The sequence below is a fragment of the Aquimarina sp. KJ22-3 genome, from assembly GCF_055808215.1.
In genome coordinates this window covers 2,249,188-2,479,873 of record NZ_CM147859.1, presented here as the reverse complement: position 1 = coordinate 2,479,873, position 230,686 = coordinate 2,249,188, and the positions used below count along the sequence as shown (strand labels likewise).

Here is a 230,686-nt window from a genome sequence, read left to right as displayed (position 1 = left end):
TCCAGAGCATCTAGCAACGCATAATACTCTTCTCGCTGGATTTCTCCATAAAAGGTTTTGTAAGAGATATCAAAGCAAGTCTCTAGTCTTTTTACCCTTCGTCTTATCCCTTTGGCATTACTACGGAAACGAGCTTTTACATATGCATCTGCACTGGCAAAACCGTCTAACAAAATAGCATACCCTTTAAAAAATTGACTAATCGTCTTTGTATTCAGTTTTTCAGTATTGTAGACCGGCTTTAGGTAATCCGGAATAAAGAAAAATGAATACACCGTATCTGATCGATCCTCATACTCTGGATTTTGGATGGATTGATGCTCTCCATGGGTAGTAATCTCTGAAAATATTTGAGGTATATTTCCCTTTTCAAAAATTTCGAAAAAATAATCTACAATCTCTTTTTTCACCTGTTTTAGTTTTGGTTTATACCTCTTTTTAGGATTTCCATCGGTAAAACGGAAAAAAACAATTGTTCAACTCTTCTTCAGAAAATGTAGTATATTTTTGATTTGCAGACCTGCTTAAATCATCATAAACTTCTTGATTGATCACCTTTCTTCCTGTATAAAAAATCACATCTTCATCTTTTGGAAACAAAGATTTTTTATTTTTGTATAACCCGTCTCCATCTTTCATTCCTCCACCCAAAACATAGTGTTTCTTATCATTGGCAATAGCCCAATCGATAACTTTTACCCGTAGAAAATCATTAGGTCGATAACTGAAGTATTCTGCATTGGTCCCTCCCAAAAAGGCAAAAACGGTATCCTTATAGTTAATGATCAGCTCTACAGAAATAGGAATATCCTCGAAATATGCGACTGCTATTGAAAAGTTATCAATGTTCGAAAGGACAAGATCATCAAAATACGAACTAGAAAAGAAATAGATACTGGCGGCATTATTTCTACTCATCGTTTCTACATAAATATCATTAAATATTTTGATGACATCTTTAGTAATCTCCTGCTTGTCGAATATTTTAAAGCTCAAATCATAATTGACTGCTTTTCTGTAATTATTTCTCACTTTGGGTAGAAAAGCCGTCCATTGCGCTTCAAAATCTCCCAAAAGATTTCCTCTTACATTCGAAAGTGTTTGTATCAAATTACCAGAATAAGCCATATGATTGGCTGTTAAACTAAACCGAATAAACTCTGAGACAATATTGTTCTCTAGATACCAGGCATCTACTTGTCTCCAAAACTCAGATAGATCTTCTTCAGAAACATCAGGATTAAAAAGAGGACCATTATATCCATAAGGACTTATTACATCTCGATATTTACTTTTAACACCATTTACTTCAATTTCTCTTGACACAAAAGGCATTAATACACATGGGGTACCGTCTTTTTCTAACAAAAAGTAATTCAGCTTGTCAGAATCATTAGCAAAATAACGCAAATGCTCGATTGCATAATACACGTTATTATCCCATTTCTCCTGAAGAAGCGTTCTGTATTGAGATACATTTGCTTGATCATCGAGATGGTCGACAAGTAATCTGTAGTTTTGCTTCAATTGTACAACTATTAATTTAGGTTTATTATTTAGTTTCTTTATTCTACCGTATTCAGAAAATAACTACTGAATTTTTCAGACAGCACTTTGGACAACCATATGATTCGACCACAATGTTCTAAGTGCCAAACTGCCTTTCCATCAAAAATATTTCCAGCCAACAAAGGGCCCATGATGTGTAAATTCGGTAAGGCTTCCAAATCTTCATTCACCTCAAAACCGATATTAGAATCATTTGCCTTGGCATATCCTTTCTTTATCATATTCTGAAGTAATACAGGTATGTTCTCTTTTGACAGATTTGTACTTCCTACACAATTGATAATGATATGTACTGGATCCTGATCTATCAAATTGGTCTTGGTTTGGGTATCCAAGTATTCCAAAACATAATCTCCATTATCATTCTTCTTTAGATCCCTAAATCGCCCTGCAATATGATTGAATCTTCCTTCGGCTTTTAATGCATCTACGGTTTTGGAATAATGAAATCCCGCACAACGCTGTCTTCTCCCGATCTCATTACCATGAAAACAAGCAAACTTTCTAAGTTCGTCTGTATCTAACTTACCAAGCAACGCTCCAAATGCTTTGGAAACAATCTCAACAGTAGATGCTGCTCCCAAATTGATCTCATCAGCATGATCCAGGTCTTTATAGGTAGCATTCGCTATTTCTTGAGCAGTTAGACTTTCTTTATCTGCCAAGGCCTTTAAATGCTCAGGGACATATTCTTTTCTCTTTTCAGTATCAATAACAGAATCCGGCAACAATCCCTGAGTAGAAAGAAAAGAGAACTTATTTATCCTTGATTTTATATGAGCTATATCATTAAGCTTATACAACATTTCCAATCCACTGGCATTGGCTCCTACAATTAGTACATTAATCGGAGTATTGTTACCCAATCCTTCAGAAAAAGCATCAATCTTTTGCAAAGTTTGTGCTAACTCTGGTTTGTAAGGATCATTAGCGAAAAGAAGATTGTCTTCTTCAATAAGGTCCTCATCTTTCCAAAGATGGTTTACTGGCAATGACCCTACAGACAGTACTACTTTATGAGAAACAATAACTTGTTCATTTTTTAATGATAGGTGGTATCGTTCTGCTTCTTTTTCGATATCGATAACTTCACCGGTAACACAGCTTATTTCCAGTCTTCCCTCTTGTCTGAATTTATCTAAACGGCTGTTCACTTTTTCTTCGATATAGCATCCAAAAAACCTTCTGGGAATAAACAAATCTTCCCAATCATTGTTTTCTATTTTTTGAGCATGAGTTTGCATCCATTCAACGGACAAATCGCCTCCTTCTCTTTGCAAATTATCCAATAACCAACCTTTGTTCTCGTTAAGCCACTTGATAAACTTGCTCAACTCTGGTTCTGGTAAAAAGTTTTTCAAAGAAGTAATAAGGTGCACAGAATATCCTGATCTGGAACCATAGGGAATTCCCGTATGAAACTCGCTATACTTATCGATGATTGTGATGTGAATCTTTTCGGTTGCATCTGGAGTAGCTTCTAATTTATCTAGAAAATGTAAGATGGTAAAAGAAGAAGATATCCCTGAACCGATAAATGTTATATCTGATATTTTGGTTTTAATTTCGGCCTGCATGAATTAAGGTTGTTTGGTTTTAATAACTCTCCCTGGGTTACCTACAACGGTGGTATAATCAGGAACATCACGTATAATAACGGTACCGGCTCCTATAAGCGTATCTCTACCTATTTCTTTTACCCCCGTCATAGCAGTTACTCCCATACCAATATAGGCGTTTTCTCTTACATTGATCAAAGCTCCAATATTAACTCCAGATGACATAAAAACACCATCTTCAAGAGTTACATGATGTGCTATGGTACTATCCATATTGATCATGATGTAATTTCCTATCGTTGTATGCGGCATTACGATATTTCCTGCCAACATGTATACTGCTTCTCCAATGGTTACATCTGGTGCGATAGAAACAGTATGGTGCAAAAACCCCGGAATACCGTACCCTTCATTCTTTAATGTCGATAAATACTCTGCTCTTACTTTATTCACCCCGATAGGGCAATACACATCCTGTATTTTACTCTTAAATGTATTATCAAAAAGATCTTCGTATTTTCCCAAGACGGGAATACCGATCACATCTGTGCCTTGGAGATCGGGGTTATCATCGATAAAACCGATAATCTGCACTCCAGCTTCTTTCAAATAGGAAGCGTATACCTGCCCCTGGGTCCCTGCTCCTATAATAACTGCATTTTTCACTTTGTATCTAAAGTTTTTAGTGGTTGTTTTTTTGGTTAATTATTACCTGTAAAAGTAGGCATATTCAAATTTTGTCCGCTATTGATATCTTCTTTGAACAATACTTTCTTAATCGTTCGTATCAAAATCTTTATATCCGTTGTAAAACTAATATGTTCGGTATACCAAACATCCAATTTAAATTTTTCGTCCCAAGAGATCGTATTTCTACCATTTACCTGTGCCCAACCGGTGATTCCTGGTCGTACATCGTGTCTTCTTTTCTGAAAATCATTATACAACGGAAGATATTTTACTAATAAAGGCCTTGGTCCAATAAGGCTCATATCCCCTTTTAGCACATTAAACAACTGTGGAATTTCATCCAAAGAGTATTTTCTGATAAACTTACCCACTTTTGTGATGCGTTGCTCAAATGGTAAAAGCTCTCCGTTTCCATCCTTCTTGTCGTTCATACTCTTGAACTTCACAATTTTGAAAATTCTTTCATTTCTACCTGGACGCGCTTGAAAGAAAAAAGGCTTTCCATTGTTTGCTATGGCCAAAAACACAATCAGAAAAAGGATAATTGGGGATAACAATACTATCCCAAAAAAGGAAGCCAAAAAATCTAATAAGCGTTTCAAAAATGATTTATACATCTTTTTTTATTTAAAAAATTAAATCTTATCAAATACCTCCTCTACTTTAGAAAGAATACTAAACTAAGATTTAGAAATATATTTTTTTCCTTTTTTAATGGTTTCAATTTCCTTTCCAGGAACTCCATAAACTAATTTATAATCATCTACATCGTTCAGCACCAAAGCCCCTGCTCCAATAATACTGTGTCTACCTATAGTGACCCCTTGTATTATATTCGCTCCTAGTGATACTGCTGAGCAAAAATCGATCTTGACATTACCTCCAACGGTCACTCCTGGTGCAATACTAGAAAAATCATTAAGCACTCCATCATGTCCAAAACTTGCATTTGTGTTTACAATGCATCCATCACCTATCTCTGCTAGTGCGTTGATTGTAACCGATGCCATTATTACTGTCCCTTTTCCTATCCTAACGCTTTTACTTATTACAGCAGAAGGATGCACTACCGTGATAAATTCAAAATCTGGCTCAATCTCTTTAATTCTAGTATGCATTACATACCTTGTCCAATTATCTCCTATAGCTACAATACCTTTACAGACTCCCTGTTTCGCAAGGGCAGGAATGATATCCTCTGTTCCCAGAATTTCATAGCCTAATACTTTTTGTCCAATAGGTTTGAAAGAATCAATAAGTCCGTAAACTTTATACTTCCCAATACTTTCAATAGCCTCTATAATCACTTTGGCATGTCCTGATGCTCCTATTACTACTATTCTTTCCATGATTTTGCATTTGTACAATGATAATTGATAAAGGAATGAATCCCTTTTTCATTATACTATGACAAAAATCAGGAGAGTAATGATTTATATACCTAGCTCTGATTTAATGGTTTTCATCAAATCTCCTACATTGTTCATGTTCATCAAATCCATGAGTTTAAATTTGATTCCAAAAGTTTTTTCTACCTCGGTAATAATCATCATGTGGGTAACCGACTCCCAACCGTCTACATCATTGGCAGTGGTTTCGTCAGTAAGTTCAAAATTATCATGTTCTAATACCGCTACAAAGGCTTCTTTAACTTTGGATACTATTTCTTCTTGAGTCATTATTGATTAATTATTTGATATCAAAATACGTTCTAAGTTCTTTTCTATTGATTTTTCCGTTGATACTATGCGGAAACTCTTTTACAAATATAACATGCATAGGAATCATATAGTCAGGCATTTGAGTTTTCATATAATCAAACATAGCCTCTGTATCAAATTCTTCAGATTCTATCGCCAAGCCTAATTCTGCATTCCCTAAGCTATTGGTAATATCCAGAGCAACCATGTTCACCTTTTTCTCGGATTTGGCTTTAGCATGAAACTCAATTTCAGCAAGTTCTACTCTATATCCCCTTATTTTTACTTGAAAATCTGCTCTTCCTACGTAGAGAAAATCATCTTCTTCATCTTTAAAGCATAAATCTCCAGTTTTATAATAGCGTATCGATTCCCCTTCCTCTTCTCTTGTAAAAAAACTGACTGCATTTTTCTCTTCATTCTTCCAGTATCCGGGGGTTATTTGCGATCCTGCTAAACATAACTCTCCGGTAACTCCAACAGGAACTTCTTTATTTTCTTGATCTACCACCAGGTATCGTGTATCTTTTTGAGGAGTTCCTATGGCAATAATCCCATTATGATTCTTGGTATGTGTTTCCTTATGATATGGGTAAAAACCACTGTATACCGTAAACTCTGTTGGACCATAATAGTTAAATATCTTACAATTTGGCAAACAGTCACTCCACTCTTTGGCGATATCATAATGCAAAGCTCCTCCTCCAAAACTACAGTATCGAACATCCGGAGCATTGATTTCTGAAAAATAAGGTCGTAAGTAATTAATAATAGAAGGCACCATAGTAAGTACGGTTAGCTTTTCTTCTTTGATCAACTTGAATACATAAAAATATTTGATCGCCCCTTTAGGAATTGTATACATACAAGATCCTGCAAGCAGTGGAAACAAATAAGTAACCACCGAAAAATCGAAAGTAAGCTCAAACATTTGCAAACAACGATCAGAAGGCACCAAATTAAAATCTGGTTCTGCCTCTATTGCATTTACGAGTCCTTGAACATTATTGAATGTAATAGGAACTCCCTTAGGCAAGCCAGTGGTTCCTGATGTAAACAATATATACGCCAGATCCTCTCCATCCCCTGCTTTTGGAACAAGATTAGGTGCAGCATCTGGTAATGTATGTGTTTGTATTACAGAAAGTGAATTATATAACGATTCCTCTGAGGAATCCAACACATATTTGGTCTTTGTCATTTCAAAAACCTGTGTGTTTCGTTCTATCGGAGATAAAGGATTAACAGGCACATAAGCTTTTCCTTCAAACCAAAGCGCAACGATACTCGCATAAGTGTATAGATCATCATTGGTCACCAATCCTATCAACTTTTCAGAATCCTCAATCGTAGAAGCAATGGCTTGTCTTATTTTGGATATTTCGTTAGCAAAATCCTGATACGAATAAAACACTCCTTTGATGCATAACACATTGTGTTGTGCATGGCTTTGTATGGATTCCTGAAGTTGATGTATAAAATTCATAGTTGGTTAATCGTATTTTTGGTCTAATAAAAATGTCCGTCTCTATTCAATAATTCTATATGTTCAAGATTCAAATTGGTCTCATTATGCGCCAGTCCTTTCTTGATCACCTTATGGGTAAATATGGTCTTATACCTTTTGGTAATGGTATCAGAAAGCTGGGTGTCATCTGTAAAAATGAATCTTCTACCTGATTTTGCAAAATTATCAATAAGTGCATCTACACATAGTTCATAATGCGCTTCATCTTTTGCCAGAAAATATTTCACATTCAGCTCGTTAAAATTAATCACATAAGATATAAATCCAATAATCTCCTTATCCTTAATTACTTTTAAATTATGAATATGAATATTATTGCTTATACCCGTTTGTAAAGCCTTTCGCGGAAACTTTTTGGAAATCGGGGTTTGCAAGTACTGACCGGAATCAATTTGCCAATTGATATATTCTTTGGTTTTGTATATCAGGTCATTCTGGCAAAGTGGTTCGATAAATTTCCAGGTAGGTTCGTCTATTTGATTTATATAATCGTAGTGCAACGATTTTGTGTTTTTCTTGAACCTGAATCCATTGATCCACTTGAAGAAACTGTATATCACCGAATCCACCGCTTCCAAAAGAAATTGTACTGGTTTCAAAAATTTAAACCTTCCGATCAACATCGAGGGATCTAAACTGAAGAATATTGTATGTCTTAACCTGGAAGCGATTACCGTAAACGGTTGTTTCTCGTAGAAAGTATTCACATTTTCTGCATAGGACTTAATCAAAACTCGTTTCCCGGTTAGATTTACTGCTTCGTTATAGATATAGGTGCCCAAAACCGTATCCTTGTAAGTAGGATGTACCCACCACGAAATCATCCAGTATACCTTTTGCGGTTCTTGGTTATGAGAATTCGCAAGATCTGGAAACATAAAAATAAAGGAGATCATTTTTTGGTCTTCATAACCAATCACCCCGCAATAATCATCTTCAGCAATCCTAGAGTTAGCAACCAACCAATTCGCCTTAGCTCTTGGCATTGGAGCTAGCTTATCCTGCCAAAATGTATTTTGATCAATTGCTTCTCTCAGCATTTTTTTGGTGATCCCAATTACCTCAAGATTTTTGCTCATAGTACTGTTTCTAAACCCTAATTGTTTCCATTAAAATATTCTGACGTCAGTTCTTCGGATAGATTTACATCTTTTTTCTGAATCACTTTCTGTAATGTTAATCCAATGATTTTCAAATCGACCAGAAAGCTAAGATGCTCTACATACCAGACATCATACTCAAACTTTTTTTCCAGGTAATAGAATTTCTTCCATTAACCTGAGCCCAGCCTGTAATACCAGGCCTAACATTATGACGTTTTTTTTGTGTACTATTATAGATGGGGAGATACTCTATAATTAATGGTCTAGGACCAATTAGTGACATTTCACCTTTTAACACATTCAGCAATTGCGGAATCTCATCAAGCGAGGTTTTCCTAACAAATGCTCCTACTTTTGTGATTCTATCTTTATCCGGTAACAAGTTACCTTGGTCATCCTTCTTATCATTCATCGTTTTTAATTTAACGATGCTAAATATCTTTTCATTTTTCCCAGGCCTTCTTTGCACAAAGAAAGGTTTTCCCTGATTGGCAATAGCCAGAAAAATAATCAATATCAAAAACAGTGGAGAAATCAAAACCAACACTGTGAAGGAGATACAAAAATCAAGAACACGTTTGAAAAAAGATCTATACATTATCTAGCGGCTTAGCGTCAATCAATTGTTCATTTCATTAACCATCACTCTTCTTTTTCCAGATGCAAGTAACGGAATTTCATCAACATATTCTACAGTGATTTTGGCATCTTCGCCCAAATACCCTTTAAAGTCGTTAACAAACTCATTTTCTCGCAAAAAATCACCTTCGCTATTGATTTTAAAATGATACGTTCCTTTTGCTTTTGGATCAACTGACACTGTTTCAATTCTGGATAGTTGTTTACCAATAACACCAGGTTTGTAGAAATGTGCTCTCCTTTGGTATCATAAATCTGATCGATCTTTCTTCCATTTACCTCCAAAAGAATGGCTTTTCCATCTACGGTATCCTTTCTTCCAATATCACCAGTGTCATATCGAATCATCGGTACTGCATAATTAAACAGATCGGTAATCACTATTCTTCCCGACTCACCATCGGGTACTCTTTTGTTGGAGCCGATCTCCAGAATTTCTACCAGATAACTCGCCTCATTAATATCAAAGTGTTTTTTATTTCCGAGAGGTTGCTGTGCCAAAATTCCGTTCTCTACATTAGAATACCTGGAAACCACTTCGGTATCAAAATATTTAAGAACGCTTTGTTTGGTATAGTCATTCAATCGCTCAGACATGGCGATGATTGACTTGAGATTATTGGGCACAACTGAGTAATCATTCCTGTCTAAGTATTTACAAATCTCTTCGTAGGCAGAAGCATATCCCAGCCAGCTATCTGAAGATTTACTATTTGGCAAGTCATCAATTACCTGTTGTATTAGTTTTTCATCTCTAAACTCAAATACATCAATTGGCACTATATTTTGTAATACTCGTGTTGTAAAACTCTTTTTTTCAAAGGCATTCCACATTCTGAAATAAGTCAATCGGTTTCCTATTTTAAAACCTGCATTTTCAGAAAAAAATATGGTATCCGCCATGTTTCTGAGTCGCTTATTCTTATCCTGAAACGTTTTGAAAGGTGTACCTGTGGAACCACTAGTACTTACCGTAAATTTTGGTTGATCCTTAAAAGCTGTGGATTGAAAATCGTCAAAATTCTCTCGAATTACATTTTTATTGATCACCGGAAAATCTTCGATGGACCCATATCCATTTTGTTCCTGGTAAAAAGGTGAAGTAGCTACGGCGTGATCCAGCACTTTTTTTAAATGTTCTTCTTTGTATGCTATCGCCTTTTGATTCAAAGGATTTTCATTGACAAACTTGATCTCTTCGTAATGACGTTTTTTAGCCCCACCTTTTAATCCGTCTACGATCCAAAAAGCTTTATTTCTAGCTGTTTCAAAAAGTTTCATTCCCCGATTTATTGTTTTTTTTACTAAATGTTACTAATGATTTCCTGATACAATGGATGTTTACAAAACCCTCCAAACACCAGATCAGGACCTAACAAGGAGTTATTATCATTCCCTTCTATAATAACTGGTCCATTTTGGCTAACCGCAATATCCCACCCTATGATTCTATCTGGAATATGATTAACACATTGTTTTACCAGATCACAAGCTTCTTTGAAATAAGGAAGCTCATGGTTTAAGAAAACTGTTCCTGTATCTGGATGGCTTTTAAAACGTTTACCACCGTATTTCATCAATTGATAACTTTTTTCTACCAGCACTCCTTTCTCCATATCGATAGCTACCCAGAAACCACCACCACTGCTATTATCCAGAACACTACCTCCTCTACCAAATCTCATATACCCCGAAAGAATATGCACGTCTCCTTTGTTATCCAGATACGTATCAAACCGTATAGTGTTTACGCTATGTGGATACAGTACATTGATATTTTCGTGCTGAATGATCACTTCTTGATGAATACAATCGTTATTCATAATATATTCACCGTGTTCTTCTACCGTTTGATCGACATTATCTTTGGTAACCAAATAGGCCCCTACACCTCCCATTTCGGTAATCGCTTTTACAAAAATCTTGGTGATTTCTTCTTTTTCAAAAAGGGTATTAAAATATGTTGATAGGTCTTCTTTACTATGTACTAGGGTAAAATTAGAATTGTAAAAAAAACGATTCTTAAGATTGTAGGCAATCATCGGAGGAACAGGCAACTTGTTCTTCTCCATGAATAGAGCAAAAGCTAATTTGTTTCTAAGCAGTGTTGCATATTGCGGACGATGCAATTTTTTGGACAAAGTAATGTTATCCACTTCTTTACTGCTCAAGTAATCTTTATAATTTTTTACATCTTTACGATATAAAAATTTACCAAAGTAGAAATAAGGAAATTCTTTTTTGGCCATCCAAAACCCAATAGCTTCTCTAAAAATTCGAAAAAAACTTTTCCGCTCGGGGTCCTTGAAAAAAACATCAAGTCTTTTTTTCAATAACTTAAACTTCCTTTTCATTGATTGTAGATTTGGTTAGTTCATCAAAGATCGGTATTCTTCTAATAAGCTCTCCCATACCACCTGACATTCGTATCGGGTAGTTATAGACGTTCTTGAGTTTGCCGCCAACGTATTTCTTACCTCGTCATTTTTTATGAGTTCTGATACCTTTTGATATAGGGCTTCTGTATTTTTAACGGGTATGATTAATCCGTTTTCCCCTTCAGTGATGATCTCATTACATCCATTAATATCAGTTACTACACTTGCGACTCCCATAGACGCGGCTTGCATCACCACATTTGGAAAACCTTCTCGATAACTAGGAAAAGCTAAAATATCAGAAATTGCAAAAAAGGGTCTTACATCATTCTGCCACCCAACAAAAATGATATTTGGATTTGTTTCAATCTCGCTTTCAATCTCTGGAGATAAAGGATCCAGATCTTTTTCATAGATACCCACCAAAAGTAATTTGGCTTCTGTATGATCTGTACTGATTCTTTTAAAAGCTTGGACCAATTCATTAATTCCTTTATCCTTTACCAACCTACCTACATAAATAATCACCTTATCAGACGATTTGATTTTCAATTCGTCTCTAAGCTTCTGATTATCTTCTGATGTATATAGAGCAGGATCAAAAAAGGAAGTGTCTATCCCATTAGAACTCCCATTGGCTATCACCTTTAGCTTTTTAGGCTTTGTGTATTTATTTTGAATAATAATATCCTTTAACCCAAAAGAGTTCGGGTATATCATTGTAGCACAGGCATAAGTAATCTTTTCTACTGTATCTAATAAAGTTCTTTTTGGCCCTGTAGCTTCAAGTAGTGGTAGTCCAGCAATAGTATGCAATCGATGTGGTACTCTGGCTAATTTGGCAGCTAGCATTGCCAATGTTCCTGCCTTTGGTGTATGGCTATGAACAATATCAGGTTTTTCTTTTCTGAAGATCCTATATAATGTATAAACCGCCTGAAGATCTTTTATAGGTGTGATCTTTCGAGTCATTTCTACCGGCACCACAGCAATGCCCTCTTCTTTTGCGACTCTATCCAGTCTCCCTTCCCCTTTACCTGAGATACCGATAACCTCATAGTATTGAGACATAAATTTTAGCTGGCCTTTGAGTAATCCTCCTAAGGACTTTGGTATGGTTGTAACACGGATAATTTTATTCATATTCCCCCTTTACATGAAAATTATAATCCTGGTTTATTTATTTCGAATGCAAATATAGATAATACTCTTTCTTTTACTGCAGAAATCATATTTTTCTCACACAGAAAATTTAAGAATTATGCGATTGCAAAAATAATTGCAAAAAAGTTAAGAAGTCTGGGGGAAAAGCCCCATTTTGCAACTTTGTTGTGCGGTGTTCCCGTAATAGTATTAAGCAATTGTTATAAAAATAGTTTTTTTGTGCAATTTTTAACATTTTTTATCGACGTGATGCACAATACTCTCGATGAAATTACGTTTATTTGTACTAAACCCTTAAATATATATATGGCGAAATAATTACTTAGAAACTAAATATTACATAACCAAATTTATTTTGCTATGAAAAGAATGACCCCCCACATTCTAGTTATTTGCCTAACTATTCTTTTTGTTGCATGTAGCAACGAATCATTTGAGGAAATCATACCCGATGGGGTAGAAAACCCTGATCCGGACCCAGATCCTGATCCCGACCCAGAACCAGATCCGGATTTAGTTACGGATCCATGTGATTTTGATATTTCTTCTATCAAAGCGAATACTACAACCGTAATTAATTGTCAATTAGACTTACAAGGAAAATCTGTTGATTTACCGGCCAATGTTAATTTTGACTTTGACGGAGGATTAATTATCAACGGAACATTAAATTTCTCTGGAGGATATATCGATGGAAGAATAATGAATTCTGATCTAGAGCTAAAAGGAGACGTTCAATTAAAAGATCCTATCTTTAAATTTATTCCTTCTAGATGGAAGAATATTGTTCAAGGAGAAGTTAATACTACTGTTGCCTTAGCCAACAATACAAATTTTGAAAACTTAATCAATCAAACCAAGGCCTTGGGTGCCACTACTTTTGAAGTAGATCAATTTGATGCCTTTTTTGAAGTAGCTACCGTGACCAGCACGACTACAAATCAAAATTTCTATCCATCTGTAGAATCTGTAAATATTCCTTCAGACTTTACTTTTAGAATGACTGATAGAACATATTTAAGAGTGCAACCAAACAGTAGAAAGAATTATGTGCTACTAGGTATTCGAGGTGAATCTAATGTAAGAGTAGAAGGTGGAAACTTAATCGGAGACCGAAAAAATCACGACGACAATTCACAGCCAGGACCGCATGCTTTTGGTATGGTACTTATGGTACACGGTTCTAATAACGTAGATATTGATGGTGTAACTATGGCCTTTGGAACAGGAGATGGTGGAAACGTTAACAGTCTTAACTTTACCTTCCAACCAAATTATCAGCCTTCTAACAACATCAGATTTACAAATTGTACGTTCGATAGTAATAGAAGAAATAACGTTTCTATTACAGACGGATTTAATATCACATTAGATGGATGTCATTTTAAAGATGCAGGTATTGATATGCCAGGCTCTCCAGGAATGGCTCCAGGAGTTGCTTTAGATGTAGAGGCATTCAGAGGGAAAGATGATGCAGGTAACTTTATTCTTTATGAAAAAGCGTACGATATTACGATAAGAAACTGTACTGAAATAGGAAGTAAGTTTGGTGCTTTTGTTGTAGCCATTGGTGAAGATGTAACTATAGAAAACAATACCACTGAAGATGGAATTGCGATTGGTGCAGGACATGGAGTGAAGATTATCGGTAACACTATCGTAGCTGCAGCCGACGATAATATAGGAGCTGGAATTACAACAGGACACCCTAATTCATCAGATACGTATAATAATGTAATTGCTAACAATAGAATTATTGGACATAATATTGGTATAGCAGCGTATCAAAGAGATATGGAAATTTATGGTAATGTTATTGAAGATTTTGGCGTAGGAATACAACCAAAGGATATTAGAAACTTTGATATCTATGACAATACATTAACCAGTGATAGAGATGCTAGTATTGCTATCTTTGGTAATCTTACTACTATGGACAATGTTACCTTTAGAAATAACAATGTTGTTCGAGTTGCTAGGGAAAGCGTTAAGATGGTAGCAGTAAATGAAAATGCTGGTCAGGAAAGTTTCAAAACTACCTTTAGAGATAATGATTTTACAGGATCTACCACGATAAGTAGAACTAGTGGTGTAGATTTCATGGAAAACAGAACCAAGAAAGGTATCATATTAGTAAATGCAAAAAATATTGATATTACAGGTAATACTATCGAATCTACCGGACAAGATGGAATTACCATCCAACAAGGATGTAGTAATCTGAATATTGGTAATAACAACATTACGGTAATCGGTACCAATTTAGACTGTATCGATCAGAAAGCGGCGGGTACTAATATCGTAATCGCTAACACGAATACGTGTACAAACTAAAAAACTAACAACTATCATATAAAAAATCCCGGGTAGTAAGTACCCGGGATTTTTATTTATTGAAAGATCGGCAAAAGCAGATCGGCCAATACTTCGTTTCCTTTCTCATTTAAATGGCCATTAGCCACAAAATAATTACTTAGTCCATCTGGGTAATCAACAACGTGATATCGTACTTGCTGAGTATTACTTTTATAATCGTGAATATTTTTAATATTAATTCTTCCCAGATTATTAATGACTACCATATCAATGGTGATCCCTAAATCTTGAGCTTCCAACTGATGGATAACCCAATCCAGGTTTTCTTTTTCAAAATCAACATCCTTGTTCTTTGTTTTGGCAGTACCATAATATTTGAAAACATTGAATAATTTAAACATCAATAAGCTTTTACTGAATCGTTTTACTTTACTGGTTAAAGAAAGGTGATTGCCAAAACTATTACTGCTAGCTGCATAGAATTCAATGTTATCTTCGTTTCTATAAGGATAACTCCTGTTAGGGTCATTTTTTGGATTCCTGTGCCCAATATTAACCACTTCTCCCGGAGTCATCACAAATATCACTTTATCAAACTTCAGGCCTTTCTCCTTCAACAGATGTTTTACTAAAACGATACCTTGCACAGGAGTCCAAACCCCTCCTGACCCAGCATTGTTTACTTTTGTTTTTAACTTCCCCTCCAATAGTTCAGAAAAACGATCCTGATTGTCCATTCCAAATCCTTCTACAAATGAATTACCTACCACCAGAGTTCCTCCCTGATCGAATTCATCATCCCGAAACCCAAAGGAATTGATTTCGTTAACCACTCCTCCCCAAGGATAGTTAATCATTTGTTTACTATTCTTTTGCCGGGTTACCCCATACAATTCGTTCATATCATAATACAACGGAGGATCATTAAAACCAGTCATCGGTAAAAAAGCATCTGATCCTTTGGTAATGACAGCATATCCCAGATTTAGAACTTCCAGAATAACGATAGCAACGATAATATTTTTAATATACTTCATCTCCTAAAATTGAAAATAAATAAACTCTGCTTGTATTTCTCTGTTGAGTGACCCTACGATAGCAATAGCCATAAGCACCCATAAAATAAAGTGTATTTTCTTCTTTTTGTATCGCATAAAATCCAAAACCAACAACACTAAGATCAATAATATGTCAGAATACATAATAAAACTAGTAGCATCCACCTTCAATGATTGTATGCCTCCCAAATATTGAAAGGCATCTCGTATAGAATCTGCTCTAAAAAAGACCCATGCTACGGTAACCACAAAAAAAGTATACAGTACTTGAGTTGTTGTTTTTACATATGTCAAAATATTTGTGGTGGCAACCTTATCTTCCAAGTGCCTTCGGTTAGTTCCTAATACGAAAGATGGAATAAAAAGTAGCGCATGAATCCCTCCCCAGACAATAAAAGTCCAGTTAGCTCCATGCCAAAACCCACTTACCAAAAAAATAGCAAACACATTTCTAATTCCTTTCCACTTCCCTACTTTGGAGCCTCCTAAGGGGATATATAAGTAGTCTCTAAACCACGTGGATAATGAAATGTGCCACTTTCTCCAAAACTCACCTATACTTCTTGAAAAATAAGGGAAATTGAAATTGGTCATCAGGTCAAAACCAAAGAGTCTGGCCGTACCAATCGCAATATCCGAATATCCACTAAAATCCCCATATATCTGGAAGGCAAAGAGCACTGCACCCATTATTAATGTACCTCCGGAGTAATCGGTATAATTCGCAAAAATATCATTCACAATAGGAGCAAACGAATCTGCAATCACCACCTTTTTAAACAATCCCCAAACTATTAACTCTATACCTTTTAATGCCTTGGTTTTGTCAAACTTTCTTTTTTCCAACATTTGTGGTAGTAGATTAGAAGCTCGTTCTATAGGTCCGGCCACCAGCTGCGGGAAAAAGGATACAAATGCCGCAAAAGCAACAAAATCTCTAGTAGGTTTCATTTGTTTTCTATAAATATCAATAGAATACGACATGGTTTGGAAGGTATAAAAGGATATTCCTACGGGCAATATTACCTTTAATGTCCATGTGCTTTCTACTGTATATCCAATAGAAGCTAACAAATCGATCCAAGAATCCACAAAGAAATTGTAGTACTTGAAAAATCCTAATAACCCTAAATTGAATAATGCGCTCAAGAACAATAACCGCTTACGGATCTTTTTGTTATCAGATTCATGAATACCGATACCAATAAAATAATCTACAACCGTACTTAGTGCTATCAATGATAAAAACCTGTAATCCCACCATCCGTAAAACACATAACTAGCTACAAGCACCAGAAAATTCTGAAGTTTCAAATTTTTATGTACTACGAACCAGTACAATAGAAAAACTACTGGTAAAAAGACAAAAAATTCTAAAGAGTTAAAAAGCATATCTGGTAATTCTAAAATTCATATCTAATTCAACTTCTATTTGTTTTCTTATCATCATTTGGAGTGTTGCAATTCTTTAATCTTATCTGCCACCAACTTGGTAAACAATTCTGCTCCATCATTATTGAGGTGCGATGTATCATGAAACAAATGGTATTGTTCCAAAAATGTTTCAGAATTAAAAAAATCCAGCAACAACACCTGTTCTTTCCTGGCAATTTCTTTTATTTTGGATAAAGACTCGTTGTTCGAATAGTCTGTAACCAACAGATTGGGCGAGGTCACAAAAACCAATGGCACTCCATTATCTTTCGCTTCTGCAATAAAACGCTCTAGCGCGATAACGAAATTGGGATCAATATCATCTCCCGCTTCCAGATTTTCAAACCTCTTTAAGTTTTTGGAAGGCTTCACTTTTCCATAAAGAGGTCTATATCCTTTTTGATCTAATTGAGGAGAAGCATAATAACGTAACGCATGTATCAAAGTTGAATTCGCCTGGAAGGATTTGAAAAACAATTTAAAATCGATTCCTGTAGACCCCATCTCCAAAATTGGTTTCAACACATCGCGATGATCCGAATAATAAGGATGCAAATCTGCCAATCGATCATATGCCTCTTTTGAACTATACAGAAAATCTTCGTCTATATTGAGAAGTAACAAATCCGGTTTTGACCTTTTTAATACCATTTGTTGTAGGGCTGTATGAAACAACAATTGTTGACCTTCTGCTCCCGCATTATAGCAAATAGTTTGTAATTCTTGTTCGAATACCTTGGGTACATAATGTCGATGTGCATGCGAACTACCAAATACCATGACTTTGGCTTCACTATCCTCGATTACATGGGTAGCACGTGCAAACTTTCCAGTTTCCTGACTAAAGAATATCTGTTTTGCAATCGTACCCAACAAAAAATCAATGATCAATAAAATGATGACAAACTTCATGATCTTTATGATTGACGATTTAAATTCTTTTTTCATCCGATTCTAAAACTGAAAATAAATAAATTGACTCTCTCCAAACACCCCAAAATACAATATCATAAATACGACAATAGCATATCCAACCAGTCGGATAAGCTCCAACCTATTTTTGGAAATTGTAAACAACGAATTAAAATATTCTTTTTTGATTTCTACCAAAACCAACATCGCAATAGTCAAAGTAGCATACAGCGAAGCTGCAATATCATCTCCACTACCTATATACAACCTCCCTGGATTGGTAAACATTTCACCGATCATAGATAAAGCATTGTTGATACTATTCGCTCTAAAAAAGACCCAGGATAAATTGATTAAGACAAAAGTCAACAACACGTTATGCAGTCCCTTACGACCTTTTTTAAACAGTAATGCTTCTGCGATCAAATACACCCCATTTAATGCTCCCCAAGCTACAAAGGTCCAGTTAGCGCCATGCCATAAACCGCTAATCAAGAACGTAATAAATAGATTATACAACCATCTTGGTTTTGAAACTCTGTTTCCTCCTAAAGGGATATACAAATAATCTCTAAACCAGGTAGACAAGGATATGTGCCAGCGGGTCCAAAACTCACTTACAGAAGCCGCAAAATAGGGTCTTCTAAAATTGGTCATCAAGTCAAAACCAAACAATTTGGCTGTACCAATAGCGATCAAAGAATACCCTGCAAAATCTCCATAGATCTGAAATGCAAAAAGTATGGTAGCTGCAATAAAACTCAGTCCATCATGGCTTTCAATATTGTTATATACCGCATTTACATATATGGCTGCTCTATCGGCTACAACTAACTTCAAAAAGAATCCCCAGATCATCAGCTTCCCTCCTTTTGAAAGGGCATCATAGGTAAACGTTCGTGATTTCAAAAACTGAGGAACCAGATTGGTGGCTCTTTCGATAGGTCCTGCTACCAATTGTGGAAAGAAACTAACGAACGCTGCAAAAGCAACAAAGTCTTTTGTAGGTTCTAGTTTCCCTCGATAAATATCGATGGAATACGACATGGTTTGAAACGTATAAAAAGAAATCCCTACAGGCAATACGATACTTAGCGTCCAAACATCTTGATAGGTGTACCCCAAAGATGCAAATAGCTCTATCCAGGAATCCACAAAAAAATTGAAGTATTTAAAAAAGCCCAACAACCCAATATTAAAAAGCACACTTACCCAAAGCCATCTCTTTTTTATTGTTTTATCATCAGATCTATACACCTTGAAGCCTACAAAATAATCAACAATCGTACTTAATGCTATCAGTGATAGAAAACGCCAATCCCACCAACCATAGAACACGTAACTAGCGATCAACAGCAACACATTCTGCCATTTGATACTTTTAGCTAACAACCAATAGCATACCAATACTATCGGTAGAAAGACAAAAAAATCAAAAGAGTTAAATAGCATAGTTATTCTGTTTATTATCCTTTTATAGCGCTTCTATACAATTCTAGATGTAAATTATACACTTCATTGATATCATACTGTTTCTTGACTAACGCATACAAAACCTCTGCTTTTTGTAAAGCTGCATCATAATTGGTCATTACCGAAATGGCTGCTTCATGAAAACCATCCAAATGAGTGAGGTAAGCGTTTTCAGCATTCAAAAAATCGGGAATACTTCCCACTGGTGTTGAAATTACTGGTAATCGTGATGCTCCTGCTTCTATAATAGAAACTGGCATTCCTTCCCATAAAGAAGTAATGATTAAACAATTGGCATCTTTAAGGTATTTTGGCACATCATTTTGGTGACCAAACAACTGTATGTAATCTGAAAAATGTTCTTTAGTTATCGCTTGTTCCAGTGCTTCTCTGTACCCCCCATCACCAACAACATGAATTACGAAATTCTCTTTCCCGGCGTTTTTTAATCTTTTAACCAATTCGATCAAAAACAAAGGGTTTTTGGGTTCGGTTAATCTTCCTAAAAACAGAAAAACAAAAGGGTTATTTAGTTTTTTTACTGAATCATCAAAGCGACTGGTATCCACTCCATTAGGTATAGCTACACTATTCTTTAAATACCATTTTTTGGAGTTTGAACTGAAAATAATATCCTTCTTTCTAAAGATTTTTGACACAAACAATAAAACCCTTCGATAGGACTGTTTTACTTTATTGGTATGTAGCGTAAAAACAATAGGTACATTTTTGAAGAAAAGCTTAAATAACAATCCAAAGGCAAAAGCATGAAACATATGACAATGAAAAACCAACTCCTTTTCTTTGGTACATATTTCTTTTAATTTCTTGAGTCCAGGTAATATCGATTTTGGAGAGGCTATATTTAAGAAATGACACTCAATACCTTTTTCTTCAAACTTGTGCTGTATTTGTTTTCTGTTAGACACAGAAACTGCAATCGTTTTGTCTGCAGTACCCACAGTTTGACCCGCAAGCTCCAAAACCATATGTTCGGCTCCACCACCACTTAAACCTGTTATTAAATGTAAAATTGTCAACGTATTGTATTGGTTTTAAAGTTGTAACTCAAAGTTTCTTTTTACTGCATCAAACTTACCATTAGGTCCCAAAGGAATATCGTCTACTACACAAATCTTATATTCAATTTGTTCTCCTAATCTATCCTTTAAATTCTTGAGCAATTGATCTTGTATTGATTCGTTATATTCCTTATCTGGCATTAGATTGATCACGATTTTATCCGGACTTTCCTGAACGATCTGACTTTTAACAATGCCATGCAATCCTTTGTATGCAGTATCCATTCTGCCTACATATCCCTTCTCTTCAGTCCACAAAATATCGTCTTCTCTACCAATGATCTTTTCTATGATGGGCATATTGCACACACACGGACATTCTTTATCTGCAGGAGACAATAATACCGTATCTCCTATATCGTACCGTATTAATGGTGTTTTGTAATTAATAAAACTAGTTACCACCAGCTTTGCAATTTCCCCAGGTTGTGCGGGTTCTCCTTTGGTGTTTATGAATTCAAAAACTCCTGAGTCCAAATTAAGATGCAAATTCCCTTCAACACATTCGGTTATAAAAGGGCTTCCTTCGCTAGAAGCGTATTGGTTAAATACATGACAACCAAACGCTTTTTGTATCTCTTCTCGCTGATAATCATACAAGGTCTCTGCGGTTACTGCTATTGCTTTTGGCGTAAACGTTAATTGAATCCCATTCTGGTTGATATATTTACTAATGATATAAATCGCAGAAGGATAGCCATCCAATAATTCTGGCTTGAACGAATTTAGTTTTTTGATGTAATGTCCTAAGTTAGCATCGGTAAGATGATAGGTAGACATCAACAGTTGTCTCTCGAAATAATTATATACCCAAAATGGAGGTTTTTTGGTGGTTGTATCCACGATTAATCGACCAGAAAACCGAACTTGTCTGCTTTTGGGTTGTATCCCAATCACATGATGAAATCGTTTCCATAGAGCAAAAGATATATTGATCGAATCTCGATCTATATAATCTATAGTAGGAGATCCAGAAGTACCACTCGTATGCCCCACCATTGCGGTTTCACGTTTTTTATTTACCAAACGTTCTACTTCATTCTTCCGTTCAGATTTTTTAAGTATCGGCATTTTGGACAACACTTCTTTGGGTGAATTTTGAATATCCTCTGCAGTAATATTCAACTTTTTCATGATATCGCCATACCATTCCGAATGCTCCAGGACTTCTGACAACAACATGGACAATCTTTTATCCTGAAAACGAGTTACCGTTTTTATATCCGCATCCCACAATTGGATGTGCTCTTTCAAATAGCCTTCAAACTCTTTATTATAGCGTTGTTTGCTATTTAAGTATCCTTTTATGTTCAACAATATAAACTTAAAAGGATATGGCATGTTATTGTATATTTTCTCTTTTATCCCTGCCATAGCTATATCGCTGATTGTTCTAAGTAAAATTTCTCCATCGCTAAGGTATTGGAAACAATATCATAATTTGCATCAACAATTTTATCAGTGTTTTGCCCCTTTTTTGAGGTATCTGTCTCCAGTATCGTTTTTGCCCATATATCGGCTTCTTTCTCTAGTTGTAAAAATGTAATCTCATCGGTAACATGTACTTCAGAAGTAATGGTATCGGATGCCACTACTTTTACACCTGCAGCCTGAGCTTCGATCAAGGTAACCGGAAGACCTTCATAAAACGATGGGAAAACAAATACATCAAACACCTGAAACAATTCTGGGATATCTTCTCTAACTCCCAAAAATAGTATCTTATCGTCTATTCCTAACGCTTTGGCTTTTTGTTCGATTCCAGCTCTTAGGGGTCCATCTCCTACTGAAATCAATACGCAGTTCTGATTTTTTTGAGTGTAGCTGCAAAAATATCAATCAAAAAAGCATGATTCTTTTGGCTAGCATAGCGTCCCACATGCCCCAATACCAATGTATCTTCTTTTATATGTAGTGTATTTCTATAAGTTCTAGCTATATCCTCGTTATAAGCGAACTTCTTACTATCAATCGCATTATTCATCAATTGAAATGACGTCTCTTTTCCAAAAAGCCACTTTCCCGCCTTCTCTCCACAAGAAAAAAGATGAGTGGTGTTATCCTTTACCTTCTGCTTTAATCGAAATTTGATCCATTTCTTTGCAGTCTCTTTTAGTCCTTCTTTACGAATATTGGATAGAGTTATGTCCGAAATTGCAATATGTGCGTGAGCAATCCTGCAAGGGATATTGAATTCTTTAGCTATTTTGAGTGGAAAATTACTAAAGGTATTGAGATGAGAGTGTACAATAGCGTAGTCACTATGCGCTTTAAAAAAACCTCTTAGCGCTTCATAGTATTTCCCTGGAGAAACAGGGTTGATAGGATCTAGTTTATAGATCTTACCTCCTAAACGTTCTATTTCATCATCAAACGCTGCTTTTTCTTTACGATGCACCAAAAAATCGAATTGTATTTGATCGCGATCAATATTTCGATAATAATTCATGATCATTGATTCTGCCCCACCACGATTCATGATAGTAAAAACCTGCAATACCCTGATTGGTGCCATTATATTCCTCCTCTGGTTTTAAAACGGATATACATGTTTAATGCTACTCCAAACGGGATTGCCAAAAGTGTGATTAATTTTCTTGGAGACTCGGCCAAAAAGGATCCATTCTTGGTAAACAATGCACAAGAAACATAGTGAATGGCATTTTTGAAACGCTCTTTAAAGCTTTCTCCTAATTTCATTCTGCTCTTTCTGGAAAAAGCAAAACCATTAGGGTGTCTACGGTATTGTTTTAGCATGTTCATACTCGACCCATCGGTTAAGTACTCTACAATACAAAACACCTCATTTACTGGCAGTAGTTTGTAATCCTGATCTATAAGTTGATATAGGTATCCAAGAGGCACAAAGCGTTCACCTTCAAAAATAGGATACGGTGGATATTTTTTAACCACTTCAGTTCTGAACACCAGTTTTTTATCTCCCAAAACACCATGCTTCTGGTATAAGTCATATAGCCTAGTTTCCGTAAGGTGATCAGGAATTTTGGTTCCAATAATATCTCCTTTGGTATTAGCATCAAGACCTACTAAACCTGCAAAATTGTCCTTCCCTTTAATCTTTTCCCAATTGGTAAGGATTTTTTCGATAGCATCATCCGGCATAAAGTCATCGCTATCGATACAAACGTTAAGTTCGGTTTCAATCAAACGATATGCTGCATTATGTCCGCCATGCATTCCCAGGTTTTCCTGAAAGTGATATTGTATTGCAATCTTATTTTCAGCAATCCAGGAATTCACTAATTCTTCGGTATTATCAGAAGATCCATCATCAATAATTAACCAAAGAAAATCTTGATTGGTCTGTCTTATCAAACTTTGATAACACTGATCCAAACAATAGGCCCGATTATAGGTTGGTGTGAATACTGTAATTGTTTTCATAGTTGTTAGTTAGTTTAAGAGTTATCCCCAAAAGAAGTAATACATAAAATAGGTAAATGCGAAATATACCAGTATTACCATCCCAAGTAAAAAATGTTGGTTTTTAAAAAATCGTTGTGTCAAAAATGGATAGGCAATTACGATTGCCATCATAAACCAAGACAGATAGGCAAACCTATTGGAATAGTTTGCATTAATCACCAAAATCCAAAAGCCATTGCAAATAAGGTAGGTGTTGAGTAATCTATTGTAAATCGGATCTTCAAAATTCTTTTTAAAGACAAAATACCATCCTGCAAAAACAGCAAAGGCACTATGAAAAAGAAAATCCCATCGAAATCCTGTACTAGAAAAGGTACCCTCTGCAGCTTCACTAGTTAAATACCCCGATAGCCGGTCATCGTCTCCAAATCCTAAACCGGCAAATAATGAAATCCAAAAACCACCCATCGCTAGCGACAAGGGTATACAAGCCAGCCAGCCTTTGAAATAGAATTTTGGATTGTTGTAGATGTAAGTCATCAAAAATGCCAAGATGGGCAATAAGGTGGTTTTATGAAAAAATGAAGCAACAAGGAATAAGAGCCCCATAGCTACCTTGTTGGTTTTATGGTAACTGAACCCCCAAAGGAAGATAGAGCAAGCTGCTCCATTACGCATCCCATTTACACCGTAAGTCCAAAAGGAAAACGAAACCACAAACATGATGAATGCATAGTACCAATAGTCCTTGAAATACACCTTGGAAATCTTATACATCGGAAAAATGTAAAAGAAAGCACAAAGGGTAAAAAAAGTATGAATAGAGGAAAAGCTCGCCATGGTCTTCATAAACACGTGCCATCCATAGTCATTGACCGTAAGAATTTCTCCTCCCGTACTGTAATGCTGAAAAGTCCTATAGTAATTGATCGTATCCCCAAACCTATGGCTGGCGGGTCTTTGACCAATGTGAAAAATTAAAAAAGCCAATAATACATATCCCGTTACATTGATAAAAGCCAAATTTTTAGGCTCGCTCATATTTAAAATTCGGGTATGCAATAGCGTAAAAAGTACTAAAAAGAAGCACAGATTAAGATACAACGGATAATACCAATCTATAGGAATAAAGGTATTCATATTAGTTTACGCTATGTTCAGCTACTCTTTTTCGTTTTTTTATACTATTCAAAATAGAATCTGATAAGACCTTTGTAAATTCTTTTCCCGAAAATTTATCTATATGATGTCCATCATAGGTCTTATATTTCATCTCCCCTACGTTAAAATCAAAATAAGATATCTCATTTGATTTTGCAACGTTTTCGATAACATTTCCAAATGTTGGAAAATATTGTTCTTCGTAACTCAAGAATTCTTTTGAAATTGGCATTCTCACCAAAAATACATGCCCGTGTTGCTTCAATTTGTTGATCAAATCTGATAAACTTTGAATTCTCACCTCGGACAATTTTGATTTTTTGGCATCCTTCAGGAACATCGCTATTTGGTTTTCTTTCCAATCCTCAAACACCTTCTCATCTGTTGGCAAATTGGTTTCTTCTAACCATCCATCCTTATGCACTTTTGACTTTTGGCGGAACATGGCCCTAAAATGAAAAAACGACAAGTTCTTTACCAAATACTCATAATTAGGATTCGTATTTACAAAATTCATATTATGAGGTGGTTGCCCTTCTTCTCTAAACTCTCCTGCAGCATTGTCATACCCTTCATGTACCGTTAACATCTCTGGAGTTACCGAAATGATAAATATACCATTATCTGCCGACTCATCTAATTTCTTATAAATACTTTCATTATACAAACGCCCGATGATCGCCTGGGCAATTGTAAAACTATAGTTCAGCATTGGAGCATTATATTCGGTATCTTTAAAATACTCATTAATTACAGCTGGTTGAATCCCTTGAAAACTTCTAGAATCCCCAACAATCATTGATTTTGTCTTTGGGGTAGTAAATTTCTCGTAGAAATAGTCAATATTCCCTCCATAGTTCATCAATACAAAAGTGACGATACCCAAACAAATGGTAGAAAATAAGCTAAGTTTTAAAATGAACTTTTTCATGATCGTCTAAAATTGAAAATATATGAATGTTTCTGCACTTTTACCGAAAAACAACAATAACACAAAGATAAATACATAAGAACTCCAACGTATCCATACCGGATATGTACTCAACTCAAAATCATGCTTTTTCCCTCTATGAATCCACTCTACGACTACAAAAAGTGAAATCAATACTAGTGTAATGAGTGAATTGCTACTCATTAAAATTGAAGGAAAATCAAACAAAGACCCTGAGAATATTTTCCCAAAATAATCAAAAGCCTCTACGACATTGTTTGCTCTAAAAAAAACATCAGTAAGCATAATCAGCAAAAACAACAAAATCATTTTGCCTAATTCCTTAAAAGAAGGTAGTACTTTACCCTCGGCTACAACTTCAGAAGCATTCATTTTTCCCGAATATACCAGCGGTATAAAATAAAGCCCGTGACACAGTCCATACACCACAAAGGTCCAATTGGCACCATGCCAAAAACCAACTAGAATAAAAGTAGCCACGATAGAGAGCATTAATCCTCTTTTTTGATGCCTCCTCAAAATAAAGGATAGCGGAGTAAACACATAATCCATCATCCAAGTGGTTAATGAAATATGCCATTTTCTCCAAAAATCAGCAATGTTTGTTGAAAAGAATGGCGTCGAAAAATTTCGCATTAATTGAATACCGAATAGTTTCCCTACCCCAATGGCCATGTTTGAATATCCAGAAAAATCTGCATATAACTGAATCGCATAGAAAAATGTCCCCAACAGCAATGTACTTCCTGACTGTGCTTGGTAATCATTAAAAATAGGATTCACTATAGCGGCACAATTTTCTGCAATAACTACTTTGGCAAAAAATCCCCATAAAATTTGACGCAATCCGTCTACCATTACTGGATAGGAGAAGGTTCTCTTCTCCTCTAGTTGTGGTAATAGTCCCGCTGCTCTTTCGATGGGTCCGGATAATATCTTAGGAAAAAATGTGACAAAAACAGAAAAACGCAATAGATCTTTACTAGGTTCTATCTCTTCATTGAATACATCGATAAGATATCCTAGAGTTTGAAAAGTAAAGAAACTAATACCTAGCGGTAGGATAATCTGCAAGGTATTATGACTTACACTGGATCCAAAGACTTGAAGTATGTCGTAAAATCCTTGATAGAAAAAGTTGGCATACTTAAAATACAATAACAAGCTTACGTTAAAGATCAATCCCAGGTACAGAAATACACTTCTTTTCTTATCCTCTTCTGTTTGTGCAATTTTAATTCCTAGCGCATAGTTAATCAACGTACTGGCAATCAACAATACCAAAAACCGCCAATCCGCCCATGCATAGAATACCAAACTGGAAACCAACAACAATATGTTTTGTGACACATCGGATTTCTTGAAAACCAGCCAGTACAGTAGTAATACCGGAATAATAAATGCCAGAAAATCAAAAGAATTGAATACCATGCTGAGTCGACTTATGCCTTACTTTGTACTAAGGAGACCAAAGCTCCCATGTTTTTAAGCTTGTTTAACTCTCTTAGTTTAAAACGAATACCAAATTCTTCTTCAATCTTGGTAATGATGATCATGTGGGATAATGAATCCCATCCATCTACATCTTTGGCCGTTAATTCGTCGTGCATTTCGAAGTTACTGTGTTCCAAAATAGAGGTCAACACATTACTTATTCTTTCTTTTATAGTACTAATTTCCATATGAACTCTGTTTTTTTAACTAAACATTTCTTTTAATTTCTTTCTATCTATTTTCCCGTTGGTGTTTAAAGGAAAGTTCTGTATAAATTTTATTTGCGTAGGTATCATATATGCCGGCAATTTACCTTTCATATAGGTTACCAAATCATTTGTATCCATAGCTTCGCCTTCTATCACCAACCCAATCTCTGTGTTGTGAATCTTATTGGTAAAAGCTATCGCTACGGCATTGGTCTTATCCAATCCTGCTTTGGCATGAAACTCAATTTCGGACAACTCTACTCTAAACCCTTGAATTTTAGCCTGAAAATCAACTCTTCCTAAATACAAAATATCACCTTCGTGATCCACATTACATAGATCTCCCGTTCTGTAAAACCTTATCTTTTCTCCATTGTATTCTTTATCGAAGAACACTTCTTTATTCTTTGTTTCGTTTTTCCAATACCCAGGGGTAAGTTGATCACCACTCAAACATAACTCTCCACTTTCACCAACAGTCACTTCATTATTCTCGTCATTTACAATAATGGTAGTTGTATTTTTCATATCCTTACCTATGGTCAATACCCCATTGTGGGTTTTGTTTGTACCGTTTCTAACATAGGTGTAATCTGTACAAAATATGGTACATTCGGTAGGGCCATATACATTAGCAATTGTGGCATTAGGAACACAATTGCTCCACTCCTCCGTTACATCCAACGGCAATGCTTCTCCGCAAAACAAACTGTACTTCATGGCCGGAGAATTGATTTCATCAAAATACGGACGTAAATAATGCAAAATGGAAGGAACCATGAGCATAAAAGTGAGCTCGTAATCCTCCATCAACTCAAAAATATAGCTGTATTTTATCTCATCCTTGGGTATGGTATATGTACAAGCACCTTTGAGCATGGGCGCCAGATAAGACATTACTGAAAGATCAAAGGTTAACTCAAACATTTGCAGGCATCGATCTTCTTTGGTAATGGGATAATCCAGTGCCCAAAATGCGTCCATAAAACTGGAAAGGTTACTAAAAGTAATCGGCACTCCCTTTGGTGTACCTGTAGTTCCCGAAGTAAAGAAAATATAGGCAAGATCAGTTGCTCCAACCACAACTGGTTTTAGATCTATATCCGTTGTATCCAAATGCCTGGTTAGAATTGTTTTGGTTTCGGCAAACACTTCTTTTTCTGAAGAGTCTAGAACCGTAACAATATCAGCCAAATCTACCACCATTTGGTTTCTACTCTCTGGAAACTCAGGATTTAACGGCACATATGCCTTCCCTTCCATCCAAAGTGCAATGATAGAAGCATAGGTTTGGATATCATCATTGGTGACCAAACCAATATTAGTCTCTTCCTTTTTTACCGATTGTCGAATAGCACTTCTTATGTCTGAAATGACCTGTGCAAACTGTTGGTAACTATAATACTGTTCTCTAATGCAAAAGGCATTGCGTTCATAGTTGGTTTCTATTGCCTTTTGTATATCTAATATCAAATTCATAATCCCCCAATTTAGAATTTAATTATACTTTATTTCCGTCTTTTTTAATGATTTTAGCAGGGTTTCCTACTACTACACAATTATCGGGAACATCCTTTACTACTACGGATCCAGCTCCTACAACACTGTTGTTCCCAATTTTTATATCTCCAATAATAATGGCTCCTGTATATACAGAAACATTATTTCCTATGGTTGGTCTTTTACCATCAACTTCACCAAGAGTTACCAGATGATTGACGTAAAAATTCTCTCCGATCTCCTCTGCATTCAAAATAGTGCTGTATGGATGTCCGGTAAGAATCCCTCCACCTAATTTGGTACTGATATCGATTCTGAAATATTTTTCTTTTCTACAATAGATATTCAATAAAGAAGCAAACATTCCTCTGTTTCTATGATAGAATACTGTTCTGAAATCAGGAGAAGTCGCCAAAAAACTTAATAATAAGGATCTTCGACTTCCTGTAAGTCCTTTGGCAGAAGCCCAGCGATCAATATCCATATCTATAGCTGATTTGTTTCTACTTCTGTAGTACAAAAGTACATGAGGAAACAAAAACAACTTATAGAAATTGATGATTAACGATCTCATGATTTATCAATTAATTGATTAAACATATTTTTCCACATCCCCATTACGGGCTCTAATTGATACTGTTGTGCATTATCTCTTGCATTTTTACCCATTTCTTTGATCTGATCTGAATCATTCATCAGTTGATATAATTGATTGGCAAAAATCTCATTATCATAAATAGGTATTAAAATCCCGTTTTCTTTATCTACAATATTTCTAGGACCATATGGACAATCAAATGATACAATAGGTAAGCCACAGGCTTGCGCTTCTAATAGTACCAAAGGAAAACATTCGTTATGCGAACTCATTACAAAAATAGAAGAATCCAACATCTCTCCTTGAATATTTGACGTAGATCCTTTGAGTTGTAAACTGTCTCCTAGTCCTTCTTTATCTATTTTATCTTGTAATTGTTTAGTATATCCTTTATCTCCATCTCCAAAGATATGAAGTTGCCAATCGGTCTTATTTTTCTGAACCAATTTCCAAATGTCAATTAGTATATCATATCCTTTTACGTGTGCTATTCTACCTGCTGTAATGATTCTTTTGGCAGTACCTTTGGAAACTTCATTGGGATAGAACGTCAACGGATTAGGAATAACCACGGTATTATTGCTCTTGTAATAGCTAGACTCATCATTATTTAAGATGACTAACTTATCATATTTTGACTCTACATAATCTGCAAACCTAAAAAACCATTTCTTGAAAACTCCGGGACGTTTACGCTTTCCTTCTTCAATAAATTTTGAATAATGAAACTCTTTTACTTTAGGAACGCGTTTTACCAAAAACGGAACAAAATAGGTGTCTGCACTATGGCTACAAACTACAACCACATCAGGTTGCAACTTTTTAATCGCCGATTTTGTTTTCCGAATATGACCCGGTAATTTCAACAGGTTTTTGGGATGAAAATAGGATTTATACCTATTGTAATTAATTCCTAAATCCTGAAACTTTATCCGTTCATCAAAAGAATAGCAAGGCTTGTTATTCTTTTGCTCACTGGTTATGATAAAAACCTCGTTGTCTTCTTGCTGCGCAAAATAGTTTGCCTTAATCGAAAGTACTCGTTCTATACCTCCATGCAAATACACCTGATCTATGATAAAAAGGATTTTCATGCAGGTACCGAATTGGTTAGACTTCTAAACAGAGTATCCCACTCCTCTCCTATTTTTTCTGGAAGGTATTTCTTTACAGCTTCTTTAGCATTCACCCCATAGGATTTTCTTTCCTCTTCATTTTCAATAAGTGTAAGAATAGCTTTGGCAAACCCATCTACATCTCCGTTCTCTACCAAAATTCCATTTTCCTGATGCGAAATAATATCTGAAGGACCATAAGGACAATCAAATGAAATACAGGGAACTCCATAGGCCATGGCTTCTGTTAGCACCATTCCGAATCCTTCATATCTCGAAGACATCGTATACAATGACGCCTGCTGGTATTTTTCGGCTATGTTTCTCACAGGTGGGTAAAAATTCACTGTATCCGCTACTCCCAACTCCTGAGCTAAATCATCCAGCTTTTGGTTCTTATCTATAGTACCATACACATCTAGCTCCCACAGGGGATGTCTATCTGAAACAGTCTTCCAACTCTTCAGTAAACGATCATATCCTTTTTGATAGCTTTGCTTACCAACGGCCAGCACTTTCTTGTTATCAAGTGTACTTTTTTCCTCTGGATAAAACGACAAGGGATTAGGAATTACCTTTAAGTTCTTAAAAGTCCATTCCTCTAGATTACCTTTGGTAAGTACTACAAAATGATCATAAGATCGCCCTCCAAAATTCATCATCGCCGATTTTACACGGTCAGATATTTTCGAAGTAAAGGATTTAGCCCCTTGCTTAATCACGGCATTTCTAGAAACATGCCGTTCATAAATCATCGGGCACGGCTTATTTAAAATTTTTGGTACCAGAAACCCTTTCAGTCCGTCATCACAAACTGCAATCACATCGGGTTTTATCTTTTTAATCACTTTTCTCAGTCCTTTGGCATATTTGTACGCATGAACCAAAGGATTGCCCGTTGCATTAATGTTATGATATTTAATTTTTGGGCTAAATTGATAAAAAAGTTCGTTGGTATTTTGGTTTAAGGTAACCACATGTATATCGTAATTGTAATGATCAGCAAGCCTGCTGGCCTTTATAGAAAGTACTCTTTCTAATCCGCCAGGGCCGTCGATTCTATTTACAATATAGACCAGTCTCATCACTATGCAGTTTCTAATTTAGTTTACTGGTTACTTTTTCTTTTAATGCATTGGCTAGATCATGGTGTTTCTCTAAATTTTTCACCATCGTATCCAGACCAATTTGACCCTCTAGAGGGAAATTAGCTGTAAACTCACCTGTTTTACTATTCACGTCTATTCGGTTAAAGAGTTCTAAGATCCCATCAAAACGACAAGAATCTACAAAACTGTCAAACCCATTTACAAATATCACAGGAGTACCTAGTGCTAAACAAGGTAAAGCACAATGAATTCTTGAAGTGATTACTAGTCTCGCTCTTGCGTATTTTTTGAGTAGATTCTCAGCCATATCAAACTTCTCCTCGTCGGTGTATTTATTTGAAGGTGGCTCCTGATTAATGAATTCTGCAGTTTCTAAAACCTCTTTACTGATAAAATTCTTAAGATGTTTGTTCTTTTTACCCAACTGGAATGCTGAACCATTCAGGATATTCCTTACCGTATTTTTTGTATTATAAAATACTTTTTCTGGTCTTGGGTAACTATATAATGGATCCACGATATAAATCTGATCTCCTCTTTCAGCATCGTCAACTTTGTATGAATCTAGAGTTAATGTAAGACAACCCGTAAAATAGGCGTCGATACCTTTTGCTTTCAACGTATCTGCTGTAAACTGATCTCTACACCCAATAGGTTCATGCTTTTTTAAATAAGCAATTCCTTTTTCACTAAGCATAAAAGGAGCCGCAGTATTGTTCATATGAAAAGATACAAATACCGGATCTATCGGTTCTGACGGTACCCAATTATGGGTATTGTGCGTAAACCAACCATTCATGATCAATTTGATAGGCTCTCCAGAATATTCTGCCAGCCTTTCGCGATTTAATAATTGATCTACTTTAGGCAAAAACTGCTTAGCCGCCAAACTCTGAATATTGTCTCCTACGTTAAAAAAACGTCTATTCTCATCGTATGTTAATAACCCGTATTTCATCTGTCTATTTTATTTTTCTGTATAATTTGATCAACCGTGGAAATTTATTTCTTAAAATAAATTTCATTCGGTGAATTCCTTTATGAGGATTATTTATTTTGTGTTCTAAAAGCCGATCAATTTTTCCCTTTCGAATATCATTCATCTGCAGAGTCTCAATTTCTTTATCTTTAAAAATAAAGAAATCATCAACCGACTTTGCTTTTTCCATTAATTCCCACCAAAAATATCGTACTCCTTTACTCGCACCACCGATATCAAGCACGGTGTAAAACTTCTCGTATATGCCTTCATCAACATTGAAACCATAATCATTGGGATCCTTCCCATTCAATATTAATCCCAAAATGGTTCTGAAACACTTTTCGCAACTGCTACAGTTAAATTCTGTTCGTCTTTCAGAATAGCATACCCGTAACCTGAATTTGGTGTTTGTATTTGAAGCAAAACCAGCAATGAGATCAACTTTGTCTTGACGCTTTAGTTCGTAACCATCATGAAACACTTTGATTCCACCTCCCCAGGTAATTTTTTCATCCATTTCTGGTGTAGAACCCCAGTCTATATCAATATTATCAGTGTAGGAAGAAGCGATATAAATCGATCCGTAGTTATATAAAAATGAAAGTGGCGCTAGAGCTCCTATTAGCGCTAAACCATGTTGTACTTTTCCCCACCATCCAATATCATTAAGCAATAACTCTACCTGATAGGTATAAAAATCCCTAAGATTGGTTTCTATATATTCTTTATGGTTGTTTTTTAACAACTCTTCATTTTCTATAAAGTCGGTAAACTCTGTCCACTGTTTTTGATCTTCTATCTCGATATCGGCTCCCAATAACGTGATCAAATCCGGTTTTTGCTCATATGCCCGGATGTAGGTAGCATAAGCATCTACGCCTCCGCTAAACAACATGGCAGCTTTATCACCTTTACAATTGTTCTTTATTAAAGTTTTTGCAGTTAATCCTCCTGAAAGTGTTCTGGAAGTATCTCTCTTTTCAAATTCTTTCTTAACGATCTCTTGAGAATCATAGAAATCCTCATCTACCTCATCTACTTCTATAGTAAACCCTGCAAACCAAGCTATCGGAAGTAAATTAGACAAAAAAGGAATCACCGATATACTATCGGGAACTGTACTTACATCCACCAAGTATTTGGAATACAAAGGTTTTTCCTGAACAAAGTACTTTTGCGCATTACCTTGAGCGGTATACGCATAGTTTATTTTTTGACCATTATCAGAATACGAAATATGTTGTAGCTTAACTGTATCCATTCTTATTTTCGTTTCAGCACTGATGCTATTGGTTTGATAAATAATTGTTTTTCATAGTCCAGCATTCCCAAAAAGTACATTAGCGGAATAAATACTGCGGTATAAGTAATTCCTTTTACCACAAAATTAAGCCAACCTTCTCCAGGAATATAGTTGATAAAATACCCTATGGAAATCACCAAAATTATTACAAGGGATGACTTATGTAACATTTCTCTGAAAAACCTAAAAATATTCAATCCAATGGTTTTATGATAGTAAAAATTCATTACGTTCTGCACAATCAACCATCCTCCTACAAGTCCAGCAATCATTCCTATAGCTCCATACTCATAAGCCAATAGCCATCCTGATAATGCGCCTAAAAACATAAAAACAAAATATAGTATTGCCTTGAAAGACAATTTATTCTTTGCTTCAAGAATAGAGTTTCCAAAAGCTTGTAACAATGGTAAAGTATATCCAACCATAATAGCAAGCGCGATAATATAGATTTCCCTACATTCACTTCGAGTATATCTTCCAGAGTTTTCAGCATCTCCTCCTCCAACCCATAAATTTATGAACTGCTCTCCGTACAATATAAAAGCTCCAAGCACATACATTAATATGATAAAAGACAACCTACCTAACTTAATCATCATGCTTGTCAATTCCTCGCCAGATGCATTATTTACAGACATTTGTGTTGCTCTAGGCAAGAAAACACTAGATATAGCAGTTGAAAAAGTTCCATAATATGATCCTAGAGCAATCCCAATACCGTAAATACCAAGTACTTTTGGCAAACTCATAGATCCCAACACCCAACTTCCGGATTTCCACTGTAACATTGCTACTAATGAAAATACAAAGATCCAACCAGAATACTTAAAAATATGGAGGATATATTGTTTAGAAAGTTGATGAAGTTTAAACCTTACTTTTAATTTTTTGAAAACATAATATCCAGTAACTGTAATGGTAAATAAATTAAACAATGAATCCACTATCACCAATGATATCGCCTTACCACCAAACAACAGAACTGCTACTATGGTTGCCGATCTAAGAAGGTACCTAATAATACCTACGGATTCAGGGAAAACAAAAGCTTCATACCCTTTGCAGATTCCTGTAAAAATCATACCAGGAAGATATATCGCCAGATTTATAATCAGAATTACAAACATGATCTTGGTGATTCTAATCTCCTCGGGATTGAACTTGGTAAAATAAGTATCTAGAAAGAAATAAAAAATAACACCCAGCAAGATAACCAGCATCGAGATAACAAAGTATATTAATCGTACTGTTGCCAGAAAATTCTCTTCACCTTTTCTATCCTTTTCTGCTCTGTATTTTGCAACGAAACGAACTACGGTGTTAGTTAAGCCAAAGTCCAAAAGAGCAATCGTACCTATTAGCGCCCCTACAGCATTAAATATACCATATTCATCCTTTCCAATATTGCTAACGATGAACGGCGTCATCATTATTCCTATAACATTGGTAAGCACAATTTTTAAGTACGTAAGTAACGCTCCTTTCTTTAGTTGGCTCAATTTAGATGTATTAGTTGTTTAGTTGCTAAAATTAAAAACTCGGTAATACTTATAACCTTCCTTGTACTTCTCCTTCCAGAATTCCTTTTACATCATAGAGAACCCCATTTGGCATTAGCAAAGTGTTAAGATCAACATCCAAATATTCTTTATGTGCTACAGTAAGAACAATGGCATCAAATTTTTGATTTGGAATATTCGTAGTCGTTTCCAGATTGTATTCATGCATTACCTCCTCTGGATTTGCCCAGGGATCATAAACGGTTACGTTGGTACCAAAATCTTTTAATTGATCAATTACATCAACGGCTCTGGTATTTCGAACATCAGGACAATTTTCCTTGAAGGTTACTCCCAATACCAGAACATTAGCTCCTTTGATATGAATATCATGTTTTACCATAAGTTTGATTACTTCGGAAGCTACATAATTCCCCATACTATCGTTTAATCTTCTACCTGCCAAAATAATCTCGGGGTGATACCCAAACTCCTGTGCTCTTTGTGCCAAGTAATATGGATCTACTCCTATACAATGTCCTCCTACCAAACCAGGCTTAAATGGTAAAAAATTCCACTTGGTTCCTGCAGCAGCTAGCACATCATGAGTATCGATATCCATTAAATTAAAGATTTTTGCCAACTCATTTACAAAAGCAATATTGATATCTCGTTGAGAATTTTCGATCACTTTAGCGGCTTCAGCTACCTTAATAGTTGGCGCAAGATGTGTTCCTGCTTCAATCACAGAAGCGTATAGCGCATCCACTTTCTTCCCTATTTCTGGTGTAGAACCTGCAGTAACTTTTAGAATCTTTTCTACGGTATGTTTCTTATCCCCTGGATTTATTCGTTCTGGAGAATATCCTGCATAAAAGTCTTTATTAAATGCCAATCCACTTACTCTTTCAAGAACAGGTATACATTCTTCTTCAGTTACCCCAGGATACACTGTAGATTCATAAATAACTATATCTCCCTTTTTCAACACAGATCCAACAGTCTCACTAGATTTATACAAAGGTGTCAAATCTGGACGGTTATTTTTATCAACGGGAGTGGGCACAGTAACTACATAGTAGTTACAATCCTTTATTTCTTCAATGTTATTAGTACAAAACAAACCATTTGATGTAAGATCATTATTCGTTTTTAATACCTCTTTCAACAAATCATCTTCTACTTCTAAGGTAGAATCCGTACCTGATTGCAATTCTGTAATTCTATTTTGATTAATATCAAATCCTACTACAGGAAATTTTGTCGCGAATAATCTAGCTAACGGAAGTCCAACATATCCCAATCCGATTACTGCTATCTTAGTATCTTGCATAATGGTTGTTTATTTTATTGCGCTCGTAGTGCATTTGGTTATAGGTTATCCCAATACCACTTTACAGCTTCTTTTAATCCTGATTTTATATCAAATTTGGGTTCGTAACCCAAAAGGTTTTTTGCTTTATCTATTGATGCCAGCGAATGTGGAACATCTCCTTTACGTTCCGGTCCATATTGCATCTCCACATCAGCAATATCTCCATCAAACTCTGAGAGATATTCTTTTAATAATACTGTTAATTCATTAAGAGACGTTCTTTCTCCAAATGCGGTATTGTATACATTGTTCAATGCCTCAGTATTATCTGTTGTGATTGCACAAATGTTCATCTGAATCACATTGTCGATATACGTAAAATCTCTAGAAAAACTACCATCACCATTAATTATAGGTGACTCGTGTTTCATCAATTGCATTACAAATTTAGGAATTACTGCCGCATAAGCCCCTTCTGGATCCTGCTTACGACCAAACACATTGAAATAACGCAATCCCACAGTATCTAAACCATAAGTTTTCTTAAAGTTATCCGCATACAATTCATTCACATATTTGGTAATTGCATATGGAGAAAGTGGTTTCCCGATATTTTCTTCAATTTTTGGTAACGACTTGGAATCCCCATACGTAGAAGAGCTTGCTGCATACACAAAACGTTTAACTCCTGCATCTCTGGCAGCTACTAACATGTTTAAAAAACCTCCAACATTTACGTCATTGCTGGTGATGGGATCATTTATCGATCGAGGAACGGACCCCAATGCTGCTTGATGGAGTATAAAATCTACTCCTTCGCAAACTTTATGACAAGCATCCAAATCTCTAATATCACCTTCTACAAAAGTGAAATTATCATGTTCTAGTAATGAGGATATATTTTTTTTGTGTCCGGTAGCAAAATTATCCATTCCTACCACTACGCTGCCCAGATCTAATAGTTTTTCGCAAAGATTAGACCCTATAAAACCCGCAGCACCAGTTACGAGTATCTTGGAAGAACGCAACTGTTCTATCTGTTTAGTGTTCATCTATTATGTTTTAACCCCCTGTTTTTTAGTCCCAAAACTATGATTTCCATAGCCAGCGCGAAATTAACATTTACTAAAAGAACATACAACATATGTTAAAGGGGATTTTACCCCTATTTAAATTTCAACGTTACCAGTTAACGAGAAAAAACAACCATTGAGCCAACGATAACCTTATAAATAACTAAAATTCAAATATTTAACTTCTTTTCGTTTTTTATTAACAATAACGTTTTCTTAATATAAAAAAGATAAAATCAGTACTTCAATAATTGAATCAACTCTTCTTCAAAAGTATTTTTTGCCAGGTACTGCTTTTCTAATCCAGAATCAAAAGGTATTGGCGTTTCTATACTTCCTACTCTTTTTACTGGAGCGTCCAAAAACTCAAAACATTCTTCCATAATGAGCGCTGCTATTTCTGAAGCAATTCCACCAAACGAAGTATCTTCTTGCAACACAATCACCTTTCCTGTTTTCTTGGCCGAAGCATAAATAGTGGCTGTGTCCAGAGGTTGTAATGTTCGTAAATCAATCACTTCTGCTGAAATATCTTCATGCTTACTCAGAGTCTCCAACACCCAATGCACTCCCGCTCCATAACTAATAATGGTAATATCGTTTCCTTCCTTCAGAACAGAGGCCTGCCCTATTGGTAGATTGTAATAATCTTCTGGTACTTCTTGTCGAATACTACGGTATAATGCCTTATGCTCAAAAAACAGTACTGGATTAGGATCTTCTATTGCACTAATCAATAAACCCTTTGCATCTTTTGGAAACGCTGGATATACTACTTTAAGTCCTGGAACTTTAGTAAACCACGCTTCATTGGTTTGGCTATGAAAAGGTCCGGCTCCAACTCCTGCTCCGCATGGCATACGAATCACCACATCTGCAGATTGCCCCCATCTGTAATTGGATTTTGCCAATAAATTGACAATTGGATTAAATCCCGAAGACACGAAATCTGCAAATTGCATCTCTATAACAGCCTTATGATCATTTACAGACAATCCATATCCTGTAGAAACAATAGCCGATTCACAGATTGGAGTATTTCTCACTCTTTGTTTACCGAATGCTTCAACAAAGCCTTCGGTTATTTTAAACACTCCTCCATACTCCGCAATATCTTGTCCCATTATTACAAGATCCTTATATTTTTCCATCGCTTGATACAAACCTTGTGAAATTGCATCTATTAACCTCAATTCTTTGGTGGTCTCCTTTGGATCAACTTTGTGAAAATCATGTGGAGCATACACATCATTCATCTCTTTTTCTATGTCTACAACAACATTCTCCTCCGCATTTGTTCGTTCCCAATGCTCATCTATTTCAAGCTTTATGGCAGCTTGTAAGGCTTCTTCATCAGCAGATGACAAAAGGCCTAGGCCCTGCAAATAACTTCTATAATTCTCTATGGGGTCTTTTGTTTGCCAAAAATCCATGAGCTCCTGAGGAACATATTTGGTTCCACTAGCTTCTTCATGCCCACGCATCCTGAACGTTTTAAATTCCAACAGTACAGGGCGAGGATTCTGCCGAATACTTTTGACCAACTCACTAACCTTAGTGTATACTTCTAAGACATTATTTCCTTCAATTACATAGGATTCCATTCCGTATCCATTTCCTCTATCTGCCAGATTTGTACAATTGTATTGTTCGCTGGTTGGGGTAGATAAACCGTAACCATTGTTTTCAATACAAAACAACACTGGCAAGCTCCACACAGAGGCTACATTCAGCGCTTCATGAAAATCACCTTCGCTAGTTCCTCCTTCTCCTGTAAATACAGCAGTAACTTTGTTATTTTTCCTTAAAACATTAGCCAAAGAAATGCCACATGCTATTCCCATTTGTGGTCCTAAATGAGAAATCATTCCCACAATTTTATATTCCTGAGTTCCAAAATGAAAAGAACGATCCCTACCCTTGGTAAACCCATTGGATTTACCCTGCCATTGAGAAAATAATCTGAATAATGGGATATTCCTTGAAGTAAACACGCCAAGATTTCTATGCATTGGCAAAATGTATTCATCCTGATCCAACGCAGCAGTGACCCCAACAGCAATTGCTTCCTGCCCGATACCACTAAACCATTTTGAGATCTTACCTTGTCGCAATAATACCAACATCTTTTCTTCAATCAACCTAGGCTTCAGCATCTTCTCATAAAGAGAAATTAGAGTCTCATTACTCAATTCTTTTCGATCAAACTGAAGGGATGATTTTTCATCAGAAATGTAGTCCATACATGAAAATTAAGAGAATAAATGTAATTATTTTTACTTCAGAAATCGCAGCAAAAAAGGAATATTATTAAGTAGTTGTTAATTTAATCCAAACAATCATACGAATTAATTAAATTTACCTTAGTTTCTTATTAATATTTCTAAAAATAATTAATTTGATCAGAAATTAAACTCGAAAACTTTTTGAAGACAATTCATGGTTTTTATATAAAATACACCTTATTTTAGTTCTTCAATAATTAAGCATATATCCAATGAATAATATACCTAGTGTCGATTTAGCAGATTTTTTGTCTGAAGATCCTGCTAAGAAGCAAAAATTTGTAAATGAAATAGGACGCGCCTATGAGGAAATAGGTTTTGTAGCCTTAAAGAATCATTTCCTAAGCGATCAGTTGGTAGAAAACCTATATAAGGAAGTAAAGAGTTTCTTTGCGCTACCTGTTACAACTAAAGAAAAATATGAAATTGAAGGCTTGGGAGGCCAGCGAGGATACACCTCTTTTGGGAAAGAACATGCTAAAGGGAAAAAAGAAGGTGATCTGAAAGAATTTTGGCATTTTGGACAAGAACCTGATAAAGATGCTAACCTAATAGAGGAATACCCAGAAAATGTTATGGTAGATGAACTTGAAAGTTTTAATACCACTGGGATGGAGGCCTATCGCATGCTAGAAAAAACAGGAATCTATGTATTAAGGGCATTAGCTATATACATAGGTCTGGATGAAAACTATTTTGACCATTGGGCCAGTAATGGAAATAGCATCCTAAGACCAATTCACTATCCTCCTATTACCGAAGAACCAAAAGGTGCTGTACGCGCAGGTGCACATGGAGATATTAATTTGATTACCCTGCTAATGGGTGCTTCAACCGGAGGATTACAAGTACAACGTAAAGATGGAGAATGGATAGATGCTATTCCTCAAGATGACGAACTGGTAATCAATGTTGGGGATATGCTGGAAAGACATACCAACAATAAGTTAAGATCCACTATACATAGGGTTGTAAATCCTCCCAAAGAACAATGGGGTAAACCAAGATATTCTATACCTTTCTTTATGCATCCGAGAAGTGATATGAAGTTGAATTGTTTGGAAGAATGTATTACCTCCGAAAATCCAAAACAATACGACGACATAACCGCTGGAGAGTTTCTGCATCAACGATTAGTAGAAATAGGATTGATAAAAAAATAGTCTTTTGATAATATGGATTTACAAGATCAATTGAAGAACCTCTTCCCGGATCACGAATTTGATGAAGAAGAAAACGTTGCAGACGCGCCAGAAGACAAAATATGGATGCAAGATGATCCTATAATTTGTAAGTATGAAAAGCGAAAGGGAAAACCTATTACAATTTTGGAAGGATATACTGGAGCAGATGAAGATTTTAAAAAATTAGCCAAAGAGCTAAAGACGCGTTTGAGCGTTGGCGGAAGCTTCAAAAATGATGCTATCATTATACAGGGAGATTACAGAGATCAGATTATGAACATCCTAAAGGAGAAAGGATTTAAAGTAAAACGCGTAGGAGGTTAACATAATTACCTGTATTTTATTTTGGCAACAGGAACATTACATATTACTAACGGAGATAGTCTAACGGATCGACTACAAGAGCAGCAACTTGTAGAAGGGGATTTTTTTACATGGCGCGAAATGTTATGTGAAGGTCCCACCTCTGTTAAAATTGAAAGTGAGGAAGGCATAAAAAAACGAAAAGATTTTTTAAAGAAGTACTACCGTATCCCGCCTAACGATTATGAAACTAAATTTGTTTCTCAGCTGCAACTACTAGACAATCTTCAAAACTATGATGAAATTATCTTGTGGTTCGAATATGATTTGTTTTGTCATATCAACATGATTGCTGCCATAAGCCTCCTCTTAAGAAAAGGAATACAAGAAATACCAATCTATCTTGTATGCAGTGGAAGAACGGAGAGCGATAAAAAATTAATGGGTTTATGCGAGTTATCTACGCCTCAATTAAAAACACATTATCAAAATAAAGTATTGCTTTCACTAGATGATTTAGAACTAGCAGATTATGTCTGGACATTATATTGCGAATCTAATCCTAAAAAGATCGCAGGCCAGATCAAAAAACAATCTTCTTTTGAATACCTATCCATTTGTTTAAGAGCTCATTTACAACGTTTCCCTAATATGCTTACTGGACTTAACATATTAGAACATAACATTCTCGAAATGATCGATAAACATCAAATAAAAAATGTTCGTCAACTTATGGGATATGCCTTAGAATATCAGGGATACTATGGGTATGGAGATATGCAAATGAAACGAGTAATTGCCAGACTATTTCAGTTTCTGGATCAAACGAAAGATCAACTTCATCTATCCGAAAGAGGTAAGTTAGCTTTAGATAGTAAGAAGAATTTTTACAATACCCAGAAATTGGATTGGTACTACGGGGGAGTAAAAAAGTATGATTACTTATACAACAACGAAACGCATACGTTATTAAAATTGTAATATGCCAATAGCAGAATCAGAACTTATTCTTAATCCAGACGGAAGCATCTATCACCTAAATTTAAAACCAGAGCATTTAGCCAGAACCGTTATTACCGTTGGAGATCCAGATCGTGTAGATGATGTTACCAAATATTTCGAATCTGTAGAGTTTGTAATTCGTAAACGAGAGTTCCATACGCAAACCGGTTACTATAACGGACATCGAATTACAGTAATTTCTACAGGAATTGGTACCGATAACATTGACATTGTTTTTAATGAGTTAGATGCGTTGGTCAATATTGATTTGAATACAAGAGAAATCAAACAAGAACTTACTTCTCTAAATATCATAAGAATAGGAACCTCTGGCTCTGTACAAAAAGAAATTGATGTTGATAGTTTTGTTATTTCTGAGATGGCTATCGGATTTGATAGTCTGCTTCATTTCTATCAGAACGAAACTATACTACAAAAAGAATTTTCAGAATCCTTGGTCAAGCATATGGATTGGAGTAAAAATCGATCACTCCCCTATACAGTTGGATATGATGAAAATTTAGGGAATCATATGCATAGTGAACGAACTAAAAAAGGAGTAACCGCGACCAATGTTGGTTTTTATGGACCCCAAGGAAGGATATTACGACTTGCAATTCCTGATGAAAAAATGAATGATAAAATTACCTCATTCGTTTACAACAACAAAAGAATAACTAATTTGGAGATGGAGACGGCAGGAATTTATGGCATGGCCAAACTCTTGGGACATAAAGCTGTTTCTATGAATGCTATCTTAGCCAATAGAATCAACGGAACATTTAGCAAACAACCTAAAGAAACTGTAGATCAGCTTATTCAGTATACGCTTTCTAAAATTGCAAGTTTCTGAATAACCAAGTGACCAACAAAAAAAGATGAGTAAAACTCATCTTTTAATCATTAAAATATTATGAAAATAATTAGGGCAATTTGGATTGTCTATTAACCAAACAATATTTTGAGACTTATCAGTAAATTTGTTAATAATAAAACCCCGATAAAAACTACAATTCCATTTTCAACAGGATTATTTTTTAACTTGGCAACTTTTACATAAGCGCTTTTGGTTTTAAGAAAATTCTTTTTCATAGCAATTGTTTTTATTTTGGGTTCTAAATTGTTATCAAATATACTTCTATATGGAAGAATAATAAGTCAAATATAGAAAAAATAATTTAATTTCATCGTTAAAAAACATAAATAATCGATGAAATACACATATTTATTAATTTATTACGCATGCACACCATAAAAATTGGAGGAGTTCCTGAACATTTTAACTTACCATGGCACTTAACCATTGAAGATAAGAGTTATGAAAAAGAAGGCATACAACTAGAATGGACAGATTACTATGGCGGTACTGGAGCTATGTGTGAAGCATTACGCAATTCGGAAATAGATATGGCGATCATTCTTACCGAAGGTATTATTAAGGATATCATAGGTGGTAACCCCTCAAAAATTGTACAAACCTATATTCAAACTCCACTAATTTGGGGGATACATGTGGCCTCAAACTCGCCATATACCAACTTATCACAATTAGAAAATACCAAAGTAGCTATAAGTCGATATGGATCTGGATCCGAATTAATGGCCTACATGAATGCGCAGTCTCAGAACTGGGATACATCTTCACTAAGCTTTGAAGTCACACAAAATTTAAATGGAGCCGTAAATGCACTTACTGCGGGAAAAGCCGACTATTTTATGTGGGAACATTTTACCACCAAACCTTTGGTAGACGATGGAACTTTTAGAAGAGTTGCAGATTACCCTACTCCATGGCCGTGTTTTGTTATTGCTGTAAGAGATGAAATTATAAAAACAAAGCATGATCAGATAGAAAAGATCTTAAGTATCATTAACACAACCACTGCCGACTTCAAAAGCATCCCTAGTATAGATCGAACGCTTTCTTTGAGGTATGACCAACGTTTAGAAGACATTCAAAAATGGCTTACCATTACTCAATGGAGTCAATCACTTATCGAGCAAAAAACACTTCTCTATATCCAACAACAATTATTTACATTGAATATCATTGATAAAACCATTCCTTCAGAAGATTTGATCTATAAATTTTAGTCAAAATATAGTTTTTAATCATTTTTCTTGAAAAATAAGGTAGGGTATTTTAAGCTTAAAACGTTTTACATTAAAGGAATGTTAAAAAATTAAGAGTAAAACTATAATTTAGATGAGAATGATAATCAAAACTTACCAAACCGTTAATAATTAATTATCTATAAGTCAAACATATACAGAAATAAAATATTTTTGTACATTTGCCAAGCCTACCCCAATGAACTAATTATTAACGCATAAGCAACCATTTTGTATTTAATGCATCTAATAATTAACTAACAAATCACTATGACTACTTTTTTATCAATACTACTAGGTCTTGTGGCCTTCAACTTTTTGCTGTTACGCTTTAGTATGCAATCTGTAGATGGTAACAAGAAGAACACCAAGGCTAAAGGAAAAATCAACCACATCAATACTGAAAAGACAAAAAGCTCAGAAATACAAACTGCAGCTTAGTTACCATTCAATTTTGGTTTGATTTGTTTGCGCTAAATAAGTGTTCGTTCTACTGAAATGCTTATTGCCAAACCAGTATCCCCTATTTGCACTTAATGGTGAAGGGTGTCCACTACTGAGTAAACAGTGTTTCTCTTTATCTATTTTTGCTCCTTTCTTTTTGGCAAAACCTCCCCATAATAAGAATACCACCTTTTCTTTCTTATCTGAAATGCATTTGATAACAGCATCCGTAAATTTTTCCCATCCCTTATTTTGATGCGATCCCGCCTGATGTGCCCTTACCGTTAAAGTTGCATTCAAAAGCAACACTCCTTGTTTTGCCCATCGTTCTAAATTACCTGTTGCCGGAAAAGGAATTTCGAGATCTGTTTCTATCTCTTTAAAAATATTGATCAATGATGGAGGCATTGCAATCCCATCACTCACCGAAAAACACAACCCATTGGCTTGCCCTACTCCATGATACGGATCTTGGCCGATAATCACGACTTTTACATCGTCAAAGCTACAATAGTCGAAAGCCGAAAAGATTCTAGAACCTGCAGGATAACAAGTGTTATTTCTATATTCGGTTTTTACGAAGTTAACCAACTCAGAAAAATAGGGTTTGTCAAATTCTTCTTTTAGCTGTTCTTTCCAACCAGATTCAATATTTACATCCATCTACACGATAAATTATTCTAATTATGTACTTTTGCTTCTCTTAAAAAACTTGAGAAATATAGGCCAAAAAAACGGCTTAAAAAAGTATGATTCGTATTTCTGAAAAAACCCTTAAGGACTTAGAATTAGATAAAGTTCTTGTGCATGTTGCTGAGTTATGTGTTACTGATTATGGTAAATCAAAAGCTTTGCAAATCACTCCGCACGAGAGCAAAGAACTTTTAATGACGTCCTTACAGCATGTTAATGAATATAAATCATCTTACCTAAACGATGCCCGTATCCCAAATCATGGATTTGATAGTATCAATAAAGAAATTCAACTCCTCAACATTGAAAATACGTTTTTGGAAGCGGCAAACTTGAAAAAATTAGTATCTATAAGTGTTACTTGTAATGACCTATTACATTTTTTCAAATCTAATAGAGAGCTTTACCCTTTTCTATATCAAACATCGACCGAAATACCATTTACCAAAGAAATTATTCTTTGTGTTGATGCTGTAATAGATAAGTTTGGAGAAGTAAAAGACAATGCTTCAGCTGTTTTATTGCAACTCAGAAAACGAATAAACATTATACAAGGAAAACTGAACGGAAGTTTTGGCAAGGATCTTACCCATTACAACAGCTTAGGATATTTGGATGAAATCAAGGAAAGCGTAGTTGATAATCGAAGAGTCTTAGCTGTAAAATCCATGTATCGTCGTAAAGTAAAAGGGGCGATTATGGGAAATTCTAAAACAGGAAGTATTGTATATATTGAACCAGAAGCTACCCTACAGTTTAGTCGAGAACTTAGCAATCTGAAATATGAGGAACGAGAAGAGGTAGTAAAAATCCTTAAGCAACTCACCAACAAACTACGTCCGTTTACAGCATTACTACAAGAGTATCAGGAATACTTGAGTGATATTGATATTGTAGCGGCAAAATCAAAATATGCCAACCAGTTAAATGCAGTGCTTCCAAAAATAACTGATAGTAGAGAACTATCCTTAAAAGATGCATACCATCCCCTTTTATATCTCAGTAACATCGAAAAAGGAGAAAAGACATTTCCGCAAACCATATCTCTCGACCAGAATAATAGAATAATAGTAATTTCTGGGCCTAATGCTGGAGGAAAAAGTATCACATTAAAGACTATTGGCTTATTGCAAGTAATGTTGCAAAGTGGTATTTTAATTCCGGTGCACGAATACAGTAGAATGTGCTTGTTTGATGTAATTCTAACAGATATTGGAGACAATCAATCCATAGAAAATCATTTGAGTACCTATAGTTATCGCCTGAAGAATATGAATTACTTTCTTCGGAAATGTAATGACAAAACCTTATTCCTGATTGATGAATTTGGTACCGGATCCGATCCAGAACTAGGAGGTGCCCTGGCTGAAGCTTTTCTCGAAGTATTCTACGAAAGAGAATCTTTTGGGATCATTACCACACATTACGCAAATCTAAAAATGTTGGCCAATGAGCTTCCAAACATGACCAATGCCAATATGCTTTTTGACTCAAGAACGCTATTGCCTCTTTTCAAATTACATCTAGGAGAAGCGGGTAGTTCATTTACCTTTGAAGTTGCTCAAAAAAATGGTATTCCATATAGTTTGATTAATAAGGCAAAGAAAAAGGTAGAGCGAGGTAAAATCAGATTTGATAAAAGTATCGCAAACCTGCAAAAGGAACGATCAAAGCTTCAAAAAACAACTTCTTCCTTAAAAACCAAAGAGCAAAAAGCAGAGGCTCAAAAAGAAAAATTAGAGAAAATCAACGATCGTATACAACGAAAACTTGAAAGCTATCAGGAACTTTATGATGCGAATCAACGTATGATATACCTTGGTCAAAAAGTAAATGATCTAAGCGAGAAGTATTTCAATAACAAAAGAAAACGCGAATTGATTAATGAATTTCTAAAAATCGTAGAAGTAGAAAATTCGAAACGAAAAAAGCAATCCGTCAAAGAACGCAAGATCAAGAAAACCAAGGAGCAAAAGGTTGTAAAAGAAGTTACCGAAAAAGTAAAAGTAATTCGGGAAAAGAAAAAAGAAGAAAAAAAGAAAGAAGAAAAAATAATACAAAACAAACCCAAAGTTACCCTAAAAGTCGGAGATCGGGTTCGCATGATCGATGGAAAATCAGTAGGAACGATTGATACTATCGAAAAGGAAAAAGCGATTGTAAACTATGGTATTTTTACTACAAATGTTACCCTGGATCAATTAGAGTTTGTAGAACGATCAAAGAAATAAAAGCCAACACCATATTGGTAACTATCCCTTGTTAAAGTATACTTAAACCACTTTTCTGCGCGTTTTATCTTTATATATTTGGTGCAATTACAATCAAAATTGCACTAAAGAATTATGCGAAAGTTACTCCTAATTATTGGTTTTAGTCTTTTAATTCCGATCAATAGTATTGCTCAAAAGCCAAATAAGCCAACCTCTGCAGAAATCCATGAAGCTATAAAAAAGTTAAACTTCCTTGGCTCTGTATTGTATGTAGCTGCTCATCCGGATGATGAGAATACTCGACTTATTTCTTACATGGCCAATAAGGTAAAAGCAAGAACGGCCTATCTTTCTTTAACCAGAGGTGATGGTGGACAAAATTTGATTGGACCAGAAATTCGAGAACTTCTCGGGGTAATTAGAACACAGGAATTATTAGCAGCAAGAAGAACCGATGGTGGTGAACAAATGTTTACAAGAGCTAACGATTTTGGCTTCTCAAAACATCCAAATGAGACCTTATCTATTTGGGACAAAGACCAGGTAATGAGTGATGTTGTTTGGGCCATCAGAAAATTTAAACCGGATGTAATTATCAATCGTTTTGACCATAGAACCCCGGGTACTACCCATGGTCATCATACCACTTCGGCAATGTTGAGTGAAGAAGCCTTTGATCTAACCGCAGATGCCTCGGTCTATCCAGATCAATTAAAATATGTATCTACCTGGCAACCAAAACGTTTATTTTTTAATACTTCTTGGTGGTTCTACGGGAGTAGAGAAAATTTCGAAAAAGCAGACAAATCAAAGCTAATGTCTTTTGATACGGGTGTTTTTTACCCTGAGATAGGCTTATCTAATACTGAAATTGCTTCGCTTAGTCGAAGTCAACATAAATCTCAAGGATTTGGGAGTACTGGTTCTAGAGGAAAACAAAAAGAATATGTCGAAATTATAAAAGGAGATCTTCCACAAGATAAAACTAATGTCTTTGATGGTATTGACACTTCCTGGAATAGAGTTAAAGGAGGAAAAGCTATTGGTGATATCTTATACCAAGTCGAAAAGGATTTTGATTTCAGAAACCCATCAGCTTGCGTACCTCAATTGGTCAAAGCATACGCTTTAATTCAGCAATTAGATGATGAGCATTGGAAAACTGTAAAGTCCAAAGAAATTAAAGATATTATTGCTGACGTTTCAGGTTTATATCTAGAGGCAGTTTCATCAGAATCCAATTCCTCTTTGGGTAATGATGTAAACATTAAGATTGAAGCCATCAACCGAAGTGCAAGTACAATTACTTTGAAATCAATCACACTTGATGCTATTGGAAGCACTCAAAATGTTGAAAAAGTATTGGCAAATAATGAAAAGCAGACTATTGATCTAAAAGGAAAAATACCAGCATCGTTTGAAGCAACAAATCCTTATTGGTTAAATGAAAAAGGAACCTTAGGAATGTACAAGGTAGACGATCGCAATCTTATTGGGAAACCAGAAACTGATCATAAAATAAAAGCTATTTTTAATCTTGACATCGAAGGCACTCCTATTTCCTTTACTAAAGATGTGGTTTATAAAACTAATGATCCGGTAAAAGGTGAAGTTTACAAACCCTTTGAAATCATCCCTGTGGTATCTGCAGGAATTGAAGATAAAGTAATTATTTACGCTAATGGGCCTTCAAAACAAGTACCAGTTACCATTAAGTCTGGTAAGGCTAATTTGAAAGGATCTATTACTTTAGACCATCCTCAAGGCTGGAGTATTGAACCATCAAACATAGATTTTCAGTTATCCCAAAAAGGAGAAGAAAAAACAGTTGTTTTTAAACTCATTGCTCCACAGCAACAGAGTGAGGGGTATATTTCTCCTAAAATAACTGTAGATGGAAAAACGTATTCCAAAGAATTAATCACTATAGATTATGATCATATTCCGTTTCAAACGGTAACATTACCTTCTCAAACTAAAGTGGTTCGTTTAGACATCAAGAAAAAAGGACAAAATATTGGGTATATAGAAGGTGCTGGAGATGTCGTTCCCGAAAGTCTAGAGCAAATAGGATACAAAGTAACGACTATACATCCCGAATCTATTTCACCAGAAACCTTATCTGCATACGATGCCATTGTTGTAGGTATTAGAGCTTATAATACTGTAGAAGAACTCAAATTCAAACAACAAATCTTATTGGATTATGTAAAAAATGGAGGGAATCTTGTGATACAATACAATACAAGTCATCGACTAAAGGTAAAAGACAACTTAGGGCCCTTCCCTATTCAGCTCTCCAGAGATCGAGTTACCGACGAAAATGCAGAAATTACATTTTTGGCCCCAGATCATCAGGTGCTCAATACTCCTAATAAAATCTCCTCTCAGGATTTTCAGGGTTGGGTGCAAGAAAGAGGTTTATATTTCCCTAAAGAATGGTCTAGCGAATACACACCTATTTTGGCCGCAAATGATAAAGGAGAATCTCTAAAAAAAGGGCCTTTGTTAGTAGCGCAATACGGAAAAGGATATTACGTGTATACTGGATTAAGTTTCTTTAGAGAATTTCCTGCTGGAGTATCTGGTGCTTACCGCTTATTTGCTAATATGTTATCTTTAGGAAAATAAAAGATCTAAAAGCATGAAGAACGAAGAGAAATTTGTTTGGAAAAAATGGTATTCGATGATACTCATTGCAAATGCAGTGTATATTCTTTTGTTCTATCTCATCACTGCAAAGTTTTCATAAATAGCTTTAGTTTAAAATTTTTCAACCCACCTAATCAAACACTATGCAAAGTATAGACTGGATAGTTCTCATCATCACTTTATTGTTTATTGTGCTTTATGGAGCCTGGAAAACCAAAGGAAGTAAAAATGTTCAAGAGTATATCCGTGGTGGTAACGAAGCAAAATGGTGGACAGTAGGTTTATCCGTAATGGCGACTCAAGCCAGTGCAATAACATTTTTATCTACTCCAGGACAAGCATTTCATAGCGGAATGGGATTCGTTCAGTTTTATTTTGGACTTCCAATCGCCATGGTGGTGATCTGCATGATATTCATTCCTTTATACCATAAACTTAATGTATATACAGCATACGAATATCTGGAAAGCAGGTTTGACCTTAAAACCAGAAGTTTAACAGCTATCCTATTTTTGGTACAACGAGGGTTATCTGCAGGAATTACCATTTTTGCTCCTGCTATTATTTTATCTGCTGTTCTGGGTTGGAATCTCACTACGCTCAATATTATTATTGGAGTTTTGGTAATTATCTATACAGTTACCGGAGGTACCAAAGCAGTAAGTGTGACTCAAAAACAACAAATGGCCATTATCTTTTCGGGGATGTTCATTGCTTTTTTCTTAATCATAAGTTATCTGCCAGAAGGAGTGACATTTAGCAAAGCATTAGAAATTGCAGGTGCCAGCGGTAAGATGGATATTTTGGATTTTTCTTTTGATATGGACAATCGTTATACGTTTTGGAGTGGAATTATAGGAGGAAGTTTCCTGGCCCTCTCCTACTTTGGAACAGATCAAAGTCAGGTGCAGCGTTATTTGTCGGGAAAATCGATTAAAGAGAGTCAATTAGGTTTGCTATTTAATGCTCTTCTAAAAGTACCTATGCAATTCTTTATTCTATTGGTTGGAGTTATGGTTTTTGTTTTTTATCAATTCAACCCTTCTCCACTCAATTTTAACCCAAAGGCCAAAGAAGTCATTGAAAGCTCAGAATACCAATCGGCATATCAAAGTTTAGAAGAAGAAAATCAGCAGGTATATACCGAAAAAAAGAAAGTACAAAGTGAATATGTACAACACCTAAACGAAGGGAATACCGACAATATAGAACGTACAACAGCTTTACAAAATCAGATTAAAACATTGAATGCTGAAGATATTGCTAATCGTGAAGCAGCCAAAACTCTAATCGAAAAAGCCGATGCTACTGTAGAGACCAATGATAAAGATTATGTATTTATTCATTTTATATTAAACAACTTACCAAGAGGATTAATTGGTTTGCTTTTGGCGGTAATTTTGTCTGCTGCGATGTCATCTACCGCTTCAGAATTAAACGCTCTGGCGTCTACTACGGCTATCGATCTATACAAACGTAATGTCAAAACCAATAAGACCGACAAGCATTTTGTTAATGCATCAAAGCTTTTTACCCTTTTATGGGGTATTCTAGCCATCTTGGTGGCTTGTTTTGCAAATTTATTCGACAACCTGATTCAGCTTGTCAATATCATAGGTTCTATTTTTTATGGAAACGTACTCGGTATTTTTCTTCTTGCTTTCTTTATAAAGTATGTAAAAAGTAATGCAACCTTTATCGCGGCTATTATCACTCAAGTAATTGTGATCATAGGATGGTACAATGACTGGATGCCCTATTTATGGCTCAACCTATTCGGCTGTGTCCTCGTTATGGGTATCGCCATTATGATACAATCGGTAATGGGATCAAATAATGATCCTTTGGAAGAAGAATTACAAAATGTAAGTTAATGGGTATTAATGATGAATAATCGCTTCAGAAAGGTAAGACGTGAGTGATTTTTGATACCCATGATATCGCTGCATTACCGCATCAATTTCATCTAGTATAGCTTTAGGAAACTTTGTTGTACTGTCTAATACTTTACTTATTTTTTCTATCGTATCCTGTAAGCTATGACCATCATGATTTAACCTTAAAAACTTATCATACATCTCCGAAGTACAAGGCTCACATTGGTAAGAATGTAATCGAGCCAGCATTCTGGTTAGTTCTCGATTCATCAAATTCAATCTCATAAAATGAGGTTGCCTAATGGACTTGTTTTCTAGAGTGGCTGATTTATTCATGGCAGTAAGGTTTTAAGGTGAGAATTACCTAAATATAAGGAATTTAACATAAACTCACAAAACTTAAGTAGTTTTAAATCTGATAATTACGAATATTTCAACAAAACAAACTCATGATGTCAATTCGATAATAAAAACAAAAAAGAACGGCTCTTTAGCTGTTTTTAAGAGAAGAAAACAAGCGCTTTTTTAGCTATTTTTGATAACACTATTAATGAAACACCTTCTATGTCTTCAAATCAATCTATACAATGGGGAATTATTGGCTGCGGTAAAATCGCTCATAAATTTGCAGAAGATTTACAATCGGTTCCAAATGCAACACTGCATGCAGTAGCAAGTAGAGATCAAGAAAAGGCAAAACGCTTTGGAGATGAATTCAAAAGTACAATGAGCTATGGTAGTTACGAAGCATTGGTTAAAGATCCTGATGTTGAAGTGATTTATATTGCAACACCTCATGTGTTTCATTATGAAAACACCATACTTTGCCTCAATCACAAAAAAGCAGTATTGTGCGAGAAGCCATTTGCGATGAATCTGAAGCAAGTAACCGAGATGATTGAAGTTGCCAAATCTAATAACGTATTTCTGATGGAGGCACTCTGGACATATTTCCTACCCCACTATCGATATGTTTTGGAATTGATCCAATCTAAGAAACTTGGTGAAATTAAAAACCTTGAAGCAGATTTTGGCTTTTCTGCACCATTTGATCCCAACGGAAGAATTTTCAACAAAAGCCTTGGTGGAGGAAGCATATTGGATGTAGGTATTTATCCACTTTTTGCTGCGTTAAGTCTTATAGGGTACCCAGATAGTGTCAAAGCAGAAGCAGAAATTGGAGATACCGGTGTTGATCATAAATGTAGAATGATACTGAAATATCAAAATGACGTGGAGGCTAATTTATTTAGTGCAATCACACAACAAACCCAAACAACGGTAAAGATCGAATTAAAATATGGTACGATTATGATCAATAGTCGTTTTCACGAACCTTCCTCGGTAACCATAAAAAAAGAAGGCAATACAGAATTGTTTGAATTTCCGGTAACCACAAATGGTTATAACTTTGAAGCCGAACATGTACAACAAATGCTACGGCAAAAGCGAACTGAAAGTGATATTATGACTTTTGAAAAAAGCCTACAGTTAATCAAGTTATTGGATACTGTAAGAAATGAAGTAGGTCTTCAGTATTAAAAAATACGAAAGAAAAAAGCGTTCCAGTTGGTTTGGAACGCTTTTTTGATTTGTGTGTGTGAAAAAGAGTGATTATTTAGCCCCCACTCTGCAAGGGAATCTTTATTCAATTTTACGTAATCGGCATTTCCAGCCTTCTCTGCTAATTCTAACGATGTTTTAGCAGCTTTTATTGCCCCATCCTTGTCTCCTTTTTTTGCATAAATCAAAGATTGTTGTCTGTGAAACCAGAACGCAGGCTCTTTTCTCATCGATATTGCTTTGTCAATATGTTCTGCAGCTTTATCAAAGTTTTCGATGTCTTTGTAGAAAACTGCAGCTTGATAATGATCTCCTGCAGATGGTCCAGCCATAACTTGCTCGATACTAGCTAACGCCTTTTTCTTACTTGGTACTTCAATTTTTACCGCTGCCTCAGTATTTGCCCAAATAATGTTCATTGTTGCACCACTCATGGTAAAATCACTAAACATAATCGTAAAAGTTTCTACATTCATAGGTAATGTATTTGCTTTTACAGTCGCAGTAGCAGCTACTTTAGAATCATCCCAATTTCTTGGAGTACCCCAGTTATTTGCATCGCTATAAAAAATTACTTCCCAGTTTTCTTTTCCTGGTTTAGTAAAAATCGCATAAGTACCTTTTTTAAGCTCTTTACCTTCTACTTTTACATCATCACCAAATGTGATTTGCGTATTTTTGTTTGCACCTGTTCTCCATAATTTATCATAAGGAACTAGGTTTCCAAAAATAGTTCTTCCTTTCATACTAGGTCGAGAATACTCTACAGCAACATCAGTCAATCCAATAACCTGCTCAATCTTAGAAGAAGGACTAGGTTGAGGAGTTTTTACTTGTGCTTCTATGCCAAATGACAAGAGCGCAGCAGAAAGAAATAAGACAATTTTTTTCATTGTGTGTTAATTTAGTTTGTGATTTGTTTCAATAATAACGGTAACGAAAATAAGGATTACACATACATAATGAGTTAACAAAAACTTAAAATAAGGAATAGTATATTTGTCTCGTTTTAATAAAAATTATGCGAACATACATTTCAGAAACCATTGGAACCTTTAGTTTGATATTTTGTGGTACTGGAGCCATGACCATTAACGAAGTTACAGGAGGCGATGTATCTCATGTAGGAATAGCCATAACCTGGGGACTTATTGTTATGGCCATGATCTATGCTTTTGGTGAAATATCTGGTGCTCATTTTAACCCTGCGGTTACCATAGCTTTTGCCTACGCAAAAAAATTTGAGTGGAAAGAGGTGCCCAAATATATTTTAGCACAATGCATTGGTGCCATCCTAGCCAGTTCGGTATTGCTTTTCCTATTCCCAGAGAGTGAATTTCTCGGAGGTACCATTCCTTCTATAGATCCTTATAAAGCTTTTGTTCTCGAAACACTACTCACCTATTTTCTAATGGTGGTTATCATCAATGTATCTACAGGGTCTAAAGAAACAGGAACGATGGCCGGTATTGCTATTGGAGGTGTTGTGCTGTTAGAAGCTATGTTTGCCGGTCCGGTAACCAAAGCATCAATGAATCCCGCAAGATCCCTTGGACCTGCATTATTATCTGGACACTGGGAGCATCAATGGCTATATTTTATCTCTCCGGTAATTGGAGCTTTGCTCGCTGTTTTAACCTGCAGAATTGTGAAACCAGATAATTGCTGTGACGATTGTTAAGATTTCTTAGCTTTTTCTAGCCCCTGTAATTTGCAAAACTCCTTATTTTTAACATATATTTATCATACAATTAACCTATTTCCCCCTTATGAAGCATTTTTCGAACGAATTTTGCCAGATGGAGTTACATGATCAATTTGTTATCCTCACTATTAACGAAAATGTAGATCTTACCCTTGATAGAGCATCTATTATAAGAGACAAGCTACGTGAGCATTATAAATCTCAGGATTTTTTGATGATCAGTTATAGAAAATTTAAACACAACGTAAGTACCGACATTTATAAACAAGGCCAATTATCTAACATGAAGGGCCTTGCTATAGTTTCTGAAGATGATGAAGTAAGAAACAAAGCCATTATGGAACAAGAGTTATATGGTAAATCTTTTGTGTTTTTTAGTTGTGTTGACGAAGCAATCTCCTGGGCAGAAGCTTACTTCTAATGTTAAAATTTATTTTTGTTTAACAATTTAACCTTTTTAGTTAAACAAAATGATTGTATTTTTACTTCAAATTATTGAAGTATGAAAATCTATACCATAAGAGCAAAACAAAACCTACCTATTTCTGTAGATCAAGCTTGGGAATTTCTTTCAGACCCAAAAAACTTAAAAACGATTACTCCTGATTATATGGGATTCGAAATCGTCTCTGGTGCAGACCGAGAAATGTATCCTGGTCAAATCATTCAATACATTGTGACTCCAATTGCGGGAATCAAAAACAAATGGGTTACCGAAATTACTAATGTTCAGGACAAATTATACTTCGTGGACGAACAAAGATTTGGTCCATACGCCCTTTGGCATCATAAACACTTTATTAAAGAAATCCCTGGCGGTGTAGAGATGGAAGATATCATTGATTATAAAGTTCCTTTTGGACTATTAGGACAAATGGTTCATCCTATATTGGTTAAACCCAAACTAACAGAGATTTTTAATTATAGAAAACATAAATTAGAAGAACTATTTGGTACTTTAGAGTCTAATAACAACTACCAAATCCTATTTACTTAATCCCTTGGGAATATGAAAAGAAAAAATATTTTATTGATCGGAGGAAGCCATGGTATTGGTTTCGAAATTGCTTTAAAACTATATAGCGAGCACAATATATACATCGCTTCCAGAACCTCAGAAAATTTGGGAAATCTAGAAGTAACCCATATTGCTTATGATGCTTCCAAAGATGAAATAGACCCTTCTGCCCTACCAGAAAGAATTGACGGCTTTGTTTACTGTCCGGGGAGTATTAACTTGAAACCTTTCAAAATGCTGGATCCCAAAGCCTTTGAAGAGGATATGCAAATCAACTTCATGTTTTTGGTAAAAATTATCCATACGATCTTACCAAAACTGAAAAACTCTGAACAAGCAAGTTTGATCTTTTTCAGTACCGTAGCCGTAAAAGTTGGAATGCCATTTCATACCAGTATCGCGGCCGCAAAAGGAGCGATAGAAGGTTTTGCAAAAGCACTGGCGGCAGAATATGCTCCTCAATTTAGAGTTAATGTTATTGCACCTTCCTTAACCGAGACTCCATTGGCTAAACGTCTATTAGGAAACGAAAAAAAGAAAGAGTTGATGAATAATCGACACCCAATGAAACGAGTAGGACAAGCAGAAGATATTGCCAATATTGCACGATTCCTACTCAGCGACGATAGTAGTTGGATCACCGGGCAAGTAATTGGTGTTGACGGAGGAATGTCTACCCTAAACGTAAATTAATAATGGGTAAAGCTATTTCTGTATTCTGGTTTAGAAGAGATCTACGATTAGATGATAATATTGGTTTATACAACGCATTACAATCAGAATATCCAGTACTACCGATCTTTATCTTTGATAAAAAGATTTTGGATCACCTACCAAAAAATGATGCAAGGGTTTCCTTTATTTATAACACCTTAGAAGGAATAAATCAAGAACTGTATCAAAAATATAAATCGTCTTTGGCCAGGTTTTATGGTACTCCTGAAGAAGTGTTCAATCAGTTAACTACAAATTTTGAGGTTAAAGAGGTATATACGAATCATGACTATGAACCCTATGCCCGAGAAAGAGATCAAAAAATAGCTAAATTTCTTACCCAAAAAAATATTCGATTTCAGACGTACAAAGATCAAGTCATTTTTGAAAAAGATGATATTCTAAAAAAAGATGGTAATCCTTATGTAGTTTATACACCATATAAAAATAAATGGAAAGAACTGTTCCATACAGACATGATACAGTCGGTAGCTACAGAACAATATCTTGGTAATACCGTAAAGGATATTAATTTTCCTGTAATTACCTTAGCCGAAATGGGATTCGAACCTTCAATAATCAAAGTTCCTGTATTTGACGTCTCCCCTACCTTAATTGACAATTATGAAGATACCAGGAACTTCCCAGCCAAAGAAAAAGGAACATCAAAACTAGGCCCTTATTTGCGCTTTGGAATAGTAAGTATTAGAAAAATTGTAAAAAAAGCAATTTCGCAAAACAATGAAGTCTTTTGGTCTGAGCTGATTTGGAGAGAGTTTTTTATGCAAATTCTATGGCATTATCCCAAAACCAAAGATCATGCATTCAAATCCAAATACGATCGCATAGAATGGCGAAACAACGAAGCAGATTTTGAAAAGTGGAAAAACGGAGAAACCGGATACCCTTTGGTAGACGCAGGAATGCGGGAATTAAATCAAACTGGGTACATGCACAATCGTGTACGCATGGTTGTAGCTAGTTTTCTTTGTAAACATTTACTGATCGACTGGAGATGGGGTGAAGCGTACTTTGCGGAAAAACTATTGGATTACGATCTTTCTGCCAATGTAGGCAACTGGCAATGGGCATCGGGTTCTGGTGTAGATGCGGCGCCTTATTTTAGAATATTTAACCCCACAACGCAGATTACCAAATTTGATAAAAATCTTGAGTACATTAAAACTTGGGTACAAGACCTCAATGAACTCACTTACCCTCATCCTATGGTAGAGCACAAGATGGCGAGAGAACGCTGTCTAAAAACCTACAAGGAAGCGCTGGATTAATCGATGAAAATATAACATTTTATTTAATATTTGGGATTGATGTTTTTCGTATTTTGAAGTACTTAAAACAATACGCATAATCAATAAATCCAAATTCTAATGACTACAGAACAAGTTGCCAACCGTTTAGTAGAACTTTGCCGCATGGGAGAAAACATGCAGGCTATCAGCGAACTTTATGATACCAAGGTTGTAAGCAAAGAAATGCCAGGATACCCTAACTCTGTAACCTCTGGTAAAGAAGCCGTGATCAAAAAAAGTGAAGACTGGTATGCTACCGTAGAAGAATATCACGGAGGCCAAATCTCTGACCCTCTTGTAGCCGATAATCATTTTAGTCTTACCATGAAAATGGATTGTACTTTTAAAGGGCAAGGTCGTATGCAAATAGAAGAGCTTTGTGTTTACGAAGTTAACGATGGTAAAATTACCGAAGAACAGTTTTTCTACACTATGCCTCCACAATAGCACAAGGTATTCCTTAAAAAGTAAAAAAGCCTGGTAATCATCAGGCTTTTAGTTCTTATATCTGTATGTTATTGTCTCCTAAAACTTGTATCCAAAAGAAACTTGAAACACTCCATTTCTAATGGAAGCTTCGTCTTCTAAGCCTTCTATATCATCGATATCAGCAATTCCGAAGTTATATCTGGCTTGAAAAAAGGTTCCAAACTCAAATTGATACCCTAATCCCAGATTCACACCAAAGTCGATTTCAGAAAAAGATTCTTTCAAATCTAAATCAGAAGTTTCTGTACCTCCATTAGCAGTATTTTTACGTTCAAGAATAGCAGAAGTTAAATATCCTACCTGAGGTCCTACTTCAATACTAAAACCCGGTGCAGTGTAAAATGGATAATATTTGATCGTTGGAGTAAGATAAATATAATCCAATTTTAAAGTCTCATCCTCAAAATTTGGTTCTGGGCTATCTGCTTTATATCCCTGGAAAGAATAATACAATTCTGGTTGTATAGCTAGGATCTCTATGATAGGTATTTCAGCAACCAATCCAAGGTGTACACTTGTTCGTACATCAAGATCATCGGTCCCATCACCAACTACATCTGCCACATTCAATCCAACTTTTAATCCCATTTGAAAAGATTCAACTTGGCTAGTCATTTTTTGGGATAAAAAACTAACAAGTAGAACAAGGAAAAATATTCGTTTATTCATAGTAATCTAATTTGGAGCAATTATTATTTGGTTGTTAGAATTTCTTCATTCTCAGTAATAAACGAAGAAACTACAATTTAATTACGTTTTCAAAAGTAAACAACCCGATCCAGAAATAAAAAAAATAATTATACTTGTACAAAACAATCAAACATCGATAATAGCTTTTATCTTTGACAGAGCTGGGTTACGATTGTCTCTTTTATAAATCACCGATAGCTCTGCCTTTTGAGGAATCTTTGGGATCTCAAGAAACTTAACTGCCAAATTAAAGCCATACTGAAGTGACGTAGGTACGATGGCCACTCCTAGACCACTTTCTACTAATTTAAAAATAGTTTGAGCATGTACAGATTTATGAGTCACTTTGGGAGTAAATCCTTTATCCTCACAGATACTCATAATTTTATTATAGTACAACGAGCTATAATCAGAAGAAAACAGAATGAAATTTTCCTCTGCCACCTGAGCAATGTTTTTAAATGTTTTCAAACTTAAATAATGTTCTTTGGGCAACACCAATGAAAACGAATCTGTATGTACAGTCTTCATTTTTAGCCCATCAGGAACCCTGGACAATCTAACGAAACCCAGATCCAACTGATCTTTCTGTATAGCTTCTACCTGCATATAATTAGACATCTCCTCTAAGCTAAATTGAATATTAGGGTATTCCCGATTAGCCTGTACCAAGATATCCGGTATCACCGTTTGAATGGCGGATCCCAAAAATCCTATCCTTACCTCTCCCGTACTTCCTTGATCAACTAATCGAGCTTGCTTTACGGTAAAGTCAATATGATTAAAAATATACTCCAATTCTTTTTTAGAAAAACCCCGGCTGCAGTAAGCGCTACATTTCTTTTATCTCTAACAAATAGTTTAGCTCCAATGATCTCTTCCATCTGCTTGATTTGTCTGCTCAATCCAGGTTGAGAAATAAACAACCTATCAGCAGCTTTCCTGAAATGTAATTCTTGGGCTACGGCAAGAAAATAATTAAAATGTCTAAGTTCTAACTGATAACTCATAGTTATTAATAATTGATATAAATGGTATTTCTAATTATTAAATATAACCATTAATTTAGTACTAACAAATCATACTACAATAAATGTCAACAACAGCGCACCATTTCTTATTTGGAGAAGACTTTTTAACCGCGGGGATTGCTTTGCAAATCGCTAGAGGTGAAAGAAAAGCATCGATTTCGGATACTGCCAGAGAGAAAATCCGACAAAGCGAGCGTACCGTTCAAAACATAGTAGAAAAAGGCGATCCCGTTTACGGAATTAATACAGGATTTGGCCCACTTTGTACTACCAAAATATCAAAAGAAGAAACCAATATATTACAAAGCAATATTTTACAAAGCCACAGTGTTGGTGTTGGGGATCCTATTGATACCGAAATTGCGAAGCTAATGCTCATTCTTAAAGCACAATCTTTGTCAAAAGGATATTCTGGAATCGCAGAAAAAACTTTGGATCGTATTCTTTGGCATATCGACAACGATGCTATTCCTGTTGTCCCTAGTCAAGGTTCTGTAGGTGCTTCTGGAGATTTAGCTCCTTTGTCCCATCTATTTTTACCCTTACTTGGATTAGGGAAAGTACACTATAAGGGTGACGTAATTGCCACTCAAGAATTATTTGACAGTCTAGGTCTGGCTCCTATTGCTTTAGGCCCCAAAGAAGGATTAGCCTTGATCAATGGCACACAATTTATAGCTGCACATGCTGTACAATTAGTGGCCAAATTACACAATTGTTTATCCCACTCTGATATTATCGGAGCGATGATGATCGAGGGATTACAAGGCTCGGTAAAACCTTTTTACAAGGAGCTTCATCAATTACGTCCTTTCAAAGGAAATATCCACGTGGCTTCAAAAGTAAAATCCTTATTGAAAGGTTCAGAAATTATGGAGGACCACATTGATTGTGATCGCGTACAGGATCCCTATTCTTTGCGTTGTATACCACAAGTACATGGATCTTCAAGAAATGCCTGGTTACATCTCAAAGAATTATTAGAAGTAGAGTTGAATTCAGTAACCGATAACCCAATTATTATTGACGAGGAATTAACCATAAGCGGTGGTAGTTTTCATGGTCAACCGTTAGCAATGGCGATTGATTATGCGTGTCTGGCTGCTTCAGAATTAGGAAACATCTCCGATCGTCGTATCTATTTGGCTTTGGAAGGAAATTCACCGGGAGTCCCCAAATTATTAATGGAGGATACAGGAATCAATTCGGGGTATATGATTCTTCAATACACCAGTGCGGCATTGGCAAGCGAGAACAAAGGGCTTTGTTTCCCCTCCAGTGCCGATAGTATTCCTACCTCTCTGGGGCAAGAAGATCATGTAAGTATGGGATCCATAGGAGGTAGAAAAGCATTAAGAGTTATTGATAACCTAGAAAAAATACTGGCAATAGAACTACTTACTGCTGCACAGGCATTCGAGTACCGAAAACCAATGAAATCTGGAATCATTCTGGACAAAATTCATCAGGAAATTCGAAAACACGTTCCTTTTGCTGAAAAAGACCGTGTATTTGCAGATGATATTGAAGAAGGAATAAAAATGATTAAAAACAAAACTATAACAACGATCGCCGATCAGGTATCAAAAAACAAAAATGTATCTCTTGAAACGCAATACTCTGAAGAATTCGAAGTCTATTAATCAATAATAGCAAACTAACAGGAAAACAATAAGTAACGCGTATGGAAAAGTATAAACTAATTGGTCCCATCACACAATTGATTGGTTTAGAGAAATTATCGCTCAAAGGACCAGTGAAAGACGAAAATTTGAACCTTATTGAAAATGCCGGAATACTCCTCCGAAACGATAAAATTGATACCATAGGGAGTTATACTGATCTAAAAGAAAAGGCAACTTCTTTGAATGCAAAGGTAGAAATGGTTGAACTTAAGGCCAATCATGTTTGTGTTCCCGGATTTATTGATGCCCATACTCACATTTGTTTTGCAGGAAGCAGAGCGCGGGATTATGCGATGAGAAATGCCGGAAAATCCTATCTTGAAATTGCTGAAGCTGGTGGAGGTATCTGGGATACCGTAATGCAGACCAGAAATGCCACCCAAGAAGAATTATCCCATAATGTGATCAAAAGAGCTAATATCTTATTGAAAAAAGGGATCACAACAATAGAGGTAAAAAGCGGATATGGATTATCTACTCCAGAAGAATTAAAAATGTTGAGGGCCATCAAAAATGCAAACCTCAATACCGAAGCTGATCTTATCGCTACTTGTTTGGCTGGACATATGCTCCCAAAAGATTATGAAGGAGATCATCAATCGTACTTAGAACATATCAGCAATACACTTTTTCCTATTCTTAAAGAAGAAAATTTAAGCAATAGAATTGACGCTTTTATAGAGAAAAGCGCTTTTATGCCGTCTGATATTTATCCGTATTTCAGAAAAGCAAAGGCAATGGAATTTGACATTACCGTACATGCCGATCAGTTTAGTACTGGAGGTAGCGAAGTAGCTGTAAATATTAATGCTATTAGTGCTGATCATCTAGAAGCCAGTACAGAAGATGAAATTGAAATGATTGCTGATAGTAATGTCGTTGCCGTAGCATTACCCGGAGCTTCTATCGGTTTGGGATGTAATTTTACTCCTGCCAGAAAAATTCTAGATGCTGGCGGAATAGTAGCCATTGCAAGTGACTGGAATCCAGGATCTGCGCCAATGGGAGATTTATTAACTCAAGCTACCATTCTGGGAACTTTCGAAAAATTAAGTAATGCCGAAATATTAGCTGGAATCACCTACAGAGCGGCGGCAGCATTAAATTTATCCGATCGTGGAAGATTGGCACCAGATATGCTTGCCGATTTCAACCTTTTTGAAACAGATCACTATAACGAAATCTTTTATCATCAGGGTAAACTTACACCTGCTCAGGTATGGAAAAAAGGAGAACTCATTTATTCAACTCACCGCTAAAAGCACTGCTATGACATTTAAAGAGCAAATACTTCAAGGGATTCCCAACGTATTACCACCAAAGAAAAAATATGACACGCAAATCAGTAGAGCCCCAAAAAGGAAACAAATTCTTTCTAACGAAGAAAAAAGTTAGCGCTCAAAAATGCTTTGCGGTATTTCCCAGAAACCTGGCATAAGGAACTTGCAGAAGAATTTTTGAGTGAATTGAATGAGTTTGGTCGCATTTATATGTATCGTTTTATGCCTGATTATGATATGTTTGCTCGTCCAATTAGTGAATACCCGTTTCTCACATCACAAGCGGGTGCAATAATGCTGATGATCCAAAACAATCTGGATCCGGCTGTAGCCCAACATCCTTACGAACTGATCACCTATGGTGGAAACGGTGCGGTTTTTCAGAATTGGGCACAATATCTACTCACGATGAAGTATTTGGCAACAATGACCGAAGAACAAACTTTGCATATGTATTCGGGACATCCTATGGGTCTTTTCCCTTCCTCAAAAGAAGCTCCCAGAGTAATCGTTACCAACGGAATGATGATCCCCAACTACTCTACTCCAAATGACTGGGAAAAATATAACGCTTTAGGAGTAACACAATACGGACAAATGACTGCCGGGAGTTATATGTATATTGGTCCACAAGGAATTGTTCATGGTACTACCATTACCGTAATGAATGCCTTCAGAAAAACACTTAAACCTAATGAAACATCAGCAGGTAAAATTTTCCTAACCGCTGGACTAGGCGGTATGAGTGGCGCTCAACCCAAAGCAGGAAATATAGCAGGTTGTATTACCGTTTGCGCAGAAGTCAACCCAGATGCAGCACAAAAAAGGCATTCACAAGGCTGGGTAGATGAAATTGTAGATCATATAGACACTTTAGTACTTCGTGTTCAAAAAGCAGTGCAACAAGAAGAAATCGTTTCTATAGCCTATCAAGGAAACATTGTAGATGTATGGGAGCGATTTTATGAAGAAGAAATCTATGTGGATTTAGGCTCTGATCAAACCTCCTTGCATAACCCATGGTCTGGCGGATATTATCCCGTAGGAGTAAGTTATAAAGACGCTAACAAAATGATTAGTAATGATCCCGAACTTTTTAAAACAAAAGTGCAAGAATCTCTACGAAGGCATGCAGCTGCGATCAACCTTCATACGGCTAGAGGGACTTACTTTTTTGATTATGGTAATGCGTTTCTTTTAGAAGCTTCGAGAGCTGGAGCGGATATTATGGCTGAGAATAAAATCGATTTTAAATATCCATCTTACGTACAGGATATTCTGGGACCAATGTGTTTTGATTTTGGATTTGGACCGTTTAGATGGGTGTGTACCTCAGGAAATCCTAGTGATTTGGAGAAAACGGATCAAATTGCCCTTGAAGTAATGAAAACTATTAAAAATGAAGCTCCAAAAGAAATTCAGCAGCAGATGCAGGATAATATTACCTGGATAGAAGAAGCCAAAGAAAATCAACTTGTGGTAGGTTCGCAAGCCAGGATACTATATGCCGATGCAGAAGGAAGAATTAAAATTGCTGAAGCATTTAATCAAGCTATAAAAAATAAAGAAATCATAGCTCCCATTGTACTGGGTAGAGATCACCATGACGTGAGTGGTACAGATTCTCCTTATCGTGAAACCAGTAACATCTACGATGGTAGTAAGTTTACGGCAGATATGGCGATTCATAATGTTATCGGAGATAGCTTTAGAGGAGCAACATGGGTGTCCATACACAATGGTGGAGGTGTAGGATGGGGAGAAGTGATGAATGGTGGTTTTGGTCTGGTGTTAGATGGTTCTGAGGATGCTTCGGAAAGGTTAAATAAGATGTTATTCTATGATGTAAACAACGGAATCTCCAGAAGAAGTTGGGCCAGAAATAAAGAAGCCATATTTGCTATCAAAAGAGAAATGGAACGCACTCCTTCGTTGCAAGTAACATTACCTAACTTGGTTGAAGAAGAGATTGTTGATCATCTAATTGACTAATATGAAACGATATATACAACCAGATGCTACCATTTGGAAAGGGCGGAATTCTGATCAGGAGTTGTATTTCCATGAGAAAATAAAGCTATTAGATCTAGACCATGAAATTTCTTTGCAAAAAGGCAAAAAACATTTTGGTTTGTTGGGATATGCTTGTGATGAAGGCGTACGAAGAAATCTAGGTCGAGTTGGTGCGGCTCAAGCACCAGATAGCATTCGGGCAAATTTAGCTTCGTTAGCAAATCATTTTGATAGTGGTACAGAAATTCTAGATACTGGTACAATAAGCTGCACCGACGGGGATTTAGAAAAAACGCATCAAATTACTACAAACTGCATTTCTCAATTACTACAGCATAACATATTTCCGATCGTTTTAGGAGGTGGACATGATCTTGCTTATCCTCATTTTAACGGCATTAAAACGAAATTTCAAGATGCTACTATTGGAATCATCAATTTGGATGCTCATTTTGATTTAAGACCTCTGATTGATCAAAGTACTTCTGGAACACCATTCTATCAAATTGCCAAAGAAAATAAGGAATTTAACTACCTGTGTTTAGGTATTCAAAAAGCTTCAAATCATAAGGGATTATTTGATACTGCAGCAGAACTTAATGTTTCGTATATCGAGAATACCGCTTTCCATATGAAACATCTTGAAAAGGTAGAAAAAACCGTACGACATTTTATTTCTTCTGTAGATTATATTTATCTCACGATCGATATTGATGGGTTTAGTTCGGCTTATGCGCCCGGAGTAAGTGCGCCCTCCCCTTTTGGATTTTCGGTGGATATTGCCCTGGAAACCATAACTCAGATTTGCAATTCAAAAAAATTAGTCAGTGTGGATCTGGTAGAACTTAACCCCAAATACGATATTGATCATTGTACCGCTAAACTGGCAGCAAGATTAATTTATCACATTATTCAAAACTTAACGTAAACCACTCCTTATTTCCGTGACCTCTTGATCAGCACATGGAAACATATGTTCTGATCTTTTTGTTAATAACTACATTTTAATCTTTGTACCACGGAACATCTTATAAAGGAATACCGAAAATGATTAGGTAATCTACTATCAATCACATTTTATCAAAAAAAAGACCCTTCAAATGTGCATAAGAAGGGTTATAGGGCAAATCAAAAAAGGGGGAAACACTTTCTAATAATTCTTGTAAACTCCTGTAAACAAGCTTATCACATATCGTACCCAAATATTATTGAAACTATTATTACTTACGAATCGCATAGCTTGAGGCTCCAGGAAGTTGTCTTAAAAAATTTACAATACTTGTAAAGTTTAGTCCTAATAGGGAGTAAAATGTATTCATGACTGTGTGATTTAAGATTATCTGTCACTAAATTAACATGTTATCAACAAATTACCAAATTTTATGTTGATTAAATGTTAATTATTTGTTGAAAACAATTTTTATATCGATTAAAAGATATTTTTAACAACATTAATTAAATAAATGTAAGTTATTTCTTATTTAAATTGTTGATAACTATGTTAATAACTCCAAATAACGATATCTATCACGAGCTCAAGCTGTTAATAACCTCAACTTAATTTCTCAGTTTTGTCATTTCTATCTCCATCACTGGACAATTTGAGGTTATTTATAGCATCAAACTGTAATTTTTGGATAAATTGCCACCATGAATACGGCGACTATTAAAGAAATCAAGACGGAGCTTACCCATCGTTCTCATCAAGAACTAATGGAACTTTGCTTACAACTCTCTAGGTTCAAAAAGGAGAATAAAGAGTTACTTACCTACATTTTATTCGAATCCAGTAATGAAGAAGCTTATATCCAAGCCATACAAAATCAGGTTGATGAAGAATTTGATGCTATCAACACCAAATCTTATCATTATATCAAGAAAAGTGTTCGGAAGATTTTACGAATGATAAAGAAATACATCAGGTATTCTAAAAATAAAGAAACCGAAGTTGAGCTCTTGCTCTATTTTTGTCAAAAATTGAAAGACTTTACCCCTTATATCAAAAAAAGCACGGTGCTTAAAAACATCATGCAGCGAGAGCTTTTGAGTATTAAAAAGAAGACGGTAAAACTTCACGAGGATCTACAATATGATTATCAACAACAACTCAATGATTTTATCGACTAATTTATAGCTGTTTATCGATCCATTTTAGTATGGTCTTTATTAGTTTTTCTTTTTCCAGGTCATTATGCAATTCATGGTACCCATCTTCAAATAATACCAGGTCTGCTAAATCACTTTTCTCAGAAAATTCTTGGGTAGCCGTATAATCAATCAGACGATCATCTGTTCCATGAAATACAAGGGTTGGTTTTTGTAGTAAGTTTCCATGATCCATTGCCCACTTTCCAGCTTTCATAATAGGGAAAGAAAAATTCGGACTTATTTTATCATGAACCAGAGGATCTTGTTCATACTTCTCGACTTCTTCAGATACTCTTGATATGGCTTTTGTATCTAATCCAGAAGGTAATGTTATCGACGGAGCTATATGCTGTAGCAATTTACCCATTGACATTTTCCAGGCTGGAGGTTGAAATGCTAGTCTAAAAAAAGGACTAGACAATATTACCCCATTTATTTTTGGATCTTGTTTTAAGACATAATTGATCACCAAATTACCACCCATACTATGACCGTACAAAAAAATCGGGGTATTAGGTAAAAGAGATTCAGTTTTAGAGATCATCATACCAATGAGTTCCATAAGTGCAGAATAATCTGGGCAATGCCCTCTTTTTCCGCTACTCTTACCATGGCCAAAATTATCGTAGGTAATTACTGCAATATGCTTTGCCAACAACTCTGGAATGACGTAATCTGTATACCGAGCAGAATGTTCTCCCATTCCATGCACTAAGAGTACAATAGCCTTACTTTCATTTGGAATCCAATACTGACTAAAGATTTGATGCTTATGATGGGCTACATAGAATTCTTGATGCTGCATGCCTTAAATATACGAGATTTTCTGATTTGTCAGGTTTTTCCGAATTTATTCGCAGAAAATAACGCATGGTGATGACTTAGCTTTCAAACATCAGGGATACAAACTCTGCTACGCAGGCAGGTTTTTCTATACCTTGAATTTCTATAGTGCAATCCCATGTGATTTTCAATCCTTTTTCTGCATAAGGTTCAATCTTTTGGATACTACTATGTAACCTAAGATTACAATCAACAGGAACTGGATGCGGAAATCGAACTTTATTTAATCCATAATTGACTCCCATTGCAAAACTTTCTATTACCATCAAATCCATCAGCATTTTTGACAATAAGGATATGGACATAAACCCATGCGCTATAGGTTTTTTAAATGGGGATTCTTTTTGCGCTCTTTCTACATCTACATGTATCCATTGATAATCGAGCGTAGCATCTGCAAAAGCGTTAATCATTTCTTGGGTAACCAAAACCCATTGTCCAACCGGAAGTGATTTTCCTTCGTAGGTTTTGAACTCTTCAAAATTCTTACAAACTAGTTGATCCATACTCATTTGGTGTTGATGTATAATTCATTGAGTGATTAGAGATAACTGCTATTCGCATATTATCTGGATATCCCTCCATCGATGGTCAAACAAATACCAGACACATACGAAGCTTCGTCAGAAGCCAAATACAAATATCCATAAGCTATATCCAAAGGAGTAGCTGCTTTCTGTAATGGAATCTGTTTCTTGATCCCATCAATATGTTCTTTAGGGATTTGATCGGTCATTTCGGTCAAGGTAAAACCGGGCGCAAGAGCATTGGCTGTAATCCCATATTTCCCTAATTCCAAAGTCCATGTTTTAGACATTGCGATTACACCTGCCTTGGTAGCTGCATAATTGGACTGCCCAAAATTACCTCGTAAACCCACATTGGATGCAGCAGAAACAATCCGCCCATACCCCTTTTCTTTCATATATTGTGAAACAACCTGTGTACAAAGGAATACACCTTTCAAGTTTACATTAACTACGGCATCCCATTCTTCTTCGCTCATTTTATGCAACGTTCGATCCTTGGTAATCCCTGCGTTATTAATCAGTATATCGATTTTTCCATAGTGTTTAAAAATCCTGTCTGCTTCCTTTTCAATAGCTTCTTTGTTGGTCACGGATATCTTCACAAACTCAGCCTGCCCTCCATTAGATTGGATTTGATCTGCTGTTTTAGCTCCATCGTCTAACAGATCCCAGATGATTACAGACGCTCCTTCTTTTGCAAAGAGTTCTGCTACCGCTTTACCAATTCCACGAGCTCCACCAGTCACGATGGCTACTTTTTCTTTTAGTCTCATTTTGTTATTATCTTAACTACATTCTATTACTACTTTCCCTCTCACCTCGCGATTCATCATAGCATGCAACGCATCTTTAGACTCGTCCAAAGGATATATCTTATGAATATGAGGCTTTAGCTTTCCTGCTCCATACCATTGCACTAATTCCATGGCATTTTCAAGGTTTTTTTGAGGTGTTTTCATGGCAAAACTTCCCCAGAACACTCCTACAATGGCGCACCCTTTCAACAGTGCTAGGTTTAATGGTATTTTAGGAATATCACCTGCAGCAAACCCAACAACCAGATAACGTCCTTCCCAGGCAGTTCCTCGCAAGGCTGGTTCTGCATAAGCTCCCCCTACAGGATCATAGACCACATCCACCCCTTTACCATTTGTAAGTTCTTTAATTCTATTTTTTAGATCCTCTTTGGAATAATTAATGGTTTCGTCTGCTCCATATTCCTTGCATAGATTCAGTTTTTCATCTGAAGATGCTGCGGCAATAACCTTTGCTCCCATCAGCTTTCCTAATTCTACTGCAGCCAGACCTACTCCTCCCGAAGCTCCTAATACTAATAGGGTTTCTCCTTCTTGCAGTTTTCCTCTATCTTTTAAAGCGTGATAAGATGTCCCATAAGCCATCATAAATGACGCAGCTACAGGGAAATCCATCATAGGTGGTTTTTTAAAACAAGCATTTCCTGGCATCACCACTTCTTCTGCATATCCACCATGCATCACAAAACCAAATACCTCATCACCGGGTTGAAGATGTGTTACCTTTTCTCCTACTTGCTTTACAATACCGGCAATATCACTACCAGGTGTAAACGGTAATTCAGGCTTAAATTGATACAACCCTTGAACAATAAGTGTATCCGGAAAGTTAACACTACACGCTTTTACTTGCACCAATACTTCCTTTTCTCCAGGAACCGGGCTTTGGACCTCTTCAATGACCAAACTAGATGGTGGACCAAATTCTTTACATACTACTGCTTTCATAGATCGTGATGTTAATCTTCTTTTACTTTTAGTACTAATTTCCCCATTTTTTCTCCAGAAAACAGTCGTAAAAAAGTTTCATGAAAATTCTCAATACCCTCATAAATATCTTCCTTGCTTTTCAGTTTTCCCTGCATTAACCAACCACCCATTTCCATAGCGGCTTTGCCATAGTCTTTTGCATAATCCATCACTACCATACCCTGCATAGTAGCTCTATTGACTAACAAAGACAAATAATTACTTGGTCCTTTGATCGCTACTTTATTATTGTATTGAGATATTGCGCCACAAATGACTATACGTGCATGCATTCTTAGTCTGGCTAAAGCAGCATCCAAAATTTCACCTCCTACATTATCAAAGTATACATCAATTCCTTTAGGACATTCTCGTTTTAATCCAGAATAGATGTTCTCAGATTTATAATCAATAGCACCATCAAAACCTAACTCTTCTTTTATGTATTTACACTTTTCTGCTCCCCCAGCAATACCGATCACAGTACATCCTTTTATTTTTGCTATTTGCCCAACTATACTACCTACAGCTCCCGCTGCTCCAGACACCAATACTACATCACCTTCTTTGATTTTACCCACTTCGGTTATACCAAAGTATGCAGTCATACCTGGCATTCCTAATGTACCAATATACATTGGCAAAGGAGCCAGCTTTGGATCTACCTGATACCAATTCGCACCATCAGAAACGGTATACTGTTGTACACCTCCCCATCCGGTAAGAAAATCGCCTTCTTTAAACTTAGGGTGATTGTTGCTCTTGATCACTTTACCCACTGATCCTGCTCGCATTACATCATCGATTTGTACAGGCTCTATATATGATTTCCCTTCATTCATCCAACCTCTCATTGCCGGATCCAAAGATATGTAGTGTTGTTCTATCAATATTTCGCCATCCTTAAGTTCTGGTACCGTATTGGTTTGTAACTCGAATGTATCTTGTTCTGGTAGTCCTATTGGTCGTTTTTTGAAAATCAGTTGTTTATTGTTCATTATCTTTTTATTTGTGTAAATTTTAAAAGTTGTCTTTTATAAAGAAGTTCCTCCATCCAGTGTGATGGTCTGGCCCGTAATGAATTTGGTTGTATCCGAAGCCAGCCATACCACAGCTTCTGCTATTTCTTCGGCTTTCCCGTATCTTTTCATAGGAATCACACTCTTCAAGCGCTGATCCATATCTGGTCTTACGGATAATAACTTATCTAACAATGCAGACTCTGTATAGCCAGGACAAACTGCATTAATTCTAATATTTTTTGTAGCATATTCCAAGGCTGCCGATTTGGTCATTCCAACGACTGCAAATTTGCTCGCACAATACGAAAGATTATTCAACGAAGCTTTTAAACCTGCCAAAGAAGCGATATTTACGATATTCCCTCCCCTTGTTTTACCATTTGCTGCAAGGCTACTTTCATGCAATAAAAAACTCCAGTTTGATTTACAGCGATTACACTATCCCAATCATCCAAGGTATACTCACCCGTCCTTGCCATGTTTCTTGGTCCAATACCTGCATTATTCACAATCACATCCAATTGCCCATACTTTTCTACAGTCTTTGCAACTAATTGTTCCACATCTTCAAATTTGGCCACATTCGCCGTAATTACCGTCGCTTCTCCTCCTTCACTTTTAATCTCATCGGCAATATTCTGGGCTTTTTCTTCCTTGATATCAGACACTATTACTTTGGCCTGATGTTTTGCAAAGTGCTTTGCTGTTGCTGCTCCTATACCAGATCCGGCACCTGTTACTATTACTATTTTATCTTTTACTTGCATATATTTCGTTTTAGGAGGTACATAAAATTAATCTAGAGTCTTCCAAGGCTCTTGTTCTAAGGTGACCAGGGTACCCTTCTTTAGTAATCATTCCCAAAAAGTCTTGTTTGCTGGCATATTCTACAATCAAAACCTTATCCCATTCTAAATGGTTCTCGGGACCAATAATATTAAACATGGGTTTCCCATTGAATACAATTTTTGCTTTAGAATCCTGAAAAAAAGGGGTCGCTGCTTTCATATATTCTAGATACCCTTCAGCACCAGAAGTCCCTGTTTCATTTACTTTTTCTTTAAATTTCAACAGATTCAACATCTGAAACGGACCTTCGATTTCAAAATCCATGAATTCTTTAAACTTTTCTGGTGTTACTTCGATATATGATTGACTCATCTTTTGTTATTTAAATTCTTATACTCTAACCATTATACTTTCAACATTTCCAACCCTTCAGAAACTTTCATAATATCAGGATAGTTCGTTTCCAAGGTTGCTATCATAAACTCGAAAGGAACATCATCAAAATGTCCATAATCCTCTACATACTCCATAAAAACGTTTCCAACACGGTCATACTCATGGAACATGGAATCTTGTTCTCCATCAAAATCCAAAGGAGCGACATTACATTTCTCGCATAATGCTTTGTTAAACGCCGGTGAAACCTTTAGCCACTTTCCTTCAAGGTATATATCCACCATACCATGTGGTGCCAATTCGTTCGTGCCAAATTTTTCGGTAAGTCGTTCTACCGCAATATGATTTTTTACCTTGGCCAGGTGTATTCTCGCAGGAATTCCCAAAGCTCTTAATCCAGCAATCAACAATATCGATTTATCTACACAATGTCCGCAATCTTGCTTTGCTACTTCACTAGCTCTATATTTTTCTTTGGAAAGATGAATGCTATATGGATCATATTTCCATTGATCTCTCACTTTATAGTACCATCCTATTGCTTTTTCTTTAGAAGATAAATCCTCAGTATCAAATTCTTCAATAAGCTTCTGAATCTCCTTGGATTTATAATCTAAATAATACGTATGTTCTAAATATTCCATATTACTTTTAATCTATTTTTTTCTTCTGAATGGCCTGTAATGAAAGGTTACATAACAATTCTGCTGCTTTATTCAATTGTGCAAAGCGAGGATCAGTGGTTAGCCCCTTACTGTATCGATAGTAGATTTGCTGAGCAATCACCGCAATTTTGAATAAACCGAATACATAATAGAAAACCAGATGATCAATTTGTCTACCGCTTTTCTGAGCATATAGTTCTACGATCTCACTTCTTCCTGGGTTTCCCTCCATTATGGTTGGTGAAGGAATTCCTTGCTGTACAAATGGATGGTCGCTAGCCATAGTCCAATATCCAAGCGACGTTCCCAGATCCATCATAGGATCTCCTAAGGTGGCCATTTCCCAATCCAATACCGCATTTACTTCTGTCCAACTATCATCCTTGAAGACGACATTATCGTATTTAAAATCGTTGTGCACCAAGCTATGTGCGTAGGTTTTGGGTTGATGTTCCTGCATCCATTTCATTACTTTTTCTGCAGCAGGGACATCATCGGTAGCTGCTTTAAGATATTGCTTCCCCCAGTTGGAAACCTGACGTTCTACATAGCCTTCAGGTTTTCCTAAATCCTCTAGTGAAGCTTCTTTATAATCTACATTATGCAATGCCACAAATGTATCTAACCAAGCATTGGCTATGGTTTTAAACTCATCGGCAGATACATTTCTTTTTTCGCCTCTTTTACGTTCAGAATAATACCATCAACCTTTTCCATTACATAAAAGGGACAACCAAGGATGGCCTCATCTTCTGTATACGCATACATATGAGGAACCTTTGGAAAAGCTTTTTGAATACCCGATTGTACCTTAAACTCTCGCCCCATATCATGACCTCTCTTTATTGCTCCAAATGGAGGTCTTCTTAGTACATATTCTTTATTTTCAATCTCAATTAAATACGTTAGATTAGAATACCCATGAGTAAACTGAGTCACTTTCCAATCACTAGTATTATCGTTGATCAATTCTTCTTTTTGCAGAAAAGCTTTTAACTCCTTTTCGTTAAGTTCTTCGCCTTTACGTACGTTTTGCATATTTTGGTGGGTTTATCGCTAAAATTTTAAACTGAAGTCTTTGCATACTTCTTAATGATACTCTTTCCTAACTGATACATATGCACCTCATCAGGGCCATCAGCCAGACGTAACATACGAGCCGCCACAAAGAAATGTGCTAAGGGAGTGTCAGGTCCTACTCCTTTACCCCCATGTATTTGCATCGCTCTATCAATTACATTGAGAGCCATATTAGGAGCTACGATCTTAATCATTGCTATCAAATCCTTTGAGGTTTTATTACCTTCTCGATCCATTTTGTCTGCCGCAGAAAGCGTAAGTAAACGTGACTGTTCTATTTCACATTGAGACAAGGCTATTTCTTGTCGAATACTGCTAAAATCCTTGAATGTTTTACCAAAAGCAATACGTTCAGCAGCACGCTCAGACATCAATTCCAAAGATCGTTGTGCCATCCCGATCAAACGCATACAATGATGAATACGACCTGGTCCCAAACGACCTTGTGCAATTTCAAAACCTCTTCCTTCTCCTAGTATCAGGTTTTCTTTGGGTACGCGTACATTGTCTAATACAATTTCGGCATGCCCTTCTGGAGAATCATAAAATCCAAAGACAGATAAGGGTCGTATCACTTTTAACCCTGGAGTATCCATAGGTACTAAAATCATACTTTGTTGTAGATGGCGCGCCGCATTTGGATCGGTTTTACCCATCACAATGGAGATCTTACAATGTGGATCCATCCCTCCTGACGACCACCATTTACGACCATTAATCACATAATGATCTCCATCTCTAGTGATCGAAGTTTCGATATTTGTAGCATCCGATGATGCCACCTGAGGTTCTGTCATCAAAAATGCAGAACGAATATCACCATTCATCAAAGGTTGCAGCCATTGTTTTTGCTGTTCTTTGGTTCCATATTTGGCCAGCACCTCCATATTACCGGTATCCGGTGCATTACAATTAAACACTTCTGAGGACCACAATACCCGCCCCATGATCTCTGCCAAAGGCGCATATTCCAAATTGGTTAGCCCTGGACTTAGTTCTTTGTAGCTTTTTGGCAAGAAAAGATTCCATAGACCAGCTTCCTTAGCTTTTTCTTTTAGTTGTTCCATTCCAGGCCAACGTTTCCAAAGATTTTTTGGATCATAATTAAAGGCGGTCACTTCCTTTTCTACAGGGAGTATATGTTCCTCAAAAAAGGCGTTTAACTTTTCTTGAAGGGCAATTATATTTTCTGAGTATTTAAAATTCATTAGTGAAATTATTTAAAAGAAGAGTCTTTGATAGTACACAAGCTTTTATCCTGCTATCATATACCCTCCATCTGCATTATACACCCCACCTGTCATATACGCTCCAGCATCTGAAGCTAACAAACAAGCTATCCCTGCCATCTCATCGGGCATTCCCATTCTTGAGGAAGGTAACGTCTTTTCTATCTTCTGAAGTAATTGTTCATTCTGCCAAAGAGCTGCACTAAATTTTGTTTTTATGAGCCCAGGACAAACCACATTGGCTCTCACACCGTATTTACCCCATTCTTTAGCCTGATTTTTGGTGAGCATCAGTAAAGCTGCTTTGCTTGTGCTGTATAGCCCAAGACCTGCTCCTGGATGAAGCGCCTCTACAGAGGCAATATTGATGATACTTCCTCCTCCTCGTTTTTGCATTGAGGAAAGTGCAAGGTTCGACAACATCCATGGTGCTTTTACATTGACATCCATGATTTTATCGAATACTCCTTCTTCTGCATCTTCAAGAGGACCATAAATCGGATTTATCGCTGCATTATTGACCAATATATCCACTCCTCCATATTGTTCTATTGTTTTTTGGACTAAATTCTCACGTTGATCTGCTTTTCCGATATGACAAGCAATTCCAGTGGCTTCCAAACCTTCTTTTTTGAATTCCTCTGCCACCTCATCTACCGCTTCCTGGTTCCTACTACTGATGATTACGCTTGCTCCATGTTCTGCCAATCCCTTGGCTATCGATTTTCCAATTCCTTTACTTGATCCCGTGATAATAGCGACCTTATTAGAAAGGTCAAATAAGGGTTGTATACTACTCATAAATTGATTAGTTATTTAAAATGTGTAGAGTTAATGTATTTTTTAGTGAAAAATTTCTTTCTCTCCTGTTATGGTAAGTGACTCTTTGTCCATCAAAATTTCTGCAAGACCATTCACTTTAGGCAACTCGTACTTAAAATAGAATTTCATGGCATGAATCTTACTTTCATAAAAGTCTTCACTATATGTTTTTTGTCCGGTTACCAATGTTTTCTTGGCATGAGTTCCTATATCCAACCAAAGCCAGCTCATAGTTATCGTACTCAAGAACTCCATAAAAGGTGTGGCATCGGCCAAAAAGCGTTCAAAATCACCTTTCTGAGCAAATCCCGTTAAAAACGTGATCACCTTTTGTGCCAATTGTAATTTTTCTCCGAGCTTTCCGGCATAAGGTCGTAACTCATCATAATTTGAAGCATTTTGAATAGTCTGCATTACTTCTGAAGTAAGGTATTCTAAAGCCTTACCATTTTCCATGATTAATTTTCGACCTAAGAGATCTAAGGACTGAATACCTGTTGTACCTTCGTATATAGGGAAAATTCGAATATCTCGATAATACTGCTGTAGTATAAAATCGGTACAGAACCCATATCCACCTAGTACTTGTAATCCATTGGAAACCGCATGCGCTCCCATATCCGAAGGATATGTTTTTACCATAGGAATGATCAACTCTAGCAAAAGACTATACTTCTCTTTTTCTTTAGGGTCTTTTACGGTTTCTTTTAAATCATAGTATTTTGACGCCAATAGCACTAAGCTTAAAGACCCTTCCGAAATTGTTTTCTGAAGCAATAGCATTCTGCGTACATCGGGGTGATTGATAATCAAGGTTTGTCCCTGATCCAAGTCTTTTTTACCCGCACTGGTGAGTTTACGTCCTTGTGGACGCTCTTTTGCATATTGAAGAGATGCATGATAAGCTGCAGTGGCTATAGCTGCTGCCCCTCTACCTACTGCTATTCTCGCTCCATTCATCATCAAAAACATATATTTTAATCCTTGATGGGCTTCTCCTACTAACCATCCTCTACAATCATCAGTATCCCCAAATCCAAGATGGGTGGTACAATATCCTCTTTGTCCCAGTTTTTGAAAATCAGCAACCGTAGTAACATCATTAGGTGTTAATCCACCATTACCATCCGGACGTTTTTTAGGCACTACGAATAACGAAATCCCTTTGGTTCCTGCAGGAGCTCCTTCGATCCGGGCTAACACCAAGTGCACAAAATTATCGGCATATTGGTGATCTCCTCCTGAAATAAAAATCTTTTGTCCAGAAATCTTATAATATCCTTCGTCGGTTGGTGTTGCCTTTGTTACAACATCAGATAATGAACTTCCGGCCTGCGGTTCGGTAAGACACATGGTACCTCCCCAATCTCCAGATAGCATCTTTGGTACATAGGTACTTTTAAGTTCCTCATTTGCGAAGTGTATAATCAATTCGGCAGAACCTAGGGTTAACCCTACATAGCCTGGTAGATGATTATTAGCAGCATCTTGGATAAATGCTGAAGCTGTATAGACCATCATTGGCATCTGCAATCCACCGTCGTCATAATCAAAGGTACCAGAGATCAATCCCATTTCTCCTCCTTTTTTCATCATCACTCCTACTTGTTCATGTACATGAACAGCGCCATCCTTATGATAAGCAGGTTTCTCATCCATTTCCTTGAAGTAAGGAAATAATTCTCTATCAGAAAATTCTTTTACAGATTCTAAAAAAAGATCTAATGATTCTTTATCATGATCGACAAAACGTTCTTGTTCCAGAACATCCTCTAATCCATGTAAATCGTATAAAAAATATTTTAGAGTTTCAAAATCAATATATTGTGCGGCCATGTCGTAATACTTTTAAACTGTCGGTTATTAACTACACAATAAATTTCGTGAATATTTGACAATTTCTTATTAAACCAGTTTAATAAATACGATATTTTAGAATTGTATTAACTTTTATTAAAAATAAGACATCCATTATAAAAGGTGATAGTTACCTATTTCTCACTTAATCTTTTACGAATTTTCGAAAGCCCAACAGGTGTTATCCCAAGGTAAGAAGCTATCAAGTATTGTGGAACTCTTTGAAAAAGCTCGGGACGTTTCTTTAGCAATTGCAGATATCGTTCTTGATTAGAAAGATTTCTAAGATCATTAATTCGTTGAAAATTGATAACAAATGTTCTTTGCATAGATAATCTACCGAAACGTTCTAATTGATGAGAGTGATCGAATACTTTTTGGACATCTACTTTGGTAATCGAATATACAGTTACATCTTCCAAAGCTTCCAAATAAGATCCAGATGGTATTTCTTGAATATAAGCGTATAGGTCCGTAAAAAAATAGCCTTCAGTATAAAATTCCATGACCTGGCTAGTTCCATTTTCTATAGTGTAATAGGAAACACAACCCTGCTTCATAAAATAAAAATGCTCGATATACTGTCCTGGTTTCAACAGAAAGTCGCCTTTTTTAAAGGTTCGTTTTTTGTAAAACCGAAGACCAAATTCCATATCCGAATCACTTACCTCAGAATACGATCGTATCGTTTTTTTTAAGTCCTCCAAAGTTTACCTGGTTTTTGACTAAAAAACGAAATATTTCTTAAAATGCAAAAAGAAGCTTTCTGAGTTTTGTCATATTAGAATTATTCTTCAAAGTAATACATAACAATTTGTAGAATACCTTAAAATATTGTGGTTATCCCGGAAAAAAAACTTAACTTTTGATTGTCTAATCCGTAAGACATCAAATTTTGTTAAGTGTAAACATGATCTAATGCATACCCCTATCCGTTTAAATGGATGGATTTTATGGACGCAATCAACTACCACCAAATATCAATTTTCTTATTTCAAGGTATAATAGTAGCCTCATTAATTCTACTGCTATTTAGACTACGTACAGTAATGGGGTTAGGATTACTATTCACCTCATTAGGACTTTTTCAGTTCATTCAGGTATTTCTTGCTAGCACCCTTTATTTTGAAATTTCTGAAACCTTGGTGATTTCTCCCGGATCCTCGGTACTATTTTCTGCCACATTGTTTGCAGTTCTCATGACCTATATCAAGGAAGATGCTATTACTACCAGAAGACTTATCTATGCGCTAGTAGTTGCTAACCTTCTTTTATGCTTTTTACTATTATCTTTTCGTTGGAATATAGAAGGAGCATATAGTTATAATCCTTTTGATATATCAACAGAGTTTTTCTATACCAATGTATTTGTGCTGTTTGTGGGAACAGCCATCCTATTTCTTGATTCAATTTTGATCATTTTCTTATTTGAATTCATATCCAAATACATATCATCCTTATTTTTGAGGATCTTTTTTACCATGACGTTGGTGTTGACTTTTGATGCTATTTTTTTCTCATTGGGCTCTTTTTGGTTTTTTGAAGATGTCATGAAGATTTTATATTCTGGCCTGGTATCTAAGGTCTTTATTGGTGTGTTTTATAGTATTCTTTTTTCTATATATCTTAAATATTTTGAAAAAGAAACCTATCAATCTAGTTATCTTAGTTTTAAAGACGTCTATCACTCGCTTACCTATAAGCAAAAATTTGAGGTAGCAGAAAAAGCAATACAACTCAGCGAAAACAGATACCACACCCTGACAAATCTTGTTCCTGTTGGTATTTTCATTACTAAAGCAGATGGAAAAACCTCTTTTGTAAATCCGAAATGGTGTTCTATTTCTGGATTATCACAAGAGGAAGCCTCATACGATGGATGGCTCAAAGCAGTGCATCCTGAAGATAGAAAGAAACTTAAAAAAGGTTGGTACGATGCCGCTGGCAAGGGAGAAAGTTCTCAGGCAGAATATCGATTTCTTAGCGAAGATGGTACTGTTACCTGGGTATTAGGACAAGCCATTCCAGAATATAATGATGAACAAGAGATCATCGGATATGTAGGAACGATCACTGATATTACCGAAATAAAGCTATACGAAATTGAGTTAAGCAGACTCAAAGAAAAAGCTGAAGAAAGCGATCGTCTTAAATCTGCATTTCTGGCAAATATGAGCCATGAAATACGAACACCTATGAATGGTATTATGGGACTGGCAGAATTACTAAAAGAACCTAAACTTACTGGGGATGAACAGCAGCTCTATCTGGATCTTATAAAAGAAAGTGGTGCAAGAATGCTGAACATCATTAAAGACATTATCGATATTTCCAAAATTGAAGCAGATCAGGTCAAGTTATACCACACACGAGTCAACATCAATGATCAAACAGAATATCTTTATCAATTTTTCACTCCCGAAACCGATAGTAAAAATATTAAGCTATCATTGAACAATGGACTAAGCGACGATGAAGCTATTATACATACGGATAAGGAAAAATTTAATGCGATATTAACCAATCTAGTCAAAAATGCCATTAAATACACTAATAAAGGAACTATAGATTTTGGATATAAGTTGAAAGATAATCATCTGGAATTCTATGTAAAGGACACGGGCATTGGAATATCCAAAGACAGGCAAAAAGCCATTTTTGATCGCTTTGTACAAGCAGATATTGAGGATCGATATGCATTAGAAGGTGCAGGAATAGGGTTGTCTATCGCCAAAGCATATGTAGAAATGCTGGATGGAGAAATTTGGGTGGAGAGCAAAAAAAATAAAGGGTCTACTTTTTACTTCACAATCCCTTATGCTACAGAGTAATGCTTTGCCTATATGCTAAGAACTGTCTTTTTTTAAATTCCGCGCATACTCATTATCTCCCTCAAAATAAAAGGTAGTTTAGAATATTTTTATACTTTTAATCTCGTCTTTAGGATACTCGTACTTTTGAAGTAATAAAAAAACCAGCTCTTAAAACCAGCTGTTGTCATTTGATGATGAACAAATTTGTTTTTCTTTTTCAAAATCAGATTATCTAGAAAATATCAAATCCATGACTCAAGAACAGCGTGATTTAATCACAAATTGGGTAGTAGATGCCCAAATTCTTCTAAAATGCCATCTATCCATGGCCGAATCGACTCGAAGAAAGCATAGAAATATTGGAATTTTATCTGCGGTATTATCTGCAATTGTGGGATCCAGTATTTTTGCTTCTCTCGGACAAGACAATAATGAAAAACTACTAGTGATTCTAACAGGATTGATAAGTCTTATTGCTACTATTTTGACCAGTGTTCTCGCTTTTTTAAAATTACCAGAAATTGCGAATCAGTATCATAATTCTGGTAATGAATACGCTGCAATTCGTAAAGAATTTGAGTTTTTACTCACTTTTGAATCCAAAGATCAAGAACACGTACAGAATGAAATCAAACGATTAAAAATAAAATGGGACGATATTCGAAAAAACTCCATTCCGATCTCCATTAAAACTATAAAAAAATATAACGGAGTTGAACATCATCTTGCGAAATGACGTACAAAAAATGCCATTACATTTGTAATGGCATTTTTTGTTTACTAATATATAAAAGTTAGGCTTGCACCCTAATGATCTTGGCTCCAATAGCTCGTAAACGTTCATCTATATTTTCGTATCCCCTATCTATCTGTTCAATATTATGAATCGTAGAGGTGCCTTTTGCACTAAGTGCTGCTATTAACAGAGAGATCCCAGCTCTAATATCTGGAGACACCATTGTAGTAGCCTTCAGAGTAGATTTAAAATCATGACCAATGATAGTCGCTCTATGAGGATCACACAATATAATCTTAGCCCCCATATCAATAAGTTTGTCTACAAAAAACAAACGGCTTTCAAACATTTTTTGGTGCACCATTACCTCTCCTCTGGCCTGAGTAGCGACCACCAAAACAATACTCAAAAGATCTGGTGTAAAGCCAGGCCACGGAGCATCTGCTATGGTCATAAAAGAACCATCGATATAACTTTCGATTTGATATCCATCTTTATGCGCAGGAATATAAATATCATCCCCAGATTTCTCTACTGTAATCCCTAGCTTTCTGAATGTATTTGGGATAATCCCTAGGTTTTCCCAGCTTACATTTTTGATAGTAATTTCACTCTTGGTCATCGCTGCCAATCCAATCCATGATCCGATCTCGATCATATCTGGCAACACCCTATGCTCACATCCTCCTAGTGCGTCTACTCCTTCTATAGATAACAAATTAGATCCTATTCCGGAAATTTTTGCTCCCATTCTATTGAGCATCTTACACAATTGCTGCAAATAAGGCTCACAAGCAGCATTATATATTGTAGTTGTTCCTTTGGCCAGTACTGCCGCCATTACAATATTAGCAGTACCAGTAACCGAGGCCTCATCCAGCAACATATACGTACCAGTTAACCCTTCTGGCGCTTCTACACCATAAAAACGTTCTTCCTTATTATAGCGAAACTTTGCTCCAAGATTAATAAACCCTTCAAAGTGAGTGTCTAGTCGTCTTCTACCGATTTTATCACCACCAGGGCGAGGAATATATCCTTTTCCAAATCTTGCCAAAAGCGGACCAACAATCATGATGGATCCTCGAAGTCCACTCCCCTCCTTCTTAAACTGTTCACTTTCTAGATAATCCAGATTTAAATCATCACTTTTAAAGGTGTATGTACCTTTATCCAGTTTTTGAATTTTAACCCCTAGATTCCCAAGGATTTCGATCAGTTTATTCACATCTCGAATATCTGGTATATTGGATATTGTTACCTTATCTGGAGTTAGTAATACTGCACAAAGAATTTGCAGGGCTTCATTTTTAGCTCCTTGAGGTGTAATTTCTCCTTTAAGCTGATGCCCTCCTTCTATCTGAAAAGTCCCCATGTAGTTGTCGAAAATTAGTGGTTAGTATTGTAGTTGGGTTGTAAAAACTAGTATCTTTTCTTTCCTCGGCTGCGATAGTTCTTCTTACCTCCGCTAGAGTGTTTTTTCTTCTTCCCTCTCATTAAATTTGACGAGTCGGTAAGATCTTCACTACTTCCGATCAAATTGATCTTTCCGTTACTCAATTCAAATAAATGATCAAATATCACGCTATCTTCAACGGTATCTTTGTTCCAATTGAGATAACATTTTTTCATATGATTGGCTATCGTATACACCAGGGCAGTCTTAAGATCACCTTCTTCCCAGCTGTTTGCGACATCAATCATTCTTTTAATATTATTTCCGTAGAAACGATATTTAGGAAAATTTTGAGGATATTCTAAAGGTTCTGGACGTTCCTGAAGTTTTTCCTTTGTTAAAATTGGAAACGGTGCATCTACATCCAGTTTAAAATCACTCATGATGACCAATTGATCCCATAGCTTATGCTGAAATTCTGGCACATCACGTAAGTGCGGTTGAAGATTTCCCATAACCGCAATAATTGATTTTGCAACTTTATTCCTTTCGTCTCTATCTTCAATCGTTACTGCATGATTAATCATTTTCTGTAAATGACGCCCATACTCCGGAATAATGAGCTTTTCGCGCTCAGTATTATATTCTAAATTATTAATATCCATAAATTGTAAATAAACAGTGAAGTTATCCTCTTCCTATCGTGAAGCAAAAATAATTCGTTCCGCAAAATACTAAAATAAAATAAGTATGCTACTTTAAAAACGCAAAATAAAAGAGGATATTACTATCTTCTTGAACAAAAGATCTAATGATTTTTAGGTTATAAAGAAATGACTCCCTCTACCTTTTCAGCTACCTCTTTGTATTTAAGAATAACCTGATCTGGATTTTTCATCCTTACATTTATGGAAACACTTGTGTATTTACCATTCTTGGATTGTTTGGTACTAATCACTGCACCCAGATTATCAAAAATAGCTTCAATTTGCTGAATCTTATCATCTTCAGTAGGAACAATAAACTTATATAAATATGTAGTTGGCCATAATGCTGTATCGGCCAATTGCGCTTTTAATTTTTTATAAAATTCTTCAGAATCTTTCATATTCTTATCCTAAGCAAAATTTTGGCCAAAGATAAGGTTTAAGATTTATATTACCGAAGCACGGAAACTAATTATTTCCTTTAGGAAAATGTCTTGCTATCATTTCGTTATACTGTATCTTAGTATCTATATCTACACTTATAGCAGATGCATCAACAACAGCTAAAGCATCCTTGTATTTCTTTATAATCTTGCGTGCACCAAAATCTTTGTCCAACTCTTGCAATTCTTTAAAAATGTTGTTAGAAAAAATAGCTGGCACGCCGGATATCCCTTCGAAACCAGATGCTACGATTTTATGGTTCTGCTGCTCAAAAATTTGTATCAAGGATGTCAAATGTTTAGCATCTATTAAAGGTTGATCTGCTAACGAAATTAAAACACCATCACAAGATACATTTTCCTGTAAAATGACAGTAATCGCCTTGCTTATTGAAGACCCCATACCAGATTCCCAATCTAGATTACGAATAATAGAAATAGGTAAGTGACTTATTTTTTGATAGATCAAATCGTAATGAGCCCCCAAAACAACATAAGCTTTGTTATTGCTTACGGCTAATGATTGCGAAATAGCATGTTCAATAAGCGTGGAGGAACTCCAGGGTAATAGTTGTTTCGGCTCTCCCATTCTTGTAGAAGCTCCAGCAGCAAGAATGACATGAATAATGCCGTTCTCAGATTTAGATAGCATCTAGTTTTTTTCTTTTAGGATCATCATGTATGGCTCCTTTTTTGGCTTGCAAAGGTATAGGCTCTTGATTTCTGATTACCGAGAGAATTTCAGCTATGATCGAAATTGCAATTTCCTGTGGTGTCTCTGCTCCAAGATTTAATCCTGCTGGTCCATGAATGATTTCCATAAATTCATCATCAAGATCCGGAAAATATTCTATCAAAGCTGATAACAGTTTTTCTCTACGTCTCGCTGGTCCAAGTAAACCAATATAGGCTACCCGTATATCCTTTAACTTTTGCAAATACAACAAATCCTTGGCAAAATTGTGAGTCATTAATACTATCGCCGTCTGTAGATCAGAATGTGCTAATTCTAGCGAATCTGGTGCCAAAGCTTGTACTTTTGTTGCTCCCGGAAAATCAGACAACTCTTTTGGAGCATTGGGAGAACAAATCACCTCGACTTCCCACCCGGTTGCATTAGCAAGTGCACACAAGGCTTCAGCATCATGTTCTGCTCCTATAATAACTAACCGGAAACAAGGAAGCATTTCTCTTTCAAAACTCTCATATTCATCTTCCTGAAGAACAGGAACTACTTCTTCTGAAGATTTATAAAAACTAAACTTCTCACCATTATGAAAAGTAAGAATTGATCTCATAAAAGAACCTTGAGTAATCTCTTTTGAGAAAATAGAATTGATTTGAAACGGAATTCTGGAAAAAAGATGTTGTTCTATGGATTGCAATCCATTATCGTCAATATCAAAAGGCTCAATAAGAATATACAGTAATCCTTCACAACCCAAACGGTATTTACCGTCATAAGTCATTATTTTGGGAATATGCGTATCAAAAACAGATTGAGATTGTCTCAAAACCTCTTTCTCTACGCATCCTCCACTCACTGCTCCAACGGTTTTCCCGTTTTTCAGGATAAGCATTCCTACTCCAGGTCTACGATACGATGAACCTTCTACATCTACTACCGTAGCCATAACAGCAGGAATGCCTTTCTGTTTCGCAATTTGATATGACTGAATAATTTCTTTAAACTCGTGTGTCATAAATAGACTATCCTAGCGGCGCTTTTACATTCATATGTTTTACAAAAGGCTGCTTATACAAACGTATTCCTTTTGCGGCTTTTATGGCATTTGCCACTGCTGCTCCTGCAGGAGGTAACGCAGGTTCTCCTAAACCTGTAGGTGCAATATCGTTTTCAATAAAATGCGTTTCTACTACTGGAGTTTCATTCATACGTATTAAACGATATGCATTGAAGTTTTTGGCATCTGGTGCTCCATCCGTAAAAGAAAAATCTCCATACATGGCATGACCAATACCATCTAGCACTCCTCCTTCTATTTGATTTTTTGCTCCCAAAGGATTCACTACAATTCCACAGTCTACCACACAGGTTACTTTCTTGACAACGGGCACATCATTTTCTAATATTACATCTGCAACTTCTGCCACGTGAGTGTTATGACAATAATAGGCACTAAATCCCTGGTAAACTCCTTCTTGAGCTTTACCCCATCCAGATTTATCTACAGCTACTTTAATTACATTTTCGAGACGTTCTGGAGAGTATTGGATTCTATCATCTGTAGTCCCTTTTACATTTTGAAGTAAATCTAATCTAAGTTGAATTCGGTCTACCTCTAAAATTTCTGCTATTTCGTCAAAGAAGCTCTGCTCTGCAAATGATAAGAAATTGGTGTACGGTGCACGCCAAGCTCCTGTGGTTATCTTACTTTGATAATTGGCTACATCTACCTGATAATTATCAACAGCTCCTGCCGGGAAGAAATTAGGGATAAGACCATACATATTAGAGTTGACAGACGCTTCTTTAAGATGATATCCTGTGATCTTACCATCTTTGATAGAAGCACTAATTCTATATTTTATAGCCGGACGGTAAATACCTGCACTCATATCATCTTCTCTAGAATACACCACTTTTACAGGCTTTTGAGCGAGTTTAGAAATTTCGGCAGCTTCCAAGGCAAAGTCTCCATACAATCGCCTTCCAAAACCTCCACCCATACGAGTCATTTCTACCGAAACCTGCTCTGGATCTCTCTCCAACAATTCTGCAACTCTTCTAGCGGTACCCGCCGGAGTTTGTATCGGTCCCACCAAACGCACTTTATCTGCAGTTACATCTGCAAAGAAGTTCATCGGCTCCATACAGTTGTGTGGTAAGAAAGGAGACTCATAGGTTCTCTCTATTACCTGATCCGCTTCTGCAAATGCTTTTTTCACATCTCCATCAGCTCTCATGGTATTGAACTCCTTACCATTTAATAGATCTGTAAGGATTTTATCATGTCCTTCGGTGCTTTCTAACTTCGCATCAGATTCCCAATTGGCAGTTAATGCTTTTTTACCTTTCATCGCAGTCCAGGTATTGTTAGCCAACACCGCAATCTTATCTCCAAATTTGATCACATCCTGAACTCCAGGAATAGCTTTGGCTCCTGATGCATCAAAATCTTTTAATGTTTTTCCAAAAGAAGGAGGTCGCAATACCACAGCATACATCATACCCTCTTCTTTGTAATCCAATCCAAAGAGCGGTTTCCCGGTAATGATATTATCAATATCTACATTTTGAGCATCTTTCCCGATAATATTAAAATCTTTTGGATCTTTTAGGGTTACATTCTCAGGAACAGGAAGTGTTGCTGCTTGTTTTACTACTTCTCCATATCCTAGTTTATCCCCGTTAGCATTGGTGATCACTCCATTATCTGTGGTACATGTTGAAGGATCTACACCCCATTGTGCCGCAGCAGCATTGATCAACATTTGTCTGGCTGTTGCTCCTGTTTGTCGTAAAGGCTCCCAACCTAATCGTAAAGATTGGCTCCCTCCTGCTACCTGACGTGTAAAATTTTTGGTATCCAACGCTCCCTGGACTACATGTACGTTATCCCAGGCTACATCCAGCTCTTCTGCAATAAGCATTGGCATCGATGTTTTTACTCCTTGTCCTATTTCGGGATTAGGAGAAAAAATAGTTACCATACCATTATCGGCTATTTTGATAAACGCATTAAAGTCGTTAAAGTTCAATTGTGATACATCAACGGGCGGAGTAGCCTCAGGTTTACATGCTTGAAATAAGTTAAACCCAATTAACATTCCTCCTCCAGCTAATGCCGAGGTTTTTATAAATGATCTTCTGCTAAAAGAAGATGATACGATTTGTTTCATTGTTGTTGGTTTTATTGGATTAGCTCATTTTACTTGCAGCCTGCTCTACGGCTCTCTCGATTCTATTGTATGATGCGCATCTACAGATATTACCACTCATAGCATCTCTAATTTCCGATTTAGAAGGATTCTTATTTTCATTAAGAAAGGCTGTAGCAGACATAATTTGTCCTGCCTGACAATACCCACATTGTGGTACATCCACTTCTTTCCATGCCTGTTGTACAGGATGAGAACCGTCTTCAGAAATTCCTTCAATCGTAGTAATTTCCATTTCTTCAACATTAGATACCTGTAGTAGACAACTTCTTGTTGCGGATCCGTCAACGTGCACAGTGCAAGCACCACATTGACCAATACCACAACCAAACTTGGTTCCTACCATGTTTAAATGATCTCTAAGCACCCAAAGTAGAGGTGTATCCTGATCGGCCTCTACGGAATGAGACTTTCCATTAATTTTTAGATTGTAAACCGGCATGTGTTTTAATTTTAGTGTTAGTTTTTAACTAGTCTAAATAAGGCTATTTAGAGACAATAGCATTTGAAGGTAATAAAAAATAATCTTGAGAAATTCAACTTTAACAGACCTTTATAGTTCTGTTAATAGTATTTTCATATTCCTTTTATAATTCCGAAATTTGTATCAAAATCATTCCTTTGATAAAGAAAAGAATAGTTATTACAGGAGCGCCCGGTACAGGTAAAACCTCTATCATTTTAAAACTGGAAGCATCTCATTTTTTTTGTTTTCATGAAGTTATTCGAGCGATGACTCAAGAAGCTAAACTAACTAATGGATCAGATAGTATCGTTTCTAATCCCATTGTATCCGTTTCTGATCCTTACCAATTCAACACTACTATACTTAATGCCAGAATAAAGCAATTTGTTGATGCAGACGACAAGGAGGACAAGGTTTTATTTTATGACAGGGGTATCCCCGACGTTCTTGCTTATATGGATTATTTTGGGCAATCGTATGAGGATCATTTTATCAATGAAAGTAAAAAATATGTATACGACCATATATTTATACTGCCTCCGTGGAAAGAAATCTATGTGACCGACGAAGAGCGCTTCGAAAGTTTCGAACAAGCACAAGACATTCATCATCATTTAGTAAATACCTATACCAAATTAGGATACAATTGTATAGAAGTTCCTTTCGGAACAGTCGAGGAACGCAACAATTTTATTCTTAACACCATAAAATTAGATTGACAGCATCTCCGTTACAAATACTACAAAAATATTGGAATCACAATGGTTTTAGACCACTTCAGGAAGATATTGTTGATGCTATTCTCGAAGGTCAGGATACTTTTGTTCAACTCCCAACTGGTGGAGGCAAATCCATTTGTTTTCAAGTACCTGCGCTTATAAAAGAAGGTATTTGTGTGGTCATATCCCCCCTGGTAGCATTGATGCAAGATCAGGTCAAAGGGCTTCAAAGCAAAGGCATTAAGGCTTTAGCACTCCCTAGTGGAATCAAATATGCAGAACTAGATACGCTTCTGGATAATTGTATTTATGGTAACTACAAATTTCTCTATTTATCTCCAGAACGCTTACAGCAGGACATTGTAAAGGAGCGATTAAAACAAATGAATGTCAATCTTATTGCGATTGATGAAGCGCATTGTATTTCAGAATGGGGTAACGATTTTAGGCCTACCTATCGAAAAATTGCCGTATTAAGAACCCTGCACCCTACTGTTCCCATGGTTGCCTTAACCGCTTCTGCAACAGAACGTGTTCGGGAAGACATTATCAAAGAATTGGATCTTTTTCAGCCAAAAATTTTCAAACAGTCTTTTTACAGATCCAACCTGGCCTATCACGTTATTCATGTAAATGACAAAATATTTCGTTTAAAACAAATTTTGGATCAATATCCTGGTTCTTCCATTGTATATGTAAGAAATCGTAAATCTGCTGTTGAGTTGAGCGAATTGCTACATGGATCGGGTTATACCGCCTCTCATTATCACGGCGGTGTTTCGAATGAGCAAAAGACTAAGCGATTTGACCAATGGATGAAAGAAGATATTAGAGTTATGGTTGCTACCAATGCATTTGGGATGGGTATTGACAAATCAAATGTTCGCACGGTTATACATTATACACTTCCAGAGAGCATTGAAAGTTATTTCCAAGAAGGTGGAAGAGCGGGTAGAGATGGTGAACCTTCCTACGCTTTTGTTCTAAAAAGTGATAATGATGCTAATCGTCTATACAATCAATTCATCAAGGTACTTCCTAATACCGAAACTGTAAAAACAGTATATCGTAAACTATGCAACTATTTTCAGATCCCTTATGGAGAAGGTGAACAAAGTTCGCATCAATTCGAATTTAATACCTTCTGTAAAACGTATGATCTAAATACCTTAACCACCTACAACACGCTTCAACTACTGGATCGCTGTGGTGTGCTACGTTTTATGCAACGTTTTACAAAAAAAAGCACCCTGTTTATCACTACCACCGGAAATCATTTGCTGGATTATCTGGATAACCATCCAAACTGTGAACTGACTATGAAAGCAATACTGCGCACCTACGGTGGAATCTTTGACGAAGAAGTAGAAATCAATATTCCTTTTATTGCTTCAAAAATTGAAAAACCAGAGCAAGAGGTTGTTTCTGTACTACAAAAACTGAAGGAAGTAGAGTTATTAGAGTTCAATTACAAACGTTCTGATGCCGAAATCATTTTTTTAGTTCCAAGAGAGGATGAAAGAACCATACATCGAATACAACCTTATATTACTTCTCAAAATACTTCTAAGACAAAAAAAGTAGAAGCCATCATTCGATATACTGAAAACGAATCGACGTGCAAAAGCAATTTACTTTTACACTATTTTGGAGAAAAAACTTCTACCAATTGCGGAATTTGCAGTTATTGCACGGGGCTGAAGCAAGGACAAAAAAAATATGATCATCACAAAATACAGGAACAAATTATAAGGTTATTACAAGAAAAACAATTATCTTCAAGGGAATTGACCGCTACCCTTGAATATCCTGAACAGCTTCTTCTGAAGATATTAAAAGAAATGAATCAACATCAGATCATTAAGATCAATGATAATAACAAGTATCAACTAGTATAAAATAATGAGAGCATTACGAATCGTATTTATGGGGACTCCCGATTTTGCTGTCGAGACTCTAAAACAGATTATTGCCAACAATCACGAAGTGGTTGGTGTAATTACTGCACCTGATAGACCTGCAGGTAGAGGAAGGAAACTGAAAGCTTCTGCAGTAAAAGAATATGCCCAATCAAAACATCTAAAGGTATTACAACCTACCAACTTAAAAGACGAAACGTTTTTGGAAGAGTTAAAAGCACTAAATGCAAACCTCAACATTGTAGTAGCGTTTCGTATGTTACCAAAATTGGTATGGGATATGCCTGAATACGGTACTTTTAATCTGCATGCTTCTTTGCTACCCGATTATAGAGGTGCAGCACCAATCAATTGGGCTATTATTAATGGAGAGAAGAAAACCGGTATTACTACATTCTTTATCGATGAGAAAATAGATACTGGACAAATTATTTTGCAAGAAGAAGTAGCTATCGAAGAAAATGATACAGCTGGGACACTACATGACAAACTTATGGTACAAGGAGCCTTGTTGGTAGAAGAAACTATACAAGCAATTAAAAATGATAATGTACGTCTTGTATCGCAACCTAAAGAAGAACGATTTAAAACTGCTTACAAACTTAACCGTGAAAACACCAAGATCGATTGGCATCAAGATTTAAGCACTATACACAATCTTATTCGTGGTTTGTCTCCTTATCCATCTGCATGGTCTGAACTACAAAATAATGGAAAAACTGAAAATGTAAAGATATATGGAGTAAGTCCGGTAGTGGAGCCTAACAATTTTGACATTGGAAAAATCATAGTTGAAGACTCAAAAATTAAAGTAGCGGTTCGTGATGGATATATTTTAATTGACAAACTTCAACTACCGGGAAAGAAGGCTATGGACGCCAAAGCCCTTTTAAATGGGTATAACTTCTTTAGGGATGCCCGAATGTTATAAGGCTCACATAAAATTGGCAATAAAAAAACTACAAAAATTTAACGTGTTTATTAACAATCACCTTGAGTTATCAACAAATCCTTGTATTTACTGGGCTAATCCTTGCATGAATGATAAATCCGTATAAATTTGTAGAGCGTTTAACATAAAGATTGGTTTAACCAACAATTAATTTAAAAACAGAATTATGAACAAAACAGAATTAATCGATGCAATGGCAGCTGACGCCGGAATCTCTAAAGCAGCGGCTAAAAAAGCCTTAGAATCTTTCTTAGGAAGCGTAGAAAAAACTCTTAAAGGAGGAGAACGTGTTTCTTTAGTTGGTTTTGGATCTTGGTCAGTTTCTAAAAGAGCTGCAAGAGAAGGTAGAAATCCACAAACTGGAAAAACTATCAAAATCGCTGCTAAAAACGTTGTGAAGTTTAAGGCTGGTGCTGATTTATCAAAATCAGTAAACTAATCAGTTAGTTTCGATAAAATTAAAAAAGCTCCCTATTCCAGGGAGCTTTTTTTATGCTTTCCCATAAAAAGGCCCCACTCGGCTTTGATTATTAGAAATAATTATTTAGCTTTAAGTGATAAAGAAAGCCAGCGCATGATATCACTCCAACCATCAAAAGGACATCTTTTAGTTGCAGAGCCTTCTATAATCGGTGATGTTTCTTTCAATCGTTCTGTTGTTTTACTTGCTGATCATAGTGAACAAGGGTCGATTGGTTTTATAATGAATAAACCCCTTGAATATCTTCTTTCTGATTTGGTTCCAGAAATCGAATCTGATTTTAAAATTTACAATGGTGGACCCGTCGAACAAGACAATTTGTATTTCATTCATAAAATACCTGATCTAATTCCAAATAGTGTTGAAATCTCTGGTGGTATATACTGGGGAGGAGACTTTACAGTAGTTTCTCAACTAATTTCTGAAAACAGAATTACTCCGCAAGAAATACGGTTTTTCTTAGGATATTCAGGTTGGGGATCTCAACAACTTAATCAAGAACTTGAAGCCAACTCCTGGGTAATTGTTGAAAATGATTACAAAAAGAACATTTTCGGAAAATCCTATGACACCTTCTGGAAAGAAAAAATGATTGAGCTTGGTGGCGAGTATATGTTATGGTCTAACGCACCCGAGAATCCTACCTACAACTAGGCTCCTAATCTAATTCTAGAATTCAATATACCTAGTAATCGTTTACTGGTAGTAGTATCGTATTCTTTTTTCCTAAACTTGGTAATCGGTGTAATTCCTGAAATCACATTGGTGATAAACAACTCATTAGCTTTTTGTAGTTCAAATGGAGAAATAGAGCCTTCTTCTACTACATAATCCTCTAATTTTTCAAGGATTCGTAACAGTTGTGTTCTCAAAATCCCTTTCAAACAACCATCTTCTAAGGGTGGTGTCTTTATAGTATTTCCTTTCACCAGAAACAAATTCCCGTTAGTCGCTTCAATAACCATCTTATTAGAGTTGAGCAACAAACAATTGTCAAATTCATTCTCTTTGGCAAAAATACCAGCCAATACATTGGCGATTTTGTTGGTTGTTTTAAGCGTAGATAGCAGATCTGCCGCAATATAATGATCTTTGAAAAGAGTAACTTCGTTTTTTTCTTCAGAGAGTGTGTAAAAACTCGTTTCTAGTTTTGAAGTCGAAATGATATAATTCACCTCATTACTTGTCGGTGTATACAACCCTTCGGCATCTCTATATACCGTAATTTTAATCCGAGCCGAAACCTCGTTAAGACCATTAGCTTCGATCAAATCTTTAATTTCTTTTTCTAAAAACTCCGGAGTAAATTTCATAGGGATCTGCATACGTAAAATCCGCATAGCAGCCATTAACCTAAAATAATGGTCTTCCCAGAATAAAATATCCCCAGAATTAACTCTTATCGTTTCGAATAACGCATCACCGTAAGCAAATCCGCGATTTGCAATTGGTAAAAGAGCTTCATTATCTTTTACCAAATTTCCATTACTATTTACCATAAAGAAATCCCATAAATACTATCTTTTATGGGCACTGCAAATTTATATAAAAAAAGAAGTTTATGCCGATCCTAGCACATGTTTAAGGTTACTAATCATGTTATCCCAAAGCATCTTATTCTCGTCTAGTTCGTCACTGTCAGAATAATCAGTAACCATCAAAGATACATCTTTGGTAATTTCGTCTACTTGAATACGCAATTCAAAAAAATAATCGTTTCCTTCTTCCTCATCTTCTACCCATCTAAATTTAATTCTTTCACCACTTTTACGGCTTAAGAGCTTGGCTTCTTCTTCAGAATCATCCCAAATAAAAGTAAACAGTTCTCCTCTTGAGTTTACATTATCGGCAAACCATTCAGAAAGCCCAGAAGGAGTTGAAATATATTGATATAGTAATTGTGGCGAAGACTGTACCACAAATTCAAGTTCATATTTAGTTTTCTCAGACATAATCATTAATTGTTGATAAGCCAATATATAGATTAATTGTCGACTTTAAAAGTACAATGAAAAAAATTAAATATGCATTATTGTTTGCGTCAATGTATTTTGTTTTTATATTTGCACCCGCGTTTGAGTTGCTAGCGTGACTTTATAAAAAGATTGTTTATCAAACTCAAACCAAAATAGTAATCATGGCGAGGTAGCTCAGCTGGTTAGAGCGTCGGATTCATAACCCGGAGGTCGCGAGTTCAAGTCTCGCTCTCGCTACAAAAAAAGGTTGTCTTAAGACAACCTTTTTTCTTTTTCCTCTCTCCTTGATTCTTATTATTATTCTTTCAGTAATTTATGGAATATATCTGCTAATTGTATCTCCAAGAACTTAACAATTTGATCTTCAGAATCCTCGTTTTGATACATTTCAAACACAGTAGCTGCATTTTGTCTTTTCAACTGTTTGATATCACCCTCAGGGTTCTCGATATCTTCAGGTTTTAGCTTCCACCTTTCTAAAGATTTCAACAATTTTGTGTGTGCTTCGTACCGTTTTTCCAGTAAGCTTTGCATTTTTAAATCATCAGGGTCTTTTTCTTCTGCACTATTAATTTTGGCACTAATGATAATATATTCATCTCGTATTTCTCGATCAATTTCTCTAGCCTCTTTCAATAGCCTTAAATAAGAATCATAGATTTTTTCATTATAAAATTCAGCAAAATCGAGATAGGTATCCATTTCTTTCAGATAATTGATCGCAATCTCTTTGTAGATTTTCTTCTCTTTTTCTTGAGTTTCTACCAATTGTTCTGCCAGATTATTTATCCTTCCCTTTTTCTTTTTAATGATATGATCAAAACCTTCTTTCTCTGGAAGCTCCAACAATCTTGGAGTAATCTCGGTCGGCAGCCCCTCAAAACGATATTTACGATATTGGATTTTTATAGAATCGTTCTCTACTTTTGGCTTTCTTTCTCTCTTCTTGAAATTGAACTTTGGCTTTTTCAATCCAAAAACATAGTTATAGGCGAAAGTGGCCGTCAGTTCACTCAACAAATTATCATCTCCTCTATCTCTGAATAATTGTATGGCATTTAGATTAAAATTATGCCTTTCTTTAAGCGTATAGGTAGCGGATGCTCTAAGATTGATCACATTTACCGTCGAAGCCCTGCTATTCGAGCTATTATATCCAGTAGAAAATCGGGTATTTAATGTTTTTTGAAAAAACCGTTTCCCCAGGCTAACCGTCGGTCCCCAGGTAAAGGATTCTTCTCTCCCAATAGTGTTGTACGTTCCATTAAAAGCAGAAGTAATGGTAAAGCTAGTTTCAGAAAAATTAATCGTATGTCCTACATTCAAATTATGAAATGTGGATGCGTCACCCAAGCGTACAATTCCTCCCTGTTCGTTGGCTACATCATTCAAGGAATAATTTACATTCAAGTTTTGTTTGGATTTCTTTTTGTTGGATAGCACATAATTGACCGTTAAGGTAGAAGTTTGAGATAATTGTCTATAATCCAGGTTTTCAATTTGCTCGTCTATTAAATCCGCATCATTGATATCGTCGAACTGATTGGGTTTGATATTCGTAAATGTGGTAAAATTGGAATATGAACCTACAAGATTAAGTCTATCTGAAACTGCCAATGTAGCATTAGCAGATCCTACAAATCTATTAGTGTTATTTGCCTTAAGATTATCCAGATCATCTCTTTGGTACCCTATATTAATCGCCAAAGTCAATTTATCTCTAAAAAAGCTATTGGTTGCATCTAGTGTAATATTCTCGAAATCATTATTAAAGAAATAAGCTCCTAGCGTCTCGTATCCTGGATCTATACGCTCATACCCTATCCCCAACGATACTCTTCCTTGTGCATATCCCAAACGCGTTCTAAGAGCATTGTAATATTCTGTCGAAGCCCTATTATTAAACAATAGTCCTAAAGGAGAAATTCCTGGGTTATCAATCTCTTCGGCTCTGGTGTCTTTGGAAATGGCTGTAGAAGCATACTCTGCCTGTAAACTAAAACTTTGCCCTAGTTTTACCTCTCCTTCGACACTTAGTACCAAATTTTCTTGAGGTAATACTCCTTTGGCTTCAGGAATAGAATCTATAGAATTCTGATCATCTCTGGCATAAAAACCAATGATATCTAGTTTGTATTTTTCTTTTTCAATACGAGCTTTAATTCCATATCCCATTCTATTAAATGCGGGAATTGTCCTAGGATCCTCATCATCATTGGTAGCCCGCAGCAAGCGTCCCGACATTGCACTTATTTTGAATGAACCCGGAGGAGTTAAATCTACCCCACCCCCAGTAAACTGATGGCCATTTAAAGTGTACGGAGAAAAGGTCATACTTACTGTACCAATGTGACCTGTTATCCATTTATATTTTGGATGGATACTAATACGATTAAAATCAAAAGGTAGCTGATACCCTAATTCTTCTCCCTGATTTGAAAAACTGTAGGATATGGGTACCGAAAAGCTATAAATATTAATATTCAGTGCACCCTGTAGAAAGTATGTAAAAGGCTCCCGATTTGCGTTCTGATTAGAGTTGTAGTAAACGGTGCTGGCAGAAAATTGCCCGCTTACCTTTATAGGTTTACTACGGGTAATAGTTTCGTAGTCCAATGTTTGAGCATTGGATAGCATAGGAAAAAGTAGTAGTACTAGTAGTAATTTTCTCAAATAAAAAGTATTTGTTAATGATCACTAAAAGTCAAAATAAGCATCGTTTTTCTCGCCATATTTCTTTGAGTGCCCGAAAGTATTAAAAAAGCAAATTGTCGCAAAAAAACCACTTGAAGAAAGTGGTTTTTTTGCGTTTTTCTTTACCTAGAAAATTCTAATTTGATTTTTATTGTCTTGCAAACACAAGCTCCAAAACCACATTACCGGTACCAGGATCGGTATCGCGAATAGTCATAACATCTGCCGCAATAGCAAAGCTTAATTGCGATTCTGTAGGAACAATAACATTACCATCGGCATCCAAAAGCTCTATAAGGTTGCCATTGGTTCTGTATGTTGCCGTACTTTCCTCTACAGGTAAGCAATCGGTTCTATCTTGATTTGCTTCAAAACTTCTTGTGGTAAACATGTTTTCTGTAAACGTAAATGTTGTGTTTTCCTCACAATCCAGTAACATGATAGGGGTTCCATCACCTTCTGCAGCATTGGTTAATTTCCAAGTTCCTATGATGGAATTATTAATTCCTCCATCATCATCACTACCACATGATACCAGCATTAACGTTGTTAGCAAAAAACATACTAAAAATGATCTTTTCATTTGTTTTGGGTTTTAAGTTTAGTTTTAAGGTTGAATTTGTTATTTATCACCAAATAGAACGTGCATTTTTATAATAAATTACATTCGTCTTTGTTTTATTGTTATTCTATTATTCTACACATTTGGTTTATCTTTAAAAGTAATTCCGGGATATTCTCTAAGTTCATACCCTGTCATTTCTTCCTCTTTTAATGCAATTGCAAGTTTTTCGCTAATCAAGATCAAAGGGGTTAAATTCCAAAGACTTATTACATCATAACCAGGAAAATTATCTTTCACCACAATTTTTTTAACCCTTGCTCCCATCTCAAAGTTTAAAGAATCTTGTAATTGATGAAAAGCACTCACAGACACAATCGTTTTTTCTTCGACAATTTGAAAAGGCGTTTTGGTAAAGATTTCTACTGTGGATTGATTAAAATCAACGTAATCTAAAAGGCTATTTATAAAATGAAACCAATAATAATCCAACACCTTGGTATTATGTTGCACATTAACTGGATAAAAATTATGCGTAGGTAAATGATGTTGTTCTAAAATATTTTTAAAATTACTATCAACGGTAAATCCATAAAATCCAGATAAATTATGTAAATAATTAGTTGGAAGACCTTTATCTATTATATCAACCTCATAATTTGGAGTAAAATCCGGTAATTTATCCCAACTCACATTGTGATATGAATTATCGGCCATAGCCTTGTATCCTTTACTTCTCTGAACTTGCGGGTAAGCTCCTATTTGATTTAAATCATCACTAGCTCCAATAGTGTAATATTTCATTTAATTTATATTATATCGAGGATTAATTTCAAATTTGAAATAATCATTAAGATTCTTATATGTTGAATTTTTGGCTTTAAAAATTTCGTTTTTCAGTTCAGGTATTAAACTCTTTTGCACAAAATTGTTTGCAGACTCGGCTGTTACACTTCCTCGAGAAGAAAATTCGTTTAATCTGAATTCAATAAATTTATCATATGCTGGATGGTTTTGATGCAATCCAACTTCTAGGGCAGCATCATAATGTTCTAATCCTAAAATACTTTCTGGTAAATTGGGATGAAAACCTTCTCTAGCTGCTAATTGAATTATTGGATGTTCCGTTTTTCCTAATGAGATAATATGATGGGCATCAATCCCATCGGATGTTCCCAAAAAGTTCTTGATTTGCCTTCTTAAACTTTCTTTTGCTGCTTCTGAAAAGAAATCAATCTCTCCATCTACAATTTTCCATTTCAAGTACATTCGTTTCCCTCCTAGCTCAACCCTCCTAGAAATTTCTGTAGTTCCATCAAGTATCTCATTCGCAATGTTATATCTTCTTACTCCATCAACAATCCCTTCTGCTTTAGGAGCCGCAGCTGCAGCAGTAATAGGCAGCTCATTGACCTTTTTCATATAACTATTATGGTCAGCTGCCCGCCAGTTCTCTAAGAATTCATATTGATGTCCTCCTCCTGGGTAATTTTGTCCGGCATTAGGTCCGCTAAGTTCTTTTTGAGGGCCAATAGTACCACTACGAGTTTGTATGGGTTTTACAGCTTCATACTCTCGTAATACCAACCCTCCATTTTCAGCAGGATTTTTCCATCCTTCTAATACTGCTAGTTCTTGTCTTAACTCTTCAATTGTACTTATAGGTTTATTAGAGCCAAATCCACCTGGTACCTTCTGGTTATTTAAATATTCTACTACATAAAATTTCTCACCTACCTTTATAGTATAATCCTTAACATCGGTACCATTCATATAGGGTGGGCTATTACCACTACGTACATGAAGTTCATTAATTAAATCTCCACTTCTGGTAATTCCTTCTTCATACTTTGGCCTAAAGATTGGGCTACCTTTATAATCTTTGATAACGACTATGTCATCATAAACTTTACCTTTTACGGTAATTTTAACCGGAATCGGAGCTTCTAACCCTGGAATAGGTTTATAGTTATCAGCTTCAGAGTATATTTTTATATTCTTTAGGAAACCTTCCGGATCAATTTTACAGAACGTTTTTCCTTCAAACTTTAATACCAAAAGTTTATTAACGATCTCTGTCTGGATTCTATTTGGAAATTTATTGATTAATTGACCAGCCAAGGGAGCCTTATCAACATAAAACGCCAACGTCATATCTTTTGACGCCTTATATACATCTTTAATCTTTTTAGAAGCATTTGCCCCTAATCCTGCTATTTTAGTCCTTAGATTACTTTCTAAATCTGAAACTTTTTTAAATAGTTGCGCTCGAGCCGTAGGGTTATTTTTAAGCTCTTTAATAATATCCGGTAAAACAGTTATAAATTTTTTGACATCTACAGTAATCCCAGATAAGTTATCTCCGGCTTTAAAGGTCATTCCTTTTGCCAGATCATACCAGTTACCTGCTCCTTTTCTAAGTTTCACTAACCCTTTTGGCAAACTTGATAAAGCTGAAGGTAAATTGGCTAATCCCCATACCATATTGGCAATTTCAAGAGTATTTACGAAATCGGTACCCAAGGCTTCGCCCATCTCTTCCTTATAAATAGCAATCGCAGCATCGGTTCCGGCAAAAAAGATCTCGGCTATAGCTGCCATCACTACCGGCGTTAATGCTCCTCCTGATCCGGCAATAGCAATTGCAGAAGCTACAATCACAATCCCATCGAGGGTAACACGAGCGGCTACAGAGTTTTGCTGTGCTCCTATACTACCATCCATCCAGGCGATATAGAAGGCAGGAACACCAATAATATCTCCTTTGCTAAATTGTACCGAATTATTGATCTTGGTATCCTCGACAAATTCCACAAAAATGTACTCAAAAGGATCAAAAGAGCGATCCATCACCTTATGGTCTTCTATTTCCAGATGTATCTTAATATTGGCTTTAGAAAAATCAACTTCGGCATCGAGATCAAAATCATTACCATCCGTACCACCAAAGAAATTAGCTCTAGCCATAGGCAGGTAATTTCCTTTAATCTCATCTATTTTGTTTGGTTTGTCGGTCGTAAGGTACTGTTGCTTTTCATCCAGATATTTTTCGTAATTCTCTCGTTGCCAAGTCAATTCTTGTTGAGAAAGTTGTAAAACCCGAGCCAAGTTAACTACAAAATTGGCAAAACGCTCATTATCACTATCCACAGCAGCCCACCAATTTTTGGACTGAAGGATCTCCCAGATTTCTGTAAAGAGCTTATTATTGTTAGCTTTTAGCTCTTTTACAATAGTCTCAGCATCTCCCGGAGTAATATCCGTAAACATTGAAGAAATAACGTCCTCAGTATCCGAGAACCAGAACCAACTCCAGTCATCACCTTTTGAGATTGCATGTTTGATGATAGCAACACGGTCATTAACATCTCCAAAACCTTCCAAAATCAGGCTTATGTAATAGTTTAAAAACTCAATTTGGAGGTCATTCCCGCTTAAAACACCTTCTGCGGTTATTTTATTGATGTATTCGTAAGTTTTTTCTCCATTCCCTAGAATACCATCTTTGTAGGTAAGAAAATTGTAAATCGTTTGTCTGTCATCTCTGTCTTCGATGTTCTTGAACACATTAACAATCATATTTTCATGAACCCCATTAAATACAGAGTCATTATCTATCGCCCATTTTGCTAGAGCGATTCGAGTTGGGATGTCTTCTTGAGCATCCAAAATTTTGGTAAGTCCTTCGTAAAACACATCAGCGTACAATTCGTAATCCTGAGCCGAAGTTTCTTCGATGATGTTTTTTAAATTCTTTAAATCCTCTCCAGTAAGGTACGCATAGATTTCAGAGGAGTCTTCTGGAACATTCCCAAACATCCTAAGAATCAACTCCCCGATCCTAAGTCGACGCATAGGATCTACAAAAAAGTCTACTTTCTTATTATTAAAGGCTATCTCCAGGAGTTCGATATATACCTTTTGATTTTTTCGAGCTGCAAAAAACTCTCCCAAAGCATCACCAACTTGCCTTAAGTTTCTTTGATCTTGGGCAACAACATCCCAGGTTAAAAACTGCAACAGATTGAGTAGCTCTTCACATTCATTGTCTACCAGAAAACTCTCGAATGCAGCATCATCTGTATCTATATTAAAGCTTAGAACATCTGTAATTGCTTTAGCAATAGGAATTTTACTCCATTCAAAATCTCTTTGCGCCAACAAAAAGGTCTCTAATAAATACCCTCTTTCTTTCTTTAAGTATTCTCCTTGATTCTGGTTACCAATATAAAGTAAGGCTCCAATAAACGAAGTATAATTATCTCCATCGAATGGATTGATGGAGCGATCATCCATTTCCTGTAAAAGAGTGCGCAACAATTCGTTCTTACCGTCTGCCCCTCTAAAATCAGCAAATAGCTTTGCATAATCTTTGTTATCTATATTATGAAGAAGATAGAGTATAACTGCCTCTTGTTTCTCTTTGATCGTTTTTTTGGCGATTGTTTTGATCGCTTTAATGATAGTGGCATAATCAATATCTTCAAGTACATCTGAACACAGTTTTCTCGTTGCATCAACGATCTTATCTACATCTTCAGAATTAACCGCTTCTACAAACTTATTCTTTTGACTAGTTCCTTCATCTACACTTAATGTTGAACACTTGCTATTGTTGATCATTCCTTTTAAGAGCTCTTCCAGGAATTGAGATTCAGGCAGATCAGCGTCAGATAAGTAGTTGAACCAGGCATTAATCTTCTTGTAATTCTTATTTCCGCTAGTACTGGAAAGATTTGCGTAATGCGCTTTAAGTAAATCCTTATCTATTTTTTCTACATTGGATCCCAACAAATAGTTTGAAAATGACCACCAGGAGATATTTGCTTTACCTACTTGATCTCCCTTGTCACCTTTTACAATTGCAAAATAATAGCTTGACAAAGCGACTGCTCCTTCTCCACCGGCTTTAGTAAGGGTTTGTTGAATTAACGCTTTTTTACTTTGATCAGCCTCTCCGTCCTTTTTGAAAAAATCCTTAAGTGCATTATAGGTTTGTCCTGCCTCAGCACTATTATCTCCTTTCAAAGGACCATTAAAAGCTCTTTGATAAAAGTCCTTAAGCTCGGTTGTAGTTGCTGTGGATACTTTGTATCTATTTTCGAACGGAAAAAAGGAGCTGCAATAGCTTTTTTCTTGTTGGCAACACCAAAATATATTAGGGGAGCATTTTTTTCTCCTAATTTCCTATTGATTTCAACCAATTTTTGGTTCAATTCCTGAATGTTTACAGGAGTTTTGTCCAATCCGATATCACTCAAATCAAATTGATCTTCTACATAATCCGATACCATATTGGGATTGAAAGTATCATCTCCCACCACATAAACGTACCAATTGTTTTGGCTATTATTGTTTACTTTATTGGTCTTATTGAACTGAATTAAATATTCTAATTGATTGGCAATTCCAATATTTACTTCCTCTATGGTCTTAAATTTGGTTTTACTAACCGGTGAAATTTCATGAGCATAAATACCCAAAGATGAAACTATAGAAAATAAGAGTATCAAGAGATAGCTCTCTATTTTATTATAACAAGTTCCAGACATAAAATTCATTTTATTTTCAATTTCTTATAATCATTCTTAATATCTACCTCCCCATTTTACATGCTCAGTAAATACTCCTGTTTTGATATCCAAATACTGTAACTCAAAATACATTGCACCATCAGAGATTACAATTTCTGCATACTCTTTGCCTTCAATATGTTTCATTCCATTACACCCGTCGATATATCCCATCATCGGTTTTTCATCAATTACTTTACCCCAAAAATTTTTGACTTTCTCTTTATGAGGATGAATCACCCAAACTTCTCTTTCTGGAGTCGAGTACTCTTCGTTTTTAACACCATTAATCATCTGATCAGACTTAAAAAATGGTGCCTCAATACTGTATACCATTGTACCATCAGCATCCAATAAAGCAGCATTATTAGGATGTTTATGTTCGGTATCCTTGCCATAAACAATAAAGTTCAGCTCGCTATTTAGTGTATATTTTTGAGTTTGGTGCACTTGCATTATTGTCCGAAATACTTGTATTTGTAATTATCGATTAAACCTTTTAAAGCTTTTTCAATTCCTTCTATCAAGAGATCAATGATTCTATTTTCAGAGTCTCCACTATCCTGAGATTCTTTAAGAATTTTTGGTAGATCTACATCTGTTTCTAATGCTTTACTTACAAAAGACCGTATCCATTCTTTGTCTTCAACATTTTCTGCTATAGATTTTGAAAAGAAGTATAAATGAAACTTTTCCTGTACATCAAATATTTGAGTAAACTCTTCTGGAACTGTATTTACAGTAGTTTCGCCTTCAAACTCAAATTCAAACACTTCATCCAGGTCTGATTCATCTCCCTCGGAGGTGTCATCAGAAGAAAAACTATAAATAGCATCATAATCTGCAATAAGTTTTTCCTCCTGAGATCTATTCTGCGAATAGTACTTCTCGATTGCTTTTACTATCAAATCAACAATTTCCTCTTTGATTTGATCCAATTGGTCTGCAAAGTTTTGATTCAACTGATCAATCTGATTTTGAATCTCTTCTTTTTCTTCTTCGGTCTCTGCCTGCTCCAACTGTTCTTCTAACGCAGTAATTTGCTGATCTAACTCTTCCAACTCTCGAATTTCATCTTCAGGTAAGTCTCTTTCGATTCTTTCTAATAATGCCTCTCTATCCTCTCCTGTTAATTCTCCTTCTCGTAATCGATCGGCTATATCCTCTAGGATATCCAGTATTCCTCCCGTAGTCAAGTCTACGATAGCATCTATTTCATTACTAATGTCATCGACACCTCCCCAGTTTTCGTCATAATCAGTTTCTACAACCCCATCTATCAATTGGTAACCTGTGTTAATTCTAATACCACTAAAATCAACTTTAATTCTAGTATCTTCAAGATAAGGGACTACGATATACCCCCATCCTGTAAAAGAACCATTTTGGCCATCGACTTGTTTTACCGTTACCGGAAAATCTCCTGCCGTAAACACATCATTGATCACCATAGTTTCTAGAGGTTCCTGATTTGTAATAACAATTTCTGGTGTTATCCCACAATTATAAGTGTTAGTTTCTTCAGGAAGTACTATGGTCGTAAACTCATAAATCTGAGAATAGGTAAACGGTCCATTATCCAAACACTGTCCTCCTACTCTAAACTCGTAGGTAGTCCCTGGTTCCAGATTATAAATGGTTCCGTTTTCATTTACCGTTCCTGTATCAAACCAAACGGCATTCTCTGTATCTTTTTTTCTGTATTGAATATTATATCGTATGTGATCAACACCCTGCCAAAGAATTTTTTCGCTGGTTGTGCTCTTGGCTTCAGCTAGGATATATTCGGGTTCAGAACAAGCTCCAGAATACGTAAAATGATAAATCTCGCTATACCCATCATTTTTAAAAACTGATGTTTCACTGATTCCGTCACTTACCATAGCCCGAACTCGCCATGCATAGGTTTTATCAGGAAGTAAAGGAGTTTCCCCTGGGCCATATAACAAGGTAGTAGCAAAGGTATTGGTTTGATACAAAGGCGGACTTGATAAGAAAACGGCTTGTGGATTCATTTGATTATCCCAAATCTCTACCAATGTAAATTCATATTCAACATTGGTAGCATTAAGATGTCTCGGTGTCCATTGAAAAATAATATTTTGAGGATCACGCATCAACACTTGCTCTCCTCTATTCGGAACATTTAAAATTGGAGGATCATTCAATACAAGATACACCGCTGTGCAGCTTTTACGTGAAATTTGCTGACCGGATTGTGCATCATACACTTCGAAACAAAAACGGTAAAATCCTTCTGGTAAAGGAAGATTATATTGCTGCGGACTTATTCCTTGCAAATTCTCTAACTGAAAATAAGCTCTTAAATCCACATTACTCAACCGGAGCGGTATTCCACCTTCAAGAAAAATTGGCGGTGCTCCTATCACTACATCATTACTCTGTATGGATACCCCACCATTACTTTCTACAAAAAACTTGAGTCGTACTTGACGATTCGATTCATTAATATCGGTAAGCAATAAATTCACCAACAGTTTTTCAGAAACAGAGGTACCGTACTCCGATAATCGAAGACTATAGGGAGGTATGACTTGTGGATTTACATTAACAGGAAAAACCTGCGCATTGACGGAGGTCAAGCACAATGTAACGAGTATAATTAGAGTATGTAAAGCCTTTTTGTACATAAAATTATCGCTATGTGAACTACTTTCATTAGCAATCCTATCGGGTTGCTTTCTGAACCTTAATATCAACTATGATGTATGAATTTGATCCATCATCAATAAATTCTTTTACTTTAATAGCACCTTTCTTTCCTTCTTGGGTTTCAAAAAGTACAATTCTTGGCACCATGCTATTATCAAAATCCTGTAAACCTCCAGGTGTTTCGGTAATCGTCAATCCGTTTAACAACGTATCATCTTGCATATTATCAAATTCACTCACAGAAAGCGAAGCCGAACAATTGCATAATTCCTGGGAATTAATAAACTTGGTTTGCTTAGCATTTGCCAACGCATCAAAAGTGGTACTTGATAAATCGTCTGGACTTACAAATCGATTACGATTAAACGTGTTACTTAAACCAAAAAACACCAAGTCGATTTGATCAGCTATATCAGTGGTTATTTCTTCTGCGGAATACACTGTTCGATCCGCTATACTATAAAAACTTCCTCTTGTATTTGCATTATGGGCTGTATTGATTCCTAATACCACGTCATTAAGTTCTCTAAGATTTGTATTTCTAAAAAACTGAAATACTTTGGATATTGTCTGTGTTTCTTTACCGTTTGAAGCCGTTAAAGTAACCTTATGGTTCCCCTCACTCACAAAAGTAACATTAGGGTTTTGTTCTAAAGAGGTAGTGATTGAAGCTCCTTCAAACTGCCATTGGTACGATGTTGCACTTATCGAATTATCGGTAAACTGCATGATCACAGGGATTTGGAAATCATCATCATCAAATGCTACTTCTTCAGTAAAATCTGCAACCAGAAATGGTTCAACAGTGATTACCTCTTCCTGGGTAAATGTCTCACGGCCATTACTGATTTGCAAAGTAATTCTATGCTCTCCTGGTTCTGTAAAAACAACATTCCCCGGATTTTCCGATGTTGAACTTGCAGGTTGTCCACCTTCAAAAGTCCACACAAAACTATCTGCTCCTGTAGAGTTATTTTGAATCGAAAACGCTGCCGGAGAAAAATTATCATCTACATTGGTCACTTCAAAATCAATAATTACAGGGTCGTCGATTTGTATTTCAATGATTTTACTATCTCTAGATCCATCCTGGTTAGTAGCGATCAATTCTATCTCAAAATTTCCTTTGCTATCGTATTGTATAACACCAGGGTTGCGATTTACAGATCTTGAAGGAACTCCACCTTCAAAACGCCATTCATAATCCTCTGCACCCTCTGTACGATTAAAAAACACGATCTGTACCGGGATGGAAAAATCATCATTAAAAACTTCAAAATCGAAATCAACAATAACGGGAACAGCCTCTTCGCGAGCACAAGCTGCAAATACTAGAAGGGTTATTATTTTAATTATTCTGTTCATTTCAATTTGTATACTACCTTATTCGAATACCAATTTTCTAGTTTCTGATCCTTTTGGAGTTTCCAGCAATAACAAATACACTCCTGTTGGAAGACTTACATTATAATCCAAAAGAAAATCTCGATTATCCTTTTCTGCACGTTCATGCAAAGTTACTCCAGACATCAGACTAATAATTTTAAGCGAAATATTAGAATCTTCTTCCAAACTAATTTGCGTTCTAAAGGTCCCAGAATTAGGGTTTGGAAACACAATAAACTCTTGTATAAAGTCCTGTTGTGGACCCGCAGGATCTGGTGACTCTATAGCTGGTTGTACCAAAATGGTCTTCATAAAATCCTGATAACAATCTCTTTGATAAGATCGTAGATTAATTTCATAAGCACCTTCCTCTTCAAACACCAATATCAACTGCTCATTCGTCATCGATACCACTTCAACTCCATCGGGGATGGTCCAGTCTACACTTTCACCAATAGGATCACTCACGTTTACCAAAATCACTTCCTCGCCTGTAAAAGCTTGTGTAGTAATCAAAAAGTCTGAATCAATTGGGGTATCAAACACATCAATATTAATTTCACCAATACCAATACATCCTAAGCTTGTAGTAATCGTGGCAATATATCTCCCTGCTTGTGTTAGTTCTACACTACTCTCAGTGCTTGAAAATCCATTATCACTGCTCCAGGAATACACAGCTCCTGGGTCATTGATAGCAATGTCCAATAGTACCGATTGATCCTGGCAAAGTGATCTTTGGGGTTCCAGATTTACAAAAACTGGATCTGGGTCTACAAGATTTGATTGATAAAAAGCTTTACAACCTTTGCGATCGGTAACTTCTATACTATAACTTCCTTCAGTTAGACCACTTATGCTCGTTCCGGTACTTCCCGTACTCCACAAATAAGTATATGGAGGGTTACCTCCGGTAACATTGATATCTATTTGTCCATCATTCCCTTCAAAACAGGTTGGTGCACGTTCAATTACTGGCGTTATTTCTAATCCATTAGGTTGATCAATGAGTATACTACCTTCAATTTGACAGCCTTTTGCATCGGTAATAAACACCAAATATGTCCCTCCTATCAGGCCGGTAATGGTAGGTGTGGTTTCTCCATTACTCCATTCATACGTATAAGGACTTGTACCTCCTTGAACAAATACTGTTGCTTCTCCGTCATCTCCGTTGGCACAGGTAACTACAGTACGATCAAAAGAAAGTTCTAATCGATCTGGTTGTGGTAAAAATCTAGTTGAGTCTATGGCTTGGGTAAGTCTATACTCTTGTGATCCATCTGGTAAGTTATACGCTTCATACGTACCCAAAACAATTCCATTACTATCTTCTACATTGAGTGCATAATTACCAACACTCAAATTATTGATAATACTGTCGTTTACTGCAATATCCTGCCAAACTCCATTGACTTCTTTTTTCCAACGATAACAATATCTCCTCAAGTCAGATCTACATTGCCCTACTGCGCTCGCAAATTTATCAAAAGGCACACCTCCGGTAACCGTGGCAATTAAGGCTCCGTCTTGAAATTGATCTGGTATCCCCAATGGATCATTAAAATCTACCCCGTCGTTATATTCATTTTCGATATGACAAGAAATAGGATTGTAAATATCTATTTGCACCTGTAGTGGGTCTGGTTGCTCCAAGGTATAACTTGCATTAATAAAGAAACATCCATCCTTATCCGTGGCATTGTTAAAGTTGGTATCCCAAGCACTTAAGGTATATGTTCCTTCGCCTACAGAATGTAATATCACCTCGTATCCCTCATTCGCGGGTAACACATTGGTATTTACTGTGATTAACGTAGCTCCAGAGGCATCTCTCCATTCAAACACATAAGAACCATCACTTTCTGAAGTTCCTCCAAAAATTCTGGCTCTAATTCTACCATCTTCAAACCCGAATGCTCTGGGTTCATTGATTAACGAGAATTCAACGTCTAGTGCTTCACTAGGCTGATCTATAATTACCGTTTTTACAATGATATCTCCTAATCTTATCTCGCCTGCAACATTGATTTGTTCTTTGGCTTCACATTCGTTAGCATCTCTTATTCTTATTTCATAGGTATTTGTTGGAAGCCCTTGAATTGTATGCGTAAATCTTCCCGCAAAAGTCGTCCATTGTGTTTCATCCCATACTTCACCTTGTACACGGATTAGATATTCATATCCTTCAACACCACCTTGTGCTTCTAAATCAATGGTCCCATCACTACCTCCAAAACACCAAACATCTACATGATTAGTATCATTACCGGGCTCTCCCACAAACGCTACAGGAGTCGGACGATCAATCTCAAAAGTTGTCGTATGATTAGGTGCTTCTGTAAAATATTCTATCCCATTATAAAAGCCTAGTATATCTACTCTAAAGCCAAAACCTGGTGTACTAGCAGGTAATCCATCTATTGTAAAGGTATTACCAGGACCAAATGTATCGATGTTATTCACATTTTTTACGGGACTATTAGTTCTCAAGTCGATCACTGAGAAACTTACATTATCCAAAGCTGGATCTAAAGCTCGATCAAAAGTCAATGTGATCTCTCCATCACCATTTCCACTAGCATCAATAGAATCATAACAGGTTACATCTCTTGTACGTTGCCCAATAATATGAGGGGCAGATTTACGAACCACGTAAGAAACTACATTGGACGATTCCTGGTTACAAGCTCTTATTCTGAACAAAATTGTATTGCCAATCACAGCTTCGGTTAAGAAATCTTCCAAAGTAAACGTAGGATTTTGTGCATTTGGAATTGGTAATTCAAACCAATCTGTTCCATTAAATCCATATTGCCAGTTGTATACTGAGGTATTGTAACCTGGAGAGGAATTTATTGTTAGAGGGTCTTCAAACCCTACACGATCCGATGCTGTGGATCTTGATACCGCAGGTACAGGAACGGCATCTAGTGTAAAATTTACACTTTGGGATACATCATTACTATTAGAATGCACAATATTATAAAAAGCAGAAGAACAGGGATCCATTGGTGTATTTCTAGATTGTGTATCTTCCACATTTCTACCTCTTCTACAGGTGGTACCAATACCCTGATCTCTCGCATCTCTGGCAAACGCATATAATTCTACTCGCTCCACAATACCATTCAATCGATAAGTACCTCCGGTATAGTTTCTTGCATCATCATTAGACACATCTACAAATACCTCTTCTCCTCCACCTACATAAAAAGCAGTTACTGTAATTGTCTCCCCGCATCGTCTATCTCTAAAGCTCGAACTGTAATTATAATTAGTTATTTTCACCACCGTTTCCTGCGCCAGAACGACGCCAGAAAAACAAAGTAAAAATAAAGTGAATAGCTTTTTCATTAGTTTCTCTTTTTCATCATAAAATCAATTATGATCCATACATTATCTTGTTCTATCTTATTCTCAAATTTCATATCAAAAAACAACTTCTTTTGTTTCTACCTTAGAATGATTTCCTTGTTTTGTAATCACTTTAAGACTATACACATAGGTATTACCAGGTGATACGGCATTATCAACAATTCTATTCATCGTGTTTGGCATCTGTTTAAACAAAACAGGCTTACCTTCTTTTTTTGATTTATATACGGTTATCTCTGTAACCTCTTCTGGCATCTTACGCCAGGATATCATTACATTTTTGTTTGTTCTATCGGCAATTACAGAAAACCCTTTTATCAATTGTTCTTCTTTCACATCTTTCTTACTGGTTATAGTAACTGGTGTAGAAGGAGCTGATAATAAGCCACTTTCATCTTCTGCAAAGATAGCATACCGATATTTTATATTAGAACCCACATCGGTATCCAAATAGCTCGTAATCGTATCTGTTTGGAAAATCACCTGCCAACCTTTTTTGGCTTCATTTACCTTTTGCCGATACAACTTATGTTGAAAAACGTCTTGACTACTACTATTAATCCATTGCAAAAGAACTCCTTCTTCTTTTTGATTATAAGATTTAAAAACAGGTGAAGATGGTGGTACAACATCTGGCTTTTTAATACTTAGTTTTTCAGAATAATCAGACATATTGAACCGTTTATCCACCGCCACGATCTGATAAAACACTTTATCATTCAAGGATTTTACCTGTACGGTATCCACAAAGGTGTTTTTAGAAATTGGAGCTACAGTGATCTGTGATAATTCTTCGGCATCCAAATTGCCTCGGAAAACACGATATCCTAATAAATCTTTTTCTGTATTTGCTTCCCACTTTATATTCACAACTCCCAAAGAATCCACCACTCCTGTTAATCCTACTGGCACTTTTGGCGGAATTGAATCTATCGCCTGTACAAAAGAGGTCAAAGAAGTAGCCTTTTGATTATTTTTGCCCAGAGCCACTATCCTAAAGTAGTTTGAAGGTTCCGGATTCGTGAATGTTGTCGTTCTGCTCGAAGCAGGAATATTGGATTGCACCGTTCTATAAGGTCCTTTTTCTTGAGCAGCCCAATTGAGTTGGAAACCAGAAATTTCACTTTCGGATTCTTTTTTAAACTCCCAATTCAATACTACCCCACCAGATTTACTAAACTCATATCTGGAGATATGAGGAACAGATGTCAATTTTTTAGCTCCTTCGGCAGATACCACATCAGATGGAGTTCCTTCTTCTCCGAATGGAGAAATCCCTACGATTCGATAATAATATCGCTTATTGTTTTGCGGTAATGTATCCACATAAAACATTCTACGTGCCGGACTTCCAGGCTTATCATTCAAATTCACCAAAGGAGTGTCTCCTAATCTTGTAAAAGTATTCCCATTCTCTGATCGCTCTACGTGATAAGCATTATAGATAGGTTTAAACATGGCGTACTCCCAAGTTATCAAGATGCTTTTATCATCAGGAACAGCGATGACATCTATTGGTTTTGGTAAAGGTTCTGGTTCTTTAATTTTTACACTAACAATCCCTAGTTTCACTTTAAGAATCTCTTCAGGTATTTTCGGAATAATCTTGTACAAATATTCCTCGTTGGGGCTGATATCAGTATCCTCAAATCCCAAAGCTCCCATTTTAGCCACTTTAAAATCCAAATCTGCGGCAAAAAGTGCAAAAGAAAAGCGTTGTTCGATTTCCTTTGATTTACTAATAATTTGTGCCAGGCCACCTTGCATTTCTTCTACCTCAAAACTTTCACCATACAATGCTTGCGCCATGATAGCTGCGTTGTCATTTTGTTCTACTTCTTGTTCCCAATTCTCCAAAGGAAGCGGAAGTAAGGTTGTTCCTGTAAGGCTTTTACTCTCTGGCGGATCTACCAAAACTCCATTACGGGTAATTGTGTATCGTTCTATAACATATCCATATTTATTGGCCCGTAACCAGGATACAGGTGTAGTGGTTCCCCAACGCAAAAGCACTCTATCCTTTTGCACCCTAGCCATAACCATGACTTCTGGTACTTGCTCTGCTTGTTGAGCATGAGACACAGCAAAAACCATAAATAAGATAAACGCGATGCGTACATCTGATATGAAACTCGAATATGTTCTTTTAGGGTTGGTCAATTCTTTCTTTATTAAAATTTATGGTTTATTCTATTGCCTTGCGGTTATTGGGTTTTTATATCTATAATTGGCTGAGCTCCCCATTACTCCTCCAGGTAACACATACTGCAACTTCACGTTATATTTGCCATACAACATAAACTTATATTCTGAGGAAATTATACTAGCCTCAGGAGAGCCTGCGGATATCAATCCGTTTGTATAATCATTAATTACCCGATCTCGTATATCTACATAATCATTAAAATAAATTTCCGGAAGGTTATATCGATAAGGGAATCTTGTCGCTCTCCAATTGAGATCTACATTATTTTCAAGACTGGTCAAATAATTACTCAGTACAGGTAATGCCTTTTTAGGTACATATCCATATTCTGTAGCATCTCTGGTAATACTATATGTCGATCCTTGGATATACTTATCATACAAGATAGGATTGATATCCTTTAAAAAATAATTGTCTTTAAGGTCAGACTCTATAGTTACCAAGGCTTTATTTTCTGAATATTTATTTCCAATCAATTCTACAATATCAAAACCTTCAGTAAAATCAACTTTTGAAGTTAAATACAGTACTACCGAATTAATTTTCCCCCAGTTATCTTCATTGACATTGATACTATTAATCTTATCTGCAAAGGTTTTATACTGACTTGATTTAAACTCGTAAGAAAGTCTTTCTATTTCGCCATCTCTTAACACATTTTCTGCAGTATTCGTACTAATTTCAACAGTATTATCTTCACCAAAATCAACAGTTTCGGAGTTTATAGTACCTTCTGGTCCACTGGATGACTTGGTAGTACTCACTATACTTAAGAGATACTTTGTTTCCCTATCCATCTTTGGAAACGTATATCTTATCTGGTTACTAGAGGTATCATAATTAAAATCCACTTCTTTAATCGTACCTACCTCATCGATATATTTTACGGTACTCTTCCACTGAGAGCTATCAAACAAATAATCCTGACCTCTAGACAATTGGATATATCCGTCTTTATTTTCGTTGGTATAGAAAAGTTGTTGATCTACTACCGGATACGAATATTGAATATTATTTAAAGGAATATATTTTGGTGCTGTACCCGTAGTAAAATTTCGTTCTTCTATTTCTATTGCTTTTTGTCCATCTACAAAAATAGTTTGGAAACTACCATTCACTTTTTCCTGAAAACTTACTTCTACAGTTGCTTTTAGTTTGGTGTCCGGAGGAAGAATATCATCTGAAATAAACGTGGCTCTGTCATTCATCTGTCCCCATTCAATCGTTCCTTCTACTTCTTCTCCTGCTTCATTGGTAACCGTAAATTTTTCAAGAATTACCTTATAGGTATTATCCCCAGTATCTTCTGGAATAACAATAGGTTCGTTGACTCGCATAGCGAACGCGGCCTGTGGTGCAACAAAGACATCAATATCCGAGTCTCCATCTTTTGGAGTAAGGTCTGTAATCATCTTAATCCCTCCCATTGGAGCTGCATTGATCAACTCACATTCTCTTCCTATAGTCAATTTAAATCTGAAACTTCCTTTGATCATTCCGCCCAGAAGGTTATAGTATCCACCTACATATCCTCTAAACCAAAAAGGATTCGGACCTTTACCTTGCAACAGTACCGCTGCACCTCCTTTAATAATTGGGATTTTCTTTTTGATAAAGAATAACTTGATTCGTATTCCTAGCTCTCCTTGTAGATAGGCATAAGCCTGACCGTTGGCATACCAACCGTTGATTCCTATTTCATCACTACTTCCTTTACATCTGGCTTCTCCATAATCTTTAAGCATGATATCAAACCCTACACCTGCCTGAAAACGAGCATACAGGATTAGAAATCTGATATCTCCAGTATCTACCTTAAAATCTGAACCAAAAGCAAAACCTCTTCCTTCGCCAAGTGCATTAAGATCTCTCATATAATCCAACTCATCGGCATCTACCCCCAAAATCTCTGCTACTTCCGGAGGTGGTGGTGGACTTCCTGGTATTCGGTCTCCCATCATAAAATATCCACCTGTTTCCAGAGAAAACGGACCTACACCCATTTTGAGTCCTAATCGATCGGTAGGAGTTCCAAAATGGACATACCATTCTTCTTTGGAGATATGTACTACTCCCCATCCCGCTCTTCCTCGTGATGCACGACCACGAATAATTCCTCCGGCTACATTTACATAGAGATCGAAGGTAGCATGAAAAGAATCGTTAACAAAGTCAAACTCCATACCCATCTTTGCGCTAATAGCAGCTTCACCAACAATTTCTGGTTCGTATTCTAAATCAGCTTTATCGAGAAAAGTTTTTCCGGTTTGACTATCCATAGCCCCCTGGATCAACTCGTTATCTACCATTTTACTCAATTTCTCACTAAGCTTACCAGCAGGATTTGGGAAATTGAACGCTTTCATCATTTGGGCTTCTCCAAACAGTCCAAGTCTATTTACTCCTCCGCTGCGATTAAATTCAATCTCAAAACCAGCACCAACTGCAATTGCACTCTCATCACCGATTGCGGCAAATACCATTGCTTTTACCCCTAAACTTGAATCCTCATTAGGCACATACGAAAGTCCAGAAGGAGAAAAATCCGGACCTGCATTAGGTCTGCGTGACATACGATAAAAAGCACCTCCTGCAAAACCTGAAATTTGTAGAGGACCTACGTTTATTTTAAGACCACGAACTGCAGCATCTACATACCAATATCTAAAATCTGTCTTTCCAAAAATGGCTTTACAGGTGATCGGACCAAAACTTCCAAAGGTACCCTCGATATCTGCAGCAAATCCATCTCCATACTCAGGATCATCATCCATGAGTTCTAATCCTCCTCTGAGCTTTATAGCTCCCATATTGGCTTCCAGGTTGATCCTGGAAAGGTCAATACGATCATATTTCCAACGTTGTTTAAAGTTCTCTTCCTGGAATTTCCCAAAAATCCCAAGTCGGGCATCTGCGGCAAAACCTTTACTTTCTTTCCCCATGAGATTGATCATCAGATCAAACTCGATTCCTGCTTCAAATTCGTTCGAAGAAAACGCAATATTGGCTATAGAAACCGGGAAATTTGCCAATTTCACCTGATCTCGATATCCAAAGTAGGCCACTTGTATAACTGGAGAAGTAGTTTGTAATACTAAATCCTGAAATTCTATTCCCTTAAATTGTACGGTATGATTTTGCTGATTGGCACCTTCGCCCGTGGTATAAGTTTGGCCTTCGTTTGCCAAAGATTCTTTTTGACTGGCTGAAATAGCCATCCTTCCATTAAGTACAGCTTTGGGCCTGAAATTTCCTTCTACCACCTTCATCTCTACAGATGAATTTGGCAATAGTTCGGCTTTGGCCCTAAATACGTCAAAGCTTAATGTATCCAAGGTAGATACGACCAATCCATATTCATTTTCAGAGATAATACCTTGATATCCTAATCCCATTCTTCCGTCTTCACCATCTGCAGTAGTACCATTTCTATCTCCTTTATCAGAAATAGGAAGCAGTATTTGCCCTTCAAAATCTGCTCCAATAAGCCTACTGGCTGCAAGATTTATTCCTATCTTATCTACAGAATAGGCCCATGATTTTGTTTCTGAAGTTCTCCCTTTTTCTAGCGTAATTACATTTTCCGCAGAAAAATACCCTGATACTCCATATCCGTCAATCAAAAGGTTGGCTGCTTCAAAAGTAATTCTACTCTTTTGTGTGAGGGTTTCAGTAGATTTAAATTCTTGAGGTAATCCTACCTGAAGCGATTGGACATAAACTCCTCGCCAGGTATCCGGATTTGGTAACAACAACCCTTCATCGTGATAATATTGCGGAAAATTCACGTTTTCTGTACGCAGGTCGCTAAAATCGAACACTGCCTGATTTACAGAGAACATAAATTTATCAGGTTGACTAGCCAATACAAAAGGAGAAAGGCTAATCTCTACGATCATATCATTCCAATCCGATGCAACCGCTTTGAAGGCTCCTTTTACTCGATTAGGAATTTGAATAGGTTCTCGAACCGCTCCTATATAGGTAACAGTTTCTGGTAAAGCTTTACCTGTAGGATCTACAGGTAAGATCATATTTCGAGAAAACTGTACCTCTCCTTCGATCCCCATTTCTTTTACCCCATCACAATTAATGGTAACAAAGGTTCTATTTTGAGTTTCTCCCGTTCTGTAATCAAACCCTCCTTTGAGGATTAACAGCCAATTACCTGCATTGAATGGTATAAATACATCTCCTAAGAGTACCAAATTTGCATCCCCTACAATTCCACCCTGATGAGATAACTTGACATTATTGGCTCCAAAAAAGAGTTCTATAGGCAACCCATTTTCGTCTGATTGAGGTAATATTACTTTTGCAAATACAGTAAGTTCTGTATAATCCTTGGTAAAACGAGCCTTTACAAAGCCTAACTGGTATTCTACTTCATTTATTTTTTTCTTTATTCCAACGGGTAGTACCTGAATATCTTCATTCCTAAAAGAACCAATCCATCGACCTGTACTATCAATTTCATTAAACCCTTTTTGTGCCTCGGCTCTCGCCTGAATAACATCACTATTAGTAGTTGGAAACTCTTGTGCTATATTCTCAAACGTAAATTCTGGAGAAGTAATCGAAGCAAATACTTCTTGGATTGGGAATTTTTCTTCTAAATCTGGTAATTGTACAAATGAGGAAGGAAGCAGTTCGTCTTTGGAATTTACCTCATCTTTTACTGAAAGAGAATCGTTACCTGTATTGGCAAACCCAAAACAACATAAATTAAACAGAACCGTTACTAAAAGTAGTTTTAGTCTCATACAAAGTTTTAAGAGTAAGGTGTGTAATCATAATCCCCTTCCTCAAAAACTAAAACTCTACGAAAACATTTAGGGCATTATTTTCAACAATAGCTTTTTAACCTAACTATAACGTTAAATTTAACATTCTATTGTGATACAAAGATAAAAAAAAGAAAAGTCGAAACGCATCAAAATCATCACCCCAAAAATATGTAACCTATTGACTTTGAGACCTCCTAAAATACCATTTGTTTTCATGGTATTACTTACTTTTAAACTATAAAAGGACGTCTCTTAATTCTTCAAAACTCATTTCACTTTGAGTTCCCGAATGCATGTCTTTTACAGTATACGTTTCTTTCTCTATTTCTGAAGTTCCCACCAAGATGACATAAGGAATAGTTCTTTTGTTTGCGTACCCCATTTGCTTTTTCATTTTTGCGCTGTCGGGGTATAACTCTGCAACGATTCCTTCGCTTCTTAACTTAGCAATTGTTTTGGCACAATACAACGCTTCTTTATCCCCAAAATTAATGAACAACGCTTTGGTGGATAAGGCTACGGTTTCAGGAAAAAGTTCTAATTCTTCTAGCACCAAATAAATTCTATCCAAACCAAAAGATATCCCTACCCCACTCACATTTTTTAATCCAAAAATACCCGTAAGGTCGTCATATCTTCCACCACCACCAATGGATCCCATTTTCACCTCTTTTGGCGCGGCTACTTCAAAAATTGCTCCTGTATAGTAGTTTAACCCTCTTGCCAAGGTTACATCCAAATCTAAACTTGCAGTTTGTAGTGATATTTCATTAATTGTATTGGTAATAAACTCAAGCTCCTCCACTCCTTTTATTCCTTCTTCAGAAGAAGCAAGCAAGGTCTTAAGCTTGGCTATTTTTTCAGTGGTACTTCCCCCAAAACTGAATAGCGGTTTCACCTTTTCGATAGCTTCATCAGAGATCCCTTTTTCTTTCATCTCCTTTTTTACACCATCTTCTCCAATTTTATCCAATTTATCTAAAGCCACTGTAAAATCGATGAGCTTATCGCTAGCACCAATCACTTCGGCGATACCAGAAAGAATCTTTCTATTATTGATTTTGATCGTAACCCCTTGTAGATTCAACTTAGTGAATACCTTATCATACAGTTGAATTAAATCTATCTCTTGCCAAAGCGATGTACTACCCACCACATCGGCATCACACTGATAAAACTCTCTAAATCTTCCTTTTTGAGGTCGATCTGCTCTCCATACCGGTTGAATCTGGTAACGTTTAAACGGAAAATCAATCTCATTTTGATGTTGTACCACATATCTTGCAAAAGGTACCGTAAGATCGTATCTCAAAGCTTTTTCACTAATCTTTGCAGTCATTTTTGTGCTATCCTTAGCCTGATATAAGGCTTCATCTACTTTCTTCAGATAATCACCACTGTTTAGGATTTTAAAAATAAGCCGATCTCCTTCTTCTCCGTATTTCCCCATCAAGGTTTCACTATTTTCAAAACTAGGAGTTTCAATAGGCTGAAAACCAAATAACTTAAATTGTTCTTTGATCGTATCCATGATATATCCTCTTTTTGCCACCTCTACTGGTGAAAAATCTCTTGTTCCCTTAGGTATAGAAGGTTTTTGTGCCATTTGCTTTGTTCAAATTCAAGACTATTGTATTCGTCTGTTTTAAGGTTGCAAATATCTAAAAAAGACTCAAAATTTGAAGACAAATATGTGTAAGACTTTCTACAAATCATAAATTTTGTTTTTTTGGAGTAACTTTAAAGAGGTTTTGTAGTCTTATAGAGCAAACCGGTTAATTGTATACTTATGTTTTCACTGTTTAGAGAGAATGTTAGAATCGCGATGGATTCCATTCGGGGTCAGGTACTGCGTACTGTCCTTACTATCCTAATTATTGCTATAGGGATTACTGCCCTTGTTGGTATTTTGACATTTTTGGGAGCTTTGGAAAAGACCATTACCGGAGATTTTGCCTCAATGGGTTCGAATACTTTTAATATACAGCGGTACGAATTTAATACCAGGAACAATCGGAATCGGGAAAAAGTTAATCCTATTATTAGTTATCGCAACGTAAAACAATTTGTCGATAAGTTTGAGTTCCCTTATACCAAAACATCTTTATATTTTACGGGTACACGAAATGCAGAAGTGCGTTTTGAAAGTGAAAAAACAGATCCGGAAGTGGCGGTATTAGGGGTCAATGAAAATTATTTGGAAAACTCTGGTACTGAAATAGACAAAGGAAGAAACTTTACCTTTTTTGATATCGAAAATAACAATCACGTTTGTTTGATTGGTTCTGATTTCAAAAAGAACTTGTTCAAAAATACAGATCCTATTGGTAAAACGATCAGTATTCGTGGTGCAAAATTTAAGATTATCGGTTTATTAGAAAGTAAAGGAGCTACTTTCAGAAACAATCAAGATCTACGTGTACTTATCCCTATTCAAACCGCAAGATCAATTTATACCTTGCCTAATATCAATTACAACATTAGTGTAAAAGTTGATGACAAACAATATTTGGAAGGTGCTCAAGATGAAGCTATCATCACTTTTAGAAATGTAAGAGGGTTGAATCCCATAGAAGAAAACAATTTTGGGCTCGAGCGTAGTGATGATTTAATTAATCGTATAGCGAGTATCACTTCGTATTTATATATAGCTGCATGGATCATCAGCATCATCACGATCTTTGGTTCTTCGATTGCATTAATGAACATCATGCTGGTTTCGGTAACCGAACGTACCAGAGAAATAGGAGTTAGAAAAGCATTAGGTGCCAAAAAACACACCATTTCTGGTCAGTTCTTTCTAGAAACAGTAATCATAGGTCAACTTGGAGGAGTAATCGGTATCGTACTTGGGATTCTGGTAGGAAGTCTTGCTGCAAATTTATCTAATTTTCAGTTTTCTGTACCTTGGCTTGCCATGTTTGCCGCAGTGGTGACTTCATTTTTAACTGCTGTTGTCTCTGGTTTATATCCTGCAATAAAAGCAGCCAAACAAGATCCTATAGAATCTTTGCGATATGAATAATGCGTAACCCCTAACTTATAGTTCTTTGGCGTTCACTAATTTTTCAAAATAATGATATAGTACCCCTCGGGTGATATTGGCTCCTTTCTGGATTAACTGAAACTTATCCAGGTTTCTATCTTCGCTATACCCTTTTGATGCATTGTAAAAAACTACATCATCGTTCATCAGATTGTCGCGAAGCCAACTATAGCCATCTTGAGTTGTAAGATCAACACTCTCGTTATTCACTTTTATCGCAATCAGATTCATTTCATCATCACCTAATTCGAACAGATGTATTTGATCTTTTGAAAAATGTTCTAAGTACTGTGCATTCCCTAACACTTTTTCCCATACGAGATCACTAAACACATCTATCTCCTCCTCTGCTACCTCAGGTTTGTTGGCTTTGATTTCACTCCATTCTTCTGCAGTTATCGATTGAGTCGCCAAGAAGTTAATAAACTCAACATGTAACTCTTCTAATTGTTCTTTGCTTAACCGTTGGTATTTCATTGTAGTCAACTTTTCTTTTCTCGTTTGAAATGGTTTGCAAAAGTAACTATAAATTGAGGATTTACATCAATAATATTCAAAGTGCATTTCAGCTTGATCTTCCGTAAAAAAAATGAAATACTTAGCAACTGATCCAAACAAAAAAAGGCGCCGGTTTAGGCGCCTTTTATCTGAAGTATATTATAATCCTAATTAAAAATATATCGTAATCCCACTTGTGCCTGCCATCTAGAATCCAAACTAAAATCGTTAGCAAAAGTTCTAGTTTGAGAAACATCAAATGAGTATAAAGGAGTACCTGTATTATCTACACTTACCCCTATAGGCTGATCGTTTACAGGAATTTCGATTACCCCCCAATCCGAATTCAATAAGTTACCAAAATTGAGGATATCCAAACTCAATTGAATAGTATTGGTTCTGTCTCCGACTTGAATATCATAATCCTGAAGTAATTTGATATCCCATCTTCCTCTCCAAGGGCTTAATATTGCATATTTCTCTGCATAGCTACCTCTTCGCTCGCGTAAATACTCATCTTGTTGTATATATGCTTCCAAAGCTACTCTTTGTGCTTCTCTCTCGTTAAAATCGGCTCCACTAAAGTTATAGGTCGCCAATTCGTCTGTAGTAGGAATATAAATCAAATCATTAAGCGGAGAACCATCTCCATTGATATCTCCAGAATAGGTATACGAGAACCTTCCTCCTTGCGCGTATTCGTAAAAAGCTCCAATAGATGTTCTCCATTGCTTATTTTTACCGTAACTGAACGTTTTGTTTAACTGTCCAACAATACGGTGTTTATCCCCATAACGAGCTGTAGTACTCACTGCCTGATTTACATTTCCCAATGCAGGATTTCTATCAAAGGCATCACTAGAGATTTCAGCATCCAGAGAACTTGCATCTTCTGCTTCAAGGAAATTATAGGCTATACTCGCGTACAATCCATTTTGAAAATTCTTCTGCAACTTAAAAGACCAGTTGAACGAGTGCCCCACATTGGTATTGGTGAAGACATAAGCATTGGTAATCCCTCCAAATTCGTTGACCGCTCTATCCGAAGGTAAATATATAGGTCGATTATCAACTCCGTTTAATGTACCGCTTGGCGTTCTTAATCCAAAGTTTCTTACCATCTGTGCATTTACATCTTCGGTATAAATGATATCTGTGGTAGCGATGATTCCATTTTTAAATCGGTAATCAATCCCTAAACTATTTCTCCAAACTTGAGGAAATCTAAAATCAGGAGACGATGTGGTATAGAAAAAGAAATTTGGATTTGCCACCTGGTTTCCAATCCAGACAAAAGGCAAACGTCCTGTAAAAATACCTGTTCCTCCTCGAATCTGGAAAGAGTTATCTCCTTTTACATCATAATTAAATCCAAATCTTGGAGACACCAACAACCTACGTGTTGGTAGATCCAAGCTATTTAACTGTGTTGGATTTCCATTCTCATCAAAATAGGTAATCCCGGGTTGATAGTTCCCATCGGGAAAAGTACCTCCTGCAGCTCTTTCAATATTCTCAGCAATTTTATCTTCAGTATCAAAATATAACGGCTGGTCGATTCTTAATCCGTAGGTCACCGTAAGTTTGTCGTTTATTTTCCATTTATCCTGGGCATACAGTGCAAACTGACCCACATTGGTTTCTGCCAAGGCCCAACTATCGTTAGCGTTGTTGGTAGCAAATACATTTTGTGCATTAGCCAGTGCTGCTCCAATAGTACCATTATTAATGGCTTCTTCAAAACTTGTTCCCGGGTTTAACGGATCTGTTCTCACACTCTGAAATGCATCAAAAAAGGTACTTACTGGTCCCTGACCAGCATCGGCATCTCCAGGAAAATCAAACACCCCAAGATTAAAGGAGTTATCGAACTCGAATCTTTCAAAAGTACCTCCGAAGGTTAAGGTATGGTCTCCTGTTACAATATTAAGGTTATTTGTTACCTGATACACTCGTTGTTCTAAACGGTTGTTGATAGAAAAAGGCTCATGTCCTGCAACAATATAGCGTACACCTTCTTCCTGAATATTGATCGGTGGTGCAGGAGCAGAAAATGGATCCCTGCTATCATCAAAAAATGTATATCCAGCCTGGAACTTATTAGAAATATTACCGTTGGAACCAAAATTCGAGTTCAACTCCACTAAGAACGAATTGATCTTATTATTGATTCTATATCCTGAGTTTCTAAACTGAAGTGTTGTCAAATCAGGACCTCTTCTACCAATTGCCTCTGGATTAGCAGGAAGATCTCTTGAAGCGTCTAAAAAGTTGTAAATAACTGCCAAACGGTGATTATTATTGATATTCCAATCCAATTTCAGGATACCCTTTGTAGATTCGGTGTCATGCGTATATCCTTCAAATGGGCCTGTTTCGTAACCCAAAGTAGCCAATTGCTGGGATACAAATTCCAGATCCTCAGCAGTTACACGGGATACATTTGCTCCTGATAATCCAGGTCTTGCTGCCAGGAAGTTTGACCCCAGATCTTCACGATCATCTTTTTCAAAATTTCCAAAAATGAATAATTTGTTCTTAATAATTGGTCCTCCTACACTCACCCCATATTGAGCTTGTGTAAGATCAGGTACTATAATATCATCATCCCCTACTTTATCTCCGGTCATATCCTGGTTACGATAGAATCCATAAACTGTACCTTTCCATTGATTGGTACCACTCTTGGTTACCGCATTTACCGAAGCTCCAGTAAAACCTGCCTGAGTGACATCATAAGGTGCGGTAGACACCTGAATCTGATCTATAGCATCCAGAGATATAGGTTGCGCATTGGTTTGACCTCCTGGAGTAGCAGCATCTAATCCAAAAGGGTTATTAAAGATAGAACCGTCTAAACTAAAGTTATTAAACTGATCATTTCTACCCCCAAAAGAACCATTACTAGACGCAGTGGGTTCTAAACGATAAAAATCTGCTGCGGATCGGGTAATGGTTGGGAGTGCTTTCAATTCTCTGTTCCCAATACTAGTCTCTGCGCCAGTACGCTCACTACTGAAGGTATTACTCTTATTAGATGTGATAACCACTTCTTCTAACTGGTTATCGTCTTCAACCAAAACAATCGAAGCATTATAGGTTTGACCTAATTGAAGAAAGACACCATCAATTAATTGCTTCTTAAAACCTACATAACTAATCGTAATTCGATAAGGTCCACCAACCCTAAGGTTGATCAGATCAAAACGTCCGTCAAAATTGGTAACGCCTCCATACGATGTACCTGTAGGACTATGAACGGCAGTTACATTTGCTCCTGGTAACAATTGATCATTATTATCGTATACCACTCCCGAAATATTAGAAGTAGTTACCTGCGAATGACCAATAAACCCAGCAATTGTAACAAAAAGGAGGAAAATAACTTTTTTCATAAAAACTTGCGTGAATTTAGGTAAGTATTAATCTATTACTAAATTTAAAACAAAAAGATCGCTCAAATGAGCGATCTTTTGCATATTTATACTAGAGTTATTAACTACTTAGCTTGTGGTATAACTTCAAAGTTAAGAGGAGCAATCACTGCTCTATGAAGACGAACAGAAGCTTCGTACTGACCAAGACGTTTAATGTTTCCTCCTGGTACAGAAATATATTTCTTCTCTAACTCTACACCTTCTTTAGCAAGTGCTTCAGATACATCTGCATTAGATACAGAACCGAATAACTTATCTCCAGTTCCTACTTTTGCAGCGATCTTAATTTCTAAATCTCCGATTTTCTTCGCTACTTTTTCAGCATCTTCGATTTCTTTCTTCTCTTTAAAAGCTCTTTGCTTTAATGTTTCAGCCAATACTTTCTTTGCAGAAGGAGTAGCCAATACAGCAAAACCTTGAGGTATTAGGAAGTTACGCCCATAACCATTCTTCACTTCTACGATATCGTCTGCAAATCCTAGATTCTCAACGTCTCTCTTTAATATAAGTTCCATAATGTTATGACGAATTTTATTTTAATAAATCTCCAACGTATGGCATTAATGCTAAGTGTCTAGCTCTTTTTACAGCAACACTTACTTTACGTTGATATTTTAGTGAAGTTCCTGTTAAACGACGTGGCAATAATTTTCCTTGCTCGTTTACAAATGCCATTAAGAAATCAGGATCTTTATAATCGATATATTTGATACCTGACTTTTTGAAACGACAGTACTTCTTATTTTTTGTAGTATCTATATTAAGTGGAGTAAGATATCTGATCTCTCCGTCTTTTTTTCCTTTAGCTTGTTGTTCTATAGATGACATAAATTAAGCTTTTTGTTTGTTTCTATTTCTTCTCTTCTCTGCCCAAGCGATTGCGTGTTTATCTAACTTCACAGTTAAATAACGCATTACTCGTTCATCTCTTCTAAACTCAACCTCTAAAGGGTTAATTGCTTCACCAGATACCTGGTACTCAAACAAATGATAAAAACCACTCTTTTTGTGTTGGATAGCATAGGCAAGCTTCTTAAGCCCCCAGTCCTCTTTTGATATCATCTTGGCACCGTTAGAAACAAGAATGTCTTCGTATTTCTTAACTGTTTCCTTTATCTGGTCTTCAGATAAAACGGGATTCAAGATGAAAACAGTTTCGTATTGATTCATAAAAATCTAAAATTAAATTAAAATTGGCTGCAAAAGTAATACTATTTTTTGGATTTTCAAACCCCTTTTACACTTCGATGAAACACCTTTTTTATCGATAAAAAGCGTAAAATGTTTGTGGAACTAATATATATTCATTAATATTGTATTGGAATATTTAACAGTATGCAAGTGGAACAATCTCAATTAAAATGTGCGGTCGTGGACGATTCCCGCCTCCAAAGGCTCGCCATAGTTAAGCTTATAGATGAACATTCTTCACTAGAATTAGTGGCTGAGTGGAACAATGCTATAGAAACTAAAAACGGTTTACTCGACACTCCGGTTGATCTTTTATTTCTGGATATCGAGATGCCAATACTCACTGGGTTTGATTTATTAGACGACCTAGAAAACAAACCACATATTATTTTTGTTACCGGGAAAACAAAATACGCTTTTAAAGCTTTTGATTATGATGCTGTTGATTATTTAAGAAAACCAATCAAAAAGGATCGGTTTAATGCTGCTGTAGAAAAAGCATTAAGTATGTCTCGTTTAGGTTCAGAACATGCTGCAGTAGAAGACGATGATTACATTTTTGTAAAGAGCAATTTGAAAAAGCGTAAAATCTTTTTGAATCAATTAAAATATGTAGAGGCTTTAGGAGACTATGTAAAACTGATTATGGAAGAAGGAGATCCTATAGTAGTTCTAGCAACTATGAAATCTTTTGAAGCACAATTGCCAAGCGATCGTTTTTTAAGAATTCATAAGTCTTATATCGTAAATCTAGACAAGGTAGAACGTTATAACAGCCGAAACATAGAAATCGCCGATGAAAAAATTCCTTTGAGCCGTCATAAAAAGCATTCTTTAATAGAAGCTCTCAACGGTTAATAATGGATAAAAATATTTAGAAGAATCCCACTGCATTGTGGGATTTTTTTATACCCTCCTATTGATTATCTACATTATAAATTACTCGAACTCCAGAAAAATCTTTGATACTGCTGAAAGTGGTATTTATTTTTTTAATCACCGCTTTGGTTTTAGACAATGACTGTCCTTGCGGGATTTTGATCAGGATATTTTTATGGTATTGATTGCGTATTCTAGCTATGGGCGGGAACTCTGGTCCCAACACATTGTCTTTAAAAACATTCCTTAGAGATTTAGCCAACCACCCGGCAGCATTATTTACTTTGTTATAATCTTTATGCTTTATGGTGATCTTAATCAATCTAAAAAACGGAGGATATTTGTATTGATGACGTTCTTCTATTTGATCCTTAAACATCCCTGAATAATCATTAACCGAAACCTGCTGAAGAATTTGATGAAAGGGATTATAGGTTTGTACTAATACTTTTCCTCTCTTTTCGGTTCTACCTGCTCGACCCGACACCTGTTGTATCAATTGAAAACTTCGTTCGTGAGCTCTAAAATCAGGGAAATTGAGCAAATTATCAGCATTCATAATACCCACTAGGGTTACATTTCTAAAGTCTAGGCCTTTGGAAAGCATCTGTGTACCCACCAAAATATGAACCTCTCCTTGCTCGAATCTATTGATGATCTTTTCGTATCCATGCTTTCCTCTGGTAGTATCCTGATCCATTCTGGCAATAACATGGTCCGGAAAAAGGTCCACTAGTTCTTTTTCTATTTGCTCTGTTCCAAAACCTTTGGTAGACAAGTCTGTACTAGAACAAGACATACACTGTTGCTGCATCGCCATATGATATCCACAGTAATGGCACCTTAGCTGGTTTTTATAATTATGATATGTCAAACTTACATCACAATTTGGACATTGCGGAGAGTGCCCACAAGTATTGCATTCTACTACAGGAGAATACCCTCTTCGGTTCTGAAACAATATCACTTGCTCTCCTTCTTTGAGCGCCTCCTGAATATTTTCTAACAGCACATCGCTAAAATGCCCTGTCATTTCCTTTCTTTTATATTTGGTTTTGAGATCTACCAAATTAATCTCTGGCATTAACACGTTTCCGTGCCTTCTGGTAAGCTTTACCAAGGCATATTTTCCCTGTTTAGCGTTGTAATAAGTCTCCAAAGCTGGTGTTGCAGATCCCAGTAATACTTTTGCTCCAAACATTTTTGCGATTACAATGGCAGTATCCCTGGCATGATATCTTGGTGCTGGATCATATTGTTTGAATGTACTTTCATGTTCTTCATCAACGATAATCAAGCCCAAATCCTGAAAAGGAAGAAAAATTGCCGATCTGGCTCCAATAATTATTTGTGCCTTTGACTTATTGTCTCGAATGTTATTCCAGGCCTCTACTCTTTCATTAACCGAATACTTTGAATGATACACCGTGAGTTGCTCTCCAAAGTACTGTTGCAATCTACTAATCAACTGGGTTGTTAAAGCAATCTCTGGCAGTAGATACAATACTTGCTTTCCTTGCTGTATAACTTTTTGAATCAGTTGTACATAAATTTCGGTTTTCCCAGAAGAAGTCACCCCATGCAACATACATACTTCTTTGTTGGTAAAAGAATGTTCAATTTCGTCTAAAGCTTTTTGCTGATAGGGATTCAATTGCTTGGCATCTTCTACACTATCCGAATGATATTGCACTCGATCGGTTTGCAATTGATACACCTCAAGCACTTGCTTATCTACCAATGCTTTGATCACAGCTGAAGAAGTATTTGAAGCTTTTACAAGTTCGTTTACCTTAACTGGATCTGCACTTTTAGCCTGTAGTGTAAATAAATGCATCACCACCGCTTTTTGCTTTGGAGCTCGGTTCATTTGATCCAGTAACACTCTCAAATTATCCTCATTTCTATATTGTTGATGCAATTGCACACAACGGACTAACTTGGGTTTGTATTGCTCATAAATCTCCTCCTGAACGGTAATTGCTCCTTTTTCTATCAAACTTTTGATGACAGGGAGTACATTTTTCTTTCCTAGGATATCAATAATTTCCTGTATCCTTAGTACACTTTGATAATGCAGTGCTTCGTACAACAAAAATTCATCATCTTTTAGATCAGATTCATCAATAATTAATTCCTTTTTATTGATGATCGTTTCGCTCTCTAACAAAAAAGCCCCAGGTAAGGCCGCACGCATTACTTCTCCTTTACTACATAAATAGTATTCTGCCATCCACGTCCAAAGTGCTAATTGCTTTTGAGTAACGATGGGGATCTCATCCAAAATATGTTCGATTTCTTTGGCTTCATATACTTCTGGAGGAGTTTGATGCACTTTGGTGACAATAGCTGCATATACTTTGGTTTTTCCAAATTGCACCGCCACTCGCATTCCTGGTTGAATAAAGTTTGCTTCGGTTTCTGAAATACGATACGTAAATTCCTTATGAAGCGGAATGGGTAATATTACATCTATGAAATAGGGCGTTGTCAAGAAATTAAAATACTGAAAAGTGAACTACTGTCACAAAAATACAAGTTTAAACGATAGTATGTCGATAAACTTATAGAATAAAAAAAGCCTGAAGCTTGGTCAATGCTTCAGGCTTTTATCCTGTTATATATAGAAATTCTTTATTTACTAATGCCTAACATTCCTCCTTTGATAATTTGACAAGCAGGTTCATGTCCCAGCCATATTTTGAATAAAGCATATTTAAAATCTCTTCCTTTGATGAATCCAAGTTCTTTACCGTTCTTAAACGTTTTGATTCCTTGTCCTTTTAAGTATACTAAGTCATAATAGTCATTGATTTCCATTGGAGAATCAAATAACTTTAAGAAATCTTCAATTCTTGCATCCAAGCTTTGCGTGTTTCCGTACATAGCATCATCAAATCCTTTTCTGAACACTTTGATCATTCTTTCGTTGGTTACCTTCTTAGAAGCAATATTCAAACGAATAGCCATGGTTTCATCAGAATCCAATACTTTTTTGTCTTCGTTATATTTTTGCTTGGTATATAACGCTCCAGAATATGTCTTGAATGAAAGTACTTTACGCATTGCTCCTCCGTTAAAAGTCAACTCTTCTTCTCCAAAAGTTAATTTCTCAGGAACAACGATATCATCAATTCTTATCTGCCCAAATGCTGTGACAGAAAGCATAAGTATAAAAACTAGGGTAATTGTTTTATTCATGGTCTTTGTTTTAAAGATTACCCCCGTTTAGTTACCTAAACTTCTAAAAACTAACACGAAAAATGTTAAAATTTTAAAAAAACCAACTTCGTGCAAAAAAACAATCGGGGAAATTTACACCTTAACCCATTGTTGAGTACGGTATAAAAATGCGATATACCCTCTTACATTGAGTACTTTAGGATTGTCTTTATCTACCCATATTTTGCATCGATACACTTTCCCGTTTTCGGGATCGAGGATAGTACCATCTTCATATTCATCTCCATCTTTCTCAAGATCTTTGATAATCACCATTCCTTCAATAGGTTTATTGTGATCACTACCTTTACACTCTTCGCAAAGATTTCCTCTATCGGCTTCGTTCAATATTTGTTGAATTTTACCGTAAATTTTATCTCCCTTTTTATAAATCTCAACAATCGATCTTGCTTCACCGGTGTTATCATCAATGGTTTTCCATTTCCCAATAATTTCTTCCTGTGCGTTTACTGTTGCTGACACCATCATCAATAGTGCAAAAAGTCTAAAAAAATCTTCATCTTGTTTATGTATTTTTATTTTGATAAATATGAAAACAAAACCATCTACTTAGGTAAGCAGATGGTTTTATATTTTTCAGCTTAGATTCGCATATGATTTATTGCAATCCAAGCATTCCTTTTTTCAAAGCTTCGCTTGCTGGTTCGTCTCCCAGCCAAATTTTAAATAAGGCATATTTAAAATCTCTTCCTTCGATCACTCCAAGTTCCTTATCATTTTTATAGGCTTTAACACCAACTCCTTTTATATATACAAGGTCGAAGATGTCATTTTTAACGATAGGCTCAGAAAAGAACTTAATAAATTTATTAATTCTCTCGTCGAGGGCTTTGGTATTACCAAAAGTAGCTTTCTGAAAACCGTCTCTAACGGCTTTGATCATTTTCTTTTGGGTAACAAAACCAGAAACAATGTTCAGTTTAATCGCCATAGTTTCGTCTGCATCCAGAATCTTTCTTGGATCCTTACTCGTACTTTGCAAGTATAGACCTCCTGCATACAAATCAATCCATAGCATTTCTCGCAAACCCGCTCCATTCAATTTCAATTCTGTTTCTGCAAAAGTCTGCTCATATGGTAATATCGCCTTGTTTCCAACACGAATTTGAGCACTTGCAGAAGCCATTGAAATCAATGCAACAAGCATTAAAAAAGTAACTTTTTTCATTATAAATTAAGGTTTATTTGGGGGTGGATTAATACTTAAGATTTGTTTTCTCGCCTTTCAAATATAATAATTATTATGCAAGCATAGCATTTATCTAAAAAAATGTTTACGTTGTCAAGTGTACAAAAATACGATTATATTCTTTTGATTAGTAGTCACCTAGCATTTCTTTTTTAAGACCTTTGTCCGCCGGATTTGATCCTAACCAGATATTAAATAATGCTTTTTTAAAGTCTAAACCTTCAACATATCCTTTTTCAACTCCGTCTTTATAGATCACACTACCTTTTCCTTTTTCGTAGACAATATCATAGATTTGTCCTTTTTCTATCTCTTCTTTGATGAAGCCAATAAATTTTTCGATTTTATCTTTTATTGGAGCAATATTCCCATCTGTTGATTTATCAAAACCATCTCTAAGCGCTCCTTCCATTTTACTTCTAGACATTAACCCAGAAACGATATGTAATTTTATAGCCATAGTCTCATCTGCCTGTGCTATAGTACTTGCCTTATCGCTTTTTTCTTGAGATACAGGCCTCCTGCATATATGTCGATAAAAAACTTCTCTCTTAATCCCCCACCATTAAACACTAGGCTTTCGCTATTAAAGGTTACTGTTTGTGGTAATGTAGCTGCTCCAATTTTAATTTGCGCTTGAGCAGATACAACAAGGATAAGGGCAAAAAATAATAAACTTAATCTTTTCATTTTGTTAATTTGAATGTTTGTGTTAGTTATAAATATTAATTTACGGTTCAAAATTCTTTCTAAGCTGAATCAATGATGCATTCAATTCGAAGCCCAATAATAGCAGGTTCGCATTGAGCCAGATATAAATCATCAAAATCAGCATTGCTCCTATGGAGCCGTACAACTGATTATAATTTGAAAAATTGTCGATGTATATTCCAAACAAATAAGTTGTTACTATAATTAAAAAAGTGGTCATAAAAGCTCCCGGTGAAAAGAACTTGTTTTGTTTCCCTTCTGAGGTGCCAAAATAAAATAATGTAGCAATGATTACAAATATCATGAAAACAAATAACGCATATCGCCCTACTGTAAGCCAAAAAACTGTATCATTTACCATCCCTATTTTATTAAGATTATCCACTAAATAGGTAAAATAAATCGTACCTATAACGGTAATTAACAATAACGATGCCACAATTATAGATACACCCAAGGCTACTACATATTGCCTTATAAAATTTCTATTGAGCGTTACGTGATACGAATATTCAAACCCAGAAAACACCGCGTTTATTCCGTTGGTCATCAAAAAAATAGATAACAAAAAAACGGTAGATAATAATCCTCCTCTTGGATTTGAGGCTATATCTTCAAAAATGGTTTTAAAAAACGCAGAGGATTGTTTGGGTAATGCTCCATTGATGAACTCAAAGAAGTTTTCCTGATTGATGGGTAAATATGGAATAAGGTTCAGAAGAAACAGCAAAAAAGGAAATAAAGACAGGAAGAAACTCCATGATATCGCTCCTGCTCTGGCTGAGAAAGTTCCTTTGATGATACCGGTAACATAAATTTCTACTAAATCATATACCGATAATCCCTGAAATCCAGGAAGAACTAGCTTCTTCCCTATTTTAACCAACAAATTAACAATAGGGATTTTATTAAGCTTATCTTCAATTTTCTTCGACATATATTACATTGCTTTCAGGCTTAGATCCAGATTATATACAGAGTGTGTTAACGCTCCACTACTTATATAATCTACCCCGCACTCGGCATATTTTCGTACCGTATTCTCATTAATCCCTCCACTAGACTCAGTCAAGCAAGTATCTCCAATAAGCTCAACTGCCTTTCTGGTATCTTCATAATTAAAGTTATCGATCAAGACCCTATACACTCCTGGTGTTTGTAGAATTTCTTTAATTTCATCCAGATCTCTGGCTTCTACAATGATTTTAAGATCAAGGTCTCGATCTTTTAAGTACTTCTTTGTCTTTTCTATGGCTTGAGTGATTCCACCAGCAAAATCAATATGATTATCTTTCAACATCACCATATCGTACAATGCAAATCTATGATTTTCTCCTCCTCCAATTTTTACCGCCCATTTCTCTAATGCACGTATCCCCGGAGTTGTTTTTCGGGTATCCAAAATTTTGGTTCCGGTACCTTCCAACAATTCAACGAAGTGATTGGTTTTGGTCGCAATAGCACTCATTCGTTGCATAGCATTCAACACTAACCGTTCTGCTTTTAAAATAGAAAGTGAACTTCCTGAAACATAAAAAGCTTCATCACCGTATTTCACTTTGGATCCATCCTCTATTTTTACATCAATTTCCATATTAGGGTCCACATGTTGAAATACCTGCTTTGCAAATTCAACACCAGCCAAAATACCTTCATCTTTAACCAAGAGTTTTGCTTTTCCCATTGTGGTTTCTGGGATACAAGCCAATGAACTATGATCTCCGTCCCCTACATCTTCTCTAATGGCATTTGCAATGATTAATTCTATTTCTTTTTTAAACTGCGCTTCGCTAATCATATTGAATGGTTATTTTTGCTAATGTAGCAAAGTAAACGCTAATTGTAAACTATGAATATAAAATTACTGGCGATTGGCAAAACCGACGACAAGCAACTGAATCAGCTTATCGACAACTATATCAAGCGGTTATCACATTATATCAAATTTGATTTTGAAATAATTCCTGATCTTAAAAATGCAAAAAACCTGAGTGAGTCCCTACAAAAGGAAAAAGAAGGCGAACTCATTCTGGGTAAACTAACTACTGCTGATGTGCTGATTGTTCTGGATGAAAATGGGAAACAATACGATTCTGTAGGCTTTTCAGAAGTTTTACAGAAGTATATGAATAGCGGCATCAAGCGATTGGTTTTTGTGATTGGAGGTCCCTATGGTTTTAGTCCGCAGGTATACCAGCGAGCACAAGCCAAACTATCCTTATCCAAAATGACGTTTTCTCATCAAATGATTCGACTATTTTTTATAGAACAGCTATATCGAGGGTATACTATTTTAAGAAACGAACCCTATCATCATAGATAAAAGCGTTCTTCTGTACCAGATCATACTAACTTAAGCACCATTTTTGATTGTATATTTCATGAATTCCAATTTTACAGATTATCTATTAGAAACCACGAGAACTACCTCATGCAAAGAAGTAGAAGTCATTCAAAGCCTGTGGAGTGGATACGGTAAGATATCCCGATATCAATTAAAGAATTCGTCGATTAAAACAGTGGTTGTAAAGTTTATCTCACCAGATTCGTCAGGAACGCATCCTCGAGGTTGGAATACCACAAACTCGCACGATAGAAAAGTACACTCTTACAAAGTAGAAACGAATTGGTATCAACAATGGAGCTCATTATGCAGTGAGAATTGTAAAATTCCTAGCTTGATAGGTTCTTATACTGAAGGAAATCAACAATGGATTGTTTTGGAAGATCTAAATACCGATTTCCCTTTGCGAAAAACACAGCTTTCCCTTTCTGAAGTAAAAGCATGCTTACAATGGTTGGCAAATTTTCATATCACTTTTCTAAATAAAGCTCCCAAAGGCTTATGGGAAATAGGTACCTATTGGCATTTACAGACTCGCCCTGATGAATTCGAAAAAATAGAACATCAAGAGTTAAAATCGAAAGCCCATCGTATTGACGAATTATTAAATCAATGTAAATACCAAACTATTGTACATGGTGATGCTAAGTTGGCTAACTTTTGTTTTTCAGAAAATGGAAAAAACGTAGCTGCAGTAGATTTTCAGTATGTGGGTGGAGGATGCGGAATAAAGGATGTCGCTTACTTTTTAGGAAGTTGTCTCTCGAGTTCAGAATGCGAGTTGTATCAGAATGAGCTACTGGACTTCTATTTTTCAGTATTGAAGACATCATTTGAAACCCGTGATTTTAGTTTTGATTTCAGCTCTTTGGAGCGTGAATGGAGAAAGATGTATCCTATTGCCTGTACAGATTTTGTTCGTTTCTTATTGGGCTGGATGCCAACACATCAAAAAATAAACAACTACAATCGCAACATCATGAGTTCTGTATTATCCAGTTTATAATCTCCCAGTCAAATCATCCCTAATGAAATCTATCAAATAAAAATGCTTTTAATTATTACATTTGCCAACAAATCAACCTGTCATTATGCTAAGCATCCTTAAAATTATAAAGTTTGACAATCTCCTGATCATTGCTATTGCCCAATTATGTATCCGTTATGGATTGTTTGAACCCTTTGGTATAGCGATTACACTTAATGGATTTGGCATTTTTCTGTTAATCCTGGCCACTCTTTCTATTGCTGCAGCAGGGAATGTGATTATCCATTTGAATGATGACGAGAAAACTAATGAAAAACTTGGAAATCGTTTATTCATCATTTTTAATGTGATCGGCGTTTTGCTTGGATTCTATCTTTCTAATTTAATTGGAAGACCTGGATTTGCTGCCTTATTTATTATCGTTTCGGGGATCTTTTATATGTATGCTACCTACCTAAAGGAGATTCTGGTTGTCAAAAATATAATTATTGGTGTGCTAGCCACTCTAAGTATTCTAGCCATAGGTATTTTTGACCTGTTACCTGCCATTACCGAGAAAAACAGAGAATCTCAAACGGTAATTTTCTCCATTATTTTTGATTATTCTGTATTTGCTTTTCTAATCATAGTACTACGAGAAATCCTAAAAGATTGCCTGAATGTTGATAAAGACCATAATATGGGGCTCAAAACCATTCCTATTGTCTTGGGAAAAGAGAGAACCATTAAACTAATCGGGATACTAGCGGTTTTACCAATTGCGGCTGTTATCTATTACATCTATACCTATTTGTTTTCGAATAGTCTGGCAGTAGTAGCTGTATTAGCTTTGATAGTTGCCCCGCTAATTTTCTTTATCATCAAAAGTTTTACTGCGGAAACCGATAAACAGCTTCGGCTTTTGAAACACCTATTACGAATTGTATTGTTGATTACTGCCATCTCTTTACTCATGTATCAGTATTTGCTAAAATAGAATATCATGCTCAACGAAATTCTTAAAGATTATCATGTGATTCTTGCTTCGGGTTCTCCCAGAAGACAACAGTTTTTTAAAGACCTGGGTCTGGATTTCTCCATTCAACTCAAAGAGATTGAAGAGGTATATCCTGATCATTTAAAAGCTGGAGAAATTTCGAATTATTTAGCACAATTAAAAGCTAGTGCTTTTACTGATTTACAACCCAATGATATTTTAATCACAAGTGACACGATCGTATGGCATAACCATAAGGCCCTGGGCAAACCCAAAGATTTGGATGAAGCTTGCAAAATGATCGCTTCCTTATCCAACGATACACACGAAGTCATCACTTCAGTTTGTTTTAGCACCACCACTCAAACAAAAACAGTATTTCAAAGCACCAAAGTCACCTTTAAAGCCCTTTCTAAAGAAGAAATTGAGTATTACGTAAAAACATATCAACCTCTGGACAAAGCAGGTGCATATGGGATCCAGGAATGGATTGGTTTTATAGGTATCACCAATCTAGAAGGAAGCTATTTTAACGTAATGGGGCTCCCTACCCACCTTGTTTATGAAACGTTAACACAGATGGCTACATCATAGCATTATCGTAATTTGCATAAAAATGCAAATAAGAAAACTATGAAAAAGTTCATTATACTCTCTGCTGTTCTTACCGTATTGGTATTTATAGCATGTAGCAATATGGTTGCAGACGAATCCGCCAAAGTTGCCACTGATGAAGTAATTCCTAATACCGACAAAAAAGGACTTTCTGAAGAATTTAAAAAATACTGGTATGCAGGGGAAGCCGAAATAACCTCTTATCAATTAGAACAAGCACGATATGGCGAAATCAGGCAAGGTAAAGCGGTATTGATTTACGTTACCGAAGATTTCTTACCAAAAGTACAAGTGAAGGCAGATTATCAAAACGCCGATAACATTCCGGTGCTTAAATTAAATGCTACCAAAAAATTCAATACCGGTATTTATCCCTACTCCATTATGCAAAGCACATTTTATCCGGTATCCAACGATCGCCACGCGATAAAAGTATCTAGTTCTATGCAAGAGTGGTGTGGTCATGTGTATGCACAGCTCAATAACCGAGAACAGTTTGAGATCATGTCGCATTCGTATTTTCAGGGTGAGGCCGATCAGGAATTAAAAGTAGACAAGGCAATTCTCGAAAATGAACTTTGGACCCAACTTAGAATTGCTCCGGATCAATTGCCGATAGGAAAAGTAGAAATCATCCCTTCATTTGAGTATACGCGATTACGACATAAAGAAGTAAAAGCCTATGCAGCGACCACCACTTTACTAAAAGAAGGTGATCAAAATGTATATACGATTACTTATCCAAAACTGAATAGAACAGTAAGCATTCGTTTTGATAGTGCTTTTCCTTATGAAATTGAAAGTTGGACAGAAACCTTTAAAAGTGGTTTTGGACCTAATGCCAAAGAACTGATAACCAAGGCCACCAAAATAAAGAGTATCAAATCTGCCTATTGGGGTAAAAACAGCAATAAGGATGAAGTCTTAAGAGAAGAATTAGGTCTTCAATAACTAAATAAAACATCAAATAACCTATAAGAATTCACTAATGAAAAAACTTTCAGAATCAGAAATAAAAGAAAAATTACAAGAGATTAATGGATGGGAGTATAATGAAAATGCTATTCATACTACTTTCGAATTTATCGATTTTAAAGATGCATTCTCGGTAATGACCAGAATTGCATTTGAAGCAGAAGCACAACAGCACCACCCCGATTGGTCTAATGTATATAACAAACTATACATTAGTCTATCTACCCATGATGCAGGAGGAGTAACCGAAAATGATTTTGCCCTTGCAAAAAGTATCGAATCTATCATTCAAGGAGAATAATTTTTAAATTCTCTTTGGACAATACATACTGGCAATAGATATGTAGAACAAACATTTGCCAAAAACTTGGTTTCTACTTATGTTTGTATTCTACACGATTAAATTTATACTATGGGAAGAGCTTTCGAATTTAGAAAAGCACGTAAAATGAAGCGTTGGTCTGCCATGGCCAAAACGTTTACAAGATTAGGAAAAGATATAGTAATGGCTGTAAAAGAAGGCGGCCCTGATCCTGATTCGAACTCTAAGTTAAGAGCAGTAATCCAAAATGCGAAAGCTGCTAATATGCCCAAAGATAATATTGAAAGAGCCATAAAAAGAGCTTCAGATAAAAATCAAGGGGATTATAAAGAAGTGCTTTTTGAAGGATATGCTCCACATGGTATTGCTATTTTGGTAGAAACAGCAACTGACAATAACAATAGAACGGTAGCCAATATCAGATCTTATTTTAATAAATGTGATGGAAACTTGGGGACTTCAGGTTCGGTAGAATTTATGTTTGATCATACCTGTAATTTCAGAATTAATGGCGAAGGTATTAATCCCGAAGAATTAGAGCTAGAATTTATTGATTTTGGTGCCGAAGAGGTGTTTCAAGATGATGATGGTATTTTAATTTACGCTCCTTTTGGAAGTTTTGGAACCATACAGAAGGAACTTGAAGGAAGAAATATAGAAATCCTTTCTTCTGGCTTTGAGCGCATCCCACAAGTGACTAAACAATTGACTCCAGAGCAGGTAGCAGATGTTGAGAAACTACTAGAAAAAATTGAAGAAGATGATGACGTGCAGAACGTCTATCACACCATGCAAGAGACTTCTGGAGAATAAAACGAATAATACTATTATTTTCATACAAAAAGGAGCTGTTCCCACAAACAGCTCCTTTTCTAGTTATCACAAAAATTAACCACTACTCATGAAAAATTACTATTGCAAATCTATTTTTTGTGAGCCTTTATTTTAGTTACAATTTCGTCGGTATCATATACATGACTCGCAATCATTTTAAAGTTGACTACCGAGGCTTCGTAAGCATTTAACCCAGGTAAAATAGCTCCTGCTGTTGCATCTTTAACCACCGCCACTCTAAAACCAGATTCTACCAAGTCTCTCATATGAGATTCTGTACAAAGGTTGGATGACATCCCTGCCAGGATTACATTATCAAAACCGTGCTTGCGCAACTGTAATGCCAAATCGTTGGATTCTGGGCCATATACTTTATGCGGGTTGGTAACTACTACATTATCTTCGTCAATATATTTTTTGTATCGGTCTAACCAATCGGCTCCAGAACCTTCAAATCCATCGGTTTTGAGAGTATGACTTCTATCAAACATGTTGATTTTGTGCATTAAAGCCTCAAGCGCTCCTTCTATTTTCCAATTATGATCATGTTTGTAATAGTAATGAGGAGAAACAAAGACCATCATTCCTTTTTCTTTGGCTACCTTAAATAGCTTTTCTAAATTCTCTACAGTATTATTGGCAGTAACGCTCTCTCCCACTACTCCCCATGTTACACCATCTGGACTTAAAAAATCATTTTGTGGATCTGTTATTACGATTGCCGTTCTGGCATCTACTTCAAAACCAGGATCTGGTAATTGTGCATAACCTGCAAATGTACTTATGACCATAATAGTCATCATCAATATTTTTTTCATAGTTCTATATTTTTAAATGTTTTTGATAATCATCTATTGATTACCTTACAAAGGTCTGAAGTAAAGCAGCGCAAGAGATAGACAACTATTCCCTAAGAGTTAGCAATTTTTCTCAGCATTTGGAATAGTATTCAAAAACCACGGTTTTCTATGCCATTGATGAGATTTTGAGGTCTTTTTTGTATTCTGAAGGAGAGGAACCTTGATGTTTTTTAAAGAATCTACTAAAGGTTTGCAGATCTTCGTACCCTAGTTCGAAAGCTATTTCTTTTACTGATTTGTTAGTATGCAGCAATTGGCGGCGTGCTTCTAACAAAATTCGTTCCTGTATATAGAATAGAGGGGATTTAAAGCCCGACCTCGAAAAAATGTTAGATAAGGTTTTTGGAGATTTATGTAATAAACTGGCATACTCTTTTACGGTATGCTTGCTTTTGAAATATTGTTCGATCAAAAAGTTATACTCGCGTATAAGGTTGATTTCTTTTTTTCTTTTGGGTACTTTTTTTCCTGAGTATATAATCGAACACACAAGATCAAAAAGCGTTTTAGCATCACCTGAAGAGATTCTTGTTGCAGTTTGTCTCGAGAATTAATTTCTAAAACAAACATTTCCCAAACGGTGTTAAACTTGTATAATTCTTCTGAAGAAACCGAAACAACAGGTAATTGTGCAGCGCCAAAAAACAATACTCCTTTGCAGCCCACATCGCTATCGTGGTCCAGTACACAATAAAAAGAACGGTTGAATCGAAGCACCCTAATCGTACCGATCTTGACAGGCTCTAGATGATGAAACTCTGTTAAGAAAACAATTTGATCCTTCTGAAAGATCACTTCTTCTCCATCGATCCTCAAAATGTTTTCATCAGATTTGAACCAAAGTACAGTGAGCGAACTTTTGACTTTTTGTTTCAGTACTTCGCATGAGGAATGATCTATAGTATCTAGATAAATAAACTCTTCTGTACTACCAGTGAATTTCATATCGTCTGATTCTTTTATTTGTTTTTGAGGTATGTACAAATACCTACTAAACAGATTTCGTTTTCCTGTAATTCATAAAAAAATTAATCCATATGTTTCTTGACAGTCGTATAATGATCGGTAATGAGATCACCATCACCGCAACAATAATGATATAGGTAGGGATAAGATCTAAACCAAAAACCAAATAGGAAAGCACAAAGGCAGTGGCGGCAAAAAGAATCCCCACAGGATAGCTTACATACATGGCACCGTAGAAAAACGAAGGCTCGATCTTGTATTTTGTGCCACAGGATTGGCAACGTTCGTTCATTTCGAACAGCTTAGAAACCACATATGGATTGGGTTCCTTATACATACTTTCATTTTGACAAACAGGACAACTTCCTCCTAAAATACTATGCAGTTTTGTTCCTTTCAAGAAATTCATCATCTTTTGTTTTTATTAGCATTCCAGATAGTGATCATATACACTTACCGGATATGTTGTTTTGTTTTTGAGCTTATAAAATTAGCATATGAAGCTTTCTTAAAATAACAGTATTATCCCAGTAATTTGTACTTTTAGGACATTATGGAAATAAACAAGACCGTCCCCATTCTAAAAATCGAGCAATTTGATCATAAGGTCTCTAGCCATGATTTTTACAGTAATACTTTTGAAAATCATATAAAAAGAAATGAAAGCATAATTAGTAAACCCCATAGCCATAACTTTTTTCTTTGTGTATTTTTTACAGAAGGCACTGGCATCCATGAGATAGACTTTAACACCTATACCATTCAACCCGGTAGTGTATTCTTTCTAAAACCTGGTCAAACTCATTTTTGGGATTTTAACTCTTCACCAAAAGGATACATATTCTTCCATACGCAAGGATTTTATGAGTTCAATTTTGTTAATGCAAGTTTGTCTCAGTTTCCTTTTTATTTCTCGATTGAAAATCCTTCGATACTGAACCTGAGCGATTCCATGATTACTCATTTCAAATATTTATTCCACCAAATTAACGAAGAACATCACGGAGACGAAGTTTATAAATATCAAAAACTAACCAGCCTAATCGATCAACTATATATTGATTTAACTCGGTATTACACCTCCTCCATCCCAGTAATTAGAAAAACTTCAAAAACGTACTTAAAAGCACTGGAAAACTTCCACGCTGCGGTAGAAAAGCACTTCCGAGTGGAGAAATCGGTTCAATTCTATGCAGATCAATTAAATATTACCCCAAAGCATTTGAACAGAATCACAAAAGCCACCATCAACAAAACCAGTTCTGATGTGATTAAAGAACGAGTGTTACTCGAAGCCAAACGAATGTTGGTACACAGTACGCATTCTTTAAGCTCTATTTCAGAAATTTTGGGATTTGAAGAGTATTCCTATTTCTCAAAGACTTTTAAAGCCAACACCGGTAGCACTCCTTTTGATTTTAGAAAAAAATACTAAGGATTTGAATATAGTTAAGACATTTTATGAATTTTGATACACACCTTTTAACGAGAACATCCAGAAACCAAATCAAAGTAATCAAATACTAGCTTTTCAGGCTTATCTGTTTTTCGATGCCTAACTTTTTCATCCTTGCAAAAAGCGTTTTATCTTTCATTCCAAGAATCGTTGCTGCACCTTTGGGTCCACTTACACGCCATTTGGTATGATTTAAAACATCAATTATATATGCTTTTTGCATTTCTTCAAAAGATTTGAAATCGGTAGAAGAAATTTCTCCGGTTGATTTTGGTATCCAGGAACCAGGGTTTAGAGTAGTTCCGCTTTCAATAATCACAGCCCGTTCGATTAAGTTCTCTAACTCTCGTATATTACCCGGGAAATTATAATTTAAAAGTGCCTCAATAGTTCTTTTAGATAATCGTTTAAAAGCTTTTCCTGCTTTTGCCGAATATTTATCGAGAAAATACTGCGCCAAAAGGGGAATGTCTTCTTTTCTAGCTCGAAGAGGAATGTTATCTATCGGAAAAACATTTAATCGATAGTAAAGATCCTCCCGAAACTCCCCTCCTCTTACCATTTCTTCTAAATCTCTATTTGTTGCTGCAACAATACGCACATCAACCTTTTGGGTTTTACTATCACCAAGCATATCAAATTCTCCTTCTTGAAGTACTCTAAGCAATTTGGGCTGTAAATCTATAGGTAGTTCTCCTATTTCATCCAAAAAAATAGTCCCTCCATCAGCTAAGGAAAACTTTCCAATTTTATCCTGAACAGCACCAGTAAAAGCACCTTTCTTATGACCAAAAAGTTCACTTTCGATAAGCTCATTAGGTAAAGTAGCGCAATTAATTTTAATAAGAGGTCTTTCCTTTCTTGTACTATTGTTATGAACAGCTCTTGCCAAAAGTTCTTTACCAGTACCTGATTCACCAGTAATTAAAACCGTTGTATCTGTTGATGCAACCTGATGAACCTGTTCTAAAACTTTTGAGTATGATTTACTCTTATGAACAATATTGTCTGCATTTATCTTACTACTAATCTCTTGCTGTAAATATTCATTTTCATTCTCAAGTCTGGTTTTTAGAGACTTAATCTCTTCCAATGCCTCAAAGAGCTTTAGGTCGCGCATTTTACGCTCAGTAATATCCCGAACTACCGCACAATTAATATCCTCACCTTCATACATCAAATGATTAGCTACGATATCTGCCGGGAATTTGGTTCCATCTTTTCTAGTTATCAACCACTCCATATGCATTGAGCCTTTCTCTTTTAATTCATCAAAATGATCATACCACCATTCTTTGGTAATATTGGCATCCAAATCATAGATTGAAAATTCATTTAGCTGATTTTTTGAAAAACCTAGTTGTCTAGAAACAGTGTCACTGTAATGAAGTAGCTTACCTTCTCGATTATATACATATACCAAATCCTGAGCATTATCAATAATCTCTTTAAAAAACTTTAACCTATTCTCTTTTTTATGTTGTTCGGTAACATCTTGGTATATCCCAATGATTTTAAACAACTTGTCTCCTTTTTTAATAGGTTTTGCAATGGCTCTAACAAATTTTGAAGGGTTTGTATTGGTCTCTAAAATCTCATCAAATTCTTGTTCATCCCTCCAAACATTTCTAAAAGTTCTTTTACCTTTTCTTCTTCTTTGAAAAATTTTACCGCATTACCTGGTAAAAAATCTTCTTTATTCTTGGTATCCAATATGCAGAAAGCTTCCTCGGTAACAATTATTGAATTATCCTGTAAATTAAATTTCCATCCTCCTACATTAGCAATTGATTCTGCATCCTTCAATAGATTCCTGTAAAAACTAGACTCAGTAATATCATTAATAATAGAACAAATCATTTTTTTCCATTATTTGAGAAAAACTGAGCAAAAACTTCCGCATCGTAAAATCTCCCAGATTTGGTTTTATGAATAGCTTTGAAATGCTGAACCTTTTCTTTTTTAAGAGTTTCCCAATGATTTTTCCAACTGTCCTTGGTAACGGTCACATTCAAATCATAAATAGAAAGCTTGATTAACTCTGACTTTTTATAACCTAAACGCTTACAAAACTTAGCATTAGCATAAATAATCTTACCAGCCTCATCGGCCCAAATTACTTCGTAAGGCAATGCATCAATCAACCATTCTTTGATAGATAATTCGTTGTGTAGTGTTACCATTTTATGAGGTGCTTTGCTATGTTAAAAATAACTAAAATTTTCTCAAATAACAGAATTTTCTGAAAAATAAGAAAAACAAACACGCTATTTAACATTTTAAACACTTGATTATCAAGGTTTTATTTTTTTGGCATATGATTAGCCTAATGTTTAGAAAATAAAATTCAACAAAATCAGATGAAACGGAAAGACTTTTTAAAAAAATCGGTTGCTGGAAGTGCTTTATCACTAGTAGGAATTTCAACCCTTGTAAGTGCAACCCATTCAAACAAAAATAAAGATGTAGACCCTGAAAAAGTTGGATATAATCATTTACCAAATAAAGAAAATAAAACAATGAATAACGTATTACACAAGGCAGATACAAGAGGAGATGCTAACCACGGATGGTTAAAATCTAAACACACCTTCAGTTTTGCAAATTATCATAATCCAGAAAGAATGCATTTTGGGGTATTAAGGGTGCTCAACGATGATATTGTTTCAGAAAGCATGGGTTTCGGTACTCACCCACATAACGATATGGAAATCATATCCATACCCCTTGAAGGCGATTTATTGCATAGAGATGATATGGGTAATACCGCAGTCATCAAATCTGGAGATATACAGGTAATGAGTGCAGGTACAGGAATCATGCATTCTGAATACAATAACAATCCCGACAAGCAGGTAAAGTTCTTACAGATTTGGGTCTTTCCGAATAAAAAAGGAGTAACACCAAGGTATGACCAAATCACACTGAATACCAATGACAGGAAAAACAAATTACAGCAAATCCTATCGCCAAATGCTGATGATGCAGGTGTATGGATCCATCAGGAAGCTTGGTTTCATATGGCTTCACTAGAAAAAGGAAAAGCCATAACCTATGATTTAAAGAACAATAAGAAAAATGGTGTTTATGCTTTTGTGATTGATGGTGCCACTACCATTAATGATCAAGCCCTTTCCAAACGAGATGGGTTTGGAATATGGGATGTAGCACAACTGGAAATCAAAGCAGATAGCAATACTGAATTACTTCTAATGGAAGTACCTATGAATTAAACTTTTAACACATAAAATTGAATAATAAACTGTCAACATTGACGAAAATCTAAAAACAATGAGAAAATTAAGTTTATCAATCGTAGCACTATTAATGGCAACGATATCCTTTGGACAATGGGCTATGTATAACCCTAACCCTAATAATGACCCAGCCAATGCAGCAAAACAATTGTTAAACCCAACTAATCATGTTGTATTGATGATTGACCATCAAAGTCAAATGGCTTTTGCAGTAGAATCACAGCCGATCGAAGAGTTAAGGAATAATGTAGGTTTACTTGCAGCGTCAACAAAACTTTATAATGTACCTACGATTATAACAACCGTTGCCGAAAAATCTTTTAGTGGTCCCGTTTTCCCAGAAATTCGAGAGCATTATCCTAATACCGAGGACTACATAGATCGATCTACTATGAATTCTTGGGAAGATAAACGTATTGTCGAAGCAGTACAAAAGACAGGTAAGAAAAAATTAGTTGTTGCCGGTCTTTGGACAGAAGTATGTACACTTTCTGCTTCTTTATCGGCTCTAGAAGATGGATATGAGGTATACGTTGTGGTAGATGCTAACGGAGGGACTTCTCAAGAGGCACATGACATGGCAATTACCCGTATGATTCAGGCAGGAGTTAAACCAATCACATCCCTTCAATACTTGTTAGAGATACACAGAGATTGGGCCAGAAGTGATAAGTACAATGATGTCGTCAAAATCTCCAAAAAATATGGTGGGGCTTATGGTTTAGGTATTGATTATATCAAAACAATGAGCAAATGGATGACCGGCAAAGAAGCTAGTGAGGCAGAAGGTCACAACAAGAAGTAAGTAGTTTATTAATGGCACTTTGTCATGGAAACAAGGTGCCTTAAAATCAATTGACGATGAGAAAGACATTGTTTTTTATAGGTATTCTACTATTAACTATCTCTTGTAAAAACGAGCAGACCCAAAAAATGGTAGAACAAAAAGATACCGCAGACTTAATTGTTACCAATGCAAAAGTAGCTGTAATGGATCAATCGCACACTATTACAGAAGCGATTGCCATAAAAGACGGAAAGGTATTCAAAACCGGGGCTTCCAAAGATATATTAACATTTCAAGGTGATGCAACAAAGGTAATTGATGCCAAAGGGCGAACGCTCATTCCCGGATTAAACGATTCTCACTTACATCTTACACGTGGCGGACGATTTTTTAACGCAGAAGTACGCTGGGATGGAGTAAAAACATTAAAACGAGCTCTTGAAATGTTGAAAGAACAAGCTGCGCGTACACCAAAAGGTCAATGGGTACGAGTGATCGGCGGTTGGAGTCCGTTTCAATTTGAAGAAAAACGATTATTTACCATGGACGAATTGAACGAGGCCACAGGAGATGTTCCTACCTATGTTCTTTTCTTGTATAGTCAAGGATATTTAAATCAAGCTGGACTTGATGCTTTGGGAATTGACGAGCATACAAAGGCACCAAAAGACTCTCAGTTTCAGAAGGGTCCCGATGGTAAATTAACTGGCGTGTTGATTGCAGATCCTAATCCAACTATTCTTTACGCCCGGATAGGAAGCCTGCCCCCTTTAACCCAAGCTGAAATGGAAAATGGTACAAGGCAATTTTACAGAGAATTAAACACTTTTGGGATTACGAGTGGAATTGATGCCGGAGGTGGTGGTCATAAATTCCCTAAAGATTATACAGGTACAAAAACACTAGCAGACGCCGGTGAAATGCCTATTCGTTTGTCTTATTACTTATTCCCTCAAAACAAAGGAGCAGAATACGAAGAGTTTACAGAATGGATGGAAACCAATGAAGTTGGTCATAATGGTGAAATTCACCTAGATCATGGTTATGAGTTAGAAGGTGGTGGCGAATTTTTGGCCTGGAGTGCCGGTGACTACGAAAATTTTTTGGCACCTCAACCATTACTTGATCGAGATCGCCCTACTTGGCGAAAAGACCTTAAACGGATTGTTAGACTTCATGTCGATAATGGATGGCCTTTCAGGATTCACGCAACTTATGGTGAGACGATATCACTAATGTTAGATGTTTTTGAGGAGGTAAATCAAGAAACAAATGGAAAATTAGCTTCAAAACGTTGGTTGTTTGACCATGCCGAAACGGTACAAATCAAGGATCTGAAACGTATTAAAGCGCTTAATGGTGGTATTGCCATTCAGGCACGTATGGCTTATGCTGGGGAATACTTTGTAGAGCGCTATGGTGCAGAAAAAGCTAAAGAAGCTCCTCCTGTAAAAAAAATGATAGAAATGGGAATCCCAGTAGGAGCGGGAACCGATGGTACTCGCGTAGCAAGTTATAACCCCTGGCCTGCGTTGTACTGGTTAATCACAGGTAAAACCGTTGGCGACTTCCAACTAGCGTCAGAAGAAAATAAATTAAGCCGTGAAGAAGCACTACATCTGTATACACAAGGTAGCGCCTGGGTATCCAACGAAGAGACGGTTAAGGGAACATTAGAAGATGGTATGTTTGCTGATTTTGCCATCCTATCCGACGATTACTTCACTATACCTGAAAAAGAAATTAACAGTTTAACATCTGTGCTTACTGTTGTTGGCGGTAACATTGTTTACGGAGCTGAAGAATACAGTACAATGAGCCCTTCAATACCAGAACCAATCCCTAATTGGTCTCCCGTAAAATATTTTGGAGGTTATCAATCAAATTAAAAATCATAAAAAGATAAAATAATGGAAACAGCTATCAAAACAAAATGGAATATTGACAACACACATTCAGAAATTGGGTTCAAGGTAAAACATATGATGATTTCTACTGTAAAAGGGCACTTTGAGGCCTATACTGCTTCAGTCGAAACCAGTGATGACAATTTTAGTGATGCAGTTTTTAACTTTTCGACAAAGATTGACTCTATCAACACTAAAAATAGTGACAGAGATACTCATCTAAAATCTGATGATTTTTTCAATGCCAAAGAATATCCTGAAATGACCTTCCATTCAAAATCGTTTGATGGAGACACAATAATCGGAGACCTTACTATTAGAGACATCACCAAAGAAGTAACATTAGACGTAGACTTTAATGGTGTAGCTATAGATCCTTACGGTCAAACCAAAGCTGGTTTTGAAATAAGAGGCAAAGTCAATCGTAAAGATTTCAACTTGACTTGGAATGCTGTAACAGAGGCTGGAAGTATTGTGGTCTCTGACACAGTAACTATTACCATAGATGCTCAATTTATCAAAGAAGCATAACTATCCTAAAAGGAGACCACAAAACCAGTGGTCTCCTACTAAACCTATGTAAAGATGAAAGAAAACAAAAACACCTCAAGAAGAGCTTTTCTTCAAAGAGCTGGGGTTACAACTCTTGGACTGGGGACTTTGCCACTAGTTTCAAATCTTATCATGAGCTGTGAGAACAACTCGAAAAACACAACATTAGCAAATCAAACGGTTAATTCTCCATCAGTGGTCACTAGAAAGAATATTGCAGATATTCCAGTAAATGATCCAGAAATTCAATTGTTTAAAGATGCAGTCAAAATTTTAAAAGATCGCTCAGAAATTTCACCTTTAGACCCTTTTGGGTGGACTGCTCATGGGATGCTTCACGCGACCTTTTGCGCCACAAGTATTTACTCAAATCAGGTGCATTATAATTGGTATGTATGGCCGTGGCACCGGTTGTATTTATGGTCAATGGAACAAAAACTTCAAAAAGCGGTCAATGAACCACAACTCGCCTTGCATTATTGGGATTGGACAAAATCCAATTATATCCCAGACCATTATTGGGGAGATGAAAGTAATCCTCTGTTTAATGTAACAAGATTAGTAGGTCCAAACGATGAAATCCCTAAAGACTTTATAAATGTTGGTGCTGCCTTCAGAGCGAATAAATACAAAACGTTTGGCGGATATCCAGCGATAAAAAAACGTGGGGATTCTCAACTAGACGGTATAGCCGAGCAATCTTTTCATAATAATATTCATAATTGGATTGGAGGACAAATGGCCACTTTTGCAGAATCCGGTTTCGAACCTATTTTTTATGGTCACCACGGTAACTGTGATCGCATTTGGGAGGCCTGGAGAGCTTATGATACCGAGAACAAACTACCAACCGACGAAGAATGGCTGGAGAAACGTTTATTTGCTACTGATGGCAACGGCAGACCTGTTGATTTTAAAATAAAAGAGCTCCTGAACACAGAAACGTTAGGATATCAATTTGCTGATCTAAATCTAAACCCCAATTACTGTAATCCCTTTCTTGATGCTGACAAACCCAAAAGGGAAGAAACCAAACGCGATTGTGTAGTTGCTTTAAACTTAGACACATCTGATACCGATACGATTTACAAAGAATTTATGGATAAGGAACGTACCCATGTTATCCTACATTTTGAAAGAGCACAACTCCCCTATCAGCCTTATTGTGCAAGAGTATTTTTTGAATATGATAAAAATGGTAGTAAGCAAAGTAAGTATACAGGAACCTTTACCATATTACCTATTCTGGATCTAGATTCTGTACTGCTTCAAAATGGTGTACACCTACAAATCGAAATAGAGAAAGAAATTGCTGAAGTTATAGATGCAAAAAAAGATATTCAGGTCATCTTTCAACCGGTCCCCCTTCCTAATCGTAATATTCCTGATGACATTTTAAAACTAGAAAACATCTCATTAGTCACCCATTATGAAAACAATTAAATATCTCATCATTGCACTAGGTATCATACTCATAAATAGTTGTAAGCAGAAAGAAACGCTTCCAGTTCTCGGTGAAAAGGTCTTAGATACGTACACAGGTGAATTTAATTCTTATACGACTCCTGATTTTACATTGATCAATCAATTGAACAAAGAGGTAAGCTCTAAGGAGTTCGAAGGCAAAATACAAGTAGTCGATTTTTTCTTTACTAGTTGTCCGACCATCTGTCCAAAGATGACCAATCATCTCAAATTTGTGGAAGAAGCATTTTTGAACAACGATAAGGTAAAGATCATTTCCATTAGTATCGATTCTAAAAATGATACACCAGAAAAACTATCAACATACTCTGACGCATACAATATCAAACCGAACAAATGGAATTTATTAACAGGTAACAGTGCTACTGTTTTGGAATTAGCCAAAGACTACAAGGTACGTGCATTTGATGATAGCTCTAAAAAAGAATTCAATCTTATTCATGACGGAACATTCGTTTTGGTAGATGGCAAACAACAAATCAGAGGCTATTACAACGGATTGGATAAAAACGACACGTTTAGGTTGATTAAAGACATTAAGATCTTATTAAAAGAATATCCCTATGAAAACAGGTCTTAGTAAAACCATATTCAACCCCTGGCATAAAGGATTGACACCTAATATTACATTATTACTATTCAGAGTACTCGTTTCAATATCAATGATAAACACGCATGGAATAAAAAAACTACTCGATTTTGAGAGTACGGTAAAACATATTCCAGACCCTATGGGTCTGGGAGGAGAAATTAGTACGTTTATTGCGATAATCGCAAATATCGTAGCTCCTGCCTTTATCATTATAGGCTTGGGAACTCGATTAGCTATCCTACTCATATTAAGTGTAACACTAACTGGTCTTTTGATAGTTCACATTGATGATCCCTGGACCGTAAAGGATATTCCGTTGATGTATACATTATGTTATTTACTCATCTTTTTTATGGGACCAGGCAAGTATTCTTTAGATCATAAATTCTTTAAAAACACCGTATAATGAAATCTCAACTCATTTTTATTCTGTTGGCCATTGTTGCAGGCGCTGTTCTACCTCTTCAGGCTGGTTTAAATGTGCAATTAGGAAAATCGGTTCATCAACCCATATTCGCTGCCTTTGCGTCCTTTCTTATAGGCACAGTCGGGTTATTTCTATATCTTTTTATCCTAAAGTTTGACTTTTCCTCAATATCACAGACCAAAAGCGTATCTCCTTTGGTGTGGTTCGCTGGAATCTTAGGGGCCTTTTACGTAGCTGTCGTAATCATTCTTGCTCCAAAATTAGGCACAGCACTCACATTTGTTTTGGTAGTAGCAGGTCAAATGACCATATCCTTAATATTAGATCATTATGGACTCTTGGGGTTACCTGTCAAGTCAATTAATTGGCAAAGACTATTGGGAGTTGCCTTCTTAATTGCTAGTGTATTACTTATTAGAAAATTTTAAAATGAAAACATGGAAAAACATAGTATTCCTTACACACCTAACTATCGCAAATGTTGGAGTAGCTCAATTAGAAAAAAGCACATTAGATCTCAACTTTAGTCTGCTACGGCAAAATGATCGGATAACCAGGGTTTCGGATAGCACACCAAATATTTATGAAAGTTTAAAACTTATTGATCCTGGAAAAAAAACATCTTTAAGCTTCGGAGGAAGTTATCGGTTTCAAACAGAAACTTTTATCAATGAACAATTTTCTTCAGAAGAAGATCAAAATGATGTGTGGTTTCTCAATAGAATTCTACTACACTCTCATCTAAAGATTGCAGACAAATTGGAAGTTTTTGCAGAGCTAAATTCCAGTCTGATTACTAGTAAAGAAAACTTAGTACCAGTTGATAAAGATGAATTAGGCTTCAACCAGGTATTCGCAAGGTATTATTTTAACCGCAAATGGGATGTCTTGGTCGGCCGTCAGAACATGCGTTTAGGTAGTGGTCGACTCGTAGATATAAGAGAAGGTCCTAATGTACGCTTATCATTTGACATGGTACAAATAGAATATAAAACTGATCATACCAATATTAAAGGATTTTATGCCGTTCCCGTGAGGCCCGAAGAAGGGATACTTGACAATGATGCACTAAATTTTGAGGAAGAAAGTTTAGCTGCTTTGTATTGGAGTCAAAACTGGACAGATCAAACAGGAACAGATGTCTACGTATTCTACAAAGAAGAAAAAAACAAAACTTGGAATTCAGGCATCGCTGATGACAACAGAGCATCTATAGGGTTGCGTTATTTTGGAAACTGGAAAAGCTTTACTTACAACAATGAGTTTGTCTATCAAATTGGAAGTTTTGGAGATCAATCTATTAGGGCATGGACAATTTCATTTAATATTGAGCACCCTTTAAATCTATTGGGTAAGAATGGTATCATTGGGATCAAAACAGAAGCAATAAGTGGCGATTCCAATAGTTCAGACAACAACTTGAATACATTTGATGGTTTGTATCCTAGAGGAGCTTATTTTGGTCGGGTTGCACGTTTTGGGCCTTCAAATTTAATTGATTTTCATCCTTATATAAACACCCAACTTGGAGACTTCTCTTTGTCCCTGGATTATGTCGCTTTTTGGCGTTTTTCACGAAATGATGGGGTATATAGTCCTCCATTAATTTTAGAATACCCAGCAATAAACAACAGACGATTTATTGGTCATCAAATTGGTACTATTACCGGATGGGAAATTAATAAATTCTTTAATTTAGAATTCGAAACTAATGTTATTTTCCCTGGTAATTTCCTCGAACAAAGTGGATTGAACAACACTCTGTTTCATGCTGTACTAACTGCAGAATTTAAATTTTAAAAACAATAATATGATGAAATACGAGACACTTTCAGAAGCGATTACTAATTTGCAAAAGCAAGGGTATACAGAAGACTTAAATCTCAAAAACGACTGTATCGAATGCAAAGCGTTAAACTATAATTTGTACGCTGATCAATTTGAAGTAGATCAGATGCATAGGTTCGAAGGCAACTCAAATCCTGATGATTCTTCTATTCTGTTTGCTATTTCAGCTCCAGAATTTAATATAAAGGGATTACTAGTTGATGCATATGGCGTTTACGCAGATCCATTAACCACAGATATGATTCAAAAATTAAAATATAAACCTCAATAAAATGGAAATAGAAATAAGAGAACGTGAAAACAAAGGCTTTGCGATTGCACGTGAAAATGAAAAAAAGCCGGATTAATGTCTTATTCAATCCCTGGTAGTGATTTTATCATTATCGATCATACCGAAGTAGACGATGCCTTCAAAGGGCAAAGTGTGGGTAAAAAATTGCTCTATAAGATTGTTGATATGGCACGTAAAAAAGATTTGAAAATTTTACCCTTGTGTCCTTTTGCAAATGCAATGTTCAAAAAACTGGATGACATACAGGATGTATTAAAACCATAACTATGAAAACAAATCGGCTTGAAGCATTCAGTGATGGAGTGTTGGCTATCATTATTACGATAATGGTATTAGAATTAAAAATCCCCGAAGGACACACTCTACAAAGCCTTGAACCTCTGCTACCTACGTTTACCACCTATATCTTAAGTTTTATTTACTTAGGGATTTATTGGAACAATCATCATCATCTGATGCACATTTCTGAAATGGTTAATGGCAAAATCTTATGGGCAAACTTACATTTGCTTTTTTGGTTATCACTGCTACCCTTCGCCACTGGTTTTATGGGAGAAAATCATTTTGAAAAAACACCTACGGCGATATACGGATTTGTATTGTTTATGTCCAGCATAGCTTGGGTGATACTCATTAGTACATTAAGCTCACATAACCGCGAAAAGACCAAACTGCAGAAAGCATATCATCGTACTCGTAAAACATATCTTTCTATTGTTTTATATGGATTAGGCATACCCCTAAGTTTCATAAACCCAGTATTAGCAATCATCATTTATGTATTGGTAGCAGCCCTTTGGTTCATCCCAGATAAAAAAGTAGAAAAATACTACACATAAGCCTATATTAATTTTTGAAACAAGTATTATAAAGAGCTTAAAGGGATTGCCCTCTTTTTTTGTTAAGTTTATAAGACTAAGACGACTATTCCTAAAACATACATCATGAAAAAGCTGTTTCTTACTCTATTATTTTTTATTGGAACTTTTTATTCCTTCTCTCAAAACATGGATAACAGCTTACTAGGAGAAATTCTAGAAAAAAATGCAGATACTTTGGGTGGTGTAACCGGAAACTGGAAACTTCTGTACAAAGAAATCCCTATGCTTTGCGTAACGGATCAAACCAACAACAGAATGCGCATCATTTCTCCAATAACAGAATCTTCTAATTTGGATAAAGATTTACTTCTGGATTCGATGACCGCCAATTTTCACTCTGCCTTGGATGTAAAGTACGCCATCTCTAATGGAATCCTATGGTCGGTATATATCCACCCCTTAAAAGAACTTACTACTGAACAGATAGAGAGTGCTATTTCTCAGGTATATTATGCAGCTACTACATTTGGGACCACCTTTACCAGTACCGAATTGATTTTTGGAGGTGGAGCCGCCAAAGAAAAATCTGAACCCAAAATTATCGAAGAAAAAACACGTAAATTTTAATCTACATTAAAACTATATTTAGCTACTTTCCCTTTTACCCCTCTAAAAAACTGATACATAAATTGAATATCCTTTTCAGTATCATCTGTAGGATAAAAAGGTTCAGAGATCACATTTTGTTTTTTTCCAAAGTCAAAAGTAACCATAAGGATAGGTACTCCTGCGGCTTTTGCAATATGATAAAACCCAGTTTTCCATTCGGTCACCCTTTTTCGAGTTCCTTCTGGAGCTATAGCTATTCGAAGTTCATCTCTTTTTTTAAAAAGCTCGGCTATGGCTTCTACTTTATTTTGACCTGGAGTTCGATCTAAAGGAATACCCCCAACTTTTTTCAAATACCATCCTTGCGGCCATTTAAAAAGTTCTTTTTTCCCTAAAAAACTAATTTTGAGATCTACTATTTGTCGTATTAGAAGACCAATATAAAAGTCATGCCAACTCGTATGAGGGACAACAACAACGATACACTTTTTGATCTTATCTCCCTTAAAATCCCCGATCATTTTCCACCCCAGGATTTTATGGTATATAAAAGAAGAAAGCCGTTTCATCTAGAATCATTTAAAAAGACAAAACTACAAAGAACGGTATAGATCCTTCAATTTATCCGCATTTATCTTTGATTTCCAATCTTTTCCTAGTGCATTTTCCCAAAGAGGTTCCAAACTCAAAGCAACAGAAGTCATTGTATTTAGTTGCTCTTCAGTTACATTGGCACAAACACCTTTTGGCAATTCTATATTGTGATAGGCCTTCATTTTCTTGAAAACCGCCACACCTTCTGGGTAGTATTCTTCCAATTTATCAAAAACAATACAATTACCGATTCCATGCTTTGTTCCCAAAACATAGGCCAATCCGTAACTCATCGCGTGCGCTACTCCCACCTGAGAATATGCAATACTCATACCTCCATGCCAAGAAGCCATCATTAATTTGGCATCGGCTTCTGCTTTGTCTAACGAATTTTCTAAAAATATCTCTTTACAAAGATCCAATGCTTTTTCACCATAGCTTTGGCTGAATGCATTGAGATATGTTCCATCCAGAGATTCTATACAGTGGATATAGCAATCCATACCGGTGTAGAACCATTGGTTTTTAGGTACGTCTTTAATTAATTCCGGATCAAGAACCACCTGATCAAAAGGAGTAAAGTCTGAATTGATTCCTAATTTACGCTCTGGCCCAGTCAATACTGTAGTTCTAGACACTTCAGCTCCTGTACCAGAAATTGTAGGTATCCCTACATGAAACACCGCTTTGTTTTTTACCAAATCCCATCCTTGATAATCGGCTGCGCTTCCCGGATTAGTCAACATTATTGCAACGGCTTTAGAAAGATCGAGAATAGATCCTCCTCCGATACCAATAATCCCACTAGGGATGAACTCATAATTATCTTTAATGGTAAATACTATTTGATCTACCTGAGAGGTCTTTGGTTCCTCTTTGGTAGACACATATATAATCTCATCTGTCGAAGAAAGTGGTATTCTATCTTCGATAAAAGAAGTATCGTTCTGAAATACATCATCAATCAAGTAGATAAACGGTGCAATACCTTTTCTTTCATTAGAAATAATATCTCCTAGCTGATTGAATGCCCCTTTTCCGAAAACCACTTTTGGAACCATCGGAAAGTTTTTATGAACCGCATGTTCTTTAGAAGTTGTGACAGTTTTTGTATTCAATGGATTCTGTTTGTTAATTAATTTCTTTGCTCTTTCTAAATCTTCCGGGGTATCAATTTCAACACCTTCGTGTCGTGTTTCGACCATTTTAATATTTTTACCATATTCCAGATATCGGATGCATTCAATTTTCTCTGATGCTTCCAATGCTCTCATTGGCAAATGATAAAAATCTAAAATCGCTTGTTTTCTAAACGCATAAACGCCTTTATGCTTATGGTAAGTGTAGTTTATTTCTTTGTCTCTAGGATACGGAATAGGTGCTCTGGAAAAATATAGCGCATAATTATTTTCATCAACAATTACCTTTACACTATTAGGATTCATAATATCATCCCAATCATCTATAGGGGTCATTAAGCTGGCAAGGTCTATTCGGTCTGAATCTTCTCCATAGAACACAGAAAGTACTTTTTCCAAACTTTCTCGTTCTGTAAAAGGTTCATCTCCTTGCACATTCACCACAATATCCACATCCATTTCCTCTACTGCTTCGGCGATTCGATCACTTCCACAACTGTGCTCCTTCTTACTCATAATAGCTTTCCCGCCATGAGTAGTAATTTCTTGAAAAATAATATCGCTATCTGTTACTACATAAACATCATCAAAAAGACCCGTTTCTATAGTAGCTTCGTAGGTTCGTCTAATCACTGTTTTACCACCAAGATCCTGCATTAGTTTTCCAGGAAAACGCGTAGCAGCGTATCTCGCAGGAATCATTGCGATGGTTTTTAGAGTATTTTTGTTCAAAGTTTTGTTGCTTTTTTGAAATTACAAAAGTAAGTTTTTTTATTAGTATATCTAAAAGTAACGATTTATATTTTTGGTATTAATGTATCACCAACAGGTTTTGTTACCCCTTTGTAAATAACTTTTTGTAAATTTTTCTAAATCCAACAACTAAAAGAATCAATAAAATAATGGCCAAAGGAGCCACAAATACAGAGGCTGTAGACATTACGGCTGCCGTTCCGGTTTCTACCGCTGCCACTGCTGGGTTTGCCACTCCTCCTGTTGTAGCTGTAGAGGTCAATCGAGTAGCTCCCATAGTACTTTTAACAGTAGCTGCGGTACCACCGCCTGCTATAATTGCAAGCACCCATGTGATTACAGGATTTAAATCCGCTACGGTAGATACCATAACTGCTGTACCTGCTACTGCTGCCAGAGGAATAGCCAAAGCATCTAAAATATTATCAAACCAGGGAATGAAATACCCAAAAATCTCAACCAAAGTTGCTATTACCAATACCCAGATGGAAAGCGTACTCCCTACCCACTCCCAGCTTTCGTTTAGTGGAATAACATTGTAATGGCCTGCCAAACTTAGCACCAACAACGGTAAAAAAACACGAAAACCAACAGCCGCTGCTAACCCTACTCCTAAACAAATGCTCAGTATAATTTCTTGCATATCTCCTTATCTATTATATTCTCTAATTGTACACAAAAGATACTAGTTTTCAATAAAAAAATCATCCTTAAACCCAATCAGATATATTTTTCTCTTGGCTCTGGTGATTGCAGTATACAACCATCGTAAATAATCTTGAGATATTCCGTCGGGTAAGTAGGGCTGTTCTACAAATACAATATCCCATTGTCCCCCTTGAGATTTATGACATGTAATAGCATAAGAGAATTTCACCTGAAGGCTGTTGAAAAACTTGTTGTTTTTTACGCCTAAAAACTTCTTATACTTAGATCGCTCTCCTTCAAAATCCTTTAACACCTCCTGATATAATTTGTTCGATTCTTCATAAGATAAAGAAGGAGTCTCAGAAGTTAAGGTATCTAACAGCAAGACAGTCTCAAAAGGCTTTTGATTGGGATAATCAATCATACTAATTTTAACCTCGGCAAACCGAAAACCGTACAATTCTTTTATAGCATAAATTTCTAACACTTTAATAATATCCCCATTTGCTATAAATCCAGCTTCTGCTTTATTATCCAACCAGAAATAATTGTTTTTTACAACCATCAAATGGTCACCTGTGGCCAACTCTTCTTCCTGAAATAGAATTCTGGATCGAATTTGTTGGTTGTACAAATTGGCTCTCTTATTTGATCTCAAAATGATTACGGACTCCTCGTGTCCAACATTGGTGTACGCCTCTTGTAGCGCATCCATAATCTCATGTCCATCTTGACACCTTATAATATCAGGATATCCAGAGACATCAAATTGAAAGGAATCATAAAACTCTTCGCGAAGTGTTTCCCGCAAAGCAGTTGCATTCATCAAAATACCACTATCTTCTGCTTGCCGTACTACTTCGTCTAATTCAATCTGTACCACTTCTTTATTAAAACCGATTTCCAAAGTATTGTAATCTAAGGCCGGACTTACTTCTAATTTTACTGGAGGAAGCTGTGCCGTATCCCCGATCAAAAGAATTTTACAATTATGTCCAGAATACACATACATCATCAGATCGTCTAACAGCGACCCATTCTCGAATAATTTACTATCACTTGGAGTATCGGGTATCATAGAAGCTTCATCAACGATAAAAATGGTATCCCGATGTTTATTCTGTTTTAACTGAAAAGCAACCCCACCAGCTTTATCTTTTTTAGGATAATAAATATTCTTATGGATAGTATGCGCTTGTCTTCCAGAATAATTACTAATTACCTTTGCTGCTCTACCGGTTGGTGCCAGTAGCACAGATTTCAGCTTTGCTTTCCATAAATTTTTTACCAGACTTCCAATCAATGTTGTCTTACCTGTACCTGCATATCCTTTTAAAAGAAATAAAGCGTCTTTATTGCTTTCCAGAACAAAAAAAGCCAATTTTTGAAGTACAACATCTTGTTTTAAAGTAGGTTCGAAGGGGAAATCCTTCCGTAACAACTCATAAAACTCTTTTTCCCTCATGCGGTAAATTCTCTGTTTTTCCTTATTTTGTTAAGAATCCAAAGATAGGGATGATTTTTTCGCAATAAACTTTTACGATTAAAAAAAATTGTAGATTTGCGTATACACTAATGTTTAAAGCTAAAATCATAAAATGAAAATTGTCATTCAATTAGTACTGTGGGTAGTTATAGGAGTGTTGGGATACATGGTATTCAACTCTATTAACGGTCCTGTGAAATTCAATAAGGTTAAACAAGCAAGATATGCTAAGGCAGTTGAAAATCTAAGGGATATACGTACAGCACAGTTAGCACATAGAACCATCACTGGAAGATTCGAAAAAAATCCTGAAAAACTAATCGCTTTTATTGATACTGCGAAATTTACGCTTACGCAAAGAAGAGATTCTAGTTTTATTCGTTTTAACAAAGTGCTTAAAATCGATGAGCCTAGAGACACTGTTGTGATCGACACACTTGGATACGCTTCTGTAAAGGATTCTTTATTTAAGACAGGAAGTCACAAAAACATGATGAAAGTACCTATTCAAGGAGTAGATTCTAAATTTGAATTGGATGCTGGATATATTAACAAAAACGATCTTAGAATCCCTGTATTTGAAGCTAAGGTTTCTAAGGAAGTGTTGTTACACGATCAAGATAAAGATCTTTTAGCTCAGGAAAAAGAAGTAGTTTCTGTGGATGGAGTTGATGGTCCATATTTATTAGTAGGATCAATGACAGATGTGAAAACTTCTGGTAACTGGCCTAGAACTTATGGCGCAAACGACCAATAACATAGAAGACAATACATTACATACATTGTCCATTCAAGTAAGCTTGAATGGACTTTCTTTTGTACACGGGACCAAGAAGATCATATCACTGCATTAGCTTGCGATCACTTTGGTATTCAATTAACTCCCGAGCAAGTCTTGGACAAGATCAAATATACATTTGATCATCACCAGGCGTTAAAAAAGAACTTTCACAATATTGAAGTCATTTACCAAAATGACTTATACACCACCGTTCCAAAAGCATTATTTGAAGAAGATGCTTTAAAAGACTATCTCAAATACAATATAAAGGTATTAGATAATGATTTCATTGCTTATGACGAATTAGAACAACATGATATGGTGGTGGTCTATATTCCCTATGCTAATATCAACAATTTCTTCTTTGAGACCTTTGGTTCTTTTACCTATAAACACGCTAGTACGATCTTAATTTCTTCATTATTAGCTCAAGAAAAGAATAGCGAGGATTTGAGGGTATATGCAAATATGCAAGACAAATTTTTTGATCTGGTGGTTATCCACAAAGGGAGATTACTACTTTCTAACACCTATATGCACACTTCAAAAGAAGACTTTTTATATTATTTACTGTTTGTTGCAGAGCAGCTAAAGCTTAATCCAGAAGAATTCAAACTTGTTTTCTTAGGGAAAATAGAACAAAACAGCCCTTATTTTGATATAGCACATAATTACGTTCGGAATATTTCCTTCGGAAAACATCAAAGAGCACCAAAACTATCCAGTGAAATCAACCCCGTCCCTGCCCATCAGCATTTCGTTTTATTAAGCCATTTCTAAATGAGAATTATTTCAGGAAAATATAAAGGAAAAAGACTGGTAGCTCCCAAAAAGTTACCTGTACGACCAACTACCGATATGGCCAAAGAGGGTTTATTTAATATATTAAATAACATCTATCATTTTACAGACCTTTCGGTAATAGATCTTTTTGCTGGTACCGGGAACATTAGTTATGAGTTTGCTTCGAGAGGAGCACAAGAGATTACAGCGGTTGATGCACATTATGCCTGTATGGGGTACATCAAAAGTATTGCTGAAGAACTTGACTTCCCCATAGAAACGATCAAAAGTGATGTATATAGCTACCTGGAAAAAACCTCCAGAAAAGCAGATATCATATTTGCAGACCCTCCTTATGATTTTGAACAAGAACAATTTTTAAAAATCGTTGAACTTGTATTTGAACGCCAACTCCTTGAAGAAGATGGTGTTTTGATTATCGAGCATTCAAAGCACACCTCATTAGAGAGTTCATCTTTTTTTGATAACTCTAGAAGGTATGGAGGTTCGGTTTTTAGCTTTTTTAAAAGCCACTAACCCATTAACTTCTCATTACAGAAGAACGTATCGAAAACTCATCGATACTGGTAAGATTACTTAAGGAATCGATTTGATCCGAAGCATCACTTATAATATCTTCATAAAAAGCCAATACTTTGCTATCAAAGCCAGGGGTATCCTCTGCGGTGATCTTAAAAAGATCCATTTGATAAATAAAGTTATTGAGAATATGATGACTAGAAGAAAGCATTGCTTTATAAATGTTTTGCTTTGCATTCTCCATTTTTACCTTTTTAACGCGTTGCCTGATATCATAAATAACGAAAACAGAGAAGATAACAAAAGGAATTACAATTCCTTCCAGCTTAAGCTCCTGTATGCTATTTAAAAGAGATACGACTTGTTGAAAAAGGTTGAGTTCTAAAAATGTGGAGGTGAAATAAATAAAAATAGACAATACCAATCCGATTAGTGTTAATCTATACTTGTTCATTAGTGTTAGGGTTAAAGTTAGGGGGAATGACTTGTGTGGATCTAAGCTTTTTTACGGTTCGAAAATGATTATTATTGTGTATTCGTTAAGAGTCTGACAGCTTAAATATAAGTAAAAAACCAATGAACACTACAATTTACAAGTATTTTAACATTAACAAAATCCAGAAAACCCATACTAAAACGAGGTTATTCACTCTTAATCAGGCAACTTCCTCTCCGTTTGAAGCTTCCCAAATCATGAACCATTCTTCATCCGTGATTTCTATTTGAAGTGCTTTTACAGCAGATGCAATCCTGTTTATTTTGGTAGACCCGATAATAGGTAATATGCCCGAAGGATGTTTAAGTATCCAAGCCGTTAGGATTTGATCCAGGGTAGCTTCATATTTTGCAGCCAACTGCTCCGCAACTTTGTTAATTCGAACTACCTGTTCCATTGGATTCTTAGCAAAAAAACTACCTCCGGCTAAAGTAGAATACCCCATTGGCTTTATTTGGTACGATAAACACTGATCCAAAGTACCATCCACAAATGGTTCGAGATGTAATGGCGAAATTTCAATTTGATTGGTCACCAAGGGAAAAAAGTATTCAGCATCTCAAATTGAGTATTGGTAAAATTAGAAACTCCAAAATGTTGCACTTTACCTTCTTCTCTTAATTCTGTAAAAGCCTTTGCTATTTCTTCAGGATGCATCAAAGGGCTTGGTCTATGAATTAACAATAAGTCTATATAGTCCGTAGACAAATTAACCAATGAATTTTCTACAGACTGCTTGATATAATCAGCTGTGGTATTATAGGACTTGATTTGATAATCTGGCCTGTTTGGTGTTACCAGTTTAATTCCGCATTTTGTAATCAGTTGTATATCCTGTCGTAAAGAAGGGTTGTTCTTGATCGCACTCCCAAACAAAGCCTCTGTTGTATAATGGCCATAAATATCGGCATGATCAAAAGTAGTTACGCCAATTTCCAAACAATCTTCAATCAATTGTTGTGCCTCGGCAACAGATAGTTTTGCTCCCCATTCTCCCCAATTCATACATCCTGCTACAATTCTTGAAAAAGAAAGCTCATTTTCAAGCAAATCAATTCTAGTATTCATAATTACGATTCTTAAAACGAAATAAATAGTTGATAATAAGACTAATAATCAATAGCCTCATAAATAAGTCTTTGTATTTCCGAACGGATATCGTTTGAAATCAATTTTCTATTGGCAGAGTCCGGATAAGTCCTATTACTCAAAAACACATAGACAATTTCTTCTTCGGGGTCTGCCCAGGTAAACGTCCCTGTAAACCCACTATGTCCAAAACTAGTTTTTGATATGCAACCACAGGTAGGTCCCACTTCTCCCAATTGAGGTTTATCAAACCCTACTCCCCTGCGCACATCCCTAGCACAATAGTAACAGGTATTGAATTCTTCAAAGGTTTGTTGTTTAAAATACTGTTTACCTCCATAATACCCTCCATTGAGGTACATCTGCATAATTTTGGCAACATCATTGGCATTCGCAAATAAACCAGCATGACCACCTATACCACCAAACATTGCTGCACCTTGATCATGGACGTAACCATGAACTACTTCTTTTCGAAAAGCCTGATCATTTTCGGTAGGAACAATCCTCTTTTTCTTGAATCTTAACAAAGGCAAATACGAAGTATTATTAGCTCCCAAAGGTTTATAAAAATGCTGTTGCGTAAGTGCATTCAAAGAATTACCGTAGTGCTTCTCAATATAGGACTTAAGTAAATAATAAGGAAGATCACTATACTTATAACTTAATCTTGTTCGTAACTCACTATCCTTTATGCGTAGCATGAGCGAATCTTTCATATCACTTCGCAGATATAAGTTATTCGTCACTTTAATTTTAAATTCATCTGAGGACGCTGTTCTGTAGTACTTTTTATCCGGACGGCCAGTCACACTATCCATAGTCTTCAAGTAGAAAGGAATCCAAGCCTTCAATTTTGCATAATGAGAAAGCATCGATCGAACAGTGATGTCTTTTTTGTTTGACTCCTTAAACGATGGCAGCAAATCTCCTACTTTAGAATCCAACGAAATAATCCCTTTATCCTTCAATTCAATCATTAATGGAAGTGTAGCCAATATTTTGGTTAACGAGGCTAAATCATAGATATCTGAACCCTTTACTTTTCTGGTTTTACTATACGTATGATACCCATAATTTTTATCAAAAATCACCTTTCCTTTTCTGGCTACAATTAATTGTAATCCAGGAGCCATATTTTCGTTCAGTGCGATGTTTACGATAGAATCTATTCGGTTGAGACGATACGAATTCATCCCTACACTTTCGGGAAGACCATATTGTAATCTTTTTAGGGAACGGGTTTCCAGGCCTGTTCCTTCTGGATATTCTTCTCCCAGGCTTACCGGAAGTTTTCCTTTGGCTTCAAAAGCACCAAAAAGGAGTTGAGCAGCTTTTTGCTGAGCCACAGTACTATTCTGATATGCCATCAATATACCTTCTAAGTTGGTAGTAGTCATCATATCCAACATGGCATATGGTCTGGCAAAAACAGAAAGAATCGTAGTATTTAACCTTGCAATCTCATACAACCAAACCAACTCTTTATCTTTAAACTTATAATCTTTCCATGGGTTGGCATTGGATTTATGAAAGCCTACAATGACATAGTTATATTGTTTAAGCTTCTCAATCATTTCACCCAATTGCGTAGCTTTTACCCAATCTACCTGGGTGTATTTATTTAGTTGCTCATAAAAAGCATCCCCAGAATCATCTCCTAGAGATACATAAGCTATTTTCTTTAGGTCCAGGTTTTTTACGGGTAGCGTTGCCCTTTTATTCTTGATAAGTGTCAATGAATTTTCTACCAGTTTATGATGCAAAACTTCATTACTCACGCTATTCAGCTCTTCATTCAAAAACAAAAAATCTACAGGCTTGTATTTATGAAGGCCAACTTTATATTTGGCCATGAGTATTTTTCGTACGGAATGTGCCAGGCGCTCTTCGGTAATCAATCCTGAATAATAAGCCGAAACAATCTTTTGGGTAGCTAAGGGAACATCTTCTGAAATCAGCAATACATCATTACCTGCCAGCAAGGCCGCAAGATCAATTTCTCCAGGACTTTTAAAATCTGAAGCTCCTTTCATATTCAAAGCATCTGTAAAAATCAGTCCGTTGAACCCTAGTTTTTCTTTAAGTAAACCGGTTACTACATTCTTTGAAATCGAAGAAGGATAATTTGATCTAGACTCTAAGCTAGGGATATTAAGATGTGCTACCATTACACTAGAGAGACCATCATTGATCAACTTGCGATAGGGATATAATTCTATACTATCGATACGTTCTGCTTCAAAATTAATAGTAGGCAGGGTTTTATGAGAGTCGCTATCCGTATCTCCGTGTCCGGGAAAATGCTTTGCACTGGCTAGTATGCCTTCTTTTTGCATTCCTTTCATAAAAGCTAAGGCTTTTTGGGTAACATCATCTCTATTTTCTCCAAAAGAACGATTCCCAATAATTGGATTTTTGGGATTGGTATTGATATCTACTACCGGTGCAAAATTGATATGTACTCCTAGTCGTTTACAATGCCTTGCTATTTGCCTTCCGGTTTCTTCAATGAGTTGATTATCCTTTATGGCTCCCAGTGTCATATTCCAAGGAAAAGCTTTGGTAGAATCCAAACGCATGGCTAGCCCCCACTCTGCATCCATTCCTATCATTAAAGGAATTTTGGAAAGCTCCTGGAACTCATTATTTATTTTGGCTTGTCTGTTGGGACCTCCTTTAGAAAAAATAATACCACCAATATGATATTCTTTGATAAGTTCTTTTATCTGATCTATATCTTTTTGGGGGTGAGAAGAAAAAACATCCACCATAAATAGCTGCCCGATTTTTTCCTTCAAGGTCATTGTATTGTACACGCTATCCACCCATCGTTGCTGGGCTTCAATATCCTCAACAATCAAGGGGTTGTACGGTTCTGCCACTTGCGCCGCACTAGAATCATTTTGCGTTTCATTTTCAACAATCTCAGATTCTAATTCTTGCGCACCAGCACCAAAACTCAATAAAAAAATAATTAATAAAAAAGAATGCTTATTAATTTTATGCCACACGTATATTTTAATTTAAAAAACGGTTATGCCAACTATCTTTTGCCGGCACTTCCCAATTGGTACGATACTCAGCGATGTTGGTCACCAGGTTATTGAAAACGATAGTATTTGGGGATACTGATCTATTTTTCGCCATTTTTTTGAAATCCGTCAGCGGTTTATACGCAACAAATTCGCCCTGTTTGAAAGAAACATTCATTTTATCCATCAGATCTACGCTGTACTCTTGCTCTAGTTCCTGAATAAAATGAACGGATGCATCAATAGAACAACCAGAAGCAGCATTGAGTCCCTGATCCAATCCAATGGTTATAAATCTCTTATATTTAATTTCATAGCCCGCTCTAAGGTTAGCACCATGTGCTGTCCACTGCGCTAAGAAACCATCTAATTTTTCCTTTATTTCCTCTAACTCTTCCTGAGTAAATGACCTATTTGCCTGATAAATCCACACTCGAGATGTCTCCGGAAGGTCCTTAAAATCTACCAACATCAGCTATTTTTTACTAAAATACTAAAAACTATTACTTTTTCCTGTTATAAAAAAGAGTTAATATGAACAAACATATTAACTCTATTAAAATTGTGTATAATTTCAAAAAAATTACAAATCTTGCGCATTTGCTATTAATTCTGCAACATCTAGTACCTCGATACTATCTTCTTTCTCTTTGTTTTTCACTCCATCAGTCATCATGGTATTACAAAATGGACATCCTGCAGCAATGATATCGGGTTTTGTTTCCAGAGCGTCTTCAGTTCTTTCGATATTTACATCTTTATTTCCTGGTTCTGGCTCCTTAAACATTTGCGCTCCTCCTGCACCACAACATAATCCATTACGTTTACATCGTTTCATTTCGATTAACTCTACCTCTAGTTTCTTCAATAAATCTCTAGGCGCTTCGTAAACACTATTTGCTCTACCCAGGTAGCAAGGGTCATGAAATGTTATTCTTTTTCCTTTAAACTTACCACCTTCTACAGTTAACCTTCCTTCATCCAACAAAGACTTCAAGAATTGCGTATGATGCATTACTTCATAGTTACCCCCTAAAGAAGGATACTCATTCTTTATGGTATTGAAACAATGCGGACAAGCAGTCACTACCTTCTTTATTTCATAAGCATTCATCACTTCGATATTCGTCACGGCTTGCATTTGAAATAAAAACTCATTCCCCGCTCTTTTTGCAGGATCTCCGGTACAACTTTCTTCAGTCCCTAATACAGCAAAGTCTACCTTGGCATTATGCAATAATTTCACAAAAGCCTTAGTTATCTTCTTGGCTCTATCATCAAAACTACCTGCACAGCCTACCCAAAACAAAACTTCTGGTTGTTTTCCTTCAGCCATATATTCTGCCATTGTTGGCACCTTTACTGTTTCACTCATATACTACTTCTTAAAATTCTTTACTTTACAATTCTTTTGTTACGTCTAGTCGTGTTTTCCGTCATCAAACACTTCAATAGTAACCACTCTTTCTACCAATTCGGTAAACTTTCCGGTATATCGGGTCGCTTTTACCAGGTGATTATCAATCCAATGATAGTTACCTCCTCTTGGTTTACCCATTAACAGGCTGTGATATTTAAAACCATGTTTTTTCAACCATGTTTCTGTAACTTCTCTATGATCCTCGGTACGAGAGGTAAAAAAACAAATCATATGACCATCGTCATACCATTTGTTTAACGTATCAAGTGCATCTGGAAATGGTTCACAAGTAACCATTCTTTCCGGCTCTTCATTAGGAACATCTTCAGTAATGGTTCCATCGATGTCGATAAGATAGTTTTTGATCCCTTCTGGTAATACAGGACTTACATGTTCTCCTTCTTCAATCTTATCATGCAATAATTTTTCTACTTCTTCCTTCTTCATAACTTCTTTTTTCTCTTAAATTAAAGGTTAATTGGTTAATTTTTATGGTTATTTTATTCGTTGCTCCAATTCAAACGGTCCATTTGGTTGAATGGCCATGGAGCTCCATTATTTTCTATATTAGACATCATATTATTTAAATCTGAAGGAGCGGCACTTTGCTCCATTACCAGATATCTACGCATATCGATAATAATTGATAACGGGCTAATTCCTACCGGACAAGCTTCTACACAAGCATTACAACTTGTACAAGCCCATAATTCTTCTGGAGTGATGTAATCGTTTAATAATTGCTTACCGTCATCCTGGAAACTTCCATTCTTATCGATATTAGCTCCTACCTCCTGTAAACGATCTCTGGTATCCATCATGATCTTACGTGGAGACAATTTCTTTCCTGTTTGGTTCGCAGGACATTCACTCGTACAACGACCACACTCTGTACAGGTATATGCATTAAGTAGTTGTGCCCAGTTTAAATCGGTAACATCAGAAGCACCAAACTTTGCAGGTTCTGCCTCTTCCTCGCCTTCAGCAGGTGCTGCAAAAGGATCTGCACTAGGGTCCATCATCAACATCACCTCATTGGTAACAGCTTCTAAGTTGTCTAACTCCCCTTTTGGGTTTAGGTCTGCATAGTATGTATTAGGGAACGCCAGCATAATATGTAAATGCTTAGAGAAGTATAGGTAATTCAAGAATACCAATATTCCTAAAATATGTAACCACCATGCTCCTCTTTCCAAAAAGATCAATGTCCCTTCGGAAAGTCCATCGAATAATGGAGCGATGTATTGACTAACCGGATACGCGCCAGCTTTGATATAATGATCAGCGCCTAATGCTTGTAACTGTAGGTCTGCTGCATTCATGGTCAAAAACAAAGTCATTAGCACCACCTCAAAATACAGAATGATATTACCGTCATTTTTTGGCCATCCTTTTAGGGTTTTAAACCTTCTTATATTACTTATATTCCGTCTTACCCAAAATATAACTACGCTCACCAGTACAAGGAATGCTAAAAATTCAAAGGAACCGATCAGGAAATCATAAAATCCACCTAGAAAAGCAAATATTCTGTGTGTACTAAAGATCCCATCTATTATGATCTCCAGTACTTCTATGTTGATAATGATAAATCCTAAGTAAACAATAATGTGTAGAATTCCAGCTATTGGTCTTCTCACCATTTTTGATTGTCCTATGGCTACCATTGCCATATTCTTAAAACGTTGTCCCTTATTATCTGATCGGTCAACATCTTTACCTAAACGAATATTTCGGATTACTTTGCGAATATTTTTGGTAAAATATCCAATTCCTGCTACCAGGGCAATGATAAATAAGATGTTAGGTATGTATTGCATGCTTGTATTAATTTACTGAGTCTGTTGGTTTTTTATAAGGCTTGTTCTTTTTTCCAAAAACGGATACATTGATATATCTGGTTGGATTTAACCTTAAATCTTGTAATAAAAGTTCTAATTCTTTACTGGTACGCTCCAGATTGGTGTACAACTTATCATCTTTAAGCAATTTACCTGCTGAACCTTTGCCAGCATTCAAATCGTTTGAGATCTTTTTAAAGTTTGCGAGTACCGATTCCAGTTCTGTTCCGATTTTCTTTACATTGATCTGTGCTAAAGAATCCGAAACTTTATTCAACTTTGTAGAAATCTGATCTGCATTTGTAAAAGCAGAGTTTAGTTTTTCTTCGTTTTGTGCAAGAAGATTATTCAATCGAATTGACGTTCCTTTAAATTGCTTAACGCTTATGCTCAAGTCCTTGAATATAGAATTCAAATTGTTTTGATTATCAACATTCAAAATACCATTTACCGAGGTCAGCAGTGTATCGGCATCAGTTATCGCTGATTCTAATTTTTCCTGTAATGGTGTTAATCGGTCATTTACCAATTCTAACAGACCAGCTTCGATTCTACCTGGAAGTGTATCACCGTCTTTTGCCTCTAATCCTTGTTCATATTTGGGTATAATAGCGAGAGATTTCCCTCCTATCAATCCTCCACCATACACTTTGGCTTCACTATTCTTTGAGAATGAAAAGTCACTATCTACGATAAACTCGACTAAAAGATTCCCTTTGGTGTCTACAAAATCGATAGAAACCACTTGTCCTACCACTAATCCATTTATAGTAACGGGAGAAGATGGTATAAGGCCTTCTACATTCTTATAAACCGCGTAAAAAGTTCTGTCGTTTTCGAGCAGATTCTGCCCCTTCAAAAAACTATATCCGAAAATCAGAAGTGCAATTGCACAAATTGCAAGTATTCCAGTCTTGACTTCTCTTGTAAATTTCAAAATAGATCAAATTTAGGACACAAATTTAGAATAAAAATACTTTTCTGTAGCTTATTTTTTGATGAATTATCAGTATTTATTAAGATTAGTTAGAAGAAGTGTTAGGTTTTAGCGCATCCGTTAAAGAAATCCGTTCATTATTACGAAAAGCAACTACAAAACTTGAATCAAATCCTTTGCCCAAAGCGATCTCTTTTAACTGCTGAATAAGAGTATAGTTAGAAGTGCTTCCGTAGAAATATTTATACAAATCTCCATCTTTACTTTTGGTCAATTGATCCAATCCTTTAAAATTAAACGGTTCTAATTCCATATCGGTAGACCCTGCCGCAATTTGCACCTTAAAAGTGATTCCTTCGTAAATTTTATCATCTTCACTGGCTATTGGAGTGCTATCTACTTCGGGAGTAACCACCGGATCCGGTACGTAATAAATCGCGTCCAAACTTTCCTTATAATCAATAATAGAAGTAGATATCGATTTTGCCATATCGTCTTGTCCTTTGGCAGAGTTTAAGTACTTCCCTTCTTTAGTATTGGTTAAAAACCCAAGTTCTATCAATACACTAGGCATATACGTTTGATGCAAGACCACAAAACCTGCTTGTTTTACTCCTCTGCTTTTTCTATCCAATGATTTTTTAAAACGATTTTGCACAAAACTTGCCAGAGTAAGACTTTGATCCAAATATTCTTCTTGCATTAAGGTAAGTCCAATAATCGATTCTGGAGAATTAGGGTCAAATCCATCATAATTAGCTTCGTAATTATCCTCTAAAAGAATTACCGAGTTCTCATTTTTGGCTACATTAAAGTTTTCATTATTGGCATGTAATCCAAGTACAAAAGTTTCTGTACCATAAGCTTGAGAACGATGGGAATTACAATGTATAGACACGAATAAATCGGCGTTGGCCTTGTTAGCGATCTTACCCCTTTCATGCAATTCTATAAATTCATCCGTTTTTCTGGTATATACCACCTTATAACGATTGTCTTTTTCAAGAATTTTACCTACAGCAAGAACTACTTTTAATGCAATCTCTTTTTCCTTATATCCGTTACCTCTATTTCCGGGGTCATGTCCTCCATGCCCGGCATCCAAAACCACAACAAACTGATCTTTCTCTTGCGCAAAAGCTTCAAAGTTAGTAACTGATACACCTCCCATCAATCCGTACAGTAAAATAATATGTACAATTCTTTTTTTCATCAATTTTGATAATTTGTCAATCTATATTGAAACATTCCCTTTATGTTCCCGTATTTAATGTATATCACAGAAAGATAAAGATTATGATTTATAAAAATAATTCTATATCCCTTTCGTTTAAATGGCTTTAGGAATGTACTTACAACATAATTTTTTATTTTTTTATCATTTACAAACGAGGCATAAAAAATATATGTAATTTTGGCACTTCAAAAACTAAGCCATAGTTTTACAAAAATAGGATTTAAACCATTGCAAACAACGGTACGACACATACTTTATTCACTGAGTTTTTCACTGTTTTGTATTTTTCAAATAGCTGCACAGGAGACAAACAAGACTACAGAGGTACCAATCCCGGCAGAGAGAGATTCTATTTCTGCCAGAGACACAATTACCAATAACAAAGAAAAAATTAAAGTAGATCCAGAACTCTTACTCAATGAAAGAGAGCAGGATACTACAGATCAGGATTCTATTGTTCCTGAACCGCAACTACTTACAGACAAGGTAGATTATAAGGCTACAGACTATATGCGGCTAAGTCGAAGAGAAAACAAAATGTATCTCTACAACGAGGCTGAGATTATCTATGGAGATATGCAAATCAATTCTGGATTGATTATCGTGGATAACGAAAAGAATGAGGTTTATGCTTATGGAATTAAGGATTCTTTGGGCGAGTATACTCAGACTCCTATATTTAAACAAGCTCAAAATGTTGTAGAACCAGATTCTATACGTTTTAATTTTGATACCGAAAAAGCACTGATCTACAATTCGAGAACGGAACAAAACGGATTTAAAATCAAAAATGAAGTATCCAAACGGGAAAACGACTCTGTCATCTATATGCGCAATGTAAAGTTTACCACTGCAGAGGATATCGAGAATCCAGAGTATTATTTCTATGCACGTAGGATCAAATTTGTACCTAAAAAGAAAATCGTTACCGGGCTGGTCAATATGTTTATTGCAGATGTACCTACTCCATTAGGATTGCCTTTTGGATATTTCCCGTTAACCGAAGATAGAACTTCAGGATTTATTATTCCTAATCCCGGAGAAGAGAACAGACGTGGTTATTTTCTACAAAATGGTGGGTATTATTTTGCCATTAGTGATTATGTAGATCTAACCTTACTGGGAGATTATTATACCAATGGTAGTTATACCTTTGCCGTCGAATCTGCTTATGCTAAACGGTACCGTTTTAGAGGAAACTTACGTTTTAGGTTTGAAAACAACTTACAAAGTGAACGTGGATTTCCAGATTTTTCTCGTACCACAACCTATAATATTCAGTGGACACATAGCCAGGATGCCAAAGCAAATCCAAACTCTCGCTTTTCGGCTTCGGTGAACTTTGGAAGTAGTGATTTCTTCCAACAGTCTACCAACCAGTTGAATACCGGAAACTTTCTGAACAACCAGATTAGTTCGAACATCTCGTATTCCAAAACTTTTCCTGGAGATCCACAAGTGAACATAAACGTAGCAGCTACCCACAACTCGAATACCAATACGGGTATTGTAAATATGTCTTTACCTAATGTAAACGCTAGCGTATCCAGGGTATTCCCTTTTGCACCAAAGGTGGGAGTTAAGAAGGGAATTATTCAAAACATCAATACACAATATAACTTTACAGGAGAAAATCGAATTGTTACTAATGATGATGATTTATTCTCTGCACGTATGTTTGAAAATGCGAGTACTGGGATGCGTCATTCGATTCCGCTGACTACTAACTTTAAGATTTTCAAATATTTAAGCGCCACAGCGGGTACTAATTACCAGGAAAGCTGGGTTTTTGAAACTATTGAGCAGCGTTTTGACGAAGATACACGTGAGGTAGTAGAAGATACCATATCAGGTTTTGATGCTTTTAGAACTTATAACTTTTCTGCAAGTTTAGGAACTACTATCTATGGTACCTTTAATTTTAAAGAAGGTAAGAAAATACAGGCGATTCGCCATACCATGCGTCCATCGGTAAGTTATAGTATCAACCCTGCTTTTGATCAATTCTATGATGAATTTACGATCACCGATGACCCTACAACTCCCGAAGACGAAACGGAAATTGTAGAATACTCCAGATTTGAAGGTGGTTTCTTTGGAGCTCCAAGTAATGTATTCTCAAGTAGTATCGGGTTTTCATTAAGCAATAATGTAGAGATGAAAGTCCGGAGTAAAGACACTACCTCAACCGAACCCAGAAAAATAACTTTGTTGAACAACCTCAATTTCAGCACAGCATATAATATTGCGGGAGATTCTTTAAAAATTAGCCCGTTATCGATTACCGGTAATATTCCTATTATTCAGAACAAATTGGATATCAACTTCAGTGCCGCTCTAGATCCTTATGCCCTGGATAACAACAACCGAAAGATCGATGTCTTTAATATTGAAAACGGAGGAAGTTTATTCCGATTAACACGTGCAAGTGCCAATTTTGGATATTCGTTCTCTAGCCAGGATTTTGAAAAAGGCAAGGTCAATGAAGACCCGCTCGAGAATCAAAATTTCAGAAATGAAGGACGACCGGATAACCTCTTTGGTGGAGTGACTGATTTTGGAGAAGATCGCTCCTTTGTTGAGGATAAAGACAAGAAAACAAATACAGATCAAAAGGATTACCATTATAAGATCCCTTGGAATCTCCGAGTCTCCTATAATGTAAATTACAATAACAGTGCCCGGCAAAATGAGATTTCCTCGCATTCGATCATGTTTTCTGGGGATGTAGAATTGGCTCCTCGATGGTCTGTAGGGGTCTCATCTGGTTATGATTTACGAAATCCCGGATTTACTTTTACCAATCTCAGATTTCAGAGAGATCTGGAAAGTTGGCGTATGAGTTTTAACTGGATTCCATTTAGTGAACGTACGTCATGGAATTTCTTTATCGGTATCAAATCTTCTGTACTTAGCGATATTAAATGGGATAAACGAAGAGAGCCAGATCGCCAGTTATAAGAGGAAAAAGAATAGCTTTACATCAAATAAAACAACTTATAACACTTCACATCATGAAAAAAATTGTTACCACTTCAAAAGCTCCAGCTCCAATAGGACCTTATAATCAGGCTATTTTAAACGGAAACACCCTTTATACTTCTGGACAAATTGCTATCAATCCAGAAACTGGAGAGTTAGTACTAGATGATATTAAAACCGAAGCAGAAATGGTAATACAAAATCTAAAAGCTATTCTTGATGAAGTAGGTATGACTTTCGAAAATGTGATCAAGACGACCATTTTTCTAAATGACATGAACAATTTTGCACAAGTGAATGAAGTATACGGAAGCTATTTTAACGAAGATACTGCTCCAGCGCGAGAAACCGTTGCCGTTGCTGCTCTACCAAAATTTGTAAATGTAGAAATTTCAGTAATTGCTGTTAAATAATATTTCTTCGATATATACAAAACCCGGTGTTAGGATTAACACCGGGTTTTTTGTTTTATTGGTTAGGTCGGGTGCTACTTTATAATGATTTTTCTAGTGGCCTTGGTCGCACCAGACTCGATCACGACAATGTAGTTTCCTTCTCTGATTTGGTTAGGATCAAAAGACAAATTGTAGATGCCTTTTTCTACATATTGATTCTGAAGTTCTGTGATCAGTTTTCCGTTCATATCGAACAATGAAACTTTGATTGTAGCATTTTTGTTTGCTACATAATGAATATTTCCTTCGTCTTGCATCGGGTTAGGATACACTCCGATCACTACAAAATCTTCATTAGTATCTTTTACGGTTGGTTGTTTGGTGAATACATCTTCTTGTGCATTACTTCTAGCTGAAGCTCGAGCCGGACTTGATGCTTCTCTTAAACGACAATCATTGGCATTTACATACCATCCTCTAGAGCGTTTTTCTCCAACTCTAGGTCGAGTAAGATCTTCGATATCGTACCAATCGGCCTGTGCTCTATTTTCATTTACATCCAGCACAAAGTACCCATGATTATCCAAATCCACATCTTTGATATGTCGATTTAACAAGCGGATGTAAAACTGGCCTATTCCAGAGGCAACTCCCCCAACAAGGTCCAAATTTTGAGAAGTAACACTAGGCACGACAAATTCACACATTTCACAATTTCTTCTATACCGTACTTCTCCGGCAAACGTACTATGAATATCTCCAGTAAGTACGACTACATTATTGATATCATTATCTCTTACGTATTGTAATAAGCGATCTCTCTCTTCGCTGTATCCATCCCAAGCGTCGTTTGATGGTACTCCATTCCAAGGCATCATCATGACCTGATTACCAATAACTCTCCATTTTGCCGTAGAAGCTGATAATTGATCGGTTAGCCAATCAAACTGCTCTGCTCCCAAAATTGAAGTATAGGTTGCTTTGTTATCTTTTGCATTGTTTGCTTCAGAATATACAGTCCCTTTTTTTAATAAGGTTTCCAACTCTTCTACAGATCCGTTTTTTGCATCAACCCTTTTGTTCTGCACAACGGCTTCTGCAAAGAGATCTACTGCTCTTTCAAATTCGGTTGTAGACAGCCCTTTTCCATTAGGTATTTTGGTATCTTCTATCTGAAGAACCATAGGTAATACCGTAGTCAAAATCTCTTTTACATCATTTACATTATTCAAGTCCTTTTTGGCAATGACCTGCTGTACATATTGCTTAAATTCTTTATTTGTTGCAGCAGCGCTTATTAGGTTTTTTGAAGTAGACACTTGCGTATCTCTTCCTTCAATTCTTGTATCCAGCATGATCAAATCCAGTAACTTTCCATAGGAAATCTTGCGATACAAACGATATTGCTCGATGGAATTGGCACGAACTGGCATCCACTCAAAATAAGCTTTGTGTGCATTGCTTTTCCTGGTTTCCCAATTTCCTTCGGTAGATGGAGTGTGGTTCTCTGCACCAAATTTATTAGCGTCATTGGCAAACTCGTGATCATCCCAAATATGAATAAAAGGATGTTGTTGGTGTACATTGCGAAGCATAGCGTCTAATCGATAATACGAATAGCGCACCCGGTAATCATCTAGAGTAATGGTTTCATTTTCTGGTAAATGCCCTCTTCCTATCTCATTGCTGTAGCCATACCCTCCTGATTCGTATTCATAGATATAATCCCCTAGATGAATCACGGCATCAATATCATTGCGATTAGCGATTTGGTTATACGCATTAAAATATCCATTTTGATAGTTGGAACAAGACACTACCGCAAATCTTAGGTTATCCACCAAATCGTCTTGTGCAGGAGCAGTTCTCGTTTTACCTACGATCGACTGTTTTCCTAAAGCTTCGAACTGATAATAGTAATTCGTAAATGGATTCAGGCCGGTAACATCAATTTTTACTGTGTAATCTTTACTTTGATTGGTAGTAAGCTGTCCTTGTCGTACTACCTGAGTCATTTGTGGATTAGTAGCCACTTTCCAGGATACCGGAACCGAAGTATCATTGGTAGTCACACGTGTCCAAATGATTACCGCATCTTCCAAAGGGTCTCCCGAAGCTAATCCATGATAAAAAGGTGCCAAACCTGGATCAAAATAAGTGTCGATTGATTTGTTGTTGGTTGCTCTTTCAATCCTGGTGAGCTGTCCTTTTTGCTGGGCATAAAAAAGTTGAGATACTAATAGCAGCCCAAAAACAAAAGATAATTGTGTTTTCATGTTAGATTCAATTTTTGTGTTAGTGTTGTTGAATTTTCCGCGAAAATATGTGAACCTCTCTACAAAAAACATCAGATAAATTGCATTTAATCAAAGCTTAAAATAGCTAACCATTTTTTCTGAAATCACACCTATGAAATAATCTGTAGTTTATCCATTTTTCGAAATGAATTAGTATCTTAAAGCAGTTACTTACAATATTAGAATTGTTCTTACAACATGAAGAATTACCATTTACTGGCAGAAGATTCTCTTACTCAACTCATCCTATCCAAAGGAATCAAAAATTGGTCTACCCTACTCGAATACGTTCGCCATATCCCCTATGGTCGTAATGCGAATCGCACAGATGTCTCTTTAGTCATAAAGGAACATCAAGGTACTTGTAGTTCTAAACATGCCTTATTAAAAACGGTGGCTGATCTTAATTCGATCCCAGTAACCTTGATTATGGGGATATATAAAATGAATGCGAACAATACTCCAAAAATTGGAAATGTTCTTGAAGAACATGATTTAGACTATATTCCTGAGGCGCATTGTTATTTAAGAATAGGAGATCAAACAATGGATGTAACCTCGGCAAGTTCGAGTTTTGATCGTATCCAAGATGCTGTATTACTAGAACAAGCAATTATCCCAGAGCAAGTGGGCGCTTATAAAGTTGATGTTCATAAGGCCTTTATCAAAGAATGGATTGTAGAAAACAACATCAGTTTATCTTTTGAAGAGGTTTGGAACCTACGAGAACAGTGTATCAAAAACTTATCATCTTGAATCAAAAACACAAGCAAAACAACCTAACTACAATAATATCAATTATTTACCGTTACAACATTACAAACCTACTAGCAATACTGGCGTTAAAAATTCTGCTAAATCGATCTTTTTGCTACCTGAGGAGATCGATTTTTTGATCCCCAATTTTACATTTTCTTCAAACTTTGAGATAAAGCTCTAAAATGCGTTTTGATTTCATCAAACTCTTGTGGTGATATTTCTTTTGAATCTATAATTCCCTGAAGCGCATAATAATTTTGATCATCAAATAGTAGGATCAATGCGTAGGTCTTTATTATTTGCTCTTTATCGTTTGGTTGCGAAAAATACAGTTCGTACCCTTCTAAACCATCTATGGTAATGGGATCGGCTGTGATATTTTTGCTTCGAATTTCTTTATATCCATAGTTAATTACAAATTCTTTTTTATCTTCTATTTCGTATCGTGTTGGAGCGTGAGTAATGGTATAAGAAAAAGCAGGGTCCGATAGTGGTTTTCCGGTTCCGTCTCCTGCAAAACTAACCGATCCTCCCCAAAATCCTCCCTGTTTTTTGAGTCCGTAAGTCTCTAAATCCAAGGTAATCCCAAGCTCATCTAAATGAGAAATTTTTCGCTCAGGATGATATACAATACTCAGCATTGCCTTTCTAATATCTTGATCCAAAATATCTTTTAGAGAACTCTGATATTTTGCGTTGATCACTGCTCCTTTACCCTGATCTATTTCTATATACAGTAAATGATTATGTGTATCAATACCTGGTGCATCGGTACTTTCGAAACTTACCCATATCGCTTCTTTGTCATTAAACAAGAAATGTTGGATCTTTGTGCCGGATATACCATAGGAATTAAACTTTTTCTCACTAACCGTGTTTTTAATGTCGGAAAACATGGATTTAGATAAGGTCATGGTCGTAATTTTGGCCACACCATGCTCCATCATCAACCCTTTGATGATCGCTTCCATCTTAAATCCTTGTGGAGGAATAATACTAAACTTAGTCCCAGGAATGATTTTATGCGCTGTAGTAACTTTGGAAATGGTATTTTGCAGTTCTTGCCCGTAACTAGAGCAAAACACCAAACACAATAGCAATACTTTATATATTTTCACAGGTTTACGTTTTAAAATTTCTCGGTAGCCAATACGTTACCTTCTTGATCAAAATACTCCCAGGTTCCTGATTTTTTATCCAATTCGTAAGTGCCTTTTTCAGCTATGGATCCATCTGGATAGTATTTTTCATAAGCGCCATGCCATAGCCCGGATTGACAGTTATAAACTTCTTTAAGTACGCCTTGATCACTGTACTCTTTCCACTCTCCATCTACTTTACCATTGTGAAAGAATCCCGTAACCGATAATTGACCATTGGGATAATACTCATCATGCTTACCATGCAATGTTCCATTTTGTATGGCAGTTTGTAGTTTTATTGTACCATCTGCAAAAAAATAGATCCGTTCTTTTTGAAGAACTCCTTTTTTGAATAGTTCTCTACCATGTACAGCGCCATCATGGTGATAAGACTCCCACACTCCTTCTTGTTGATCATTGACATACATCCCTTTTCTGGCCAAAGCACCTGTACGATTATCATAACCTCTGGCTTCCCCTTCTTTTATACCGTTCTTGTAGGGAATCGAATCGAAGATAATCGCCTCTTCGTCATAATATACCCATACGCCGATCTTTTTGGAACCGATTACCTTACCAATACCACTCACATTCCCATTATCATGATATTCTACTTTTTGTGTGCCTTTGGGTTCTTTATTACAAGCTAGTAGTAGACCTAACATCATGATCACTAGGATATATAACCTATGATTTTTTATCATGTATTTCTTATTTATTGGTGAAAATACAAAAAACAGTCAAGCCTATTTTGACTTGACTGCTGATTAATTATTTTCTACAATAGATTTTAGCTTGTTGATACTACGCGTCGACTACTCTGGTTTTGGACATGGTATCATGCCAACCAGGACCATCCCCCAGAAAAGAAAAAGCCTCAAAAGGAATATATCGGCACAAACTGCGAACTAATATGGCATTCGCATCTGGTTTGTTACCTTGCTCATCTACTACTTTGGTACCTGTAATTAATTTACCTATAGTTCTACCCGTGATCATTTCAAAAACGGAATAGTATATCATTCCTACGACAAAACCAAACACATAATCCAGCAAACGTCCTCCGTTTTCTATAGCTTCGAGCATTTCTGGCGAAATGAGCGCTAATACTACACCAATCATAAAACTAAACACCATGATAAAAATAAAATCGATGATGTAATTCGTAAAACGTTTACCTTGGCTTGCTAGTTTCCCAACAGATTCTCTGGTGATGGCCAGTTGTTCTTCTTTCTCTTTTAATACTGTATCTTCTACATAAGAAGTGCATTCTTCTTGAAAATCTGCTACTGCGTTGGTTAAACTACAGATAATCCCTTGTTGTAAATCAAATTTTTGATGTTGGCACACTTTACAAAATGCCAGTTGTTCTTGTCTATTCATTGTATTTTGTTTTGGGGTTTTAATATTACTAATTTTAAAAATATAGATATTCAGTTTCATTATTTGAAACTCTACATTTAAAAATTCACATCCCTATCCAGGTTGGTGAGTATCCTTACTTTTAACTTTCCATCTGTTATATCTTTAAATTTGGTTTCGTCTTTATGGCTATACATTCTACAAGAAAAAGTCCCTTCTATGGCAAAGCTATTAGGCTCTTCTCTTGTAACCTTGGTGATTTTGAAAGTACTATTCGAATTTTCTTCATTAGATCGATAAAAATCCTGTTCATTTTCTGGCACCCCAGGTACATCGGGTGGAAAAAAGAAGAAAGTGACTTGATTCAATCGATCATCTCCTACAGCCTCTGCAAAGGTAAAATCCTGATTAGTAAACGCATCCTCGAGCCCTAGTCTTTCGTTTTCTATAGAACATTGATCCAGATCGATATTTCTGATAAACAATTTTGCCGAAACAATATTAGCATCAGATCCAATAACCGGAAACAAACCAAATGCATAAGAGCCAGAGCAAAACTCTACTTCTTCCCCATTAATGTTACGTGGTCTTTTTCGAATCCCAAAGCCTCCAAAATCAAAGGTATAATCATCCATAGGTGATATGACTCCAGAAGCATATAGCTCTGATTTCATATTAAATTCTTCCTCTCCCAAAGTCCCTTGAAAGAAAAATTCCTGAATAGGCACCGGTTCTTCCTCTGGTCCTTCGTCTACCGTATTATCTGAGGAGCAAGAGAATAACAATAGAATTAGCATACTATACGCTATACTTAAATCACTAATTGTTGGGTTCTTCATAAATTAAATTTGTTGATATTAAAAAAACAGTCACTTATGAGTAGGTGACTGTTTTTAGTGTTTTATTACCTATTTTGAATGTTAAAGTTTGATGATATTTCGTTTTATTTTGTTGAAAATATTTTTACTTTATCACTCATAACGCACGGAAAGTAATTCCGCGATATCATTTCTCAAAAATACAACAAGCCAGTTTCATGTTTTGAAACCAGCTTGTTATATATTTTTCTTACTTATACTCCCCACTAGTCACAGACTAGCGGAAGCAGAGAAATAGCTGTTTTAAGTTATTATTAATATAAATAAGAAATATCTTAACTCAAACAATAATTAAGAATTGCTAAGGAGTCTTCATTACTTCAAACATACTTTTTTCATAATTCCAAAATATATTAATATCATCAGAAACTCCATTTCCTTTATCAAACAATGCTTGTAACGTAAAATCATCTTCTCCTACGACAACAATTTTGTACCCAAAAAAATCTTCAGATCTTATTTCAACATCTATTCCAGATTTATTCCTAAGGATATTTTTTCTAATAGAATAAATTGTATCCTTTTCTTTGATTACAAATAATTCATCATAAACATCCTTTTCCCCTTTAACTTTTTCTCCAAAAACAGTGCCTAAAAATAGTTCACTCTTCTCTTTTAATGTAAATAATGAATCTAATTGTTTTATGCTTCCACTAGTTATAGTTTTTTTTACTTTAAAATTTTTATTTAAAGTCGAATCATTAGTACCTTTTTGAAATGTTTCAATACCTAATTTTTGTTGATCATTTTTCTTGGATATACAAGAAAAAAGTAGAAAGACTACTAACAACAAAACAAATTTCTTCATAGTCGTATTTTAATTATTAATTAATTTCCAGTCTAGCTCTCTAAAATACTTTACTCCTCCTTTTTTCTTGGTGTAAGAATCTAAGTAATTAAGAGGCCTTATTTCCATTACTTTATTGCCTTGCGATGGATGTAACATTTGATTGTCATTTAATATAGTTGTAACGTGATCAATATTGCCATCAGAAGTGTAATCATAGAAAATAACACTTCCTCTTCCTTTTGAATTTGAAACTTTTGAAAAGTTTGTGAATAATCCATGTGCATTTGTGTCTTTAAAATCACCGTTAGCTACTTTTCTTATACCAAATATTGCTAATCCAGAGCAGTCAAAACAATCCGGCCCTTCTTTTCCCCACACATATGGTTTACCAGCTTGTTTTTCAACTATTCCTGCAAATTGCTCATTAAAACTCTTAGTATTAACTGAAAGTTCTCTAAAATCCCATACCTCTCCTGTTTCAAGATTACTTGCTAAACCATTAGTATGATAAAAAACATTTTCTTCAATAAAGTAATCCCCCGTTTTATAAACACCTCCACTTAGCAGATCACCTGTCCCTTTCAACCTATCTAAATCTTCCTGGCTTTGTACATTTTCATCATAAGCTAAATTACCATTTAAATCATAGTACCAATCAAATCCACCATCAGGATCTACTCTAATAATGGGGTTATTAGACATTGATAAGTATGGAGAACTATGTTGTTCATAGGGGTCAGCTGTAAACCATCTCCCCAAAGCCGGATCAAATTGACGTAATTCAAACTCATAAACATTAAAATCCAAATCCTGAGTTAACTCCATATTTTGATACCCATAATTATGATTTCTTCCTATGCTTGCTTCATTGTATCCTTTATGTACTAATCCGAAGGGATAATAATTTTTTTCTTGCAGGATTTCATTAGCTGAAATAGTACCATCTTGATTTATATCTTTATAAGACAATCTAATATTATCCAAATGGTCTTTATGTTGGTAGACATACTCAAAACCGCCGGTATTTGCTGGTTCTATATAACCTTCTGAATGATTCATAAATGCTAAACTACCATTTTCATAAATATAGTTATCGGCATACTCTGTATTTGTAACAGAAGATCCTATGGTTGTGATCTTTTTAAGTCTTATACCAACAGCGTCATAAATATACGCAATTGTTCCTGTACCAGAACTATTTGAGATCGAAACTGTAGTTGGTAAGTTTAAATGATTATATACGATGTTATTGATCCCCTTGTTACGATCAATAGTCATGTTCCCATTAGTATCATACTCATAATCGTCATTGGTATTGCTCCCGTCTTTAAATCCGTAACTATCATTACCTGTATCCGTAACTCCCAAAAGTTGATTTCCGCTATTGTAGGTATAGGACAAAATGTCCATATTACCAAAAGATGTGGCTGCACTATTCACATGCCCTTTTCTGCTTAGATTGATAATATTCCCTACCTTATCATAGGCTATACCAGATACATCATAATTACCACTGGTACTAGTTGCTTCTAATATTCTATTTAAAGCATCATAGGTATAGGTATAGTTTCTGGTCACATGATCATTTGCTGTTCTCCAGGATGTTTTGGCGATGTTACCATTGTATAAAGCATTAGTCCCACTATCATAATCTATAGCAAACCCAAATAAGTCTCCATTTGCTGTGGTTCCGTTATTTATGGATTTCATCCACCCTCTTATTGTATACGCATAATCCACTTGTTGCAGGGGTTCACTTTCGGTATTTCCTACCTTTTTACCTGTCATTCGACCCAATTCATCATAGGTATTGGCTACGATCAGTTCACCACCGGTTTCTTGTATTTTTGCTGAGTAACTTGTAGATGCACTAGCAATAGCATGAAAGCCTGGTAATAAGGTAATACTATTACCCGCTAAGGTATTGATATTACCAGATATGGCTTCAGACAGTACTATATTAGCCTCCAAACTAGGATCTGCTTGTCCACAATTGTTAGACAACGAATCATCTCCTATACATTGTTTTTGAGATATCAATCGATTTTGGTGATCATAGGTAAACGCATCTACAGTAACAATAGCAGTATTTGAACCTTTTTGATGTCTGGCTCTTGTTTTGATCACATTCCCTACAAAATCCAGCTGAGAGGAGATTTGATCTGTAGTCCCTAAATATTCATTTTTGGCAGCCACATAAATGGATCTGGCTTTTTGATCATAATAGGTAATCGTAGTGATCCAATTATTGGTTTCGAGAACCTTTACTTTAGTACCCGTAGGTAAGGATTGTGTATCGCTTGAAACGGACTCCCCAAATACTGTGGGTGGACTGGTTAATCCAACCGTATCGAAGACATAATTGTCGTAATAATTGATAGTATACACTTCATCAAAACTAGTAGGATAAGCATTTTTGGTGTAAAACACTGTAGTCCCAGCATAGGTATTACCCGTATCGGTTTTGGTTACATATTGATTGGACACAGCATCTGCTTCTGTTTGTAACTGTGCCCTAGATTTATTATTTCCATTATCTACTCCAGTATACGCTACTCTACCATAGGCATCATATAGTGTAAACAACCATTTGTTTTGCGCTTTTAAGTTTCCATCTTGCGTCATGATGGGCTCATTACGCTTGTTGTATACGATGTACTCTTTATCATCTTTACCTGGTATTTTCTTCTCAATCAAACGATTACGCTCATCATAAACATATTGATAGCATAGTTCATTTAATTCGTCAGACGACACCCCATCACTAAGATCAACTTTTGGAGGGACTACATAGGCCAGGTTTCCGTATTTATCATACACATAATAGGTATCATGAGACACTTGAGATTCTGGTATGTTATCCCCATCGATATCGGTATCGGCATAGGTACGTTTTAATACTACATTTCCCTCGATATTGGTAAACTCTTCTGTTGTATGGTTTTTGGTAGTCGTTCCTGGGTGGTTCTCATCTTTGACTACCGATTTCTGTAACTCTCCTGCAGCATAATAACTACTGGTATTAGCTACTAACTCTGGCGTCAACGGATCATCATTTGCAAAAATAGCTTCCAAACGTCGTACCTCGTTGGCTACATTGGTTTTATAATCAGATTCTATTTCATGACCATTACCCATTTTCCAAGATGTTCCTGGTGCTGCTTGCTTCAAGGTTCTGTTTAATGGTGAAGCTTCAAATTGAACTTGGCTAAACGGATTGGTTGTATTCTCATATTTTGGTGTGTTATAAAAACTTTGCAGTTCGGCAAGTGGGCTAGTTCTTATACTACCATTATTAGAAGATGTACTTGCATAAGGTAAGTTTTCTTTTTCCTGTCTCCCATAGGTATCATATTCAAAATGGGTAATGATATCCTGTTTTTGCCCTCCGGCTTTTACAACTACATTTTGCTTAGGTCTCCCCAAACCATCATAATATGCAATGGTTCTATTCGCCAAATCGTCATTTTTATTAAGAATTAAAGTTTCACTATCACTTATACTTGTTGGATATGGAGGCAACGCCTCGCTTGCGTAATAAATCAGATAATTGTTCTCTATTTTAGCTTTGTAAATTGATGGATTAGTGGGATCATTGGTATGATAAAAAGTCCCCAACTCCATATCTGGTAATGTATTGGTTGTAAGGTATCTAATATTTCCTGTTTTTAACTGACATGTCGGACTCCAGCTTCCAGCAACAGTTAGATATACATAACCACTCTCAATTCTTAGAGAGCTACTCCCTCCACCTCCACCAGAAGTACAGGTAAATGGACTTCCTAAGTTGGTATTATAATTCAAGTTATAATACTCACTAGTATTTGGCATGAGTCTTGTCATTGTTGTATTGACAGAAGTGATGAAGTAACGAGAATAGAAAACTAACTCTCCACCCTCTATCTTCATCTTATAGCCACTAGGTCCATTGGATGTCATTACATCACCCAACTCTAAATCAGGTAGTGCTGGGGTAGTATTCAAAGTGGCTATAACTCCAGATTTTAGAGCTGAAGTCGAAGGCCATGATGCATTAAAATCAATTCTCAGTACATTATCTTGAATCGTTATAGAACCACCACCTATACCATTACCTCCGCTTACAAAATCTGAGGCAGTAAGTGTATGTGAATAATCATTAAAATTACCTAAAGGTCCAAGATATTCTGATCTATACGCTGTAGTTTCGATATAATTTTCTGTATTCGTTTGCCCGAAGGAATACAATGAGCAAACAAAAACTAAGAGTATATATATTATTTTTTTCATAACTGTCTTTTAATTGTTTGATCTGTAGTGATACTTATTTTCGGTGACGATATTACCCTCTGCATCTTTGACCTCCTTCAGTCGGTTTCCTTCATCATAGGTGTAATATGAGGTATACCCTTTTGGATCTGTCATGCTTTCTAATCCCTTAAGCAGGGAATAAGTATAGGTAGTTACAAAAGCATTTTTCATCGTGCTATGGGATCTAATCTTATCCATTTCGACTCTGAGCTGAGCTGCAGAATGATTCTGTAAATAGCTTAGGTTATCTCCAGAAGTTCTACCCAAAGCGGTCATCACCTGTGCATAAGATGCATTTTCAATTTTAGCTATTGGATATTGATAATCGTACCCCCATAAGATCGTAGTAGAAATACCATCTCGTATATCATACTGTAACAGCTTACCGTTGCTGGTATATTTGGTATATGAAGTCTTGATACAAGTATCATCAAAATTATTAGGATACGAAGATTTTGCGCATTCCCAAGATTCATACATCAAAATTGCATTATTATGCTGTGGATACTTTTGATAATAGAAGTATTGATCTGAAGTAGTTGCCGAATTAGATGCATCGTATCTAAAGGTTTTAGAACTTCTTAATACACTCAAAAAGTTATTATCTCTCCCAAATGATGTAATATCGAAGTTGTAGGTTACACGAGTTCCATTTTCCTCTTGAATGTTTGGATCTTCCAAACGTTCTGAAGTTATATTGTTGTATACATCATATCCATAGGTCGTTTTTCTAGCTGCTATTTCAATCTCATCTTTATAGGTTCTTTCGATTTTGGATTGAAGATAAGTGGAATTGGTATAAATGGGATAAAATGTTAGTATACTGTATGGAATATAGTAATAGTAATATAAGCCATTATTCAAATACGACATTACATAAGTTTCAGCTGGATTAAATTTCACACCATAGTGAGTACCAGTGGTAGTTTTGGTTAAATAGGAATATTCTGAAAAAGAAACCATTTTGTTATCATTTGTAAATGCCTTCTCTGTTCGTAAACTTCCATTTTTGATAGCACCTTTTTGAGTTCCGTACATTGGGTTAAAATCTTTCCCTACGGTAATACCAAACGCTTGATTAGGAGTATTAACAAACTCTTTTACAACTCTTCCATTTTGATCTGAATTCTGAACGGTGACCTCATCATATCCAATATAATCTCCATCTACCAAGCCACTACTAGAATTAAAGCCGTCGATACCTATGGATACAACAGGAGTTCGAAATATTCGTCTTGAAGCAGCACCAAATACCCTAAAAACTCTTTCAGTAAACTCTCGAACAATGTTCTTTTTAGAAATTGCTTTACCCCCAGAGTAGCTAAATTGAGTAGTTTGTGCCAAATTGGTGGCATTAGTACGATCCAATCTTTTACTCACTCTTATTCCGTGACCACTGGTGACATTTGGCCCCGAATTAAAATAGGAATCAAAAGTATTTAATTCATATTCTAATGTAGATGAGCCTCCTGTAGGATAGGTGATTTTCTCAAGAGATTGTGCTTTGGTATAATCCAGATAGGCATTAAAATCATTTGATGCATTATCATTAAATTCTGGATAACCACATAATGCAAGAGATGGTATTAAAGAAGAATTGTTCTTACCGTTGTAGTACCCCCAATAATCTACTTTAAACGAATTTTTGGGAGGTAGCAAAGTTGAGTTATATTCAAACTCATATGCTCCTTTACCACTTTCTTGCACTTTGGTTAGGATTAATCTCTTTTTTAAGAAAGCACTTACACCACTAGAATTAGGACTATCGGTATAGGTATAATTTAAATCAAACTGATTAATCAAATTGTCTCTGTGATCATAAATCAGAACTCTGTCTAAACGTTTCATTCCACTATAATCTAGCCGATCTGAATATCCGAAAACTATTTTTTCTTTTGGCGTAGTGATTTGAGTCGCATAATTGAAATTCTGAGATGCCGTGTGCGAAGTTTCTAAAGTACCGTTGGTCCTGTCATCATTATGAAAATGGTTAGTTGTTGTCGCGTATCCGTCCTGCGAATTGTTTATTCCATCAAACAATTTTCTATCTGGAATTTCGGATGTGGATTCTATAGTCTGTGCTTTTTTCCTAAAATATTGTTGTCCAAGTTTACGACTTCCTAATACATTTGTTTCATTATAGGAGACAAGGATTTCATTTCCACTTCTGGTCACCATTTTACTGAGTTTAAAGATTTTAGAAGTAATCCTTTGATCACCGGACCCCAGAGGTGCTGCCAAATGACCTGAAACGGTAGAACTGGTAGTAATTACATCTATAATATCGAAAAAATGCTGAGTTGCAAAAGGATCGGTGATTTTGATTCCGGACACCCTTTCAACAGTATTCACTACTTCGGTTAACAACTCTACTTTATACTGCGGTTTATTATTAATAATTATCAAAGGATAAGGTATCGCAGCATCTTGTGGAGGTAATAATGAACGGTCTGTAGCCATGATCAGTTCATCTCCATTTATAGTTACCTTAAAAATATCAGGTTCAGAATCCATATGAAATCCAAAAGTCATTTCTTCGTACTGATTAGTATATTTATCCTCAAAAACTATAAAATCACGACTAGCTTTAAAATATAATGGTACTTCATTAATAGTGTTTGAACCCCCATAGGGCATCCCAACATAAGTAGTTTGACTTAAATTTGGCCAAGTAGCCCCAAGCGTTGGCATATTTGGACCCCCTACTATATCAGGTAAAGTTTGATGTGTTGTAGCGGTATCATAATCATCTTTATCATTAATGATTTGTACTACAGAAGGAATATTAAAATCCCATCCTAAACCTACCATACTGGCTTCTTGATCTACACGTATACCCCCAGTAGTGTAATTGAGCTGCAAAGGGAGTTGCGCATCATCAACCTGCAGGTTGTAAATAGGTACAGTTACTGTTGCTCTACCCGTATATTCATTCATGGGGATGTCCCCGTATTTTAAAAACTCGAAAGCCGCTGGAGCCGTAGGAGTAGAAAATGGTTGTCGATTCTCTACATCTTGCGCAAATGTGCTAAACGTACAGAAAAGCGCAACAACGAGAAGTTTTGCTAAATTCTTCATAAACATAAATTTGTGCTTTTATTCTTTGGTTAAGAAAGCTTCCAACTTGGCTAGTCTGTCTTCCAATTCCTGATTCTTTTTGTTTTGTTCTTGCAGTTGTTTTTCCTGGGCAATGGTATACAGAGTCAATTCTTCAATCTTTTCCAAGAGTTTCTTATTCATCTCTCCCAATTCAACACCATTCTCGGCAACTTCTTGAGCTGATGGAATGTTTTGCAGGTGTCCTTTTTCTTTGATATGTGCTTCCACCTGAGCTAATGTTGGTAATTGATACGTGTTTTCGAATACATAATCCGGCCAACCAACAAGATCTACTTTTACTTCTTTGGCATGGATATTACCATTAACTGAAAGTTTGGAGTCTGGTGTAGTGGTTCCTATACCTAGATTCCCATTATTGGTTAAACGCATGAACTCAGTGAGTAGATGCTGCCCATCAGAATCGTTATTGTTTCTATCCCTAAACAACCACCTAAATCCATAATTTGATCCTTCGAGTACTCCTTTTGATGTAAATTTGTTCCTCCCGTAATAGAGATCTTTTCCTTCATCATTATTTCTATACGCATTGAAACCGATGTATCCAGACCATTTATTAGCATTTCCTCCCCAATTCGTTTCATTAGTCCAATCCATACTCAATACTCCTTGTCTTCCAACACTAGTTCTACCTTCAACGAATAACTTAGAAAATGGGTTGGTACTACCAATCCCAACATTACCAACAGAATTAATCACAACATCACTATCATGATTATTAACTCTAAACGTCATCTGATTTGACGCATGATTGTATTGCATTCCTCCTACATAATCATCATCCTGGTCTGCAAATCCAAAATATCCGTATTTATTGTTTGGTGTTAAAATTGATATCATCCCTGCATCATCATTCTCTACAGTTAGATCTGAAAATCCGTGGGGAGTACCTCCTGTCGATCCATTGGAAACATGTAATTTTGAGCCAGGGGTTCGAGTTCCTATACCTACGTTGCCAGTTGCTCTAACAACACTTATACTATTCACATCGTTATTTACATCTGTACTATTCACATCATTAACACCAATATTCAAAACATTTGATGTGCCATCATAATTGATAAATGCACCTTGTAAATTTGCTTCTGTAAAACGTAAATATCTAGAAGTGTTATACCCAAAAACTTTAATATTTCCTTCATTTATTTCTAACTTTTCTGAAGGTGTAGTGGTCCCTATCCCAACGTTTCCAGTATTTTCTATTTTATTTTCTTGGGCTTGTATCCCAATATTTATTGATAGTAGTACGATAGATACAACTAGTTTTTTCATAATTCCTCTTTTATTGGTTTATCAATTTTGCTACAATTTCTTTTAAATCTTCTATTTCCTTTTGCTGTTGGATAGTATACAAAGTAAGCTCCTCTATCTTCTCCAACAACTTTTTATTCATCTCCCCTAATTCAATACCATTCTCGGCAACCTCTTGAGCTGATGGAATGTTTTGCAGGTGCCCTTTTTCTTTGATATGAGTTTCTACCTGATCTAGTGTCGGCAATTGGTAGGTATTTTCGAATACATAATCCGGCCAACCAACAAGGTCTATTTTTACTTCTTTGGCATGGATTTTACCGTTTACAGCTAGTTTGGAGTCAGGTGTAGTGGTTCCTATACCTACATTACCATTTGCTTTTATTCTCAAATATTCAGTTTCATTAGCATAAAATGCTAATCCCGATAAATTTGCCCAGGTACTCTCTTGTACAGAAGCAATACCTCCCCATTTCCAGGTTTCATTGTTATGAGAATGCTTAAGTTTTATTCCCACACCATAATTAGATACTGTTTCATTATTCCTTAAATTATTAGCTATAACCGGCCAAACAATTGCATCTGCATTCGCAGCCACATGAAATTTTTCTTGCGGAGCATTCACACCGACACCTACATTCCCTGCTGCATTAATGACCATATCACTATCATGATTATTTACTCTAAATGTCATCTGATTTGAAGCATGATTGTATTGCATTCCTCCTACATAGTCATCATCCTGATCTGAAAATCCAAAATATCCATATTTATTACTTGGCGTTAGTATAGAAATCATTCCGGAATCATCATCTTCAACCGTTAAGTCCGAAAATCCGTGAGGCAATGCCCCAGTAGTTCCATTTGATACATGTAATTTTGAGCTAGGTGAATTTGTACCAATACCAATATTTCCTCCATTCATAATGCGAAGTAAATTTTTATCTCCTACCCCTTGAAACATAAAACCATTTTCGGCACCAACTCCGTCTCCGCCAATCCTAATTCGTGCAATATTGTTTTGCCAGGATAGTATACTTACTGCCGAAGTGTTTTGAGGATTCTGCACAATCACGTTCCCCGAAGTAGTATTGTCTCCAGATGGATTCCACTGTTGCGCTATAACCACACTACCAGAAAGTAGTAGTACACCAAATACAATTATTTTTTTCATGTTTGTCTAGTTATTGTTGTAGTAGTTTTTCTAGTTTGTTTTCAAGATTTTTAATCCGTAGTTCTTGATCATTAAGTTCCTTTTCCTGAGCAATTGTATATAAAGTGAGCTCCTCAATTTTTTCCAATAGCTTTTTATTCATTTCACCCAATTCAATACCATTCTCGGCAACTTCTTGAGCTGATGGAACGTTTTGTAAGTGTCCTTTTTCTTTAATATGAGTTTCCACCTGATCTAGCGTTGGTAATTGGTACGTGTTTTCGAATACATAATCTGGCCAGCCTACCAAATCTATTTTTACTTCTTTGGCATGGATATTACCGTTTACCGCAAGTTTTGCATCAGGTGAAGTCGTTCCAATTCCTACATTTCCATTCCCTTTCACTATCATTAATGAATTTGCAGAATTGTTTGTTCGAAACTCTATGTTTTCGGTAATATTTCGAGTTTCCAGAAAAAGATTGGTTCCATAACTCCTTAATTTATTTCCGTTGGAGTCATAATCAAAATGCAAAAAGTTATTTGTATTGCCCAAACTATGAAACTGAACTCTACCTCTCACATCGAATTCGATTCCTGGATTTGAAGTACCTATCCCTACATTCCCATTAGTATTTACTTTAAAAAAAGTAGATCCAAAATCGTTTTTACCAAATTCAAAACCCTTAGCATCACTAATACGAAAACCATAGGTAGTTGCCTCCGTATTTGAACCTCCATGTTTGATAGCTAAAAAATCTCCTACACCAGATAACCATCCGGATTGTAGTATGGGTCAGTTATAACCTTTTTCTGTAAGTCTGAATACAAAATCTGTATCGATATCCATTATTCTTCCCGAAGACGGATTAAGTGTTACCTGTGCCGATGCAACTGAGCAACATAAAAACCCTAAGCATGCTATTAGTATTGATTTACCAACAATCTTTTTCTTCATCTGTATATTGTTTTATAAAAATTTATGCTTGTTTTCCTTTACTATCTATTAACTACTATTTATGTAACGGTTACTAACTTTGTTACCCTGTTTTTCGAGTTTTTTTAGTTTTCCTACAAAAAAATAAAAATCCCTGGTCAAAGTTTGATCGCATAAAGGTGTTGAACCACAACTACTTTCCTTCTATTTTGGGGTGTTCAAGAAGAAGCAGCAAATATAAAAAAGCTAAAGATGTTAAATCGAGAATATTGAAAACTGTTAATAATTTACTAATGAAGCCAAGCACATCCAAATGATACCCTGCTGAATATCAAACTCTTCAGATTAATCGTTTTATTTGGAGTGTAGATAACTTTATCGTATGATGGATTACTCCTACTTAAAAAGGAAGTTTTTAAACAAAAAGAAAAATCAAAGGGCTTACAGTCTATCATATCCGAGTTATTGAGTTTATCATTGCATAGACAAATATAGCTGTAATACTAAAACGCAAATTATTAAACGATTTTAACAGACCAAATCAGTTTGTTGGTTCCATAAAAACTGTACTTTTCGAAGTTACCCACTTCCCGGCTACAATTTACATTCTGTATTAAAAAATACCGCTTGTAGTTACACCATAGCTGTACAAAATAATTATAAAGATTCTTCTCAAAAGTAGCCCGTCTATTACATGCAAACGACCATTTATTACTTTACACTAGACAAAATCAGTATTTGATGATACTTTAGTGTTATCAAACGATGTATCCTATCACGAACAAATCAAAAAGGATATTTATTTCGTAACTCTTAAATACCAGTAAAACAAATTGTTAAATTTTAAATATTAAGCGTATGTCATCAATACAATTAACACCGCGAGAAGTAATTAATCCACAAATTAGAAACATTAACCAATGCCTAGACAGAATTCGTCCAGATTTACGAGCGAGACAAATTGCTGTCAATTTACAAAGAGATTTAATTGAAATTTACGACCATTTTAATGGCACACCACCTCCAGGGTTAGGTGGAGCAGCTCAACGGCCTGAAATCCGACTTGATAGAGTTTTGAATAGAGCTGCACAAGATTTAAATGATATCAATGTATTTCCTTCGCCGATCAATTTACTTAACGCAAGACGAGCCATAACACAGGCGCAGGGATTTAGGCAGAATCCACCAAATGTGCAAGATGCAGTGCATGCTATCGATACCATACAACAATTCTTAAATCAAATGCGAGCCATACAATTTCCGAATAGGGAGATTACTAATCTTCAGGCGGATGCCAATCGTCTCACTTTAGGACAGGCCCAAGCCCAGGCCTTACATCAAGAAAATCAAAGATTACAAGGAATAGAAGCAGGGCTCACTCCTAGAATACAAGCATTTGATCGCCAGGCTCAAGAGATACTAGCGCCACCGCTACCTCCAAGAGTTGTTGCTCAACCTAACCAGGGCGCAGCAGGTCAAGCAAATAATACGAATGTACCTGATCCTAATGCATTACAAGCATTAGCAGCAGCTCCGGCAAACATGCAACGTAATGTAGCGCAGCCACCTCCTCCGCCGCCTCGTGTGCGAAGACAGAATAATAGAAGAAACGGTAATCAAAACCATAGACTGTAGGTAAAAGTGTTTTTGTATAATATTAATACTTGTATATCCCTTAGATCAATGATTGTCTAAGGGATTTTCTTTGTTATTTTGAAATACGAAAGCATAAAGCTTTATTGGTCTTATAAAATTTACTATATAAAATGACATACCTATGGCGATGCATGAAAAATATGCTCTGGTTTGGAAGATTTATCTTTTTGAGTCTCTCCTCCTATTTTCAAAGTCTCTTAAGACTTTTAAATACATTTACGCCACATGTATAAATTATGTCACCTCTAATTTTTTAAGATTTTTTCAAAAAGTATATTTTGGAATGAAAATGAAATAAAACCATTGGTGACTGTGCATAATTTAACTTTACCCAAACATAAACAAATTGAACCAGAAAAGATAATATAGAAAAAGTCTTCTTAAAGAAAAACTTACAATCCTTTGAGTAATAACTCCGCAGTAGCAGGATTTGTAGCTAGTGGTACATTATACCCATCACACAGTCGCATCAACATAAAAATATCGGGTTCATGTGGATGTTTTGCTAATGGGTCCCTGAAGAAAATCACCATATCTACTTTTTTCTCTGCGACATCGGAAGCAATTTGCGCATCCCCTCCTAATGGTCCCGAAAGATAAGGAGACACCTCAAAACCAGCTCTTTTGGCTTTTTCGCCAGTGGTGCCGGTAGATACTAGTTTAATATTTTTGTCACTCAATATGCTTTGATGTTCGTTAAGAAACTGCACCATTTCTGCCTTTTTGCCATCGTGGGCTATAATTGCAATTGTCATCATAGGATATAGAATAAAAACAGAAAACTAGGTAGACAGAATATCCGAAATGCGCAGTAATTCCTTATTGATTTCATGTTCGCTGGAGAGTCCTTCGTCAAAACTGGTAGCAGTTACCTTATTATTAATAAGTCCTACCATTACATTTTTTTCACCATCCAATAGCAATTCTACTGCCTTTACACATAGTCGACTCGCCAAAGTACGGTCAAAACAACTTGGTGATCCTCCTCTTTGCATATGACCCAACACTGTAACTCGAACATCATAATCCGTTAAATTCTCGGTTACATAATCGGCGAGTTCATATACGTTTTTTCCGATCTTATCTCCTTCACTTACTACAACAATACTCGAGGATTTTCCAGAACGTTTACTTCTTTTCAAAGATTCCAACAATCGATCCAAACCTAGATCTTCCTCAGGAATTAAGATTTCTTCGGCTCCTGCTCCTACACCACTGTTTAAAGCAATAAAACCAGCATCACGCCCCATTACCTCAATAAAAAACAATCGATCGTGCGAACTGGCAGTATCCCGAATCTTATCAATAGCATCGATCACGGTATTTAAAGCTGTATCATACCCAATCGTATAATTTGTTCCTGAAATATCATTATCGATAGTCCCTGGTACTCCGATAACAGGAATATCATATTCTTCACTAAAAATCTGTCCTCCTCTGAAGGTTCCATCACCACCAATCAGCACCATAGCATCTATCCCAAGTTTCTTAAGGTGATCCATTGCTTTTTTTCTTCCTTCTTTGGTTCGAAATTCTTCAGACCTGGCCGACTTTAAGATGGTTCCTCCCTGGCTTATGATATTACGCACACTACGAGCGTTCATTTCGCAATAATCGCCCTCGATCATTCCTTGATACCCTCTATAAAACCCAATACATTTTACATTGTAATACGCACAAGCTCGTGCTACTGCACGGATCGCTGCATTCATTCCAGGAGCGTCCCCTCCAGAGGTCATCACCCCAATCGTTCTGATCTCTTTTGCCATTTAGTTTTGTTGTTTAGTTGGTTTTGTTTGTAATAAAAGTCGGAAAAATAATTTACTTATTTTTTTCAGTAAAGTTAATAAAATCCGGAGCTTCTATTTTGGTAGTATCCACTGGCTTTGCAATCGAGTCTTTTTGTTTCTTTTTTCCTTTGAATACCTTCTGCCATAGCTCTCCAAAATTATCAAAATCTACAGAATAGGACAATCCTAAACCTTGTTCATATCCTTGGTTTTGCGCCCCAATAAACTGTATATCATTTTGACGATTAAATACTTTTCCTCTTAACGACCCGTCTTCATTAAACAAATATTCGATTTCTACATCCCCTACCACGGTAGACTGATCCGTCCCTCCTATGGGAACCCCTACTCGACCATTAATCAAGATTTTATTATTGATTTGTGTCGAAAGGGTAAGACCAAATTGATCTGCATTTTCCTGATCCAAAGTTCGTACTCCTTGCACATAATTCACCCCCACCTGAAACTTATCTTCATCGTCAGACAAGAGATTATTAAACAAACTTGACGCCCTTTCTGCCACCAATCCTCCTGTTATCGTGTTCGGGTTAAGGGTTTCGTCACTATAAAACTGTCCTTGTGACACCAGAGATAACGCTTGTAGTTCTCTATTGGATTGATCGCTCAACTTATAATCTAATTCACTTTTTACCACAGAACTCAAATTCGGGAATTCGATATTAAAATTAAGATTAGGTTGTATCAACTCTCCTTGCAAATCCACTACCACTTCGACCGGGATTTTTCGATTTATCGAAGCATTTTCTAATAAAATAGCTGGATTGGCTTCAGTTTTATAGACTGCACTAAGATCCAACAATGCTCTGGTTGGACTACCATCCCAAACAATGGTTCCTCCATCCCGAACACTAAACAATTTTTCTACAAAAGCACCATATCTAAAATTATAGGTTCCTTCATACGCTACAAAATCCCCCCACATATTGAACTTACCGTTGGTATTGATCTCGATAAGTAAAGTACCCGCTCCTCTTCCTTTCAAAGAACTTCCATTTTCTTTATTGATCACAATTTCTACCTCAGCATTATTATTCACATCCAGATCAAAATTAAGTTCTAACCCTTTTACATCGTCCAATATAATTTCTTTTCCTTCTAGTCGTGCACGTTTTTCTTCGGGACTCAAAAAATGTATAAAAGAATTGTCTCCAATAGATTCACTCTCGTTTAATGGGATTTTGAAGACCGTACCTTCTTCGGTAGTAGCGTTCACATCGATTACCAAACGATCTGTGGGTCCTTGTATTTGAGCATCTCCACTGATAAAACCAGTTCCGTAATACAAAGACTCTTCGTCTTCTTCGGTATCCAACACTAATAATCGATCAGGTGCAAGCAAGTTCAATCCTATTTCCCATTTAGAGAATTGTCGATGCCCTATATATCCACTCAATACACCTTGGGTATAATACTTGGTATCAATGATATCAATATCATCAAAATTAAACCGTTGCTTCTCTAAAACAACTCTGGAATTCTCGGCAAAATCCAAATCAACATTCAAGTATGGCACTGTAAGCCCTGCTTGATTTAATTGGAGCGCTCCATCTATCGAAGGGTTTTTAAAACTTCCTGAGATCTTGGCATCTCCCGAAACATACCCTCTTATATTGGATACTACAATCCCTCCCAAAGCACTAAACTCTGCTATATTAAAACGATCCAGATCTACATCCACATCCATCTTTGATCCCTTTTCTGAAACATTAATGGTTCCCAAAGCAGATAGACTTTGGTGATTCCCATTATCGGTTAATTGTGTATTCAAACTATACTCTGTTAAATCATTATTTCCGGCAACATCGATACGTAAATGCCCCAAAAGCGTTTCGTTAATTGCAAGGTCGTCAATTGTTATAGTCGAATTGGGATAATACGATCCATTTTCTTGTAAAATGGCTAAACTTCCGTCAACTCTTCCCTCAAAACTGAGACTATCAATCCTTGGGGTTATTTTATGTAAATCTACATTCCTAAAAGATGCTTTTATGTCTTTATAATATTTCCCCTCCGCAGTACCATCTACCTTTATTTCTTCATCTTTATAATTAAAAACCAAGGATTGAATATCAAAATTTTGAAAGTCATTATCAAATATGATTTTATTATCATTTTTGCTTCTATCCTGATTTACATACCAGGTATGCCCTTTGTAGGTGAGATCAGATTTTCTGAACCCAATCACCGAGTTATTTTCCTGGTTGATGGTATGATAAAACTCCAGGTTGAAGTTATCTGCATTATTTTTGCCTCCCTTAAATTCGGAGTGCATGAATAGCGTATCCTTGAGGGTTACATTAATCAAACTAAACTCTGATAATCCATAGTTTCTGGAGGCTATACTATCGACCGCGACATAAGTATTGAATAATGGGTTCTTATTATCGATTTGGATGTCCACCTCTTCCATCAAATTACCAAATGCTCGGATAGCAGGGGATTTAAAAGTGAGTTTAAACTCGGATTCATTACTTTCTACTCGGCCTTTTATCACTGTATTAGGTGCGAACTGAATTTCTGGATAAAAAACATCCACAATCTTATTGTAGATATTGAAATCAAACTCCATAAACTCATCATCTGTAATCTCTGTAGCTTCAAAATTAGTATACAGACTTCCTAAAGAGTTTCTAAATAAATCATACACATTTTCAAACCTAAAAATTCCTTTTACACTCCCTTGAATTATATCTGGGCTATTGATGGTGATGGTACGTACATTTTGATCATCGAAACTTGAAGTAATGTCAAAATCTTCAAAGTAATAATTTGCGTCCTGATTAGCATACAAGGTTTTCGCAAACGAAATGGTACCAAAGGCATCATTGATATTGGTTCCTTTCATTTTCATGAATACATCTCCATTAAACACAGACACCTCATCTCGAGTAAAGATGTTCAGTTTATTCAAATCCACATGATCCACTTGAGCTACAAAATCATAATTATTGATTTCTTGAGATAAATCAGCAACCCCGTTAAAAGCAAATCTGATATTAGGATCTCTGGAATCTAGTTCCCCATCAAAAACACGGTCTTTTAGGTTTCCTATAGCTTTAAGCCTGGTATAGGTATAATTATTAATTTCAAGTTTATTGATATCCCCTTCTATCTTGGTATCCAAACTTTCCAGGGTAAAACCGCTACCATCAACATGAATATCAAATCCTGCATTCCCCACTGTTTTTAATCCTAACAATTGCCCAACATTGAAGTTACTCGAAATTACATTTCCATTATAGGTAGATGTCCGGATATCATCCAGATTTTCTAGTAAAACAAATGCATTTATTTTGCCGAGTTGAGATATCAAATCCATATCCATATCTACCGCTTTGGTAGTCACCGAAGCATTACCTATGGCTTTTACACTACCAAATTGATACAATTGTTTAGGAAGCGCTTCTCCCAAAACTTTAGGCATAAGATTGATAAGGTCGTAGTAATTGGTGGTAATATCATCAAAATCTCCCTCGAGCTCAAACTTTGTAGCGTCTGAAACCGCATTCTTAATTCTAATATTTCCTTTTACTATAGATCTGTCTAATCCGGTAATATTAGCATTAACGACTTTGAAATCGTTCAATACTCCACGCACCGAGGTGTTTTTTAATCTAAACTGTTGATTTCTTCCAAATCCACCATAAAAAGGAATTAGATCATTTGTGGATACACTGGCTTTATCAAAATCAGCTTTGATATTTACCTCATCTTCAAAATTACTGAGTCCACCAACCTTGTACGAAAACAATATTTCTCCTTGAATCTTAGAATCCGGAGTTTCTATGACCAACTCCTGAAAATTCATCTCTTCCGGTTTGATAGAAAAACATGTTTGTAACTTTGAAATATTAAGCCCTCTTTGATCTTTTAATCCCAGTGCATTGATATTCAAATATACATCAGGCCCGTCGACCATTAAATTTTCAGCATCCAGAGAAATATCTCGATAATCAATCACTTCTGGATTATTTAGATTCTCATCGGTGAAACTAAACCTTCCATTAGTAATAGTTATGGCTTGCGTAGTCAATAAAAATCGTTTACCAGAAGAAGGGTTATCACTTTCGAATTTGCGGATTAAAGTCATGAGGTTATCCGACTTTTCATCCTTATACATTTTCATTTTGAAAACAAGATCTTCTATGGATACATCTCCTATCTCTGGTTGGCCATTAGAAATATCATTAATATTCCCTACTGAAGTTTTAATTTCGCCGGCATACATCAATGTGTCATTATGATGATCCTTTACCAATACTTCTTTAAGACTCACTTTACCGGCATAGGTCAACCCTAATCTACCAATAGTAATATCTACGTTATTTTTTTCTTTAAGATTATTGGTGATTTTATCTCCAAAATAAGTTTGAACAGCAGGAACAGAAAATACAATCACTAAAAATGCAAATAGCGACAAAAGGGTAAGAAATACCCTAAGTAATATTTTCCGAAATTTTTTGATATGCTTTATTGTTTTAACTTTGCTGACAATATTAACAATTTCTATGCCCTTTTCCTCATAATGAATCCACAAAAAATATACATCCTGGGTATTGAGTCCTCATGCGATGATACCTCTGCTGCTATATTATGCAACGGAAAAGTTTTATCAAATGTTGTAGCCTCTCAAAAAATACACGAACAATACGGTGGCGTTGTGCCTGAATTGGCTTCTAGAGCACATCAACAAAATATCGTTCCCGTGATTGATCAGGCCATAAAACAAGCAGGAATTACCAAAGAAGATTTGAATGCCATTGCCTTTACCAGAGGCCCTGGACTAATGGGATCTTTGCTGGTAGGTACTTCTTTTGCCAAATCCCTGGCTCTGGCTCTGGATATCCCTTTGATTGATGTAAATCATATGCAAGCACACATCCTTGCTCATTTTATTGAAGAAGAAGGATATCAACAACCGGATTTTCCATTCCTGGCGATGACCATCAGTGGTGGACATACGCAAATTGTTCAAGTCAATGATCATTTTGATATGGATGTCATCGGAGAAACCATCGATGATGCCGTGGGAGAAGCTTTTGACAAAAGCGCAAAACTACTAGGCTTGCCTTATCCTGGTGGTCCCTTGGTTGATAAATATGCACAACAGGGAAATCCAAAAGCGTTTCAGTTTCCTAAACCCAAAGTGAGTGATTTGAACTTTAGTTTTAGCGGGCTCAAAACTGCAGTGCTTTACTTTATTCAGAAAAAGGTAAAGGAAAATCCAAACTTTATAGAAGAGAACTTGTACGACATCTGTGCTTCCTTGCAGTATACCATTATTGGAATCCTGGTGGATAAACTCAAGAAAGCTTCAAAACAAACAGGAATTAAAAGAATAGCTATCGGAGGTGGTGTATCAGCAAATTCTGGAATCAGAAATGCCATGAAAGAAGGTGAAGGTAAATTTGGTTGGGAAACGTTTATCCCAAAATTTGAATATACCACAGATAATGCAGCAATGATAGGGATTGTTGGATATTTGAAATACCTGAAAGGAGAATTTACAGATATGAGTGTAGTTGCCAAAGCCAGAATAAAAATCTAATGCAACTTTTCTATAACCATACTTTAGAAACCGCAAGTACAGAGATCCGTTTTACCAGGGAGGAGAGCAAGCATATAGCCAAAGTACTGCGTAAAAAAGAAGGAGATGTATTGCATATCACCAATGGTAAGGGAGAACTGTTTATTGCAGAAATTACGTTCTCTAACCCTTCGCAATGCATTGCAAAAATAAATTCAAGAGAAACACAAACAAAGCATCCTTATCGTTTGCATATGGCTGTTGCTCCAACCAAAATGAACGATCGATATGAATGGTTTTTGGAAAAAGCAACTGAAATTGGGATCGATGAAATCACACCCATTATTTGTGATCATAGTGAGCGAAAAGTGATAAAACCTGAGCGTTTTGAACGTATTTTGCAAAGTGCAATGAAGCAATCCTTACAATATCATTTGCCAAAATTACATCCGGCAGTTTCGTTTTCAGAGTTCGTGCAACAGCAATCTCAAGGACAATTGTTGATCGCACATTGCGAAGAGGGTCAAAAAGAACTACTAAAAAACATTGTAGAGCCCAAAACCAATACCACAATTTTGATCGGGCCCGAAGGGGACTTTTCAAATAAGGAAATTGAAATAGCACTAAAGGCAGGTTATACTCCAATCACCTTGGGTACAACTCGATTGCGAACCGAAACAGCAGCCATTTCTGCCGTGCATAGTATTGCATTCATTAATGCATAACTACTGGCATCTCGTTTTGAATCGATATCTTTATATTTTAAATCACATCGTTATGAAAAATGAGGGGCTATTTTTACTGGTACTATTCACTTTTTTATGCAGTTGTTCGTCCAACAACAATGATACAAATCCAGATGCTCCAGATACGGATACCAATACTATCAGTGGTTTGGAATTTATCGACGAATTTGTGATCCCAAGTCAAGATATTGAAGGTGCTCCTTTTGGTGGCTTATCTGGTATCGATTATCACAACAACAAATGGTACTTGCTAAGTGATGCTTCTACTCCGCCTATTCGATTTTACGAAGCTGTTATCACCTATTCGCAACAAGGATTTACTAATGTGGGGATATCTAAAATGACTGAAATCAAGAATGCAGATGGAATTTCCTTCGAAACAGGAATGGTAGATCCCGAAGCAATACGATTTGATACTACTACAAATACTATTTTATATACAAGTGAAGGTTCTATAGTCAATGGAATTGATCCTGCTCTCATAGAAATTACAACAACGGGAGAACAAGTCAAAAGCTTTGCACTGCCAGATAACTTTAGTGCAAACACCACGGATAACACTACTGGTCCAAGACATAATGGTGCTTTGGAAGGATTATCCATTAGTCATGATCAACAAGGGTATTGGATCGCTTTCGAATTGCCTTTGGTAGAAGACGGTCCCGAACCCGGTCTTACAGATACAGACTCTCCAGTTAGAATCACCTATGTCAATAAAACTACCGGTATGGCCGAAAGGCAATTTGCATACGAATTGGATCCTGTGGCACGACCACCGGCATTGGGTACCGATTTTACGGTAAACGGATTGGTAGAAATCCTGGAATATGATACTGATCTTTTTCTGGTACTCGAACGCTCTTTTTCTTCGGGATATCTGGATGGAGGAAATTCTGTTAAAATCTATAAAGTAGATGCTAGTGGAGCTTCTAATACATTGGATATTGCTTCGCTTTCTGGAGCGAATATTGTGAAAGCAGAAAAAACATTACTTTTTGATTTTGAGACCATCCGAAGTCAACTAACCAACACCATGGTCGACAATTTGGAAGGAATTACCTTTGGCTCTACTTTTGAAGACGGAAGTAGAGCCATATTAGTAGTATCTGATAATAATTTTAGTTCTTTTTTCCCGCAATTAAATCAACTTATTCTCTTTAAAGTTATCCCTTAACACTAAATTTCTATTCGTACAGCTCCTGTAGTTCGTAATCCACTATCCTGGGTATAAGCGATAACTGCTAATTGATCCGTATCTCCTACCCAATCTGGTATTGCGATAGATACTTCCCCAGTTTCTTCATTTTTTACCACTCTATTGGCAACAATATTGGTGTTTTTAAGGGTTCTATTCCTATTTTCTCCTCTGGAAACTTTAGTGATTCTTTCTGCCACTACCAACGCTAATGTTACTGTAGAAAATTCATCTCCTTTGGTTGTATATGAAAAACTCACCGTATTTCCCTTTTGGTTCACATCACTAATACTAATATTATTTGTTGTTGGTGCTTTAGCATATCTACGCAAGGCATCATCCGCTTTGTACTGATTTGATCCGGTAAAATGTTCGCTTCCGTTTACTACCAATTGAGGTGTGTAAATCGATCTACTTCTGAATTTAACCGCATAATCTCTTTGGTAGTCGCTATAGGCTTCGGTACTAAAAGGATCTCTCCAACCTAAACGGTTCCAATAGTCTACGTGATAGGATAACACATATACGTTATCATTTTCATACTTCTCCCTAATATCATCCAACAAGGCATCTGCTGGAGGACAGCTACTGCATCCTTGAGAGGTAAACAATTCTAAAACAATGGCAGAATTCTGATCTTGGGCATATACAAACGAAAACGCAACGAGCGTTAATAAAATTAAAAGGTGCTTCTTCATTTTATAATTTTAGTATTTTTAGACTTTATTTTAGACGAGATTTATGGGAAAGCTTACGGTTTTACTCCTTATTTTATTGACATCCTTTACGACCTATAGCCAGGAAATTGCTGTTTTGCAATACAAAGGAGGTGGTGACTGGTATAGTAATCCCACTGCGTTACCTAACCTCATCAGGTTTTGCAATCAAAATATTAATACTACCATTGCAGGGAAACCCAAAACGGTAAAACCAGAGAGCGTAGATATTTTTCAGTATCCCTATTTACATATGACTGGGCATGGTAATGTATTTTTCACACCAGAAGATGCTGAAAATCTAAGAAACTATCTATTGAGTGGTGGTTTTTTGCACATTGATGATAACTATGGCATGGAACCCTACGTTCGTAAGGAATTGGTAAAAATATTTCCTGATAAAGAATTGGTAGAACTCCCTGTTTCCCATCCTGTATTCTCTTCAAAATATAACTTCCCGCAAGGGCTACCCAAAATCCATGAACACGATGGGAAACGTCCACAAGCTCTTGGTATTATAGATAATAACAGATTGGTATTGCTATTTACTTTTGAAAGTGACCTGGGAGATGGTTGGGAGAATCCAGAAGTGCATAATGATCCCGAAGAGGTTCGTTTGAAAGCACTCAAAATGGGAGCGAATATTATTAAATACGCATTCGAAAATTAAATGGCCCATCAATTACATCACGATACCACTAAATTTGAACAAAAAAAATTTCCGGTAGTTCTTATTTGTGATCAGGTAAATTCTCCTGCCAATATTGGAAGTCTTTTTCGTATTGCGGACAGTTTTGGTATTTCTCAAATCTACTTTTGCGGTGAAGACATTACTGTAGTAAGTAAACGTATGTTGCGAACAGCCAGGTCAACGCATCATCATGTTGCGCATCAACATAAAGAAGAAGTTACAGAGGTCATTACAAGCCTAAAAGACGATGGGTATTCGATTGTTGCCCTCGAGATTACTGAAGATAGTATTGCTTGTTCGGACTATGATATAAATTCTGATCAAAAGATTGCACTGATCATTGGAGAAGAAAATTATGGTGTTTCTGAAGCAGCCCTCAAATTATCAGATCAAACCGTACATATCAATATGTATGGCAATAACAGTAGTATGAATGTTGCCGTAGCTACAGGAATTGCACTCTATGAGATTACAAATCAACTCCTCCCTAGTGCTAGATTGGATAGATAATCTTATTTTTAAACCAAACGAACTTAGAATTTTGATCCTTTTTTAAATTATGAACTCAAAAACAATTTCATACGGTATACTTAGAGCGGTTGGCGCCATTGTAGGAGTCTTAGGGTTGTTATGGTTTTTATTCCAAATTAGATCGGTACTTATCTATATTGCTTTTGCTGCTGTAATTTCTTTAATGGGTAGGCCTTTGGTTTCATTTTTAAAAAGAAAACTGAAATTTAACAACACCCTTGCTGTAGTGTTTACATTGTTTATTACCATTTTGGTATTTTTCGGGATCTCGATGTTATTCGTTCCTATCATTACAGAACAAGGACAGCTTATTGGCGAAATCGACATCAACAAAATTGGTGATGATCTGGATCAGCTCAATCAGGAGATCAGTGATTATTTTAATGTAGAAAAACTAAGCTTTATTGAGTTATTTAAGCAAACAGATTTGATGCAGTTTTTTGATCTTAAAGCGGTTCCTAATTTGATCAATTCCTTCTTAAGCGGATTTGGTGCTGTTTTGATTGGTTTGTTTTCTGTATTGTTTATTTCCTTTTTTCTACTAAAAGACAGTCAGTTATTAGAAAATAGCCTATTGGTTTTTGCAAAAAAAGAAGATGAGAATAAATTTATGAGAGCCTTTACAAAAATCAAAGATCTCTTATCCAGATATTTTGTAGGCTTGTTACTGCAAGTATGCATTTTATTTATACTGTACACCATATTGCTTTTGATTTTTGGAGTAAACAATGCTATCGCAGTAGCTTTAATAGCCGCAATTCTAAACCTTATCCCTTATATAGGACCTTTATTTGGTGGAGTGCTTGTTTTGTTTCTGGCTACTACCAGTAACCTTGGATACGATTTCCCAACAGTGATCTTACCAAAATTGACTTATATTCTAATAGGATATCTTATCATTCAGCTCATCGATAATTTCTTAAACCAACCTCTTATATTTGGTACAAGTGTAAAATCACATCCACTAGAGATATTTTTAGCCATTCTTATTTTTGGACTGCTATTTGGTATCGGAGGACTAATTGTTGCTGTTCCTTTCTATACAGCGATCAAAGTAATTGCAAAAGAGTTTTTGTCTGAGTATAAAATCGTTAAAACGCTGACCAAAGACCTCTAAATCTTATAGAAGCAAATATCATATCAAAACGATATTATTGAATACTCATATTTTACATACAGACATACAGGAATATATTATCCAAAATTCTGACCAGCCTATAGATGTAAGCAAACTGATTTTGGCAGGGAGTCCGTTTTCAAACGTCACTGTACAAGAATTAGCACAACAAATTATTGGGCGTTTTAAGGCAAAACAGAAATTACCAACTTGGTTTTCTTGTCCCAATATCTACTACCCTCCTGGTTTGAATCTAGAGCAAACTTCTTCTGAAATAACTGCTAGTTATAAAAGTCAGCAAATACAAGGACATACCTTAATTGATCTTACTGGTGGTTTTGGTATTGATGATTATTTCTTTGCCAAAGTATTCAAAGAGGTTATTCATTGCGAAATGAATAAAGAACTGAGCACTATCGCCTCTCATAACTTTGGAATGTTGAATACCAAAAATGTGAAATCATTATGTGGAGATGGTATACAAATATTGAACGATTATGATTCGATAGATTACATTTACATCGATCCTTCGAGAAGACATGAAAGTAAAGGAAAAGTATTTTTTCTAGAGGATTGTGTACCCAATGTTCCCGAACATCTTAATTTTTTGCTTTCCAAAAGCACTAATATCCTCATCAAAACATCTCCCTTGCTGGATATCAGCTCTGGAATTAAATCTTTAAAAAACATCAAAGAAATTCATGTGGTTGCGGTGGAAAATGAAGTAAAGGAGTTGCTTTGGTTCATCGAGAAAGGCTATGAAAAAGAGTTAAAAATTAAGACCATTAATTTACAGAAAAAAGGCAATCAAGAATTCGATTTTATATTTTCTGAAGAAAACCAGCTACCTCTTAACTTATCTGAACCAAAAAAATATTTGTACGAACCTAATGCCGCTATCATGAAAAGTGGTGGTTTTACAAGTGTTTCAAATCATCTTTCTATACCTAAGTTGCATCGTAACTCTCATGTATATACCTCTCATGAACTTATTACATTTCCGGGAAGACGATTCGAAATCATTGCTTCTTTTCCTTATCAAAAAAAGATCTTAGCCAAAGCTAACATCAATAAGGCAAATATTACTACCAGGAACTTTCAGGAAAGCGTATCTACTCTTCGTAAAAAGTTCAAAATCAAAGATGGTGGGCAAGACTTTCTATTCTTCACAACGGATTGTAATGATCAAAAAATTGTCTTGCAGTGTAAAAAGGTAGATTTATAATCAGGGATTAGTAAACACTTCTGAATGCGAGATGTACCCTTCTATGTATTCTTTTAGGTCCTTTCCTGTAATTTTATCAACATTTGCTGAGATAAAATCTCGATCTTCCTCTATATTTTTGTTATACCCTAAGATTTTTGGTGTATTGGATTGGATACTTAATCGTATCATTCGTAGTTCAATATTATCCGGCTCTTTTTGGATCGCTTTATCTATCAGCTTCTTTCCCTTATTAAAATAAAACATCTTAGAAAAAGGGTTCCACCCAAAAGAAGCTTGAAGTGCTAAAGCAGCCCCATGATACCCCTCATAAATAGCTTCTCCGTTCTCGGCAGCCTTTTTGGTCATTTCATAAAACTTTTCAGCATTTTCTTTTGACTGATTACAAACCTTGTATGCATCTCGAATGCTATTTAAACTAACAGCATCACCTGTATTAAAAAAGAGTAAAAAAACGAGGGATATTACTTTTACCATGTTTTAAAATTGAAAGTTTTCTCTTAGAAACGATTGGTTTTATAAGATATTACAAATATGAAAAAAGGAAGCAAAAAGCTTCCTTTTCTAGAATTTTAAATCATTATTTGATGAGTTTTGCAATACTCTTAAGATCAGAATCTTTTATGTTATAGGATCCATCTTCCTTTAAATAAATGATTTCTCCTGTGGTACTATGAATTACCGATACCATTTTCTTTTGATTAAATTGAGTATGCATCAAGTAATAGAAATCGTCACCGTTAAGGATTTTTTTATTCAAATCCTCGTTATCAATCACTTCATACTTATGTCCATATTTACCAAAAATATCTTCTTCTGTTCTTGTTTTACCCCAAGTAGCAGCTAATGCATTGTATTTTTTCAGAATCCATTTTGGAGCGTACAAGGTTTGATCCTTTAATTTTTTTAGTTCCTCTTTTTTCTCAATTCCATCTTCGATTACTAAGTTTTCTGAGTTAGAAAGCCTTCTATTAAGTTCTTGAAAATAGTTTTTGATATACCCCATATCAAAATTGTAAAACCCAGGTTCTTCTCCGTATTTTTCATTGATCTTATCCAAACTTCCTATTCTCATTTTTGAGCTAAAGTCCTGCCTATATCTGATATTTGGAGTAAAAAAGAGCTCCGCTACGTTCAAATAATCATACTTCAATTTTCCTTTTTTGTTCTTTTTGACATTCTCAAAATTAGACGCCATCATAAACTTAAAGACGATATATTCTGCAACGGTTCTCGTCCCTGGTCCCATAACTCCTCCTGTCTTTTGTTTTTGATATCCATTATCTACCAAGCGAATAATTGAATTACTTGGTGATATATATTTTTCTGAATTGTCATCATACGTTTTTTCGTCAATAAACGTGATTTCATTAAATGTCCAAACAGTCGAAATCATTGTTTTAAATTCTTCTGCGTCTAATGATGATGGTACTACAAAAACGGTATTGGTTTTTTTGATGTTTTCAAACACATCTTTTTTGTGTTTTGAAACATAAAGATTGATAGGAGACTTACTTTTCCCTACATTGACTTGCCCATACGAATGGCTAGTAATAACTATCAATAAAAGTAAAATGGTGTATTTTTTCATCGGTCTAGTTGTTATTTAATATTTGTACTTTACTCATGAGTGTCACAGCAGTACAAAACATTACCACTAGCTTTAGAACTTTTTTCTGAAAATAAAAATATACCTGTTAGAAGGGACTTCTATTTAGCAATTGATACCTTAAGCAATAAATTGTTCTTCTTTCCGTCGAAAGCTTCAAAAATCATATCCTTATTCGGTAAGGTGGCTGCTTTAGTCAATTCTATAACATCCAATCTGGAATTTCGAATATCACTTCCGGTCAAAATAGCTTCTTTGGAAACCTCTCCCGTAGCATCATCGATAATGTATGATGTCATATAAATAAATTCTTTTTTACCATCAAAATAACGAGTAGGAGCTTCTTCAAAAGAACGTTTCAGATTTGTAAAGTCATCGATGTAAAACAAATAATGTTTTCCATCATTTTTAAAATTGAGATAAGACATACTTCGTTTGCTTACTGTTCCCAATTGGTTTTTGGGTAGTTTATGTACCCATAACAGTTTGTTATCAGAAGACAGTTTAAACGCAACGATATCTCGATAGTAATATTTATAAGTTGTTCTCGATCCCGAGGAACTTGAAGTTGTAAACGACTCTACATAACGTTGTTCTCCAAAAATGGTAGTACTACCATCTGGATTAAAAACAACATCATTCACTCTTAAATTCTCTAAATCTTTTTTATCGTCTTCCTTTTGTGTTCCTTCATTTATTCTGGCCTCTCTCTCGAATATCCACTTTTGAAGTATCTCATCAGAGATGTTACTTTTTGAAATTGCGCCTATTGCTCCATCATCGGCTAGATTGGCAGTAAACACTCCTTTGACAACGGACTTATCCGTGTTATCCGCATAAAATCCAGTAACCTTTGCATTACCCTGGGGATCAAATTCGATCACTCCATCGGTGATAGAATATCCTGGAATTTTCAACTCTTGCTCTACTATTGGCCCACTATTTTCATTGATGCGATAAACCTCGGTTTTGTATGCCATAGTAAGTTTATCCTTATCATCATTTACTTCGCTAAAATAAGAAGCAGTCATATAAAAATTACCATAGTTATCGATTGCAAAATCTTCTCCCTGCATAATTTCTGAAGGATGAGGCATAGTTACTTTGCGTCTCCATAATAAATTAAGCCCATCGCTAAAGACCGTAACACCAACTTTATCTGGCTTATTATCCGGAGTTTTGATACGGAAGAGTACCAATAACTTTTTTCTATCAGGAGAAGCTTTAAAAACAAATTGATTAATTCTTCCACCTGCATCATATCCATAGGTACTTTTAAAACCAAAATTTCTGGCTATACCTTCTTTATCATTTATTAATTGTATCGGTTTTTCTACCACAATACCCGTAGGAGACACTTTCTGACCATAAGCTCTGTTTCCTTTGGTATAAAAAACTACTGCTTTGTCATTGAGCTGCATTACCGTTTGAAAATCTCCTTTATCCTCGACTACCTGTCTTTTCTTAAGATCTTCTTTAAGGTCTTTTAAAGAAAAACGCTGGATCGTCATATTCTTCCGTCCCTTTTTTATAGAAACCAATCGATCTCCAACAGCTATATTATAGGTATTGATACTTTTTATACGTTTGTATTTCTCTCCTGACTTAAACGTAAAATCTTTGAGAAGAACTGGTTTTTGGGCAAATGCAAAACTACTAGTCAATAAAGCAAAAACCAGAATGTATTTAAAATTCATATGGGTAGTATTTTTTGTTAGGCGTATCATAGCTAAAATAGGTCTATTGTTTACAAATATAAAAAAGCTTTTTTTGATCACACGATACAAAATGCAGACCATTTTTACTCTTAAGAAAAAACTGATTTTCAACTTTTTAAAAAGACCTACTCATTAAAACGAAAATAATGCAAAAAAAATGTTGCATTGTAGGGACATAAAAGTTACATTTGCATCCGCATTTGGGAATACAAATGCAGAGTTCTTAAAAAGACTTATCAGGAGAGGTGGCAGAGTGGTAATGCAGCAGATTGCTAATCTGTCAACGCGAAAGTGTTGCCGGGGTTCGAGTCCCCGTCTCTCCGCATTTTTCGGGGTGTAGCGTAGCCCGGTTATCGCGCCTGCTTTGGGAGCAGGAGGTCGCAGGTTCGAATCCTGCCACCCCGACCACCAAAATCCAATCACGAAAGTGGTTGGATTTTTTATTTGATGCAACTTCAAAACGTAGTTTTAGAAAGTGAAATCAAATAAAAAAGACAAATAGGCGATAGCAGGGATTGGGTTTTGTTGAGCAACACCCTTAAAACAGGATCATCAAGGATAATCCTGCCACCCCGACGAACCTCTTTCAAGAGGGAATAAAACACTGTTAATTGTATGATTATCAGTGTTTTTTATTTTTATTGCTTTCATTTAAATCCATTTGAAAGCAATAAATAGGTGAACAATTCGGTGAACACTTTTCTATACTAATTGTCTTAACTTTAAAGAGCTTTTAGGAACATTTTTTGATTTGTCTTATACAAATTCATTTGTTCAATTAAAGTTAGTTAAGATCATGAAAAGCAACACTTTTTCAATTATTTTCTTTCCAAGAAAATCTCGAACTAATTCGAGATTACTAAAAATTTATTGCCGAATTACAGTCAATGGAAAACGCTCTGAAATGAGTCTTCAACGAAGCATATCGGTGAACAATTGGGACATTTCTAAAGGAAAAGCACGTGGAACCACGACAAATGCCCGAATTTTAAACAATTATCTTGACAATATTTATGCAAAACTCCTTAATTGTCACAAACAACTTTTAGAAGAAGATAAGATCATTTCTGCCTCCGCAATCAAAGCAAGATATTTGGGTAAAGATGATAATCGTAAAACATTAGTCGAGCTTATTGAATATCACAATACGAATATGGCTTCAGTATTAAAGCCAGGAACTCTTAAGAACTACTACACTACAGACAAGTACTTAAAGGAGTTTCTGATAAAAAGAAGAAAAGTAGACAACATATATTTAAAGCAATTGAATTATAGATTTATCACTGACTTTGAACAATTTTTAAGGGCATATAGGGATTCCAAAGGAGAACTGAAGTTGTCTAATAATGGAGTAATGAAACATCTAGAACGATTCAAGAAAATGATCAATCTATCATTGAAATTAGAATGGATTGTCAAAAATCCATTTCAAAAGTTTCAGCTAAAGTTTACCAAGTATGATAGACAGTTTCTTACTGAAAGAGAGTTGCAATTAATAGAAGAAACTTATTTCAGACAAGAACGATTAGAAAGAGTCAAGGATATTTTTCTGTTTTCATGTTACACAGGTTTATCGTATATCGATGTAAAAGAATTGACTGCAAATCAAATAGTCTTAGGTATTGATAATAGATATTGGATTCATACCAAAAGAGAGAAGACAAATGAATTAGTCAAGGTCCCTATTTTACCAAAGGCACTTTTAATTATCGAAAAATATAAGAAGCTTTTAGAGATAACAAACTCTAAAACCATACTTCCACTCTATTCCAATCAAAAAACAAACTGTTATTTAAAAGAAATAGCTAAAGCATGTGGTATTCATAAAAACGTCACGTTTCATGTTGCCAGGCATACCTTCGCAACCACTATAATGCTTTCTAATGGAGTTCCTATAGAAACAGTATCAAAACTTTTAGGGCATACTAAATTATCCACTACTCAAATCTATGCAAGGGTTGTCGAATCAAAAATTAGTGAAGATATTGGTCATTTATTGGAACGATTTAAGGCTCAAGAGAAAACAAAGAAAGCGTTTTTAAAGTGATGGATTCAGAGGCTGGGTATAATTGGTACCTTTCTATTAATTCTAAGTTAGCGCGAGGAGAATCCATCACTTTGAAAATGAAACAAACGAGCTTTAAAGCGAGTGCGTTAGCCTTTTTCAAAACGCATCAAAACAATTCAAATTTTCATTTTTTAGTAAAAAATTTCTTGATTTTACTGGGCTGAGCGCATTTTTTATTAAAAAATGGAAAAGAAAGCTCTCAATTTTAGTACTAAAAATCCAAATTAGAGTAATTACCCACAAATAATATTAGGCATAAAAAATTTACTGTAAATTATTGCCTATTCATAGGGGCTGTAGACTGTTTTACAGTAAAAACCAATCAAGTAAAATTCAACGTTAATCAACTCAAAACAAATAGTAATAAACTCTATTAACAATCACTTTTTTCCGTGAAAAACTTCCTATATCTATTGAGCTCAGCGCATTTTTCCATGAAAAATGATTCTTTATAGGTTGTTTTAAAACATGCAAACAGCACTAATCCATAGGATTATGAAACAGTAACATCGCGCAGCGTGTTACCCTCTTGCTATTCCCCCTTAGTTTTACAATCACGCTTACATAGAGAGTTTTTTATGATAGTAAGTTCTTGTAATTGATAACTTTCTATCGGGGGAATACTCTCCGTAATTGTTAATTGTGACCAACTGATAAGGGCGAATTATAAGCTATTCAAAGCTTTGGGCTTATGCTTAATTTGATTAAAAAAAGAACTAAATGTAATTAAAAGAAAGTCTTTTAATAAATTAAAAAAACTCAAGAGGCATAATTATAATTTGTTGAGACAAATAAAAAGATTATAAATAGACTATCTATTATCATAATAGCGATAAGAATCTTTTATAGAAGTGTAATTTAAAATAAGATTAAATGGTATATTTAGATCAAGATGTCTGTTTAGTTACAAATTATTATAAGAATGAGCACGAAGTTATATATTAAAACAGGGAAGCCTTCATGAGGATGTGTGATAAATGTAACTCTCTTCCCTTTTTGTGTAATGAAAGAGATATATAGTAGATGTATCTTTATAATGTTGTGAAAATAAATTCACAATGTCAACTAAAAAAGATGGAAAATTCTCAAAAAAAAGATCGATGATACCTTCAAGATTACTGATAACTGAGCTAATCTGTGGAAAGAATTAAAAGGTAAGTTTTCACAACTTACGGATGAAGATTTGAAATTCGAAACCGGAAAAGAAAACGAACTGCTCAAAAGGATAGAAACCCGTTTGAATAAAAACCGAAAAGAAGTAATAATATCATCAAAAAAGGTCAACCAAAAAAAAATTAACCAAAGCTTGAAAATTAAACCTTCTAATGAACAAGACCTGACTAGACCTTGTCCATTTAAAAAAAATCATTCTAACGCTTAATGCACACAAATATGGAACCGATTTATATTTATATCATTATCCCTGTTGCCATTATATTGATAGCAGGTATTAGAATCGTAAGACCTACACACAAGGGGCTTATTGAGCGGCTTGGGAAATACAGGAAACTGGCTGAACCTGGGTTTCACTGGATAATACCTCTAATAGATAGGCTCTTCTTGGTGAACATCACTGAACAAATGGTAGATGCTGAACCACAGGAAATCATCACCAACGATAACTTGAATGCCAGTGTAGATGCTCAGGTTTACTTCAGAGTAAAGTCAGATGAGGATAGTGTAAAAGGTTCTACCTACGATGTAAACGACTACCAATACCAGATCGTAAACCTTGCCCGTACCACATTACGTAACATCATTGGAACGTTAACGCTTAAATCAGCAAATAGTGAAAGGGGCAAAATTAACATGGAACTGCATGAAACACTGCACAAAGAAACAAAGGACTGGGGAATCGAAATTATCCGAACTGAGTTAAAGCAAATTGATCCCCCTTCGGATGTACAGGAAACAATGAACAAGGTGGTGAAAGCGGAAAATGAAAAAATTGCTGCAATAGATTCAGCTACCGCAGCAGAAACGGTTGCGGATGGAATTAAACGGGCCAAGATCAAAGAAGCAGAAGGCTACAAACGCGCCAAAATTTTGCATGCTGAAGGTGAAGCGGAAGCCATAAAACTGGTAAACGAAGCAGCTGATAAATACTTTATCGGAAATGCACAACTGCTCAGGAAATTAGAAGCCATGGAAACTGCACTAGAAAACAATACCAAAATTATCGTACCAGATGGTTCTGATCTAGTCAATGTAGTGAGTGAAATGGCTAGTATCGTTCCATTGAAAAGAAAAGAAAACGGAATTGTAGTTGGCAAAAATAGTTTATAACTACTATGATTAACAATATCTAATTCAGTTTTGCAGGAAATATAACGTGTACTATATATACTGATTGTAAACAATGGCAACTAACCGAAAAGAAATAAAAGAATTGACTAATGAGATCCTTACAGTAACGATGGAAATAGGAGATAAATATCCTGAACTATACAATCTTTTGGATGAAACACCTTTCCAATTTTCGATTGATAAAAAAGGGATTCAACCAAACTGTTTAGAAGAATATCTTAATACAATAAGATCTCAACTGAAAGATTATAAAAAAGGTACAGAATTCAATAGTATTGTTGATTAGGGCACCCTAGATTTTTTAAAAAACTATGAAAAAAATATTAGTAGCTACAGACTTCTCGGATTACGCAAATTATGCTGTTAGTTCGGCCGCTTCAATTGCGCAGCAAACAGGAGCTCAATTGGTTCTTTTGCATGTTGTCGACAGACCATTGAATTCAGACGATGATGATTATGAAAATTATCATAACATGCCTGGTGGCGATAAAGTTATAAGTAACATTCAGCGTAAATTGGATACAATTGTAAGCTCATATAACATCAAAAATGCTAAGACTATTTATGAGTTGAGATATGATGTATATAAAACCATCCTTAAGCACGCGGATAGCCATCAGGTTGATTTAATATTAATGGGTGCTTATGGGGATAGCCGGTTGGGAGGCTCATTCATTGGCTCAAATACAGAAAGAGTCATGTTACTAGCTAAGATGCCAGTCTTAATTGTACAGGAACAATTCAAAGACTTTAATATAGAAAATATGGTTCTCGCCTCAGAGTTTTATGGTGAGATATATGAAATATTTCCGAGAATGAAAAAGATTATTGACTTATTTGATACTAATCTCCATTTGCTAAAGGTAAATACACCGAGCCGATTCCAAAGAACCCATGACAGCCTAAAATTAATGGCAGAATTTAGCAACGAATTTGATTTAAATCAAAGCACGCATAACATATATAATGACCTTACGATAGAGGATGGTATTATTAATTTCACCAGATCAATAGATGCAGATTTAATTGCTATTACACCGGATGGGCTTTGGAAACTGGCGGATGTTTTTAGAAAAAATATTACTGCCAAATTGATGAAAAAATCAATAAAAGTGATCCTGAGCATGAAGACCCGACAACCTATTCTCTCCCCTACAGAGATATTTTATGAGGAGGATTACAAACATCATCAAGTGAAGGATCAAGCTTAATAATTCTTTTTCTGACAGATACATTTCAACAGCGTTATGGAAAACAAGTATAAAGAAGGACAGGTAGTTCATGCTAAAGTTGATACGGCATTGAAATTGGTAATTAGCCGATACGTTGACTGGATATATTATTGCAAAGTTCAGAATGACCACATCTGTCGGATTAAGTAGTGGCTACTACAGCTAAATGCAATTTGGATCAGCATTTTTTGTTCCCAATAATCAGAATTTGACAAATAACGATAGCTACTCTATCTATTTGACAAACCATTATTTCGATTTAAGTGGAAATCTAATATCTAAATAAATGGTTGTCCAAATTCTTTATATTTACTCAAAAAATACAGAACTGCGTTTAGCAGCTCGTTACCCAACATTGTAAAAATTACTTTCCGAATTCAACTATATCTAGTTTTTATTTTTATAAAATTCAATTTCTCTTTTTCTTCTGGTTGATTATATACGTTACAATAATATACTTTTCTAGCAAAAATTCTAACTTTTAGAGGTTTTGTAGGATTAACTTTTGCACACACTATATCACCTGATTTAAATAAGTTACTCATTATATTTGATTTTGTTCTATGGCTCTAAATCGTCATAGCCACTTTTTAAAATAATTGAAAGCATCTTAAATCTTTCATTTGCTTCTATTGTATATAAAACATGACCAGGAATAATCATGGATTCATTCTTTTGTAAATATGTGGACATGTTGTCTACTACAATTTCTGCTTTTCCCTCAATTACATTTACAAAAGTTGAAAATGGTGTTTGTTTGGGCTTATACACTTTACCATAGTCCAATGCTAAAGCCATTATATTGCCTGTTCTTTCATTTAAAATATGTTTAACGATTATAGTATTCGAAACATATTTCAACTCATTGCCAATATTGAATGCCTTAAGGTTTTCAAATTCATGATTCTCCATAACACAAATTGTATTTACTCGTCCTTTTTCGTTCGTCTCTTTTCTGCTTTAGCCAGTTTCTTTTCCTTCGCTGTCCTAGTTGGTGCTGTCTTACTGCTTTTAGCTTTGTCGCTTTTTTCTCTAGACATAATTATAAATTTTTAAATGTTAAGTATTGTATAACAAGTTAAACTTTATGATTTTGATCAGGTTGTATAACTTTTGAAAAGAATTACAGATATTACGGTCTAGAACTAAATAATTAAAAATATTAAATCAGTTAAATGTATAAAAACTCAATATTGTCATGTAACATAAGGAAAGGAAATAGCCTCAACTTTGTTATATAAAAAACATATAGATTATGACACATTTACGCATTAACGACATTATAGATATAGAATTTGAAGTATCTAAAAAAAAGCAACTAAAAACTACAGTTGTCATTGAACCTTTTCTTAAGAACATAATTAATGGTTTAAAGGCTAAACCAGTGTATTTAAATATTGCTCAGAATGGAAGAAAACAAATAAAGTTTATTAGACGTTTGCAACCTATGAAATGGAACTAAAAAAGTTAATCGAGCGAATATATACGGATCGCTGTTGAATATTATTTTTATGAAAAAAAGCAGACTTGAGTCTGCTTTTTTAAGTCCGAATAAATAGTTTATCCTAACTTCCCTAATTGATTAATAGCCTTACAATGATAACGATGAGATAGTACATTAAGTTATACACTTTGTGCTATAGTTACATTAAAATAAAGCTAATAAAAAAGAACAGTTTAGTGAAAAACTGTTCTTAATATATAGATTTAACTTAATATTCTAGGAAGCATTTGCAATGCTTTTATAATTTGATTTCAAGATACCTACAACTTCATTTCTGTCTTTATCTAACCTGTTCTCTAGTCTTTTAATTAAATCTAATTCTTTACCACTTTCAAATTTCACATCTTCAGAAGTCAATTTTGGATATTTCACTTTCAATGCTTTTGATTGTTTATCCCAATCGCCACTAAATTTAAATAGTTCACTTGTCTTTTTCTCGCCTTCTTTGTTCTGGGTTTCCATAATTATGTATTTAAAGTAGTGCTTAATTGTACTACTATCACAAAGATGACGACTAATACCTCAAATTGTATTACACAACTATCATATATGATTACACATGTCACAGGTTCTCTAGATTTAGCTTTCTTTTTTGTCCTATTTTTTTATAAAAAGTAGGTGTATGTCCAGTAACCTTTTTGAATTGGTTAGACAAATGAGCAACACTACTGTAATTTAATTTATAGGCAATTTCAGTGAGATTAAGTTCGTTGTAAAGAATCAATTCTTTTGCCCTTTCTATTTTATGTTTAATTATAAAATGCTGAATAGTAATTCCCTTTACTTCTGAAAACAAATTTGATAAATACGTGTAATCATAATTCAATTTTTGTGCTATGTAATCTGAATAGTTAACATTTGGAAATTCATCAGAATAATGAATCATTTCTATAATCACGTTTTTAATTTTATCTATAAGAATACTTCTATTATCATCTATTAATTCTAGTCCTGACTTAGCTAAATTTGATTTGAATTCTTGTTTTTGAGATTCAGAAATATCTTCTTTTATTTCAATCATTCCAAGCTCAACACTTATATAGTGTAAACCCAGTTTTTCTAACTCATTTTTAACAAAAAGCTTACATCTTAAGCTTACCATATATTTAATATAAAGTTTCATCAATTTTTAGGAATTAAATATGTTTCTTATTTAGTTAAAGATAAACTATATTAAGTCATTACTTATAATAAGTTGACTGAAAGAAAAAACGCTGGGTAACACCGTATAAAATTAATTGATATGGAATTTCCTACTGGGAAGGCTAGCCAAAATCGCCTCGCTATTTTTTTTGACTTTAAGAAATGCTTTTAAACTTCTATTTTTAATGCAAAAAAATATAACTTATTCTACTTTTTTTATTCTAAATTGTATATTTGCCCACCGTAAAGACAAATATTATTTGTTTTTAAATAGTTCTTTTTAACTTTAGTGTATAAATAGGTGAACACATATAGTTAAAAGTGTTTAAACTACTAAAATATAGAGGGTTACAGAATTTTAATTAATCCTGCCACCCCGACATCAAAAACAAACCTTTGTATTCATGAATACAAAGGTTTTTGATTTTATATACTATCATCATTTACTGAAAAACCAAGATCGGTTGCATAATTTACTACATAAATCTAAGTTCATTACTCCTCATGAAACATGAGTTTTTGCATCGTCTCATCTTTTTTGTTTTTGCTTACCTGAAGCATTCTACCATCACTCATCTCTAAATACCCTCCGTCTGATCTTGAAATCTTTTTTACATGAGTTGGATTTATCAAATAGGACTTATGTATTCTAATGAAATCAAATTTCAAAAGTTTTCTTTCATAAATTTTAATGTACTGAGAGACTACAATTTTTTTGTTCTCTTCCAAAACAAACTCTGTATAACTTCCATCTGCGATACAGTATAGTATAGAGTCCGCAGCGATAATTTCGTAACCAGAAGAAGTAGGTAGAAAAACATTCTTCGGTCTCTTACTCTCTTGAGATAAAGACAAAGAACTAGTCATTTCATTAAAAATATCATTCCTGAAGATATTCTCATAAACTAGGTGCACACTTTTAATAAGCTCTGAAATATCTACAGGTTTTAGTAAATAATTTACAGCTCTATAACGAAAGGCTTCTAGAGCATGATTATAAGCTGAAACAAAAATAATTTCGAAATTAATCTCTACCAGATCTTCCAAAAAATTAAAAATTAGAGAATTATTAATTTGAACATCCAAAAAGACAAGATCTATTTCTTGCTTTTCTAAAAGGCCTTTTAAAACTTCAAAGTTAGGAGCCTTCCCTACTACAGTGACAACAGGGCAAAACTCCTGAAGTAATTTTTCCAAATTACGAATTCCACTTGGTTCATCATCTACTAATATTGTTCTTAGTTTTTTGCTCATTCTCTAAAAATTAGTCTTACACTTTTGTTTTAATTGAAATAAGGGAACCTAATACTCACTTTTGTTCCTGTTGGTGTTCCTCCTGCATATAAATCTTCAATCTGGTATACAAATTCTTTATTGAATTTTTTACTTAGTATTTCCATCCTCTCTTTAGTATTATAATTCGTTATTGATTTTCGAACCTCTAAAGTTTTTCTATTTCTTTTGATTTCCAAGGCCTTTATTCTCCCAACTCCATCATCCTCTATACTACAGATAATGTACCTGTTTTTTTCGTCTTTCTTTATCGTAAATATTACTTTCCCAGCGGTAGATTTATTAAATACTCCATGTACAATAGCATTCTCAACCAATGGTTGTAGGACCATAGCAGGTATTTCTATCCTCAAATCTTCTTCAGAAAGAAATATATGTTCTTCATACTCTAATTTGTCGGGAAACCTAACTTGCTGTAAGTCCACATATAACCTGATAATATTGAGTTCATCTTTGATTAATAGCGATGAATACTCCGAGTTTTCTAATATAAGTCTAATAGAATCAGAAAATTTAGACAAATATTTATAGGCTTCAAATTTATTAGACGACAGTATAAAGTCTTGCACACTATTAATCATATTGAATACAAAATGAGGGTTCATTTGTGAGCGCAACGCTTGTAATTTACCTTCTGCAATTTTTTGATTGTTCTGGGCTATAATGGTTTTATTTCTGAATAAAAAAACAAGAAAAACCAAAACCGAAAAAAACAAGATAGCGAGCACCAAAAGGATATATCCTCTATATTTTTTTCTTAAAACAGTCTCGGATATCAATTTCTCCTCTTTAACTTTTTTTATCTGATCTTCCTTCTCCAATACCGCATTATCAATCTCTACACTTTGTAGTTTCTGAAGACTTTCCTGCGTATAAATGCTATCTTTGAGTTCTGACATTTCCTGTAAATAGTCAAAGGCTTTTTCAGTTTTCCCAATTTCCCGATAAAAATCAGACAATACTGACAATCTACTTGCTATTTGGCTTGGATCTCCTATTTGTTTTGATAATTGTAAGGATTTGAGTAGTATTTTTTCAGCCTTGCTATACTCTTTTAATTCTATTAAGGCTAAACCATAATGACTATGAATCTCTGCACTATATATCGAAAATGAATCGTTTTTTTCTATAGCACTTAACGCTTCTTCTGACAGCTCCTTTGCTTCTCTATTTTTCCCTAAGAGGACACAAACCGATGCCAATTTATTTAATATAATTATCCTTGTATTCTCGTCCAAAGATCTTTCCTTTAGTAAGGTAGCATATAAATCATACGTTCTTTGATACTCATCCCTCTCCCGATAAATCAATCCTAGATTCAATAGAATTAATGGTTCATAATAGTCTTGCTCACTTTTATCAAGGGTATTTGATAAATCAAGGGCTTTTGCGTAATAGGTTTCTGAAATATCCCAATGTTCTAAATGCAAATAGACATTCCCGAAGTTAAAATACAACCTCAACTGTTCATAAACCTCAGGAGGATTAGTATCATATAGCCTTTCTGCTAACCTTAGGTTGAGTAATGAATTTTCATAATCAGTTTTTGATAGAAAAATAGAGCTTAATAATTGATAGGAAATCCCAACAGCCAAAGTATCTTTTGCGGTTTGATAATAATAAAGAGCAGAATCTGCAAATTTATGACTTACTTCTAATTCCCCTTTTTGAAAAAGAGACGCAGCCAATAAATAATAACCTTTACCTAATGAATCATTATTTTGTAACTGGAGACTATACCTAATAAATCTCTTCCTATATTTTATGGTAGAATCGGTATCTCTATTGAAATAATACTGTGCAAGAACGCCTGAATCATACTGTTTCTTTTTTAGTGCTTCATCATCAACTGATTGAACGCACAAAAGTCGATTAAATCTTATAGGTTTAGTAAACAAATTAATTGCATCATTACTCGCAAACAAACCCATTTGAAGTATCAAAAACCAAAAGAATTTCATAGCATATTTTTTACTAAAACCACAACGCGAATTTATTAAATCACACAACAAAAAACATGGGTACAAATACCCAAAATTTTCATGAATTATTGTATTCTGTAGCAACCTAAATGATACTGAATCCAAATAATGATCTTATGAATCGAATACTACTTTTTATGAATTTAGGATTGCTTTTTACCGTTTAATTATTTAAGTAATATGCAATAAAAACCTATAGTTCTTTTTTTACCATATCAAAAAGCCTTTTGAACTTATCAAAAGGCTTTTATTATATAAAGGTTATTTCAAAATAGTTGTATTCCTTAGAAAAGTAACATGTTTCTTTTAGTTACTTTCTCAAGGTATTTAATCATAATTAATTACCAAAGGCTTTATACGCTTCTAATGCATTAACTTTCCCATAACCAAACCAGTTACTTGTTCTTGCTGGAAAATCTGAAGCTGTTTTGAGAGCAAACACAACATCTGCTCTTGGTAAAGTCGGGTTTTTCCCCCATACTATCGCTGCTATTCCGGCCATTGTTGCAGTAGCTACAGAAGATCCCCCGATAGTAGATGGTTCATTACTATAGGTTGTTAATGCTAACGCCTGTGTTCCATTCATTTGCTCCATCACTACTGCAAAATCTACTATTGGGCCTTGTACACACTCTCCACAAGCTCCGTATTTGGTATTAATCCCAGTTACCGACATTACCACATCTCCATTATATTCTGTCATGTTTGATGGAAACGAAAGCCTAGTAAGCCCAGGATTACCTCCTGAAATTGAACTACCATTTGGAATGGTACCTGCGGCCGCAAATATTAGCTTTCCTCTTTTGTAAGCAAATATGATCGCATCAGCGATTTCAGAATAATAGATAGGACTCCCCATACTCATACTAATAATCCTAACATTACGCTCTAAGGCTTTAACTGTAAATGCTTGAGCAATTGCAGACACATCTTTACTCCCATTTATTACTACATCTCCATTGGCTTTTACTGCTTGCAAATTACAACCATATGCAATCCCAATTGTGTTTCCACGATCAGTTCTAGGTGCTGCAATTACACCTGCCAACGCTGTACCGTGTCCACAAATATCCCAAGGAGAAGAACCTTCGTAATAATCTACATAAGATGAAGATCTACCTGTTACTATACCCGAATTAAAAGCTGCCGAAAGTAAGTTTTGGTTAATGGAATTACCTGTATCAAAAATAGCTACTCCAATCCCTTTACCGACACCTTTTCCTAAGTAACCGCCATGTTCCCAAGTTTCTTTAATCTTATGATATTTAAAGTTCCATCCTATTTTTGACCCTGGACTTATGGTAAGGTAATCATAGTAGTTTCTTAACAATGCAGGTGAAGATGGACCACAACCAAAACCGTCCTTTGATAAAGATTCTCTTTTATAAAATGTATACGTAGATTCTATATAACGTATATTATCAGAAGCTCGTAAAGATCGTAATGTTTCCAGATTATCTACTTTAATAGTCATTGAGAGTAATTGATCATTCTCTCTTACCAGAACACCTTCTTTGGTTGCATCTTTATTTTTTTCAAGCTCTGTATCATAGATCTCGTCTATTATATCGTTTTTTACATCAAAAAGGTCACCGGATAAAGATTTATTGAGTGATCCGTTTTCGTACATATATTGTCTTGTATCCTCATCATTCCATTCCGCTTTTTTATAACCAATCATCAATTGGTGATCAGAATGTACCAAGGCACTCCATAATACATTTTCTGGAACCTCATTCCAATTAAATGAGTTATCGGTACCTTTAATACTACTTAAAATATATTTATTCAACTCTTCTCGTGAGAGTATATCGCCATAGGCCTCAGGAGCGATGGTGATATCCTCATTCTCTAATAAAATATCCTGTTCATCCTTTTCGCAGGACCAAATAAGGGCAGTTAAAAAAGTTACCAGTATAACCTTTAAAACAACCGGTAAACCATAAAAAGTATTTCGTTTCATTTTTAATTAGTTAAGATTAATAATTAGCACGAAATACTTGGTTTTTTAAACGATTGAAAACCTCTAATTCAACTGAAGGTTATTTAAGTTGATATAAGTACAAATTGAATTCATAAAAAAACTATTCCTTGACCTTATTTTCTTCTGACTTCCAAAAAATGGAGAAAATGGTTAGAACTTCTTTACCTTGAATTCTCAAAATTATTTAAGTTCAAGCACATAAATTTCAATTTTTATTAACCAATACCGGCAATACTAATACGGTCTTCACGCCTTTTATATTTCCAAAAGAATCTAACACATTGAACATCTCAAAAGCACTTTTTTTGAACCCTTTATCTACCAATACACCAATTCTCTTGTAAGTACTAATTATAGTACTACAAGAGCCAACTTCTTTTTTAGTTACTGGACTCATAAAAACTTTTGAATCTTCAAATCTCCCATCCTTAATAATACACTTCACATAGCCTTCTTTGCTATAAAGACGTAATTCTATCTTTCCCTTTTCTTCTTCATTCAATACACTACGATTAATCGAATTTTCTATAAGAGGTTGCAAAACCATCGATGGAATACCATATCTCTCAATGTTTTGTAGCTCCAATTCTTCTACATATTCTATTTTCTGCTCAAAACGTAATTGCTGCAAATCAATATACATTCTAACAAGTTCAATTTCTTTATTCAAAGACGCGAAAGTATGTTTGGAGTTTTCAAGAATTAAACGAATGAATTTGGCAAACTTCATTACATACGAATAGGCTTCAAACCTATTCGAATTAAGTATTAAACTTTGTAGGCTATTCAAGGTATTAAATATAAAATGAGGATTCATTTGTGAACGTAATGTCAAAAGTTCAGTTTCAATCTGATCATTCTTATTCCTTGAACTGACAATTTTATTACGTTGAATGATTAAGGTAAGTGATGTCATCAATATGATAAGAAAACTGCACACATAAAATATTTTGGACCAATAGTTCTTTTCAGTTACTTCTTGCTCTTTTTTGTTTTTCACTCGAAGTTGGTCCAAGTCTTTATTATTGATGATTTCAGTAATATTTTCTGATTTATTCTGATCACCAACAGGGGTATTTCTATCTAGAATAGTTGGACAAAAGCCAACCAAACCACCAATTTTATCCCGATACTTAATATACATGGTATATTGACTACTGTAAGAATAATTTACCTTGATCTTCTTTGTATTTATGGTCTTTGCTTTTGCAGTATAAATGAATATTTCGCTCTGTATTGGTGATACCGTTTTGAACAAAAAAACATTAGATATAAATAAATAATAAATTAAAATTGCCCTCACTAATTCATAGTTGTTTTCCCAATTAACTATAATAGCGACCGGTATTTATGCATAGGATTAGAGCTAACAAAAATCAAACTGTAATACCGGTCGCCTTACAAACAAAATTTGCAATTATGATGCTTATTAACTAAAAAGCAACGTTTCTTAGATTTAAGTATTCATTGCCATTTGGAGTAACTGAATTCACACATCTCCAGGAATTATACACTTTATTTCTCACATCATTTATAGCAGACTCTGCCTGAGTTTTGATCGTAGGATTAGAGTGATTATTAGCGACATATTGTAATTCTGCCCTGATCAAGTTCCACATTTCCATATCCCTAACACATTTGGATACCTCTTTAAAGTATTCCAGAGATTTAACCATATTGTTTGCCCCAACGGCATAGGTCAAATTTCTAAAAGGTTTGAACGTGATATGTACCGTAGCCATAAACTGGGGATTATCGTCCAAATAACTTTGAAACCTAGAAATCTCTTTGTTAAAATCAGAAACAGATTTTACAATTTCAGGCTTAAAACCAAAAACATTTGTATAAAGACCTTCTTTATTTAAGGCAGTGGTTATTTGATTTCTATCTGCAGATGTTAGTGCAATACCTGTCTGTTTATCAAACAATTCTGATATGTATGATTTTGCTTTTTGAGCGAATTCATTTTCTTCTTGTTCGCTAAAGTTTCCGGTTCTAAATGTGTAAAAATAATAGACGTCTCCTCCTCGTAGTTGTTCATCAACATACATTGGACCATAAGTAACTTTAAAATTTTCGTAGGTGTTTTGCGAATAAATTGCACTATCAAAATCATCAGATAGAAATGGCAAAGGTTCTACCCAATATTTTTCTCGTTGCACACTAATTCTTGCCGCCACCGTTATGGTTTGCTGACTTAATTCAGTTTCTCTGGTAAATTGCCAAGAATTTTGATAATCGAGTCCATCAATGTCAAGAGAATTTGAAAACTGGATGTTACCTGATTTATCAATAAAATCTCTTAATTCTCTATTCGTCTTGATAATTTTGATACTCGCATCCAAAGCTTTTGGTACCGTAGTACTGTAGTTAATTTCATTTTCATCGGCCAAAACAGATGCATAGTTTCGTTCTAACGTGGGATGGTATCCAAAACCAACATAAACTTCTTTCCATGTTCCATCACTTGCTTTTATGTAATTGCTTACTATATTGGGGTATCCATCTTCTTCTTTGGATAACAAACTAAAATCCTCAGTCGTATTATTTGCTTCCAACATTGTGTTATGCAACTCTTCTTTTTCGCAAGAACAAATAGAAAATCCCACTAACAGTAGTATTATTAAATTTCTCATACTAATTAATTTAATCATTGATATTAGAATCCGTAATCCCAAACAAATCCTTGTCCCAAGGCATAAACCCCAGTAAGTTCCTCATCTCTTTGTAGTCCTTCTGGATCATTGGTCACCCAAGTGTTATAATGACAGACAAAAACATGCTCAAATCCATCATTTTTTATCATGCCATCACCTTTGTATCGTGCGATTGGAAACATGATTTCGTTAACATTACATCCAGCTCCCGTTAGACTTGTATAAAAATGGGGATTGTTTTCAGGGAATGTATATCCGATTGGGGTATCATTTCTTTTCCAACGATGGCCAAAATTGGCATTATAATCTGTGGTTATAGTTACTCTTTCTTTTCTTCGGTCTCCTTCTCTCTCTATAAATTCCCAAATTGGAACTGTTCCTGGAAAAGGTTTGGCAAACCACCTCATAGATTCTTCGGTATAACCTTTTCCTCTGGATTCCAAAATAGGATCTCTACCTGCTCTGTAGTAAGAATTACCTCTTATTCCTACATGGTTCGTAGGGTCATACCTAAGAACAGTCACCAGTTCTCTGGCTACCTCTCTTCGAAACAATTCGGTATTATATGGATTCATGAAGGAATTCATTCTATCTATACCAGGTGGTATTGAATAATACAAGTGCCCATTCGGGTTTTGATATCTAGTAGCAATAAAATCTTCTGCATATTCGAGCTCTTCTCTTGCTCTATTTTTGATATTCGGTTGTCTGCTATTATAAAAAACAAACTTTGCGGCAACTCTAAGTTCTTCCCATTTTTCAAAGTCCTGATAGCGTTTCGCTTCTTTATTAAACTCATCTTTAAACTTTTCCTGCATTAGCACATCTACCTGAAATGTCTTTGACCATGGGAACAAGGTCATAGACAAAGTAGCTGCTTTTGTAGGGTTTTCGGTTAAATACGAGGTTATTCTGAGATCTTCTTGATAGGCGTCATCTTCTGAAGTAACTAGTTGAGGAGCAAAACCGTTTATATTAGACACCACGTCATAAGTTTCAACACTATTTTGAATCAACTGCTGATATTCTTGGGATACCGTTTGTCCCGTATTAATGCCAAAAATATTTTTTACATAAATAGAAGCGTTATTTTTGAAATTAGTTCTGGTTTGAACATCTAAAGAAGAAATATCGTAATTATAGATATAATAAACTTCTCCGCCCAAAATATGATCACTCACATATGCTGTTCCAAATTTTTTAAAAAAACGATCAAAATCTCTTTGATCTAA

The 230,686-nt window shown here is 35.7% G+C and carries 205 protein-coding genes, 3 tRNA genes and 6 pseudogenes (2 of these 214 running past the window's edge); 74 read left to right on the top strand and 140 right to left on the bottom strand.

All coding sequences use genetic code 11. The features are described from left to right. The 13 genes and pseudogenes from AC0L3Q_RS11335 to AC0L3Q_RS11275 form a co-directional block, all read right to left on the bottom strand. Positions 1–410, bottom strand: partial view of a GNAT family N-acetyltransferase gene (locus AC0L3Q_RS11335; protein ID WP_473286661.1) — the beginning only. Its footprint begins 736 nt before the window's first position; only the first 410 of its 1,146 coding nucleotides appear in the window; its start codon is at positions 408–410; the stop codon falls past the left edge of the window. A gap of 28 nt (positions 411–438) precedes the next feature. Next, a complete protein-coding gene (locus AC0L3Q_RS11330) occupies positions 439–1,527 on the bottom strand; it encodes a GNAT family N-acetyltransferase (RefSeq protein ID WP_473286660.1) in 1,089 nt (362 codons plus the stop codon). Positions 1,528–1,565: 38 nt separating this feature from the next. Continuing rightward, entirely contained in the window at positions 1,566–3,146 is a 1,581-nt protein-coding gene (locus AC0L3Q_RS11325; RefSeq protein ID WP_473286659.1) for an FAD/NAD(P)-binding protein, read from the bottom strand. A gap of 3 nt (positions 3,147–3,149) precedes the next feature. Continuing rightward, positions 3,150–3,800: pseudogene (locus AC0L3Q_RS11320) on the bottom strand (NeuD/PglB/VioB family sugar acetyltransferase); the annotation flags it as partial. 29 nt (positions 3,801–3,829) lie between these two features. Beyond that, positions 3,830–4,435, bottom strand: a complete 606-nt coding sequence (locus AC0L3Q_RS11315; RefSeq protein WP_473286658.1) for a sugar transferase — start codon at positions 4,433–4,435, stop codon at positions 3,830–3,832. 63 nt (positions 4,436–4,498) lie between these two features. Further along, entirely contained in the window at positions 4,499–5,167 is a 669-nt protein-coding gene (locus tag AC0L3Q_RS11310) for an acetyltransferase (RefSeq protein WP_473286657.1), read from the bottom strand. Between the two features lie 84 nt (positions 5,168–5,251). Next, positions 5,252–5,497, bottom strand: a complete 246-nt coding sequence (locus AC0L3Q_RS11305; protein WP_473286656.1) for an acyl carrier protein — start codon at positions 5,495–5,497, stop codon at positions 5,252–5,254. Positions 5,498–5,507: 10 nt separating this feature from the next. Further along, the gene (locus AC0L3Q_RS11300) at positions 5,508–7,004 is read right to left on the bottom strand and encodes an AMP-binding protein (RefSeq protein ID WP_473286655.1); all 1,497 of its coding nucleotides are present in this window, start codon (positions 7,002–7,004) and stop codon (positions 5,508–5,510) included. Between the two features lie 23 nt (positions 7,005–7,027). Further along, the gene (locus AC0L3Q_RS11295) at positions 7,028–8,125 is read right to left on the bottom strand and encodes a hypothetical protein (RefSeq protein WP_473286654.1); all 1,098 of its coding nucleotides are present in this window, start codon (positions 8,123–8,125) and stop codon (positions 7,028–7,030) included. Positions 8,126–8,142: 17 nt separating this feature from the next. Next, positions 8,143–8,747 (bottom strand): annotated as a pseudogene (locus tag AC0L3Q_RS11290) (sugar transferase). Positions 8,748–8,839: 92 nt separating this feature from the next. Next, on the bottom strand, positions 8,840–10,069 hold the full coding sequence (locus AC0L3Q_RS11285) for a phenylacetate--CoA ligase family protein (protein WP_473286653.1): 1,230 nt from the start codon (positions 10,067–10,069) through the stop codon (positions 8,840–8,842). A gap of 23 nt (positions 10,070–10,092) precedes the next feature. After that, positions 10,093–11,142: a sugar-transfer associated ATP-grasp domain-containing protein gene (locus tag AC0L3Q_RS11280; protein ID WP_473286652.1), complete on the bottom strand. Its 1,050-nt coding sequence runs from the start codon at positions 11,140–11,142 to the stop codon at positions 10,093–10,095. A gap of 15 nt (positions 11,143–11,157) precedes the next feature. Further along, a complete protein-coding gene (locus AC0L3Q_RS11275; protein WP_473286651.1) occupies positions 11,158–12,309 on the bottom strand; it encodes a glycosyltransferase family 4 protein in 1,152 nt (383 codons plus the stop codon). Positions 12,310–12,690: 381 nt separating this feature from the next. On the opposite strand from AC0L3Q_RS11275, the gene AC0L3Q_RS11270 reads away from it, so the two are divergent. Next, positions 12,691–14,664, top strand: coding sequence for a right-handed parallel beta-helix repeat-containing protein (locus AC0L3Q_RS11270; RefSeq protein ID WP_473286650.1), 1,974 nt, complete (start codon positions 12,691–12,693; stop codon positions 14,662–14,664). Between the two features lie 56 nt (positions 14,665–14,720). Here the strand turns inward: AC0L3Q_RS11270 and AC0L3Q_RS11265 are convergent, their stop codons facing one another. From AC0L3Q_RS11265 to AC0L3Q_RS11155, 23 genes are all read right to left on the bottom strand, one after another. Next, complete coding sequence (locus AC0L3Q_RS11265) at positions 14,721–15,683, bottom strand: hypothetical protein (protein ID WP_473286649.1); 963 nt, start codon at positions 15,681–15,683, stop codon at positions 14,721–14,723. Positions 15,684–15,686: 3 nt separating this feature from the next. Beyond that, positions 15,687–17,018, bottom strand: a complete 1,332-nt coding sequence (locus tag AC0L3Q_RS11260; protein ID WP_473286648.1) for an MBOAT family O-acyltransferase — start codon at positions 17,016–17,018, stop codon at positions 15,687–15,689. A gap of 132 nt (positions 17,019–17,150) precedes the next feature. Continuing rightward, positions 17,151–18,050 (bottom strand): SGNH/GDSL hydrolase family protein, encoded by a 900-nt coding sequence (locus AC0L3Q_RS11255; protein WP_473286647.1) that lies wholly within the window; start codon positions 18,048–18,050, stop codon positions 17,151–17,153. A gap of 42 nt (positions 18,051–18,092) precedes the next feature. After that, entirely contained in the window at positions 18,093–19,502 is a 1,410-nt protein-coding gene (locus AC0L3Q_RS11250) for an MBOAT family O-acyltransferase (protein WP_473286646.1), read from the bottom strand. Positions 19,503–19,516: 14 nt separating this feature from the next. Further along, entirely contained in the window at positions 19,517–20,563 is a 1,047-nt protein-coding gene (locus tag AC0L3Q_RS11245; protein ID WP_473286645.1) for a glycosyltransferase, read from the bottom strand. A gap of 15 nt (positions 20,564–20,578) precedes the next feature. Continuing rightward, positions 20,579–21,979 (bottom strand): phenylacetate--CoA ligase family protein, encoded by a 1,401-nt coding sequence (locus tag AC0L3Q_RS11240; RefSeq protein ID WP_473286644.1) that lies wholly within the window; start codon positions 21,977–21,979, stop codon positions 20,579–20,581. A 2-nt stretch (positions 21,980–21,981) separates the two neighbouring features. Further along, a complete protein-coding gene (locus AC0L3Q_RS11235) occupies positions 21,982–22,401 on the bottom strand; it encodes a glycosyltransferase (RefSeq protein WP_473286643.1) in 420 nt (139 codons plus the stop codon). After that, complete coding sequence (locus AC0L3Q_RS11230; RefSeq protein WP_473286642.1) at positions 22,398–23,120, bottom strand: glycosyltransferase family protein; 723 nt, start codon at positions 23,118–23,120, stop codon at positions 22,398–22,400. Before AC0L3Q_RS11230 ends, AC0L3Q_RS11235 begins: the two co-directional genes overlap by 4 nt. Then, positions 23,120–24,010: a glycosyltransferase family 2 protein gene (locus tag AC0L3Q_RS11225; protein WP_473286641.1), complete on the bottom strand. Its 891-nt coding sequence runs from the start codon at positions 24,008–24,010 to the stop codon at positions 23,120–23,122. Before AC0L3Q_RS11225 ends, AC0L3Q_RS11230 begins: the two co-directional genes overlap by 1 nt. A 21-nt stretch (positions 24,011–24,031) precedes the next feature. Further along, positions 24,032–25,033 (bottom strand): EpsG family protein, encoded by a 1,002-nt coding sequence (locus tag AC0L3Q_RS11220; protein WP_473286640.1) that lies wholly within the window; start codon positions 25,031–25,033, stop codon positions 24,032–24,034. Positions 25,034–25,133: 100 nt separating this feature from the next. Beyond that, a complete protein-coding gene (locus AC0L3Q_RS11215; protein ID WP_473286639.1) occupies positions 25,134–26,084 on the bottom strand; it encodes a hypothetical protein in 951 nt (316 codons plus the stop codon). A 6-nt stretch (positions 26,085–26,090) separates the two neighbouring features. Continuing rightward, complete coding sequence (locus AC0L3Q_RS11210; protein ID WP_473286638.1) at positions 26,091–27,536, bottom strand: MBOAT family O-acyltransferase; 1,446 nt, start codon at positions 27,534–27,536, stop codon at positions 26,091–26,093. Positions 27,537–27,547: 11 nt separating this feature from the next. Continuing rightward, entirely contained in the window at positions 27,548–27,787 is a 240-nt protein-coding gene (locus tag AC0L3Q_RS11205) for an acyl carrier protein (RefSeq protein ID WP_473286637.1), read from the bottom strand. Positions 27,788–27,802: 15 nt separating this feature from the next. Then, positions 27,803–29,287 (bottom strand): AMP-binding protein, encoded by a 1,485-nt coding sequence (locus AC0L3Q_RS11200; RefSeq protein WP_473286636.1) that lies wholly within the window; start codon positions 29,285–29,287, stop codon positions 27,803–27,805. 22 nt (positions 29,288–29,309) lie between these two features. Then, a complete protein-coding gene (locus AC0L3Q_RS11195; RefSeq protein ID WP_473286635.1) occupies positions 29,310–29,882 on the bottom strand; it encodes a serine O-acetyltransferase in 573 nt (190 codons plus the stop codon). Next, positions 29,879–31,000: a glycosyltransferase family 4 protein gene (locus AC0L3Q_RS11190; RefSeq protein WP_473286634.1), complete on the bottom strand. Its 1,122-nt coding sequence runs from the start codon at positions 30,998–31,000 to the stop codon at positions 29,879–29,881. Before AC0L3Q_RS11190 ends, AC0L3Q_RS11195 begins: the two co-directional genes overlap by 4 nt. Continuing rightward, entirely contained in the window at positions 30,997–32,106 is a 1,110-nt protein-coding gene (locus tag AC0L3Q_RS11185; RefSeq protein ID WP_473286633.1) for a glycosyltransferase family 4 protein, read from the bottom strand. Before AC0L3Q_RS11185 ends, AC0L3Q_RS11190 begins: the two co-directional genes overlap by 4 nt. A 13-nt stretch (positions 32,107–32,119) precedes the next feature. Next, positions 32,120–33,088 carry a polysaccharide pyruvyl transferase family protein gene (locus tag AC0L3Q_RS11180; RefSeq protein WP_073312833.1) on the bottom strand — a complete coding sequence of 323 codons (969 nt, stop codon included), beginning with the start codon at positions 33,086–33,088 and terminating at the stop codon, positions 32,120–32,122. A gap of 4 nt (positions 33,089–33,092) precedes the next feature. After that, positions 33,093–34,373 (bottom strand): hypothetical protein, encoded by a 1,281-nt coding sequence (locus AC0L3Q_RS11175; protein WP_473286632.1) that lies wholly within the window; start codon positions 34,371–34,373, stop codon positions 33,093–33,095. Positions 34,374–34,375: 2 nt separating this feature from the next. Further along, positions 34,376–35,917 carry a lipopolysaccharide biosynthesis protein gene (locus tag AC0L3Q_RS11170; RefSeq protein ID WP_473286631.1) on the bottom strand — a complete coding sequence of 514 codons (1,542 nt, stop codon included), beginning with the start codon at positions 35,915–35,917 and terminating at the stop codon, positions 34,376–34,378. Positions 35,918–35,966: 49 nt separating this feature from the next. Next, the gene (locus tag AC0L3Q_RS11165) at positions 35,967–37,250 is read right to left on the bottom strand and encodes a nucleotide sugar dehydrogenase (protein WP_473286630.1); all 1,284 of its coding nucleotides are present in this window, start codon (positions 37,248–37,250) and stop codon (positions 35,967–35,969) included. A gap of 38 nt (positions 37,251–37,288) precedes the next feature. Further along, complete coding sequence (locus AC0L3Q_RS11160; RefSeq protein WP_473286629.1) at positions 37,289–38,284, bottom strand: SDR family oxidoreductase; 996 nt, start codon at positions 38,282–38,284, stop codon at positions 37,289–37,291. A 257-nt stretch (positions 38,285–38,541) separates the two neighbouring features. After that, positions 38,542–40,548: an alpha-ketoacid dehydrogenase subunit alpha/beta gene (locus AC0L3Q_RS11155; RefSeq protein ID WP_473286628.1), complete on the bottom strand. Its 2,007-nt coding sequence runs from the start codon at positions 40,546–40,548 to the stop codon at positions 38,542–38,544. A gap of 254 nt (positions 40,549–40,802) precedes the next feature. Here AC0L3Q_RS11155 and AC0L3Q_RS11150 point away from each other — a divergent pair, with 254 nt between their 5' ends. Genes AC0L3Q_RS11150 through AC0L3Q_RS11135 form a run of 4 tightly spaced genes read left to right on the top strand, consistent with a single transcriptional unit; the run spans position 40,803 to position 43,932 of the window. Then, positions 40,803–41,753: an isopenicillin N synthase family dioxygenase gene (locus tag AC0L3Q_RS11150; protein ID WP_473286627.1), complete on the top strand. Its 951-nt coding sequence runs from the start codon at positions 40,803–40,805 to the stop codon at positions 41,751–41,753. A 12-nt stretch (positions 41,754–41,765) separates the two neighbouring features. Continuing rightward, on the top strand, positions 41,766–42,098 hold the full coding sequence (locus AC0L3Q_RS11145) for a translation initiation factor (protein WP_473286626.1): 333 nt from the start codon (positions 41,766–41,768) through the stop codon (positions 42,096–42,098). 21 nt (positions 42,099–42,119) lie between these two features. Beyond that, the gene (locus AC0L3Q_RS11140; protein ID WP_473286625.1) at positions 42,120–43,058 is read left to right on the top strand and encodes a DUF1835 domain-containing protein; all 939 of its coding nucleotides are present in this window, start codon (positions 42,120–42,122) and stop codon (positions 43,056–43,058) included. A gap of 1 nt (position 43,059) precedes the next feature. Next, positions 43,060–43,932, top strand: a complete 873-nt coding sequence (locus AC0L3Q_RS11135; protein ID WP_473286624.1) for a nucleoside phosphorylase — start codon at positions 43,060–43,062, stop codon at positions 43,930–43,932. Positions 43,933–44,024: 92 nt separating this feature from the next. On the opposite strand, the gene AC0L3Q_RS11130 is transcribed toward AC0L3Q_RS11135, so the two are convergent. Continuing rightward, on the bottom strand, positions 44,025–44,171 hold the full coding sequence (locus tag AC0L3Q_RS11130; RefSeq protein WP_170864526.1) for a hypothetical protein: 147 nt from the start codon (positions 44,169–44,171) through the stop codon (positions 44,025–44,027). A 150-nt stretch (positions 44,172–44,321) separates the two neighbouring features. Here AC0L3Q_RS11130 and AC0L3Q_RS11125 point away from each other — a divergent pair, with 150 nt between their 5' ends. Next, positions 44,322–45,173, top strand: a complete 852-nt coding sequence (locus AC0L3Q_RS11125; RefSeq protein ID WP_473286623.1) for a substrate-binding domain-containing protein — start codon at positions 44,322–44,324, stop codon at positions 45,171–45,173. Positions 45,174–45,461: 288 nt separating this feature from the next. Beyond that, positions 45,462–45,632 carry a hypothetical protein gene (locus AC0L3Q_RS11120; protein WP_473286622.1) on the top strand — a complete coding sequence of 57 codons (171 nt, stop codon included), beginning with the start codon at positions 45,462–45,464 and terminating at the stop codon, positions 45,630–45,632. Here the strand turns inward: AC0L3Q_RS11120 and AC0L3Q_RS11115 are convergent, their stop codons facing one another. After that, positions 45,633–46,298 carry a uracil-DNA glycosylase gene (locus AC0L3Q_RS11115; RefSeq protein ID WP_473286621.1) on the bottom strand — a complete coding sequence of 222 codons (666 nt, stop codon included), beginning with the start codon at positions 46,296–46,298 and terminating at the stop codon, positions 45,633–45,635. It lies immediately after the preceding gene. An 86-nt stretch (positions 46,299–46,384) separates the two neighbouring features. Between AC0L3Q_RS11115 and AC0L3Q_RS11110 the strand changes: the two genes are divergently transcribed. The 3 genes from AC0L3Q_RS11110 to AC0L3Q_RS11100 all read left to right on the top strand — a co-directional run bounded on the left by AC0L3Q_RS11110 (position 46,385) and on the right by AC0L3Q_RS11100 (position 53,067). Beyond that, positions 46,385–48,559, top strand: coding sequence for an endonuclease MutS2 (locus tag AC0L3Q_RS11110; protein ID WP_473286620.1), 2,175 nt, complete (start codon positions 46,385–46,387; stop codon positions 48,557–48,559). Between the two features lie 114 nt (positions 48,560–48,673). Continuing rightward, positions 48,674–51,172 (top strand): PIG-L family deacetylase, encoded by a 2,499-nt coding sequence (locus tag AC0L3Q_RS11105; RefSeq protein WP_473286619.1) that lies wholly within the window; start codon positions 48,674–48,676, stop codon positions 51,170–51,172. Positions 51,173–51,336: 164 nt separating this feature from the next. Beyond that, positions 51,337–53,067 (top strand): sodium:solute symporter family protein, encoded by a 1,731-nt coding sequence (locus tag AC0L3Q_RS11100; protein WP_473286618.1) that lies wholly within the window; start codon positions 51,337–51,339, stop codon positions 53,065–53,067. Between the two features lie 6 nt (positions 53,068–53,073). On the opposite strand, the gene AC0L3Q_RS11095 is transcribed toward AC0L3Q_RS11100, so the two are convergent. Then, the gene (locus AC0L3Q_RS11095) at positions 53,074–53,406 is read right to left on the bottom strand and encodes a hypothetical protein (protein ID WP_073312806.1); all 333 of its coding nucleotides are present in this window, start codon (positions 53,404–53,406) and stop codon (positions 53,074–53,076) included. A gap of 228 nt (positions 53,407–53,634) precedes the next feature. On the opposite strand from AC0L3Q_RS11095, the gene AC0L3Q_RS11090 reads away from it, so the two are divergent. Next, positions 53,635–54,612, top strand: a complete 978-nt coding sequence (locus AC0L3Q_RS11090) for a Gfo/Idh/MocA family protein (protein ID WP_473286617.1) — start codon at positions 53,635–53,637, stop codon at positions 54,610–54,612. Here AC0L3Q_RS11090 and AC0L3Q_RS11085 read toward each other — a convergent pair. Further along, positions 54,609–55,526 carry a DUF2911 domain-containing protein gene (locus AC0L3Q_RS11085; protein WP_473286616.1) on the bottom strand — a complete coding sequence of 306 codons (918 nt, stop codon included), beginning with the start codon at positions 55,524–55,526 and terminating at the stop codon, positions 54,609–54,611. The two genes, AC0L3Q_RS11090 and AC0L3Q_RS11085, sit on opposite strands and share 4 nt — an antisense overlap. A gap of 128 nt (positions 55,527–55,654) precedes the next feature. Between AC0L3Q_RS11085 and AC0L3Q_RS11080 the strand changes: the two genes are divergently transcribed. From AC0L3Q_RS11080 to AC0L3Q_RS11055, 6 genes are all read left to right on the top strand, one after another. Next, complete coding sequence (locus AC0L3Q_RS11080; RefSeq protein WP_473286615.1) at positions 55,655–56,314, top strand: MIP/aquaporin family protein; 660 nt, start codon at positions 55,655–55,657, stop codon at positions 56,312–56,314. A gap of 88 nt (positions 56,315–56,402) precedes the next feature. Beyond that, complete coding sequence (locus AC0L3Q_RS11075; protein WP_473286614.1) at positions 56,403–56,759, top strand: hypothetical protein; 357 nt, start codon at positions 56,403–56,405, stop codon at positions 56,757–56,759. Between the two features lie 81 nt (positions 56,760–56,840). After that, the gene (locus AC0L3Q_RS11070) at positions 56,841–57,335 is read left to right on the top strand and encodes an SRPBCC family protein (protein ID WP_473286613.1); all 495 of its coding nucleotides are present in this window, start codon (positions 56,841–56,843) and stop codon (positions 57,333–57,335) included. A 12-nt stretch (positions 57,336–57,347) separates the two neighbouring features. Further along, on the top strand, positions 57,348–58,049 hold the full coding sequence (locus AC0L3Q_RS11065; RefSeq protein ID WP_473286612.1) for an SDR family NAD(P)-dependent oxidoreductase: 702 nt from the start codon (positions 57,348–57,350) through the stop codon (positions 58,047–58,049). A 2-nt stretch (positions 58,050–58,051) separates the two neighbouring features. Further along, positions 58,052–59,359 carry a cryptochrome/photolyase family protein gene (locus AC0L3Q_RS11060; protein ID WP_473286611.1) on the top strand — a complete coding sequence of 436 codons (1,308 nt, stop codon included), beginning with the start codon at positions 58,052–58,054 and terminating at the stop codon, positions 59,357–59,359. Between the two features lie 99 nt (positions 59,360–59,458). Beyond that, positions 59,459–59,827 carry a SnoaL-like domain-containing protein gene (locus AC0L3Q_RS11055; protein ID WP_473286610.1) on the top strand — a complete coding sequence of 123 codons (369 nt, stop codon included), beginning with the start codon at positions 59,459–59,461 and terminating at the stop codon, positions 59,825–59,827. Between the two features lie 78 nt (positions 59,828–59,905). Here AC0L3Q_RS11055 and AC0L3Q_RS11050 read toward each other — a convergent pair whose 3' ends face one another. The 3 genes from AC0L3Q_RS11050 to AC0L3Q_RS11040 form a co-directional block, all read right to left on the bottom strand. Continuing rightward, positions 59,906–60,538, bottom strand: a complete 633-nt coding sequence (locus tag AC0L3Q_RS11050; protein ID WP_473286609.1) for a porin family protein — start codon at positions 60,536–60,538, stop codon at positions 59,906–59,908. A 147-nt stretch (positions 60,539–60,685) separates the two neighbouring features. Beyond that, positions 60,686–61,357 (bottom strand): LysR substrate-binding domain-containing protein, encoded by a 672-nt coding sequence (locus tag AC0L3Q_RS11045; RefSeq protein WP_473286608.1) that lies wholly within the window; start codon positions 61,355–61,357, stop codon positions 60,686–60,688. Then, the gene (locus AC0L3Q_RS11040; RefSeq protein ID WP_473286607.1) at positions 61,321–61,569 is read right to left on the bottom strand and encodes a LysR family transcriptional regulator; all 249 of its coding nucleotides are present in this window, start codon (positions 61,567–61,569) and stop codon (positions 61,321–61,323) included. Before AC0L3Q_RS11040 ends, AC0L3Q_RS11045 begins: the two co-directional genes overlap by 37 nt. 83 nt (positions 61,570–61,652) lie before the next feature. On the opposite strand from AC0L3Q_RS11040, the gene hutH reads away from it, so the two are divergent. From hutH to AC0L3Q_RS11015, 5 genes and pseudogenes are all read left to right on the top strand, one after another. Beyond that, positions 61,653–63,233 (top strand): histidine ammonia-lyase, encoded by a 1,581-nt coding sequence (gene hutH / locus AC0L3Q_RS11035; RefSeq protein WP_473286606.1) that lies wholly within the window; start codon positions 61,653–61,655, stop codon positions 63,231–63,233. Between the two features lie 41 nt (positions 63,234–63,274). Beyond that, positions 63,275–64,534, top strand: a complete 1,260-nt coding sequence (gene hutI, locus AC0L3Q_RS11030; protein WP_473286605.1) for an imidazolonepropionase — start codon at positions 63,275–63,277, stop codon at positions 64,532–64,534. A gap of 10 nt (positions 64,535–64,544) precedes the next feature. Continuing rightward, positions 64,545–66,547 (top strand): annotated as a pseudogene (locus tag AC0L3Q_RS11025) (urocanate hydratase). Between the two features lies 1 nt (position 66,548). Further along, positions 66,549–67,496, top strand: coding sequence for a formimidoylglutamase (gene hutG / locus AC0L3Q_RS11020; RefSeq protein ID WP_473286604.1), 948 nt, complete (start codon positions 66,549–66,551; stop codon positions 67,494–67,496). 722 nt (positions 67,497–68,218) lie between these two features. Next, positions 68,219–68,695, top strand: coding sequence for a hypothetical protein (locus tag AC0L3Q_RS11015; RefSeq protein ID WP_473286603.1), 477 nt, complete (start codon positions 68,219–68,221; stop codon positions 68,693–68,695). Position 68,696: 1 nt separating this feature from the next. Here the strand turns inward: AC0L3Q_RS11015 and AC0L3Q_RS11010 are convergent, their stop codons facing one another. From AC0L3Q_RS11010 to AC0L3Q_RS10945, 14 genes and pseudogenes are all read right to left on the bottom strand, one after another. Next, the gene (locus AC0L3Q_RS11010) at positions 68,697–69,521 is read right to left on the bottom strand and encodes a lysophospholipase (protein WP_473286602.1); all 825 of its coding nucleotides are present in this window, start codon (positions 69,519–69,521) and stop codon (positions 68,697–68,699) included. Positions 69,522–69,597: 76 nt separating this feature from the next. Continuing rightward, positions 69,598–70,065, bottom strand: coding sequence for a MaoC family dehydratase (locus AC0L3Q_RS11005; RefSeq protein WP_473286601.1), 468 nt, complete (start codon positions 70,063–70,065; stop codon positions 69,598–69,600). Positions 70,066–70,124: 59 nt separating this feature from the next. Beyond that, positions 70,125–70,862, bottom strand: a complete 738-nt coding sequence (gene fabG / locus AC0L3Q_RS11000; RefSeq protein WP_473286600.1) for a 3-oxoacyl-ACP reductase FabG — start codon at positions 70,860–70,862, stop codon at positions 70,125–70,127. Between the two features lie 12 nt (positions 70,863–70,874). Continuing rightward, complete coding sequence (locus AC0L3Q_RS10995) at positions 70,875–71,852, bottom strand: NADPH:quinone oxidoreductase family protein (RefSeq protein ID WP_473286599.1); 978 nt, start codon at positions 71,850–71,852, stop codon at positions 70,875–70,877. A gap of 11 nt (positions 71,853–71,863) precedes the next feature. Continuing rightward, a complete protein-coding gene (locus AC0L3Q_RS10990; protein ID WP_473286598.1) occupies positions 71,864–72,871 on the bottom strand; it encodes an NADP-dependent oxidoreductase in 1,008 nt (335 codons plus the stop codon). A gap of 36 nt (positions 72,872–72,907) precedes the next feature. Beyond that, positions 72,908–73,662, bottom strand: a pseudogene (locus AC0L3Q_RS10985) (SDR family NAD(P)-dependent oxidoreductase). 10 nt (positions 73,663–73,672) lie between these two features. Further along, on the bottom strand, positions 73,673–74,056 hold the full coding sequence (locus AC0L3Q_RS10980; protein WP_473286597.1) for a hypothetical protein: 384 nt from the start codon (positions 74,054–74,056) through the stop codon (positions 73,673–73,675). A 32-nt stretch (positions 74,057–74,088) separates the two neighbouring features. Continuing rightward, a complete protein-coding gene (locus AC0L3Q_RS10975) occupies positions 74,089–74,724 on the bottom strand; it encodes a transglutaminase-like domain-containing protein (protein ID WP_473286596.1) in 636 nt (211 codons plus the stop codon). Positions 74,725–74,731: 7 nt separating this feature from the next. Continuing rightward, positions 74,732–75,385, bottom strand: coding sequence for a phosphotransferase family protein (locus tag AC0L3Q_RS10970; RefSeq protein ID WP_473286937.1), 654 nt, complete (start codon positions 75,383–75,385; stop codon positions 74,732–74,734). Further along, a complete protein-coding gene (locus tag AC0L3Q_RS10965) occupies positions 75,382–75,783 on the bottom strand; it encodes a phosphotransferase (protein ID WP_473286595.1) in 402 nt (133 codons plus the stop codon). The genes AC0L3Q_RS10970 and AC0L3Q_RS10965 overlap by 4 nt, the downstream gene beginning before the upstream one ends. A gap of 26 nt (positions 75,784–75,809) precedes the next feature. Continuing rightward, positions 75,810–77,033, bottom strand: a complete 1,224-nt coding sequence (locus tag AC0L3Q_RS10960; protein ID WP_473286594.1) for an acyl-CoA dehydrogenase family protein — start codon at positions 77,031–77,033, stop codon at positions 75,810–75,812. Positions 77,034–77,078: 45 nt separating this feature from the next. Then, a complete protein-coding gene (locus AC0L3Q_RS10955; protein WP_473286593.1) occupies positions 77,079–77,855 on the bottom strand; it encodes an SDR family NAD(P)-dependent oxidoreductase in 777 nt (258 codons plus the stop codon). Between the two features lie 42 nt (positions 77,856–77,897). Then, positions 77,898–79,712 (bottom strand): acyl-CoA dehydrogenase, encoded by a 1,815-nt coding sequence (locus AC0L3Q_RS10950; protein WP_473286592.1) that lies wholly within the window; start codon positions 79,710–79,712, stop codon positions 77,898–77,900. A gap of 155 nt (positions 79,713–79,867) precedes the next feature. Next, the gene (locus AC0L3Q_RS10945) at positions 79,868–80,440 is read right to left on the bottom strand and encodes a Crp/Fnr family transcriptional regulator (RefSeq protein ID WP_473286591.1); all 573 of its coding nucleotides are present in this window, start codon (positions 80,438–80,440) and stop codon (positions 79,868–79,870) included. Positions 80,441–80,686: 246 nt separating this feature from the next. Here AC0L3Q_RS10945 and AC0L3Q_RS10940 point away from each other — a divergent pair, with 246 nt between their 5' ends. Then, on the top strand, positions 80,687–82,564 hold the full coding sequence (locus AC0L3Q_RS10940) for a sensor histidine kinase (protein WP_473286590.1): 1,878 nt from the start codon (positions 80,687–80,689) through the stop codon (positions 82,562–82,564). Positions 82,565–82,796: 232 nt separating this feature from the next. Continuing rightward, positions 82,797–83,282 carry an SLATT domain-containing protein gene (locus AC0L3Q_RS10935; RefSeq protein ID WP_473286589.1) on the top strand — a complete coding sequence of 162 codons (486 nt, stop codon included), beginning with the start codon at positions 82,797–82,799 and terminating at the stop codon, positions 83,280–83,282. Between the two features lie 58 nt (positions 83,283–83,340). Here the strand turns inward: AC0L3Q_RS10935 and murA are convergent, their stop codons facing one another. The 7 genes from murA to AC0L3Q_RS10900 form a co-directional block, all read right to left on the bottom strand. Further along, the gene (gene murA, locus AC0L3Q_RS10930; protein ID WP_473286588.1) at positions 83,341–84,657 is read right to left on the bottom strand and encodes a UDP-N-acetylglucosamine 1-carboxyvinyltransferase; all 1,317 of its coding nucleotides are present in this window, start codon (positions 84,655–84,657) and stop codon (positions 83,341–83,343) included. A gap of 47 nt (positions 84,658–84,704) precedes the next feature. Then, complete coding sequence (locus tag AC0L3Q_RS10925) at positions 84,705–85,343, bottom strand: DUF4290 domain-containing protein (RefSeq protein ID WP_473286587.1); 639 nt, start codon at positions 85,341–85,343, stop codon at positions 84,705–84,707. Positions 85,344–85,501: 158 nt separating this feature from the next. Further along, a complete protein-coding gene (locus AC0L3Q_RS10920) occupies positions 85,502–85,786 on the bottom strand; it encodes a DUF493 family protein (protein ID WP_073312725.1) in 285 nt (94 codons plus the stop codon). A gap of 67 nt (positions 85,787–85,853) precedes the next feature. Further along, entirely contained in the window at positions 85,854–86,480 is a 627-nt protein-coding gene (locus tag AC0L3Q_RS10915) for a nucleotidyltransferase family protein (protein WP_473286586.1), read from the bottom strand. Next, a complete protein-coding gene (locus AC0L3Q_RS10910) occupies positions 86,470–87,531 on the bottom strand; it encodes an XdhC family protein (protein ID WP_473286585.1) in 1,062 nt (353 codons plus the stop codon). Before AC0L3Q_RS10910 ends, AC0L3Q_RS10915 begins: the two co-directional genes overlap by 11 nt. A 7-nt stretch (positions 87,532–87,538) precedes the next feature. Then, a complete protein-coding gene (locus AC0L3Q_RS10905) occupies positions 87,539–89,692 on the bottom strand; it encodes a xanthine dehydrogenase family protein molybdopterin-binding subunit (RefSeq protein ID WP_473286584.1) in 2,154 nt (717 codons plus the stop codon). Positions 89,693–89,711: 19 nt separating this feature from the next. Continuing rightward, on the bottom strand, positions 89,712–90,173 hold the full coding sequence (locus AC0L3Q_RS10900; RefSeq protein WP_073312718.1) for a (2Fe-2S)-binding protein: 462 nt from the start codon (positions 90,171–90,173) through the stop codon (positions 89,712–89,714). A gap of 179 nt (positions 90,174–90,352) precedes the next feature. Between AC0L3Q_RS10900 and AC0L3Q_RS10895 the strand changes: the two genes are divergently transcribed. The 5 genes from AC0L3Q_RS10895 to AC0L3Q_RS10875 all read left to right on the top strand — a co-directional run bounded on the left by AC0L3Q_RS10895 (position 90,353) and on the right by AC0L3Q_RS10875 (position 94,922). Then, on the top strand, positions 90,353–90,916 hold the full coding sequence (locus AC0L3Q_RS10895) for an AAA family ATPase (RefSeq protein WP_473286583.1): 564 nt from the start codon (positions 90,353–90,355) through the stop codon (positions 90,914–90,916). Then, positions 90,913–92,814 carry a RecQ family ATP-dependent DNA helicase gene (locus tag AC0L3Q_RS10890; RefSeq protein WP_473286582.1) on the top strand — a complete coding sequence of 634 codons (1,902 nt, stop codon included), beginning with the start codon at positions 90,913–90,915 and terminating at the stop codon, positions 92,812–92,814. The genes AC0L3Q_RS10895 and AC0L3Q_RS10890 overlap by 4 nt, the downstream gene beginning before the upstream one ends. A 4-nt stretch (positions 92,815–92,818) precedes the next feature. Further along, positions 92,819–93,766, top strand: coding sequence for a methionyl-tRNA formyltransferase (gene fmt / locus AC0L3Q_RS10885; RefSeq protein ID WP_473286581.1), 948 nt, complete (start codon positions 92,819–92,821; stop codon positions 93,764–93,766). A gap of 187 nt (positions 93,767–93,953) precedes the next feature. Then, positions 93,954–94,226, top strand: a complete 273-nt coding sequence (locus tag AC0L3Q_RS10880) for an HU family DNA-binding protein (RefSeq protein ID WP_073312710.1) — start codon at positions 93,954–93,956, stop codon at positions 94,224–94,226. Between the two features lie 135 nt (positions 94,227–94,361). Next, complete coding sequence (locus tag AC0L3Q_RS10875) at positions 94,362–94,922, top strand: YqgE/AlgH family protein (RefSeq protein ID WP_473286580.1); 561 nt, start codon at positions 94,362–94,364, stop codon at positions 94,920–94,922. Here the strand turns inward: AC0L3Q_RS10875 and AC0L3Q_RS10870 are convergent. Continuing rightward, the gene (locus tag AC0L3Q_RS10870) at positions 94,919–95,767 is read right to left on the bottom strand and encodes an aminotransferase class IV (RefSeq protein WP_473286579.1); all 849 of its coding nucleotides are present in this window, start codon (positions 95,765–95,767) and stop codon (positions 94,919–94,921) included. The genes AC0L3Q_RS10875 and AC0L3Q_RS10870 overlap by 4 nt on opposite strands. Before the next feature lie 60 nt (positions 95,768–95,827). Beyond that, positions 95,828–96,220, bottom strand: a complete 393-nt coding sequence (locus AC0L3Q_RS10865; RefSeq protein ID WP_073312706.1) for an START-like domain-containing protein — start codon at positions 96,218–96,220, stop codon at positions 95,828–95,830. 187 nt (positions 96,221–96,407) lie between these two features. Between AC0L3Q_RS10865 and AC0L3Q_RS10860 the strand changes: the two genes are divergently transcribed. Further along, a tRNA-Met gene (locus AC0L3Q_RS10860) sits at positions 96,408–96,481 on the top strand. A 60-nt stretch (positions 96,482–96,541) separates the two neighbouring features. Here the strand turns inward: AC0L3Q_RS10860 and AC0L3Q_RS10855 are convergent. The 12 genes from AC0L3Q_RS10855 to hisS all read right to left on the bottom strand — a co-directional run bounded on the left by AC0L3Q_RS10855 (position 96,542) and on the right by hisS (position 121,109). Beyond that, entirely contained in the window at positions 96,542–98,917 is a 2,376-nt protein-coding gene (locus AC0L3Q_RS10855) for a porin family protein (RefSeq protein ID WP_473286578.1), read from the bottom strand. 169 nt (positions 98,918–99,086) lie between these two features. Next, the gene (locus AC0L3Q_RS10850; RefSeq protein WP_473286577.1) at positions 99,087–99,521 is read right to left on the bottom strand and encodes a lipocalin-like domain-containing protein; all 435 of its coding nucleotides are present in this window, start codon (positions 99,519–99,521) and stop codon (positions 99,087–99,089) included. 114 nt (positions 99,522–99,635) lie between these two features. Continuing rightward, on the bottom strand, positions 99,636–100,304 hold the full coding sequence (locus AC0L3Q_RS10845) for an imm11 family protein (RefSeq protein ID WP_473286576.1): 669 nt from the start codon (positions 100,302–100,304) through the stop codon (positions 99,636–99,638). After that, the gene (locus AC0L3Q_RS10840) at positions 100,305–104,528 is read right to left on the bottom strand and encodes a hypothetical protein (protein ID WP_473286575.1); all 4,224 of its coding nucleotides are present in this window, start codon (positions 104,526–104,528) and stop codon (positions 100,305–100,307) included. Beyond that, the gene (locus AC0L3Q_RS10835) at positions 104,525–105,052 is read right to left on the bottom strand and encodes a hypothetical protein (RefSeq protein ID WP_473286574.1); all 528 of its coding nucleotides are present in this window, start codon (positions 105,050–105,052) and stop codon (positions 104,525–104,527) included. Before AC0L3Q_RS10835 ends, AC0L3Q_RS10840 begins: the two co-directional genes overlap by 4 nt. Positions 105,053–105,088: 36 nt before the next feature. Next, entirely contained in the window at positions 105,089–105,529 is a 441-nt protein-coding gene (locus tag AC0L3Q_RS10830) for a hypothetical protein (protein ID WP_473286573.1), read from the bottom strand. Further along, positions 105,529–107,682 (bottom strand): fibronectin type III domain-containing protein, encoded by a 2,154-nt coding sequence (locus tag AC0L3Q_RS10825; protein ID WP_473286572.1) that lies wholly within the window; start codon positions 107,680–107,682, stop codon positions 105,529–105,531. Before AC0L3Q_RS10825 ends, AC0L3Q_RS10830 begins: the two co-directional genes overlap by 1 nt. Before the next feature lie 79 nt (positions 107,683–107,761). Beyond that, positions 107,762–109,111, bottom strand: a complete 1,350-nt coding sequence (locus AC0L3Q_RS10820) for a PKD domain-containing protein (protein ID WP_473286571.1) — start codon at positions 109,109–109,111, stop codon at positions 107,762–107,764. A gap of 18 nt (positions 109,112–109,129) precedes the next feature. Continuing rightward, the gene (locus AC0L3Q_RS10815; RefSeq protein WP_473286570.1) at positions 109,130–112,489 is read right to left on the bottom strand and encodes a T9SS type A sorting domain-containing protein; all 3,360 of its coding nucleotides are present in this window, start codon (positions 112,487–112,489) and stop codon (positions 109,130–109,132) included. Positions 112,490–112,564: 75 nt separating this feature from the next. After that, positions 112,565–114,670, bottom strand: a complete 2,106-nt coding sequence (locus AC0L3Q_RS10810) for a hypothetical protein (RefSeq protein WP_473286569.1) — start codon at positions 114,668–114,670, stop codon at positions 112,565–112,567. Positions 114,671–114,700: 30 nt separating this feature from the next. After that, positions 114,701–119,479, bottom strand: coding sequence for a hypothetical protein (locus AC0L3Q_RS10805; RefSeq protein ID WP_473286568.1), 4,779 nt, complete (start codon positions 119,477–119,479; stop codon positions 114,701–114,703). A 259-nt stretch (positions 119,480–119,738) separates the two neighbouring features. Next, positions 119,739–121,109, bottom strand: coding sequence for a histidine--tRNA ligase (gene hisS, locus AC0L3Q_RS10800; protein ID WP_473286567.1), 1,371 nt, complete (start codon positions 121,107–121,109; stop codon positions 119,739–119,741). A gap of 183 nt (positions 121,110–121,292) precedes the next feature. On the opposite strand from hisS, the gene AC0L3Q_RS10795 reads away from it, so the two are divergent. After that, positions 121,293–122,528, top strand: a complete 1,236-nt coding sequence (locus tag AC0L3Q_RS10795; protein WP_473286566.1) for an ABC transporter permease — start codon at positions 121,293–121,295, stop codon at positions 122,526–122,528. A 15-nt stretch (positions 122,529–122,543) separates the two neighbouring features. On the opposite strand, the gene AC0L3Q_RS10790 is transcribed toward AC0L3Q_RS10795, so the two are convergent. The 5 genes from AC0L3Q_RS10790 to rpsF form a co-directional block, all read right to left on the bottom strand. Next, on the bottom strand, positions 122,544–123,026 hold the full coding sequence (locus AC0L3Q_RS10790) for a DUF6495 family protein (protein WP_473286565.1): 483 nt from the start codon (positions 123,024–123,026) through the stop codon (positions 122,544–122,546). A 188-nt stretch (positions 123,027–123,214) separates the two neighbouring features. Then, a complete protein-coding gene (locus tag AC0L3Q_RS10785) occupies positions 123,215–126,442 on the bottom strand; it encodes a TonB-dependent receptor (protein WP_473286564.1) in 3,228 nt (1,075 codons plus the stop codon). Between the two features lie 104 nt (positions 126,443–126,546). Next, positions 126,547–126,999, bottom strand: coding sequence for a 50S ribosomal protein L9 (rplI, locus tag AC0L3Q_RS10780; protein WP_473286563.1), 453 nt, complete (start codon positions 126,997–126,999; stop codon positions 126,547–126,549). Between the two features lie 16 nt (positions 127,000–127,015). Beyond that, the gene (rpsR, locus tag AC0L3Q_RS10775) at positions 127,016–127,312 is read right to left on the bottom strand and encodes a 30S ribosomal protein S18 (protein ID WP_073312677.1); all 297 of its coding nucleotides are present in this window, start codon (positions 127,310–127,312) and stop codon (positions 127,016–127,018) included. 3 nt (positions 127,313–127,315) lie between these two features. Further along, positions 127,316–127,654: a 30S ribosomal protein S6 gene (gene rpsF, locus AC0L3Q_RS10770; RefSeq protein ID WP_473286562.1), complete on the bottom strand. Its 339-nt coding sequence runs from the start codon at positions 127,652–127,654 to the stop codon at positions 127,316–127,318. 165 nt (positions 127,655–127,819) lie between these two features. Between rpsF and AC0L3Q_RS10765 the strand changes: the two genes are divergently transcribed. Beyond that, a complete protein-coding gene (locus AC0L3Q_RS10765) occupies positions 127,820–128,533 on the top strand; it encodes a LytR/AlgR family response regulator transcription factor (RefSeq protein ID WP_073312673.1) in 714 nt (237 codons plus the stop codon). 58 nt (positions 128,534–128,591) lie between these two features. Here AC0L3Q_RS10765 and priA read toward each other — a convergent pair whose 3' ends face one another. The 7 genes and pseudogenes from priA to nadC all read right to left on the bottom strand — a co-directional run bounded on the left by priA (position 128,592) and on the right by nadC (position 135,495). Further along, positions 128,592–131,048, bottom strand: a complete 2,457-nt coding sequence (gene priA / locus AC0L3Q_RS10760; RefSeq protein ID WP_473286561.1) for a replication restart helicase PriA — start codon at positions 131,046–131,048, stop codon at positions 128,592–128,594. A gap of 140 nt (positions 131,049–131,188) precedes the next feature. Continuing rightward, positions 131,189–131,755, bottom strand: coding sequence for a chalcone isomerase family protein (locus AC0L3Q_RS10755; protein ID WP_473286560.1), 567 nt, complete (start codon positions 131,753–131,755; stop codon positions 131,189–131,191). Between the two features lie 114 nt (positions 131,756–131,869). After that, positions 131,870–132,265 (bottom strand): DUF2147 domain-containing protein, encoded by a 396-nt coding sequence (locus tag AC0L3Q_RS10750; RefSeq protein WP_473286559.1) that lies wholly within the window; start codon positions 132,263–132,265, stop codon positions 131,870–131,872. Positions 132,266–132,395: 130 nt separating this feature from the next. Then, complete coding sequence (locus AC0L3Q_RS10745; RefSeq protein ID WP_473286558.1) at positions 132,396–132,965, bottom strand: chalcone isomerase family protein; 570 nt, start codon at positions 132,963–132,965, stop codon at positions 132,396–132,398. Positions 132,966–133,113: 148 nt separating this feature from the next. Then, a pseudogene (locus tag AC0L3Q_RS10740) lies at positions 133,114–133,676 on the bottom strand (chalcone isomerase family protein). Positions 133,677–133,716: 40 nt separating this feature from the next. Further along, entirely contained in the window at positions 133,717–134,634 is a 918-nt protein-coding gene (locus tag AC0L3Q_RS10735; protein ID WP_073312662.1) for a YihY/virulence factor BrkB family protein, read from the bottom strand. Positions 134,635–134,637: 3 nt separating this feature from the next. Continuing rightward, complete coding sequence (gene nadC / locus AC0L3Q_RS10730; protein WP_473286557.1) at positions 134,638–135,495, bottom strand: carboxylating nicotinate-nucleotide diphosphorylase; 858 nt, start codon at positions 135,493–135,495, stop codon at positions 134,638–134,640. 51 nt (positions 135,496–135,546) lie between these two features. On the opposite strand from nadC, the gene rlmH reads away from it, so the two are divergent. The 7 genes from rlmH (at position 135,547) to AC0L3Q_RS10695 (ending at position 140,730) form a co-directional block, all read left to right on the top strand. Further along, positions 135,547–136,020 carry a 23S rRNA (pseudouridine(1915)-N(3))-methyltransferase RlmH gene (gene rlmH, locus AC0L3Q_RS10725; RefSeq protein ID WP_473286556.1) on the top strand — a complete coding sequence of 158 codons (474 nt, stop codon included), beginning with the start codon at positions 135,547–135,549 and terminating at the stop codon, positions 136,018–136,020. Between the two features lie 58 nt (positions 136,021–136,078). After that, positions 136,079–137,047 (top strand): oxidoreductase family protein, encoded by a 969-nt coding sequence (locus tag AC0L3Q_RS10720; RefSeq protein ID WP_473286555.1) that lies wholly within the window; start codon positions 136,079–136,081, stop codon positions 137,045–137,047. 85 nt (positions 137,048–137,132) lie between these two features. After that, a complete protein-coding gene (locus AC0L3Q_RS10715; protein ID WP_473286554.1) occupies positions 137,133–138,005 on the top strand; it encodes a geranylgeranylglycerol-phosphate geranylgeranyltransferase in 873 nt (290 codons plus the stop codon). 6 nt (positions 138,006–138,011) lie between these two features. Further along, positions 138,012–138,599, top strand: a complete 588-nt coding sequence (locus AC0L3Q_RS10710; RefSeq protein ID WP_473286553.1) for a Maf-like protein — start codon at positions 138,012–138,014, stop codon at positions 138,597–138,599. A 39-nt stretch (positions 138,600–138,638) separates the two neighbouring features. Further along, complete coding sequence (locus AC0L3Q_RS10705) at positions 138,639–139,571, top strand: septum formation inhibitor Maf (protein WP_473286552.1); 933 nt, start codon at positions 138,639–138,641, stop codon at positions 139,569–139,571. A 37-nt stretch (positions 139,572–139,608) separates the two neighbouring features. Beyond that, the gene (locus AC0L3Q_RS10700) at positions 139,609–139,896 is read left to right on the top strand and encodes a 4a-hydroxytetrahydrobiopterin dehydratase (protein WP_073312648.1); all 288 of its coding nucleotides are present in this window, start codon (positions 139,609–139,611) and stop codon (positions 139,894–139,896) included. 111 nt (positions 139,897–140,007) lie between these two features. Then, a complete protein-coding gene (locus AC0L3Q_RS10695) occupies positions 140,008–140,730 on the top strand; it encodes a YebC/PmpR family DNA-binding transcriptional regulator (RefSeq protein WP_473286551.1) in 723 nt (240 codons plus the stop codon). 110 nt (positions 140,731–140,840) lie between these two features. On the opposite strand, the gene AC0L3Q_RS10690 is transcribed toward AC0L3Q_RS10695, so the two are convergent. The 4 genes from AC0L3Q_RS10690 to AC0L3Q_RS10675 form a co-directional block, all read right to left on the bottom strand. Then, the gene (locus tag AC0L3Q_RS10690; RefSeq protein ID WP_073312644.1) at positions 140,841–141,569 is read right to left on the bottom strand and encodes a cysteine hydrolase family protein; all 729 of its coding nucleotides are present in this window, start codon (positions 141,567–141,569) and stop codon (positions 140,841–140,843) included. A 148-nt stretch (positions 141,570–141,717) separates the two neighbouring features. After that, on the bottom strand, positions 141,718–142,101 hold the full coding sequence (locus tag AC0L3Q_RS10685) for a helix-turn-helix domain-containing protein (RefSeq protein WP_473286550.1): 384 nt from the start codon (positions 142,099–142,101) through the stop codon (positions 141,718–141,720). Continuing rightward, positions 142,020–142,556: a hypothetical protein gene (locus tag AC0L3Q_RS10680; protein WP_473286549.1), complete on the bottom strand. Its 537-nt coding sequence runs from the start codon at positions 142,554–142,556 to the stop codon at positions 142,020–142,022. The genes AC0L3Q_RS10685 and AC0L3Q_RS10680 overlap by 82 nt, the downstream gene beginning before the upstream one ends. A gap of 46 nt (positions 142,557–142,602) precedes the next feature. Then, positions 142,603–142,986, bottom strand: a complete 384-nt coding sequence (locus AC0L3Q_RS10675) for a DUF983 domain-containing protein (protein ID WP_473286548.1) — start codon at positions 142,984–142,986, stop codon at positions 142,603–142,605. Positions 142,987–143,130: 144 nt separating this feature from the next. On the opposite strand from AC0L3Q_RS10675, the gene AC0L3Q_RS10670 reads away from it, so the two are divergent. Then, positions 143,131–144,012 carry a helix-turn-helix domain-containing protein gene (locus AC0L3Q_RS10670; protein WP_473286547.1) on the top strand — a complete coding sequence of 294 codons (882 nt, stop codon included), beginning with the start codon at positions 143,131–143,133 and terminating at the stop codon, positions 144,010–144,012. Positions 144,013–144,100: 88 nt separating this feature from the next. Here AC0L3Q_RS10670 and AC0L3Q_RS10665 read toward each other — a convergent pair whose 3' ends face one another. From AC0L3Q_RS10665 to AC0L3Q_RS10655, 3 genes are all read right to left on the bottom strand, one after another. Beyond that, positions 144,101–145,555: a sigma-54 interaction domain-containing protein gene (locus AC0L3Q_RS10665; protein WP_473286546.1), complete on the bottom strand. Its 1,455-nt coding sequence runs from the start codon at positions 145,553–145,555 to the stop codon at positions 144,101–144,103. A 65-nt stretch (positions 145,556–145,620) separates the two neighbouring features. Beyond that, on the bottom strand, positions 145,621–145,893 hold the full coding sequence (locus AC0L3Q_RS10660) for a hypothetical protein (protein WP_473286545.1): 273 nt from the start codon (positions 145,891–145,893) through the stop codon (positions 145,621–145,623). Then, positions 145,890–146,216 (bottom strand): PAS domain-containing protein, encoded by a 327-nt coding sequence (locus tag AC0L3Q_RS10655; RefSeq protein WP_473286544.1) that lies wholly within the window; start codon positions 146,214–146,216, stop codon positions 145,890–145,892. The genes AC0L3Q_RS10660 and AC0L3Q_RS10655 overlap by 4 nt, the downstream gene beginning before the upstream one ends. Before the next feature lie 336 nt (positions 146,217–146,552). On the opposite strand from AC0L3Q_RS10655, the gene AC0L3Q_RS10650 reads away from it, so the two are divergent. The 13 genes from AC0L3Q_RS10650 to AC0L3Q_RS10590 all read left to right on the top strand — a co-directional run bounded on the left by AC0L3Q_RS10650 (position 146,553) and on the right by AC0L3Q_RS10590 (position 156,628). Next, the gene (locus tag AC0L3Q_RS10650) at positions 146,553–147,266 is read left to right on the top strand and encodes a pirin family protein (protein WP_473286935.1); all 714 of its coding nucleotides are present in this window, start codon (positions 146,553–146,555) and stop codon (positions 147,264–147,266) included. Between the two features lie 58 nt (positions 147,267–147,324). Then, entirely contained in the window at positions 147,325–148,095 is a 771-nt protein-coding gene (locus tag AC0L3Q_RS10645; RefSeq protein ID WP_473286543.1) for a hydrolase, read from the top strand. A gap of 56 nt (positions 148,096–148,151) precedes the next feature. Beyond that, the gene (locus AC0L3Q_RS10640; RefSeq protein ID WP_473286542.1) at positions 148,152–149,966 is read left to right on the top strand and encodes an amidohydrolase; all 1,815 of its coding nucleotides are present in this window, start codon (positions 148,152–148,154) and stop codon (positions 149,964–149,966) included. A gap of 21 nt (positions 149,967–149,987) precedes the next feature. Then, entirely contained in the window at positions 149,988–150,515 is a 528-nt protein-coding gene (locus AC0L3Q_RS10635; RefSeq protein WP_473286541.1) for a YceI family protein, read from the top strand. Positions 150,516–150,569: 54 nt separating this feature from the next. After that, positions 150,570–151,979 carry a tyrosinase family protein gene (locus AC0L3Q_RS10630; protein ID WP_473286540.1) on the top strand — a complete coding sequence of 470 codons (1,410 nt, stop codon included), beginning with the start codon at positions 150,570–150,572 and terminating at the stop codon, positions 151,977–151,979. Next, on the top strand, positions 151,966–152,601 hold the full coding sequence (locus AC0L3Q_RS10625; RefSeq protein WP_473286539.1) for an SCO family protein: 636 nt from the start codon (positions 151,966–151,968) through the stop codon (positions 152,599–152,601). Before AC0L3Q_RS10630 ends, AC0L3Q_RS10625 begins: the two co-directional genes overlap by 14 nt. Then, positions 152,585–153,019, top strand: coding sequence for a DoxX family protein (locus AC0L3Q_RS10620; protein WP_473286538.1), 435 nt, complete (start codon positions 152,585–152,587; stop codon positions 153,017–153,019). The genes AC0L3Q_RS10625 and AC0L3Q_RS10620 overlap by 17 nt, the downstream gene beginning before the upstream one ends. Then, positions 153,019–153,468, top strand: coding sequence for a DMT family transporter (locus AC0L3Q_RS10615; RefSeq protein WP_473286537.1), 450 nt, complete (start codon positions 153,019–153,021; stop codon positions 153,466–153,468). Before AC0L3Q_RS10620 ends, AC0L3Q_RS10615 begins: the two co-directional genes overlap by 1 nt. A gap of 1 nt (position 153,469) precedes the next feature. Continuing rightward, a complete protein-coding gene (locus tag AC0L3Q_RS10610; RefSeq protein ID WP_473286536.1) occupies positions 153,470–154,840 on the top strand; it encodes an alginate export family protein in 1,371 nt (456 codons plus the stop codon). A gap of 13 nt (positions 154,841–154,853) precedes the next feature. Next, on the top strand, positions 154,854–155,159 hold the full coding sequence (locus AC0L3Q_RS10605; RefSeq protein WP_473286535.1) for a phosphoribosylpyrophosphate synthetase: 306 nt from the start codon (positions 154,854–154,856) through the stop codon (positions 155,157–155,159). A gap of 75 nt (positions 155,160–155,234) precedes the next feature. Beyond that, on the top strand, positions 155,235–155,444 hold the full coding sequence (locus tag AC0L3Q_RS10600) for a GNAT family N-acetyltransferase (RefSeq protein WP_473286534.1): 210 nt from the start codon (positions 155,235–155,237) through the stop codon (positions 155,442–155,444). A gap of 2 nt (positions 155,445–155,446) precedes the next feature. Further along, positions 155,447–156,019 carry a TMEM175 family protein gene (locus AC0L3Q_RS10595; RefSeq protein ID WP_473286533.1) on the top strand — a complete coding sequence of 191 codons (573 nt, stop codon included), beginning with the start codon at positions 155,447–155,449 and terminating at the stop codon, positions 156,017–156,019. 105 nt (positions 156,020–156,124) lie between these two features. Next, complete coding sequence (locus tag AC0L3Q_RS10590; RefSeq protein WP_473286532.1) at positions 156,125–156,628, top strand: hypothetical protein; 504 nt, start codon at positions 156,125–156,127, stop codon at positions 156,626–156,628. On the opposite strand, the gene AC0L3Q_RS10585 is transcribed toward AC0L3Q_RS10590, so the two are convergent. The 5 genes and pseudogenes from AC0L3Q_RS10585 to AC0L3Q_RS10565 form a co-directional block, all read right to left on the bottom strand. Then, the gene (locus tag AC0L3Q_RS10585; protein WP_473286531.1) at positions 156,625–157,179 is read right to left on the bottom strand and encodes a 1-acyl-sn-glycerol-3-phosphate acyltransferase; all 555 of its coding nucleotides are present in this window, start codon (positions 157,177–157,179) and stop codon (positions 156,625–156,627) included. The two genes, AC0L3Q_RS10590 and AC0L3Q_RS10585, sit on opposite strands and share 4 nt — an antisense overlap. 24 nt (positions 157,180–157,203) lie before the next feature. Beyond that, the gene (locus AC0L3Q_RS10580; RefSeq protein WP_473286933.1) at positions 157,204–158,265 is read right to left on the bottom strand and encodes an iron-containing alcohol dehydrogenase family protein; all 1,062 of its coding nucleotides are present in this window, start codon (positions 158,263–158,265) and stop codon (positions 157,204–157,206) included. 75 nt (positions 158,266–158,340) lie between these two features. Then, a pseudogene (gene kdsB, locus AC0L3Q_RS10575) lies at positions 158,341–159,045 on the bottom strand (3-deoxy-manno-octulosonate cytidylyltransferase); the annotation flags it as partial. 133 nt (positions 159,046–159,178) lie between these two features. Continuing rightward, entirely contained in the window at positions 159,179–159,739 is a 561-nt protein-coding gene (locus AC0L3Q_RS10570) for a DUF4126 domain-containing protein (protein WP_473286530.1), read from the bottom strand. A gap of 42 nt (positions 159,740–159,781) precedes the next feature. Beyond that, positions 159,782–161,209: an ATP-dependent DNA helicase gene (locus tag AC0L3Q_RS10565; protein WP_473286529.1), complete on the bottom strand. Its 1,428-nt coding sequence runs from the start codon at positions 161,207–161,209 to the stop codon at positions 159,782–159,784. Between the two features lie 133 nt (positions 161,210–161,342). Between AC0L3Q_RS10565 and AC0L3Q_RS10560 the strand changes: the two genes are divergently transcribed. Genes AC0L3Q_RS10560 through AC0L3Q_RS10550 form a run of 3 tightly spaced genes read left to right on the top strand, consistent with a single transcriptional unit; the run spans position 161,343 to position 163,331 of the window. Beyond that, entirely contained in the window at positions 161,343–161,987 is a 645-nt protein-coding gene (locus AC0L3Q_RS10560) for a hypothetical protein (RefSeq protein ID WP_073312616.1), read from the top strand. 15 nt (positions 161,988–162,002) lie between these two features. Beyond that, complete coding sequence (locus AC0L3Q_RS10555; protein WP_473286932.1) at positions 162,003–162,791, top strand: DUF3822 family protein; 789 nt, start codon at positions 162,003–162,005, stop codon at positions 162,789–162,791. Then, the gene (locus AC0L3Q_RS10550; protein ID WP_473286528.1) at positions 162,792–163,331 is read left to right on the top strand and encodes an RsmD family RNA methyltransferase; all 540 of its coding nucleotides are present in this window, start codon (positions 162,792–162,794) and stop codon (positions 163,329–163,331) included. A 4-nt stretch (positions 163,332–163,335) separates the two neighbouring features. Here the strand turns inward: AC0L3Q_RS10550 and AC0L3Q_RS10545 are convergent, their stop codons facing one another. The 10 genes from AC0L3Q_RS10545 to AC0L3Q_RS10500 form a co-directional block, all read right to left on the bottom strand. Next, positions 163,336–163,788, bottom strand: coding sequence for a hypothetical protein (locus AC0L3Q_RS10545; RefSeq protein ID WP_473286527.1), 453 nt, complete (start codon positions 163,786–163,788; stop codon positions 163,336–163,338). A 202-nt stretch (positions 163,789–163,990) separates the two neighbouring features. After that, positions 163,991–164,365: an aldo/keto reductase gene (locus AC0L3Q_RS10540; protein WP_473286526.1), complete on the bottom strand. Its 375-nt coding sequence runs from the start codon at positions 164,363–164,365 to the stop codon at positions 163,991–163,993. Further along, positions 164,362–164,898 (bottom strand): aldo/keto reductase, encoded by a 537-nt coding sequence (locus AC0L3Q_RS10535; protein WP_473286525.1) that lies wholly within the window; start codon positions 164,896–164,898, stop codon positions 164,362–164,364. Before AC0L3Q_RS10535 ends, AC0L3Q_RS10540 begins: the two co-directional genes overlap by 4 nt. 41 nt (positions 164,899–164,939) lie before the next feature. Next, the gene (locus AC0L3Q_RS10530; RefSeq protein ID WP_473286931.1) at positions 164,940–167,846 is read right to left on the bottom strand and encodes a glycoside hydrolase family 3 N-terminal domain-containing protein; all 2,907 of its coding nucleotides are present in this window, start codon (positions 167,844–167,846) and stop codon (positions 164,940–164,942) included. A gap of 94 nt (positions 167,847–167,940) precedes the next feature. Further along, positions 167,941–168,426: an ABC transporter ATPase gene (locus AC0L3Q_RS10525; protein WP_073312606.1), complete on the bottom strand. Its 486-nt coding sequence runs from the start codon at positions 168,424–168,426 to the stop codon at positions 167,941–167,943. Between the two features lie 111 nt (positions 168,427–168,537). Then, the gene (locus tag AC0L3Q_RS10520) at positions 168,538–169,329 is read right to left on the bottom strand and encodes a (Fe-S)-binding protein (RefSeq protein ID WP_473286524.1); all 792 of its coding nucleotides are present in this window, start codon (positions 169,327–169,329) and stop codon (positions 168,538–168,540) included. A 45-nt stretch (positions 169,330–169,374) separates the two neighbouring features. Continuing rightward, a complete protein-coding gene (locus AC0L3Q_RS10515; RefSeq protein WP_473286523.1) occupies positions 169,375–169,821 on the bottom strand; it encodes an LNS2 domain-containing protein in 447 nt (148 codons plus the stop codon). Between the two features lie 53 nt (positions 169,822–169,874). Further along, a complete protein-coding gene (locus AC0L3Q_RS10510; protein WP_473286522.1) occupies positions 169,875–171,194 on the bottom strand; it encodes a 4Fe-4S dicluster domain-containing protein in 1,320 nt (439 codons plus the stop codon). A gap of 7 nt (positions 171,195–171,201) precedes the next feature. Beyond that, the gene (locus tag AC0L3Q_RS10505; RefSeq protein ID WP_473286521.1) at positions 171,202–172,152 is read right to left on the bottom strand and encodes an MlaD family protein; all 951 of its coding nucleotides are present in this window, start codon (positions 172,150–172,152) and stop codon (positions 171,202–171,204) included. Positions 172,153–172,237: 85 nt separating this feature from the next. Then, positions 172,238–173,365, bottom strand: coding sequence for an N-acetylmuramoyl-L-alanine amidase family protein (locus AC0L3Q_RS10500; protein WP_473286520.1), 1,128 nt, complete (start codon positions 173,363–173,365; stop codon positions 172,238–172,240). A 201-nt stretch (positions 173,366–173,566) separates the two neighbouring features. Here AC0L3Q_RS10500 and AC0L3Q_RS10495 point away from each other — a divergent pair, with 201 nt between their 5' ends. Together AC0L3Q_RS10495 and AC0L3Q_RS10490 are read left to right on the top strand one after the other, a co-directional pair. After that, complete coding sequence (locus AC0L3Q_RS10495; RefSeq protein ID WP_473286519.1) at positions 173,567–176,350, top strand: putative LPS assembly protein LptD; 2,784 nt, start codon at positions 173,567–173,569, stop codon at positions 176,348–176,350. A 53-nt stretch (positions 176,351–176,403) separates the two neighbouring features. Next, on the top strand, positions 176,404–176,784 hold the full coding sequence (locus tag AC0L3Q_RS10490; RefSeq protein WP_473286518.1) for a RidA family protein: 381 nt from the start codon (positions 176,404–176,406) through the stop codon (positions 176,782–176,784). Between the two features lie 74 nt (positions 176,785–176,858). Here AC0L3Q_RS10490 and AC0L3Q_RS10485 read toward each other — a convergent pair whose 3' ends face one another. Continuing rightward, a complete protein-coding gene (locus AC0L3Q_RS10485) occupies positions 176,859–179,042 on the bottom strand; it encodes a T9SS type A sorting domain-containing protein (RefSeq protein ID WP_473286517.1) in 2,184 nt (727 codons plus the stop codon). A gap of 219 nt (positions 179,043–179,261) precedes the next feature. Between AC0L3Q_RS10485 and AC0L3Q_RS10480 the strand changes: the two genes are divergently transcribed. Further along, positions 179,262–179,819: a hypothetical protein gene (locus tag AC0L3Q_RS10480; protein WP_473286516.1), complete on the top strand. Its 558-nt coding sequence runs from the start codon at positions 179,262–179,264 to the stop codon at positions 179,817–179,819. Between the two features lie 149 nt (positions 179,820–179,968). Here the strand turns inward: AC0L3Q_RS10480 and AC0L3Q_RS10475 are convergent, their stop codons facing one another. From AC0L3Q_RS10475 to AC0L3Q_RS10425, 11 genes are all read right to left on the bottom strand, one after another. After that, positions 179,969–180,940 carry a hypothetical protein gene (locus tag AC0L3Q_RS10475; RefSeq protein WP_473286515.1) on the bottom strand — a complete coding sequence of 324 codons (972 nt, stop codon included), beginning with the start codon at positions 180,938–180,940 and terminating at the stop codon, positions 179,969–179,971. A gap of 11 nt (positions 180,941–180,951) precedes the next feature. Then, positions 180,952–181,668, bottom strand: coding sequence for a toxin-antitoxin system YwqK family antitoxin (locus AC0L3Q_RS10470; RefSeq protein ID WP_473286514.1), 717 nt, complete (start codon positions 181,666–181,668; stop codon positions 180,952–180,954). A gap of 100 nt (positions 181,669–181,768) precedes the next feature. Further along, the gene (locus AC0L3Q_RS10465; RefSeq protein WP_473286513.1) at positions 181,769–182,347 is read right to left on the bottom strand and encodes an RDD family protein; all 579 of its coding nucleotides are present in this window, start codon (positions 182,345–182,347) and stop codon (positions 181,769–181,771) included. Between the two features lie 77 nt (positions 182,348–182,424). Next, entirely contained in the window at positions 182,425–183,165 is a 741-nt protein-coding gene (locus AC0L3Q_RS10460; RefSeq protein ID WP_473286512.1) for a hypothetical protein, read from the bottom strand. A 340-nt stretch (positions 183,166–183,505) separates the two neighbouring features. Continuing rightward, complete coding sequence (locus AC0L3Q_RS10455; RefSeq protein ID WP_473286511.1) at positions 183,506–184,012, bottom strand: hypothetical protein; 507 nt, start codon at positions 184,010–184,012, stop codon at positions 183,506–183,508. Positions 184,013–184,021: 9 nt separating this feature from the next. After that, positions 184,022–188,263, bottom strand: coding sequence for a DUF6443 domain-containing protein (locus tag AC0L3Q_RS10450; RefSeq protein WP_473286510.1), 4,242 nt, complete (start codon positions 188,261–188,263; stop codon positions 184,022–184,024). 9 nt (positions 188,264–188,272) lie between these two features. After that, positions 188,273–191,362: an RHS repeat domain-containing protein gene (locus AC0L3Q_RS10445; protein ID WP_473286509.1), complete on the bottom strand. Its 3,090-nt coding sequence runs from the start codon at positions 191,360–191,362 to the stop codon at positions 188,273–188,275. Between the two features lie 18 nt (positions 191,363–191,380). Then, complete coding sequence (locus AC0L3Q_RS10440; protein WP_473286508.1) at positions 191,381–192,673, bottom strand: hypothetical protein; 1,293 nt, start codon at positions 192,671–192,673, stop codon at positions 191,381–191,383. Between the two features lie 10 nt (positions 192,674–192,683). Next, entirely contained in the window at positions 192,684–193,826 is a 1,143-nt protein-coding gene (locus tag AC0L3Q_RS10435) for a hypothetical protein (protein WP_473286507.1), read from the bottom strand. A gap of 10 nt (positions 193,827–193,836) precedes the next feature. After that, positions 193,837–194,388 (bottom strand): hypothetical protein, encoded by a 552-nt coding sequence (locus AC0L3Q_RS10430; protein ID WP_473286506.1) that lies wholly within the window; start codon positions 194,386–194,388, stop codon positions 193,837–193,839. A gap of 213 nt (positions 194,389–194,601) precedes the next feature. Further along, positions 194,602–194,763 carry a hypothetical protein gene (locus AC0L3Q_RS10425; RefSeq protein ID WP_473286505.1) on the bottom strand — a complete coding sequence of 54 codons (162 nt, stop codon included), beginning with the start codon at positions 194,761–194,763 and terminating at the stop codon, positions 194,602–194,604. Between the two features lie 837 nt (positions 194,764–195,600). Here AC0L3Q_RS10425 and AC0L3Q_RS10420 point away from each other — a divergent pair. Continuing rightward, complete coding sequence (locus AC0L3Q_RS10420; protein ID WP_473286504.1) at positions 195,601–196,377, top strand: hypothetical protein; 777 nt, start codon at positions 195,601–195,603, stop codon at positions 196,375–196,377. Positions 196,378–196,790: 413 nt separating this feature from the next. On the opposite strand, the gene AC0L3Q_RS10415 is transcribed toward AC0L3Q_RS10420, so the two are convergent. The 3 genes from AC0L3Q_RS10415 to AC0L3Q_RS10405 are packed head-to-tail and all read right to left on the bottom strand — an operon-like array spanning position 196,791 to position 202,608. Beyond that, complete coding sequence (locus tag AC0L3Q_RS10415) at positions 196,791–197,153, bottom strand: methylglyoxal synthase (protein ID WP_473286929.1); 363 nt, start codon at positions 197,151–197,153, stop codon at positions 196,791–196,793. Between the two features lie 27 nt (positions 197,154–197,180). Continuing rightward, the gene (gene pfkA, locus AC0L3Q_RS10410; protein WP_473286503.1) at positions 197,181–198,167 is read right to left on the bottom strand and encodes a 6-phosphofructokinase; all 987 of its coding nucleotides are present in this window, start codon (positions 198,165–198,167) and stop codon (positions 197,181–197,183) included. A gap of 52 nt (positions 198,168–198,219) precedes the next feature. Further along, positions 198,220–202,608 (bottom strand): translocation/assembly module TamB domain-containing protein, encoded by a 4,389-nt coding sequence (locus AC0L3Q_RS10405; RefSeq protein ID WP_473286502.1) that lies wholly within the window; start codon positions 202,606–202,608, stop codon positions 198,220–198,222. 126 nt (positions 202,609–202,734) lie between these two features. Between AC0L3Q_RS10405 and tsaD the strand changes: the two genes are divergently transcribed. From tsaD to AC0L3Q_RS10390, 3 genes are read left to right on the top strand one after another with little or no spacing between them, the layout of a single operon-like run. Continuing rightward, positions 202,735–203,757: a tRNA (adenosine(37)-N6)-threonylcarbamoyltransferase complex transferase subunit TsaD gene (tsaD, locus tag AC0L3Q_RS10400; protein ID WP_473286501.1), complete on the top strand. Its 1,023-nt coding sequence runs from the start codon at positions 202,735–202,737 to the stop codon at positions 203,755–203,757. Then, positions 203,757–204,461 carry a 16S rRNA (uracil(1498)-N(3))-methyltransferase gene (locus AC0L3Q_RS10395; protein WP_473286500.1) on the top strand — a complete coding sequence of 235 codons (705 nt, stop codon included), beginning with the start codon at positions 203,757–203,759 and terminating at the stop codon, positions 204,459–204,461. Before tsaD ends, AC0L3Q_RS10395 begins: the two co-directional genes overlap by 1 nt. Positions 204,462–204,513: 52 nt before the next feature. After that, positions 204,514–205,656 carry an esterase-like activity of phytase family protein gene (locus tag AC0L3Q_RS10390; RefSeq protein ID WP_473286499.1) on the top strand — a complete coding sequence of 381 codons (1,143 nt, stop codon included), beginning with the start codon at positions 204,514–204,516 and terminating at the stop codon, positions 205,654–205,656. A 2-nt stretch (positions 205,657–205,658) separates the two neighbouring features. Here AC0L3Q_RS10390 and AC0L3Q_RS10385 read toward each other — a convergent pair whose 3' ends face one another. Then, positions 205,659–206,375 (bottom strand): DUF1223 domain-containing protein, encoded by a 717-nt coding sequence (locus AC0L3Q_RS10385; RefSeq protein ID WP_473286498.1) that lies wholly within the window; start codon positions 206,373–206,375, stop codon positions 205,659–205,661. 43 nt (positions 206,376–206,418) lie between these two features. On the opposite strand from AC0L3Q_RS10385, the gene AC0L3Q_RS10380 reads away from it, so the two are divergent. The 4 genes from AC0L3Q_RS10380 to AC0L3Q_RS10365 are packed head-to-tail and all read left to right on the top strand — an operon-like array spanning position 206,419 to position 209,957. Beyond that, positions 206,419–207,063 (top strand): DUF4159 domain-containing protein, encoded by a 645-nt coding sequence (locus tag AC0L3Q_RS10380; protein ID WP_473286497.1) that lies wholly within the window; start codon positions 206,419–206,421, stop codon positions 207,061–207,063. Continuing rightward, positions 207,064–207,594, top strand: a complete 531-nt coding sequence (locus tag AC0L3Q_RS10375) for a TrmH family RNA methyltransferase (RefSeq protein ID WP_473286496.1) — start codon at positions 207,064–207,066, stop codon at positions 207,592–207,594. 49 nt (positions 207,595–207,643) lie between these two features. After that, a complete protein-coding gene (locus AC0L3Q_RS10370) occupies positions 207,644–208,732 on the top strand; it encodes an AI-2E family transporter (RefSeq protein ID WP_473286495.1) in 1,089 nt (362 codons plus the stop codon). Between the two features lie 37 nt (positions 208,733–208,769). Further along, on the top strand, positions 208,770–209,957 hold the full coding sequence (locus AC0L3Q_RS10365) for a THUMP-like domain-containing protein (RefSeq protein WP_473286494.1): 1,188 nt from the start codon (positions 208,770–208,772) through the stop codon (positions 209,955–209,957). Here AC0L3Q_RS10365 and AC0L3Q_RS10360 read toward each other — a convergent pair whose 3' ends face one another. The 3 genes from AC0L3Q_RS10360 to AC0L3Q_RS10350 form a co-directional block, all read right to left on the bottom strand. Beyond that, complete coding sequence (locus AC0L3Q_RS10360; RefSeq protein ID WP_473286493.1) at positions 209,958–210,434, bottom strand: hypothetical protein; 477 nt, start codon at positions 210,432–210,434, stop codon at positions 209,958–209,960. Positions 210,435–210,537: 103 nt separating this feature from the next. Further along, positions 210,538–211,548 carry a hypothetical protein gene (locus AC0L3Q_RS10355; RefSeq protein WP_473286492.1) on the bottom strand — a complete coding sequence of 337 codons (1,011 nt, stop codon included), beginning with the start codon at positions 211,546–211,548 and terminating at the stop codon, positions 210,538–210,540. Between the two features lie 119 nt (positions 211,549–211,667). Beyond that, positions 211,668–213,263, bottom strand: a complete 1,596-nt coding sequence (locus AC0L3Q_RS10350) for a hypothetical protein (protein ID WP_473286491.1) — start codon at positions 213,261–213,263, stop codon at positions 211,668–211,670. A gap of 260 nt (positions 213,264–213,523) precedes the next feature. Between AC0L3Q_RS10350 and AC0L3Q_RS10345 the strand changes: the two genes are divergently transcribed. The 6 genes from AC0L3Q_RS10345 to AC0L3Q_RS10320 all read left to right on the top strand — a co-directional run bounded on the left by AC0L3Q_RS10345 (position 213,524) and on the right by AC0L3Q_RS10320 (position 218,870). After that, positions 213,524–213,607: transfer RNA gene (locus tag AC0L3Q_RS10345), tRNA-Ser, on the top strand. 7 nt (positions 213,608–213,614) lie between these two features. Then, positions 213,615–213,692: transfer RNA gene (locus tag AC0L3Q_RS10340), tRNA-Pro, on the top strand. A gap of 388 nt (positions 213,693–214,080) precedes the next feature. Further along, positions 214,081–215,331, top strand: a complete 1,251-nt coding sequence (locus AC0L3Q_RS10335; RefSeq protein WP_473286490.1) for a site-specific integrase — start codon at positions 214,081–214,083, stop codon at positions 215,329–215,331. Positions 215,332–216,744: 1,413 nt separating this feature from the next. After that, a complete protein-coding gene (locus AC0L3Q_RS10330) occupies positions 216,745–217,638 on the top strand; it encodes an SPFH domain-containing protein (RefSeq protein WP_473286489.1) in 894 nt (297 codons plus the stop codon). Between the two features lie 73 nt (positions 217,639–217,711). After that, positions 217,712–217,945, top strand: coding sequence for a hypothetical protein (locus tag AC0L3Q_RS10325; RefSeq protein WP_473286488.1), 234 nt, complete (start codon positions 217,712–217,714; stop codon positions 217,943–217,945). 25 nt (positions 217,946–217,970) lie between these two features. Further along, the gene (locus tag AC0L3Q_RS10320) at positions 217,971–218,870 is read left to right on the top strand and encodes a universal stress protein (protein ID WP_473286487.1); all 900 of its coding nucleotides are present in this window, start codon (positions 217,971–217,973) and stop codon (positions 218,868–218,870) included. 582 nt (positions 218,871–219,452) lie between these two features. Here the strand turns inward: AC0L3Q_RS10320 and AC0L3Q_RS10315 are convergent. Then, complete coding sequence (locus tag AC0L3Q_RS10315; protein ID WP_473286486.1) at positions 219,453–219,803, bottom strand: cupin domain-containing protein; 351 nt, start codon at positions 219,801–219,803, stop codon at positions 219,453–219,455. Positions 219,804–220,146: 343 nt separating this feature from the next. Here AC0L3Q_RS10315 and AC0L3Q_RS10310 point away from each other — a divergent pair, with 343 nt between their 5' ends. Beyond that, complete coding sequence (locus AC0L3Q_RS10310) at positions 220,147–220,353, top strand: hypothetical protein (RefSeq protein ID WP_473286485.1); 207 nt, start codon at positions 220,147–220,149, stop codon at positions 220,351–220,353. Positions 220,354–220,611: 258 nt separating this feature from the next. On the opposite strand, the gene AC0L3Q_RS10305 is transcribed toward AC0L3Q_RS10310, so the two are convergent. The 8 genes from AC0L3Q_RS10305 to AC0L3Q_RS10270 all read right to left on the bottom strand — a co-directional run. After that, positions 220,612–220,857: a hypothetical protein gene (locus AC0L3Q_RS10305; protein ID WP_473286484.1), complete on the bottom strand. Its 246-nt coding sequence runs from the start codon at positions 220,855–220,857 to the stop codon at positions 220,612–220,614. 100 nt (positions 220,858–220,957) lie between these two features. Beyond that, a complete protein-coding gene (locus AC0L3Q_RS10300; RefSeq protein ID WP_473286483.1) occupies positions 220,958–221,518 on the bottom strand; it encodes a helix-turn-helix domain-containing protein in 561 nt (186 codons plus the stop codon). Positions 221,519–222,033: 515 nt separating this feature from the next. Continuing rightward, positions 222,034–222,792 (bottom strand): LytR/AlgR family response regulator transcription factor, encoded by a 759-nt coding sequence (locus AC0L3Q_RS10295; RefSeq protein ID WP_473286482.1) that lies wholly within the window; start codon positions 222,790–222,792, stop codon positions 222,034–222,036. 29 nt (positions 222,793–222,821) lie between these two features. Beyond that, positions 222,822–224,792 carry a tetratricopeptide repeat protein gene (locus tag AC0L3Q_RS10290; protein ID WP_473286481.1) on the bottom strand — a complete coding sequence of 657 codons (1,971 nt, stop codon included), beginning with the start codon at positions 224,790–224,792 and terminating at the stop codon, positions 222,822–222,824. A gap of 358 nt (positions 224,793–225,150) precedes the next feature. Then, entirely contained in the window at positions 225,151–226,776 is a 1,626-nt protein-coding gene (locus AC0L3Q_RS10285; RefSeq protein ID WP_473286480.1) for a S8 family peptidase, read from the bottom strand. A 226-nt stretch (positions 226,777–227,002) separates the two neighbouring features. After that, positions 227,003–228,055, bottom strand: a complete 1,053-nt coding sequence (locus tag AC0L3Q_RS10280; protein ID WP_473286479.1) for a sensor histidine kinase — start codon at positions 228,053–228,055, stop codon at positions 227,003–227,005. A gap of 175 nt (positions 228,056–228,230) precedes the next feature. Next, positions 228,231–229,433 (bottom strand): hypothetical protein, encoded by a 1,203-nt coding sequence (locus tag AC0L3Q_RS10275; RefSeq protein ID WP_473286478.1) that lies wholly within the window; start codon positions 229,431–229,433, stop codon positions 228,231–228,233. Between the two features lie 23 nt (positions 229,434–229,456). Further along, positions 229,457–230,686: the 3' portion of an MAC/perforin domain-containing protein gene (locus AC0L3Q_RS10270; protein WP_473286477.1), read on the bottom strand. It continues 534 nt past the right edge of the window; 1,230 of the gene's 1,764 nt are visible here — the last part of the coding sequence; its start codon lies beyond the right edge, outside the window; the stop codon is at positions 229,457–229,459.

Coding starts and splice junctions, on each gene's coding strand:
- AC0L3Q_RS11325 (WP_473286659.1), bottom strand. CDS start 3,146: ATGCAGGCCGAAATTAAAACCAAAATATCAGATATAACATTTATCGGT.
- AC0L3Q_RS11315 (WP_473286658.1), bottom strand. CDS start 4,435: ATGTATAAATCATTTTTGAAACGCTTATTAGATTTTTTGGCTTCCTTT.
- AC0L3Q_RS11310 (WP_473286657.1), bottom strand. CDS start 5,167: ATGGAAAGAATAGTAGTAATAGGAGCATCAGGACATGCCAAAGTGATT.
- AC0L3Q_RS11305 (WP_473286656.1), bottom strand. CDS start 5,497: ATGACTCAAGAAGAAATAGTATCCAAAGTTAAAGAAGCCTTTGTAGCG.
- AC0L3Q_RS11300 (WP_473286655.1), bottom strand. CDS start 7,004: ATGAATTTTATACATCAACTTCAGGAATCCATACAAAGCCATGCACAA.
- AC0L3Q_RS11295 (WP_473286654.1), bottom strand. CDS start 8,125: ATGAGCAAAAATCTTGAGGTAATTGGGATCACCAAAAAAATGCTGAGA.
- AC0L3Q_RS11285 (WP_473286653.1), bottom strand. CDS start 10,069: ATGAAACTTTTTGAAACAGCTAGAAATAAAGCTTTTTGGATCGTAGAC.
- AC0L3Q_RS11280 (WP_473286652.1), bottom strand. CDS start 11,142: ATGAAAAGGAAGTTTAAGTTATTGAAAAAAAGACTTGATGTTTTTTTC.
- AC0L3Q_RS11275 (WP_473286651.1), bottom strand. CDS start 12,309: ATGAATAAAATTATCCGTGTTACAACCATACCAAAGTCCTTAGGAGGA.
- AC0L3Q_RS11270 (WP_473286650.1), top strand. CDS start 12,691: ATGAAAAGAATGACCCCCCACATTCTAGTTATTTGCCTAACTATTCTT.
- AC0L3Q_RS11265 (WP_473286649.1), bottom strand. CDS start 15,683: ATGAAGTATATTAAAAATATTATCGTTGCTATCGTTATTCTGGAAGTT.
- AC0L3Q_RS11255 (WP_473286647.1), bottom strand. CDS start 18,050: ATGAAGTTTGTCATCATTTTATTGATCATTGATTTTTTGTTGGGTACG.
- AC0L3Q_RS11250 (WP_473286646.1), bottom strand. CDS start 19,502: ATGCTATTTAACTCTTTTGATTTTTTTGTCTTTCTACCGATAGTATTG.
- AC0L3Q_RS11240 (WP_473286644.1), bottom strand. CDS start 21,979: ATGGCAGGGATAAAAGAGAAAATATACAATAACATGCCATATCCTTTT.
- AC0L3Q_RS11230 (WP_473286642.1), bottom strand. CDS start 23,120: ATGGCACCAATCAGGGTATTGCAGGTTTTTACTATCATGAATCGTGGT.
- AC0L3Q_RS11225 (WP_473286641.1), bottom strand. CDS start 24,010: ATGAAAACAATTACAGTATTCACACCAACCTATAATCGGGCCTATTGT.
- AC0L3Q_RS11220 (WP_473286640.1), bottom strand. CDS start 25,033: ATGAGCGAGCCTAAAAATTTGGCTTTTATCAATGTAACGGGATATGTA.
- AC0L3Q_RS11215 (WP_473286639.1), bottom strand. CDS start 26,084: ATGAAAAAGTTCATTTTAAAACTTAGCTTATTTTCTACCATTTGTTTG.
- AC0L3Q_RS11210 (WP_473286638.1), bottom strand. CDS start 27,536: ATGGTATTCAATTCTTTTGATTTTCTGGCATTTATTATTCCGGTATTA.
- AC0L3Q_RS11205 (WP_473286637.1), bottom strand. CDS start 27,787: ATGGAAATTAGTACTATAAAAGAAAGAATAAGTAATGTGTTGACCTCT.
- AC0L3Q_RS11200 (WP_473286636.1), bottom strand. CDS start 29,287: ATGAATTTGATATTAGATATACAAAAGGCAATAGAAACCAACTATGAA.
- AC0L3Q_RS11195 (WP_473286635.1), bottom strand. CDS start 29,882: ATGAGATCGTTAATCATCAATTTCTATAAGTTGTTTTTGTTTCCTCAT.
- AC0L3Q_RS11190 (WP_473286634.1), bottom strand. CDS start 31,000: ATGAAAATCCTTTTTATCATAGATCAGGTGTATTTGCATGGAGGTATA.
- AC0L3Q_RS11185 (WP_473286633.1), bottom strand. CDS start 32,106: ATGAGACTGGTCTATATTGTAAATAGAATCGACGGCCCTGGCGGATTA.
- AC0L3Q_RS11180 (WP_073312833.1), bottom strand. CDS start 33,088: ATGAAATACGGGTTATTAACATACGATGAGAATAGACGTTTTTTTAAC.
- AC0L3Q_RS11175 (WP_473286632.1), bottom strand. CDS start 34,373: ATGGATACAGTTAAGCTACAACATATTTCGTATTCTGATAATGGTCAA.
- AC0L3Q_RS11165 (WP_473286630.1), bottom strand. CDS start 37,250: ATGCAAGATACTAAGATAGCAGTAATCGGATTGGGATATGTTGGACTT.
- AC0L3Q_RS11160 (WP_473286629.1), bottom strand. CDS start 38,284: ATGAACACTAAACAGATAGAACAGTTGCGTTCTTCCAAGATACTCGTA.
- AC0L3Q_RS11155 (WP_473286628.1), bottom strand. CDS start 40,548: ATGGACTACATTTCTGATGAAAAATCATCCCTTCAGTTTGATCGAAAA.
- AC0L3Q_RS11150 (WP_473286627.1), top strand. CDS start 40,803: ATGAATAATATACCTAGTGTCGATTTAGCAGATTTTTTGTCTGAAGAT.
- AC0L3Q_RS11145 (WP_473286626.1), top strand. CDS start 41,766: ATGGATTTACAAGATCAATTGAAGAACCTCTTCCCGGATCACGAATTT.
- AC0L3Q_RS11135 (WP_473286624.1), top strand. CDS start 43,060: ATGCCAATAGCAGAATCAGAACTTATTCTTAATCCAGACGGAAGCATC.
- AC0L3Q_RS11130 (WP_170864526.1), bottom strand. CDS start 44,171: ATGAAAAAGAATTTTCTTAAAACCAAAAGCGCTTATGTAAAAGTTGCC.
- AC0L3Q_RS11125 (WP_473286623.1), top strand. CDS start 44,322: ATGCACACCATAAAAATTGGAGGAGTTCCTGAACATTTTAACTTACCA.
- AC0L3Q_RS11120 (WP_473286622.1), top strand. CDS start 45,462: ATGACTACTTTTTTATCAATACTACTAGGTCTTGTGGCCTTCAACTTT.
- AC0L3Q_RS11115 (WP_473286621.1), bottom strand. CDS start 46,298: ATGGATGTAAATATTGAATCTGGTTGGAAAGAACAGCTAAAAGAAGAA.
- AC0L3Q_RS11110 (WP_473286620.1), top strand. CDS start 46,385: ATGATTCGTATTTCTGAAAAAACCCTTAAGGACTTAGAATTAGATAAA.
- AC0L3Q_RS11105 (WP_473286619.1), top strand. CDS start 48,674: ATGCGAAAGTTACTCCTAATTATTGGTTTTAGTCTTTTAATTCCGATC.
- AC0L3Q_RS11100 (WP_473286618.1), top strand. CDS start 51,337: ATGCAAAGTATAGACTGGATAGTTCTCATCATCACTTTATTGTTTATT.
- AC0L3Q_RS11095 (WP_073312806.1), bottom strand. CDS start 53,406: ATGAATAAATCAGCCACTCTAGAAAACAAGTCCATTAGGCAACCTCAT.
- AC0L3Q_RS11090 (WP_473286617.1), top strand. CDS start 53,635: ATGTCTTCAAATCAATCTATACAATGGGGAATTATTGGCTGCGGTAAA.
- AC0L3Q_RS11085 (WP_473286616.1), bottom strand. CDS start 55,526: ATGAAAAAAATTGTCTTATTTCTTTCTGCTGCGCTCTTGTCATTTGGC.
- AC0L3Q_RS11080 (WP_473286615.1), top strand. CDS start 55,655: ATGCGAACATACATTTCAGAAACCATTGGAACCTTTAGTTTGATATTT.
- AC0L3Q_RS11075 (WP_473286614.1), top strand. CDS start 56,403: ATGAAGCATTTTTCGAACGAATTTTGCCAGATGGAGTTACATGATCAA.
- AC0L3Q_RS11070 (WP_473286613.1), top strand. CDS start 56,841: ATGAAAATCTATACCATAAGAGCAAAACAAAACCTACCTATTTCTGTA.
- AC0L3Q_RS11065 (WP_473286612.1), top strand. CDS start 57,348: ATGAAAAGAAAAAATATTTTATTGATCGGAGGAAGCCATGGTATTGGT.
- AC0L3Q_RS11060 (WP_473286611.1), top strand. CDS start 58,052: ATGGGTAAAGCTATTTCTGTATTCTGGTTTAGAAGAGATCTACGATTA.
- AC0L3Q_RS11055 (WP_473286610.1), top strand. CDS start 59,459: ATGACTACAGAACAAGTTGCCAACCGTTTAGTAGAACTTTGCCGCATG.
- AC0L3Q_RS11050 (WP_473286609.1), bottom strand. CDS start 60,538: ATGAATAAACGAATATTTTTCCTTGTTCTACTTGTTAGTTTTTTATCC.
- AC0L3Q_RS11040 (WP_473286607.1), bottom strand. CDS start 61,569: ATGAGTTATCAGTTAGAACTTAGACATTTTAATTATTTTCTTGCCGTA.
- hutH (WP_473286606.1), top strand. CDS start 61,653: ATGTCAACAACAGCGCACCATTTCTTATTTGGAGAAGACTTTTTAACC.
- hutI (WP_473286605.1), top strand. CDS start 63,275: ATGGAAAAGTATAAACTAATTGGTCCCATCACACAATTGATTGGTTTA.
- hutG (WP_473286604.1), top strand. CDS start 66,549: ATGAAACGATATATACAACCAGATGCTACCATTTGGAAAGGGCGGAAT.
- AC0L3Q_RS11015 (WP_473286603.1), top strand. CDS start 68,219: ATGAATACGGCGACTATTAAAGAAATCAAGACGGAGCTTACCCATCGT.
- AC0L3Q_RS11010 (WP_473286602.1), bottom strand. CDS start 69,521: ATGCAGCATCAAGAATTCTATGTAGCCCATCATAAGCATCAAATCTTT.
- AC0L3Q_RS11005 (WP_473286601.1), bottom strand. CDS start 70,065: ATGGATCAACTAGTTTGTAAGAATTTTGAAGAGTTCAAAACCTACGAA.
- fabG (WP_473286600.1), bottom strand. CDS start 70,862: ATGAGACTAAAAGAAAAAGTAGCCATCGTGACTGGTGGAGCTCGTGGA.
- AC0L3Q_RS10995 (WP_473286599.1), bottom strand. CDS start 71,852: ATGAAAGCAGTAGTATGTAAAGAATTTGGTCCACCATCTAGTTTGGTC.
- AC0L3Q_RS10990 (WP_473286598.1), bottom strand. CDS start 72,871: ATGAACAATAAACAACTGATTTTCAAAAAACGACCAATAGGACTACCA.
- AC0L3Q_RS10980 (WP_473286597.1), bottom strand. CDS start 74,056: ATGAGTCAATCATATATCGAAGTAACACCAGAAAAGTTTAAAGAATTC.
- AC0L3Q_RS10975 (WP_473286596.1), bottom strand. CDS start 74,724: ATGGAATATTTAGAACATACGTATTATTTAGATTATAAATCCAAGGAG.
- AC0L3Q_RS10965 (WP_473286595.1), bottom strand. CDS start 75,783: ATGCAAAACGTACGTAAAGGCGAAGAACTTAACGAAAAGGAGTTAAAA.
- AC0L3Q_RS10960 (WP_473286594.1), bottom strand. CDS start 77,033: ATGAATTTTAAATACTCAGAAAATATAATTGCCCTTCAAGAAAAGTTA.
- AC0L3Q_RS10955 (WP_473286593.1), bottom strand. CDS start 77,855: ATGAGTAGTATACAACCCTTATTTGACCTTTCTAATAAGGTCGCTATT.
- AC0L3Q_RS10950 (WP_473286592.1), bottom strand. CDS start 79,712: ATGGCCGCACAATATATTGATTTTGAAACTCTAAAATATTTTTTATAC.
- AC0L3Q_RS10940 (WP_473286590.1), top strand. CDS start 80,687: ATGGACGCAATCAACTACCACCAAATATCAATTTTCTTATTTCAAGGT.
- AC0L3Q_RS10935 (WP_473286589.1), top strand. CDS start 82,797: ATGACTCAAGAACAGCGTGATTTAATCACAAATTGGGTAGTAGATGCC.
- murA (WP_473286588.1), bottom strand. CDS start 84,657: ATGGGGACTTTTCAGATAGAAGGAGGGCATCAGCTTAAAGGAGAAATT.
- AC0L3Q_RS10925 (WP_473286587.1), bottom strand. CDS start 85,343: ATGGATATTAATAATTTAGAATATAATACTGAGCGCGAAAAGCTCATT.
- AC0L3Q_RS10920 (WP_073312725.1), bottom strand. CDS start 85,786: ATGAAAGATTCTGAAGAATTTTATAAAAAATTAAAAGCGCAATTGGCC.
- AC0L3Q_RS10915 (WP_473286586.1), bottom strand. CDS start 86,480: ATGCTATCTAAATCTGAGAACGGCATTATTCATGTCATTCTTGCTGCT.
- AC0L3Q_RS10910 (WP_473286585.1), bottom strand. CDS start 87,531: ATGACACACGAGTTTAAAGAAATTATTCAGTCATATCAAATTGCGAAA.
- AC0L3Q_RS10905 (WP_473286584.1), bottom strand. CDS start 89,692: ATGAAACAAATCGTATCATCTTCTTTTAGCAGAAGATCATTTATAAAA.
- AC0L3Q_RS10900 (WP_073312718.1), bottom strand. CDS start 90,173: ATGCCGGTTTACAATCTAAAAATTAATGGAAAGTCTCATTCCGTAGAG.
- fmt (WP_473286581.1), top strand. CDS start 92,819: ATGAGAGCATTACGAATCGTATTTATGGGGACTCCCGATTTTGCTGTC.
- AC0L3Q_RS10880 (WP_073312710.1), top strand. CDS start 93,954: ATGAACAAAACAGAATTAATCGATGCAATGGCAGCTGACGCCGGAATC.
- AC0L3Q_RS10875 (WP_473286580.1), top strand. CDS start 94,362: ATGATATCACTCCAACCATCAAAAGGACATCTTTTAGTTGCAGAGCCT.
- AC0L3Q_RS10870 (WP_473286579.1), bottom strand. CDS start 95,767: ATGGTAAATAGTAATGGAAATTTGGTAAAAGATAATGAAGCTCTTTTA.
- AC0L3Q_RS10865 (WP_073312706.1), bottom strand. CDS start 96,220: ATGTCTGAGAAAACTAAATATGAACTTGAATTTGTGGTACAGTCTTCG.
- AC0L3Q_RS10850 (WP_473286577.1), bottom strand. CDS start 99,521: ATGAAAAGATCATTTTTAGTATGTTTTTTGCTAACAACGTTAATGCTG.
- AC0L3Q_RS10845 (WP_473286576.1), bottom strand. CDS start 100,304: ATGAAATATTACACTATTGGAGCTAGTGATGATTTAAATCAAATAGGA.
- AC0L3Q_RS10835 (WP_473286574.1), bottom strand. CDS start 105,052: ATGTCTGGAACTTGTTATAATAAAATAGAGAGCTATCTCTTGATACTC.
- AC0L3Q_RS10830 (WP_473286573.1), bottom strand. CDS start 105,529: ATGCAAGTGCACCAAACTCAAAAATATACACTAAATAGCGAGCTGAAC.
- AC0L3Q_RS10820 (WP_473286571.1), bottom strand. CDS start 109,111: ATGAACAGAATAATTAAAATAATAACCCTTCTAGTATTTGCAGCTTGT.
- AC0L3Q_RS10815 (WP_473286570.1), bottom strand. CDS start 112,489: ATGAAAAAGCTATTCACTTTATTTTTACTTTGTTTTTCTGGCGTCGTT.
- AC0L3Q_RS10805 (WP_473286568.1), bottom strand. CDS start 119,479: ATGAGACTAAAACTACTTTTAGTAACGGTTCTGTTTAATTTATGTTGT.
- hisS (WP_473286567.1), bottom strand. CDS start 121,109: ATGGCACAAAAACCTTCTATACCTAAGGGAACAAGAGATTTTTCACCA.
- AC0L3Q_RS10795 (WP_473286566.1), top strand. CDS start 121,293: ATGTTTTCACTGTTTAGAGAGAATGTTAGAATCGCGATGGATTCCATT.
- AC0L3Q_RS10790 (WP_473286565.1), bottom strand. CDS start 123,026: ATGAAATACCAACGGTTAAGCAAAGAACAATTAGAAGAGTTACATGTT.
- AC0L3Q_RS10785 (WP_473286564.1), bottom strand. CDS start 126,442: ATGAAAAAAGTTATTTTCCTCCTTTTTGTTACAATTGCTGGGTTTATT.
- rplI (WP_473286563.1), bottom strand. CDS start 126,999: ATGGAACTTATATTAAAGAGAGACGTTGAGAATCTAGGATTTGCAGAC.
- rpsR (WP_073312677.1), bottom strand. CDS start 127,312: ATGTCATCTATAGAACAACAAGCTAAAGGAAAAAAAGACGGAGAGATC.
- rpsF (WP_473286562.1), bottom strand. CDS start 127,654: ATGAATCAATACGAAACTGTTTTCATCTTGAATCCCGTTTTATCTGAA.
- AC0L3Q_RS10765 (WP_073312673.1), top strand. CDS start 127,820: ATGCAAGTGGAACAATCTCAATTAAAATGTGCGGTCGTGGACGATTCC.
- AC0L3Q_RS10755 (WP_473286560.1), bottom strand. CDS start 131,755: ATGAATAAAACAATTACCCTAGTTTTTATACTTATGCTTTCTGTCACA.
- AC0L3Q_RS10750 (WP_473286559.1), bottom strand. CDS start 132,265: ATGATGGTGTCAGCAACAGTAAACGCACAGGAAGAAATTATTGGGAAA.
- AC0L3Q_RS10745 (WP_473286558.1), bottom strand. CDS start 132,965: ATGAAAAAAGTTACTTTTTTAATGCTTGTTGCATTGATTTCAATGGCT.
- AC0L3Q_RS10735 (WP_073312662.1), bottom strand. CDS start 134,634: ATGTCGAAGAAAATTGAAGATAAGCTTAATAAAATCCCTATTGTTAAT.
- nadC (WP_473286557.1), bottom strand. CDS start 135,495: ATGATTAGCGAAGCGCAGTTTAAAAAAGAAATAGAATTAATCATTGCA.
- rlmH (WP_473286556.1), top strand. CDS start 135,547: ATGAATATAAAATTACTGGCGATTGGCAAAACCGACGACAAGCAACTG.
- AC0L3Q_RS10720 (WP_473286555.1), top strand. CDS start 136,079: ATGAATTCCAATTTTACAGATTATCTATTAGAAACCACGAGAACTACC.
- AC0L3Q_RS10715 (WP_473286554.1), top strand. CDS start 137,133: ATGCTAAGCATCCTTAAAATTATAAAGTTTGACAATCTCCTGATCATT.
- AC0L3Q_RS10710 (WP_473286553.1), top strand. CDS start 138,012: ATGCTCAACGAAATTCTTAAAGATTATCATGTGATTCTTGCTTCGGGT.
- AC0L3Q_RS10705 (WP_473286552.1), top strand. CDS start 138,639: ATGAAAAAGTTCATTATACTCTCTGCTGTTCTTACCGTATTGGTATTT.
- AC0L3Q_RS10700 (WP_073312648.1), top strand. CDS start 139,609: ATGAAAAAACTTTCAGAATCAGAAATAAAAGAAAAATTACAAGAGATT.
- AC0L3Q_RS10695 (WP_473286551.1), top strand. CDS start 140,008: ATGGGAAGAGCTTTCGAATTTAGAAAAGCACGTAAAATGAAGCGTTGG.
- AC0L3Q_RS10690 (WP_073312644.1), bottom strand. CDS start 141,569: ATGAAAAAAATATTGATGATGACTATTATGGTCATAAGTACATTTGCA.
- AC0L3Q_RS10680 (WP_473286549.1), bottom strand. CDS start 142,556: ATGAAATTCACTGGTAGTACAGAAGAGTTTATTTATCTAGATACTATA.
- AC0L3Q_RS10675 (WP_473286548.1), bottom strand. CDS start 142,986: ATGAATTTCTTGAAAGGAACAAAACTGCATAGTATTTTAGGAGGAAGT.
- AC0L3Q_RS10670 (WP_473286547.1), top strand. CDS start 143,131: ATGGAAATAAACAAGACCGTCCCCATTCTAAAAATCGAGCAATTTGAT.
- AC0L3Q_RS10660 (WP_473286545.1), bottom strand. CDS start 145,893: ATGATTTGTTCTATTATTAATGATATTACTGAGTCTAGTTTTTACAGG.
- AC0L3Q_RS10655 (WP_473286544.1), bottom strand. CDS start 146,216: ATGGTAACACTACACAACGAATTATCTATCAAAGAATGGTTGATTGAT.
- AC0L3Q_RS10650 (WP_473286935.1), top strand. CDS start 146,553: ATGAATAACGTATTACACAAGGCAGATACAAGAGGAGATGCTAACCAC.
- AC0L3Q_RS10645 (WP_473286543.1), top strand. CDS start 147,325: ATGAGAAAATTAAGTTTATCAATCGTAGCACTATTAATGGCAACGATA.
- AC0L3Q_RS10640 (WP_473286542.1), top strand. CDS start 148,152: ATGAGAAAGACATTGTTTTTTATAGGTATTCTACTATTAACTATCTCT.
- AC0L3Q_RS10635 (WP_473286541.1), top strand. CDS start 149,988: ATGGAAACAGCTATCAAAACAAAATGGAATATTGACAACACACATTCA.
- AC0L3Q_RS10630 (WP_473286540.1), top strand. CDS start 150,570: ATGAAAGAAAACAAAAACACCTCAAGAAGAGCTTTTCTTCAAAGAGCT.
- AC0L3Q_RS10625 (WP_473286539.1), top strand. CDS start 151,966: ATGAAAACAATTAAATATCTCATCATTGCACTAGGTATCATACTCATA.
- AC0L3Q_RS10620 (WP_473286538.1), top strand. CDS start 152,585: ATGAAAACAGGTCTTAGTAAAACCATATTCAACCCCTGGCATAAAGGA.
- AC0L3Q_RS10615 (WP_473286537.1), top strand. CDS start 153,019: ATGAAATCTCAACTCATTTTTATTCTGTTGGCCATTGTTGCAGGCGCT.
- AC0L3Q_RS10610 (WP_473286536.1), top strand. CDS start 153,470: ATGAAAACATGGAAAAACATAGTATTCCTTACACACCTAACTATCGCA.
- AC0L3Q_RS10605 (WP_473286535.1), top strand. CDS start 154,854: ATGAAATACGAGACACTTTCAGAAGCGATTACTAATTTGCAAAAGCAA.
- AC0L3Q_RS10600 (WP_473286534.1), top strand. CDS start 155,235: ATGTCTTATTCAATCCCTGGTAGTGATTTTATCATTATCGATCATACC.
- AC0L3Q_RS10595 (WP_473286533.1), top strand. CDS start 155,447: ATGAAAACAAATCGGCTTGAAGCATTCAGTGATGGAGTGTTGGCTATC.
- AC0L3Q_RS10590 (WP_473286532.1), top strand. CDS start 156,125: ATGAAAAAGCTGTTTCTTACTCTATTATTTTTTATTGGAACTTTTTAT.
- AC0L3Q_RS10585 (WP_473286531.1), bottom strand. CDS start 157,179: ATGAAACGGCTTTCTTCTTTTATATACCATAAAATCCTGGGGTGGAAA.
- AC0L3Q_RS10580 (WP_473286933.1), bottom strand. CDS start 158,265: ATGGTTCCAAAAGTGGTTTTCGGAAAAGGGGCATTCAATCAGCTAGGA.
- AC0L3Q_RS10570 (WP_473286530.1), bottom strand. CDS start 159,739: ATGCAAGAAATTATACTGAGCATTTGTTTAGGAGTAGGGTTAGCAGCG.
- AC0L3Q_RS10565 (WP_473286529.1), bottom strand. CDS start 161,209: ATGAGGGAAAAAGAGTTTTATGAGTTGTTACGGAAGGATTTCCCCTTC.
- AC0L3Q_RS10560 (WP_073312616.1), top strand. CDS start 161,343: ATGAAAATTGTCATTCAATTAGTACTGTGGGTAGTTATAGGAGTGTTG.
- AC0L3Q_RS10550 (WP_473286528.1), top strand. CDS start 162,792: ATGAGAATTATTTCAGGAAAATATAAAGGAAAAAGACTGGTAGCTCCC.
- AC0L3Q_RS10545 (WP_473286527.1), bottom strand. CDS start 163,788: ATGAACAAGTATAGATTAACACTAATCGGATTGGTATTGTCTATTTTT.
- AC0L3Q_RS10535 (WP_473286525.1), bottom strand. CDS start 164,898: ATGAATACTAGAATTGATTTGCTTGAAAATGAGCTTTCTTTTTCAAGA.
- AC0L3Q_RS10525 (WP_073312606.1), bottom strand. CDS start 168,426: ATGTTGGTAGATTTTAAGGACCTTCCGGAGACATCTCGAGTGTGGATT.
- AC0L3Q_RS10520 (WP_473286524.1), bottom strand. CDS start 169,329: ATGAGTGAAACAGTAAAGGTGCCAACAATGGCAGAATATATGGCTGAA.
- AC0L3Q_RS10515 (WP_473286523.1), bottom strand. CDS start 169,821: ATGAAGAAGGAAGAAGTAGAAAAATTATTGCATGATAAGATTGAAGAA.
- AC0L3Q_RS10510 (WP_473286522.1), bottom strand. CDS start 171,194: ATGCAATACATACCTAACATCTTATTTATCATTGCCCTGGTAGCAGGA.
- AC0L3Q_RS10500 (WP_473286520.1), bottom strand. CDS start 173,365: ATGAAAAAAAGAATTGTACATATTATTTTACTGTACGGATTGATGGGA.
- AC0L3Q_RS10490 (WP_473286518.1), top strand. CDS start 176,404: ATGAAAAAAATTGTTACCACTTCAAAAGCTCCAGCTCCAATAGGACCT.
- AC0L3Q_RS10485 (WP_473286517.1), bottom strand. CDS start 179,042: ATGAAAACACAATTATCTTTTGTTTTTGGGCTGCTATTAGTATCTCAA.
- AC0L3Q_RS10480 (WP_473286516.1), top strand. CDS start 179,262: ATGAAGAATTACCATTTACTGGCAGAAGATTCTCTTACTCAACTCATC.
- AC0L3Q_RS10470 (WP_473286514.1), bottom strand. CDS start 181,668: ATGATAAAAAATCATAGGTTATATATCCTAGTGATCATGATGTTAGGT.
- AC0L3Q_RS10465 (WP_473286513.1), bottom strand. CDS start 182,347: ATGAATAGACAAGAACAACTGGCATTTTGTAAAGTGTGCCAACATCAA.
- AC0L3Q_RS10460 (WP_473286512.1), bottom strand. CDS start 183,165: ATGAAGAACCCAACAATTAGTGATTTAAGTATAGCGTATAGTATGCTA.
- AC0L3Q_RS10455 (WP_473286511.1), bottom strand. CDS start 184,012: ATGAAGAAATTTGTTTTGTTGTTAGTAGTCTTTCTACTTTTTTCTTGT.
- AC0L3Q_RS10450 (WP_473286510.1), bottom strand. CDS start 188,263: ATGAAAAAAATAATATATATACTCTTAGTTTTTGTTTGCTCATTGTAT.
- AC0L3Q_RS10445 (WP_473286509.1), bottom strand. CDS start 191,362: ATGAAGAATTTAGCAAAACTTCTCGTTGTTGCGCTTTTCTGTACGTTT.
- AC0L3Q_RS10440 (WP_473286508.1), bottom strand. CDS start 192,673: ATGAAAAAACTAGTTGTATCTATCGTACTACTATCAATAAATATTGGG.
- AC0L3Q_RS10435 (WP_473286507.1), bottom strand. CDS start 193,826: ATGAAAAAAATAATTGTATTTGGTGTACTACTACTTTCTGGTAGTGTG.
- AC0L3Q_RS10425 (WP_473286505.1), bottom strand. CDS start 194,763: ATGAAGAAAAAGATTGTTGGTAAATCAATACTAATAGCATGCTTAGGG.
- AC0L3Q_RS10420 (WP_473286504.1), top strand. CDS start 195,601: ATGTCATCAATACAATTAACACCGCGAGAAGTAATTAATCCACAAATT.
- AC0L3Q_RS10415 (WP_473286929.1), bottom strand. CDS start 197,153: ATGACAATTGCAATTATAGCCCACGATGGCAAAAAGGCAGAAATGGTG.
- pfkA (WP_473286503.1), bottom strand. CDS start 198,167: ATGGCAAAAGAGATCAGAACGATTGGGGTGATGACCTCTGGAGGGGAC.
- tsaD (WP_473286501.1), top strand. CDS start 202,735: ATGAATCCACAAAAAATATACATCCTGGGTATTGAGTCCTCATGCGAT.
- AC0L3Q_RS10395 (WP_473286500.1), top strand. CDS start 203,757: ATGCAACTTTTCTATAACCATACTTTAGAAACCGCAAGTACAGAGATC.
- AC0L3Q_RS10390 (WP_473286499.1), top strand. CDS start 204,514: ATGAAAAATGAGGGGCTATTTTTACTGGTACTATTCACTTTTTTATGC.
- AC0L3Q_RS10385 (WP_473286498.1), bottom strand. CDS start 206,375: ATGAAGAAGCACCTTTTAATTTTATTAACGCTCGTTGCGTTTTCGTTT.
- AC0L3Q_RS10380 (WP_473286497.1), top strand. CDS start 206,419: ATGGGAAAGCTTACGGTTTTACTCCTTATTTTATTGACATCCTTTACG.
- AC0L3Q_RS10375 (WP_473286496.1), top strand. CDS start 207,064: ATGGCCCATCAATTACATCACGATACCACTAAATTTGAACAAAAAAAA.
- AC0L3Q_RS10370 (WP_473286495.1), top strand. CDS start 207,644: ATGAACTCAAAAACAATTTCATACGGTATACTTAGAGCGGTTGGCGCC.
- AC0L3Q_RS10360 (WP_473286493.1), bottom strand. CDS start 210,434: ATGGTAAAAGTAATATCCCTCGTTTTTTTACTCTTTTTTAATACAGGT.
- AC0L3Q_RS10355 (WP_473286492.1), bottom strand. CDS start 211,548: ATGAAAAAATACACCATTTTACTTTTATTGATAGTTATTACTAGCCAT.
- AC0L3Q_RS10350 (WP_473286491.1), bottom strand. CDS start 213,263: ATGAATTTTAAATACATTCTGGTTTTTGCTTTATTGACTAGTAGTTTT.
- AC0L3Q_RS10335 (WP_473286490.1), top strand. CDS start 214,081: ATGAAAAGCAACACTTTTTCAATTATTTTCTTTCCAAGAAAATCTCGA.
- AC0L3Q_RS10330 (WP_473286489.1), top strand. CDS start 216,745: ATGGAACCGATTTATATTTATATCATTATCCCTGTTGCCATTATATTG.
- AC0L3Q_RS10325 (WP_473286488.1), top strand. CDS start 217,712: ATGGCAACTAACCGAAAAGAAATAAAAGAATTGACTAATGAGATCCTT.
- AC0L3Q_RS10320 (WP_473286487.1), top strand. CDS start 217,971: ATGAAAAAAATATTAGTAGCTACAGACTTCTCGGATTACGCAAATTAT.
- AC0L3Q_RS10315 (WP_473286486.1), bottom strand. CDS start 219,803: ATGGAGAATCATGAATTTGAAAACCTTAAGGCATTCAATATTGGCAAT.
- AC0L3Q_RS10310 (WP_473286485.1), top strand. CDS start 220,147: ATGACACATTTACGCATTAACGACATTATAGATATAGAATTTGAAGTA.
- AC0L3Q_RS10305 (WP_473286484.1), bottom strand. CDS start 220,857: ATGGAAACCCAGAACAAAGAAGGCGAGAAAAAGACAAGTGAACTATTT.
- AC0L3Q_RS10300 (WP_473286483.1), bottom strand. CDS start 221,518: ATGAAACTTTATATTAAATATATGGTAAGCTTAAGATGTAAGCTTTTT.
- AC0L3Q_RS10295 (WP_473286482.1), bottom strand. CDS start 222,792: ATGAGCAAAAAACTAAGAACAATATTAGTAGATGATGAACCAAGTGGA.
- AC0L3Q_RS10290 (WP_473286481.1), bottom strand. CDS start 224,792: ATGAAATTCTTTTGGTTTTTGATACTTCAAATGGGTTTGTTTGCGAGT.
- AC0L3Q_RS10285 (WP_473286480.1), bottom strand. CDS start 226,776: ATGAAACGAAATACTTTTTATGGTTTACCGGTTGTTTTAAAGGTTATA.
- AC0L3Q_RS10275 (WP_473286478.1), bottom strand. CDS start 229,433: ATGAGAAATTTAATAATACTACTGTTAGTGGGATTTTCTATTTGTTCT.